This window comes from Pseudomonas sp. 3296 (genome assembly GCF_031456615.1).
GTDB lineage: Bacteria > Pseudomonadota > Gammaproteobacteria > Pseudomonadales > Pseudomonadaceae > Aquipseudomonas > Aquipseudomonas mucoides.
Genome location: NZ_JAVDUY010000007.1, coordinates 112,637 through 340,007 on the forward strand (window position 1 = coordinate 112,637; position 227,371 = coordinate 340,007).

214 protein-coding genes, 4 tRNA genes, 4 pseudogenes and 2 riboswitches (2 of these 224 cut by a window edge) are annotated in these 227,371 nt (G+C 59.3%); of the genes and pseudogenes, 116 read left to right on the top strand and 106 right to left on the bottom strand.

Going from position 1 to position 227,371, the window contains the following annotated elements; genetic code table 11:
* The 9 genes from J2X66_RS19810 to J2X66_RS19850 all read right to left on the bottom strand — a co-directional run.
* Positions 1-1,143 carry the 5' portion of an arylsulfatase gene (locus J2X66_RS19810; protein ID WP_310267396.1) on the bottom strand. 444 nt of this gene lie to the left of the window's left edge, so 1,143 of the gene's 1,587 nt are visible here — the first part of the coding sequence; the start codon lies at positions 1,141-1,143; its stop codon lies beyond the left edge, outside the window.
* 84 nt (positions 1,144-1,227) lie between these two features.
* Entirely contained in the window at positions 1,228-1,875 is a 648-nt protein-coding gene (locus J2X66_RS19815; protein WP_310267398.1) for an SDR family oxidoreductase, read from the bottom strand.
* Positions 1,872-2,516 (bottom strand): TetR/AcrR family transcriptional regulator, encoded by a 645-nt coding sequence (locus tag J2X66_RS19820; RefSeq protein ID WP_310267400.1) that lies wholly within the window; start codon positions 2,514-2,516, stop codon positions 1,872-1,874. The genes J2X66_RS19815 and J2X66_RS19820 overlap by 4 nt, the downstream gene beginning before the upstream one ends.
* A 65-nt stretch (positions 2,517-2,581) precedes the next feature.
* Positions 2,582-3,406 carry an SDR family oxidoreductase gene (locus J2X66_RS19825; RefSeq protein WP_310267402.1) on the bottom strand — a complete coding sequence of 275 codons (825 nt, stop codon included), beginning with the start codon at positions 3,404-3,406 and terminating at the stop codon, positions 2,582-2,584.
* A gap of 30 nt (positions 3,407-3,436) precedes the next feature.
* Positions 3,437-3,853 (bottom strand): MaoC family dehydratase, encoded by a 417-nt coding sequence (locus J2X66_RS19830; protein ID WP_310267404.1) that lies wholly within the window; start codon positions 3,851-3,853, stop codon positions 3,437-3,439.
* A gap of 14 nt (positions 3,854-3,867) precedes the next feature.
* Positions 3,868-4,308, bottom strand: coding sequence for a MaoC family dehydratase N-terminal domain-containing protein (locus J2X66_RS19835; RefSeq protein ID WP_310267406.1), 441 nt, complete (start codon positions 4,306-4,308; stop codon positions 3,868-3,870).
* A 29-nt stretch (positions 4,309-4,337) separates the two neighbouring features.
* Positions 4,338-5,522 carry a lipid-transfer protein gene (locus tag J2X66_RS19840; protein WP_310267408.1) on the bottom strand — a complete coding sequence of 395 codons (1,185 nt, stop codon included), beginning with the start codon at positions 5,520-5,522 and terminating at the stop codon, positions 4,338-4,340.
* Positions 5,523-5,549: 27 nt separating this feature from the next.
* A complete protein-coding gene (locus tag J2X66_RS19845) occupies positions 5,550-6,650 on the bottom strand; it encodes an acyl-CoA dehydrogenase family protein (protein ID WP_310268377.1) in 1,101 nt (366 codons plus the stop codon).
* Between the two features lie 364 nt (positions 6,651-7,014).
* Positions 7,015-9,834: a LuxR C-terminal-related transcriptional regulator gene (locus tag J2X66_RS19850; RefSeq protein ID WP_310267410.1), complete on the bottom strand. Its 2,820-nt coding sequence runs from the start codon at positions 9,832-9,834 to the stop codon at positions 7,015-7,017.
* A gap of 195 nt (positions 9,835-10,029) precedes the next feature.
* On the opposite strand from J2X66_RS19850, the gene J2X66_RS19855 reads away from it, so the two are divergent.
* The 19 genes from J2X66_RS19855 to J2X66_RS19945 all read left to right on the top strand — a co-directional run bounded on the left by J2X66_RS19855 (position 10,030) and on the right by J2X66_RS19945 (position 34,175).
* Positions 10,030-11,184 carry a CaiB/BaiF CoA-transferase family protein gene (locus J2X66_RS19855; RefSeq protein WP_310267412.1) on the top strand — a complete coding sequence of 385 codons (1,155 nt, stop codon included), beginning with the start codon at positions 10,030-10,032 and terminating at the stop codon, positions 11,182-11,184.
* A 57-nt stretch (positions 11,185-11,241) separates the two neighbouring features.
* The gene (locus J2X66_RS19860; RefSeq protein ID WP_310267414.1) at positions 11,242-12,045 is read left to right on the top strand and encodes an enoyl-CoA hydratase-related protein; all 804 of its coding nucleotides are present in this window, start codon (positions 11,242-11,244) and stop codon (positions 12,043-12,045) included.
* A complete protein-coding gene (locus J2X66_RS19865; RefSeq protein ID WP_310268380.1) occupies positions 11,975-13,651 on the top strand; it encodes a long-chain fatty acid--CoA ligase in 1,677 nt (558 codons plus the stop codon). The genes J2X66_RS19860 and J2X66_RS19865 overlap by 71 nt, the downstream gene beginning before the upstream one ends.
* A gap of 23 nt (positions 13,652-13,674) precedes the next feature.
* Positions 13,675-14,085, top strand: a complete 411-nt coding sequence (locus tag J2X66_RS19870) for a PaaI family thioesterase (protein WP_310267416.1) — start codon at positions 13,675-13,677, stop codon at positions 14,083-14,085.
* Positions 14,076-15,599 carry a long-chain fatty acid--CoA ligase gene (locus J2X66_RS19875; protein WP_310267417.1) on the top strand — a complete coding sequence of 508 codons (1,524 nt, stop codon included), beginning with the start codon at positions 14,076-14,078 and terminating at the stop codon, positions 15,597-15,599. Before J2X66_RS19870 ends, J2X66_RS19875 begins: the two co-directional genes overlap by 10 nt.
* 251 nt (positions 15,600-15,850) lie before the next feature.
* Positions 15,851-16,990 (top strand): acyl-CoA dehydrogenase family protein, encoded by a 1,140-nt coding sequence (locus J2X66_RS19880; protein WP_310267419.1) that lies wholly within the window; start codon positions 15,851-15,853, stop codon positions 16,988-16,990.
* A 31-nt stretch (positions 16,991-17,021) separates the two neighbouring features.
* Positions 17,022-18,230: a lipid-transfer protein gene (locus tag J2X66_RS19885; RefSeq protein ID WP_310267421.1), complete on the top strand. Its 1,209-nt coding sequence runs from the start codon at positions 17,022-17,024 to the stop codon at positions 18,228-18,230.
* Positions 18,227-19,384 carry an acyl-CoA dehydrogenase family protein gene (locus tag J2X66_RS19890; RefSeq protein WP_310267423.1) on the top strand — a complete coding sequence of 386 codons (1,158 nt, stop codon included), beginning with the start codon at positions 18,227-18,229 and terminating at the stop codon, positions 19,382-19,384. Before J2X66_RS19885 ends, J2X66_RS19890 begins: the two co-directional genes overlap by 4 nt.
* Before the next feature lie 25 nt (positions 19,385-19,409).
* Positions 19,410-20,426 (top strand): acyl-CoA dehydrogenase family protein, encoded by a 1,017-nt coding sequence (locus J2X66_RS19895; RefSeq protein WP_310267425.1) that lies wholly within the window; start codon positions 19,410-19,412, stop codon positions 20,424-20,426.
* Positions 20,423-21,211 carry a crotonase/enoyl-CoA hydratase family protein gene (locus tag J2X66_RS19900; protein WP_310267427.1) on the top strand — a complete coding sequence of 263 codons (789 nt, stop codon included), beginning with the start codon at positions 20,423-20,425 and terminating at the stop codon, positions 21,209-21,211. Before J2X66_RS19895 ends, J2X66_RS19900 begins: the two co-directional genes overlap by 4 nt.
* A gap of 166 nt (positions 21,212-21,377) precedes the next feature.
* Positions 21,378-23,210: a DUF1302 domain-containing protein gene (locus J2X66_RS19905; protein WP_310267429.1), complete on the top strand. Its 1,833-nt coding sequence runs from the start codon at positions 21,378-21,380 to the stop codon at positions 23,208-23,210.
* A 26-nt stretch (positions 23,211-23,236) separates the two neighbouring features.
* On the top strand, positions 23,237-24,604 hold the full coding sequence (locus tag J2X66_RS19910; protein ID WP_310267431.1) for a DUF1329 domain-containing protein: 1,368 nt from the start codon (positions 23,237-23,239) through the stop codon (positions 24,602-24,604).
* Positions 24,605-24,738: 134 nt separating this feature from the next.
* Positions 24,739-26,910 carry a LuxR C-terminal-related transcriptional regulator gene (locus J2X66_RS19915; RefSeq protein ID WP_310267433.1) on the top strand — a complete coding sequence of 724 codons (2,172 nt, stop codon included), beginning with the start codon at positions 24,739-24,741 and terminating at the stop codon, positions 26,908-26,910.
* Between the two features lie 120 nt (positions 26,911-27,030).
* The gene (locus J2X66_RS19920; protein WP_310267435.1) at positions 27,031-28,383 is read left to right on the top strand and encodes a coniferyl aldehyde dehydrogenase; all 1,353 of its coding nucleotides are present in this window, start codon (positions 27,031-27,033) and stop codon (positions 28,381-28,383) included.
* Positions 28,384-28,413: 30 nt separating this feature from the next.
* Positions 28,414-29,496 carry a Zn-dependent alcohol dehydrogenase gene (locus J2X66_RS19925; protein WP_310267436.1) on the top strand — a complete coding sequence of 361 codons (1,083 nt, stop codon included), beginning with the start codon at positions 28,414-28,416 and terminating at the stop codon, positions 29,494-29,496.
* A gap of 163 nt (positions 29,497-29,659) precedes the next feature.
* Positions 29,660-30,853 (top strand): acyl-CoA dehydrogenase family protein, encoded by a 1,194-nt coding sequence (locus tag J2X66_RS19930; RefSeq protein WP_310267437.1) that lies wholly within the window; start codon positions 29,660-29,662, stop codon positions 30,851-30,853.
* Positions 30,854-30,863: 10 nt separating this feature from the next.
* Complete coding sequence (locus J2X66_RS19935) at positions 30,864-32,018, top strand: acyl-CoA dehydrogenase (protein WP_310267439.1); 1,155 nt, start codon at positions 30,864-30,866, stop codon at positions 32,016-32,018.
* Between the two features lie 231 nt (positions 32,019-32,249).
* Positions 32,250-32,816 carry a YceI family protein gene (locus J2X66_RS19940; RefSeq protein WP_310267441.1) on the top strand — a complete coding sequence of 189 codons (567 nt, stop codon included), beginning with the start codon at positions 32,250-32,252 and terminating at the stop codon, positions 32,814-32,816.
* 231 nt (positions 32,817-33,047) lie between these two features.
* The gene (locus J2X66_RS19945) at positions 33,048-34,175 is read left to right on the top strand and encodes a diguanylate cyclase (RefSeq protein ID WP_310267443.1); all 1,128 of its coding nucleotides are present in this window, start codon (positions 33,048-33,050) and stop codon (positions 34,173-34,175) included.
* 23 nt (positions 34,176-34,198) lie between these two features.
* Here the strand turns inward: J2X66_RS19945 and J2X66_RS19950 are convergent, their stop codons facing one another.
* From J2X66_RS19950 to J2X66_RS19970, 5 genes and pseudogenes are all read right to left on the bottom strand, one after another.
* Positions 34,199-34,738, bottom strand: a complete 540-nt coding sequence (locus J2X66_RS19950) for a hypothetical protein (RefSeq protein ID WP_310267445.1) — start codon at positions 34,736-34,738, stop codon at positions 34,199-34,201.
* 15 nt (positions 34,739-34,753) lie between these two features.
* Positions 34,754-35,368, bottom strand: coding sequence for a hypothetical protein (locus tag J2X66_RS19955; RefSeq protein WP_310267447.1), 615 nt, complete (start codon positions 35,366-35,368; stop codon positions 34,754-34,756).
* A 76-nt stretch (positions 35,369-35,444) separates the two neighbouring features.
* Entirely contained in the window at positions 35,445-36,404 is a 960-nt protein-coding gene (locus J2X66_RS19960; protein ID WP_310267449.1) for a hypothetical protein, read from the bottom strand.
* A gap of 487 nt (positions 36,405-36,891) precedes the next feature.
* Positions 36,892-37,221: pseudogene (locus J2X66_RS19965) on the bottom strand (hypothetical protein); the annotation flags it as partial.
* Positions 37,222-37,292: 71 nt separating this feature from the next.
* Positions 37,293-37,733 (bottom strand): hotdog fold domain-containing protein, encoded by a 441-nt coding sequence (locus J2X66_RS19970; protein WP_310267451.1) that lies wholly within the window; start codon positions 37,731-37,733, stop codon positions 37,293-37,295.
* A 164-nt stretch (positions 37,734-37,897) separates the two neighbouring features.
* Here J2X66_RS19970 and J2X66_RS19975 point away from each other — a divergent pair, with 164 nt between their 5' ends.
* The 4 genes from J2X66_RS19975 to J2X66_RS19990 all read left to right on the top strand — a co-directional run bounded on the left by J2X66_RS19975 (position 37,898) and on the right by J2X66_RS19990 (position 42,829).
* Positions 37,898-38,533, top strand: coding sequence for a TetR/AcrR family transcriptional regulator (locus J2X66_RS19975; RefSeq protein WP_310267453.1), 636 nt, complete (start codon positions 37,898-37,900; stop codon positions 38,531-38,533).
* A gap of 25 nt (positions 38,534-38,558) precedes the next feature.
* Positions 38,559-39,269, top strand: a complete 711-nt coding sequence (locus J2X66_RS19980) for a GNAT family N-acetyltransferase (RefSeq protein WP_310267456.1) — start codon at positions 38,559-38,561, stop codon at positions 39,267-39,269.
* Between the two features lie 316 nt (positions 39,270-39,585).
* On the top strand, positions 39,586-41,232 hold the full coding sequence (mqo, locus tag J2X66_RS19985) for a malate dehydrogenase (quinone) (RefSeq protein ID WP_310267458.1): 1,647 nt from the start codon (positions 39,586-39,588) through the stop codon (positions 41,230-41,232).
* 223 nt (positions 41,233-41,455) lie between these two features.
* A complete protein-coding gene (locus tag J2X66_RS19990; RefSeq protein ID WP_310267460.1) occupies positions 41,456-42,829 on the top strand; it encodes an IS1182 family transposase in 1,374 nt (457 codons plus the stop codon).
* A 30-nt stretch (positions 42,830-42,859) separates the two neighbouring features.
* Here J2X66_RS19990 and J2X66_RS19995 read toward each other — a convergent pair whose 3' ends face one another.
* Positions 42,860-43,078: a hypothetical protein gene (locus J2X66_RS19995; protein WP_310267462.1), complete on the bottom strand. Its 219-nt coding sequence runs from the start codon at positions 43,076-43,078 to the stop codon at positions 42,860-42,862.
* 15 nt (positions 43,079-43,093) lie between these two features.
* Here J2X66_RS19995 and J2X66_RS20000 point away from each other — a divergent pair, with 15 nt between their 5' ends.
* Both J2X66_RS20000 and J2X66_RS20005 read left to right on the top strand, forming a co-directional pair.
* Positions 43,094-43,663, top strand: coding sequence for a DJ-1/PfpI family protein (locus J2X66_RS20000; RefSeq protein ID WP_310267463.1), 570 nt, complete (start codon positions 43,094-43,096; stop codon positions 43,661-43,663).
* A gap of 492 nt (positions 43,664-44,155) precedes the next feature.
* On the top strand, positions 44,156-44,515 hold the full coding sequence (locus tag J2X66_RS20005) for a DUF6124 family protein (protein ID WP_310267465.1): 360 nt from the start codon (positions 44,156-44,158) through the stop codon (positions 44,513-44,515).
* A 259-nt stretch (positions 44,516-44,774) separates the two neighbouring features.
* On the opposite strand, the gene J2X66_RS20010 is transcribed toward J2X66_RS20005, so the two are convergent.
* Together J2X66_RS20010 and J2X66_RS20015 are read right to left on the bottom strand one after the other, a co-directional pair.
* The gene (locus J2X66_RS20010; RefSeq protein ID WP_310267467.1) at positions 44,775-46,292 is read right to left on the bottom strand and encodes a DUF2235 domain-containing protein; all 1,518 of its coding nucleotides are present in this window, start codon (positions 46,290-46,292) and stop codon (positions 44,775-44,777) included.
* Positions 46,293-46,469: 177 nt separating this feature from the next.
* The gene (locus J2X66_RS20015; protein ID WP_310267469.1) at positions 46,470-47,396 is read right to left on the bottom strand and encodes a universal stress protein; all 927 of its coding nucleotides are present in this window, start codon (positions 47,394-47,396) and stop codon (positions 46,470-46,472) included.
* A 107-nt stretch (positions 47,397-47,503) separates the two neighbouring features.
* On the opposite strand from J2X66_RS20015, the gene J2X66_RS20020 reads away from it, so the two are divergent.
* Entirely contained in the window at positions 47,504-47,863 is a 360-nt protein-coding gene (locus J2X66_RS20020; RefSeq protein WP_310267471.1) for a hypothetical protein, read from the top strand.
* Between the two features lie 12 nt (positions 47,864-47,875).
* Here J2X66_RS20020 and J2X66_RS20025 read toward each other — a convergent pair whose 3' ends face one another.
* The gene (locus J2X66_RS20025; protein ID WP_310267473.1) at positions 47,876-48,781 is read right to left on the bottom strand and encodes a diguanylate cyclase domain-containing protein; all 906 of its coding nucleotides are present in this window, start codon (positions 48,779-48,781) and stop codon (positions 47,876-47,878) included.
* A gap of 157 nt (positions 48,782-48,938) precedes the next feature.
* Here J2X66_RS20025 and J2X66_RS20030 point away from each other — a divergent pair, with 157 nt between their 5' ends.
* Positions 48,939-49,862 carry a universal stress protein gene (locus J2X66_RS20030; protein WP_310267475.1) on the top strand — a complete coding sequence of 308 codons (924 nt, stop codon included), beginning with the start codon at positions 48,939-48,941 and terminating at the stop codon, positions 49,860-49,862.
* Between the two features lie 53 nt (positions 49,863-49,915).
* On the opposite strand, the gene J2X66_RS20035 is transcribed toward J2X66_RS20030, so the two are convergent.
* Complete coding sequence (locus J2X66_RS20035; protein ID WP_310267477.1) at positions 49,916-50,479, bottom strand: GNAT family N-acetyltransferase; 564 nt, start codon at positions 50,477-50,479, stop codon at positions 49,916-49,918.
* A 223-nt stretch (positions 50,480-50,702) separates the two neighbouring features.
* On the opposite strand from J2X66_RS20035, the gene J2X66_RS20040 reads away from it, so the two are divergent.
* Complete coding sequence (locus J2X66_RS20040; protein ID WP_310267479.1) at positions 50,703-51,614, top strand: universal stress protein; 912 nt, start codon at positions 50,703-50,705, stop codon at positions 51,612-51,614.
* Here the strand turns inward: J2X66_RS20040 and J2X66_RS20045 are convergent.
* Both J2X66_RS20045 and fnr read right to left on the bottom strand, forming a co-directional pair.
* Entirely contained in the window at positions 51,604-52,587 is a 984-nt protein-coding gene (locus tag J2X66_RS20045; protein ID WP_310267481.1) for a zinc-dependent alcohol dehydrogenase family protein, read from the bottom strand. The genes J2X66_RS20040 and J2X66_RS20045 overlap by 11 nt on opposite strands.
* 24 nt (positions 52,588-52,611) lie before the next feature.
* A complete protein-coding gene (gene fnr / locus J2X66_RS20050) occupies positions 52,612-53,355 on the bottom strand; it encodes a fumarate/nitrate reduction transcriptional regulator Fnr (protein WP_310267483.1) in 744 nt (247 codons plus the stop codon).
* 259 nt (positions 53,356-53,614) lie between these two features.
* Here fnr and J2X66_RS20055 point away from each other — a divergent pair, with 259 nt between their 5' ends.
* Both J2X66_RS20055 and J2X66_RS20060 read left to right on the top strand, forming a co-directional pair.
* Positions 53,615-55,990, top strand: a complete 2,376-nt coding sequence (locus J2X66_RS20055) for a phosphoketolase family protein (protein WP_310267485.1) — start codon at positions 53,615-53,617, stop codon at positions 55,988-55,990.
* 150 nt (positions 55,991-56,140) lie between these two features.
* Entirely contained in the window at positions 56,141-57,025 is an 885-nt protein-coding gene (locus J2X66_RS20060) for a universal stress protein (protein ID WP_310267487.1), read from the top strand.
* A 65-nt stretch (positions 57,026-57,090) separates the two neighbouring features.
* Here the strand turns inward: J2X66_RS20060 and J2X66_RS20065 are convergent, their stop codons facing one another.
* Complete coding sequence (locus tag J2X66_RS20065) at positions 57,091-57,516, bottom strand: potassium channel family protein (RefSeq protein ID WP_310267488.1); 426 nt, start codon at positions 57,514-57,516, stop codon at positions 57,091-57,093.
* Positions 57,517-57,582: 66 nt separating this feature from the next.
* On the bottom strand, positions 57,583-59,421 hold the full coding sequence (ftsH, locus tag J2X66_RS20070; RefSeq protein WP_310267491.1) for an ATP-dependent zinc metalloprotease FtsH: 1,839 nt from the start codon (positions 59,419-59,421) through the stop codon (positions 57,583-57,585).
* Between the two features lie 371 nt (positions 59,422-59,792).
* Between ftsH and J2X66_RS20075 the strand changes: the two genes are divergently transcribed.
* From J2X66_RS20075 to J2X66_RS20090, 4 genes are all read left to right on the top strand, one after another.
* The gene (locus tag J2X66_RS20075) at positions 59,793-60,026 is read left to right on the top strand and encodes an Lpp/OprI family alanine-zipper lipoprotein (protein WP_027923599.1); all 234 of its coding nucleotides are present in this window, start codon (positions 59,793-59,795) and stop codon (positions 60,024-60,026) included.
* Positions 60,027-60,106: 80 nt separating this feature from the next.
* Positions 60,107-61,027 (top strand): universal stress protein, encoded by a 921-nt coding sequence (locus tag J2X66_RS20080; protein WP_310267493.1) that lies wholly within the window; start codon positions 60,107-60,109, stop codon positions 61,025-61,027.
* A gap of 14 nt (positions 61,028-61,041) precedes the next feature.
* Positions 61,042-62,424 (top strand): MBL fold metallo-hydrolase, encoded by a 1,383-nt coding sequence (locus J2X66_RS20085; RefSeq protein ID WP_310267495.1) that lies wholly within the window; start codon positions 61,042-61,044, stop codon positions 62,422-62,424.
* A gap of 549 nt (positions 62,425-62,973) precedes the next feature.
* Complete coding sequence (locus J2X66_RS20090) at positions 62,974-64,377, top strand: MFS transporter (RefSeq protein ID WP_310267497.1); 1,404 nt, start codon at positions 62,974-62,976, stop codon at positions 64,375-64,377.
* A 276-nt stretch (positions 64,378-64,653) separates the two neighbouring features.
* Here the strand turns inward: J2X66_RS20090 and J2X66_RS20095 are convergent, their stop codons facing one another.
* Positions 64,654-65,673 (bottom strand): AbrB family transcriptional regulator, encoded by a 1,020-nt coding sequence (locus tag J2X66_RS20095; RefSeq protein WP_310267499.1) that lies wholly within the window; start codon positions 65,671-65,673, stop codon positions 64,654-64,656.
* A 202-nt stretch (positions 65,674-65,875) separates the two neighbouring features.
* Here J2X66_RS20095 and J2X66_RS20100 point away from each other — a divergent pair, with 202 nt between their 5' ends.
* Positions 65,876-66,874: a bile acid:sodium symporter family protein gene (locus J2X66_RS20100; protein ID WP_027923604.1), complete on the top strand. Its 999-nt coding sequence runs from the start codon at positions 65,876-65,878 to the stop codon at positions 66,872-66,874.
* A gap of 34 nt (positions 66,875-66,908) precedes the next feature.
* Positions 66,909-67,367, top strand: a complete 459-nt coding sequence (locus J2X66_RS20105; protein ID WP_310267501.1) for a metallophosphoesterase family protein — start codon at positions 66,909-66,911, stop codon at positions 67,365-67,367.
* A gap of 119 nt (positions 67,368-67,486) precedes the next feature.
* Here the strand turns inward: J2X66_RS20105 and J2X66_RS20110 are convergent, their stop codons facing one another.
* Positions 67,487-68,230, bottom strand: coding sequence for a response regulator (locus tag J2X66_RS20110; RefSeq protein ID WP_310267503.1), 744 nt, complete (start codon positions 68,228-68,230; stop codon positions 67,487-67,489).
* A gap of 191 nt (positions 68,231-68,421) precedes the next feature.
* Between J2X66_RS20110 and J2X66_RS20115 the strand changes: the two genes are divergently transcribed.
* Positions 68,422-69,450 (top strand): alpha/beta hydrolase, encoded by a 1,029-nt coding sequence (locus tag J2X66_RS20115; RefSeq protein WP_310267505.1) that lies wholly within the window; start codon positions 68,422-68,424, stop codon positions 69,448-69,450.
* A gap of 133 nt (positions 69,451-69,583) precedes the next feature.
* On the opposite strand, the gene ppnN is transcribed toward J2X66_RS20115, so the two are convergent.
* A complete protein-coding gene (gene ppnN, locus J2X66_RS20120; RefSeq protein ID WP_310267506.1) occupies positions 69,584-70,957 on the bottom strand; it encodes a nucleotide 5'-monophosphate nucleosidase PpnN in 1,374 nt (457 codons plus the stop codon).
* Between the two features lie 216 nt (positions 70,958-71,173).
* On the opposite strand from ppnN, the gene J2X66_RS20125 reads away from it, so the two are divergent.
* Positions 71,174-71,701 carry a DUF3087 domain-containing protein gene (locus tag J2X66_RS20125; RefSeq protein WP_310267508.1) on the top strand — a complete coding sequence of 176 codons (528 nt, stop codon included), beginning with the start codon at positions 71,174-71,176 and terminating at the stop codon, positions 71,699-71,701.
* 114 nt (positions 71,702-71,815) lie between these two features.
* Complete coding sequence (locus J2X66_RS20130; protein WP_310267511.1) at positions 71,816-73,393, top strand: sensor domain-containing diguanylate cyclase; 1,578 nt, start codon at positions 71,816-71,818, stop codon at positions 73,391-73,393.
* Positions 73,394-73,395: 2 nt separating this feature from the next.
* Here J2X66_RS20130 and J2X66_RS20135 read toward each other — a convergent pair whose 3' ends face one another.
* From J2X66_RS20135 to J2X66_RS20145, 3 genes are read right to left on the bottom strand one after another with little or no spacing between them, the layout of a single operon-like run.
* Positions 73,396-74,313 carry a LysR family transcriptional regulator gene (locus J2X66_RS20135; RefSeq protein WP_310267513.1) on the bottom strand — a complete coding sequence of 306 codons (918 nt, stop codon included), beginning with the start codon at positions 74,311-74,313 and terminating at the stop codon, positions 73,396-73,398.
* Between the two features lie 23 nt (positions 74,314-74,336).
* Complete coding sequence (locus J2X66_RS20140) at positions 74,337-74,711, bottom strand: DUF2784 domain-containing protein (RefSeq protein ID WP_310267515.1); 375 nt, start codon at positions 74,709-74,711, stop codon at positions 74,337-74,339.
* 57 nt (positions 74,712-74,768) lie between these two features.
* Complete coding sequence (locus tag J2X66_RS20145; RefSeq protein ID WP_310267517.1) at positions 74,769-75,701, bottom strand: sensor domain-containing diguanylate cyclase; 933 nt, start codon at positions 75,699-75,701, stop codon at positions 74,769-74,771.
* A gap of 187 nt (positions 75,702-75,888) precedes the next feature.
* On the opposite strand from J2X66_RS20145, the gene J2X66_RS20150 reads away from it, so the two are divergent.
* From J2X66_RS20150 to J2X66_RS20160, 3 genes are read left to right on the top strand one after another with little or no spacing between them, the layout of a single operon-like run.
* A complete protein-coding gene (locus tag J2X66_RS20150; RefSeq protein ID WP_310267520.1) occupies positions 75,889-76,590 on the top strand; it encodes an AzlC family ABC transporter permease in 702 nt (233 codons plus the stop codon).
* Positions 76,590-76,901: an AzlD domain-containing protein gene (locus tag J2X66_RS20155; protein ID WP_310268382.1), complete on the top strand. Its 312-nt coding sequence runs from the start codon at positions 76,590-76,592 to the stop codon at positions 76,899-76,901. Before J2X66_RS20150 ends, J2X66_RS20155 begins: the two co-directional genes overlap by 1 nt.
* Before the next feature lie 59 nt (positions 76,902-76,960).
* The gene (locus J2X66_RS20160; protein WP_310267522.1) at positions 76,961-77,113 is read left to right on the top strand and encodes a hypothetical protein; all 153 of its coding nucleotides are present in this window, start codon (positions 76,961-76,963) and stop codon (positions 77,111-77,113) included.
* A gap of 193 nt (positions 77,114-77,306) precedes the next feature.
* Here the strand turns inward: J2X66_RS20160 and J2X66_RS20165 are convergent, their stop codons facing one another.
* Positions 77,307-77,579 (bottom strand): hypothetical protein, encoded by a 273-nt coding sequence (locus tag J2X66_RS20165; protein WP_310267523.1) that lies wholly within the window; start codon positions 77,577-77,579, stop codon positions 77,307-77,309.
* Positions 77,580-77,849: 270 nt separating this feature from the next.
* Positions 77,850-78,536: an SOS response-associated peptidase family protein gene (locus tag J2X66_RS20170; RefSeq protein WP_310267525.1), complete on the bottom strand. Its 687-nt coding sequence runs from the start codon at positions 78,534-78,536 to the stop codon at positions 77,850-77,852.
* A 210-nt stretch (positions 78,537-78,746) separates the two neighbouring features.
* Between J2X66_RS20170 and J2X66_RS20175 the strand changes: the two genes are divergently transcribed.
* Both J2X66_RS20175 and J2X66_RS20180 read left to right on the top strand, forming a co-directional pair.
* Complete coding sequence (locus tag J2X66_RS20175) at positions 78,747-79,646, top strand: polysaccharide deacetylase family protein (protein ID WP_310267527.1); 900 nt, start codon at positions 78,747-78,749, stop codon at positions 79,644-79,646.
* 119 nt (positions 79,647-79,765) lie between these two features.
* Positions 79,766-80,008 (top strand): DUF1652 domain-containing protein, encoded by a 243-nt coding sequence (locus J2X66_RS20180; RefSeq protein ID WP_310267529.1) that lies wholly within the window; start codon positions 79,766-79,768, stop codon positions 80,006-80,008.
* 3 nt (positions 80,009-80,011) lie between these two features.
* Here J2X66_RS20180 and J2X66_RS20185 read toward each other — a convergent pair whose 3' ends face one another.
* Positions 80,012-80,896 carry a LysR family transcriptional regulator gene (locus J2X66_RS20185; RefSeq protein ID WP_310267531.1) on the bottom strand — a complete coding sequence of 295 codons (885 nt, stop codon included), beginning with the start codon at positions 80,894-80,896 and terminating at the stop codon, positions 80,012-80,014.
* 127 nt (positions 80,897-81,023) lie between these two features.
* On the opposite strand from J2X66_RS20185, the gene J2X66_RS20190 reads away from it, so the two are divergent.
* The 9 genes from J2X66_RS20190 to J2X66_RS20230 all read left to right on the top strand — a co-directional run bounded on the left by J2X66_RS20190 (position 81,024) and on the right by J2X66_RS20230 (position 89,297).
* Positions 81,024-82,172, top strand: coding sequence for a muconate cycloisomerase family protein (locus J2X66_RS20190; RefSeq protein ID WP_310267533.1), 1,149 nt, complete (start codon positions 81,024-81,026; stop codon positions 82,170-82,172).
* A gap of 9 nt (positions 82,173-82,181) precedes the next feature.
* On the top strand, positions 82,182-82,472 hold the full coding sequence (gene catC, locus J2X66_RS20195) for a muconolactone Delta-isomerase (protein ID WP_310267535.1): 291 nt from the start codon (positions 82,182-82,184) through the stop codon (positions 82,470-82,472).
* A 51-nt stretch (positions 82,473-82,523) separates the two neighbouring features.
* Positions 82,524-83,453 (top strand): catechol 1,2-dioxygenase, encoded by a 930-nt coding sequence (gene catA, locus J2X66_RS20200; RefSeq protein WP_310267537.1) that lies wholly within the window; start codon positions 82,524-82,526, stop codon positions 83,451-83,453.
* A 194-nt stretch (positions 83,454-83,647) separates the two neighbouring features.
* Entirely contained in the window at positions 83,648-84,601 is a 954-nt protein-coding gene (locus tag J2X66_RS20205) for an AraC family transcriptional regulator (protein WP_310267538.1), read from the top strand.
* 245 nt (positions 84,602-84,846) lie between these two features.
* Positions 84,847-86,211, top strand: a complete 1,365-nt coding sequence (benA, locus tag J2X66_RS20210) for a benzoate 1,2-dioxygenase large subunit (protein ID WP_194940209.1) — start codon at positions 84,847-84,849, stop codon at positions 86,209-86,211.
* Complete coding sequence (gene benB, locus J2X66_RS20215) at positions 86,208-86,696, top strand: benzoate 1,2-dioxygenase small subunit (protein WP_310267541.1); 489 nt, start codon at positions 86,208-86,210, stop codon at positions 86,694-86,696. The genes benA and benB overlap by 4 nt, the downstream gene beginning before the upstream one ends.
* A 10-nt stretch (positions 86,697-86,706) precedes the next feature.
* Positions 86,707-87,720: a benzoate 1,2-dioxygenase electron transfer component BenC gene (benC, locus tag J2X66_RS20220; RefSeq protein WP_310267543.1), complete on the top strand. Its 1,014-nt coding sequence runs from the start codon at positions 86,707-86,709 to the stop codon at positions 87,718-87,720.
* Positions 87,721-87,788: 68 nt separating this feature from the next.
* Positions 87,789-88,562: a 1,6-dihydroxycyclohexa-2,4-diene-1-carboxylate dehydrogenase gene (locus tag J2X66_RS20225; protein WP_310267545.1), complete on the top strand. Its 774-nt coding sequence runs from the start codon at positions 87,789-87,791 to the stop codon at positions 88,560-88,562.
* A 42-nt stretch (positions 88,563-88,604) separates the two neighbouring features.
* On the top strand, positions 88,605-89,297 hold the full coding sequence (locus J2X66_RS20230) for an alpha/beta hydrolase (RefSeq protein ID WP_310267547.1): 693 nt from the start codon (positions 88,605-88,607) through the stop codon (positions 89,295-89,297).
* A 6-nt stretch (positions 89,298-89,303) separates the two neighbouring features.
* Here the strand turns inward: J2X66_RS20230 and J2X66_RS20235 are convergent, their stop codons facing one another.
* Positions 89,304-89,666: an NUDIX hydrolase gene (locus tag J2X66_RS20235; protein WP_027923629.1), complete on the bottom strand. Its 363-nt coding sequence runs from the start codon at positions 89,664-89,666 to the stop codon at positions 89,304-89,306.
* 210 nt (positions 89,667-89,876) lie between these two features.
* On the opposite strand from J2X66_RS20235, the gene J2X66_RS20240 reads away from it, so the two are divergent.
* Positions 89,877-90,074 carry a DUF2188 domain-containing protein gene (locus J2X66_RS20240; protein WP_310267549.1) on the top strand — a complete coding sequence of 66 codons (198 nt, stop codon included), beginning with the start codon at positions 89,877-89,879 and terminating at the stop codon, positions 90,072-90,074.
* An 81-nt stretch (positions 90,075-90,155) separates the two neighbouring features.
* Here J2X66_RS20240 and osmE read toward each other — a convergent pair whose 3' ends face one another.
* Positions 90,156-90,506, bottom strand: a complete 351-nt coding sequence (gene osmE, locus J2X66_RS20245; protein WP_310267552.1) for an osmotically-inducible lipoprotein OsmE — start codon at positions 90,504-90,506, stop codon at positions 90,156-90,158.
* 13 nt (positions 90,507-90,519) lie between these two features.
* On the bottom strand, positions 90,520-90,759 hold the full coding sequence (locus J2X66_RS20250; protein WP_310267555.1) for a hypothetical protein: 240 nt from the start codon (positions 90,757-90,759) through the stop codon (positions 90,520-90,522).
* 179 nt (positions 90,760-90,938) lie between these two features.
* Here J2X66_RS20250 and J2X66_RS20255 point away from each other — a divergent pair, with 179 nt between their 5' ends.
* Both J2X66_RS20255 and J2X66_RS20260 read left to right on the top strand, forming a co-directional pair.
* Complete coding sequence (locus tag J2X66_RS20255; RefSeq protein ID WP_310267557.1) at positions 90,939-91,157, top strand: hypothetical protein; 219 nt, start codon at positions 90,939-90,941, stop codon at positions 91,155-91,157.
* A gap of 72 nt (positions 91,158-91,229) precedes the next feature.
* Positions 91,230-91,565, top strand: coding sequence for a hypothetical protein (locus J2X66_RS20260; RefSeq protein ID WP_310267560.1), 336 nt, complete (start codon positions 91,230-91,232; stop codon positions 91,563-91,565).
* An 18-nt stretch (positions 91,566-91,583) separates the two neighbouring features.
* Here J2X66_RS20260 and J2X66_RS20265 read toward each other — a convergent pair whose 3' ends face one another.
* From J2X66_RS20265 to J2X66_RS20275, 3 genes are all read right to left on the bottom strand, one after another.
* Entirely contained in the window at positions 91,584-91,817 is a 234-nt protein-coding gene (locus tag J2X66_RS20265) for a DUF6555 family protein (RefSeq protein WP_310267563.1), read from the bottom strand.
* A gap of 116 nt (positions 91,818-91,933) precedes the next feature.
* Complete coding sequence (locus tag J2X66_RS20270; protein WP_310267566.1) at positions 91,934-92,134, bottom strand: hypothetical protein; 201 nt, start codon at positions 92,132-92,134, stop codon at positions 91,934-91,936.
* A 123-nt stretch (positions 92,135-92,257) separates the two neighbouring features.
* Positions 92,258-92,545: a DUF4880 domain-containing protein gene (locus J2X66_RS20275; RefSeq protein WP_310267569.1), complete on the bottom strand. Its 288-nt coding sequence runs from the start codon at positions 92,543-92,545 to the stop codon at positions 92,258-92,260.
* A 103-nt stretch (positions 92,546-92,648) separates the two neighbouring features.
* Here J2X66_RS20275 and J2X66_RS20280 point away from each other — a divergent pair, with 103 nt between their 5' ends.
* Complete coding sequence (locus J2X66_RS20280; RefSeq protein ID WP_310267572.1) at positions 92,649-93,839, top strand: MFS transporter; 1,191 nt, start codon at positions 92,649-92,651, stop codon at positions 93,837-93,839.
* Between the two features lie 35 nt (positions 93,840-93,874).
* Here J2X66_RS20280 and J2X66_RS20285 read toward each other — a convergent pair whose 3' ends face one another.
* The 3 genes from J2X66_RS20285 to J2X66_RS20295 are packed head-to-tail and all read right to left on the bottom strand — an operon-like array spanning position 93,875 to position 95,234.
* Positions 93,875-94,330 (bottom strand): YeeE/YedE family protein, encoded by a 456-nt coding sequence (locus tag J2X66_RS20285; RefSeq protein ID WP_310267575.1) that lies wholly within the window; start codon positions 94,328-94,330, stop codon positions 93,875-93,877.
* A 2-nt stretch (positions 94,331-94,332) separates the two neighbouring features.
* The gene (locus J2X66_RS20290) at positions 94,333-94,767 is read right to left on the bottom strand and encodes a YeeE/YedE family protein (RefSeq protein ID WP_310267578.1); all 435 of its coding nucleotides are present in this window, start codon (positions 94,765-94,767) and stop codon (positions 94,333-94,335) included.
* Positions 94,768-94,808: 41 nt separating this feature from the next.
* Complete coding sequence (locus J2X66_RS20295) at positions 94,809-95,234, bottom strand: hypothetical protein (RefSeq protein WP_310267581.1); 426 nt, start codon at positions 95,232-95,234, stop codon at positions 94,809-94,811.
* Between the two features lie 451 nt (positions 95,235-95,685).
* Between J2X66_RS20295 and J2X66_RS20300 the strand changes: the two are divergent.
* The 3 genes and pseudogenes from J2X66_RS20300 to J2X66_RS20310 form a co-directional block, all read left to right on the top strand.
* Positions 95,686-95,871 (top strand): annotated as a pseudogene (locus J2X66_RS20300) (hypothetical protein); the annotation flags it as partial.
* A gap of 324 nt (positions 95,872-96,195) precedes the next feature.
* Positions 96,196-96,477: a hypothetical protein gene (locus J2X66_RS20305; RefSeq protein WP_310267584.1), complete on the top strand. Its 282-nt coding sequence runs from the start codon at positions 96,196-96,198 to the stop codon at positions 96,475-96,477.
* Between the two features lie 107 nt (positions 96,478-96,584).
* Positions 96,585-96,869, top strand: a complete 285-nt coding sequence (locus J2X66_RS20310; RefSeq protein WP_310267587.1) for a hypothetical protein — start codon at positions 96,585-96,587, stop codon at positions 96,867-96,869.
* 416 nt (positions 96,870-97,285) lie between these two features.
* Here the strand turns inward: J2X66_RS20310 and J2X66_RS20315 are convergent, their stop codons facing one another.
* From J2X66_RS20315 to J2X66_RS20330, 4 genes are all read right to left on the bottom strand, one after another.
* On the bottom strand, positions 97,286-99,322 hold the full coding sequence (locus tag J2X66_RS20315) for an LTA synthase family protein (RefSeq protein ID WP_310267590.1): 2,037 nt from the start codon (positions 99,320-99,322) through the stop codon (positions 97,286-97,288).
* Between the two features lie 32 nt (positions 99,323-99,354).
* Entirely contained in the window at positions 99,355-99,966 is a 612-nt protein-coding gene (locus J2X66_RS20320) for a hypothetical protein (RefSeq protein WP_310267594.1), read from the bottom strand.
* Positions 99,963-101,261 carry a sialidase family protein gene (locus J2X66_RS20325; protein WP_310267597.1) on the bottom strand — a complete coding sequence of 433 codons (1,299 nt, stop codon included), beginning with the start codon at positions 101,259-101,261 and terminating at the stop codon, positions 99,963-99,965. The genes J2X66_RS20320 and J2X66_RS20325 overlap by 4 nt, the downstream gene beginning before the upstream one ends.
* A gap of 846 nt (positions 101,262-102,107) precedes the next feature.
* Positions 102,108-102,195, bottom strand: a tRNA-Ser gene (locus J2X66_RS20330).
* Between the two features lie 123 nt (positions 102,196-102,318).
* Here J2X66_RS20330 and J2X66_RS20335 point away from each other — a divergent pair.
* Entirely contained in the window at positions 102,319-102,990 is a 672-nt protein-coding gene (locus tag J2X66_RS20335; protein WP_027923729.1) for a Bax inhibitor-1/YccA family protein, read from the top strand.
* A 60-nt stretch (positions 102,991-103,050) separates the two neighbouring features.
* Here the strand turns inward: J2X66_RS20335 and J2X66_RS20340 are convergent, their stop codons facing one another.
* Both J2X66_RS20340 and J2X66_RS20345 read right to left on the bottom strand, forming a co-directional pair.
* The gene (locus tag J2X66_RS20340; protein WP_310267600.1) at positions 103,051-103,380 is read right to left on the bottom strand and encodes a YceK/YidQ family lipoprotein; all 330 of its coding nucleotides are present in this window, start codon (positions 103,378-103,380) and stop codon (positions 103,051-103,053) included.
* Positions 103,381-103,437: 57 nt separating this feature from the next.
* The gene (locus J2X66_RS20345) at positions 103,438-103,875 is read right to left on the bottom strand and encodes an Lrp/AsnC family transcriptional regulator (RefSeq protein ID WP_059182827.1); all 438 of its coding nucleotides are present in this window, start codon (positions 103,873-103,875) and stop codon (positions 103,438-103,440) included.
* 135 nt (positions 103,876-104,010) lie between these two features.
* On the opposite strand from J2X66_RS20345, the gene J2X66_RS20350 reads away from it, so the two are divergent.
* Positions 104,011-104,904: a DMT family transporter gene (locus J2X66_RS20350; protein ID WP_310267605.1), complete on the top strand. Its 894-nt coding sequence runs from the start codon at positions 104,011-104,013 to the stop codon at positions 104,902-104,904.
* A gap of 3 nt (positions 104,905-104,907) precedes the next feature.
* On the opposite strand, the gene J2X66_RS20355 is transcribed toward J2X66_RS20350, so the two are convergent.
* Both J2X66_RS20355 and J2X66_RS20360 read right to left on the bottom strand, forming a co-directional pair.
* Positions 104,908-105,927: an FUSC family protein gene (locus tag J2X66_RS20355; protein WP_310267608.1), complete on the bottom strand. Its 1,020-nt coding sequence runs from the start codon at positions 105,925-105,927 to the stop codon at positions 104,908-104,910.
* 65 nt (positions 105,928-105,992) lie between these two features.
* Complete coding sequence (locus tag J2X66_RS20360; protein WP_310267611.1) at positions 105,993-107,618, bottom strand: NADP-dependent glyceraldehyde-3-phosphate dehydrogenase; 1,626 nt, start codon at positions 107,616-107,618, stop codon at positions 105,993-105,995.
* 266 nt (positions 107,619-107,884) lie between these two features.
* On the opposite strand from J2X66_RS20360, the gene J2X66_RS20365 reads away from it, so the two are divergent.
* The 3 genes from J2X66_RS20365 (at position 107,885) to J2X66_RS20375 (ending at position 110,965) form a co-directional block, all read left to right on the top strand.
* Positions 107,885-108,268, top strand: coding sequence for a c-type cytochrome (locus J2X66_RS20365; RefSeq protein WP_310267614.1), 384 nt, complete (start codon positions 107,885-107,887; stop codon positions 108,266-108,268).
* A gap of 19 nt (positions 108,269-108,287) precedes the next feature.
* Positions 108,288-109,682, top strand: a complete 1,395-nt coding sequence (locus tag J2X66_RS20370) for a D-arabinono-1,4-lactone oxidase (protein WP_405046793.1) — start codon at positions 108,288-108,290, stop codon at positions 109,680-109,682.
* A 74-nt stretch (positions 109,683-109,756) separates the two neighbouring features.
* Positions 109,757-110,965 (top strand): DSD1 family PLP-dependent enzyme, encoded by a 1,209-nt coding sequence (locus J2X66_RS20375; protein WP_310268386.1) that lies wholly within the window; start codon positions 109,757-109,759, stop codon positions 110,963-110,965.
* Positions 110,966-111,002: 37 nt separating this feature from the next.
* Here the strand turns inward: J2X66_RS20375 and J2X66_RS20380 are convergent, their stop codons facing one another.
* The gene (locus J2X66_RS20380) at positions 111,003-111,947 is read right to left on the bottom strand and encodes a transporter (RefSeq protein WP_310267617.1); all 945 of its coding nucleotides are present in this window, start codon (positions 111,945-111,947) and stop codon (positions 111,003-111,005) included.
* 208 nt (positions 111,948-112,155) lie between these two features.
* Between J2X66_RS20380 and J2X66_RS20385 the strand changes: the two genes are divergently transcribed.
* The 3 genes from J2X66_RS20385 (at position 112,156) to J2X66_RS20395 (ending at position 115,165) form a co-directional block, all read left to right on the top strand.
* Entirely contained in the window at positions 112,156-113,202 is a 1,047-nt protein-coding gene (locus tag J2X66_RS20385; protein WP_310267620.1) for an AraC family transcriptional regulator, read from the top strand.
* A 90-nt stretch (positions 113,203-113,292) separates the two neighbouring features.
* A complete protein-coding gene (locus tag J2X66_RS20390; RefSeq protein WP_310267623.1) occupies positions 113,293-114,180 on the top strand; it encodes a Dyp-type peroxidase in 888 nt (295 codons plus the stop codon).
* 16 nt (positions 114,181-114,196) lie between these two features.
* A complete protein-coding gene (locus J2X66_RS20395; protein WP_310267626.1) occupies positions 114,197-115,165 on the top strand; it encodes a Gfo/Idh/MocA family oxidoreductase in 969 nt (322 codons plus the stop codon).
* A gap of 61 nt (positions 115,166-115,226) precedes the next feature.
* Here the strand turns inward: J2X66_RS20395 and J2X66_RS20400 are convergent, their stop codons facing one another.
* On the bottom strand, positions 115,227-115,964 hold the full coding sequence (locus J2X66_RS20400; protein WP_310267629.1) for a TorF family putative porin: 738 nt from the start codon (positions 115,962-115,964) through the stop codon (positions 115,227-115,229).
* Between the two features lie 108 nt (positions 115,965-116,072).
* Positions 116,073-117,815, bottom strand: a complete 1,743-nt coding sequence (locus J2X66_RS20405) for an amidohydrolase (RefSeq protein WP_310267631.1) — start codon at positions 117,813-117,815, stop codon at positions 116,073-116,075.
* Between the two features lie 103 nt (positions 117,816-117,918).
* Here J2X66_RS20405 and J2X66_RS20410 point away from each other — a divergent pair, with 103 nt between their 5' ends.
* From J2X66_RS20410 to J2X66_RS20440, 7 genes are all read left to right on the top strand, one after another.
* The gene (locus tag J2X66_RS20410; protein ID WP_310267634.1) at positions 117,919-118,836 is read left to right on the top strand and encodes a LysR substrate-binding domain-containing protein; all 918 of its coding nucleotides are present in this window, start codon (positions 117,919-117,921) and stop codon (positions 118,834-118,836) included.
* A 50-nt stretch (positions 118,837-118,886) separates the two neighbouring features.
* Complete coding sequence (gene lexA / locus J2X66_RS20415) at positions 118,887-119,504, top strand: transcriptional repressor LexA (protein WP_310267637.1); 618 nt, start codon at positions 118,887-118,889, stop codon at positions 119,502-119,504.
* On the top strand, positions 119,504-120,121 hold the full coding sequence (gene imuA, locus J2X66_RS20420) for a translesion DNA synthesis-associated protein ImuA (protein ID WP_310267640.1): 618 nt from the start codon (positions 119,504-119,506) through the stop codon (positions 120,119-120,121). Before lexA ends, imuA begins: the two co-directional genes overlap by 1 nt.
* A 7-nt stretch (positions 120,122-120,128) precedes the next feature.
* Positions 120,129-121,544 (top strand): DNA polymerase Y family protein, encoded by a 1,416-nt coding sequence (locus J2X66_RS20425; RefSeq protein WP_310267643.1) that lies wholly within the window; start codon positions 120,129-120,131, stop codon positions 121,542-121,544.
* Positions 121,541-124,618, top strand: a complete 3,078-nt coding sequence (locus J2X66_RS20430) for an error-prone DNA polymerase (RefSeq protein WP_310267646.1) — start codon at positions 121,541-121,543, stop codon at positions 124,616-124,618. Before J2X66_RS20425 ends, J2X66_RS20430 begins: the two co-directional genes overlap by 4 nt.
* Before the next feature lie 173 nt (positions 124,619-124,791).
* Positions 124,792-126,903, top strand: coding sequence for an ATP-binding protein (locus J2X66_RS20435; protein WP_310267649.1), 2,112 nt, complete (start codon positions 124,792-124,794; stop codon positions 126,901-126,903).
* Between the two features lie 97 nt (positions 126,904-127,000).
* A complete protein-coding gene (locus tag J2X66_RS20440) occupies positions 127,001-129,637 on the top strand; it encodes an excinuclease ABC subunit UvrA (protein ID WP_310267653.1) in 2,637 nt (878 codons plus the stop codon).
* A 152-nt stretch (positions 129,638-129,789) separates the two neighbouring features.
* On the opposite strand, the gene J2X66_RS20445 is transcribed toward J2X66_RS20440, so the two are convergent.
* Positions 129,790-130,311, bottom strand: coding sequence for a DUF4142 domain-containing protein (locus J2X66_RS20445; RefSeq protein ID WP_310267656.1), 522 nt, complete (start codon positions 130,309-130,311; stop codon positions 129,790-129,792).
* 218 nt (positions 130,312-130,529) lie between these two features.
* Between J2X66_RS20445 and J2X66_RS20450 the strand changes: the two genes are divergently transcribed.
* Entirely contained in the window at positions 130,530-130,772 is a 243-nt protein-coding gene (locus tag J2X66_RS20450) for a DUF465 domain-containing protein (RefSeq protein WP_310267659.1), read from the top strand.
* Positions 130,773-130,880: 108 nt separating this feature from the next.
* Positions 130,881-131,045 (top strand): hypothetical protein, encoded by a 165-nt coding sequence (locus J2X66_RS20455; protein WP_310267662.1) that lies wholly within the window; start codon positions 130,881-130,883, stop codon positions 131,043-131,045.
* 54 nt (positions 131,046-131,099) lie between these two features.
* On the opposite strand, the gene J2X66_RS20460 is transcribed toward J2X66_RS20455, so the two are convergent.
* The 6 genes from J2X66_RS20460 to J2X66_RS20485 form a co-directional block, all read right to left on the bottom strand.
* The gene (locus tag J2X66_RS20460; RefSeq protein ID WP_310267664.1) at positions 131,100-132,191 is read right to left on the bottom strand and encodes an SMP-30/gluconolactonase/LRE family protein; all 1,092 of its coding nucleotides are present in this window, start codon (positions 132,189-132,191) and stop codon (positions 131,100-131,102) included.
* Positions 132,188-133,333, bottom strand: a complete 1,146-nt coding sequence (locus tag J2X66_RS20465; protein ID WP_310267667.1) for an SRPBCC family protein — start codon at positions 133,331-133,333, stop codon at positions 132,188-132,190. The genes J2X66_RS20460 and J2X66_RS20465 overlap by 4 nt, the downstream gene beginning before the upstream one ends.
* Positions 133,334-133,432: 99 nt before the next feature.
* The gene (locus J2X66_RS20470) at positions 133,433-134,296 is read right to left on the bottom strand and encodes a LysR family transcriptional regulator (protein ID WP_310267670.1); all 864 of its coding nucleotides are present in this window, start codon (positions 134,294-134,296) and stop codon (positions 133,433-133,435) included.
* Positions 134,297-134,426: 130 nt separating this feature from the next.
* Positions 134,427-136,274, bottom strand: coding sequence for an amidohydrolase (locus tag J2X66_RS20475; protein WP_310267673.1), 1,848 nt, complete (start codon positions 136,272-136,274; stop codon positions 134,427-134,429).
* Positions 136,275-136,568: 294 nt separating this feature from the next.
* Complete coding sequence (locus J2X66_RS20480) at positions 136,569-136,883, bottom strand: SCP2 sterol-binding domain-containing protein (RefSeq protein WP_310267675.1); 315 nt, start codon at positions 136,881-136,883, stop codon at positions 136,569-136,571.
* Between the two features lie 67 nt (positions 136,884-136,950).
* Positions 136,951-137,661 (bottom strand): histidine phosphatase family protein, encoded by a 711-nt coding sequence (locus J2X66_RS20485; protein WP_310267676.1) that lies wholly within the window; start codon positions 137,659-137,661, stop codon positions 136,951-136,953.
* Positions 137,662-137,865: 204 nt separating this feature from the next.
* Between J2X66_RS20485 and sohB the strand changes: the two genes are divergently transcribed.
* The gene (gene sohB, locus J2X66_RS20490) at positions 137,866-138,888 is read left to right on the top strand and encodes a protease SohB (protein ID WP_310267679.1); all 1,023 of its coding nucleotides are present in this window, start codon (positions 137,866-137,868) and stop codon (positions 138,886-138,888) included.
* Between the two features lie 177 nt (positions 138,889-139,065).
* Positions 139,066-142,821 carry a dermonecrotic toxin domain-containing protein gene (locus J2X66_RS20495; protein WP_310267683.1) on the top strand — a complete coding sequence of 1,252 codons (3,756 nt, stop codon included), beginning with the start codon at positions 139,066-139,068 and terminating at the stop codon, positions 142,819-142,821.
* 52 nt (positions 142,822-142,873) lie between these two features.
* Here J2X66_RS20495 and J2X66_RS20500 read toward each other — a convergent pair whose 3' ends face one another.
* Positions 142,874-143,368, bottom strand: a complete 495-nt coding sequence (locus J2X66_RS20500; protein ID WP_027923761.1) for a DUF934 domain-containing protein — start codon at positions 143,366-143,368, stop codon at positions 142,874-142,876.
* Entirely contained in the window at positions 143,352-145,010 is a 1,659-nt protein-coding gene (locus J2X66_RS20505; RefSeq protein WP_310267689.1) for a nitrite/sulfite reductase, read from the bottom strand. Before J2X66_RS20505 ends, J2X66_RS20500 begins: the two co-directional genes overlap by 17 nt.
* A 522-nt stretch (positions 145,011-145,532) precedes the next feature.
* Between J2X66_RS20505 and J2X66_RS20510 the strand changes: the two genes are divergently transcribed.
* Positions 145,533-146,606 carry an ABC transporter substrate-binding protein gene (locus J2X66_RS20510; RefSeq protein WP_310267692.1) on the top strand — a complete coding sequence of 358 codons (1,074 nt, stop codon included), beginning with the start codon at positions 145,533-145,535 and terminating at the stop codon, positions 146,604-146,606.
* Here J2X66_RS20510 and J2X66_RS20515 read toward each other — a convergent pair.
* Together J2X66_RS20515 and metH are read right to left on the bottom strand one after the other, a co-directional pair.
* Positions 146,603-146,821 (bottom strand): DUF2970 domain-containing protein, encoded by a 219-nt coding sequence (locus J2X66_RS20515; RefSeq protein WP_310267694.1) that lies wholly within the window; start codon positions 146,819-146,821, stop codon positions 146,603-146,605. The genes J2X66_RS20510 and J2X66_RS20515 overlap by 4 nt on opposite strands.
* 190 nt (positions 146,822-147,011) lie before the next feature.
* Complete coding sequence (metH, locus tag J2X66_RS20520; RefSeq protein ID WP_310267697.1) at positions 147,012-150,722, bottom strand: methionine synthase; 3,711 nt, start codon at positions 150,720-150,722, stop codon at positions 147,012-147,014.
* A gap of 155 nt (positions 150,723-150,877) precedes the next feature.
* Between metH and J2X66_RS20525 the strand changes: the two genes are divergently transcribed.
* Entirely contained in the window at positions 150,878-153,175 is a 2,298-nt protein-coding gene (locus J2X66_RS20525) for a fatty acid cis/trans isomerase (RefSeq protein WP_310267702.1), read from the top strand.
* Positions 153,176-153,290: 115 nt separating this feature from the next.
* Entirely contained in the window at positions 153,291-153,875 is a 585-nt protein-coding gene (gene nfuA / locus J2X66_RS20530) for a Fe-S biogenesis protein NfuA (protein WP_007946504.1), read from the top strand.
* A gap of 97 nt (positions 153,876-153,972) precedes the next feature.
* Here nfuA and cobM read toward each other — a convergent pair whose 3' ends face one another.
* The 4 genes from cobM to J2X66_RS20550 all read right to left on the bottom strand — a co-directional run bounded on the left by cobM (position 153,973) and on the right by J2X66_RS20550 (position 156,121).
* Entirely contained in the window at positions 153,973-154,719 is a 747-nt protein-coding gene (gene cobM, locus J2X66_RS20535) for a precorrin-4 C(11)-methyltransferase (protein WP_310267708.1), read from the bottom strand.
* Positions 154,720-154,800: 81 nt separating this feature from the next.
* Positions 154,801-155,214: a cobalamin biosynthesis protein gene (locus J2X66_RS20540; protein WP_310267710.1), complete on the bottom strand. Its 414-nt coding sequence runs from the start codon at positions 155,212-155,214 to the stop codon at positions 154,801-154,803.
* The gene (locus J2X66_RS20545; RefSeq protein WP_310267713.1) at positions 155,211-155,918 is read right to left on the bottom strand and encodes a CbtA family protein; all 708 of its coding nucleotides are present in this window, start codon (positions 155,916-155,918) and stop codon (positions 155,211-155,213) included. Before J2X66_RS20545 ends, J2X66_RS20540 begins: the two co-directional genes overlap by 4 nt.
* An 11-nt stretch (positions 155,919-155,929) precedes the next feature.
* Positions 155,930-156,121, bottom strand: coding sequence for a CbtB-domain containing protein (locus J2X66_RS20550; RefSeq protein WP_310267716.1), 192 nt, complete (start codon positions 156,119-156,121; stop codon positions 155,930-155,932).
* 119 nt (positions 156,122-156,240) lie between these two features.
* Positions 156,241-156,469: riboswitch (cobalamin riboswitch) on the bottom strand.
* 100 nt (positions 156,470-156,569) lie between these two features.
* Positions 156,570-156,782, top strand: a riboswitch (cobalamin riboswitch).
* Between the two features lie 99 nt (positions 156,783-156,881).
* On the opposite strand from J2X66_RS20550, the gene cobW reads away from it, so the two are divergent.
* The 4 genes from cobW to J2X66_RS20570 all read left to right on the top strand — a co-directional run bounded on the left by cobW (position 156,882) and on the right by J2X66_RS20570 (position 163,485).
* A complete protein-coding gene (gene cobW / locus J2X66_RS20555) occupies positions 156,882-157,943 on the top strand; it encodes a cobalamin biosynthesis protein CobW (protein WP_310267719.1) in 1,062 nt (353 codons plus the stop codon).
* 3 nt (positions 157,944-157,946) lie between these two features.
* A complete protein-coding gene (gene cobN, locus J2X66_RS20560; RefSeq protein ID WP_310267722.1) occupies positions 157,947-161,723 on the top strand; it encodes a cobaltochelatase subunit CobN in 3,777 nt (1,258 codons plus the stop codon).
* 86 nt (positions 161,724-161,809) lie between these two features.
* Positions 161,810-162,808, top strand: a complete 999-nt coding sequence (locus tag J2X66_RS20565) for an AAA family ATPase (RefSeq protein ID WP_310267725.1) — start codon at positions 161,810-161,812, stop codon at positions 162,806-162,808.
* The gene (locus J2X66_RS20570) at positions 162,790-163,485 is read left to right on the top strand and encodes a VWA domain-containing protein (protein WP_310267729.1); all 696 of its coding nucleotides are present in this window, start codon (positions 162,790-162,792) and stop codon (positions 163,483-163,485) included. The genes J2X66_RS20565 and J2X66_RS20570 overlap by 19 nt, the downstream gene beginning before the upstream one ends.
* Positions 163,486-163,529: 44 nt before the next feature.
* On the opposite strand, the gene J2X66_RS20575 is transcribed toward J2X66_RS20570, so the two are convergent.
* Both J2X66_RS20575 and J2X66_RS20580 read right to left on the bottom strand, forming a co-directional pair.
* Positions 163,530-164,597: an MBL fold metallo-hydrolase gene (locus J2X66_RS20575; protein ID WP_310267732.1), complete on the bottom strand. Its 1,068-nt coding sequence runs from the start codon at positions 164,595-164,597 to the stop codon at positions 163,530-163,532.
* Between the two features lie 126 nt (positions 164,598-164,723).
* Positions 164,724-165,947 (bottom strand): NADH:flavin oxidoreductase/NADH oxidase family protein, encoded by a 1,224-nt coding sequence (locus J2X66_RS20580; RefSeq protein WP_310267735.1) that lies wholly within the window; start codon positions 165,945-165,947, stop codon positions 164,724-164,726.
* A 77-nt stretch (positions 165,948-166,024) separates the two neighbouring features.
* Here J2X66_RS20580 and J2X66_RS20585 point away from each other — a divergent pair, with 77 nt between their 5' ends.
* Positions 166,025-166,435 carry a MerR family transcriptional regulator gene (locus J2X66_RS20585; protein ID WP_027923776.1) on the top strand — a complete coding sequence of 137 codons (411 nt, stop codon included), beginning with the start codon at positions 166,025-166,027 and terminating at the stop codon, positions 166,433-166,435.
* On the opposite strand, the gene J2X66_RS20590 is transcribed toward J2X66_RS20585, so the two are convergent.
* Entirely contained in the window at positions 166,426-166,683 is a 258-nt protein-coding gene (locus J2X66_RS20590) for a DUF2790 domain-containing protein (RefSeq protein ID WP_310267738.1), read from the bottom strand. The genes J2X66_RS20585 and J2X66_RS20590 overlap by 10 nt on opposite strands.
* A gap of 335 nt (positions 166,684-167,018) precedes the next feature.
* Between J2X66_RS20590 and J2X66_RS20595 the strand changes: the two genes are divergently transcribed.
* Positions 167,019-168,578, top strand: coding sequence for a TerC family protein (locus J2X66_RS20595; RefSeq protein ID WP_310267743.1), 1,560 nt, complete (start codon positions 167,019-167,021; stop codon positions 168,576-168,578).
* A gap of 131 nt (positions 168,579-168,709) precedes the next feature.
* On the opposite strand, the gene J2X66_RS20600 is transcribed toward J2X66_RS20595, so the two are convergent.
* Entirely contained in the window at positions 168,710-169,153 is a 444-nt protein-coding gene (locus J2X66_RS20600; RefSeq protein WP_310267746.1) for a thioredoxin family protein, read from the bottom strand.
* 344 nt (positions 169,154-169,497) lie between these two features.
* Between J2X66_RS20600 and J2X66_RS20605 the strand changes: the two genes are divergently transcribed.
* The 8 genes from J2X66_RS20605 to J2X66_RS20640 all read left to right on the top strand — a co-directional run bounded on the left by J2X66_RS20605 (position 169,498) and on the right by J2X66_RS20640 (position 176,110).
* A complete protein-coding gene (locus tag J2X66_RS20605; protein WP_027923780.1) occupies positions 169,498-170,346 on the top strand; it encodes a transporter substrate-binding domain-containing protein in 849 nt (282 codons plus the stop codon).
* 52 nt (positions 170,347-170,398) lie between these two features.
* Positions 170,399-171,061: an amino acid ABC transporter permease gene (locus tag J2X66_RS20610; protein ID WP_008015908.1), complete on the top strand. Its 663-nt coding sequence runs from the start codon at positions 170,399-170,401 to the stop codon at positions 171,059-171,061.
* 8 nt (positions 171,062-171,069) lie between these two features.
* The gene (locus tag J2X66_RS20615; protein ID WP_027923781.1) at positions 171,070-171,732 is read left to right on the top strand and encodes an amino acid ABC transporter permease; all 663 of its coding nucleotides are present in this window, start codon (positions 171,070-171,072) and stop codon (positions 171,730-171,732) included.
* Positions 171,729-172,520 carry an amino acid ABC transporter ATP-binding protein gene (locus tag J2X66_RS20620; RefSeq protein WP_027923782.1) on the top strand — a complete coding sequence of 264 codons (792 nt, stop codon included), beginning with the start codon at positions 171,729-171,731 and terminating at the stop codon, positions 172,518-172,520. The genes J2X66_RS20615 and J2X66_RS20620 overlap by 4 nt, the downstream gene beginning before the upstream one ends.
* Positions 172,521-172,550: 30 nt before the next feature.
* Positions 172,551-172,940 carry a RidA family protein gene (locus tag J2X66_RS20625; protein ID WP_027923783.1) on the top strand — a complete coding sequence of 130 codons (390 nt, stop codon included), beginning with the start codon at positions 172,551-172,553 and terminating at the stop codon, positions 172,938-172,940.
* A 146-nt stretch (positions 172,941-173,086) separates the two neighbouring features.
* Positions 173,087-173,851 carry an IclR family transcriptional regulator gene (locus tag J2X66_RS20630; RefSeq protein WP_027923784.1) on the top strand — a complete coding sequence of 255 codons (765 nt, stop codon included), beginning with the start codon at positions 173,087-173,089 and terminating at the stop codon, positions 173,849-173,851.
* A 39-nt stretch (positions 173,852-173,890) separates the two neighbouring features.
* Positions 173,891-175,108: an amino acid deaminase gene (locus J2X66_RS20635; protein ID WP_310267754.1), complete on the top strand. Its 1,218-nt coding sequence runs from the start codon at positions 173,891-173,893 to the stop codon at positions 175,106-175,108.
* 69 nt (positions 175,109-175,177) lie between these two features.
* Positions 175,178-176,110, top strand: coding sequence for a sugar kinase (locus tag J2X66_RS20640; protein ID WP_310267757.1), 933 nt, complete (start codon positions 175,178-175,180; stop codon positions 176,108-176,110).
* Between the two features lie 110 nt (positions 176,111-176,220).
* Here J2X66_RS20640 and J2X66_RS20645 read toward each other — a convergent pair whose 3' ends face one another.
* Entirely contained in the window at positions 176,221-176,496 is a 276-nt protein-coding gene (locus tag J2X66_RS20645; protein ID WP_007898282.1) for a peptidylprolyl isomerase, read from the bottom strand.
* Between the two features lie 51 nt (positions 176,497-176,547).
* Positions 176,548-179,085: a PAS domain-containing protein gene (locus tag J2X66_RS20650; RefSeq protein WP_310267759.1), complete on the bottom strand. Its 2,538-nt coding sequence runs from the start codon at positions 179,083-179,085 to the stop codon at positions 176,548-176,550.
* 121 nt (positions 179,086-179,206) lie between these two features.
* On the opposite strand from J2X66_RS20650, the gene J2X66_RS20655 reads away from it, so the two are divergent.
* Positions 179,207-180,307, top strand: a complete 1,101-nt coding sequence (locus J2X66_RS20655) for a PilT/PilU family type 4a pilus ATPase (RefSeq protein WP_310267762.1) — start codon at positions 179,207-179,209, stop codon at positions 180,305-180,307.
* A gap of 43 nt (positions 180,308-180,350) precedes the next feature.
* Here J2X66_RS20655 and J2X66_RS20660 read toward each other — a convergent pair whose 3' ends face one another.
* From J2X66_RS20660 to J2X66_RS20710, 11 genes are all read right to left on the bottom strand, one after another.
* Positions 180,351-182,306: an acetoacetate--CoA ligase gene (locus tag J2X66_RS20660; RefSeq protein WP_310267765.1), complete on the bottom strand. Its 1,956-nt coding sequence runs from the start codon at positions 182,304-182,306 to the stop codon at positions 180,351-180,353.
* Positions 182,307-182,426: 120 nt separating this feature from the next.
* On the bottom strand, positions 182,427-183,200 hold the full coding sequence (gene hbdH / locus J2X66_RS20665; RefSeq protein ID WP_310267768.1) for a 3-hydroxybutyrate dehydrogenase: 774 nt from the start codon (positions 183,198-183,200) through the stop codon (positions 182,427-182,429).
* Positions 183,201-183,207: 7 nt separating this feature from the next.
* Complete coding sequence (locus tag J2X66_RS20670) at positions 183,208-184,599, bottom strand: GntP family permease (RefSeq protein ID WP_310267771.1); 1,392 nt, start codon at positions 184,597-184,599, stop codon at positions 183,208-183,210.
* Between the two features lie 285 nt (positions 184,600-184,884).
* A complete protein-coding gene (locus J2X66_RS20675; protein WP_310267777.1) occupies positions 184,885-186,300 on the bottom strand; it encodes a sigma 54-interacting transcriptional regulator in 1,416 nt (471 codons plus the stop codon).
* A gap of 124 nt (positions 186,301-186,424) precedes the next feature.
* Positions 186,425-187,999 (bottom strand): ABC transporter ATP-binding protein, encoded by a 1,575-nt coding sequence (locus tag J2X66_RS20680; protein WP_310267780.1) that lies wholly within the window; start codon positions 187,997-187,999, stop codon positions 186,425-186,427.
* Positions 188,000-188,013: 14 nt separating this feature from the next.
* Positions 188,014-189,036 (bottom strand): ABC transporter permease, encoded by a 1,023-nt coding sequence (locus J2X66_RS20685; protein WP_310267783.1) that lies wholly within the window; start codon positions 189,034-189,036, stop codon positions 188,014-188,016.
* The gene (locus tag J2X66_RS20690) at positions 189,036-190,097 is read right to left on the bottom strand and encodes a microcin C ABC transporter permease YejB (protein WP_059182860.1); all 1,062 of its coding nucleotides are present in this window, start codon (positions 190,095-190,097) and stop codon (positions 189,036-189,038) included. The genes J2X66_RS20685 and J2X66_RS20690 overlap by 1 nt, the downstream gene beginning before the upstream one ends.
* Positions 190,097-191,965, bottom strand: coding sequence for an extracellular solute-binding protein (locus tag J2X66_RS20695; protein WP_310267787.1), 1,869 nt, complete (start codon positions 191,963-191,965; stop codon positions 190,097-190,099). The genes J2X66_RS20690 and J2X66_RS20695 overlap by 1 nt, the downstream gene beginning before the upstream one ends.
* A 136-nt stretch (positions 191,966-192,101) precedes the next feature.
* The gene (locus J2X66_RS20700) at positions 192,102-192,383 is read right to left on the bottom strand and encodes a peptidylprolyl isomerase (protein WP_027923796.1); all 282 of its coding nucleotides are present in this window, start codon (positions 192,381-192,383) and stop codon (positions 192,102-192,104) included.
* An 82-nt stretch (positions 192,384-192,465) separates the two neighbouring features.
* On the bottom strand, positions 192,466-193,347 hold the full coding sequence (locus tag J2X66_RS20705) for a triacylglycerol lipase (protein ID WP_310267792.1): 882 nt from the start codon (positions 193,345-193,347) through the stop codon (positions 192,466-192,468).
* A 306-nt stretch (positions 193,348-193,653) separates the two neighbouring features.
* Positions 193,654-194,733: a 3-deoxy-7-phosphoheptulonate synthase gene (locus tag J2X66_RS20710; RefSeq protein WP_310267794.1), complete on the bottom strand. Its 1,080-nt coding sequence runs from the start codon at positions 194,731-194,733 to the stop codon at positions 193,654-193,656.
* A 625-nt stretch (positions 194,734-195,358) separates the two neighbouring features.
* Here J2X66_RS20710 and J2X66_RS20715 point away from each other — a divergent pair.
* The 8 genes from J2X66_RS20715 to J2X66_RS20750 all read left to right on the top strand — a co-directional run bounded on the left by J2X66_RS20715 (position 195,359) and on the right by J2X66_RS20750 (position 200,289).
* Positions 195,359-196,117 (top strand): carbon-nitrogen hydrolase family protein, encoded by a 759-nt coding sequence (locus J2X66_RS20715; RefSeq protein ID WP_310267797.1) that lies wholly within the window; start codon positions 195,359-195,361, stop codon positions 196,115-196,117.
* The gene (locus J2X66_RS20720; RefSeq protein ID WP_310267799.1) at positions 196,118-196,561 is read left to right on the top strand and encodes a GNAT family N-acetyltransferase; all 444 of its coding nucleotides are present in this window, start codon (positions 196,118-196,120) and stop codon (positions 196,559-196,561) included.
* A gap of 127 nt (positions 196,562-196,688) precedes the next feature.
* Positions 196,689-197,330 carry a UvrY/SirA/GacA family response regulator transcription factor gene (gene uvrY, locus J2X66_RS20725; protein WP_008015884.1) on the top strand — a complete coding sequence of 214 codons (642 nt, stop codon included), beginning with the start codon at positions 196,689-196,691 and terminating at the stop codon, positions 197,328-197,330.
* 2 nt (positions 197,331-197,332) lie between these two features.
* Positions 197,333-199,156 carry an excinuclease ABC subunit UvrC gene (gene uvrC / locus J2X66_RS20730; protein WP_310267802.1) on the top strand — a complete coding sequence of 608 codons (1,824 nt, stop codon included), beginning with the start codon at positions 197,333-197,335 and terminating at the stop codon, positions 199,154-199,156.
* A gap of 32 nt (positions 199,157-199,188) precedes the next feature.
* Positions 199,189-199,749 carry a CDP-diacylglycerol--glycerol-3-phosphate 3-phosphatidyltransferase gene (pgsA, locus tag J2X66_RS20735; RefSeq protein ID WP_027923802.1) on the top strand — a complete coding sequence of 187 codons (561 nt, stop codon included), beginning with the start codon at positions 199,189-199,191 and terminating at the stop codon, positions 199,747-199,749.
* Between the two features lie 63 nt (positions 199,750-199,812).
* Positions 199,813-199,888 (top strand) — tRNA-Gly (locus J2X66_RS20740).
* A gap of 45 nt (positions 199,889-199,933) precedes the next feature.
* A tRNA-Cys gene (locus J2X66_RS20745) sits at positions 199,934-200,007 on the top strand.
* 195 nt (positions 200,008-200,202) lie between these two features.
* Positions 200,203-200,289: transfer RNA gene (locus J2X66_RS20750), tRNA-Leu, on the top strand.
* Positions 200,290-200,383: 94 nt separating this feature from the next.
* Here the strand turns inward: J2X66_RS20750 and J2X66_RS20755 are convergent.
* The 4 genes and pseudogenes from J2X66_RS20755 to J2X66_RS20770 form a co-directional block, all read right to left on the bottom strand.
* Positions 200,384-200,596: pseudogene (locus tag J2X66_RS20755) on the bottom strand (integrase); the annotation flags it as partial.
* Positions 200,597-200,775: 179 nt separating this feature from the next.
* Positions 200,776-202,992 (bottom strand): DUF3604 domain-containing protein, encoded by a 2,217-nt coding sequence (locus J2X66_RS20760; protein ID WP_310267806.1) that lies wholly within the window; start codon positions 202,990-202,992, stop codon positions 200,776-200,778.
* Between the two features lie 39 nt (positions 202,993-203,031).
* Positions 203,032-204,030: a HupE/UreJ family protein gene (locus tag J2X66_RS20765; RefSeq protein ID WP_310267809.1), complete on the bottom strand. Its 999-nt coding sequence runs from the start codon at positions 204,028-204,030 to the stop codon at positions 203,032-203,034.
* Positions 204,030-204,938 carry a peptidylprolyl isomerase gene (locus J2X66_RS20770; protein ID WP_310267812.1) on the bottom strand — a complete coding sequence of 303 codons (909 nt, stop codon included), beginning with the start codon at positions 204,936-204,938 and terminating at the stop codon, positions 204,030-204,032. The genes J2X66_RS20765 and J2X66_RS20770 overlap by 1 nt, the downstream gene beginning before the upstream one ends.
* A 183-nt stretch (positions 204,939-205,121) precedes the next feature.
* On the opposite strand from J2X66_RS20770, the gene J2X66_RS20775 reads away from it, so the two are divergent.
* Complete coding sequence (locus J2X66_RS20775) at positions 205,122-205,460, top strand: hypothetical protein (RefSeq protein WP_310267815.1); 339 nt, start codon at positions 205,122-205,124, stop codon at positions 205,458-205,460.
* A 101-nt stretch (positions 205,461-205,561) separates the two neighbouring features.
* Here J2X66_RS20775 and J2X66_RS20780 read toward each other — a convergent pair whose 3' ends face one another.
* Positions 205,562-205,741 carry a hypothetical protein gene (locus tag J2X66_RS20780; RefSeq protein ID WP_310267818.1) on the bottom strand — a complete coding sequence of 60 codons (180 nt, stop codon included), beginning with the start codon at positions 205,739-205,741 and terminating at the stop codon, positions 205,562-205,564.
* Between the two features lie 135 nt (positions 205,742-205,876).
* On the opposite strand from J2X66_RS20780, the pseudogene J2X66_RS20785 reads away from it, so the two are divergent.
* The 4 genes and pseudogenes from J2X66_RS20785 to J2X66_RS20800 form a co-directional block, all read left to right on the top strand.
* A pseudogene (locus J2X66_RS20785) lies at positions 205,877-206,113 on the top strand (cation transporter); the annotation flags it as partial.
* Between the two features lie 568 nt (positions 206,114-206,681).
* Positions 206,682-206,849 (top strand): DUF2252 family protein, encoded by a 168-nt coding sequence (locus J2X66_RS30310; protein ID WP_405046794.1) that lies wholly within the window; start codon positions 206,682-206,684, stop codon positions 206,847-206,849.
* Between the two features lie 348 nt (positions 206,850-207,197).
* Positions 207,198-207,917, top strand: a complete 720-nt coding sequence (locus J2X66_RS20795; protein ID WP_405046795.1) for an OmpP1/FadL family transporter — start codon at positions 207,198-207,200, stop codon at positions 207,915-207,917.
* 141 nt (positions 207,918-208,058) lie between these two features.
* Positions 208,059-209,858 (top strand): sulfatase-like hydrolase/transferase, encoded by a 1,800-nt coding sequence (locus J2X66_RS20800; RefSeq protein ID WP_310267830.1) that lies wholly within the window; start codon positions 208,059-208,061, stop codon positions 209,856-209,858.
* Between the two features lie 526 nt (positions 209,859-210,384).
* Here the strand turns inward: J2X66_RS20800 and J2X66_RS20805 are convergent.
* Entirely contained in the window at positions 210,385-211,221 is an 837-nt protein-coding gene (locus tag J2X66_RS20805; RefSeq protein WP_310267832.1) for an NAD(P)H-binding protein, read from the bottom strand.
* 158 nt (positions 211,222-211,379) lie between these two features.
* Here J2X66_RS20805 and J2X66_RS20810 point away from each other — a divergent pair, with 158 nt between their 5' ends.
* Positions 211,380-212,102, top strand: coding sequence for a TetR/AcrR family transcriptional regulator (locus J2X66_RS20810; RefSeq protein WP_310267835.1), 723 nt, complete (start codon positions 211,380-211,382; stop codon positions 212,100-212,102).
* Positions 212,103-212,107: 5 nt separating this feature from the next.
* Here J2X66_RS20810 and J2X66_RS20815 read toward each other — a convergent pair whose 3' ends face one another.
* The 8 genes from J2X66_RS20815 to J2X66_RS20850 form a co-directional block, all read right to left on the bottom strand.
* Positions 212,108-212,392, bottom strand: a complete 285-nt coding sequence (locus J2X66_RS20815; RefSeq protein WP_310267838.1) for a hypothetical protein — start codon at positions 212,390-212,392, stop codon at positions 212,108-212,110.
* 308 nt (positions 212,393-212,700) lie between these two features.
* Entirely contained in the window at positions 212,701-212,931 is a 231-nt protein-coding gene (locus J2X66_RS20820; protein WP_007946177.1) for a hypothetical protein, read from the bottom strand.
* Positions 212,932-213,064: 133 nt separating this feature from the next.
* Positions 213,065-213,286 carry a hypothetical protein gene (locus tag J2X66_RS20825; RefSeq protein ID WP_310267840.1) on the bottom strand — a complete coding sequence of 74 codons (222 nt, stop codon included), beginning with the start codon at positions 213,284-213,286 and terminating at the stop codon, positions 213,065-213,067.
* A 72-nt stretch (positions 213,287-213,358) separates the two neighbouring features.
* A complete protein-coding gene (locus J2X66_RS20830; RefSeq protein WP_310267842.1) occupies positions 213,359-214,399 on the bottom strand; it encodes a DNA topoisomerase IB in 1,041 nt (346 codons plus the stop codon).
* A gap of 77 nt (positions 214,400-214,476) precedes the next feature.
* On the bottom strand, positions 214,477-215,556 hold the full coding sequence (modC, locus tag J2X66_RS20835) for a molybdenum ABC transporter ATP-binding protein (RefSeq protein ID WP_310267843.1): 1,080 nt from the start codon (positions 215,554-215,556) through the stop codon (positions 214,477-214,479).
* Between the two features lie 3 nt (positions 215,557-215,559).
* Positions 215,560-216,240 carry a molybdate ABC transporter permease subunit gene (gene modB, locus J2X66_RS20840; protein ID WP_310267846.1) on the bottom strand — a complete coding sequence of 227 codons (681 nt, stop codon included), beginning with the start codon at positions 216,238-216,240 and terminating at the stop codon, positions 215,560-215,562.
* Positions 216,241-217,008: a molybdate ABC transporter substrate-binding protein gene (modA, locus tag J2X66_RS20845; protein ID WP_310267849.1), complete on the bottom strand. Its 768-nt coding sequence runs from the start codon at positions 217,006-217,008 to the stop codon at positions 216,241-216,243. It abuts the gene before it with no gap.
* Positions 217,009-217,229: 221 nt separating this feature from the next.
* Entirely contained in the window at positions 217,230-218,294 is a 1,065-nt protein-coding gene (locus J2X66_RS20850) for a nitronate monooxygenase (protein ID WP_310267852.1), read from the bottom strand.
* 182 nt (positions 218,295-218,476) lie between these two features.
* Between J2X66_RS20850 and J2X66_RS20855 the strand changes: the two genes are divergently transcribed.
* Entirely contained in the window at positions 218,477-219,460 is a 984-nt protein-coding gene (locus tag J2X66_RS20855) for an MDR family oxidoreductase (protein WP_310267855.1), read from the top strand.
* On the opposite strand, the gene ada is transcribed toward J2X66_RS20855, so the two are convergent.
* From ada to J2X66_RS20880, 5 genes are all read right to left on the bottom strand, one after another.
* Complete coding sequence (gene ada, locus J2X66_RS20860; RefSeq protein WP_310267858.1) at positions 219,461-220,525, bottom strand: bifunctional DNA-binding transcriptional regulator/O6-methylguanine-DNA methyltransferase Ada; 1,065 nt, start codon at positions 220,523-220,525, stop codon at positions 219,461-219,463.
* A gap of 88 nt (positions 220,526-220,613) precedes the next feature.
* Entirely contained in the window at positions 220,614-221,279 is a 666-nt protein-coding gene (gene alkB, locus J2X66_RS20865; RefSeq protein ID WP_310267861.1) for a DNA oxidative demethylase AlkB, read from the bottom strand.
* Between the two features lie 3 nt (positions 221,280-221,282).
* Positions 221,283-221,951, bottom strand: a complete 669-nt coding sequence (locus J2X66_RS20870) for a 2OG-Fe(II) oxygenase (RefSeq protein ID WP_310267863.1) — start codon at positions 221,949-221,951, stop codon at positions 221,283-221,285.
* 124 nt (positions 221,952-222,075) lie between these two features.
* Positions 222,076-222,252, bottom strand: a complete 177-nt coding sequence (locus J2X66_RS20875) for a hypothetical protein (protein ID WP_310267865.1) — start codon at positions 222,250-222,252, stop codon at positions 222,076-222,078.
* Between the two features lie 29 nt (positions 222,253-222,281).
* A complete protein-coding gene (locus J2X66_RS20880) occupies positions 222,282-222,584 on the bottom strand; it encodes a DUF1883 domain-containing protein (protein ID WP_016984992.1) in 303 nt (100 codons plus the stop codon).
* A 213-nt stretch (positions 222,585-222,797) separates the two neighbouring features.
* Here J2X66_RS20880 and J2X66_RS20885 point away from each other — a divergent pair, with 213 nt between their 5' ends.
* The gene (locus tag J2X66_RS20885; RefSeq protein WP_310267872.1) at positions 222,798-223,154 is read left to right on the top strand and encodes a hypothetical protein; all 357 of its coding nucleotides are present in this window, start codon (positions 222,798-222,800) and stop codon (positions 223,152-223,154) included.
* 72 nt (positions 223,155-223,226) lie between these two features.
* Positions 223,227-223,457 carry a hypothetical protein gene (locus tag J2X66_RS20890; RefSeq protein WP_027922990.1) on the top strand — a complete coding sequence of 77 codons (231 nt, stop codon included), beginning with the start codon at positions 223,227-223,229 and terminating at the stop codon, positions 223,455-223,457.
* 8 nt (positions 223,458-223,465) lie between these two features.
* Here J2X66_RS20890 and J2X66_RS20895 read toward each other — a convergent pair whose 3' ends face one another.
* Together J2X66_RS20895 and J2X66_RS20900 are read right to left on the bottom strand one after the other, a co-directional pair.
* Complete coding sequence (locus tag J2X66_RS20895; RefSeq protein WP_027922991.1) at positions 223,466-223,747, bottom strand: hypothetical protein; 282 nt, start codon at positions 223,745-223,747, stop codon at positions 223,466-223,468.
* Positions 223,748-223,886: 139 nt separating this feature from the next.
* Positions 223,887-224,081 carry a hypothetical protein gene (locus tag J2X66_RS20900; RefSeq protein WP_310267877.1) on the bottom strand — a complete coding sequence of 65 codons (195 nt, stop codon included), beginning with the start codon at positions 224,079-224,081 and terminating at the stop codon, positions 223,887-223,889.
* Between the two features lie 294 nt (positions 224,082-224,375).
* On the opposite strand from J2X66_RS20900, the gene galU reads away from it, so the two are divergent.
* On the top strand, positions 224,376-225,215 hold the full coding sequence (gene galU / locus J2X66_RS20905; RefSeq protein WP_010460715.1) for a UTP--glucose-1-phosphate uridylyltransferase GalU: 840 nt from the start codon (positions 224,376-224,378) through the stop codon (positions 225,213-225,215).
* Between the two features lie 130 nt (positions 225,216-225,345).
* Complete coding sequence (gene gorA / locus J2X66_RS20910; protein ID WP_310267885.1) at positions 225,346-226,704, top strand: glutathione-disulfide reductase; 1,359 nt, start codon at positions 225,346-225,348, stop codon at positions 226,702-226,704.
* On the opposite strand, the gene J2X66_RS20915 is transcribed toward gorA, so the two are convergent.
* Positions 226,701-227,371 carry the 3' portion of a DNA-binding protein gene (locus J2X66_RS20915; RefSeq protein ID WP_310267888.1) on the bottom strand. The gene runs 340 nt beyond the window's last position, so only the last 671 of its 1,011 coding nucleotides appear in the window; its start codon lies off the right edge, out of view; its stop codon occupies positions 226,701-226,703. The genes gorA and J2X66_RS20915 overlap by 4 nt on opposite strands.

The window sequence follows — 227,371 nt, forward strand, 5'->3', positions numbered from 1 at the left end:
TTTGAAGCTGGCGCCACCGGAAACCGGCGCCCAGCCCTTCAGCAGTTTGTCTTTCACGCTGTTATCGCCCGCAGCGGCGAGCAGGGTAGGGAACCAGTCCATGCCCGAGAACATTTCGTTGGAGACTTCGCCGGCTTTGATCTTGCCTGGCCAGCGCACAATTGCCGGTACTCGGTAAGCGCCTTCCCAGTTGGAGTTCTTCTCGTTACGGAACGGCGTGGTCGCCGCGTCCGGCCAGGAGAACTGGTTCGGGCCGTTGTCGGTGGTGTAGACGACGATGGTGTTGTCAGCGATTTTCAGGTCATCGAGGGTTTTCAGCAGTTTGCCAACGTCGCCGTCGTGTTCCAGCATGCCGTCCGCATACTCGTTGCCGGGCATGCCGCTCTGGCCCTTCATCGAGTCGCGCACGTGGGTGAACAAGTGCATGCGGGTGGTGTTCATCCAGACGAAGAACGGTTTGTCGGCCTTGGCCTGTTTCTCGATGAACGCCTGGGCGGCGGCGGTGGTTTCGTCGTCGATGGTTTCCATGCGCTTGGCCGTCAAGGCGCCGGTGTCCTCGATCTTGCCGTCGGCGTAGCTGTGGATCACGCCGCGTGGCGTCCGGGATTTGACGAAATCCGGGTCATCCTTGGGCCAGTAGGGGCGCTCGGGTTCTTCTTCGGCGTTGAGGTGGTACAGGTTACCGAAGAACTCGTCGAAACCGTGGTTGGTCGGCAGGAATTCATCCTTGTCGCCCAAGTGGTTCTTGCCGAACTGACCCGTCGCGTAGCCTTGGGATTTCAACGCTTGGGCGATGGTGATATCGCGTTTCTGAAGGCCGATCGGCGCACCGGGTACGCCGACTTTGGTCAAGCCGGTGCGCAACGGCGACTGGCCGGTGATGAAGGATGAACGCCCGGCGGTGCAGCTGTTTTCCGCGTAATAGTCGGTGAACAGCATGCCTTCATGGGCAATCCGGTCGATGTTCGGCGTCTTGTACCCGACCACACCCATTGAATAGGCGCTGATGTTGGTCTGGCCGATGTCATCGCCGAAGATCACCAGAATGTTGGGTTTTTCAGCGGCCCCGGCGTTTGCCGAAATCGCCATGACCGTTGTCGCCACCAGGGCGAGTCTCGGCAGCCACTTTTTTATGCGAGTCATCTGACTGGCTCCTTGTTGACGGGCGTCGCGAAGAGCGACCGACGGCCATGTTCAAGGCTCATCAACAGGAGCACGCCACCCGTATCAGGTGGCGCGATGTTCAGCACCGTCGACATGCAGCACCGCGCCGGTGACGCTGGCACCGGCACCGCTGGCCAGTAGCAGCAGCGGGCCGTTGAGCTCTTGCAGGGCGCTGTCATTGCCCCGGCCCGCGCCGGCGGCGATCACGTTGACGCGAATGCGATGCGGCGTCAGTGACTGGGCCATGGCGCGACTCATGCGGATCAGGCTGCTGTTGGGCCGCAGGCAAGGGTTGGGTTCGGTGATGGGGCGGGGCGGCGGGTCGATATTGACGATGCTGCCGCCGCGTTCGGCCCGGATCATGTGCAGGCTGGTGCAGTGGACGATGTGGTTGTTCAGCGCAATGTGCTCGCGCTCGGCGCTGTTATTGATCAGCACATCGACGCTGCCGAAGCGTTCCTGCACGGCCGTCAGTGCCGCTTCGATGCTCGGCCGCCGAGCGCTGTCGAGCGCCACGGTCAGCACTTCGCCGCCTTCCCAGCGCAGGTCGGCGACCAATTGTTCGAGTTGCGCCGGGTGCTGCGCGCCGAGGGCCACGCGGGCGCCGGCGAGGCTGATCAGCCGGGCAAAATGGGCGCCCAGGCGTGTGGTCGCATCGGCCACCAACACGGTTTTGCCGGCCATGGAAAACGGTTGCATGAGATCGCTCATGGGCGCACCTCCATCGGCACGGAACGGCGGTTGATCACGGTGCGCGGCACCGGTATCCGAGTGATCGGGATGGGCACGGCGCCGAGCATTTTCATCACCAGGTCCGAGTAATGCTTGATCACGTCATCAATGCCCCAGCGGCCGTCGGCCTGATACCAGACGCAGGCGTGGGTGAGCATGTTGAACAGGGTGCGCGCCATCAGTTTGGGCTCGGCGCAACTGAGCGAGCCTTCCTTCACGCCTTGTTCCAGCAACTCCTGAAGGGCTTTCAAATACAGACGTCGGGCCTGACGCACTTGCTCCAGGTCTTCTTCGCCCAGGCTTCTGAATTCCAGATTGCCCAGCATGGCCTCGTCCTGATGCTCCAGGTGATAGCGCACATGGCAGGCAATGAACGCGCGCAGCTTCAGATCGGCGGTGGCCTTCTTCGGGCGGCAACGTGTCCACTCCCGGGACAGTCCCTGGAGGTATTCCAGGATCAGTTCCAGCAGCAGTTCGTTTTTGCCTTTGTAGTAGAGGTACAGCGTCGAGGCGTTGATACCGGCTTCGGTGGCGAGCTGTCGAAGGCTCATCGACTCATAGCCGTTGCGCGAAATCAGTTTGATGGCTGCCAGGCGGATGTTGATTTCAGTCATGTTCATGGTGTTGATCCTGCGGTCATCAAGCTTAAGCGGTGGTGAGGGAGCCAGCTCCCTCACCACACTGCTTATTGCAGGTCGCCTGCGACAGCGATGGTTTGCGCGGTGATGTAGTTCGATTCCGGCGAGCAGAAAAGGTACACGGCGTCGGCTGCTTCTTTCACAGTGCCCGGGCGACCCAATGGGTTGCGCTGGGCGAACGACTTGGCCGCATCCGGGCTGATGCCGACACGGATGTCACGGCCTTCGATGCTTACGGTGGCGCCAGCATGCGCATCGGCGCTGGTCATGCGGGTTTCGATGAACCCGAAGGCCACGGCGTTAACGTTGACCTTGAAACGACCCCATTCACGCGCCAGCGCACGGGTCATGCCCAGCACACCGGCCTTGGCCGAGGAGTAGTTCATCTGCCCGGCGTTACCCTTCAGGGCCGAAACCGACGAGATGTTGACCACTTTGCGGAACACTTCACGTTCTGCAGCAGCGTCGGCCTGGGCCTGCGCCTTGATGATCGGGTAGGCCGCGCGCAGGATGCGGAACGGTGCGGTCATGTGGCAGTCGAGGATCGCGTACCACTGCTCGTCGGTCATCTTCTGAATCACGTCGTCCCAGGTGTACCCGGCGTTGTTGACGATGATGTCGATGCCGCCGAAGGAGTCCATCGCGGTCTTGATGTAGCGCTCACCGAAGTCCGGGGCGCTGACGTTGCCGTGGCAGACGGCCGCTTCGCCACCCATTTTGCGGATCAGTTCTGCGGTCTCGTGGGCCGGATCGGCGTCCAGGTCGTTGATCACGATGCGTGCGCCCTCACTCGCCAGTTTCAGGGCGATTTGCTGGCCGATACCACGACCGGAACCGGTGACCAGTGCGACTTTGCCTTCGAGTTTTGCCATGGGGTGCTGCTCCTCAATTATTGGGTTTGTTTACAGAGCGATGACGGCATCGCCGACAATCTTGATGTCGCCGTATTGGTTGCTGGTGCGGATTTCGACCTTGATGCGTTGCTCGCCATCCACCTCGAAACGGTCCACCACGCTGCCTGTGCAGGTGATCTGGTGGCCCAGGTGGGTGATGCCGAGAAAGCGCACGCCGAATTCGCGCAACTGGCGTTGATCGACCCACTGGGTCAGCAGGCGACCGAGGTAGGCCATCGACAACATCCCGTGGGCGAACACGTCGGGCATGCCCGCCTTGTGTGCATAGTCGGTGTCGATGTGAATAGCGTTGTGGTCACCCGACGCGCCGGCAAACAGTGCCAGCGTGGTGCGGTTGATCGGCGGCAGGGCCAACGGGGGCAGGGTGTCGCCGATGTTGATTTTTTCCAGGCTTATCGCGTTCATCTGTGTTCTCCGCTTCAGCTGTTGCGCTGCACAAGCACACTGCGCAGATCCGCGACGTGCTCACCGTGCTGATTGGTCACTCGGGTTTCGCGCACCACGAATTCCAGCGCGCCACCTTTCTTGTCGTAGATGTCGGCGATGCGCACATCGAAGCGCAGCGTGTCGCCCGCATAGGCCATGCGGTGATAACGGAACGATTCTTCGCCGTGCAGGATGCGCGCGGTGATGATGCCCAGTTCGTCACGCCAGGCGTTGGACGGGATCTGGAATTCCAGGGAAAACAGAAAGGTCGGCGGCAGCGGCTGGTTGGGATAGCCGGCGTCACGCGCCGCTTGCTCGTCGAAATAGATCGGGTTGGTTTCCCCGGTGGCCTTGGCGAAAAAGCGCAGTTGCCCGGCTTCGGCGGTGGCGAGGAACGTGGGCAGTTGTCTGCCGATGTGCTTCTTGTCGATCATCTGAATGGCTCCTTTGAATGCCGGGCGCGTCAGTTTTTCTGGTACACGGTCACCACGCAGGCGCCGCCCAGGCCGAGGTTGTGTTGCACGGCGATGCGGGCGTCCTGCACCTGACGTTGCTCGGCGGTGCCGCGCAATTGGTGGGTCAGCTCGTAGCATTGGGCCAGGCCGGTGGCGCCCAGCGGGTGGCCCTTGGAAAGCAGGCCGCCGGACGGGTTGGTCACCCATTGGCCGCCGTAGGTGTTGTCGCCATCGTTGACCAGTTTTTCGGCGCCACCTTCGGCACACAGGCCCAGGCCTTCGTAGGTCAGCAGTTCGTTCTGCGCGAAGCAGTCGTGCAACTCGATCACGTCGATGTCTTTCGGGCCGATGCCGGCCTGGTTGTAAGCGATGTCAGCGGCCATGCGCGTCATGTCGAAACCGACCACGCGGATCATGTCCTTGGCGTCATAGGTGCTCGGCAGGTCGGTGGTCAGCGCCTGACCGGCGATCAACACGTCGGTGCGCAGACCGTGTTTTTTCGCGAACGCTTCGGACACGACAATGGCGGCCGCTGCGCCGCAGGTCGGCGGGCAGGCCATCAGGCGGGTCATTACGCCTTCCCACAACATCGGCGCGGCCATGACTTCTTCGGTGCTGACCACGTTGCGGAACACCGCCAGCGGATTGTTGGCCGCGTGACGGCTGGCCTTGGCGCGGATCTTGGCGAAGGTTTCCAGCTGGGTACCGTACTTCTGCATGTGCGCGTAGCCAGCGCCGCCGAACTGGCGGATGGCGTTGGGCAGGTCCGGCATGCCGATCAGTTCATCGGCCAGTTGCAGGGCACGCTCGGTAGCCGGTGCACGGTCGCTCCAGGCAGATTTCAGTGCGCCGGGGTTCATCTGTTCAAAGCCAAACGCCAGGGCACACTCGACCGCGCCGCTTTGGACGGCCTGGCGAGCCAGGAACAGTGCGCTGGAACCGGTGGCGCAGTTGTTGTTGACGTTAATCAGCGGAATGCCGGTCATGCCCACGCGGTACAACGCTTTCTGGCCGCAGGTGGAGTCGCCGTAGACGTAACCGGCGTAGGCCTGCTGGATGTCATTGAAGTCCAGGCCCGAGTCGGCCAGGGCCTGGCGGATCGCCTGTTCGCCCATGACATCGTAGGACTCATTGGTCCCCGGTTTCTTGAACGGGATCATGCCGACGCCGCCAACGAATACCTTATTGCTCATCGTGATTTTCCTTGTTGTTTTAGAGGGTCAGAGCTTGCGCGCGATCAATTCGCGCATGACTTCACTGGTGCCGCCATAGATGCGGTTGACGCGCATGTCGACGAAGGCGCGGGCAATCGGGTACTCCATCATGTAGCCGTAGCCGCCATGCAGCTGGACCATGTCGTCGATGCATTTCCATAGGGTTTCGGTGGTGTAGAGTTTGGCGATGGCTGCTTCCTCCAGAGTCAGGCGCCGGCGCATGTGCTCGCCCAGGTAATGGTCGACCATCACCCGCATGGCGGTGGCCTGGGCCTTGATGTCGGCGAGCTTGAACTTGGTGTTCTGGAAGTCCCAGACCGTCTGGTTGAAGGCTCTGCGGTCCTTCACGTAGTCCACGGTTTGTTCCAGCAAACGCTCCAGTTTGGCGGCGGCGGACACGGCGATGGAAAAGCGCTCTTGCGGCAGTTCGCCCATCAGGTAGGTGAAGCCCAGGCCTTCTTCGCCGAGACGGTTGCCGACCGGCACGCGCACGTTGTCGAAGAACAACTCGGCGGTGTCTTGTGCGTGCTGGCCCACCTTGTCGAGTTTGCGGCCACGCTTGAAGCCTTCGCGGTTGGCCTCCACGGCAATCAGGCTGATGCCCTTGGCGCCGGCCGCCGGGTCGGTCTTGCACACGACGATGACCAGGTCGGCGGTCAGGCCGTTGCTGATGAACGTCTTGCTGCCGTTGATCACATACTCATCGCCGTCGCGCACGGCGGTGGTGCGCACAGCCTTGAGGTCACTGCCGGTGCCGGGCTCGGTCATGGCGATGGCCAGGATGATCTCGCCGGTACAGATGCCGGGCAGCCACTTTTGTTTCTGTTCGTCGTTGCCGCAGCGATTGATGTAAGGGGCAATCACGTCGGAATGCATGCCGAAGTAGGGGCCGCTCACGCCGGCTCGGGCGAATTCTTCGTTGAACACCGCGCAATGGCCGAAATCACCGCCGCCACCCCCGTATTCGGTAGGCAGGGTGATGCCGAGCAACCCTTCGCGACCGGCCTTGAGCCAGGTTTCGCGGTCGACCTGACCGGCGTCATCCCAGGCCGCCTGACGTGGCAGGCATTCGCGCTCGAAAAAACGGCGCACGGTGGTGCGGAACATTTCATGGTCGTCGCGGAAAACGGTTCGGGCGATATGCACGCAAGACTCCTCAGTGATCACGGGCCGGCCTGCTGGGGCCTGGCGCTGATGCAAGGCGCAAGTTGCGCCGTTGGACTGAGGGTTACGATAGGGCGGGGGACAGACCGGAACGCCACCCGAGGTGGGTGGCAAGGCAAAAATCAATAATCAGATATCACCGCGCCCACACTGGATCTTCGGCGAACAGAGCATTTATGAACGACAACAATCCCTTGTGGGAGCGAGCTTGCTCGCGATGACGGACTGACCTTCAACATCGACGTTGGCTGAACCACCGCCATCGCGAACAGGCTCACTCCCACAGGGATTTTGTTTAACTGGAAATTCAGTGGCGGGCGTTGGCACTGTCCTGGGATTCCAGATCCCTCACCCGTGCCACCGCTTCATCACGGCTGTTGACGCCGAGTTTGCTGTAGATGTGGCTCAGGTGCCATTTCACGGTTTCCGGGGAAAGCCCCAGTGCCCGGGCGATTTTCTTGTTGGGCAACGCTTGGGCCAGCAGGCGCACGACTTCAATTTCCCGTTCACTCAAGGGCTCCATGCCGGCGGCGAGGGCTTTGCCGGTGGCGGTCGGGGAGGGTTTGTCGGCGGGTACGGCCGGTGCGGTGACCCGGGCCGCTTGCAAACGCTCGACATAAAACGCCAGCAATGGGTCCAGGGTTTCTTTGCTGGCGATCTGCGAGATCAAGTCCAGTGCCTCCGGGTGGGCGTCGAGCAGGCTGCGCAACAACCCGAAGCGCTGCCCTCGCCGCAACGCTTCGATGACCTTGTCGCGCGCGGCGTCCGGGTTGCCGCGCTTCGATTCGATCACGGCACTCAAGACCAGCAACCGCACCGTGCCCAATTGGCGGCGGTGCGACTCGCAGGTTTTGATCAGTTGTTCAATGCGCACTAACGCACCGTCCAGGTCGCCTTGATGCAGCTGCCAACGTGCCCGCGCATTCTCGGCCAGGATATGGATTTCCTTGAGCGCCGTATGCCCGGCATCCGGGTGGCGCGCATCAATCGCTTCCAGGCGCGTCAGTTTGGCCTGGGCCTGCGCCGGCTCACCCAGTATCAACAGCCATCGAACCTGCCAGGTCAGGCAGTACGCTTGCAGGCGTTCCAGGCCGAGCTTGATCGCGTATTCATCGAGCCGCTCGACATAGGCCAGGGCTTCCTGATGATTACCCGCCAGCCATTGCACATTCCACAGCACTTGCATCACGCGCAGTACCGAGTCTGGAATCGAGATCCGCTCCAGAATATCGACCCAGCCTGACAGCAGCTTAAACGCCGCATCGACATCATTGGTTTCGTAAAGCACCTCGCCCAGCAACGCTGCGGACAGGTAAGTCGCGTCGGCCCCGGCCTTGCCGCATTGAGCGGCTTCGTGCATCACATCCCGGTAAACCCGCTCCGCCTGCTTCATCTGACCTTCGATGGCGTGGCTCAAGCCGATCATGCAGCGCCCCTGAAGGCTACCGGCCGAGGTCCCGAGAAACGGTTCGCCATTGATCAGCAATGCCGGCCGGTCCAGTTGCACCTGACGCGCCTTTTCATACTCGCCCCTGTGCATGTAGAGCCAGGACAGGATGTTGGCGCACGAGCCAATGGCAACGCTGTTGCTGCCGGGTGGCGGGCTGAGCAATTGTGGGAGGACCGTCATTGCCGCGTCGGTGTCGTCACGTTGCAAGGCCAGGGAGGCGCGCAACAGCGCGATCATGAAACGGTCATGGACATCGCTTTCAGGCACGTCGTTGAATAACTGATCGAGGCTTCTGGCGCACGCCGTGAAGTCCCGCGCATACAGTTGCATGCGGGCCTTGAGGATGCGCAGTTTCACCCGTGCCTGTACTTGCTCGACCGGCAGCAACCGCACCAGCTCGATCAACATGCGCAGGTCGCCGTGGGCGTACAGCGTCTCGGCGTGTTGTTGCACCAGGTCAGCAGCAGAGTCGGGGTCGCCAGCCATGACCGCGTGGTGCACCGCTTCATCCAGATGCTGCTGGTCACGGAACCAGGCCCACGCCCTGGCGTGCACCGCCTGTTGTTCGGTCGCGCTGCGCGAATCGAAATACTTGAGCAGGGTTTCGCGCAGCAGCGGGTGCAGGCGATACCAGGTTTCGCGCCCGGCACCGTCCACCGGAATCAGGAACAGGTTGTCCCGTTCCAGCCGCGCGAGCAGGGCATTGGCATTGCCGACTGCTTCCGGGTTGCCACTGAGGGCGGCGCACAACGAGGCGCAGAATCGGTTGCAGACCGCCATCAGCAGCATTAAATCCAGGTCCGTCGGCGACAGATGGGACAGCACTTCGACTTCAAAAAAACGGGCAAACGCCTGATCGTCCCGAACCTGTGTCTGATCGGGCGTGGCGGCGCTCGGGCGGTTTTTCTTGCGGCTGACGGCAAGCAGTTGCAGCCCGGCCACCCAGCCATCGGTCAGCTCATGCATCAGCTTGGCTTCGTGGGCGGTGATGTCACCCAACTGGGCCTTGAGAAATTGTTCGGATTCGACCGGAGTGAAACGCAAGTCCCGCAAGTTCAATTCCAGCACCAGCTCCTGGCTGCGCAAACGCGCGAGCGATAGCGGCACCGCACTGCGCGAGACCAGCGCCAGGTGCAGATTGGCCGGTGCGTAATCGATCAGCCATTGCAGGGCCTGATGGATTCCGACGTCGGTCAAGTGATGCAGGTCGTCGAGCACCAGCACGAGTTCACGGGAACGACTGGCGATGCTGCGTACCAACGTGATGATCGTGCGTTCCACCGCTTCACTGTCGATGCCTCGACCTTCCAGCTGCGTGGCTTCGCGCACCAGATTCGGATCGATCTGGGCCAGGCTGGCCAGCAAATAGTCGAGAAAGCGCGTCAGTTCATTGTCATCCGCCGACAAGGTCAGCCAGGCCACATCGAAGCCCAGTGGCAACAATGCCTGACGCCAGGCGATCAGGGTCGAGGTCTTGCCGCAACCCGCCGGCCCCTTGAGCACGATGCAACGCTGGCGGCGCGCCTTGAGCATCTGGTCCTGCAACCGTTCGCGAGAAACCAGGCGCCCGGCGCTGCGCGGCGGGATCAGCTTGGTGCTGACGATAGGCGACTGCGTCGGTTTCAAGACCTGACTGACGGGCGTGTCCGAGGCATTGGACTTGCGGGGTTTGTCCATGGGGCTGTCCGAATCTTTTTTGTTATGGGCGTGCGGTGGATCCACAGGAGTGTAACGCACCGCCCGCATGTCTTGGCCCTGTGTTTGATCATTGCCACCCGATCCGGGTGGTCGTTGGTGAGGCAGGGATTGATCTACTGGAAGGCATAAAAACAGGAGTGCCTCGCGCTCCGTCAGCACAGTGGAGTGGCAGCAATGGGTGTACTGAGCGGTATTCGGGTGGTGGAATTTGAAGCAATCGGCCCGGCGCCGTTTGGCACGATGCTGTTGGCCGACATGGGCGCCGACGTGGTGCGGATCGATCGTCCGGTCGCCGCAAGTGACCTGGGCCCCAAGTTTGAAGGCAAGCGCAAGGACATCACCGGTCGTAATCGCAGCTCGGTCACCCTTGACCTGAAGAACCCTGAGAGTATCGCCGCCGCCCTGGAACTGATTGAGCGCGCGGACGTGCTGATCGAAGGTTTCCGCCCCGGCACCATGGAGCGCCTCGGCCTTGGGCCCGAGGTCGCACTGGCGCGCAATCCGCGTCTGGTTTATGCGCGCATGACCGGTTGGGGGCAGACCGGGCCGATGGCGGATCGCGCCGGTCATGACCTGAACTACATCGCATTGTCTGGCGTGCTCTCCGCGATTGGCCCGGCGGGCGGTCGGCCGGTGCCGCCACTGAATCTGGTAGGCGACTACGGCGGTGGCGGCATGTTGCTGGCGATGGGCGTACTGGCTGCATTGGTCAATGTGCAGCGTGGCGGCGCCGGGCAAGTGGTCGATGCGGCCATGACCGAAGGCGCGGCGCAATTGGGCTCGGTGATCTGGGGCCTGTTGGCCGGTGGTCACTGGACCGAACAGCGCGGCAGCAACCTGCTCGATGGTGGCGCGCCCTGGTACGACACCTATGAAACCCGCGACGGCCAGTACATGTCGATCGGACCGATTGAATCGCGTTTCTACGGGCAAATGCTGGAAATCCTCGGGCTGACCAATGCCGATCTTCCGGGTCAACACGACCGGGCCGGCTGGCCGCGATTGCGTGAAGCGTTTACGACGGCATTCCTCAGTCGCACCCGGGCGCAATGGGCCGAAGCGTTCCAAAACAGTGACGCGTGTGTCGTGCCGGTGCTCGGTTTTGCCGAAGCCGTCGAGCATCCCCACAGCGTCGCACGCGGCAGTTTCATCGAGGTCGACGGCGTGGTTCAACCCGTGCCGGCTCCGCGTTTTCAGGGCACCCCTTCGGCTCAGCCGCGACCGGCGCCGCAACGTGGCGAACACGGCGACGCGGCATTGCGCGACTGGGGATTTGACTCCGTGGCCATCGAACGTCTGCGTGAGCTGGGCCTGGGCTTCAAGGCCTGACAGCCGCCTCATAACAACAAAAAACACAGAGAAATCCCGGAGCGCAGGAGTTAGCCCATGGCCATTCAGTTCAAGATCATCGAGCACGTGGCGGTCATCACGCTCGATGCGCAACCGTCGAACAATGCGCTGACCATCAGCGACCTCATGCACCTGCGTAAAACGCTGGTGGCTTGCCAGGATGACGAGCAGATCCGGGTCATCGTGCTGACCGGCGCAGGGGATCGAGTGTTTTGCTGTGGCGCCAGCCAGCGCGAACCCTCGCGAGTACTGCCCGGTTTTGTCGCCGGGGCCTTGAAAAGCCGCGAGACCGAAGCCGAGGAGGGCGGTTATGCGCGCCTGTTCGACCTCAGCGATCTGGAGATCTGGAAACCGGTGATCGCCGCCGTCAACGGTGCCTGCCTGGGGGGCGGGTTTGAGCTGGCACTGCAATGTGACCTGCGAATCGCTGCCGACACCGCCACGTTCGGCTTGCCCGAAGTGAGGGGTGCAACTATTCCTGCGGCAGGTGGCGTGCAGTACCTGCTGCGTGCAGTGCCCGCCGCCCACGCCATGAAAATGGCCCTGACCGGTGAGCCGATCAGCGTCCAGGAAGCCCTGCGCATTGGGCTGATCATCGACGTGGTGCCGCAAGACCGGTTGATGTCCGCCGCGCTCAACCTGGCCGAACGGATTGCCGCCAATGGTCCATTGGCGGTGCAGTCGATCAAGCAACTGGCGGTGCAGACCGCGCACCTGACGCCTCGGGATTTTGTGATTCAGGCCCACTTGCACTGGGGCTTGCTGCGCGATAGCCAGGACCACTCCGAAGGGCGCCTGGCCCAAGTCGAGCAACGCACACCTCGCTACATCGGCGCCTGACGCCTCGCGATACGTCCTCCCTGACAACAATAATTCACAGGAAACCACCATGTATCTGACCCAAGGGTTGCATCGCGTCCTGCAGCAACGACCTCACGCCCTCGCGACGGTCTTTCGCGACCGGCGCCACACGTACGCCGAACTGACCGGCCGCGTGGCCCGACTGGCCGGTGCCTTGCAGCGACTGGGCATGCACACCGGCGACCGCGTGGGCTTGCTCGGTCTGAACTCCGACCGTTTTCTCGAGTATTACCTGGCCACCTGGTGGGGCGGTGGTGTGGTCAACCCGGTGAACATCCGCTGGAGCGTGCCGGAAATCGTCTATTCGCTGGACGACTGCGACACGCGCATCCTGATGATCGACGACACCTTCCTGCCGATGGCCGAGTCGATCGCCGGCAGCGCCAAAGTACGGCCGCTGTTGATCCATGTCGGCGACGGTCCCGCGCCTGAGGGCATGCTGTCTTACGAACAACTGATCCGTGATGCCGAGCCGGTCGACGACGCCTTTCGCGGTGGTGAAGACCTGGCGAGCATCATGTACACCGGCGGCACGACCGGCCTGCCCAAAGGGGTGATGCTGTCGCACATGAACCTGTGGACGGCCGCCGTGGCCCGCGCCGCCGATGTGCCGGTACCCGCCGATGCGCTGACCTTGCACATTGCGCCCATGTTCCACATGGCGGCGATGTCGCGGGTGATTCTGATCTCGCTGCTCGGCTTGCCGAACCTCTTCGTTCCGGCGTTCGATGCGCCGGACGTGATGCGCACCATCGAGCGCGAGCGCATCACGGACATCCTGATTGTGCCGACCATGTTGCAGGCGTTGATCATGCACCCGGAGTTTGCCAGCCATGATCTGAGTTGCCTGCGCAGCCTGACCTACGGCGCCTCGCCGATTGCCGTGCCGCTGCTGGAACTGGCCCTTAAAGTCTTGCCGACCGTGGAATTTGTCCAGGGTTATGGCATGACCGAAGCCGCACCGCCGATCTCTGCCAACGGCCCGGAAAACCACAGCCTTGAAGGGATTGCCAATGGCCGCTTGCGTTCGGCCGGCCGCACGGGGCTGGGCGTGACGGTGCGTATCGTCGATGAACATGACAACGAAGTGCCACGGGGCACGGTCGGCGAAGTGCTGGTCCGTGGCCCGAACATCATGCTCGGCTACTGGAACAAACCCGAAGAAACCGCCCAAGCCCTGCGTGGCGGCTGGATGCACACCGGCGACGGTGCCTACATGGACGACGACGGTTACATCTACATCGTCGACCGCTTCAAGGACATGATTGTCAGCGGTGGCGAGAACGTTTATTCAGGTGAAGTCGAAAGTGCGATTTCCAGTCACCCGGCCGTTGCGGCTTGCGCGGTGATCGGTATTCCCTGCGCGCAGTGGGGCGAGGCGGTCCATGCGGTGATCGTGCTCAAACCGGATCGCGAGGCCGTTGGTGCAGAGATCATCGAACACTGCCGGCGGCGGATTGCCGGCTACAAGACGCCGAAATCGGTCGAGTTCCGTGCAGCACTGCCGCTGTCCGGTGCCGGCAAGGTGCTCAAGCGCGACCTGCGCGAACCCTTCTGGGCCGGCAAGGATCGGGGGGTGAGTTGATGGCGCTGGAGAAGAGCGAGGCAATGACTCCCGACGGGTTCAAAGCGCTGGAAAGACGCTCGGGTTTCCTGCGCAATTGCGGTGACTTCTACGTCCACGACGAGCGCCCGATCCTGGCGGTGCGCCTTGAACCCCAGCATCTCAATTACGTGGGCATCGCCCATGGAGGGTTTCTCGCCACGGTGGCGGACAGTGCCTTTGGCGTCATTTTGCGGCGTGAGTCGGTGTCGCAGTCGGTGGCGGTGACGGTCAATTTGAATGTCGATTACATCGGTCCGGTGCACGAAGGTGATTGGCTGGAAGCGCATGTGGACGTACTCAAGACCGGCGCCACGTTCATCAACGCCAGCTGCCTGTTAAAGGTAGGCGAGCGCCTGGTGTTGCGGGCCAACGGTGTGTTCACCACCTGGAAGGGCAAGACGCCATGTACATGACCCAATGCCTGCAACGAACGTTGCAGCAGAACCCGGATCATCTGGCGACGATTTTCGGTGAGCGGCGCCAGACGTATCGTCAGTTTGGCGAGCGCGTTGCACGCCTGGCCGGCGCCCTGCAAATGCTGGGCATGGCGGCGGGGGATCGGGTCGGGATGCTGGCGCTCAACTCTGATCATTACCTGGAATACATCATGGGTGTGTGGTGGGGCGGTGGCGTGCTCAACCCGGTGAACATTCGCTGGAGCGTGCCGGAGATCGTCTACTCGCTGGACGATTGCAGCACCGGAATTTTGATTGTGGATGAGCATTTTGCAGCGTTGGCCGAAGGCATCCGGGCCACGGCCCGCCAGGTGCCTCTGTTCATTTTTGCCGGGGAGGGTGATGCGCCGCCTGGCATGCTCTCCTTTGAGCAGATGATCGCGCAGGCTGCGCCAGTCGAGGACGCGGGTCGCGGCGGCGATGACCTCGCCTGCATCATGTACACCGGTGGCACGACCGGGTTCCCCAAGGGTGTCATGCAGTCGCATTTGAATCTGTGGTCGGCGTGCATGCCGCGCATGGTCGATATGCCGCCGGTGCGTGGCGGCCGGTTGTTGCACGTCGCGCCGCTGTTCCACGTGGCGGGTATGGCGCGAGCATTGATTCAGTTTCTGGCCGGCGAGACCCATGTGCTGGTGCCGGGCTTCGATGCTGAAGAGTTGCTGCACATTATCGAGCGCGAACAGATCACCGAGACGCTGTTGGTGCCGACCATGATCCTGTCGCTGTTGGCCCATCCCGATTTCGATCGTCATGACCTCAGCAGCCTGACCCGTCTGACCTACGGCGCGTCGCCCAGCGCTGGCGACATGGTTGAGCAATTACTGGCGCGGCTTCCGGACATTGAGCTGTCTCACTCTTACGGACTGACAGAGGCGTGTCCGGTGGTGTCGAGTAATCTGCCGTGGAACCACACCCCGCAAGCTCGCCAAAGCGGCTTGTCGCGTTCGGTCGGGCGTGGCGGACTGGGCGTGAACGTGAAGATTGTCGACCCCGAAGGCAATGAAGTCCCACGCGGCACGGTCGGCGAGATCATCGTGCGCGGCCCGAACATCATGCTCGGCTACTGGAACAAGCCCGAGGAAACCGCCAAGGCGTTGCGCGATGGTTGGTTGTACACCGGCGACGCGGCCTACATGAATGAGCAGGGTTTTCTGTTTATCGTCGACCGGCTGAAGGACATGATCGTCAGCGGCGGCGAAAACGTTTACTCGGCCGAAGTTGAAAACGTCCTCGCACGGCATCCCGCCGTGGCGTTGTGCGCGGTGATTGGCATCCCCCATGAGCAGTGGGGCGAAGCGGTGCACGCCGTAGTGGTGCGCAAGCCCGGTGCCGAGGTCGACGAAGCGGAACTGCGCCTGTTCTGCCGCGAATTCATCGCCGGCTACAAGTGCCCAAAAAGCATCGAGTTCCGCGACACCTTACCCCTCTCGGCCGCCGGCAAAGTCCTCAAGCGCGAACTGCGCAAGTAGCCACAACCAACCCCCCTGTGGGAGCGGGCTTGCTCGCGATGACGGTCTGACCTTCAACATCAATGTTGATTAAACCGCCGCTATCGCGAGCAGGCTCACTCCTCCTGAGTACTGCGCTGCGCCTCCCAACTTCATTCCTTTAGCCACCGGCATGTGCTACCCGATCCGGGTGGCCTCATGAACCACCCCCGTCAATACAGTGGACCTACGAACCAGGCGCACGCCTGCCTGGCCATCCACTGGAGATCCCGATGCACATCAACCGTACCGTCTACCGTGAAGACCACGAAATGCTGCGTGAAACCGCGCGGCGTTTCTTCGAGCGTGAATGCCTGCCCAAGCAGGCGCAGTGGGACGAGGCCGGGCAGGTCGACCGGGAAACCTGGCTCAAGGCCGGTCGCCACAACCTGCTGTGCCTCACTGTGCCGACCGAATACGGCGGTGGCGGCGGTGACTTCGGTCACTCTGCGGTGTTGATCGAAGAGTTGTACCGCGCCGGTGTGTCGGGCTGGAGCCTGGGGGTTCACTCCGACATTACCGCGCCTTACATCGTGCGTCTGGGCACCGAAGAGCAGAAGCACAAATGGCTGCCGAAAATCTGCACCGGTGAAACCGTTCTGGCCGTCGCCATGACCGAACCCGGCACCGGTTCCGACCTCAAGGCAATCCGCACCACCGCCGTGCGTGACGGCGACGAGTGGGTGATCAACGGCAGCAAAACCTTCATCAGCAACGGCCTGACCTGCGACATGGTCGTGGTGGTCTGCAAGACCGACCCGAGTGCCGGCGCCAAGGGTTGCAGCCTGATCATGGTCGAGTGCAACCGTGAAGGTTTCCGTCGCGGGCGCAAGCTGGAAAAGGTCGGCCAGCATGCCGCCGACACCGCCGAACTGTTCTTCGACAACGTGCGTGTGCCAGTGGGCAACCTGCTCGGTGAGGAAAACAAAGGCTTCATGCACCTGATGGAAGAGCTGCCGCAAGAGCGCCTGGTGATCGCGCTGTACAGCGCCGCCAAGCTCGAACGCCTGCTGGAGCAAACCGTCGAGTACGTGAAGGACCGCAAGGCCTTCAACCAGACCGTCTGGGACTTTCAGAACACCAAATTCAAGCTCGCCGACATCAAGGCCCAGGCCACCGCCGTGCGTCTGATGATCGATCACTACATCGGCGAGCACATGCGTCGTCGTCTGACGGTGCAGGAGTCGGCGCTGGCCAAGCTGTTCGCCACCGAAACCCTGTGTAAGTGCATCGACGACATGGTTCAGCTGCATGGCGGCTACGGCTACATGATGGAGTACCCGATTGCCCGCGCCTTCGTCGACATGCGCGTAACGCGCATCTTCGGTGGCACCAGTGAAGTGCTGCGCGAACTCATTGCGCGCCAGTTGTGATCCTTTCCCCCTCATTTTTTCAGGTGACACCATGAGCGAAAAAGTACTGGTTGCCGGCGTCGGCATGATCCCGTTCCGCAAACCCAGCGACAGCCCGACCTACGTGCAGATGGGCGCCGAAGCAGTGCGCCGAGCGTTGGCCGATGCGTCGATTGATTACAGCCTGATCCAGGAAGCCTACGCCGGCTACGTCTACGGCGACTCCACCTGCGGTCAGACCGTGCTGTACGAAGTCGGCATGACCGGCATCCCGGTGGTCAACGTCAACAACAACTGCTCGACCGGTTCCACCGCGCTGTACCTGGCGCGCAAGGCCATCGAATCCGGTTCAGTCGATTGCGTCCTGGCGGTGGGTTTCGAGCAGATGCAGGCTGGCGCACTGAAATCCCATTGGGACGACCGTCCGCCGACCCGCGAGCGTTTCCTGCCGATCCTGCGCGGCCTGACCGCCGATATGGAGGGCATGGCTCAGGCCATCCGAACCTTCGGTGGTGCCGGACGCGAATACATACAGAAATACGGTATGAAAATGGAAACCTTCGCCGCTGTGCGCGCCAAGGCCAGCCGTCATGCAGCCAACAATCCGCTCGCATTGTTTCGCAAGGTGCTCAGCGTCGAAGACGTGATGAACGACCCGGTGATTCTGCCAGGCGTCATGACCCGCCTGATGGCCTGCCCGCCAACCTGCGGCGGTGCCGCGGCGATCCTGGTTTCCGAACGTTTTGCCAAAAAGCATGGCCTGCGCCGTGACGTGGAAATCGTCGCTCAATCGATGACCACCGACACCCCTGAATCCTTCAACTTCGAAAAGCCGTCGATGCTCGACTGGGTCGGCACGCACATGACCCACGCTGCCGTAAGCCAGGTGTACGAGAAGGCCGGCGTCGGTCCGCAGGACATCGACGTCTGCGAACTGCACGACTGCTTCGCCCAGAACGAAGTGATCTGCTACGAGTCGCTGGGGTTCTGCCCGGAAGGCGGTGCAGAAAAATTCGTGATGGACGGCGACAACACCTACGGCGGGCAAATCGTCGTCAACCCGTCCGGCGGCCTGCTGTCCAAGGGCCATCCGCTGGGGGCCACAGGCCTGGCGCAGTGCTACGAGCTGACCCAGCAACTGCGCGGCAATGCCGAACAGCGTCAGGTTGAGGGCGCACGCCTGGCCATGGCGCACAACCTCGGTCTGGGCGGCGCATGTGTGGTGACGCTGTACGGCAAAGTCAACGGAGGTGGCCAGTGAGCAGCCTGCTCGACGCCTTCCGTTTGACTGCGTTGCCGGAACACGCGCAAGCCTTTCGCACAGAGGTCAAAACCTTTCTGGCAGCGCATCTGCCAGAGGCGTCGGCCGATGTGCGGGCCCGCAGCTGGACCGGCTTCGATGCCGACTTCAGTCGCAAGCTGGCCCAGCGTGGCTGGGTCGGTCTGACCTTGCCGCCAGCGTATGGCGGTGCCGGGCTGGATGCGTTCAGCCGTTTTGTACTGGTCGAGGAATTGCTCTCGGCCGGTGCCCCGGTGGCTGCGCACTGGATCGCTGATCGCCAGAGCGGGCCGTTGATCCTCAAGTTCGGCAGCGATGCCCAGAAGGACTTCTACCTGCCGCGCATCTGCGCCGGCCAGGCATTCTTCTGCATTGGCATGAGCGAGCCAAACTCCGGTTCCGACCTCGCCAGCGTGCGCAGCCGCGCCACCCGTTGCGAGGGTGGCTGGCGCTTGAGCGGGCGCAAGATCTGGACCACTAACGCCCATCATGCCGACTACATGATTGCGTTGGTGCGCACCAGCGGATCGCCTGAAGACCGCCACAACGGGCTCTCGCAATTCATCATCGATCTCAAGCAACCGGGTATCAGCGTGCGGCCGATTGTCGACCTCGCCGGCGATGCGCATTTCTCCGAAGTGGCGTTCGACGACGTGCTGCTGGGCGAAGACACGTTGGTGGGCGAGGAGGGCAGTGGCTGGAAACAGGTCAACGCCGAACTGGCCTTTGAACGCAGCGGACCGGAGCGCTTCTACTCCAGCGTTGTGTTGCTCGACCTGTGGGCCGACACCTTGCGCCGCACCGGTGCCAGCGCCGCCGAAACCGCGTTGCTAGGCAATTTCCTGACCCAACTGACCAGTCTGCGCAACCTTTCGCTGGCGCTGACAGCGTTGCTCGCCAGGGGCGAAAGCCCGGTGGTGGAGGCTGCGCTGGTCAAGGACATCGGCACCGAATTCGAGCAGGCAATCCCGGCGGCGATTGCCGCGGCGATCAGCGCTAACCCGGATGCCCCGGTCGACGAGGCGTTGTACCGCACCGTGGCTTACCTCAACCAGGTCGCTCCGACCTTCTCGTTGCGCGGCGGCACCCGGGAAATCCTGCGCGGCATGATCGCCCGTGGGCTCGGGCTGCGTTGATGCACATCGAATAGGAAGCAACGACATGTTCACTGAAGCAATTGAAAAAATCCTGAGCGACTTGTGCACGCCTGCGCAGGTCCGTTCGGTTGAAAGCGGTGATGGCGCGCAGGCGCTGTGGAGCGCATTGGAAGACGGCGGTTTTCTGGAGTTGCTGACGCCGGAAGCGGCCGACGGCGCAGGGTTGGCGCTCAGCGCATTGTTCCCGATCTTCCTGGCCTTCGGCCGTCATGCATTGCCGCTGCCGGCAGCCCAGAGCATCGCCGCCCGCGCGTTGCTGCGTGACTGCGCGCAGCGGGTACCGGCCGGCAGGCTGACCCTGGCCGGCTCAGCCCATTGGCAGGCTGACGGCGTGCTGTGTGTGCCGCGAGTGGCCTACGGCATGCTGGCCGACTTTGCGTTGGTGAACCTGGACGGTGAATTGCTGCTGCTCGATTGCAGTCAGGCGCGCCGTCAACCCATAGGGGTTCACGCCAGCCAGTGCGCGACGCTGCATTGGCCGCAGGATGCTGTCGGCGCAGCGCTGGGCAACAACGGTGAAGAGGTCCGCCGGTTCAGCGCCGCAATTCACGCGGCAACCATCGCCGGGGCCATGGAGCGGGCGCTCGACATGACGCTCGAGTATTGCAATGACCGGGTCCAGTTCGGCAAAGCCATCGGCAAGTTTCAGGCGGTTCAGCACCAACTCAGCGTCATGGCGGAGCAAGTGGCGGCCTCGCGCATCGCGGCCGAATTGGCCTTTGCCGGCGATCTCGCCGTGCCTGCGCTCATTCCGGCAGCCATCGCCAAGGCCCGCAGCAGCATGGCCGTCCCGTCTGTAACCGCCACCGCGCATGCCTTGTTCGGTGCTATCGGCGTGACCGAGGAACTTGACCTGCAACTGTTCACCCGACGCCTGCATGAATGGCGCCTCAGCGAAGGCTCGGAAACCTACTGGAATGGCATCGTCGGCCAAGCGGCGTTGGCGCGACCGAATGTCTGCGCCAGTGAGTTCGTTCGTCTGGTCACACCGCCTCAATTGACCCAAGGAGCCCACGCATGAGCCAGTTTTTGAAGTACGAGCAGCAAGGGCATGTCGTCACCCTGACGATGAATGACCCTGAGCGGCGCAACCCGTTGACCGGCAACAGTGCCGTGCCCGAGTTCCTTGAAGCGATCGAGCGGATTGAGCGCGACAGCAGTGTTCGCGCCGTGATCATCACCGGTGCTGGCAGTGCATTTTGCTCGGGCGGCAACGTTCGCGACATGGACCGTTACGCGCAGATGTCGGGTATGGAGTTGCGTCAGGAATACCGCACCGGCATCCAGCGTTTGCCGCTGGCGCTGTTCAATCTGGAAGTGCCGGTGATCGCGGCCGTCAACGGTGCCGCGATCGGCGCCGGTCTCGACCTGGCGTGCATGTGTGACATCCGCGTGGCGTCGGAGCAAGCGAAGTTCGCCGAGAGCTTCGTCAAGTTGGGGATCATTCCGGGTGACGGTGGCGCCTGGTTATTGCCCCGCATCATCGGTCTGTCCCGCGCGACCGAACTGACCCTGACCGGGCAAATGATCGACGCCCGTCAGGCGGAGCAATGGAACCTGGTGTCGCGCGTCGTGCCAGCGGACCAGTTGCTGGACAGCGCGCGGGAAATCGCCGCCGCCATCGCCGCCAACCCGCCGCATGCGGTGCGCCTGGCCAAACGCTTGTTGCGAGAAGCCTTGCACACCCGACTCGACACGCTACTGGAAATGTCCGCGACCTTTCAGGTGCTGTCCCACCAGACTGCCGATCACCGAGAAGCGGTGGCAGCGTTTATCGAGAAGCGGCCCGCGACGTTTACCGGGTAAGTGTCACCGAGGGTAACGGCCGCTGAGCACCCCGCAAACCGGGCCGTTACCCCACAAAAATGCAAGGCCAAACCCTTGATGCAAATCACCCGTTCGGGTGTCAGGACCTCACCGCAGCGCCGCTAGCATGGGCGCTCCAACACTTCATCCTTCACCGGAGAACCGCATGACAAAAACAACAACGCGCGGAGTCTTTCAGCCAAGTCTGCTGGCCGTAGCTGTAATGATTGGGACTTGCACGAGCCAACAGGCTCACGCGGTTGATTTCAATATTGGGGAGATTCAAGGGACATTCGATTCTTCGCTGTCGATCGGCGCCAGTTGGGCGGCGGCGGACCCAGACAAGCAGTTCATTTCCAACTTCAACTCCCAGGGCGTCACCGGTGGCAAGTCCGCCTCGCGTACCACCGACGACAACCGTCTGAACTTCAAGAAGGGCGAAACCTTCTCGAAGATCTTCAAAGGTGTGCACGACCTGGAGCTGAAATATGGCGACAGCGGCGCCTTCGTGCGCGGCAAATATTGGTATGACTTCGAACTGATGGACGAGAGCCGTCCGTTCTACGACATCAACGACAGCGGGCGTGATCGCGCGGCCAAGTCGTCCGGGGCAATGTTCCTCGACAGTTTTGTCTACCACAACTACAACATCGGTGATCAGGTCGGCAACGTGCGGCTCGGCAAGCAGGTGGTGAGTTGGGGCGAGAGCACGTTCATCGGCAACTCGATCAACAGCATCAACCCGATTGACGTTGCTGCCTTGCGTCGCCCGGGTGCGGAAGTGAAGGAAGGGTTGATACCAGTCAACTTGCTCTACGTGTCCCAAGGCCTTGCCGACAACATCACCGCCGAAGGTTTCTACCAGCTGGAGTGGGACAAATCGGTGGTCGACAACTGCGGCACATTCTTTGGCAACGACGGTGTTCCGCAAGGCTGTGACGATCGCCTGGTGATCGCCGGTCTCGACCTGCCACCGGGTGTGGCGAAGAACACCGGCAGCCTGGCGGCCATTGCGGCCGGGACTGACGACGCCTTCATTCCACGCCTCAAAGACAACGATGCGCGCGACGGTGGCCAGTACGGCCTGGCCCTGCGCTGGTTTGTGCCGGAAGCCAACGACACCGAGTTTGGCGCCTACGCGATGAACTACCACAGCCGCAACCCGTACCTGAGCATCACCCAGATGAGCAATCCGGCGGGCGGGGTGGCGTCGGCGCGCAGCGCCCGTTACTTCATCGACTACCCGGAAGACATTCATCTGTATGGCTTGAGCTTCCAGACCAACGTCGAGGGCGTGTCGCTGGGCGGTGAGGTCAGCTACCGGCCGAACATGCCGCTACAACTGAACACCGCTGACTTGCTGTCGGCAGCGACGTTCGGTGCCACTTCACCACTGATCACCACCGGGTTCGCCGGGCGCAACCTGGGCGCAGAGGTCAACGGCTACAAGCGCATGCCTGTGACTCAGGCCCAAGTGACCGCGACCCAATTCTTTGATCAGGTACTGGGGGCCAGCCGTCTGACTGTGGTCGGAGAGGTTGGTTACAACCATATCAATGGCCTGGGCAAGGCTGATGGCACGGACCTGCGCTTCGGTCGCAGCCCGGCCTTCGGTTCCGGTCAATTGCCGGGTGCGGCCGGCGCGGCGACCTGCCGAGGCACCGCAGCGGGCCTGCCGAACGCCAGCAACCCGGCGCAGGAGTGCAACAACGACGGCTTTTACACCAGCAGCAGCTGGGGCTATCGACTGCGCGGCAAGCTGGATTACCAGAACGTGATCGCCGGTATCAACCTGTCGCCGAACATCGCCTGGTCCCATGACGTTCAGGGCTACGGGCCGAACTTCGACGAGGGCTCCAAAGCGGTCAGCGTGGGCGTCGATGCCGATTACCTGAACACCTACAACGCCAGCCTGAGTTACACCAACTACTTCGGTGGCGACTTCAACACCAACGTCGACCGCGACTACGTTGCGCTCAGCTTCGGCGTGAATTTCTGATGCAACCCTGCCAGAGGACCTTCAACATGAACGCACGTATTTTTCTGCACGCCGGCGCACTGAGCCTGTCGCTGCTGGCCAGTGGTGTCATGGCCGCTGTCACCCCTCAGGAAGCCGCTCAACTGGGCACCACGCTGACCCCGTTGGGCGCTCAGAAAGAGGGCAATGCCAACGGCAGCATCCCGGCCTGGACCGGCGGTTTGAAACCCGGTGCTGCGCCGCTCGACAATGGTTTTCTCGGTGACCCGTTTGCCAGCGAGAAGCCTGAGTTCGTCATTACTGCCGCCAACGCCGACCAGTACAAAGACAAGTTGACCCCGGGCCAACTGGCGATGTTCAAGCGCTACCCGGACACTTACAAGATCCCGGTTTTTAAGACCCAGCGTACCGCCGCGGCACCGTCGAACATCTATGAAATTGCCAAGAAAAGTGCCGTCACCACCCAACTGACACCCGACGGCAACGGCCTGCTGAACTTCTCCCAGACCCGCTACTACCCGTTCCCGATTCCGAAAAGCGGCGTCGAGGTGTACTGGAACCACACCAACCGTTATCGCGGCGGCAACATGGAGCGTGAGGCGGCGCAGGCCGCGCCACAAACCAACGGTTCCTATTCCGTCGTCGAGTACGAGGACAAGCTGGCGTTTCCGCAGTTGATGGAAGGCGTAGAGGGTGGGCAGGGCGACAACGTTCTTTACTACTACAAGCAGGAAATCACCGCGCCGTCGCGCATGGCCGGCAGTGTGATCCTGATCCACGAGACCATCGACCAGGTCAAGGAACCGCGCCTGGCGTGGGTTTACAACGCCGGCCAGCGTCGCGTGCGACGCGCGCCACAAGTGGCCTATGACGGTCCGGGCAACGGTTCAGACGGCATGCGCACCGCCGACAACACCGACATGATGAACGGCGCCCCAGACCGGTATGACTGGAAACTGGTAGGCAAAAAGGAACTGTACATCCCGTACAACAATTACCGCTTGCAGTCGCCGAAAGTGAAGTACGACGACATCATCAAGCCGGGCCACATTAACCAGGACCTGACCCGTTATGAGCTCCACCGCGTCTGGCACGTCGAGGCCACGCTGAAGCCGGGGCAGCGTCATGTCTATGCCAAGCGCGACATGTACTTTGACGAAGATACCTGGCAACTGGCCGAAGTCGATCATTACGACGGCCGTGGTCAACTGTGGCGAGTGGCCGAGGGTTATGCGGTTAACGATTACGAGCGTGGCGCCCCTAACTTCGCGATGCTCGGGATTTATGACTTGATCGCCGGTCGCTACAACGTGCTGGCGATGACCAACCAGGCCAAGCATGCGACGACCTACGGCATGACCGCCAAGATGACCGACTTCACCCCGTCGGCACTGCGTAACGCCGGCATCCGCTGATCGTTCGCCCTTGCTGAAACAACGCCCTGTTCGCAGGGCGTTGTGCGTTCGGTCGGCACCCACCTGATGTGGGTGGCGCGTTCACCGTTGGCACGCTCAATGATGGCACTCTCAAACCATCCACGAGGTCCGCCATGTTTGTGCCACGGCCGCATTTGTGCAGCGTACTCAAGCGCGAGCAGCGCCGCTTGCAACTGCTTTGCGCGCCTGCCGGTTATGGGAAAACAGCCTTGTTGCGGGAGTATTTGCAGGGGGTGGCAGGGCGGGTGATCTGGTTGGGGTTGGAGGGGCAGTCGCAAACCCTGACGTCATTGAGTGCGCGGCTGGTCGTTGAATGTGGCGGGGCACCGGAAACGGCGCTCGATGCGTTGATCGAGTTGGCAGGAATATCGCCATCGCGAGCAAGCTCGCTCCCACAGGGGCGCGCGGTCAACTGTGGGAGCGAGCTTGCTCGCGATGAAGCCGTATCAGGCAATGAAGATTCCAGGCTTTTCCTAATCTTCGATGACCTCCCGGCAGAGATGCCGGCCGATCTGAACCACTGGTTCGACCAACTCCTGACCCTCCAGAATCCCAACCTGCAGATACTGGTCACCTGCCGCCAGCGCCCCGACTGGAACTTGCCTCACCTGATGCTGACCGGCCAATTGCTGGAGCTGGATGCCCGGCAACTGGCGCTGCGTCCTGATGAATTCGAATCGCTGGTCACGCTATTGGCACCTGACACTGACACACCCACACGGGAAACCCTGTGGTGCCAGACTGGCGGATGGTGCGCGGGTGTCCGTTTGCTGCCCTCGGGGTTGCTCGGCGCCTACCTCGAACGTGAATTTCTGGCGCGCCTGAGTGAAGAGCAACAGTCGGTGTTATTCGGCCTGGCGCATCTGTCCAAGGCCAGTGCCGACCTGTGCGATCAGCTCTGGGAAGGACAGCAGGGCGCGCAGGTGTTCAAAAGTCTGCTGGATGAGCAGGCCTTTCTGGTCCCGATCGACCATCAGCCAGGCTGGTATCGGTTGTTGCCTGCGGTTGCCCAGACCCTGCAAGACCGGTTGGGTGGCGCGCCGCTGAATCGGCTGCGCTTGCGCGCCTGCCAGTTGCTCAGCGTGCTGGGGCATGTCGATGATGCAGTCGAACAGGCGCTGTGTGCCGACCAGCCGGAGGTGGCCGCCACCTACATGGAGCGCTTGTGGCTGAGCTGGATTCTGAGTGAGCGGCACCTGAACCGGCTTATGGACTGGCGCGAACGCATTGAACCGCAACTGCTGCAAAGCAGTTCTCGCCTGATTTACTTGCAGGCCAAGGCGTTGTTGTTCAGCGGCCGGCTGGATGAAGCCGAAGAATGCCTGCAGCGTCTCGGGCATTTTTTGCCGTTGCCCGATCCGCGCCGTCATCGACGGTTGTTGGCGAACTGGCAAGCGTTGTACGGCTGCTTGCACGCGCTGCGCGGTCATGCCGAACAGGCGCGGGTGCATTGCCGTGCCGCCCTTGAACATCTGTCGGCTCAGGATTGGCTGTCGGTGTTGCTGTGCCAATGCATGTTGGCCCGCATCGCCATGAACGGCGCAGAACTGGCCGAGGCGCAGGCGCTGCTGGAACAATCGCTGGAGCTGGCGCGGCGCCAAGGCAGTTACGAGTCCGAAGTGTTGATCAACACCGACCGGGTGCGGCTGATGCTGCTGCAAGGGCAGCTGAATCAGGCGCAAGCCTTGTTGCGCAGCGAGCTGGCGCGGCTGACCGTCAGCCGCACGCAGACGTACCCGCTGCTGGGGCGAGTGATGTTCCTGCAAGGTGAGTTGTTGTTGCAGATGGGCCATTTCACTGAAGCGGAGCAGGTGCTGCAAGCCGGGCTGCTGCAGGTCCGCGACTGTTGCGCGCCGTTTGTGTTGAACGCGTATGTGCTGTTGTCGGAGATCGCCTCACGCGCCGATGACTTTGAAAAGGCGCACGGTTGGCTGCACGACGCGGAGCGCCGCATGCAGTGGGCCAACATCGACAGCGCTTGCTATCAGGGGGCGATTGCCCGGCAGAAAGCACGAATCTTCGCCCGCGAACACAATGATGACATCGACAAACCTTTGGTGGCGCGCGCGACTGGCGTGCCGGATTACCAGGATGACCTGACCCCGCGCGAAGTGTCTGTGCTCAAGCTGCTGGCCGAGGGCATGTCGGTGCGTGAGGTCGGCAGCCGGCTGTTCATCTCGGTGAACACAGTGAAAACCCACGCCAAAAACATCAACGTCAAACTCGGCGCCTGCCGTCGTACTCAGGCCATCAACAGCGCCAAGGCGATGGGAATCCTTGCGTGACAGCGCCACCCACCTGATCCGGGTGGCGGCGCCACGCCCATGATGATCAACCATGCAGCCAGGCCCGACGCTGTGCTGCGCAAACGCGGTGGCGTCCAGACAACAACAAGAGAGGTAGTGATGAGCGCCATCGAAAGTTGGACGAGCACCGACATCCGCACGATCCTTGAAAAACAGCGCGTGGCCCATCTGGCCAGCGAACCCTACAGCGTGGAGCAACGCCGCGAACTGATCGACCGGGCGATCCGGCTGCTGGTCGATCACGAGCAGGACATCATCGATGCCCTGACCGCCGACTTCGGTCATCGCAGCCCTGGCTTTTCCAAGGGCAGCGAAGTGCTGTCGCCACTGGCAACGCTCAAGCAAACCAAAGCCCGGCTGGCCGAATGGATGCAGCCCGAAGCGCGTCAGACCGAGCAGGGCGAAGCCTGGGTTCAGTACCAGCCGCTGGGTGTGATTGGCATCGTCACGGCGTGGAACGTGCCGGGCTTCATGGTGTTCAGCGGTCTCGCGGGCGCATTGGCGGCCGGCAACCGGGTGATGATCAAACCGTCGGAATTCACTCCGCACACCTCGGCGCTGATCGCGCGGCTGATCCGTTCGGTGTACGCCGAAGAGGAAGTGGCGGTGGTGTTGGGCGGCGCGGATGTCGGCCAGGCATTTTGCGGCCAGCCGTTCGATCACTTGCTGTTTACCGGCGCCACCAGCATCGGCAAACACGTGTTGCGTGCGGCGGCGGAAAACCTGGTGCCGGTGACACTGGAGCTGGGCGGAAAATCCCCGACCATTATTTCCCGCACCGCCGACTTCAAGTCCGCCGTGACCAAAGTGGTCGTGGGCAAGCTGCTCAACGCCGGTCAGCTGTGCGTGGCGCCAGATTATGTGTTCGTGCCGCAAGAGTCGGTGGACGCTTTCATCAGCGTGGCCAAAGCCGTGGTCGGCGGGTTTCTGCCGACGCTCAAGGACAATCCCGAGTACACCTCGATCATCAACTCGCGGCATCTCGAACGTTTGCAGGGCTACCTCAATGAAGCGCGCGAGGCGGGTGTCGAGCTGATCGAACTGAACCCGGCCGCCGAGGATTTCAGCGAGGCGACGCGCAACAAGATTGTGCCAACTCTGCTGCGCAACCCCGGTGACGATTTGCGGGTCATGCAGGATGAAATTTTCGGTCCGTTGCTGCCGATCAAACCCTACGAGACCCTGGCCGAAGTGATTGCGTTCATCAACGCGCGCCCGCGTCCATTGGCGCTGTACTACTTCGGCAACGACGCCACCGAAGAGGCACTGGTGCTCAATCGCACCTGTTCCGGTGGCGTGACCCTCAACGGCGTCATGAGTCATGCCAGCACCGAAAGCCTGCCGTTTGGCGGCGTCGGCCAGAGCGGCATGGGCGCTTATCACGGCATCGATGGCTTCCGTACCTTCAGCCACGCGAAAGCGGTGTTCCGTTCACCGGCCAAGCCGGCCTGAATTCCTCATTTCACTACCGAGAAAAATTTCATGAAAGCTGCCGTTTTCCATCAGGTTGGATCCCCGCTCGTCATCGAAGAAGTGGGCATCAGCAAACCGGGCCCACGCGAAGTGCTGATTCGCACCAAAGCGGTCGGTGTCTGCCATTCCGATTTGCACGTCATCGACGGTTCCTTTCCATATCCGGGGCCGATGGTGTTGGGCCACGAGGCGGCGGGTGTGGTCGAACAGGTCGGTTCCGAAGTCCGTTCGGTCAAGCCGGGTGATCATGTGGTCACCTGCCTGACCGTGTTTTGCGGTCACTGCGAACACTGCGTGACCGGCCACCTGGCTCGCTGTGTATCGCCGGAAACCAAACGCGACAAGGACGAAGAACCGCGCCTGACCTACGTGCAAAAACCGATGCCGCAATTCGTCAACCTGTCCGGGTTTGCCGAGCAGATGCTGGTGCATGAAAACGCCTGTGTGGCGATCCGTCGTGACATGCCGCTGGACCGCGCTGCGCTGCTCGGTTGTGCTGTCACCACCGGCACCGGTGCGGTGTTCAACACGGCCAAGGTGCGTCCGGGCGAGACCGTGGCAGTGATCGGTTGCGGCGGCATCGGCCTGGCGGCCATCAACGGTGCGGCATTGGCCGGGGCAGGGCGGATCATCGCCATCGACATGCTGGATTCCAAACTGGAACTGGCCCGCCAGTTCGGCGCCACCGATGTGATCAATGGCAAGGACGGCGATGCGGCCAAGCAGGTGCAGGAACTGACCCGGGGTGGTGTGCACCATGCGTTTGAATGCATCGGCCTCAAGCAAACTGCCGAGCAGGCTTTCGCCATGCTCGCGCGCGGCGGCACTGCCACGGTGATCGGCATGCTCAAGCCGGGGCTGAAAATTGAAATCGACCCGTTGCAGTTGCTCCACGAGCGCCGCATCCAGGGTTCGTTGATGGGGTCTAACCGCTTCCCGGTGGACATGCCGCGTCTGGTGGATTTCTACATGGCCGGCAAGCTCAAGCTCGACGAAATGATTTCCCAGCGCATCAGCCTGGAGCAGATCAATGACGCTTTTGATGAGCTGCGCCGTGGCGAACTGGCCCGCTCGGTCATCATCTTCGACTAAGCAGCCCTGCCACTACCCCTGTGGGAGTGAGCTTGTTCGCGATGAGGCCCGTTCATCCCACATTGACGGTGACTGACAAGCCGCTATCGCGAGCAAGCTCGCTCACACAGGGTTCTTCGCAGCGTCGAAATTGGGTAGACCAAGGCGAATTTGGAGTTGATTGATGGACATTGATTTCACAGCGGACGAATTGGCGTTTCGCCAGGACGTTCGAGCGTATCTGCGTGAGCATCTGCCGAAAGAGTTTGCCGAGCGCATTTCGCTGGGCAAGCGCCTGAGTAAAGAGCACCAGGTGCAATGGATGCAGACCCTCAACCGTCAAGGCTGGCTGGCCCCGGGCTGGCCGGTGGAGTTTGGCGGCACCGGTTGGAGCGATGTGCAAAAGCATATCTTCGACGAAGAATGCTTCGTGGCCGGCGCCCCGAAAGTGTCGTCCTTCGGTTTGAAAATGGTCGCACCCGTGATCATCAAGTTCGGCACGCCCGAGCAGAAAGCGCGGTTTCTGCCGCGCATACTCACGTGCGAAGACTGGTGGTGCCAGGGTTACTCCGAACCGGGAGCGGGCTCGGATCTGTCTTCGCTGAAAACCCGCGCCGTGCGCGAGGGCGAACATTACGTGGTCAACGGCCAAAAGACCTGGACCACCCTGGCGCACTTCGCCGACTGGATGTTTTGTCTGGTGCGCACCGATCCGCAGGCGCAACAGCAGCGCGGTATTTCCTTTTTGCTGATCGACATGAAGACGCCGGGTATCACTGTGCGTCCGATCATCACCCTCGACGGTGAGCATGAAGTCAACGAAGTGTTCTTCGACAACGTGCGTGTGCCGGTGCAGAACCTGGTCGGCGAAGAAAATCAGGGCTGGACCTGCGCCAAATATTTGCTGACCCATGAGCGCACCAGCATCGGCGGCATCGCGCAGAACAAGGCGTTGCTGAGCCGGCTCAAGCACATTGCCAGCCACGAGTTGCGCGATGGTCGTCCGCTGATCGAAGACGCGATGTTCCGCACGCAGATTGCCGAAGTCGAGATGCAATTGATGGCCGCTGAAATGAGCAGCCTGCGCACTTTGGCGGCGGTTCGCGACGGCGGCGTGCCTGGCGCGGAAAGCTCGTTCCTGAAGATCAAGGGCACCGAAATTCGCCAGGCGATCACCTACCTGATCAGCAAGGCGGTGGGCCCTTACGCGCTGCCATTCATAGACGAAGAGCTGGGTTACGGCACTGAACCGTTGCTGTACACCGACTACAGCAGCGCCGCCACCTATCAGTATCTGGATGCGCGCAAGGCTTCGATCTATGGCGGCGCCAACGAAATCCAGAAGAACATCATCGCCAAAATGATTCTCGAACTGTAAGGGGCGGACCATGGATTTCAAACTGAACGAAGAGCAACTCATGCTGCAGGACACCACGGCCCGACTGGTGCGCGATGCCTACGGTTTCGAGCAACGTGAACATTACCGCCAAAGTCAGTACGGCTTCAGCGGACCGTTCATGCAACAGCTGGGCGAGCTTGGGTTGTGCGCAGTGCCGTTCGCCGAGGCGTATGGCGGATTCGGCGGAAGTGGCGTGGAAAACATGCTGATCATGACCGAGCTGGGGCGTGGCCTGTGCCTGGAACCTTACTTGCACTCGGTCATTTTCGGCGGCGGCCTGATCAGCCAACTGGGCACTGAAGCTCAAAAGCAGTCGTTACTGGCCTCGGTGGGCAGCGCCGAGCTGCAATTGGCCGTGGCGCTCGACGAGCCGCAAAGCCATTACCAACTCCATGACGTGCAGACCACGGCCGAGCCGGTCAATGGCGGCTGGCTGCTCAATGGCCGAAAGTCGGTGGTGGTGGGCGGGCAAAGCGCCGGGTTGATCCTGGTTTCTGCGCGCACCAGCCATCAAGCACGTGACGAGAAAGGCATCAGCCTGTTTTTGCTCGACCCCAAAGCCAACGGTGTACGTCGTCGCTCGTTCGCCACCATGGACGGGCGCATGGCATGCGAACTGTATCTGGAGGGCGTACACGTCAGCAGCGACGCCGTGCTGGGTGACGTCGGTCAGGCGTTGCTGGCGCTGCGTTATCAGCAAGGCCGTTGCATCGCTGCGCAGTGCGCCGAGGCCGTTGGCAGCATGGAAGCGGCGTGTGCGCTGACCCTGGACTATCTGAAGACCCGCCAGCAATTCGGCCAACCGATCGGCAAGTTCCAGGCGTTGCAACATCGCATGGTGGACATGCGCATCGAGCTCGATCAAGCCACATCCATGACCCTGCTCGCCGCGTGTGTGGCCGATCAGACGGACAGCGATGAGCGAAGCCGTGTGCTGGCGGCGGCCAAGTTTATCGTCAGCCGTGCCAGTCGGTTCGTCGCCGATCAAGGCATTCAATTGCACGGTGGCATCGGCCTGACCTGGGAATACGTGCTCTCACACCATGCCAAGCATTTGCTGATGGTGGCGCGCCAGTTCGGTGACGATGACCACCATTTGCAGGCGTATGCGAAATTGATGCAGGTGAGTCCTGCTGGCGCCTAGTGGGTCTTGAGCCAGTCCTGAAACCGGGTCGCGCCTATGATCGGGTTGGCGCCCGGGGTCAGTGACTGGTCATTGATCGGCGCGTTCGCGCCCACGGTTGGGGAGTGGCCGGGTTTATTGCCCCGCGTCTGTGTAGAGTGGAAGAAGCGGCCGTTTTTTGCTTTAGTCCTCTTATTGCAGACCTATGCTTGGGTATCTCAGCCCATGAGGGAGCCCCGACCGGAGAATCCCATGACTGTTCGACTCCCGCGGCTCGCTATTCTGGCAGTCATACTCACGGTTGGCTTGCCCTGCGCGCAAGCGGTGCAATACAAACAAGTCAATCAAGCCGCAAGCAAGATCTCCTTCACGTACAACCAATTCACCTCGCAGGTGTACGGCACGTTTGGCGTGTTCGAAGCCAAGCTGGATTTCGACACGGCCAACCCTGCGGCAGCCCGGGCCTCGCTCACTATCCAGCTCGACAGCATCGATGCCGGCAGCAGTGACGCCAACACGGAACTGCAAAAACCCGCCTGGTTCAATTCGGCGGATTATCCTGTGGCGACCTTTGAATCGACCGATGTGAAGGCGCTTGGCGACAACAAATACACAATCATCGGCAAACTGACGCTCAGGGGGGTTACCCGTGATGTAGCGGTTCCGGTCCTGCTGAAAGCCGAGGACACCATCGGCATCTTCGACGGCGAGTTAACCCTCAAACGCAGCGACTTCAAGATCGGCGAAGGTGAATATGCCGATACCGTGGTTTCCGACGACATCAATATCCGGTTCAAGATGGTGGCGCCGCAGCAGTAACGCAGCGGTGCCTTTGTAGCAGCTGGCGCAGCCTGTATCCGGCTGCGAAGCAGTCGTAAATTCAGCACGCTCGGATTTCCTGAAACACCGCATCGTCTATTCTCACGAATGCTGCGCAGCCGGGCGCAGGCTGCTACAAAGTACGGTGGGGCTTAAGGATTCATTTGTTTGTCCAGGTGGCAGGGTGCCACAATCGCTTTTTTGTCTTTGCATCATGATCAGGCGGATCACATGGATGGCCCAGGATTTCGGCACCACCAGGAGACTTTCATCGCGGCGCAAGTGCGCGGTGACCGATTGCGACAGCTGTTCAACCAATCGGTGTCCGCGGTGTTCGGCAGTTACCTGGCCGCGCTTATGCTGTGCGGGCTGTGCTGGGAGCGCATGGATCACAACGTGATGATCGGCTGGATTGGCCTGCTGAGCGCCTCCTCGTTACTGCGCATCCTGATGTTTGTGGTCTATTTTCGCAGCCCGGACAGTGAGCGCACGCCGCAACGCTGGGAGCGGATCTATTGGGTGACGCTGGTGTTGTCTGCCGGTATCTGGGGCGCTGGGGCTTTAGCCGTCATACCGTCAGACGACCTGTTGGCCCAGGCACTGGTGATGCTGTTTGCCGTCGGCATGTCGGTCAGTGCCGTGTCGTGTTACTCGTCCTACCGGTACATGACGCTGGTGTCGATTGGCCTGGTGTTGTTGCCGTGTACCACCTGGCTGGTGTTTCAGCCGACAACATTGCAAGTCGGTATGGCCCTGGCCGTCGTGGTGTTTGCTTCATTTGTTGCCAGAGCCACCCGCAAACTGTCCGAAGCGCTGGAAACTGCTTTTCGCCTGACCCGTGAAATGGAACTGGCGCACCGCATCGCCACGCATGCTGCGCAAACCGATGAACTCACCGGGCTGAAAAACCGCCGGGCTTTTTTTGAGCATGCGCAGCAGTTGTTCAACAACTGCCAACACCATCGGTTGCCGCTGTGCGCGGTCATGCTCGATATGGATCACTTCAAGCACATCAATGACACTTACGGCCATCAGGTCGGCGATCAGGTATTGCGCCAGATGGGAGTGGTCATCAGCACCTGTTTTCGTGATACGGACGTCTACGGCCGGCTGGGGGGCGAGGAATTCGCCATCCTGCTGCCGGACACGTCCATTGAGGTCGCCCTCGAAATTGCCGAGCACCTGATCCAGTCCATCGGTGGGTTGATGGCCGGCCCGGTTTATCGCATTTCGGCCAGCCTTGGCGTCGCCGCAATGGAGATGCACGACCCTGATCTGCAAAGTCTGATGAACAATGCGGACAAGGCGCTCTATCGGGCCAAGGCGCGTGGGCGTAATCAAGTGGCAGTGTCTGAGTAAGGACAACGTGGCGGGCGAGGATTCTACTTCCCGGCTTCATTGTCTCTAGCGTCGGCGTCAGTGGTGTTGTCGCTGCCCTTTAGCGATTCTATGAGGTCGACAACGTAGTTTTGGTTAAAGCCCGCCACAAAGGACCAAAACAATAGTTTTGCGTACGACGCATAGCCTTCGGCATGCTGGCAAAAGATGACTTCAAAGCGCTCGGAGGTTTTCGGGTCCAGGCACGTGGGTGTTTGGTCCGCGATTATTTTCGGAAACAGGTCACCGCTAACAACGCCTGAAATAAAAAGAATGTACAGGACGCCTGCCAGGATGCCACCGATGAAGGAGGGCAGCGTCACGCCAAACCACGTGGAGGAAAGGTGGATGATTTCCTCATCGGTCAGGTTCGCCAGTCGACGGTGAAAACCCACGTAGCCGCCGATATTTCCTGTGATGAAGACAATGAGCGGGACCTGGTAACCGGTCGTTTGGCTGGCCAGCACTACCGACAATATCAGCAGCAACGTGAAAATAAAGAAGAGCCTCTTCCATATGGTGTTCAGTGCTTGCTGACGCAACATAGCGTTCACCGATTTTCAGGGGTTTAAAGACATTTCCAATAATTCGTCCATGCGTCGAGCGATGTCGGCGATGGTCTGTGCCTTGTCATGGCCATTAATGATGACGCGCGCACCCTCATAGTCTGGTGGTTGCCCGGCCTTGAAAAACTGGCTCAGTTTTTTGCCTGTGAACCATCCCTGCCTCATCCCCTCCACGGCGATTTCATAAGCGAGGCTCGGCTCTTTTGCCTTCGATGGGTTGCTCAATAAATCCTGATGAAAAAATGCCCCGGTCTTCTGGTAATTACTTCTTCCGGTCAGTTGAACATAGCCTCGGCCATGAAATTTCGCTCCGTCTCCAGGCTCCACATTCCCAAGCCGTTTGCCCGTAGGAGTGTCGGGGCCATACCGACGATTGAAATATTCTACTGAACCGTATTCGTCGATCGGTTGCAGCGTATGAGCGGTTTCCCATTTGAAAGTGGCCAGGCAATAAGCCAGTTGGTAGCGATCAATTGGGTTGACGGTAAATCGTTGATCTATTTCAATTTTTGCTAATAGCAATTTTATCGAGTCCGCCAACTCAGACTTCATGGGGCCGAATCGTTTTCTGTAACCGTCCAGAAAGGCGTCGTCGTCGAATGTAAACATGATGCCCTCAATGCAAGCTCAGATGCTCTAAGTGGTATGTGTAGCGGCTTTTAGTGTCGGGCCCGCGTCGGCGTGGTCAGCCGGGAAGAAAAGGCTTGAGTTCTTCGGTGTTTTCGATGTCGGCTAACAGTTGTTGTTCTTTTGTGGTGGGAGTTGTTTTGTTTTTAAGTTCTACATAGCGCTGCAGTTTTTGGTAGTTGGTATATTGCTGCAGCGTCGACTTCAGAAAATTCAGGGTATTTGTTGTGGAATTTGAGTTTCCTGAATTCAGCTGCGTCAGGAGTGTGGCGATTTTCTGATTGATGACAAAAGATGGGCTGGGGGTGACATCTGTGGACACATTAAAGATGGCGTACGAAACATTTGCGGGTTTATCCGCCAGGGTCAGCAGCCCATTGGATTGGAGTCGGAACCTGATCGGGTCGCGGGCCTGAGAAAAGACGACATAGGTTCCTTCTTGCAGAGGGGCCATTCCAGGGCGTGGTGCCCCAGGGTAAAGGGCAAATGGAAACCTGATGACGCGCTCATCTTTCTCCAGTGTAGTGGCCAGCCGTTCAACTATTTCGGCTCCCATGCTGGCGGCTATCGTATAGGGGAGCATCGCTGGAAAGACGGCGCCGGCCGTAGCAGCAAGGGATTGAAATGCCTTCGTCAGTACCTTTCTTTCTTCGGAGTCAGTGTCGATCTCGAGAACATTCAATTCGATTCTTAATTTGTCCCTTCCTGAGTAGTCGTCCGTGGCATAAATATTATCGGCATACAGGCTGCGAATAGGGGCTCCTGCCGGAATCCCTGTTTCGTAAAAATGAACACGGTCAACTAAGGGTTGTTCGCCAAAAGAGACCCTCGTTAGAACCATTACATCGTTATTTCCTCTCAGGAAACCATCCAGGTCTTCGCCGACTACGGTGGTGACCATGGTCACCTCGAATGCCTGGGCCGCTTCTATGCGTCTGGAGTTTTCATAAAGCGCATAAGGCGATACCAGCATTTCGGTATTAGGCGCTACGAACCATATAGAGTCACTCGTGTACATGGTGTCCTCTCCCTGAGTCGTCGGAAGGCCTATGGCAGTAATAGAAGTTTCTATTGATGGGTAAACGGTAGCAGTGAAATCCCGGGAGTGCCAATGCCGATTATTCTAAATAAAGTGGTGTAAAGTTGGAGTGACAGAATGTGGGTGGAGTTGTTGCGCTTTTGAAACAGAGTCTCTTCAGATTCTGTTATTGATCAAAATTCTTATTTTGTATGTGTGCAATTAATGATATTTCGGATGAGTCGATATGAGTAACTGTTATTAAATATTCAGGTAGTTACGAAGTTTATCATTGACATCGTTTGAGTCTGGGCCGGTACCGAAAACGCGCTGGCTGACTCAGGCCCAACTGGCGATAGCTCTCAAATTGCGCCTCGTCAAAGAACAAGTCTGCCGTTGTCTGGTTCGGGAAGTCCGGATTGGCGCTGGCTTAGTTAAGGACATCGGGGGAGCAGCGAAGCGATCAAACGAGGTTTGAGCACCAGGATACGGCCGATGAGCCGAACGGTTGCGCGCCGTCAGGCTGCATGTCGCTGTGGGACTGGCGACCGGCATGGAACAGTTGCAGGAAAATCTTGCCGCCCTTGGCGTGGACGGCTTCAGTGATGACTTTCCAGCCAGGAATCTGTGCGTCGTTATACAGGCCCGGCGAACCGAGGTAGCCGTTGCCGGTGGTCGAGACCACGGTGGCTTCGGAAATGATCAAGCCACCGTCGGTGGCCCGTTGCGAGTAGTACTCGGCCACGCACTCTCTGGACGAATCGGTCCGTAATCGACAGGCGCCCGGTCCGCAATGAGCAGACCGGGCGCCATCGATAACGCTTCAGTGCGTGGCTATCGGTGCGGTGACCGACTTGTCGAACGCTGAGGTGACCGTGATGGTCGGGCTCAGGCCAGTTTCACATTCATCGTGATCTGCGCCGTAAACACCTTCTTGCCTTCGGCGTCATGAATATCCACCGGGACGATCTTGTCGCCTTCGGTCTGCCAGTCCACCGCTTCACCGTCGGCCACTGCCGTCACGTCGCTCTTGGCCTTGGCCAGATACTCCACAGTCATGCCTTTTGGAATCCAGCGCGCACCGGCAGGGATGGACACGTCAGTCATTGTCCCCGCGGCCAGTTCGGCGGCGTTGCACATCGCAATCGCATGCACGCTGCCAAGGTGGTTGGTGATCTCCCGCTTGAACGGCACCTGGACCGCGGCATACCCCGGGCGCAATTCCGAGATCAGCGGGTTGATGGTGTTGAAGTAGGGCGCCACCTGGCAGGCCAGTTTGCTGAACGCTTCCGGGCCTGCGCTGTTAAACATGCTGAGAAACTGACTCATGTTGAAGCCTCACTGATGGTTGATTTTACAGAATTATTTTCCGTAACAGAATAATGTTCTGTGACGGAACAGTATTCTGTCGCAATGAAATCTGTCAACCTAGCGCGGCGTACTCATCGGCAGTTGCTCTGCCTTGTCATGGATTTTCTTGGCCAGTGTCCCGCATGGAAACTTCAGATTTACTCGAACGCAGCTACCCCGGCAGAAGAGCCGAACTCAAGCGCGATATCTTCAGAAAGGCCCTGGCCCTGTTCAACGAGCAAGGGGTCGAAGCCACGACCATCGAGATGATTCGCGCCGAGTGCGACACCAGCGTCGGCGCGATTTACCACCATTTCAGCAACAAGGAAGGCTTGGTGGCGGCACTGTTTTTCACCGCGCTGGACGATCAGGCCCAGCTTCGCGACCAGTATCTGGCCCAAGCGCAGACCACCGAGGAGGGCGTGCACGCGCTGGTGCACAGCTACGTCGACTGGGTCGACAGCCAGCCAGAATGGGCACGGTTCCAGTACCACGCACGGTTCGCCATCACCAAAGGTCCGTTCAAGGACGAACTCGCGACCCGCAACAAAACCCGTAACCAAATACTCAGTGAATGGCTGGCCGAGCCCGGCCGGCGCGATGAATTGCGAGCGGTGCCTGGCGAACTGTTGCTGTCATTAATCATCGGCCAAGCCGACAGTTACTGCCGCGCGTGGTTGTCGGGGAGGGTGAAGGGCAGCCCCAAGGCCTACCGCGAACTGCTGGCGCAAGCCGCGTGGCGCTCAATCTGTGACAATAGCCTGGCCGATGCCCAGTAAGTCTTTTCCCGGAGTCAGAATTTCAATGCCCCAACTCACCCACTTCGCAGCCCCGTGCCCGGAGCACATCAACAGCCAGATCCTGCAACTGGTCGTCGATAACCTGAGCGACATCAGCATGGTCGGCATCGGCCCGAGCAACCCGCTGTACAACGTCTACCAATACACGGTCGGCTTCGAAGTGCACCTGTACCTGGAGGCGCTCGACGGTTCCAAGGGGATTGCGGTCGAGTTGATCGTCGCCACCGACGACGAAGACCCGACGAAGGTCATCGGTTTTCTGCTGTACCTGCCGATCAAGGATGATTCGCAAGCGTGCGGCGTCGCGTACATGGCGGTCGACGCCGGCCATCGTCGCCAAGGTGTCGCCCGCGCCATGCTACAAGACATGATCAGCCGTTACCCGCACGCCGAATTGACCTGCGCCGTGGCCAAGGTGCCGTGGTTCGAATCGATGGGTTTTCAGGTGCTGGGCGTACGCGCCACGCAAGTGCTGATGAACACTCGCGACCATAGCAGCGAAGGCTTGATGGGGCTGCTGGATGTGGCGTCGATCTACAGTTCGCTGGAGGTTCGGCAGATTCATCACTACTTGCTGCAGAAGCACGGCAAGCGCGCAATGATCGACGCCGAGAAGCAGCGCGACCGGCATCTGGACCAGATGACCCGCAACGCCAAGGTGTTTGTGCTGAATCGTTTGGGCCGGAACGCCGCCAACGAGCCTCGTCTGGACTAGACTCACAAGTCCTTTCGGGAGCGCACGGTCGCCCGACCGTGATATTCTGCGTGCCAACTTGGTTTGACCTAATCAGTTTGCCCGTCTCGCAGACGCGCAAGCAGGATCAATGTCGCTCAAGTAGCTGAAGCCAATAATGATAAAAAGTCAGTTCAGTAGGGACATATAACTGAGGTCGATACAGACAATCGGCCTTGTGTGCCCACCCTCCAATCCTCATGCATGAACACCCACGACATCCTGCCTGAATGCCGTGAACCAGGGGTTTTTGACATGAAGATGGAAGGGCGGATGGCGTTTTATCATAGGTGTACAGATGTTTAAAAAAATGAACACGGCCCTGCTGGGGCTGGCTTTGTCGATGGGGATCACGTCCGCTCAAGCGGAAGAGGCAAAGAAGGTTGATGTGCTGCTGATTGGCGGCGGCATCATGAGCGCAACGTTGGGTGTGTGGCTCAATGAGCTGGAACCCGGCACCTCGATGGAAATGATCGAGCGTCTCGATGGCGTCGCCCTGGAAAGCTCCAACGGCTGGAACAACGCCGGTACCGGTCACTCCGCCCTGGCCGAGTTGAACTACACGCCGGAAGACGACAAAGGCAACGTGCAGATCCCGAAAGCCGTTGAAATCAACGAAGCCTTTCAGATCTCCCGTCAGTTCTGGTCCTGGCAAGTTCAGCAAGGCGTGTTGAAAAACCCGCGTTCGTTCATCAACTCCACGCCGCACATGAGCTTTGTGTGGGGCGATGACAACATCAAGTTCCTGAAGAAGCGTTACGACGCCCTGCAAGCGAGCCCGCTGTTCGCCGGCATGCAGTACTCCGAAGACCCGGCTGTGATCAAGAAATGGGTTCCGCTGATGATGGAAGGGCGCGACCCGAACCAGAAAGTCGCAGCCACCTGGTCCCCGATCGGCACCGACGTGAACTTCGGCGAGATCACCCGTCAGTTCGTCGCGCACCTGCAAACCACGCCAAAGTTCGACTTGAAGCTGTCCAGCGAAGTGCAAGACATCACCAAGAACGCAGACGGCACCTGGCGCGTCAGCTACAAAAACCTGAAAGACGGCACCAAGTCCGAAACCGACGCCAAGTTCGTGTTCATCGGCGCCGGTGGCGGTGCACTGCACCTGCTGCAGAAGTCCGGCATTCCTGAAGCCCAGGAATACGCAGGCTTCCCGGTCGGCGGCTCGTTCCTCGTGACCGAAAACCCGACCATCGCCGAACAACACCTGGCCAAGGCCTACGGCAAAGCTTCCGTTGGCGCACCGCCAATGTCGGTTCCGCACCTCGACACCCGTGTCCTGGACGGCAAGCGCGTCATCCTGTTTGGCCCATTCGCGACCTTCAGCACCAAGTTCCTGAAAGAAGGTTCGTACCTGGACCTGCTGACCACCACGACTACACATAACGTGTGGCCAATGACCAAGGTCGGCATCAAGGAATACCCACTGGTTGAGTACCTCGCAGGCCAACTGATGCTGTCTGACGAAGACCGCATGAACGCCCTGAAAGAATACTTCCCGAACGCCAAAGCCGAAGACTGGCGCCTGTGGCAAGCCGGCCAGCGCGTGCAGATCATCAAGCGTGATGAAGCGGCGGGTGGCGTGTTGAAACTGGGTACCGAGATTGTTTCTTCTGCTGACGGCTCGATTGCCGGCCTGCTGGGCGCATCGCCAGGTGCATCGACCGCTGCGCCGATCATGCTGACCGTGCTGCAGAAAGTGTTCAAGGACAAGGTGGCTTCGCCGGCCTGGCAGGAGAAGCTGCACCAGATCGTGCCGAGCTATGGCACTCAGTTGAACGGCAGTCCTGAGAAGGTTGCGCAGGAGTGGGCTTATACCGCCAAGGTGTTGGAACTGACTCCGCCGCCGGTGATTCCGCAGATGGCGGCTCCGGTTGCTGCTCCTGGTGAAGCGCCAAAAGCTCCGAAGGCTAATGCTGCTAGTGATATGGCTTTGTAAGTAGCCGCTGTATTGGAAAGCCCACTGAACCGGTGACGGTCAGTGGGCTTTTTTGTGGGAGGTGGTTTTGTGCGAGGGATGGGTTCAGATTATTGATGGGCCTGCTTTCGACCCCGTGTGGGAGCCCGCGAAGGGCGGCTGTCGGCCGATTCTGTTGAAAAAGTAGCTCCCCAGTCTGGCCTGCGGCAAAATCTCGGCATTGGCCAGCCGGGAAGCACGCAGCATGATGGGACAGTTATCGAGTGGGCAGGAACGACTGTTTTACTCATTCAACCTTGAAGATCACATCCCAGCCAATCACCTTCTGCGCAGCATTGATCGGTGCCTCGATCTGAGCGACCTGCGCCATTACCTCGCCGATTTCTATAGCCCGATCGGGCGTCCGTCGATTGATCCCGAACTGATGATCCGCATGCTGATCGTTGGCTATTGCTACGGCATTCGCTCAGAGCGGCGGTTGTGCGAAGAGGCCCATTTGAACCCGGCGTATCGCTGGTTCTGCCGGTTGAGCCTGGAAGACGAAATCCCCAACCACTCGACCTTTTCCAAAAATCGACACGGCCGTTTTCGGGACAGCGATCTGTTTCGCTGGCTGTTCAATGAAGTGCTGCGTCGTTGCATGGACGCCGGCCTGGTCAAGGGCGAAGGCTTTGCCGTGGACGCCAGCATCATCAAAGCGGATGCGAGTCGGCAGCGCGGTGTACCGGGTGATGAACCGGTCAACTGGAGCGATCCATCCCTGAGCACCCGCGCCGTGCGCGAGTACCTTGAAGCCCTCGATGAAGAGGCTCTGGCCGAAACGCTACCGAAGCGCCTGTCGCTGACGGATCCTCAAGCCCGCTGGACCGCTGCTCCAGGCGGCCCAGCTTTCTACGCTTACTCCACGAATTATCTGATCGATACCAAGCATGGCGTGATCATGGATGTGAAACCCACACCGGCTCATCGAACCGCAGAAGTCGAGAGCACCAAGACGATGATTGATCGGGTCGAAGCGCAGTTCGACATCAAGCCGGAGCGCCTCATTGGCGACACCGCTTACGGTACCGCGCCGATGCTGGCCTGGATGGTGGAGGAAAAAGACATCGAACCGCATGTGCCGGTGTGGGACAAAACCGAGCGCAAGAACGACAGTTTTTCGAGCAACGATTTCCACTGGAATGAAGAGGCTGAGGAATACTGCTGCCCGGCCGGCAACCCATTGCGCAGCGAATGGCGAGCCTTCAAGAATGAGCGTTCACACGTCACCAAAGCCAACACCATCATCTTCCGATCCCGGCAGACCGACTGCGCTACGTGTCCGATGAAAGCCAAGTGCTGCCCGAACACAGCATTCCGCAAGATCGCTCGCAGCGTCCATGAAGCCGCTCGCGATGTGGCTCGGCGCATTGCAGCAACGCCGGCATATCAGCGCTCTCGCCACGAACGTAAAAAGGTCGAAATGTTGTTTGCCCACCTCAAGCGCATCCTGAAATTGGATCGCCTGCGACTACGTGGCATGAGTGGCGCGACGGATGAATTCACGCTGGCCGCTGCGGTGCAGAACCTGCAACGGCTGGCCAAATTTTCATCTCAAGGGCCACCCGTCACGGGATAGGTGCGCCTGCACCAAGCAAAAAACCTCAAATTAACCCAATAACAGAGCAGCAAAGGTCACCGAAGGGCCGAAAAACCACTCAATGTGGTGAGTAGGTTCTCCAGTGGTGGTCGTGCCTGAGTTCAGGCGATCTGAAAATCCGACTTTTTCAACAGAATCGGCCGATCGCTGCCTGTTGCAAGGGGCTTCAATCGACCCAAAGCAACCCTTGATGTATGTTTGTTGTCGCCAAATGTTATTGGCATTCATGGAGGATTCTGACTGATGGCACGTGTGGGACTGATACTGACACCCGGTTTTGCGGACTGGGAATATGCTTTCATTGCTGGAACTGCGTCCCCGTTTTACGGGATCGACGTCAGGTTTTTCGCTTCTGCTACGGGTCAGTTCCGCTCGCAGGGTGGATTGGCTGTAACTGTCGATAGCAGTTTGCAACAATGTCTGGACTGGAAACCGGACGTTGTTGTCGTCATTGGAGGAATGGTCTGGGAAAGTGCAGAAGCTCCGGATATTCGAGGCTTTCTTCATGCCAGTCGTTCAAATGGAGCGACAATTGCCGGTATCTGTGGGGGAACGCTGGCACTTGCTAGGGCCGGGCTTCTCGACACGGTTCCTCATACCTCGAACAGCGCTGACTTCTTAGAACAGAATGCCGTAGGTTATGAAGGGCGCACGCATTATCGAAACAGTCCGGTAGCTGTGGTTGCAGACCGCATCATAACTGCTCCAGGCCCTGCACCCGTTAGCTTCACCTGCGCAGTGTTCGAAGGTGCCGGGCTATCTTCAGAGATCATTTCTCAGTTCAGGTCAATGTTGGCAGCGGAACATCGGTGACCGCTTCGACCTACAAAACAGCTGATCAAGGTGATGTATTCGAGTGGCCACTCTTGGCCGATTGCCGACTGATTAAAGAGACCTCATTGCTACCGCTTTCACCCTCCGTAGGACGCACGTGTCAGCCTATTCAACAGCACTTGAGGGCGCATATTTAAACATCCTCCAGGTTACGTCCTGAAAGCTACAAAACCTTGTGCCTTTGCCTACGGGTACGCCAGAATCCGCCGGCTTGTGCGCTTTTGGGTCGCTCGGTAACTTGATTCGTGTCACTGACCCTTCAGTGATCGGGTTTAGCAGCCCGTCATGACGAAGCGCATTTGCATCCATATAGTCAGGTCATTTCATGCCTGCACGTTATGGTAGCTGTGCGCAGGGCGCCCTCGGGCGCGCCGGATTTCGTCTCCGCCGGTCTGCTAACCTGCGCACAGCTGCCACCCTGCATTCGTTTAGCAGCGATTGGGTGACGGCTCCATATTTGGAGACTTAAATATGTTCAAGGTAACCCCCAATCCACCAGACACCGATCCAGTGTCCCCGTACGAACCCGAGTCAAAAAAGCTCAATGAGGCGGCCGAACGCGCTCTCAACTTCCACTTCCCGTCGAACGCCGACATCAAAGCCACCCCGCGAACACGCAGCACACTATTTTCCGTGGACCCGAAAGCCACAGCCGAAACCCTGGTGGTTTTTTTGGTCGAGACACTGGCCTCGCTTGATGTGATGGTTCACCACTTGGTGGATCATCTGGAGGGGGAGGCGCGCTACGCGTTGCTGGGTATTTCGAACAGCATCATGGTGGCGGAGATTACGGCGAACGGGGTGCTGGATAAGATTGAGCCAGCTGTGTGACCGCTGTTTTGTGACGACGGAGCTTGCCACAGGTTTTCAGCAGGGTGTGCAGTAAGAAGCCCCGTCCCCTCTGAGGGGGCGGGGCTTTATGCATTTCAGTGGTTTTGTGTAAAAGGTCAGTCAGCTATCCAGTCCACAGCAATCCCATTTTATTGCTGCTGAAAAGCAACCTTCACCCCCAGCGCGGGACATGCGTGCTGGCGCTGAAACTGCACGGGCCAGAGGGCTCCATCGCAATTAATCGGTCATCAGACATGTGCTACAGAATCGTCAGCGCCACATGCCCCTTGTTATTCCCATAGCAATTCCACGCGTCGTTGGCATAGGCATAGAAATACCCCGAGCGCTTCGGTGTGTACGTGCGGCCGTGGCCGATGAGGAACGTTTCCGGTTTCAGCAGGACACCTTTGGCGTCGACGCCATCGCTGTTGGCGATTGCGCCGATGAGACTGAACCACGGGTAATTCTCGTGGCGGCGGGTGAAGTAAAAGTTTGCGTCGCTGTTGTTGAACAGCTTGCTGTACCAGGTTTCCAGTTTGCCCAATGCAGCGCCGGCCACGTAGGCCAGTTCGCTGGGTTGAAAATGCTTGCTCACGGGCCCGTCCGGGTCGCAAACGATCGAGGCGTCCAGCCATTCACCGCTGGCGCTGAAGGTGTAGGTGGTGCCAGCGTTGAGCCACAGGCCGGTTTCGTTCCATGGCTGGCGGGCGGAGATGTCCAGTACCAGCGGGGTAGGCGGTGCCAGTAAGCGCGCTTTGCGGTAGGGCGATTGGGTAATGGGGGGGATTTTCTGCCGATCCAGTGCCGATTTGTGGAACAGCGCCTGTTGTGTGGTCATGTCGGCTACGCTGCGCGGTTGAGTTGGCAGCGCGGTGAACACGCCATCACAGGAGTCGTGCAGGGTGTCGTAGAGGTCTGGTTTGATCTGCTTGACAATATTCGGATCAAAACTCAGGCCGGCCGCGCTCGCCTCATCAATCATCCACTTCAGTGCGCCATTGGCCAGGCCGCAGTTCTGGTAGCCACCGCCGACGTCTGAATGCACGCCGGGGAACCAGATTTGCTGGAGGTCGGTGCCCGTCGGCGGCTGGCTCCACAGCGTCGGCTGGAACGAGGCGCGGCGTTCGTCCATCGCCAACGCGTGGCGGGCGTACTTGACCGAGGGGTGCAGCGTGGTGTCGTGGAAGGTGTAGCGTTCGCGATTGTCGAGCAAGTTGAGCAGTGCCATGTCGTCGGGGATGCCCAGCGCACCGACGGTGTCCCAGACCCCGATAAAATGAATCGGAATCGATGCGTTCGGCGTGTTGTGGAACTGCCAGCCTTGAGCGTCCCAGTCTTGGCGCTCCTCGGTTTTGCGCCGGTAGCCGTAGGTGAGCAGGGTCTGGATGCGCGTCCAGACCTCGGCGGGTGGTAACCCGACGATTTGCAACAGCCCGCAACGGCCAATGAACCCGGCAAGGCTGCGCACCGTGTAGGCGCCGCGGCTGAAGCCGAACAGGAAGATGTTGTCGCCGGGCTGGTAGCAGTAACAGAGCTTCTGGTAGGCGCTCATGATGTTTTCATCAAGGCCGGCACCAGTGCCGCCGCCGACGGCTTTATCCCACCAACTGCCATTGGTGCCGACACCGGGGTGATAGTAGGTGGTTTGGGCCGCGCCCTTGGCGTTGTCAGCGACCGCGTTGTACAGCCGCACCACGTTGGTGGGGGCGGGCACGCCCTGATCGAGTTGGTCGGGGGTGTTCCAGGTGCCGTCGCAGCAAATCACCAGATTAGTCATGGCACATCCTTTTTCCCGGCAAGCAGGTGCCGGTTGACGAAGCCCGACGGCGGGGTTGGCTGCAGACTGCTGGCAGTATCAGGCGTGTCGGGAGGAAAGGGCAGCAAACAAGATTCAAGATCAGCACCGCTTGGGCGTCAAGCGGCGCCAGCCTGAAACGCTGCAACAACCCCTGGCTCAGTCCTCCAGCGCCTCTGGCGAGACGACCCACACGCTACACGGCATTTTGTACAGCAGGTGTTCCACCGTACTGCCGACCAATCGCTCAATGCCACGGTGACCGACCCGGCCCATCACGATGACGTCGACGCTATACGCATCGGCATAGCTGGAAAGGACTTTGGCCGGGTCACCCATGATCATGTGCTGACGCTCCGGCGGGATGCCATTGCGCTCGGCCAGATCGCGGAAGGTCTCGCCTTGGGCATCGAACAGCGACTTGGCTTTGCCTGAAGAGAAAAACGCCGACGCATTATCAAAGCCGAATTCGTTAGCGCTGATGGAGGAAAGGTCGTGGGCGTAGATCACATCGAGCTCAGCGTTACAGATGCTCGCCAGTTTCGAGGCTTCGCGCAGAATCCTGTCGTTGAAACCCGCGTATTGACCGTCACGATGGAACGGGTCGACCGCGACGAGGACTCTTCGCGGCAGCGCGTGCTGCACATTGCTGACAAAGTGCAGCGGCACCGGGCATTCACGCAGCAGATGGATATCCAGTGGCGTGAACATCAGGCGTGACAGCAGCGATTCATGCTCCAGCGCCTTGATCAGGACCGCCATCGGCTGTTCTTTAAGGTGAATGAGGATTTCTTGCAGAGGTTTTTCTACCCAGACTACCTCCGTGGTGACGTGCACGCCGATTTTGCGCAAGGGCCGGGCCTGGTCTTCGAGCCATTGGCGATGACGCTCGACATAGCCCAGGCGCATCTGCTCCAGCGCTTGTTCGTTGACCAGACCGGCGGTCGCCAGTCCCTCCAGGTAGTCGAACGCCACGATATGCAGGGCGGCCCCCGCAGCCTTGGCCAGCGCTGCGGCCCTTTCGAAAGCGGGGCTGTTTTCCATCAGTGGTGAGACGACCAGCATGTAACGTGATTGCTCAGACATGACAAATCTCCCGTAGGTCATCGCAGAAACCCTTGCGCTCGATGTCAACCGTGCGTTTTGGCCGTGAGGCTTGGTCCTTATCCTGCCGCTCGCGGTGGGGGTTGGGCTTGATCTTTGTCAAAGAGACGGTTGACCGGTTTCAGCGCCTGCCGGGCGGTCAATCGCAGGCGGCCTTTCACAAAGTATTGACCATTATCAATTTCTGTCCTGCCACCTCGGCGCAGTCTTGGGTCAGTCGACGGGAGGTGTTTATGATCATTGCGATTACAGAAAAACGGACGACCCATCGTTGGGTCGTGCAGCTGGATAACCTGGAAGTGAACTTCAACGGCCAAGAGGAGGCGCAGGCATTCGTTGGCCAACTCAAGGCACGGATCAACGCGCCGCATACCTGGCCCATTACCGCTGGCCGACAGGTATTCGACCGACAGGCACGGGGTAGCCATTTGGCTGCGACTATTGATTAGTCCTGGCGCTGTTCACCCGTCCGAGGACGGGGCCACGCCACTAAAGCGACAGGCATTGCCGCCGGTTTTTTTGGCGTGGTACATCGCGTTGTCGGCTCGCTCAAGCAATGCCTCGGCGCTGACACCATCAGCGGGAAACAGGCTGATGCCGACGCTAATGCGCGTTTCTATATGATGGTTATCGATCATGAAGGGCTGATCAATCGCGGCAATCAAATTATTGGCCAAGGCCTCGATCTGGTCCCGTTGATCCACACCCGTGATCAGAATCGCAAACTCGTCGCCGCTCAAGCGGGAGACGACATCGGACCTGCGCACGGACCGGCCCAGGCGTTCGGCAACCGCTACCAGCAGCTTGTCGCCACAGCCGTGTCCCAGCGTGTCGTTGATGGACTTGAAGCGATCCAGATCGATAAACATCAGTGCCAGTGACTGTTGGAATGTCGTGGCGTGATCCATCGCCTGTTCAAGCAGATTCAGGAACAATCTGCGGTTAGGCAACCCGGTCAAGGTGTCGTAAAACGCCAGTTGCTGCATATTCGCGCGCTCCTCATCCCTCACTTTGAAGTTGTGCAAAATGGCGATGAAGTGCGTCACCACCCCCTTATCATCAATCACTGGGGTGATGACCTGATTGACAGTGCAATGACCTCCGTCCTTGCGTCGCTCGACCATCTCTCCCTGCCAGGTCAGCCCCGCCAGGATCGTCAGCCACAGGTCCCGATAAAAGGTTGTGCTTTGTCGTCCCGAAGAAAGCAGGTGCGGGGTTTTTCCGACCAGTTCGGGCTTTGAATAGCCACTCAAGAGGCAGAACGCCTTATTGATCCAGACGATGCAGCCTGTGCGCTCGGTGATCAATACCGGGTTTGTCGCAGCGTCCAATGCTCTTACCAACAACTGCTGGTCATATTCGATCATTGCCCCCTCCGATACCGCCATTGATGCTTTACGCCCTAATTCAGGTTAGGCCGAAGGGAGAGGGGGGCGGTTGATCAAGATCAAGTCGCCTGCGCCACGAACGCTCAATCTGGAGGCCTGTTATCTCTATCCTGATGGCCGTGTGCCGAGGTGCCCCATGTCGCAGACTCAGCGTTTACTGTTAATTGCCCCCCCAGCCATGACCCGTACACCGGCTTTCGACCGTGCCGCCGCGTTGGCACTGGCCATGCAATTGCCGTTGCACATCGTCGCGTTCGATTATTTGCAAGCCCTGGCGGTGGCCGGTCTGTTTGCCTCTGAGCAAATGAGTCTCGCCCGTGATGGTTATCTGCAAAGCCATCGGCAATGGCTCGCAGAGCAAGCCGCGTCGATGAGCCAACAGGGCGTGGAGGTCACCAGTGAGGTGGTGTGGGTGCAGCATCCATATGAGGAGGTTTTGCACTACGTCAACGAGATGCCACTGGCGCTGATTATCAAGGATGCCCAGGAAGAATCGGCATTGAAGCGCGTGTTTTTCACGCCACTGGATTGGCAGCTTCTGCGTGATTGTCCGGCACCGGTGCATCTGGTGACCAATGCCGTCCATCCACGCCCCCGCAATGTGTTGGCGATCATCGATGTCTTGCGCAGTGAAGACCAGGACCATGTATTCAATGACCAGATCATTGACGCAGCCGCCAAGCTTGCCGCCCTGTGTGATGCCCGGCTTGATCTGGTGCATGTGTATGACTGGACGGCGATCTATGCCCAGGACATCGGCTTTGGCGCACTGCCCATGGCCACGGGGATCTATGAAGCCCTGGGGGCGGCGCAGCACGAAGCGTTTGCAGCCATCGCCGAGCGACATGGCGTGCCACCGCAGGATCGGCATTTCATCGAGGGGGCACCGCTGACGAGTATTTGTGATTTTGCCGCCGAGCATCACACGGACATTATTGTCATGGGGACGGTGCAGCATTATGGGTTGAACAAATTACTGGGGACTACCGCCGAACAGCTCTTGCACCGGGCACCTTGCAGTGTGCTGGCGATAAAACCCGGCAGGGCGTTGCAATCCTGAGTGCCAAAGTGCCCCACGATGTGCCGTTGGCCTGCACATCGAGGGGCGCTTGTTTACAAGTAGAGGCGGTGAATGACCTGGCGGGTGTCATCGGGATCATTGTGGGTATCGAAGCCCAGTGTCCGGGCCAGGTCGCGCATCGATGTATTGCTGGCGGAGTCCACCGAATACATCTGGCGAAAGCCGTTTTTGCGAGCCGTCTTGATCAGATGCTCCATCAGCAACGTCCCCAGCCCCAGGTGCTTCCAGTCGTCGGCGACCGTCACGGCGCATTCACATTCATGCTCATCGGTGGCGGCGTAACGGCTGACACCGATCTCGATCAATTGGCCGTTTTCGTGAACCAGCGCGATGTAAGCGACGCGCTTTTTGTTATCGGTGTCCATCAACTGATCGAGCATCGCAGTGCCAGGCTCGTTGATCTGTGCGAGAAAACGCATGTGCCGGGATTCGGGCGACAGTCGCTTGATAAAGGCGTATTCACGGTCGCGGTCTTTTTCTGCCAGCGGCCGGATCAATACATGCCGGCCGTCCTTGAGCGCTTCGATCCAGTATTGCCCGAGGACCGCGGCGTAAGCCGCTGCAGCCCGTTCGTTGTGGTCTTTGACGGTAAGCATGGGGAGATCCTCCATCCGGTTTGTACAGTGTGCGCACGGTGACGAACCGCACGGCTCCTTCCTTTCTACGCCGTTGGCAGCGTTCAAACCTGATCTGGATCAGATGCCCGTAATGTGGGGCGCTGATTGACGTGTGTTTGATGTAAATCAACGGCAGGGAGGGGGGCGAGCGCAGTCTTGGAGCAACCGGCGCTTAACGACCGGAGTCGAGCGGAGGTGTGTGATGGGTCAATTTCATCGTTTGCTACTGATTGCCGACCAAACCTTGCATCAATCTCCCGCCTTGCTGCGCGCCGTCGCGCTGGCCAAGGTGAGCGGGGCGGCGCTGGATGTGCGGGCCTTTGTCGAGCCGGCGCCGATTGTGCATTTGTGGGAAGAGAAAACGGACGACGCCGGGTATCAGCGCTACTTGCGCCGCTATCGTCGCTGGGTGGCAGATGAGGTGGAGCAACTGGGTGGCCAAGGGCTGGATGTCACGGTGGAAGTGATTTTCACGACCCATCCATTGCTGGATATCTTGAAAACGGTTGAAGAACTCAAGCCCGACCTGTTGATCAAGGATGTCATCCTGGAACCGGTCCTCAAGCGAGTGTTCATTACTCCACTCGATTGTCACCTGCTTCGCGAATGCCCGGTTCCCGTGCACCTGGTCAATCAGGTTCGTTACAGCTTGCCGCACCGGGTCGTGGCCGCTGTGGACCCGTTTGATCCCTCGACTCAAATCAGCGGACTGAACGACACCATCATCCAGACGGCCAATGCCCTGGCCCTGCAATGCGATGCCCCGTTGCACCTGTTATATGCCTACGATTTGTCGCCCGCCTTCAATGGTGATGCACCACTGTCCGGGGGGGGCTGGGGTGTGGACTACATCGAGGAACTGCGTGAATCCTTGCACCTGGCGTTTGTCACCCTGGCGGATCGCTACGGCGTACCGCCTGAGCGGCGGCATTTCGTCATGGGCCTGCCGGTGCCGGTTATCAGTGAGTTTGTCGAGCAATACCTGGCGGATGTGGTGGTGATGGGCACTGTGCACCGGGTGGGGATTGACCGCTTGATCGGCAGTAATACCGAACGGGCGCTGTATTCGGTGCCGGGCAGCATTCTGGCGGTCCGGCAGGGCGTCAAGGTGTGAGCACGATGGCGCCATTGAACTGACCGGCCCGCAAGCATTCCAGGGCCTGGTTGGCATCGTCCAGGGCAAAGCGGGTGACGTCGCAATGCACGGACGTGTGTTGCAGCTCCTGAAAAAATGCCGTGCCGTCTTCGCGGGTCAGGTTGGCTACTGAGCGAATGCTGCGTTCGCCCCACAGCAGACGATAGGGGAACGCCGGGATGTCGCTCATGTGAATACCGGCGCATATCACGCATCCGCCCTTGATGGTCGTGGCCAGGGCCAGCGGCACCAGCGCACCGACAGGCGCAAAAATCAGGCTGGCATCGAGCAAGTGCGGCGGTGGTTGATCCGATGCCCCCGCCCACTCGGCCCCCAAGGATCGGGCATAAGCCTGGCCTTCGTGGTCATCCGGTCGAGTGAAGGCATACACCTTCTGCCCCCGGCCTCGCGCCACCTGGATTGCCAGATGCGCTGCCGCCCCGAAACCATAAAGGCCCAAGTGACGCGCTCCTTTGGCCATCTGTAACGCCCGAAAGCCGATCAGCCCGGCACACAGCAGCGGTGCCGCTTGAATGTCTGAGAGACTGTCGGGAATCGGGAAGCAGAAACGCCTGTCGGCGACGGTGTATTCGGCGTAACCACCGTCCAGATGACATCCGGTGAATTGCGCCTTATCGCAAAGATTTTCCTGGCCTGAGGTGCAGAACGCACACTGACCACACGTCCAGCCAAGCCACGGTACGCCCACTCGCTTGCCGATCCAGTCGGACGTGACGTCAGCGCCCACTGCAGTGACTTCACCGACGATTTCATGACCCGGCACCCGCGGCAGTATTGCTTGCGGTAATTCCCCGTCGACCAGATGCAGATCGGTGCGGCAGACACCGCAAGCCAGGACTTTGATTAACAGTTGGTGTGCGGCGGGTATCGGGATGGGGCGGTCTTCCCGTTGCAACGGCTCGCCGGCAACCTGTAGCACCATGGCACGCATGATGTTTCTCCAGACGTGCAAGTGTCAGCGTTGGGGACGGTGACAACCGGCGACGAGTTGCTTGAGCCCTTCCATGTCGAGGATCTTTACCTCTCGGCCCGTGATTTCCACCAGGCTCTGATCCCGAAGGTGAGCAATGCCCCGGCAGATGGTTTCCAGGCGCAACCCCAGGTAGGAGCCGATTTCTTCGCGGCGCATTTTCAGAACGAAGTCCCTGGATGAATAGCCACGGATACTGAAGCGTTGCGACAGGTTCAGTAAAAAGGCTGCCAGCCGCTCATCCGAGTTCATGTTGCCCATCAACATCAGCATGGAGTGATCACGCACGATTTCACGGCTCAGCAGCCTGTTGAGGTTGTGTTGCAGCGACGGCAGGTTTTGAGCGAGTTTCTCTAATTGCGCAAAGTGGATGGGGCACACTTCGCTGTCCTCGAGGGCAAACGCATTACAGGCGTGTTCGTCGCCACTGATGGCATCCAGACCAAGCATCTCGCCCGGAATGTGAAAGCCAGTGACCTGTTCACGCCCATCCACTGACAGCATGCTGGTCTTGAATGAACCGATTCGGACCGCGTAAAGCGAAAGCAGGGGATCTCCCGTGCGGTACAACGCTGTCCCCTTTTTTACCTTGAAACGTTGCACGATCAGCGTATCCAGGCGTTCGACTTCCGGGCCGCTCAAACCGATGGGCAGACACAGCTCCAGCACACTGCAGTTGGAACACGCTGCCTTGAGGTGATGAATTTGAAGTGGACGGGTTTCAGGCATGGGGAACGACGCCATCTGGGTGGGGTGCATTAAGCATAGGTGGTGCTGCCCCGCACACGCATTTCATTGCGGGATATGGAGGGGTATTCGACGAGTGGGGAATGCCTCGCGGGGATTGGGAGCCGAGATACAGGGGCCCTCCGGCACCTTGCATTGGCGCCGCCGCTTTGAAACTTGATGTAAATCAAGTCCTGAGTGTTTCAGGCACCCAGAATCGACCCATGACAATCGGCAGGTCCGACGATGGGCGGGGAACTTCATGAGTAATTTTCTGAATGATGAGCAACTGGAAGGGCTGGACGCCTACTGGCGGGCTTCCAATTACCTGGCTGTCGGGCAGATCTACCTCAAAGATAACCCCTTGCTCAAGGTGCCCCTGACTCTGGCACACATCAAACCCCGGTTGCTGGGCCATTGGGGGACAACACCGGGGCTTAACCTGATCTACACCCACCTTAACCGCCTGATCAACCAGTACGACCTGAGCATGCTTTTTGTTGCAGGTCCCGGACATGGTGGGCCTGCGGTTGTTGCGCAGACCTATCTGGAGGGGACCTACACCGAATTCCGTCCATCGGTGGAGCGCAATACCAACGGTCTGGTTCGTCTGTTTCGGCAGTTTTCCTGGCCGTACGGGATCTCCAGCCATGTGTCGGCGCAGATCCCGGGCTCGATCCATGAAGGTGGCGAACTGGGTTATTGCCTGGCCCACGCTTACGGCGCCGCCTTCGACAACCCTGAACTGATCGTTGCTTGCGTGATCGGAGACGGCGAAGCCGAAACCGGTACGCTGGCGGCCAGCTGGCACTCCAACAAGTTCCTCAACCCCGCACGTGACGGGGCGGTGTTGCCGATCCTGCACCTCAATGGCTACAAAATCGCCAACCCCACGGTGCTGTCCAGAATCAGTGAAGATGAACTGTCAGCGCTGATGTATGGCTATGGCTACGATCCTTATTTCGTTGAGGGCGATGATCCGGCGCAGGTGCATCAGGCCCTGGCCCGGACACTGGATACGATGGTGCTGAAAATCCGCGAGATCCAGCGCGAGGCGCGCCAGACTCGGCAGCCCGGAGCGCCAGAACGGCCGCTTTGGCCCATGTTGGTGTTGCGCACCCCCAAAGGCTGGACCGGCCCGACATTCGTCGATGGCCTTCACGTCGAAGGCACCTGGCGTGCGCATCAGGTACCTCTGGCCGATTTACAGCAGCCGACTCATCTGCGGCAACTGGAGGAATGGCTCAACAGCTACCGCCCGCATGAACTGTTTGATGCCAATGGCGCCTTGCTGCCCGAAATCGCTGCACTGGCGCCCACCGGCCACCGGCGCATGAGTGCCAATCCTCATGCCAACGGTGGCTTGCTGCTGCGGGCACTGGACCTGCCGCCATTCACCGACTACGCGGTGAAACTCGAGGTGCCTGGCAGCCGGCGCGCGGAGGCCACGCGGGTACTGGGCACGTTTTTGCGCGATGTGATGAAAAACAACCTGCTGACGAAAAACTTTCGTTTGTTCGGCCCGGATGAAACGGCCTCGAACCGACTGGATGCGGTCTACGAGGTCAGCGCCAAAGCCTGGATGGCGCCGCTGGAGCCAGACGATGTGAACCTGTCGGTCGATGGCCGGGTTATGGAAATCCTGAGCGAGCAGGTGTGCGAGGGCTGGCTGGAAGGCTATTTGCTGACAGGTCGCCATGGTTTACTGTCCTGTTACGAGGCGTTCATCCATATCGTCGATTCGATGGTCAATCAGCATGCCAAATGGCTGAAAACCGCTGCCGAAGTGCCGTGGCGCAAACCCATTGCTTCGCTCAATTATTTGCTGACGTCCCATGTCTGGCGTCAGGACCATAACGGCTTCTCCCACCAGGATCCGGGGTTCATCGATCTGGTGGCGAATAAAAAGTCAGACGTGGTGCGGATCTACCTGCCGCCCGATGCCAATTGCCTGTTGTCGGTGGCTGACCACTGCCTGAAAAGCCGCAATTACATCAACGTCATCGTCGCCGGCAAACAACCGGAGTGGCAGTGGCTGGATATTGATGCGGCCATCCGACATTGCCAGACGGGGATTGGCCGTTGGGACTGGGCATGCCGGGATGATCAGGACCCGGACGTGGTGATGGCCTGCGCCGGTGACGTGCCGACCCTGGAAACCCTGGCGGCAGTCACCTTGTTGCGCGAGTACGTTCCGGATTTGCGCGTCAGGGTGATCAATGTGGTCGACCTGATGGTGTTGCAGCCTTCCTTCCAGCATCCCCATGGTTTACCGGACACGGCGTTTGATGAGCTGTTCACGGTCGATAAACCGGTGATTTTCGCTTTCCACGGCTACCCGGCGCTGATCCACCGCCTGCTGTACAAACGCACTAATCATGACAATTTCCACGTCCGTGGCTTCAAGGAGGAGGGCGCGACCACGACGCCGTTCGACATGGCCGTGATCAATAACCTGGACCGTTATCAACTGGCGCTGGACGTCATCGAGCGAGTTCCCCGTCTGCATGATCAACTGCAAAACGCGCGGTCGCGATACTGGTCGACGATGGAAAGGCACAAGCTCTACCTCATCGAGCACGGGCAAGACATGCCCGAGGTGCTGAACTGGCAGTGGACGCCTGTGGCCGATGGCTGAGGTGGGGGGAGCTGATCTAAATCAAGGTCACGCAGGCGCCGCAGGAGGACTCTAAAGTCACGCTGGCGCCTGATCCAGCGAAACGCCACCGCGAGCCTGGGCAGCAGGCAGCAAGCGACGTTCAACCCCCCACCTGACTGGAGGCAGATCATGAGCCAGTATCAACGGTTGTTACTGATCATCAACCCGGCCCTGCGCCATTCCCAGGCAATCCATCATGCCGCAGCGCTGGCCAAGGCCAGTCATGCGAATTTGCATATTGCCGCCTTGATTCCTCTGTGGAAGATGTTGTCACTGCTCGAGGAAGGCGACCGGAAAATGGCTCGGGAGCGGTATCTGCAGGACCATCACGACTGGCTGGAGGAGCAGGCAAGAAACCTGCGTGACCGGGGGATTAATGTGACCACCGAGGTGGCATGGGCGGATGACTTGCCGCAAGACATTCTCGATCACGTCTCGGACATGCAGCCCGACCTGCTGATCAAGGAGGTTCTGCATGAATCGGTGCTCAAGCGTGCTTTTTTCACGCCTCTGGACTGGCATCTGCTGCGTCACTGCCCGGTACCGGTTTATCTGGTGGGCGGGAGCGGCTTTGTCTTGCCACGCAGGGTTGTGGCGGCGGTCGAGGTGTCGGACACCGAGTCTCCCGACGACGAGCTCAATGACCGGATCATCCAGCAAGCAAGCGGCCTCGCCATCCAGTGTGATGCCGAGTTGCATTTGCTGTACGCCTGCGATATTTCCGCCGCCTTCCTGGCAGACATGGAAGGGCTGACGCTGGCTGACCTGACCAAAGCGCTGCGCAGTGACCTGGAGAAATCATTCCTCAAATTGGCCGGTCGGTATGGTGTGGCCTCTGATCGTCGACATTTCATTTTAGGAAACCCCGTCAAAGCATTGAGCGAGTTTGCCTACGATCATCAAGTGGATGTGATTGTGATGGGCAAAGTCCAGTCCCATGGAATGGATAAGCTTCTGGGCAGCACAACCGAGCATATTTTGTATCAGGTGCCTTGCAGCGTCTTGGCGGTCTGAAGAGGGCGGGGCGGTCAGACCCGACTGACAGGTGGGCGTGACAGAGCGCCCGAGGTCGGCGTTTGCTATTTGCGCTTCCAGTATTTCTGCATTTCAAGAAACAGAAACGAGGCCGTCCAGGTGATGAGTACCAGGCCGGTCAAGGCTTGCAGGCCGGTCAGGTATTTGAGATTGCCCACGGGTGAAATATCGCCGAATCCGATCGTCGTATAGGTCGTGAAGGAAAAATAGACGCAGTCCAGCAGCGAACCATCAAAATTGCCTGTCAGGCTGCCCCATTCGCCGGAACGCACCATCAGGTAATAGACCAGCGCGAAGCACCAGACTTCCAGTGCATGGGCCAGCAGGGCGCCGAACACCCCGACGACAATCCTGAAACGGCTCCAAAGCTTGAGCCGGGGCAGCCAATCGTTCAGGCGTAGCAGGCATTCGTAATGAATCACCACGACAACAATGACCACCAGTGTATTGATCAAGGTAACGGCCAGCATGGCAAACCTCCGGTGGCAGCGTAGGTGTGAAGGACTGCGCCAAAGGGGGGCGACAAGGGACGTTCCTCAGGCAGGTGCCACGTTCGGTTGTGTCGGGGCCTGGGTGGGTTTGATCGGCATAAGTGGTGGATATTCCTGCGGCGTCAGGGTTTCTTTTTCCAGCAGCAGGTGTGCACCGGCATCCAGATCAGCCCGCCGACTCTGGAGTAAGGCTTTCGCCCGTCCATAAGCTTCATCGAGCAGGGCCCGAATACCCAGGTCAACTTCCCTGGCGGTCTGTTCTGAATAGTCTCGCTCGCCGCCGCCCATACGTTCGCCCAGATACGTCGCGCTTTGCCGCTCCAGCACCGACTGCCCAAGTTCGTCGCTCATGCCAAACCGGGTGATCAATTGCCGGGCGATATCAGTGGCACGGGCCAGGTCATCGGCCGCCCCGGTAGAAATCTGGCCATAAGCAAGGTATTCGGCGGCGCGCCCGGCCATCAGGACGACAATCCGGTCCTTGAGCATCTGGCAACTGATGAGGAAGTGATCTTCGGTCGGTCGTTGCAACGTATAGCCCAGGGAACCGATGGCGCGAGGCACAATTGATACTTTGTGAACGGGGTCCATGGCCGGCAGGCTACTGGCAGCCAGGGCATGCCCCATCTCGTGATACGCCACCACCTGGCGCTCCTCGGGGCGTAGCAGGCTGCTCTTGCGTTCAACCCCCGCGATGATACGTTCCACCGCGGCAGTGAAATCGTCCAGGCTGACCGTCTCGGCGCCACGGCGAGTGGCGACGATGGCCGCTTCGTTGACCAGGTTGGCCAGGTCCGCGCCCGTGAAGCCCGTGGTGATGTCGGCAATACGTTCGCCATCCAGGCCCGGCTCTGTGGTGATCTTTTGCAGGTGGACCTTGAGGATCGCTTGCCGGCCTTTTCGGTCCGGGCGATCAATCAGCACCTGACGGTCGATCCGGCCGGCTCGCAGCAGCGCCGGGTCGAGGATCTCTGGCCGATTGGTCGCGGCCAGCAATACAACGCCCTCACGAGGATCGAATCCGTCCAGTTCCGCCAGTAATTGGTTGAGGGTTTGCTCTTTTTCGTCGTTGCCGCCAAATGCACCAACGCCACGCATTTTGCCCAGCGCATCCAGTTCGTCGATGAAGATAATGCAGGGCGCCGCCTCCCGCGCTTGTTCAAACAGGTCGTGCACCCGTGCGGCTCCCACCCCGACGAACATTTCGACGAACTCCGACCCCGAGATCGAGAAAAACGGCACACCGGCTTCCCCGGCGATGGCTTTGGCGACCAGGGTCTTGCCGGTTCCCGGCGGACCGACCAACAGGGTGCCTTTGGGGATGTGCGCCCCCAAGCGTGCGTATTTGGCCTTGTCCTTGAGAAAAGAAACGATTTCCACCAGTTCGGTCTTGGCTTCATCGATACCCGCCACATCGGCGAAGGTCACTCCGGTATCGCGCTGGACGAACACCTTGGCCCGAGACTTTCCGATGCTCATCAACCCTCCCATTCCTTGTTTTTCCGCCATTGAGCGAAACAGGAAATGCCAGACCACCATGATGAGGGCGAACGGCAGCAGCCAGCCCAGCAGGCCGCTCAGAAAGGTATTTTCGTTGACTCCGGCAAAGCTGGCACCCGAACGGGCAAGCTCCGCCGCCAGCGCCGGATCGACCCGTTCCGTCGAGAACAGGGTGTGCCCTTCGATAGGCTCTTGCAGTTTGCCGCTGATCTGACCTGCTTCGACCTTTAAGTCGCTGACCTTTTGCTCCTTGAGCAATTGCAGGAACTGGCTGTAGGGAATGTTCTGCACAACGTGACGATCGACAAACAGTAACTGAGTGAGGGTGAACACGACAAACGCGATCAGGAAGTAGGAGAGGTTCCACTGGTGTGTTTTTTTCATGACGTTCACTCAGCAAGAAGACAGGGGCAGGGCCGCCAGCCTTGAGTCGCCCGGAGGGCAACTTCCCTATTGGCGGCGTTGATTTCAGGCTTGAACTCAAGTGCTTCCAGGAAGGTTTTACGCCAACTCAAGTTGCTCATGACAGCGCCCTCTGTTTCAGGTGCGGCCTTTAAGCCGCCTGGACCCGGTTCACTTTTTCTACGCCCCGGCGGCATAAAAACATTGAGTTAAATCAACAAGGCTTCAGTGAGCCTCTCACTTACGGTCAGCGAGCTATAAGTTGACAAAAATCAGAGTGCGCAAGCGCTGGCGTCCGATACTTTGGCAATCCAGGTGAAGTACACCGCTGCGATAAACCGAGGGGAAAAGTCATGAGCAAGCGCTTGTCCTTTGTACTACTGAGTATCTTGTTGGCAACGACCGCCGGTTGCAGTCATCGGCACGCTCAGGAAATTGACGCGCGATTGGAGGCCGCTGAAAACAACGCCGCGACCGCTCGCCTGCGGGCCGATGAGGCGTACAACAAAGCGGAGCAAGCACAACGGGCTGCCGATGAGGCCAACCAGCGCGCCAATCGAATAACCGATAAAGCGAAACTTAAATAATCAGCCATGGCAGGAAGCCTCAGGCTGGACGGCGGGCTGGCCGTCAGTCAGGTAAAAGCGCTCGCGGGACGAGGTCTATGATGCTCAAACTTAAACGTATCCTGTTGATTGCCCCATGCGAAATGGTCCGCACCCCAGCGTTTGACCGCGCGCATGCGCTGGCCTGTGCCACGGGGGCGCTGTTGCACATCGTCGCATTCGATTATGTGCAGGTGTTGGCGGTGGCCGGGTTGTTTGATCACGATGCAATGGCTCAGGCGCGGGAGGGCTACCTGCAGGTGCACCGACACTGGCTGGAGCAGCAAGCCCGGTTTCATCAATGCATCGGCATGCAGGTCACCACCGAAGTCGTCTGGTCCAGGTCCACCCCCGCGCACATAGTGGAATACGTCAATGACTTCCATGCGGACCTGGTCATCAAGGACGCCACGCATGTGCCGGTACTCGACCGCGCGTTCCACCGGCCTCTTGACTGGCTGTTGCTGCGCGACTGTCCGGCGACCTTGCATCTGGTCAGCGACGCAAAAAATTCCAAGCCGATGAGCATTCTTGCGGCAGTCGATTTGTCCCATCTCGAAGAGCTGAGCCACGGGCTTAATGACCGGATTCTCGATCTGGCCTCGACAGTGGCGGCCTCCTGTGGCGCCGACTTGCACGTACTCAACGTCAGCAACTGGTCGGTGGTGGGGGAGACCGAGAGAAGCGTGCCGACACTGAGCCTGGATAACAGTTTGAGCGATGCGATCAATGATGCTCAGCAAGAGGCCTTTGATGCGCTTGCCGAACGTTATTGCATCGACAAGAAACGCCGACATCTGCTGAAGGGCATCCCTCACAAGGTGATCGTGAAGTTTGCTCGACAACAGGCTTTTGACTTGGTGGTGCTGGGTACCGCCTATCATCACGGGATCGACCGGTTCATCGGCGGTACCGTCGAGAGTGTGCTGAACAAGGCGCCGTGCAGCTTGATGATCGTCAAGCCATCGCGCCCCCAAGGATGATCAAGGAGACGGCCATGCGAATGACATTTCTCGGTGCGGCAGGCACGGTCACAGGCAGCAAATACCTGTTGGAACACAGGGACCAGCATGTGCTGATCGATTGCGGCCTGTTTCAGGGCTACAAGCAACTGCGATTGCATAACTGGGACCCTTTTCAGCTGCCGGTCCGCGATCTCGACGCCATTGTGCTGACTCATGCTCATCTTGATCACAGCGGCTACTTGCCGGTGCTGGTGCGCAACGGTTATCGCGGGCCGGTTTATGCCACGGCGGCGACCTGTGAGCTGGTGAAAATCCTGCTGCGAGACAGTGGTCGCTTACAGGAAGAGGAAGCCGAATTTGCCAATCGGCATGGCTACTCCAAACACGCACCGGCGCTACCGCTTTACACCGAACAAGACGCTGAACGGGCGCTGAAACTGTTGCGACCCCTGGAGTTGCATCACCCGGTGAACATTGTGCCCGGCATGAGCATTCAGTTGCGCGGCGCCGGGCACATACTGGGCGCCGCCACTGTCGAAGTGGTGGCCGATGGCGTAACGCTGGTGTTTTCCGGGGATTTGGGGCGGCCGAACGACCCGCTGATGTTCGCGCCGGAAACCATCGAACAAGCTGATTTCTTGCTCATTGAGTCAACCTACGGTGACCGTCTGCACCCTGACGAGCCTCCGGAGAAAAAACTGGCCGAGGTCATCAATCGCACGGCCATGCGTTATGGCATCACGCTGGTGCCATCGTTTGCTGTGGGGCGTGCTCAATTGCTGATGTATTACTTGTATCGGCTGAAACAGACGCATGCCATTCCAGACCTGCCGATCTACCTCAACAGCCCTATGGCGACAGATGTCACGCGCTTGTACCAGCGCTTTCGCAGTGAGCATCGGCTGTCGCTGGAGGACTGCGAAGGCATGTGCCTGGGCACACATTTTGTGCGGTCGACGCGTGACTCTATTAATTTGGATCAGCAGCGCACCCCGGCGGTGATTATCGCCGCCAGCGGCATGGCGACAGGAGGGCGGGTGCTGCACCACCTCAAAGCGTTGGCGCCGAATCCGCTGAATACCCTGTTGGTCCCGGGCTTCCAGGCAGGAGGCACTCGCGGTGCGCAGATCGTCGCCGGTGCGCCGTCGGTGCGCATCCACGGAAAAGACGTGCCCATCCGGGCGGAGGTGGTGCCCATGGAAACCTTGTCCGCGCACGCCGACGCTGATGAAATCATCCAGTGGTTGCGCGGGTTCAAACGACCGCCGAAGCATACTTATGTGGTACATGGCGAGCCCAACGCCGCGGATGTATTGCGCCGACGCATCAGTCTGGAACTGGGGTGGTCAGTGTCCGTGCCCGAGTACCGCGACAGTGTCGAACTGACCCTTGACGATCAGCCCTCTCTGACTTAAAGCGCCTTGAATACGTGTGTCGTCGTACAACACGGGAAGTCTGTCCAGGTACCTGCGCGGAACAGATATCGCCCGACAATCCGTAAAGCCAATGAGCCTATAACGAGAGCGTTTAGCGATGATTTTGCTTTTAAACGGAGGAGGTTCTCTAGACCAACGGTGATTTTTTCAGATTGACAGTGCAGTGCTGATCTCGCTATAAAAGGCACAGTTGTACGACGACAGACGAGACATCGACTGTTGAAGCCTAAAAATAAAAAGAGTGTCGGCCCCATCATGAATCCATCTTGCGTACTCATTTCCCCCAGCGTCGCTCCCTCTGGCCCGATGTTGTCTGCTTGCGTGCCCGCGCGATCAGCTTCGTCGCAGTCCATAGTCCCGTCAAAGCGCTACTAGCACTCGTCCAACAGCAGTTTGTTGTTCGCAAGACACGGCTGAACCTGCCCAGCCTTGACGCGGATTCCTCGCGTTTTGGCGATGCTCTACGACACAATTGATCTCGCTTGAAACCGAGAGATCATCACCATAATCCAATAATAAAGTGATGCCATGAATCTGAACGAGCCCATCAATGCGCAACGCGTCGGCCAGGCGGTCGGAAAATACCGCTGGACGATCTGTGCACTGTTGTTTTTTGCCACGACCGTCAACTATCTGGACCGCCAGGTACTCAGTCTTTTAGCGCCGCAGCTGTCGACGCAATTTGGCTGGAGTAACACCGACTACGCCAACATCGCCTCGGTTTTCCAGTTTGTGTATGCGATTTCCATGTTGTTCGCCGGCCGCTTCGTCGACAAGATAGGCACCAAGAAAGCGTACATGTTTGCGATTGGCATCTGGTCCACCGGTGCGGTGATGCACGCCTTTGCGGTGCCGATGGGTGAAGGCATTGGCTTCCTGAGCAGTGCGCTCGGGCTGGCAGTTATTCCGGTGTCCATTGCCGGCTTCATGTTGTCGCGTGCCGTTCTGGCGATTGGTGAGGCGGGTAACTTCCCGATTGCGATCAAGGCCACTGCCGAATACTTCCCGAAGAAGGAACGCTCGTTCGCCACAGGCATCTTCAACTCCGGCGCCAACGTCGGCGCGATCCTGGCGCCGATCTGCGTGCCACTGATTGCCGGCATTTGGGGCTGGGAAGCAGCGTTCATCGTGATTGGTCTGTTGGGCTTCGTCTGGGTCGCTGTCTGGATCGCGCTCTACGAGAAGCCGGAGCAGCAAAAACGTCTGTCGGCCGAGGAGCTGGCCTACATTCGTGCCGATGAACCGGTGCAAGTGGTCACCCCGCAAGTGTCGGGTGTCGCTGCCAAAAAAGTATCGTGGTTCAAACTGCTGACCTATCGCCAGACCTGGGCGTTTGCCTTCGGCAAGTTCATGACGGACGGCGTGTGGTGGTTCTTCCTGTTCTGGCTGCCAACCTATCTGTCGGCGCAATACGAGATGAAGGGCGCGGCCATCGTTGCACCACTCGCCGTGTTGTACAGCATGACGATGATCGGCAGTATCGGCGGCGGCTGGTTCCCGAGCTACTTCATGGCGCGCGGCGACAAGCCGTATGACGGTCGTATGAAAGCCATGCTGGTGATCGCGTTGTTCCCGTTGGTGGTGTTGTTGGCGCAGCCATTGGGCTACATCAGTTTCTGGGTGCCGGTGTTGTTGATTGGTGTAGGCGCGTCGGCGCACCAGGCGTGGTCGTGCAATATCTTCACGACCGTGTCTGACATGTTCCCGCAAAAAACCATTGCGTCGGTGGTTGGTATTGGTGGCATGGCGGGTGGTCTGGGCGGTGTGGTGATGACGAAGATCGGTGGTTACGTGTTCGACTACTACAAATCGATCAACGACATTCACACCGGCTACATGATCATGTTCGCGATCTGCTCGCTGGCCTATCTGGTGGCCTGGAGCGTGATGAAGGCGCTGGTGCCACGCCACAAGGAAATCACTGACCTGTAAAACGGCGGTCCATGCAGTAGAAAGCCCCGTCCCACATCAGTGGGGCGGGGCTTTTTCGTTTCGGGTATCTGATCCGTATTTTCCTGGTCCATCTGCCTCTGTAATGCACTCAGTTGCAGGCTCACAATGACGGCCTACCGCGAATTCACAATGTTGGAGGCTCCAATGGGCAAGATGGCAATTTTCCTCGGTGGTTTTCTGGTGTTGACCATTCTGATTGGCGCACTGGCCACCATCTCTCCGACTTAATCCTTTGCTCTGAAACGCGACTGTCGGTCAAACATCCTCCCGCCAGCGCCGCACCTGCACCATCAGTGCCGGCGCAAAGTGCAGCACCACCATGCGCACCAGGTGATGGGTGAGGATGAACACGACATTCAGCCCGCCGCTGAAGGCGACGAGGGCGATGGTCTCGATGGCGCCCGGCATGTAGGCCAGCCATAGCGACAAGGGATTGCTGGCCAAAAACTGCCCGGCCACACCGGCAAATGCGGCGGCGATCAGCAGCATCAGGCCGACCGACATCACCGCGGCGCGGCCGTGATGCAGGAGTTCGCCGAACGAAATGTCCTTGAATTTCGAGCCAATCAGCGCGCCGAGCAGCACGGTCGCAAAGTCGACACTCCATGACGGCATGTGAAAGCCCTGCAAGTAGCCGAACTTGAGGTAGACGCCCGTGAGCACGATGGCCGTGAGCATGAACGGCGCCGGCACGCCGACGTTCAGCAGCAAGCGACCGAGCAACAGGCACAAGGCGATCAGCGACAGCAGGGGCAGTGCCATGCCCATGTCCAGCAGGCCGGTTTCGGTCACAGCTACGTTGGTCTGCCCGGGAATACAGAAGCTGACGAGGAGGGTGATGGCGAGCAGACGCACCAGATGCACGACGATCACTTTGCTGGACGCGCGTTCGGATTCGAGCAAGTCGAATATCGCAGCAAGTGCGCCGGGGTAGACCGCCAGCAGCGAATCCTTGCGGTTCCATCCGGCGATTTTCAGCAGCGCCAGGCCGGCCACCGAGCTTTGCACCATCAGGCAAAACAGCATCAAACCGAGGCTGGGGAGCATGGCAGCGACCGTGTGGCTGTCCCACGCGGTAAACATCAGGCCGGTCGCGATCCCCAGTACGATTTGCACGTAGCCGAGGCCGAAACGCAGGGTAGGGGAGAAGTGCAGACGACTGGCGATCAATGCCGTTGCCAGAATCGACCCCAGCAACAGGCCATGGGGAATGCCCGCGTATTGCAAGGCGCCGCCGACGCCGGTGGCGATCAGTAAACAGAACAGGGTTTTCATGAGTCTTCCTTGATCGTGAATGACCGACACTTCCATCCGGGCCCGGCATGTTTTCCCATTGAATGGACCAGGCGTCAAGAACGCAGGTTGACTCGTCAGTCATGTCCGTTAGGCGACATCTCCTGGCTTACTAGCGTTAGTCGGTAATCCGCAGAAGCGTTAGAGTCGAGGCTACGTTCCTGGCAAACCCGGATGCCCCTCGATGACCCGCCCTCGCTTCCTGCCCGACAACTTCACGCTGACCCTGATCGGCGTCGTGCTGCTCGCCAGCTTTTTGCCTGCCAGTGGTCAGGTCGCGGTGGGCTTTGGCTGGCTGACCAACATCGCCATCGCGCTGCTGTTTTTCCTGCATGGCGCCAAACTGTCACGCGAGTCGATCATCGCTGGCGCCGGCCACTGGCGCCTGCATTTGCTGGTGTTCAGTCTGACCTTTGTCTTGTTTCCGCTGCTTGGCCTGGCGCTCAAACCGGTGCTGTCGCCGCTGATCGGTGACGATCTGTACATGGGCATGCTCTACCTCTGCGCGCTGCCAGCCACGGTGCAGTCGGCCATTGCGTTTACCTCCCTGGCGCGGGGGAATATTCCGGCGGCGATTTGCAGTGCGGCGGCGTCCAGTCTGTTCGGTATCTTTATCACGCCGTTGTTGGTGACGCTGCTGCTGAATGTGCATGGCGACGGCGGCTCGACGCTCGATGCGATTGTGAAGATCAGCGTGCAACTGCTGCTGCCGTTCATTGCCGGGCAGATTGCGCGGCGCTGGATCGGTGCCTGGGTCGGGCGCAACAAGGGTTGGCTGAAGTTCGTCGATCAGGGATCGATTCTGTTGGTGGTCTTCGGCGCGTTCAGTGAAGCGGTGAACGAGGGCATCTGGCAGCAGATCCCGCTGTGGGAACTGGCCGGGCTGGTGGTGGCGTGCTGCGTGTTGCTGGGGCTGGTGTTGGTGGCCTCGACGGTGCTGGGCAAAGCCTTTGGTTTCAATGTGGAAGACCGCATCACCATCCTCTTCTGCGGTTCGAAGAAAAGCCTGGCCACCGGTGTGCCGATGGCCCAGGTGCTGTTCGCTGGCAGCACCATCGGCGTGTTAATTCTGCCGTTGATGCTGTTCCATCAGATTCAGTTGATGGTCTGTGCGGTACTGGCCCAGCGCTACGCCAAACGCCAGGAATCGGTTGCCGAACTGATGGCGCAAGTAGATCCTTGATCGCCTGATTCCCAAGCGTCGTCTGGAGTGGTGCATGAAGGTTGGCGTGATCTCCGATACCCATGGCTTGCTCCGCGCCGAAGCGGTGGTGGCGCTGGAGGGCTGTGAGCGGATCATCCACGCGGGTGACATCGGCAGCCGCGACATTCTCGAGCAACTGGCATCTATTGCTCCGCTGCAGGTGGTGCGCGGGAACAATGACCTGACCGAGCCTTGGGCGGCAGATCTCGAGGATCTGCTGCGCTTTGAGCTGAACGGATGGGGCGCATTGCTGGTGCATGACATCGCCGATGTTCCGGCGTTGCTCGATGCTGACATCAAACTGGTGATCACTGGCCATTCGCACAAACCGCGCATCGAATGGCGCGGCGATAAGCTATTCCTCAACCCCGGCAGCGCGGGGCGGCGGCGCTTCAAGCTGCCGGTGACGTTGGCGTTGATTGAGGTGCTGGAGACTTCGATGGAGCCGCGCCTGATCTCGTTACTGGAATGATCGTTTCTTATTGCGTACGGCAATCAAAACTGTGGGAGCGAGCCTGCTCGCTTGTATGTTTAGACTTGAAGGGGTGGGTGGGGGAGTGCCAGGGGTCTTATACAGACGGATACAAAACCCTATACAGATTCGGCACCGAGCAACTCCACCGGGTAGGAGAACACGTAGCCTTCGCTGCGCACGGTCTTTATGTAGGTCGGCTCGCGCGAGTCATCGAGCAAGCGTTGGCGCAAGCGGCTCACCAGCAAATCGATGGAGCGATCAAACAGGTCGGCATCGCGGCCTTGGGTCAGGTTGAGCAACTGATCGCGGCTGAGTACCCGTTGCGGGTGATCGAGGAAGACGCGCAGCAAGCGGTATTCCGCGCCACTGAGGGCGACCAGGGTGTCGTCTTCATTCAGTAAGTGGCGAGCGGTGGTGTCGAGACGCCAGCGGCCGAAACCGAGCAGGCGACCGGTTTCGGTGATCAGCAGGTTCGGTGGCAGCATCCGTGTACGGCGCAATACCGCGTTGATCCGCGCGAGCAATTCGCGGGCGGCGAAGGGTTTGGTCAGGTAATCGTCTGCGCCCATTTCCAGGCCGAGGATGCGATCGGTTTCGTCATTACGAGCGGTGAGCATCAGGATCGGTGTGGCTTTGTGCTTGCCGGCGCGCAATTCACGGCACAGCACCAGGCCGTCATCGCCGGGCATCATCAGGTCCAGCACGATCAGGTCGACCTGATTGGTTTCCAGGAAATGGCGCATCTGGCGGCCATCCGCAACCACCGTGGTCCGCAGGCCATTCTTCTTCAGGTAATTGCCCACCAGCTCGCGGATCTCGCGATCGTCATCGACAATCAGGATGTGGTTCACGTGCTCCATCGCTCAGCCCTCTTGTTATTCGCTGTGAGAATTGTATCGCACTGTATCGCAGGCGCTGTTTGACACCTTACGCCTTAATAACGCGGTGTTGACGACACATGGCAGATACCTCCGGGCGATTAAATGGCTTCCATCGAGACAAGACAACTTGCTTCACCGCCACCGCCTTTCGTCACCCTGAGGAACTGATCATGAACTGGAACACACTCATTGCCGCCAGCTTCTTAGCCGTCCTGAACGGTGCTGCATTCTCGGCCCATGCCGATGATCAAACCACGACCCCGACTGCGGAGCCGGTGGTGGCAAAAGCGCAGTCGCACGATTCGTTCGGTCCGCTGAAGCACGTCAAGGCTGGCTTGTTGAATGTGGCTTACGCCGAGGTGGGGCCCGCCGACGGTCCGGTGGTGATTCTCTTGCACGGTTGGCCCTACGACATTCACAGCTACAGCGAAGTGGCGCCGTTGCTGGCGGCCAAGGGTTACCGGGTGCTGATTCCGTATGCACGGGGCTATGGCGACACGCAGTTCCTGTCGGACAAGACCCTGCGCAACGGCCAGCCTGCTGCGCTGGCCAGTGACGTGATCGACTTCATGAATGCGCTCAAGATCAAACAGGCTGTGCTTGGCGGTTATGACTGGGGCGCGCGTTCGGCGGACATCGTCTCGGCGCTGTGGCCTGAGCGGGTCAAGGCGTTGGTGTCGGTGAGCGGTTACCTGATCGGCAACCAGGCCGCGGGCAAGAACCCGTTGCCGCCCAAGGCTGAATTGCAGTGGTGGTATCAGTTCTATTTCGCGACCGATCGCGGCCAGGCCGGCTACGAAAAAAACCGTCACGACTTTGCCAAGTTGATCTGGCAGACGGCGTCGCCGAAATGGTCTTTCGACGATGCGACCTATGATCGCAGCGCTGCCGCGCTGAACAACCCGGACCATGTGGCGATCACCGTTTTCAACTACCGCTGGCGGTTGGGCATCGTGCAGGGCGAACCGCAATACGAAGCGCTGGAGCAGAAACTGGCCACGGCGCCTTCGATTACGGTGCCGACCATCACGATGGAGGGGGATGCCAACGGCGCACCGCATCCGGCAGCCGAGGATTATGCCAAGCGTTTCACCGGCAAATATGAGTACCGGTTGATCAATGGCGGCATCGGCCACAACCTGCCGCAAGAAGATCCGCAGGCGTTTGCCAAAGCCGTGATCGACGCTGACCACCTGTAACCCCACTAACCCCCTGTAGGAGTGAGCCTGCTCGCGATGGCGCCATGTCAGTCGACATAAATGTTGAATGACACACCGCTATCGCGAGCAGGCTCGCTCCTACAGGGGTAAATAGTGTTACTCGGGTCGTGGGTTACGCCACGACCTGATAACACGGCACATACGCCGCGCCACCCGGCAGTTTCATCCGGTGCTGGGCGACGAACGCTTTGAGCAATTGATCCAGCGGATGCATGATCTCGGCATCGCCACGGATCTGATACGGCCCGTGCTGCTCAATCAGGCGAATGCCCTTGTCCTTGACGTTGCCGGCGACAATGCCGGAGAACGCACGACGCAGGTTGGCCGCCAGTTCGTGGGCTGGCAGTGTCCGGCTCAGCTTCAGGTTGGCCATGTTTTCGTGGGTCGGATCGAACGGGCGCTGAAAGCCTTCGTCGATCTTCAGCAACCAGTTGAAGTGGAACGCGTCATTGCGCTCGCGGCGGAACTGTTTCACCGCTTTGAGGCCCTGGGTCATCTGCCGTGCGACTTCCGCCGGATCATCGATGATGATCTCGTAATGCTTCTTCGCGGCGTCGCCCAGTGTGGCGCCGACGAACGCGTCCAGTTGTTCCAGATACGGTGCGGCATGCTTGGGCCCGGTGAGGACGACAGGGAAGGGCAGGCCGTCGTTGTCCGGGTGCATCAGGATGCCGAGCAGGTACAGGAACTCTTCAGCCGTGCCCGCACCACCCGGGAAAATGATGATGCCGTGGCCGACGCGCACGAACGCTTCCAGGCGTTTCTCGATGTCTGGCAGGATCACCAGCTCATTGACGATCGGGTTCGGCGCTTCGGCGGCGATGATCCCGGGTTCAGTCAACCCGAGGTAGCGACCGCCGTGGATACGCTGTTTGGCGTGGGCGATGGTCGCGCCTTTCATCGGGCCTTTCATCACGCCGGGGCCGCAACCGGTGCAGATGTCGAGGCTGCGCAGGCCCAGTTCGTGGCCGACTTTCTTGGTGTATTTGTATTCTTCGGTGTTGATCGAGTGACCGCCCCAGCAGACCACGATCTTCGGTTCGACGCCGGGACGCAGGGTGCGGGCGTTGCGCAGCAGGTGGAATACGTAGTCGCTGATGCCCTGGGAGGTGCTCAGGTCGATGCGCTGGCTATCGAGTTCGTTTTCGGTGTAGACGATGTCACGCAGGGCGCTGAACAGCATTTCACGGGTGCTGGCGATCATTTCGCCGTCGACGAAGGCGTCGGCCGGGGCGTTCAGCAGTTCCAGGCGTACGCCGCGGTCTTGCTGGTGGATGCGGATTTCAAAATCTTTGTAGGCTTCGAGGATCGTCTTGGCGTTATCGACATGGGCGCCGGTGTTGAGGATGGCCAGGGCGCACTGGCGGAAGATGTTGTAGGTGCTGCCGGAACCGGCTTCGCTCAGTTGTTGGACTTCGCGTTGGGAAAGGGTTTCCAGGCTGCCTTTAGGGCTGACCGAGGCGTTGATTACTTGTCGTTGGGTCATTCAGTGATCCTTAAAACGATGTCACTCGCCGAACCGCGCGAAGGGCATCCGAATAGTGTGTATCCATGGATGAAGATGGCACGAACTGCGCTATACCGCCATGTCCCCCGTTTGACGATGAAAAGATGAAAAGGAGCTCCAGCATAGCTAAATCCCTCGCAGAGGCGATAATGCCTGGCTTTCTTTTTGTCTCCGCTCCCAAGGAAACCTGTCGCGATGTTCGAAATCCAGCCGCAGAACGCTCAAGCCTATCGACAACAGACGCGCCGCAGTACGGTGATTATTGCCCTGATGTTCCTCGCGCTGGCGATGGTGCTGTCCACGGCTGCGGTGGCGGTGTTCGGTGAACCCGGCGGCGACAACCTGCGGTATAACGTCGGCGGTGTGTTTATTGCGGTGTTGCTGATGGTGGCGCTGATGCGCGGCAAGTTCTGGCACCAGCCATGGATGGCTGCGGCGGTCTACGGCTGGCAGCTCAAACGCAGCCTGATGAGCATCACCAACATCATGCATCAGGTCACCGCAGCGGTGGCGACCGGTGATCCAGTGGCCATGAAACTGCTGCGCTTCTATCACCTGGGCCTGCACCAGATGCACGAGCTGGACGCCAACTCCAGCGACCACAGTCAGCTGGTTCGCGAAATGGATCAGCACAAGGCGCGAATGGAGGAGCTGGGCATCGATACCGACCAGACCCGTCTGGATCCCGCCTGGCTTGAGGCGGTGAAACAGGCGTCGAAATAAGGTTTCCCGACACAAACTCGTCACGGCATCGGCAAATCACCTATCGTGTTTCTGATGCGAGATCTGAAGGGCGAACAGGAAAAATCGCCCTGTCATAACAAATCAGGGACCGTCATGGGGAATCCGTCCATCAAAGATCCGATTGAAAAACCGTGTCCCGCCACGCCTTGGGTGCCCGGCCAGATCGAGTCAAGGCTCAAGGTCCGCTATGCGGTGGTGCTGCTCGTCGCGGTGTGCCTGTCGATGACGGCGATTGTGTTTTGGGAAGCCTGGAACTCGCGCCAGTACCATCTGCAGGACAAAGAAGTGGCGATGTCCAACCTGGCGCAAACCCTGGCCTCCCAGGCGCAGGCGTCGATCAAACAGGCCGATACGCTGCTGTTTGCCTTGGTGGACCGCCTCGAAAACGAGGGTGTCGGACCGCAGCAACTGCCCCGGTTGCAACGATTGCTCCGCGCTGAACGTGATGAGCTGAAGCAACTGCATGGCTTGTTTGTCTACGACGAACAAGGGCGCTGGATCGCTAACTCCAATGGCGCAGAGGTGCCCAACGCCAACAATTCCGACCGTGAGTATTTCATCTTCCATCGTGACCATACCGACCGTGGCCCACATATCGGTCGTTCGATAAAAAGTCGCTCGAGCGGTGAATGGATCATGACCGTGTCGCGCCGGATCAATTATCCGGATGGCCGATTTGCCGGGGTGGCGCTGGCCACGATCTACCTCAGTCATTTCCTTGAGCTGTACGACAGCATCGACATGGGCCAGAACGGGGTAATCAACCTGATTGCCGATGACGCCAGCATTGTTGTGCGTCGGCCGTTCAAAGCGGCTGACATTGGCAGCAGCGTGGCCAAGGGGCCGCTGTTTACCCAACTGTTGCCTAAAGGCGATTCCGGCACGGCCACTGTCAGGTCCTTTGTGGACGGTGTGGAACGGGTGGTCGGGTTTTGGCGGGTCAGCGGTTATCCGCTGATCATCTTTACCGCGCTGGACAAGGAGGAGGTGCTGGCCAGTTGGCGCAGGGAGACGGCGCTGAGCGCGGGGATCGTGTTGTCGCTGCTGCTGTTTCTGGGCGCGCTCGGTTACCGCCTCATTCACTTCATGAAGCAGCAACATCACTTTCAGCGCGTGTTGCTCGATGGCCAGGAAAAACTCATCGAGGTCAATCGCAGCCTTGAGCTGCTGGCCCTGGAGGACGCGTTGACCGGGCTGTCCAACCGGCGTCAGTTTGACCTGTTTATCCTCGCGGAAATGGGCCGCGCCCGGCGCACCCACACCCACCTCGCGATGCTGATGATCGATGTCGATCACTTCAAGAGCTTCAACGATCGCTACGGTCATGTCGCTGGTGATGAGTGTTTGCGCCGGATCAGCTCGATCATCAAGGACAACATCAAGCGCCCCGGTGATCTTGCCGCCCGTTATGGCGGCGAAGAGTTCACGGTGGTGCTGCCCGGCACGGACTATGTCGGCGCGTTCCTGGTGGCCGAAAAAATCCGTCACGCGGTTCTGCTGGAGGACATTGAGCACCTCGACAGCGCAGAGGGCAAGGTGACCGTCAGTATCGGCGTCTGCGCCTACAACACGGCCTCGCAGGACCAGCCCGACGATGTGGTCAGCGCAGCGGACAAGGCCTTGTATGTGGCCAAGTCCAGCGGGCGCAACATGAGTGTGATTGCCAACTGAGTTCAGACAAACCGGTCGCTGCCCTGAACCAGTTTGGTGGACAGGTACGACTGCTTGAGTTTTTCCAGCCACCAGCCCAATGCCCGACCGTCATGATCGCCGCGCCAGCCGGCGTACAGGATGTTCGGTTCGCGTGGGTCGGCCATCTGTTTTTCCACCAGCGTGCCGTTTTTCAGTAGCGAGCCCACCCGGTGCCGGGGCAACCAACCCACGCCCAGGCCATCGCATTGCGCGAGGACTTTGGCACGCATGGTCGGCACCGCGAGCACCGGTTGGCCGCCCGACACGCCATAAGTACTGCCCTCGGTGACCCGCGACGAATCGGCCACGACTATCGCCCGGTGCTGCGCGACCATGGCCCGGGAAATCGGTTCTTTGGCCTTGGCCAGCGGGTGTTTCGGTGAAACCGCGAACACCCATTCCATTTCCCCCAACTGCATCCAGCGCAGGGTCGGGATCGCCGGTGGTTCGTTGGTGGCGCCGATGATCAAGTCCGCCCGACCTTCACGCAGGGCTTCCCAGACGCCTTTGAGCACCTCTTGAGTGATGCGCAGCGGCACGCCGGATTGCAGCGCATCGAACTCATGGATCACCGGAATCAAGGCCTCGAATTCGAGCAGTTCGTCGGTGACAATCCATAGCCGGCTTTCCCAGCCGTTGGCCACTTGCTGGACCCGCTGGGTCAGCCGGGACACGTCCTCCATCAGCCGCGCCGCCTCGTTCACCAGCAACTCGCCGGCCGGGGTGAGCTGCAAGCGGTAGCGGCGGCGGTCGAAGAGCAGGGCGTCGAAGCGCTCTTCCAGTTGCCGCGCGGCATAGGACACGGTCGACGGCGCTTTGCCCAGGTGCGCAGCAGCCCGAGACAGACTGCCGGTCTCGCGGATGGCCTGGAGCAATGACAGGTCTTCAATCGACAACATGGATTCAATCCTCGGCGTCTGTTTCAGGCAGCCCGGCGCACTTTCCAACGCCTGAACAACCGAAGATAGATCAGCACGTTAATCGCAAGCACCACGCTGCCCAGCGCCAATTGAATCGCGGGCGTCAGGCCAGCCGGATAAATCACCGGCCACACGTAATGTTCGATAAACCCGCCGCCGTAGCCGGTTTGCCCGGCGGCTTGGCGCATGAGGTTTTCCCACTGCGTCAGCGGGCAGGTCAGGTGCACGACTTCGACCATCACGCCCCACGCAGCGGCAGGCAGGTGCGCCCAGATCAACGACCGCCATTTGAGCACCAGCAGCCCGCCGAACAGCACGAACAGAATGAACAGCAGATGAAACAGCACCAGCCCGTCGGCGGCGATCCGGTAAAGCATGTCGACTCCCTGACCTGTAAGCGAATCGCTTCATGGTACTCGGACGTTTCCCGGTGTTCAGCGTAAATCTGCGAACTCGGCGCGCATCCGCCCGTTGTGCTTGGCGCGATAGAGCAACTTGTCGACCTGCTCGATGAAGTCGACAGCCGTCGCTTGCAGCGGCGCGACCGTGGTGCCGACGCCCAGGCTCACGCTCAACAGCGGCGATACCGGGGAAAATTCATGGGCAATCTGCTGCTGGCGAATCAAGTGCAGGCATTTACGCGCCACCAGCCGTGCGGACTCAGCATCGGTTTCCGGGAGCAGCCAGACGAACTCTTCGCCGCCGATCCGGGCGATGAAATCACGGGGTCGATTGGCCGCCAGCGACAACGTCTGGGCCACCTGGCGCAGGCATTCGTCACCTTTGATGTGTCCGTAGTGGTCGTTAAATTGCTTGAAGTAATCGATGTCGAGGATCAGCAACGACAGCGGCAGGCCGGTGCGCTGGGCGTGGGCCCATTCGCGTTCCATGACCGTGTCGAACATCCGTCGGTTGGCGATACCGGTGAGGCCGTCCTGGAACGAATATTCTTCGAGTTGCTTCTGCAGCCGGCTCAGGTGTTCTTCGGTTTTCTTGCGTTCGCTGATGTCGAACATGAATCCGACCAGCGCTTCGACTTCGCCGTCCTTGCGCACCACGTGCACCACGTCGCGAATCCACACGTAGTCGCCCTGTTGGGTCAGTGCCCGATAATCTGCCTCATGATCGACCCCGGCGCGCGATTGCGAGACGCAGAACTCCACCACGTAATCCCGATCGTCCGGGTGCATGCGCTCGACCCAGTCGTTGACCGTCACCCAACTGTCCTGTTTCCAGCCCAGCAACGCCTCGATCTGCGGGCCGATGTAGCTGAAGGTCATGGTTTTCCAGTCGATCCGCCAGGGAATCGCATTGGTTGATTCCAGCAGGGTTTTATAGACATCGCTATCGGGTTCGACTGAGCTCATGCAGGGCCTGGCCTCAAGGAAAATGTGCAGCGCCATCATGTTGCTACTATCGAGGCGAATCAAGCGCCCGGCCGATGAACGGAGTTCCTTCGCTGCACACGATCACGACGCAAGTGCGCAAGATTGTTCAAGCCATCCGCCGCGACGGCTGGCACAGTCTCGGGTCTTCCACCGGTTGTAGGGCGTTATGACGAATTCAATCATGCCGCGCAGTGCCTTTCTGCGTGGCGCCGCGGCGATCATGCCGCTGTCCCTGGCCACCGCGCCTTGGGGCTTGCTGGCCGGGTCCATGGCCATCGAGGCCAACCTCACGCCGCTGCAAGGGCAGGGTTTGTCGAGCATCGTGTTTGCCGGGGCCGCACAGTTGGTCGCCATCGGCATGCTCAAGGGCGGTGCCGGGGTCTTTTCGATTCTGCTGACCACCTTGCTGCTGACCTCGCAGCATCTGCTGTATGGCATGAGCATGCGTTCGGTGATTTCACCGTTGCCGGGGCGTTGGCGCGTGGGACTGGGCTTTTTGCTCACCGACGAGCTGTTTGCCCTGACCAGTCAGCACGACAAACAGCAATTCAATCGCTGGTACGCGCTGGGCGTCGGGCTGACGTTCTACATCGCCTGGAACCTGTTCACGCTGGCGGGCATTGTGCTGGGCAGCAGCATTCCGGGGCTGGAGCATCTGGGCCTGGACTTCTCAATCGCCGCCACCTTTATCGCCTTGATTACGCCGGTGGTGCGCAACGTGCCCACAGTAGTGTGCGTCGCGGTGTCGCTGTTCTGTTCGGTGTTGTTCAGCTACTGGCAATGGGGCTCGGCGCTTGTACTGTCAGGGTTGGCGGGCATGACCGCCGGTTTTATCTGCAACAAACTCTACCTGGGGCGAACAGCATGATGGTGTGGGCGGTGATTGTCGGAATGGGCGTGCTGGTGTTTCTCAACCGCTACGTGTTTCTCGAACCCCGGCTGCCGGTACGCTTGAGCAGCAATGCCCGGCAGTTTCTCGGCTTCGCCGTGCCGGGCATGTTGACCGCGATTTGCGGGCCGATCGTGTTCATGCCCGACAAGCAGTTGAACTTGCAGTGGGACAATCCGTACCTGATCAGTTCGCTGGTGGCGGTGGGGCTGGTGCTTTACACCCGCAACACCTTGCTCAGCATGCTCTTGAGCATGGGGTTTTTCTTTTTGCTGCGTGGGTGGCTCTGAGTCGAACGCTCGAATGTGTTCTACGCTTAATGGGTCCCTTCACAGGAAGAGAGGTGCACATGGCTAACGATCAAAAACATCCGGATTTTGAAGATGAGGATGAACCCACGGAGGAAGAGATCAAGCGGCAGGAACGTTCTCGGCAGGACTGGAAACATGACGACAGTCGGGAGCTGTCAGACCGCGACGAAGAGCGTCCGCTGAAGCCCTGACCGATTCACGGATACAAAAGAGCCCCGCGATCAAGCGGGGCTTTTCGTTGGGCGCAGGGGGGATCAGGTTGCCTCGTACCAGCGAACTCGTGTGTTGCCCAGTGGCAAGAAGAAGGCCAGCAGGCCTCTCTGCTGAGAATGCAACGGGGTGTGGTTCGATCAGTTCGTGTGCTGAACGGCCCAGGACATCATTTCAAAGGTCTTCCAATGACGGAAAATCTGGATGGGAAGCCCGATAGCCCAATTTATTGTCGATCCATGCATTCAACTCGTTGACCATCACGGGCGGGGTGCCGGCGTAGCTGGAGAGGGTCGAACGCAGGATGTCGTGGATATTGGGGATAGAACGCAGGTTTCGGGTCTTTATGTATTGCCCGATAAAGCAGTCAAGTTGATAGCGTTCTGTCATGGACAGGTACACACACTCCAGGCTGCTGACTTGATTAATTACAAGATCGTCGCGCAACTTAGTTCTCTGCAAGGCTTGTTGATTTATAAGAATTTCCTTGTTTGTTGACTCTTTAGTCAACTGGGCGATGCCACGGGAAATGCGGCGCGCATCCTAACTTTAGTGTTATGGAATGTATGTACGATAAATACATTGTCGGACAAGCGGTTGAGGGCCGATTTCAAATACACGCAGCATGTGTTTCTGATATGAAACAGTCTGTGTAACGTTCATGCGTGGAAGTTATTAAACGATAACAGTCCTGTCTATACATGACTGTTCAACTGGTCAGTCCTGAACAAGCTTGTCAATCAACGTGCACGCCTGGTTTCTGATGTTGCCGATCGCCTTGTCGACCCTGTACCACTCGAACATTTCACTGGGTTCCCCCTGCAGCAGCACCATCTGTTCGGCACGTTCTTTCGGCGTGGCCGGGTCTAGCCATTCGCGCGCCAGTTCCGGCGACAACACCACCGGCCGCCGGTCATGAATGTCGAGCATGCCACCGACGCTGTCTGCGGTGATGATGACAAAACCGTCGTCGCTGCGTGGTTCATTGCCAGCGCCCGGGAACTGGCCAATGGCGGCGCAGTAACTCGGTGCGCCGTCCTGTCGGCGAATCAGCCACGGCAGTCGCGTCGAATCACCCGCATCGACCCATTCGAACCAATTGTCGATCGGTACAATCGCGCGGTGTGGCCAGATCGCCCGAAAGAACGGACCGTGCGCGACTTTTTCAACCCGCGCGTTGATCGGTGCTGCGCGATCCTTGGCCCAGTGCGGGCGCCAACCCCAGCGCACCGGATCGGCGTGCAGCCCGTCCGGCTCAAGATGCAGCAGGGCGAGTTGAGTGGTCGGCGCCGCGTTATAGCGGGCCAAGGGCTCATCCCCGAGGTGATTGATCATCGCGTCGGGAATGCTCAACACGGCAACGAAATCGTGAATGCCACGGTACTGCGACAGACGTCCACACATCGGCTGAACCTGCGGTTGGAAAGCGCTGACGGGAATGTTCAGCTTAGCTTTCGGATCACCCGTGCGTGGGGTGGGCGGGTCGCGGAACCAAACACTGTGTACCCTGATCCAACCTCGGCCCGCGTAACTGACGGGGCGGCGATGGAAGAGCGGGCGAAGGATTTTTGCCATTCATAGTGTTGACCGTCATGGTCTGGCCCAAGGCAAAACATGAAACAGCTGTTCAAGGTTCTCTTTACACTCGCCATTGCCATCGGGCTGGCAGGTTGCATTTCGGCCCCCATCGAACTGACCCCGCAGACGGAACAACGTCTACAGGCCCAGGCACCGATTCGTTTTCTGCTGACTTTCGACGATGGCCCCAGCGCGTCGAGTTTCTGGAACCCTACCGCGACGGTGCTCGACAGCCTGAAGGACAACCCGCTGCAACCCGACATCAAAGCGGTGTTTTTCGTGCAGACCGGTGCGCCACGGGCCGGTGACAGTGACATCGGGCGCGAGCTGATGCATCGCGAGCATAAAGAAGGGCAGGTGCTGGGTTTTCACACCGCCACCCATTGGCACACCAATCACCGCTCGCTGAGTCCGGAAGAACTGGAGCAGTCGCTGAGCAAGGGCAGTGCCGACATCGCGGCGATTACCGGTGCGCCGCCGACCCTGGTTCGTCCGCCATTCTGGAACTACGACAAACGCGTCTTCACGGCGTATCAGCAGCACGGCATGCATGTGCTGCTGACTGATTTGAGCGCCAATGACGGCAAGATCTGGGGCTTCAACGCCAGCCCCCGGCGTCGCTCTCATATGCTGCGTTCAATGTCTGAAGTGCGTGAGCGCATCGCGCAGGGCGAGTTGCCGACCGTGGATGGGGTGATTCCGGTGGTGGTGACCTTCCACGACCTCAACCGCTACACGGCCCGGCATGCACGCGAATACCTGCAAATACTGATCGACAGCGCCAAGGCCACCGGCGTGCCATTGGCGCAAAAACCGTTTTACGACGATCACGACGCCGTGCTGCGTGCGGCCATGGCGCGTACCGTCAAGGACAGTTCCCAGCCAGTGGAGCTGCCAGGGTTCTGGAACTGGTTCTGGGACCGGAATTCCCATTAAAACCTCGCCAAGATGAGAGGCAGGTATCACTTTTGTTGAGCATTGGCTGAGGCAGAAGGCAAAAAGGCCATCTATTCTGAGCAGGTTAATTTCGACCAACCGCCACGGAGGCGATAGCGATGCTTCCCATTTCAGTCCTTTGCAGCATTGTGGAGTCTGGCTTCGAGCCACTTTCTTGCGATTGCACGGTGAGTGCCGACGGGTTACTTCGCATCAAAGTATTCGACCGCGCCACTGGGCGAATTGAATTGTTGATCAACGGCGTATCGCCCGCCGAGCTGACCACGGTCCGTGCGATCAGCGAACTGGTAGGCGAATTGCGCGTCGAGATGAGCGCCGGCCGCCGGGCGTTTGCCGGCTGACGGTCAGGCCCGGGGTTGCAGCTCTTCGATCATTTTCAAACAATGATTCAACCCCGGTGACACATCACCCACCCTCCGACTGAGAATAATCGGCGAGGTGGCGTTGTCTTCCAGCAGCGGGGTAAAGCCAATGTCGTCGCGGTGCAGCAATTGCACCGAGGCCGGCACCAGCGTGACGCCGATCCCGGCACCCACCAGACCAATGGCCGTTTGCAGTTCGTTGGTCCATTGCGCCACGTGAATGCTCACGCCATAGGACTCGAACAGTGCAATCACATGGTCGGCATAGCTCGGGCGCGGATTGCCGGGGTACAGCACAAACGGTTCCTTCGCCAATTCGCGCAGGCTGATCGGCCCGGCCAGCAGGGGATGCCCGGCGGGCAGGGCGGCGACCAGCCGATCTTCGGTCAGCACCGTTTGAATGATCGCCGGGTCGTCGATGCGTATTCGCCCGAAGCCGATATCGATCCGCCCGGCCTTGAGGGCCTGCACTTGTTGCAGCGTGGTCATTTCCGACAGCCCCAGTTCAAGCTCCAGAGGCTCGCCGCTGCGCAGACGGCGGATCAGTTCCGGCAGTACGCCGTACAGGGTCGAAGGCGCGAAGCCGATGCCCAGCCAGGTCTTTTCCCCCAGGCCGATCCGCCGCGTGCTGTCGCAAACCTTGTTCAGTTGTTCGAGCAGGGCGGTGCAATGTTCATGGAAAAACCGTCCTGCCTCGGTCAGTTTCAGCGGCCGGCCACGCTCCAGCAGCAACACGCCCAGTTCGTCTTCCAATTGCTGAATCTGCCGACTCAAGGGCGGTTGGGCGATGTGCAGCAGCTCGGCGGCGCGGGTGAAGTTGAGGGTTTGAGCCAACACCTGAAAATACCGCAGGTGACGCAGTTCCATGGGGCCTCCGAACGTCGGTCGTTTGCATACCTTAAAGGTATCAAGTCAGACCAATTCTATATTGGCATCGCAAAAAAAGCCGTACGAGAATCGGTTCCAGAACTTTAAGAACCTGATGGGTATCGACATGCGTGCAACAGCCATTGAATCGATCGAGACGATCATCGTCGATCTGCCGACCATCCGCCCGCACAAGCTGGCGATGCACACCATGCAGAATCAGACCCTGGTGATCATCCGTGTGCGCTGCGCCGATGGCATCGAAGGGATCGGTGAATCCACCACCATCGGTGGCCTGGCCTACGGCAATGAAAGCCCGGACAGCATCAAGACCAACATCGACAAACACTTTGCGCCGCTGCTGATCGGCCAGGACAGCGGCAATGTGAACGCCGCCATGCTGCGTCTGGAACGCAGCATCCGCGGTAATACCTTTGCCAAATCCGGAATCGAAACCGCGTTGCTCGACGCCCAGGGCAAGCGCCTCGGCCTGCCTGTCAGCGAGTTGCTCGGCGGGCGTGTTCGCGACGCCTTGCCGGTGGCCTGGACCCTGGCCAGCGGCGACACCGACAAAGACATCGCCGAAGCGGAAAAAATGCTCGACCAGCGTCGTCATCGGATCTTCAAACTGAAAATCGGCGCCGGTGAAGTCAATCGCGATCTGGCCCATGTCATCGCGATCAAAAAAGCCCTGGGTGACCGCGCCAGTGTGCGGGTCGACGTCAATCAGGCCTGGGACGAAGCGGTCGCGTTGCGCGCTTGTCGGATCCTCGGCACCAACGGCATCGACCTGATCGAACAGCCGATCTCGCGCAACAACCGCGCCGGCATGGCGCGCCTGAATGCGATGAGCCCGGCGCCGATCATGGCTGACGAATCCATCGAATGCGTGGAAGACGCCTTCAATCTGGCACGAGAAGGCGCTGCGTCAGTGTTTGCCTTGAAGATCGCCAAGAACGGTGGCCCGCGCGCCGTGTTGCGCACTGCCGCGATTGCCGAAGCCGCTGGCATCGCCCTGTACGGCGGCACCATGCTCGAAGGCGGGCTCGGCACGATCGCTTCGGCCCATGCCTTTATCACCCTGAACAAACTGGCCTGGGACACTGAACTGTTTGGCCCTTTGCTGCTGACCGAAGACATTCTCAGCGAGCCGCTGGCGTATCGCGATTTTGAACTGCATGTTCCGCAAACACCGGGCCTGGGCCTGAGCCTCGATGAAGAACGCCTGGCGTTTTTCCGTCGTGACAAAACATCCACTTCCGTTCATCAAGCCTGAGGAGAGATCATGCTATTCCACGTCAAAATGACCGTGAATCTACCGGTCGACATGAACCCCGAAGCCGCCGCCAAGCTGAAGGCCGACGAGAAAGCCCTGGCCCAGCGCCTGCAAGAGCAGGGCACGTGGCGCCACCTGTGGCGCATCGCCGGGCACTATGCCAACTACAGCGTTTTCGATGTCGACAGCGTCCAGCAATTGCACGACCTGCTGATGCAACTTCCGCTGTTTCCCTACATGGCGATCGAGATCGACGCGATGTGCCGGCATCCGTCTTCCATCCGCGAGGATGACCGCTGAACCCAGCCTGTTCAGTTCGCTACGCTAATAATTACAAGATGAGGATCCACCATGAACGTCAAGATTTCCCACACTGCCAGCGCACAGAAGTTTCTTGAGGACGCCAGCGGCCTGCTCAATGACGCCGGCAACCCACGCGTCAAAGCCCTGATCTATCGGATTCTGCGCGACTCGGTAAACATTATCGAAGACCTGGCGGTGACCCCGGAAGAGTTCTGGAAAGCCGTCAACTACCTCAACGTGCTGGGCGCGCGTCAGGAAGCCGGGTTGCTGGTGGCCGGGTTGGGTCTGGAACATTACCTCGACCTGCTGATGGACGCTGAAGACGAGCAGGCCGGAAAATCCGGCGGCACGCCACGGACCATCGAAGGCCCGCTCTACGTAGCCGGCGCGCCGCTGTCCGAAGGCGAAGCGCGACTCGATGATGGCCTCGATCCGGGTGTGACGCTGTTCATGCAAGGGCGCGTGCTCAACACCGCTGGCGAACCTCTGGCTGGCGCCGTGGTGGACGTTTGGCACGCCAACACCGGTGGCACTTATTCGTACTTCGATACCACGCAATCGGAGTTCAACCTGCGCCGCCGCATCGTCACCGATGCCGAAGGTCGCTACCGCTTCCGCAGCATCGTGCCGTCGGGTTACGGCTGCCCGCCGGACGGTCCGACCCAGCAACTGCTCGATGAACTGGGCCGTCACGGCCAGCGTCCGGCGCACGTGCATTTCTTCATCTCGGCACCGGATCATCGTCACCTGACCACCCAGATCAACCTCGATGGTGATCAGTACCTGCATGACGATTTCGCCTACGCCACCCGTGACGAGTTGATCGCTCACATCAGCTTCAGCGACGATCAACAACGCGCGGCGGCGCATGGTGTGAGCGGGCGGTTTGCTGAAATTGAATTTGATTTCACGCTACAGTCGACCGCCCAGCCCGAAGAGCAACAACGCCACGAACGGGTTCGCGCGCTGGAAGATTGATAGCGCCGTACTCCAACCCTGTGGGAGCCGAGCTTGCTCGCGATAGCGGTTTAACATTCAGCATCTATGTTGATTGGCACTCCGTCATCGCGAGCAAGCTCGGCTCCCACAGGGGTTTGCGTATTTGGCAATCGTTATACGCACTGTTCTAGAATGAAACTGACACCGCCAATAACAACAACGAGAGTGACCCGATGATGCACGCGCAACTGTTGAGTCAGCGCAGCAGAATATTCGACCATGCCGACCCTTATGCGGTGTCGGGTTACGTCAATCAGCATGTCGGCAACCATTGCATCCTCATGCCCAATGTCGGACGACCATTGGCCAGCCTCGATCACCGCAAATTCGCCAGTCTGGACCTGTGTCGCATCAGCTACGGCGCCAGCGTGCGGGTGACCTCCGGCGCACTCGACAGCATCTATCACCTGCAAGTGCTGCTGCGGGGCAACTGTCTGTCGCGCGCACGGGGCCAGGAACATTACTTTGCCCCCGGTGAGTTGCTGCTGATCAACCCCGATGAACCGGTTGACCTGACCTATTCCGACGATTGCGAAAAATTCATCCTCAAGGTTCCGACTCGGTTGTTTGAATCGGTGTGCGATGAACAGCGCTGGCGGTATCCGGGGCAGGGCGTGCGGTTTCTGGAGAGCCGTTATCAACTCGATGAACTGGAGGGTTTCGTCAGCTTGCTCGCGATGATTTGCCAGGAAGCCGAGGCCACCGAGCAGATCCCGCGTGTGCAGGAGCACTATGCGCAGATCATCGTCAGCAAAATGCTCAGCCTGATGAAAACCAACGTCATTCGCACAAGCCTGGGTTCGCCCGCTTTCGAGGTGATTGCCGACTACATCGCACGCAACCTCAAGCACGACATCGACAGTGAGGAACTGGCACGCCAGGCGCGAATGAGCCTGCGTTCGCTGTACGGGTTGTTCGAGCGCAATGCGGGAACGTCGCCACAAAACTACATCCGGCAGAAAAAACTGGAGCGCATCAACCTGTGCCTCAGCGACCCGACGTGCAACGTGCGCAACGTCACGGAAGTGGCCATGGATTATGGCTTCCTGCACCTGGGACGGTTCTCCGACAGCTACCGCAAACAGTTCGGCGAACTGCCCTCCGACACCCTCAAACGCCGCCATTGACCTCGCAAACGCCGCCTCACTGTTGATCGTTCCCACGCTCCCGCGTGGGAACGCCTCAACGGACGCTCCGCGTCCGCTTTTGGGAGGCAGAGCGTCCCGGGCTGCATGCCCACGTAGAGCGTGGGAACGATCATAGTATTTCTTCTGCAGTAAACGGATAAACGTCTGCACCCAGCGGATAGTCCGCCTCATCCCCCCCGTCCTAGCATGGCCCTGCCTGAATAAAAACAATGGAGGCGGCGGCCATGTCCCTGCGACCCGAATACCTTCACTCCCTGCTTGAAGATGACAAAGAAACCGGCATCTATCGCTGCAAGCGCGAGATGTTCACCGATCCACGGTTGTTCGATCTGGAGATGCAACACATCTTCGAAGGCAACTGGCTGTACCTGGCCCACGAAAGCCAGATCCCCAACGTCAACGATTTCTACACCACCACCATGGGGCGCCAGTCGATCTTCATCGCGCGCAACAAGGACGGTGTGCTCAACGCCTTTATCAACGCCTGCAGTCATCGCGGCGCGACGCTGTGCCGGCACAAGACCGGCAACAAAAGCTCCTACACTTGCCCGTTCCACGGCTGGACCTTCAACAACTCCGGCAAGCTGCTCAAGGTCAAGGATCCGGCCGCGGCCGGTTACCCGGCGAGCTTCAACTGCGAAGGCTCCCATGACCTGACCAAAGTCGCTCGCTTCGAGTCCTATCGCGGCTTCCTGTTCGGCAGCCTCAAGGCCGATGTGGTGCCTTTGGTTGAGCACCTTGGCGAGTCGGCCAAAATCATCGACATGATCGTCGACCAGTCCGCCGATGGCCTGGAAGTGCTGCGCGGGTCTTCGAGCTACATCTACGAAGGCAACTGGAAACTCACCGCCGAAAACGGCGCCGACGGTTACCACGTCAGCTCGGTGCACTGGAACTACGCCGCCACCCAGAACCAGCGCAAACAACGCGATGCCGGCGACAGCAACCCGACCATGAGCGCCGGCACCTGGGCCAAGCAGGGTGGTGGTTTTTATTCTTTCGACAAAGGCCACATGTTGCTCTGGACGCGTTGGTCCAACCCCGAAGATCGCCCGCTGTACGAGCGGCGCGACGAATTGGCCCGGGATTTCGGCAAGGCTCGCGCCGACTGGATGATCGAGAACTCGCGCAACTTGTGCCTGTACCCGAACGTGTACCTGATGGACCAGTTCAGCTCGCAAATCCGCATCGCCCGGCCGATCTCGGTTAACCGCACGGAAATCACCATTTACTGCATCGCCCCCAAAGGTGAAAGCGACCACGCCCGTTCCAGCCGGATTCGCCAGTACGAGGATTTCTTCAACGTCAGCGGCATGGCCACCCCGGACGATCTGGAAGAGTTTCGTTCGTGCCAGACCAGCTATCAGGGCAGCGTCACCACCTGGAACGACATGTCCCGGGGCGCCGAGCACTGGATCGAAGGCGCTGACGAGGCGGCCAAGGAAATCGACTTGCACCCGCTGCTCAGCGGCGTGCGCACCGAGGACGAAGGCCTGTTCGTGCTGCAACACAAATACTGGCAGCAGACGATGCTCAAGGCGCTGGCCGCCGAGCAGTCCGAATTGATTGCCGTGGAGGCCGTGCAATGACCATCACCTATGACGCCGTGCGTGATTTTCTTTACCGCGAAGCACGCTACCTCGACGACAAGCAGTGGGACGACTGGCTGGAGCTGTACGCCGCCGATGCGTCCTTCTGGATGCCGTCCTGGGATGACAATGACGAATTGACCGAAGACCCGCAGCGGGAAATCTCGCTGATCTGGTACGGCAACCGTACGGGGCTGGAAGACCGCATCTTCCGTATCAAGACCGAGCGTTCCAGCGCGAGCATTCCGGACACCCGCACCTCACACAACCTCAGCAACATCGAGCTGCTCGAACAGGCGGACGATCTGTGCAAGGTGCGCTTTAACTGGCACACCCTGAGCTTTCGCTACAAAACCGTCGACAGCTATTTCGGCAGCAGTTTCTACACCCTTGATGTGCGCGGTGAAAACCCGCTGATCAAGGCCAAGAAAGTGATCCTGAAGAACGATTACGTTCGCCAGGTCATCGATGTCTACCACTTGTGAGGCGGCTGTCATGACGCATTCCATTGCATTCAATTTTGAAGACGGCGTCACCCGGTTCATCGACGCCAATGCCGGTGAAACTGTGGCCGATGCGGCTTATCGCCAGGGTATCAACATCCCGCTGGACTGCCGTGACGGCGCGTGCGGCACCTGCAAATGCTTCGCCGAGGCCGGTCGTTATGACCTGGGCGAGGAGTACATCGAAGACGCTCTCAGCGCGGAAGAAGCCGAGCAGGGGTTTGTCCTGACTTGCCAGATGCGCGCCCAGAGCGATTGCGTGGTGCGGGTGCCGGCGTCCTCGCAGGTTTGCCGCACGCGGCAGGTGAGTTACGACGCGACGATCAGCGCGGTGCGGCAGTTGTCCGACAGCACCATCGCGCTGTCGATCAAGGGTGAAGCGTTGAGCACGCTGGCGTTTCTGCCGGGGCAATATGTGAACCTCGGGGTTCCGGGCAGCGAGCAGACCCGCGCCTATTCGTTCAGTTCGTTGCAGCGCGACGGCGAAGTCAGTTTCCTGATCCGCAACGTGCCCGGCGGCTTGATGAGCAGCTTTTTGACGGGCATGGCGAAGGCGGGCGACAGCATGAACCTGGCCGGGCCGCTGGGCAGCTTCTATCTGCGTGATATTCGTCGTCCGTTGTTGCTGCTGGCCGGAGGCACGGGGCTGGCGCCGTTCACCGCGATGCTGGAAAAAATCGCCGAGCAGGGCAGCGAACATCCGCTGCATTTGATCTACGGCGTGACCAACGACTTCGACCTGGTGGAACTCGATCGCCTCGAAACCTTCGCCGCACGCATCCCGAACTTCAGCTTCAGCGCCTGTGTGGCCAACCCCGACAGCCAGCATCCACTCAAGGGCTACGTGACCCAGCACATCGAGCCTCGGCATTTGAACGAGGGTGACGTTGACGTCTACCTGTGCGGCCCGCCGCCGATGGTCGAGGCGGTCAGCCAGTTCATTCGCGAGCAAGGCGTCCAGCCTGCGAATTTCTACTACGAAAAATTCGCCGCCAGCGCGGCTTGAGCACACGCGATCCCTGCAGGAGCGACCCTGCTCGCTCCTGCAGGTCGGTGTTTTTTCACGAGGTGGGTATGAACAGATTTCACGAAAAAGTGGCGCTGATTACCGGGGCTGCGCAAGGCATCGGGCGGCGGGTGGCTGAGCGCATGGCCGCTGAGGGGGCGCGGTTGATTCTGGTCGACCGTTGCGAGCATGTGTTTGAGGTGCAGCAGCAGTTGGGCCAACGTAATCAGGTGCTGGCCCTGACCGCCGACCTTGAGCAATACAGCGAATGCAGTCGCGTGATGCGAACTGCCATTGAGCGTTTCGGACGGCTTGACGTGTTGGTCAACAACGTCGGCGGCACAATCTGGACCAAGCCGTTCGAGCATTATGCCGAGGAGCAGATCGAAGCCGAAGTCCGCCGCTCGTTGTTCCCGACGTTGTGGTGCTGTCATGCGGCGCTACCGTTCATGCTGGAGCAGGGCAGTGGCGCCATCGTCAACGTCTCGTCTATCGCCACGCGCAGTATCAATCGCGTGCCGTATGGCGCGGCGAAGGGTGGTGTGAACGCACTGACCGCTTGTCTGGCCTTTGAAACCGCCGGTCGCGGGGTGCGGGTCAATGCAACCGCGCCCGGTGGCACCGAAGCGCCGCCCCGGGTCATTGCGCGCAACACCGCTGAGCAAAGTCCTGAGGAAAAGGTCTGGTATCAGCAGATCGTCGACCAGACGCTCGACAGCAGCTTGATGAAGCGCTACGGCACGCTGGATGAGCAGGCAGGCGCTATCCTGTTTCTGGCCAGCGACGAAGCGTCCTACATCACCGGCATGATCATGCCGGTCGGCGGCGGCGACCAGGGCTGACGCTCTCTGAAAACAACCCACACCTACACAGGAGTCATCGTGATGAGCGACACACCCACCATTGTGCTGGTCCACGGTTTTTGGGGCGGCGCGGCCCACTGGAACAGAGTCATCGCCGAACTGCTGAACAAGGGTTACACGAAAATCCGCGCCGTCGAAATGCCGCTGACTTCCCTCGCTGACGATGCCGAGCGCACCCGAAAAATGATCGCTCAGGTACCGGGGCCGGTGTTGCTGGTTGGTCATTCCTACGGCGGCGCCGTGATCACTGAGGCGGGCGATCAGCCGAATGTGGTGGGGCTGGTGTACATCGCCGCCTTCGCCCCGGACGCCGGAGAAAGTCCCGGCGGCATCACCCAACAGCATCCACCGGCAGCGGCGGCGAACCTGGCCCCCGACAGCGATGGATACTTGTGGGTCAAACCCGAACTGTATCACGAGAGTTTTTGCCAGGATTTACCGGCTGCCGAGGGCCTGGTGATGGGGATCATCCAGAAAGCACCGCGGGCTAGCACGTTCGGCGACACCATCGGCACGGTGGCCTGGAAGACCAAACCAGCGTGGTATCAGGTCTCCAGCGAGGACCGGATGATCGCGCCGCAGAATCAGCAATGGATGGCCGGACGGCTGAGTGCCAGGGAAATCCTGACGTTGAAGGCCAGTCATGCGTCGCTGGCGTCGATGCCGGTTGAGGTGGCCGCCTTCATCGCCAAGGCCGCGACAGCTCTGGCCTGAACACGCTTACAAGCGGCGCCGAAACGCCTTGACGATCTGGCGCGTGGCGTCGCTGGTGCTCAGGTTGTCGACCGTTTCCAGCGGGTGCCAGATGCAGTCGATGATTTCGTTTTGCGGCCGGGCCTGCTCAAGGTTCGGCACCGACGCTTCGTAGACATGGTGGCGCGTGCCACCCGATTCCAGCTCCATGAGGTACAGCAGGTTGTCGGCGCCCAGGCCGGTTTCTTCTTGAAGCTCACGCAACGCGGCGCCCGCCGTGGTTTCACCGGGTTCGACTTTTCCGCCGGGCAAGCTCCAGCGACACCTGGTTTTGCGCACCAGGAGAACATGTCGGTCCAGTTCGCAAATGACCGTTGCACGTACTTTCATCGGTTACCTAACAATCGCGTGTCATAAAAACGAAATAAAAATGCAACATTCGGGCCGTGATCTCTATTTCAGGTGTTAGAGCGATGTTCCCAGCGAAAAGTGCAATTGAACGCTGGATTACTGACGCGACGTCTGGTCGGCACTTGGGCAAAGGTCGGGTGTAAGGTATTGCAGGCAATCGTCGGTTCCACTACCGAACAGGAGGTGACCATGAGTGTTCCGATGCTGAATAAAATGCACATGAACGGTTACGACGTACTCAGCGTAAACAATGGCCCCTGGCGGGTTTGCACCCAAGGTGACCGGTTGGGGTCATTCAGCAGCAGAGAGGAAGCGCTGGCCTTTGCTGCATCGCTTCCCGCCTATAGAGCGAGGACGGTTCGCCCGTTAGCTCAGAAGTCCGAATGACGACAGCCTTGAAGCCCCGGAATGCCGGGGCTTTTTTGGATTGGCCTGTTTCTGGTTGACGGCTTCAGCAAGCCACGTCGTTCAATAGCCACTACCACCGCTTATACGTGAGGGTTCCCTGGCTTTGTGTTGAACATGACTCCATTCGGCGCAAGTCATAAAGCTTTTGTGGTCGACCTTGCCGTTGCCATCGAAGCTGACGTTGTACGACTGATGCTGGTCCGCGTGCGTCAATGTGTAGTCAAAACAACTGCCAGGCTGCACCGTGCGGTCGGTGATCGAGACCGGTTGACCGCCGATCTGCTGCACTTGATCCTTGCTCATCCCGGTCTGGACTTTCGCGACCAAGGGCTGGGTACCGTAAATACGTTCCTCGGTGCTGCAGCCACCCATCGCCAGCAGGACTGCCAGCGTGAACAGCGACTTGTTCATGACAGTGCTCCCGTTAGTGAGCCTTCTTCCGACTGATCAACTTGGCTTTCACTTCCTCGGCATAGCCCGCCAGGCGTGCTTCATCGCCCTGAAACAAAGCGCATAACTTGAGAACGGCTTGCGCATCCACCTCATTACCCGCCTGGCGTAGCTGTTGCTCAATGCGCAGCAACTCGACCGCCGACCACCTCAAATCTGACGCAACGCTTTGCAGGTCACGGCGAAGTGCGTTTTCATGTTCATTAAGCCACATGACGACCTCCAGCAATCTCTCGGGTGTAAAGAGTAGTTCCATTTAGAACCGCGTAACGTTTATTCGTCAGATTCCCGAGGGATAGAAAGTGCTTCCATTCGTCGGGAAGTTGAGGGCGACTGACCTTCGCGGTTGTCGTACGAAGGTCAATGAACTTCGTCAGGGCGAGGCCACACTCTATGAGCAATACCGATGACTTCAGATTTCATGCCCAGGAGTTGATTGTTGACCTGGATGCCGCCACCACAGAGATGATGAGGCTGATTTCAGCGCATCAACTGAGCGGCCCGGAGTGGGAGCGGGTCACGCAATGGCAACATGAAGCCTATGAGCGGTGGATGGCTTATCTCAACGAAAGAACCTATCCAGAGCCTTCAGGAAACAATGCTCCACATTGAGTTGTATTCAATAGATGGATGTCCGGCCGGCGAAGCGTTACATTTCGCGTTTTTACGGGATAAGGATGCGTCATGCGGATGTGGATTGGGGGAGTAACGTTGTCTATGCTGGCGGGTTGTTCGTTGCCAGCGTCTGTGGTGCCGGGTGAACCCAACGTCAGCAAATACAGCAACAAGCCGCCCAAAGAACTGGCGGCGTGCATTTTGCCGGCATGGCAGAAAGAAATTCCGAAAACGACTCAGGTCGGCATTTCCAATGGCTATCGGCTGACTGCGCCGAGCATTATCACTGCGGATGAAATTCTCGATATCGTCAAGTACAAGGACGGCAGTAGGGTTTCGTTGTATCAGGGGCCACCTTGGGCCAAGTCCGACGCCATGCGCAAAGCCGTGAAGGATTGTCTGTAAAGAGGCGCACCGGCCTTTTCAACTGGGTAATTCTTCCCAGCTGACATCGGTCAGGCCGCCTGCTTGCGCGTGACCCCGAAGTGCCTCGTCGTTTTGTTGATCGTGATTTTGCCCATATGAAAGTCCCAGCCCTGAATGCAGGCAAGCGTAATACCATGCGTCTGCGTGACTCATGTGCGTGTCTGGCTGTACGAAAACGTGCCGGTCATCGTTGAAACGGTAGGTGATTTGAAAATAGCGAGTGCGAGTCATCCGATTCTCCAGGTGCTACCGCTACGACATTAATGGCGTAGTGCCAGTTCCTTTGGATTTCGGACTTCTGTCTGCATGAGCGAAAGGCAGAATGTGTACCGGTCATCGGACGCGGGTTACTGATGGTTGTCCCGACCCGCGTTGCGCCGCTCACCGCCTGAAGGATTGCCGAGGTTGATCAATCTTCTTTCTACGAGGATGTTTTCGAGCGCCTGGCGCGCGACGGGGTCCAGTTGGTGTTCTCGCTCCTTGAGCTCCAGCAGGATCGGGCTCGACCAGGCTCGATAGGTTTTTTCGACAGTGCGAATGGACGGCATTTATCTCTCCTTGATCAGGGGCCTCCACCTATGAGCGGGGCGTTTGATTGCGTAGTGACCCTAGTTGAGGAAAGCGGTTTTCGCCAACAGATTGCACTGCAATGGTGCGGCCGTTTCAGCGCATCACATTTTGTGCGCGCCGTTCTGCAGCGTCGATACCTCAGTCAGCAGCTTTTTCGAGGTGTTTTGATGGTTTGGTAACTGGCGAGGATCCATCTGAATCCACTCCTTGAAGGCCCGCTTTTCCTCCTGCGTGCAGGTGTTTTCTTGTAAACGCATGCACCAATGAGCGGCTTGGCTGAGGATTGCTTCGCCCATGTCGCAAGAGCTGGGTGGTTTCATTGACTGCTGTGACGATTTCACGAATCGACAGGCTGTGCTCCATTCGGCAATCGCCAGCAAGATCGCCATGCGCTGGTCCAGCCGGCGCTTAATCGATGCATATGCGCTATTAATTAGAGGATCTTTGATTTTCGCAGTCTCTCTTAAGTGCAGATCAGCGAAGGACGAAACTATGAGCAGCGAAAGTCCAGGTACTCAAGCTGAGCCTATTCGTATACCGCGCACGATCTGGGCGCTGGGCTTTGTCAGCCTGTTCATGGATCTATCCTCTGAACTGGTACACAGCTTGCTCCCTGTATTTTTAGTGACGACATTGGGTGCGAGTGCATTGACCGTCGGCGTGATCGAGGGGATTGCAGAGTCGACCGCGATGCTGGTCAAGATATTCTCTGGCGCTATCAGTGACTTTATGGGGCGGCGCAAGGGGTTGCTGCTGCTTGGATATGGTTTAGCGGCGCTGAGCAAACCACTTTTTCCTCTTGCGCATTCGGCTGACGTTGTCTTTATTGCACGTTTTCTGGATCGAATCGGCAAAGGCATTCGTGGTGCACCGCGAGATGCCTTGGTTGCAGATGTGTCGCCAGCAGAAATCCGGGGTGCCTGTTTTGGGCTGCGGCAGTCGATGGATACCGTGGGTGCTGTTCTTGGCCCCGCTCTGGCCATCCTGCTTATGCTATGGCTTGCAGATATCCAGCGTGTGCTGTGGTTTGCAGTGATCCCCGCAACAATAGCGGTAGCGCTCATTGTCACTGGTGTAAAAGAATCGACCCACGTCTCCAGCACACCTAAATTCCGTTCTCCAATTCATTGGAGCGTCCTTCACGACTTCTCCTCCGGGTATTGGTGGGTCGTCATTATTGGTGGGGTGTTTACGCTTGCCCGTTTCAGCGAGGCGTTTCTGGTATTGCGGGCGCAGCAGGCCGGGCTGTCGGTCACCTGGGTACCGTTGGTGATGGTGATCATGTCACTTTTTTATGCGTTGTCCGCTTACCCGGCCGGCTGGCTGTCCGATCGTGTCAGTCGCACGAAGCTGCTCTGTGTGGGCATGGGGTTGCTCATCCTGGCGGATCTTGTACTTGCTCAGTCCAGTTCAGTGATCACGATGATGTTGGGTGTCGCGTTGTGGGGACTCCATATGGGATTTAGCCAAGGCATTCTGGCCTCACTGGTAGCTGATAAATCGCCCAGAGAACTCAAGGGAACCGCCTTCGGCATTTTCAATCTGGTCAGCGGTGTATGTATGTTGATGGCCAGTGTTCTAGCGGGCGGGTTATGGCAAAGCATTGGATCGGACAGCACATTCCTCATGGGGGCAGTGATTGCGTCCACAGCGCTACTGCTGCTGTTACTCAAGAAGCAATGACGCCTCAGGCGAACAGGGTCGACTCCCAGCTAAAATCAGCGGGTTTTATTCTCGGGAATTGGAACCGGTGACTCTGGACGTCTTTGTCGCTCAAGCCTTTCGAACAGCCCCATGCCAGCCAGCATGGCCATGACAAACACCACGCCCTTGAGAATGCCTGAGCCCATCAGTACCAACGCAGGGCCAGGGCAAATCCCTGCCAAACCCCAACCGATGCCAAACAGCATGCTCCCGATGACCAGACGCCGATCGATGTGTCGAGCTGTGGGCAGATTGATCGGCAGGCCCAGCAGTGATCGCGTCCGCGTTCTTGACACCTGGAAGCTCACCGCTGCGACGGCAATGGCGCCCACCATGACGAAGGCTAGAGAGGGATCCCAAGCCCCGGCCACATCCAGGAAACCGAGCACTTTGGCGGGGTTGGTCATGCCCGAAACCAGCAAGCCAAGACCGAATATGAGTCCCGCCATCCAGGCGGAAAAAAGAGCCATGGTCAGTTCACTCCCAGGAGGTGGCGAATAACAAAAACGGTGATAAACCCAACACCCATGAACACCACTGTCGCCACCGTTGAGCGAGGTGACAAACGCGACAGACCGCAGACGCCATGTCCGCTGGTGCAGCCAGAGCCATAGCGTGTCCCGACGCCAACTAATATCCCGGCGCCAATCAACAGCGGATAACCCGCATCGATCTGCAGTTCGGGCAGTGGTGCGATCAGCCGGTAAAGCAGCGGAGCCATGACCAGCCCCAGCACAAACGCCACTCGCCAGGTGACATCGCCAGCCATCGGGCGCAACAGTCCGCCGACGATGCCGCTGATACCAGCGATGCGCCCGTTGAACAGTATCAACAGCGCTGCGCCAGTGCCGATCAAAAGACCGCCCAGCAAGGCGCTCAGTGGTGTGAAGTGACTCATATCGAACATGACGATCTCCTCGTTGCCTTTGGTACGGTATCTGGCAATCGTCACTCCTTCATTGGCATGTCCATCATTGACGATTGCTGATCCATCATTTTCATCATCATGCCCATCATTCCATTACCCATGCCATCCTTGGAGCCAGACATCCCCATTTGGGAGCCCATGTTCATACACCCCGCAGCATCATGCTGCTGACTCATCATGGCCATGCTTTCCTTCATCGTCTTCATGCTCTGCTGCATAGCTGCGTGTCGCTCGTCCGGGGTTTTCGCAGCGGCGGCTTTATCGTGGGCCGCCTGCATTTTTTGCATTTGCTCGCTCATCGCTTTGTACATTGAGGACTCGGACGGTGTGCTGGCGGCCATTGCGCCGGTAGGCGCATCGGCAGGGTGATGCTCGTCTTCTGCGTTTGCCATGAAGATGCTGCTGGCCAAAATAGCGACGAGAACCCATTTCGATTGTGTTTGCATGATGGACTCCTGGAACTCAGAAATAAGCAGGAAGTACTAAACCGCGCCAAATCAACGCAATCAAACAGAACGGCCACGGTGTGACCGCCCTGAAGGGTGCTTCAGTGGGAGGGGAGGTGATCGTCTGGGCGGGGTCAGGCAGCAACCCGAGAATGAGTTGCCGTAGATCGCGGTAGTGATGACGGAGTCCGTACATGACTTGCTCCACGGGCGTGTAAGCCCCCAGTCGTTCAAGGGTAAACACCTGGTCAAGCGCAGAGTTGACTTTAATCAAGCAAGTGGGCTTTAGGGCGTCTGTGCAGGCTGAGGCCCACTCCCTGAGCGGTAGCCGCAGCATTGTGGCCAGGGCGCGGGCGTCTCAGAGATAGCTTTATGGCAGATGCACCTGCCACGAACAGCAGATTATCGGGGTAACGGCTGCGCCGGTGGTGTACTTGATCTGTTCCATGGCGGCGCCTCGATGTCATCCAATTACAACTGCCGCACCCTGTTGCCGGAAGTATTGATCGAGCAAGGACACGTCAAATTGATTAGTCGTTCACAGCCATTGGCGGATTTGTTGGCCTTGGAGTTGGGGCTTCAAAGACCATGTGGTGGGCGAAACTACCACGTGATGAAATGGCCTTGCAGTTGCTGAGTTGTCATTGAGGACAAACGGACTCGAAGCTGCCTTTTGCGGACGCGATGGGGTTTTAATTCTTGGACCTGTTGACTTAGTTGTATGAGGGGTTGCCATGTGATTTCTTACGTCGTTAAGAGGCTTCTGGCGATTAGAACTCGGTAATAACCTAGTTGGCGTGTCGGACTTGTTTTTGGTTTTCCAGTATTCAAACAATCAAGCTTTGTATTTTATGAAATCTGAAACCGCGAAAAAGCTGGCAGATATCGCACATTGACAGGTCATCGAGCTCAAATTACCATCCGGCGCCATTGTTGTTTAATACACTGACGGCGAGGCAAGATGAAAAAGTTACTCTTTCTGCTGGCCCTGCTTTCCCCTGATATGGTAATTGCTGGCGAGCCTGATCATCTTGCTATTTGCAATAAGCTCAAGTCAGATATCACGCATAGTTACGGTGTGAACAACTTGGTGTTGGTGAATAATGGTAGTTCATATGTGTCGGATGAAGGCGCCGTACTCTGTGTCTATGACGGTGTTGTCCAGAAGTTTTTCGGTGATAACGCTGTAAGAGTTATGGCGACACTGAATGTCGCCAGCAATAAATACAATGTGCGGTTTTAATAACAGGGATCCGGCCTGCCTCTCAGTTCCACATTGAAAACTCAGTCTTTTGTCTGCATGCCCCAGGATCAACCAGCCGTAGCGGTAGTAATTTAAAGGAGAAGGAGATGGCGAAGTACCTCATCGCTCATGTGCGTCAGGGTGGGCAAAACATGATAATTTTCCCGTTGGACGCTTCATTCGGTAGTCAGTCAAATAATACGCAAGAAGCGCTTATGAGGACGTTTCATTTAGCGGCTGCCGGCGCAGGTCTGGCAGGGCATGTCGTCGTTATCTGGCGGTCGGAGAATCGCACTTACTTCAGGGCACCCTATGCGTGGCACTCTTTTTTCAGATCGCCAGACGCTTATTCATTTGTAATGGGCAACCTCAATAAAGAGCTAACGATCTAGCCAGGTCCCAAGTTCGATCGCGCTACATCAACGCTCTGCGAGCGGGCGCTATATTCATTCTTGAATCGTTGAGTCAGCCCGTAGCTCCTGCATCGTGAGTAATCCCAGTTTTCTGGGGTTACCGCACATCCAGCAAGAACACACCTTCCCATGGTTGGCAAAAATCCCGGCGTTTTTTTCGCTGTTTGTCCAGCATTCACAGGCCCGCTGTTTTGCAAAAAAGCGAGACTTGAGGCGGCGTGTATCGTGTCGGCGTTGTGCTCTGGACATCATCTTCTCCGTAGCCAAAGCCGACAAAGCCCCGGCAGATTCCTCTGGCGGGGCTTCAAAAACTCGATCAGGTTCGCCATTGGCGAAACTCTGAATGTGCTGAAACGGTACCTTCAGTCGACCAGTGGGTCAACAAGCGAAAGGCGTTATTTCCGCACGTTCTGGTACAGCATCAATCGTGACGTTTCATGCATGGCGCGGGTCAACTCTGACAGCCGCTTGAACTCTTCGGGGTGTTGGTCGGCGACGTTGTCCAGCGGTGTTGGCGAGGCGAGGTCATGGAGAGTTGGCGAGCTTCCGTCGTGTTCCATCTGTACCAAGTAGTGCTGGGTCACGCCGGCAATCAACGGGAACGTGCCTTCACGCAACACCAATGGCACCACGCGTTCGCCTTCGGGCGCAGGTTGCTGAATATCACGGCCCATGCCGCTGTTGCGAAACTCCAGGCCGGCCATGCCCACCACGGTTGGCAGCAAGTCCACCAGGCCGACGGCTTCATCGACCTTGCGCGTGCCGATCAGGGCTGGCGCGTGGATAATCATCGGCACCGCGTTGCTTTCCAGACCCAGTTGCTCGTAGGCCGGTGGCAGGAAAGGGATCTGGGCGATGCGGGTGTTGTGGTCGCCAAACAGCACAAAAATAGTGTTTTCGTACCAGCCACCGGCCTTGGCAATTTCCATCAAGCGTCCGATGTTGAAGTCCAGCAAACGCACGGCGTTGTATTGGTCGACACTGCGCGAACCCGCGGCCTGGACTTCCTCCAGGGTAGGGTGCTTGACCTCGAAACCGTCGTTGATCTTTGGAATCGTGAAGGGGCGATGGTTGCCGGCCGTTTGTATATAGGCGAAGAACGGTTTGTCCTTGGGCAGCGTTTGCAGGATCTGGTCGGTCTCCTTGAACAGGTCCAGATCCGAGATGCCCCAGACATCCACTACCGGGGATTTCCAGTCTCGCTCGTCGTACAGGCGAACGCCGTCGATGCTTTGTTTGATCAAGGCATTCATGTTGGCCCAACCGGCGTTGCCACCAATGGTGTAGATCTTCTCGTAGCCAGTGAAGGCATTGACCAGCGTGTTTTGATTGGTGATCAGTGGATGACGCGTCGCAGTATCCTGGCGAGTAACGTCAGGTACTCCGCTGATGCTGGCCCAGACGGTTTTTGCGGTCCCCGTCACTGGCACATAGAAGTGTTTGAAGAACCAGCTCTGCGTGGCCAGGCGATCGATATTGGGCGTCGGATTAATCGGGTTGCCATAGGCCCCGACGGCGCTGGTGCCCAGCGACTCAAGCATCACGAACACCACGTTCGGTGGCCGCGAGCCCGCTACTTTGTAGGGTTGTGGTGCCTGGTGGCGGACAAAGTTAAGGGTCTGCGGATCGGGTTTATCAACGCCCAGATAGTTGGCCATGACCGCATAAAGTTCGCGTACTGTCGCTTCGTCATAGCGCGACTGGCCGACTTTGACGGTGTCGTAGAAAAAAATCACCGGGTTCAGGCCCAATGCGGCGACCTGGTTATTGCCCGAGAAGAACGCATCGCTCCAGCGTAGCGGCACAGGGTTTTCAAGGTTCAAGTGTTCGACACGACCCAAAATACCCAGCAGCACCAGCACAACCATCAACGCACTGCCCCACGTCGCGGAGAACCGGGAAATGACGGTGCCGGGGCGATCCAGCGTGACGCGCTCCAGACGCACCAGCGCCAATGTCACGAACGCGACGGTTGCCAGCCAACCCAATGAAATCCAGATGACCGGATAGGTTTGCCAGACCATATCACGGGATATTTGCGCATCCTCGATGAAGCGCAATACCGTGGCGTTGATCCTCACGCCGAGGTACGCGTAATGGCCAAAATCGGTGATGTAGATCAGCAGAATGGCGCTGAGAACGGCGACCAGATACCCCCGGGCGATGCAGCGAACGAGGTGGCTACTGATCAGGTTCCAGCGAGGGATCCAGGCCAATATCGCCAATGGCAGCATGACCAGAATGGCCAGGCGCAAGTCGAAGCGAAAGCCGATGCCCAGGGTTTCCAGCACGGCGTTGTCGTCGCTCAGGGCTTTGGCGTCGAAACCGGAAAAGCCGAAAAAGAACACCACCCGCAGCAGTGCAAACAGCACAAACGCGATCGCTGTTGCGCCCAGCCAGTAATGCAAACGTCTCGATTTCAGCCAGCCCATCGATGTTTCCCTATTAGTAATTTCGTTAAATTTCAAACGGATTCGTTTGGTATTGGCCCGCGCAGCGTGATGAACCGGCGATACGTCCAGCGCGTCCCCACCACCAGCAGCGTCAGGCCGCAATACAGGCCCAGCAGCGGATCAATCAGGTAATCCCAATAGTTGTGGGAGGGTTTGATCCCGGCGAGGAAGGCCAGGGTCGCGCTCGTCAACAATACGATGGCCAGGTAATTTCGCAGGTAAAACAGGCCTAACGTCAGCAGTGCCACGACAAACAACAGGGGGCGTGGGCTGAAACCCCGTCGGTAAGGGTCCAGATCACTCAAGCCCAGCGTTGCCGGGTATAACACCAGGGCCATGACGGCGAAGAGGATCAGTACGCCGGTTTGATCACGCTGCGCGGGCGGCAACACACCCAGTCGACACAGACAGCCCCAGCCCATGAACACCAATGAGGTGATCGCGAGGTCATCCATGTGGCTGCGCAAGTAAGCGGCCAGCGAAATTCCGTCCAGTGGTATGAAGCTGCTGGCCAGCAATGTAAGCAACAGCGCGATGCGCCAGACCCTGCTCAGGCCAAAAGACGGGATGACCAGGAAAATGATCATTGCGAAGCTGAGATGGGCTTGCCACAGGCTGATCATTTGAGACGCTCGGACAGCCAGGCATCGTTGAAGGACACGTGTTTGATGAAGGTGTTGTTCCAGGTATAAACCAAGTGATACATCCCGTCGGAGCTGCGGATGAAGTACGGGTATTCGTATTCAAACTCACACCCTTCGCTTTTGCAGACGCGTTTGTCGAGGTTGTCGAGGAATTGCGCCTCCAGCGGTTGGCGGAGCTTGCCACTGGAATCGCGGAACTCTTTCCCGATGAGTTCTTTGTAGGCGAGGGGCGAATACGGATCGCCCTCGGGGTCCGGTGATTTGTCCAGATCGCGCACCAGGCGCCAATCGTCCATCTTCGCATCGGTGAGATAGAGGCTCAGTTTGAAGCGTCCCTCTTGCAGGTCATTGAGCGCTACCAGCAATCCGTGTCCGGGCGTCGCAACGGCCGCCAACGAGGAGTTGGGGTTCGATGGATCGAGCGGATAAGGTTCGCTCCAGGTCTGTCCGGCATCCTCGGTGCGGCTCGCCAGGACTCGGTGATGCGTGTCGCCGGCATAGCGCAACATGGCGATACCACGCTGACCGTCCAGCGGAACGACCGCGGGTTGCAATGAGTTATTGCCGTGGCTGATGCGGTATTTATCGATCACTTCACCGTCTGCGCTCAGGTAAAGGTACTCGGCAAACTTGCCCAGAAACTCGTGGTAGACCGGCAAGCCGATGGAGCCGTCGGCATGGAACACCGGTGCCGACCGGACCAGGGTGCTGATGTTCAGAAAGGGTGAAGTGATTAATTGGCGCGGTGCCGACCAATTCATACCCAAGTCGTCCGAAACCATCACATTGACCGCGCTACCGGCCCAGCCGCCCATGGACACGGAGACGAAGAACAGCCACAGGCGATTGTCCGGCGCCAGAGCAATGACCGGGTTGCCCAGTTTCCGGATGTATTTTCGAGTGCTTTGCTGGGTCGACTCCCGAGTGGCCATGACCTGTTCTTCACCCCACTCGCCGGTACTCACGTTGAAACGAGCGGAGCGCACCTGCACATCGGCGGCGCCTTCGCGAGTGCCGGCGAACCAGACCGCCATCAAGCTACCGTCAGGCAGGGCTGTTACCGCTGAAGAGTGCACGAAGTCCACCAGTCCGGAGGAGGCGAAACGGCTGGTATAAATGGGCTTGGCCGCCTGATCCGTCACAGTCAAAACCGGACTTGTCGGGGCAAAGGAAGCATGCTTGGGGGCAGGGTGGGTGAGCCATGCGCCCGTAAAGAGAAAAGCAAGGGCAAGGTAAACACTTAGGGCAGGAATGCTGGGGAGCTTTCTGTGCATGATTAAGGCTCTGGTATCTCATGGCCCGATAAAGCGCACAAGCTAACACTCGGTAGTACAAGATCGGACTTTATGAGTTTCTATTCTGTAAGTAGTTGTTTTAAGCGTGCGGCCCTGTCGGCGAACAAGCTTCAACTGATCCGAAGCGGTCTTTCAGTGTTCCATGGATATAGGGTCGCTACGCAGCGGGAGGTGGCTGCACACCGGAGAAGGCAAAAAAATCCCCGCACCTCCTGGGGGAGGTTCGGGGAAAAAAGAGGAGTTTCATCTCAGACAATCAGCGTTTGCACGAAGCAGGCAACGAACCTGCTGCGCCTTGTAGGGGCCGCCATGAAGTAGCCCTTGCAAACCTTCTTGTCGAAGGGGATTAGAGGCTGCATCGACAAAATTGGAAAGTTAATAAGCATCAAAAATATGTATTGCTGGTTGGTCGAGCGGCGGAGAGGATGCCCGAGCCTGTCAGCTTGCGACCTGCAAGTGGGATGGTGAAGCGGTCAGCCGGACGTCGGGGTGGGCCGAAAAGGTTCGGGGACTTTTTCGGGGATTCGCTAATTTCGGTTTGGCTCTATAAGGCTCCGCCAGTAGAAGGCTCAGAAAATGCCCGGGTTTGTGCCCATTGTCCTGAGAATGCGTGCGGGGGAGAAGGAAAGCGGAAAGTTTTGTAACGGTCCTGCTGTTCCTCGGCCATGGCCTGCCTCTTCAATTCCGTGGGCCGCTAGATCGAGCCATGTCTGTCGTCGTCGGCGAGGAGGAGATAGTTATGGAACACATCCCGAGCGGCGAAGAATTCGCCAAACCCCAGAAACGACAAAGCCCTGAATAATCAGGGCTTTGTCGGTACAAATATGGCGGAGGCGATGGGATTCGAACTCATGGACCTGTTACAGTCGACGGTTTTCAAGACCGTTGCCTTAAACCACTCGGCCACACCTCCGTTTGCGTTGCGGGCGCCATAATACCTGAATGAAACACACTGTCAAACTCTCTGCATAGCTTGTTACAGAGCGTCTGTTATGATCTTTGCGACTGAACGTTTCATACCAACAGGAGTGTCGCCATGCGCGAACAGGATTACGCAGTTAATAACAGCGTGCAGGCTGAGCAGCTAGAGGTTAGCCGCGTCCTGCGCAACACTTACGGCTTACTCGCTCTGACCCTCGCATTCAGCGGCGTGATGGCATTTGTCGCTCAGCAGATGCGTGTCGGATACCCGAACGTGTTCGTGGTGCTGATCGGCTTCTATGGCCTTTTCTTCCTCACCAACAAACTCCGTGATTCGGCCTGGGGCCTGGTGTCTGCTTTTGCCCTGACCGGTTTCATGGGGTTCCTGCTCGGCCCGATCCTCAACCGTTACCTGGGGATGCAGGGCGGCGCTGAAGTGGTCAGTTCGGCGTTCGCGATGACGGCACTGGTGTTTGGTGGTCTATCGGCCTACGTGCTGATTACCCGCAAGGACATGAGCTTCCTGGGTGGCTTCATCACCGCAGGCTTCTTCGTGCTGCTGGGTGCGACGCTGGCGAGCTTCTTCTTCCAGATCAGCGGCCTCCAACTGGCGATCAGCGCAGGTTTCGTGCTGTTTTCCTCGGTCTGCATTCTGTTCCAGACCAGCGCCATCATTCACGGCGGCGAGCGCAACTACATCATGGCGACCATCAGCCTGTATGTATCGATCTACAACCTCTTCATCAGCTTGTTGCAGCTGTTTGGCATCATGAGCCGCGATGATTGATCGAAGGCCTTGAGTAAAAAACCCGCTTAGGCGGGTTTTTTATTGCTTTAAATTAAGGGCTCATTCAGTGATGACAAAGCTGCCGTCGGCTTGTTGGCGGTAAATGGTGTAAGGCAGCAACAAGGTATCGAGTGCGCCGGAGATGACGACATCGATCAGCACAATGGCGGGCGCATTGTCATGTACTTGCGCATCCTTTCCATTTTGGAGCGGCGCATTCAGGCTGCAAAAATCATAGGTCACACCGCTGTAGATTCGTGGAACGGCGCCGCAGTAGCTTTTTTGTTCCTTGAGGCTCTTCGCAGCCACTTCATCGCCGCGTATCACCGTTTGGATTGTGCCGCAGCCCACCAACAGCAGCGCAGCCACTACCAATACTTGGGTTTTCATACCGTCAATCCTTCGCCGGAAAAACCTCAATCTACGTCAGTCCGGAGCAAACATCACTTACGCCATCGGTGGCAACCGGCGTTTGACCGGAGTCTTCTTCACGATTGCCGTGTTGGTTTCGGCGTGGGTATTGAGGCGGTCGAGCAGCGTGTCCAGCTGTTCCATGGAGCGTACATGCAGGCGCGCGATGAAGCAGTCGTCGCCCGTGACTTTGTCGCACTCGGTGAATTCAGGGATAGCCTGAATCTGCCGCTCCACTTCCTGCAATTGACCCGGTAACGGGCGAATCCGCACGATGGCCTGGAGTTGATAGCCGAAGCATTTCGGATCGATTTCCACCGTGTAGCCCTTGAGCACACCGCGTTCTTCGAGGCGACGCAGACGCTCGGCGACACTGGGCGAGGACAAGCCGCTGAGGTGCGCCAACGCCTTGAGCGAGCGTCGCGAGTCTTCCATCAATGCGCTGATCAGGACTTGGTCGATGTCGTCGGTCATGGCGAACCCCCTGTAAGGCAATAAATTGAAACTGCCTTGATAAAAAAGGCAAAAACCGAGTTTAGCCTGCTTTTTGCGCTGGAGAAGCCTCTGGCGGGATTGGCATACTTTGCGCTCAAACACAGGAGTCTGAAGATGGACAAATCAATACGTCGCGGCTCATTCGAAATGAGCGCCGCCATGCTGATCTCCGGGACCATTGGCTGGTTTGTGCTGGTATCCGGGCAACCGGTGCTGGACGTGGTGTTCTGGCGTTGCCTGTTCGGGGCGGGCACCTTGCTGATGATTTGCGCTGCGTTCGGCTTCCTCCGTCCCGGCATTCTGAGCCGTGCCACTTTCCTGTTGGCGGTGCTCAGCGGCGTGGCGATTGTCGGCAACTGGGTGCTGTTGTTCGCGTCCTATTCGCGCGCCTCGATTGCCATTGGCACGGCGGTCTACAACGTGCAGCCGTTCATGCTGGTGGGCCTGGCCGCGTTGTTCCTCAACGAAAAAATCACCCTGCAGAAACTGTTCTGGCTGGGCATTTCCTTTCTCGGAATGCTCGCAATTGTCAGCGCCCATGGCGGGCAGGGCGAGAGCGGTAATGATTACCTGATGGGGATTGCACTGGCGCTGGGTGCTGCATTCCTTTACGCAATTGCCGCGCTGATCATCAAGCGCCTGACCGGTACGCCACCCCATCTGATCGCCTTGATCCAGGTCTGCACCGGGGTGCTGTTGCTCGCGCCGTTCGCGCACTTTTCAGCGCTGCCGCAAGCGCCGAGTGCCTGGGCCAGCCTGGTGACGCTTGGCATCGTCCACACGGGCGTGATGTACGTGTTGTTGTACGGCGCGATTCAAAAACTGCCGACGGCACTGACCGGGGCGTTGTCGTTCATCTACCCGATTGCGGCGATTTTTGTCGACTGGTTTGCCTTTGGTCATCGCCTGGAACCACTGCAATGGCTCGGAGTCGCAGCGATTTTGCTGGCCGCCGCCGGTATGCAACAGGGTTGGGGTTTCAAATCGCGCAAACTGGCGGCGCAGTAAGTGTCAGATGTTCCAGCGCGGCGCGGTCTTGGCCAGTCGCTGGCGCATCTCACCTATATTGGCGGCGAACTGTCGGGTCAGCAGCCGATAACCGTCCAGAGGGCTGTAGACCGGCGCTTCGAGACTTGAAGCGGGCGGCAAGTCGACAGGCCGGCTCAGCCGTTGCGACGCACCGGTTTTCAACGCCCGCGCCATCCCGATCAATTGCACGCGGATCTGCCGATGCTCGGCAGTCATTGCCGATTGCAATTGCGCCATGGCGTTCAAGTCACAGGGATCCGGACGAGTGTTGGCGAGGATCTCCAGGGTGCTGACACACATGCGTAAATTGCGTTGAATGGCATCCAGTTCGTTCATGGAGATTTTCACTTCCTTGGACACAGACGGCATCAGCGAGCGCAATTGCACCATCACCGAATTCAGGCGCCCCATGAGTTTGAGGTGATCGTCATCACTGACTGGCTGGCCATTGATGATGCGCCCGTAGATCGTCGCGCAATCACGCAGCGCATCGGCCAGGTTGTAGCGCCAGGAAAACACCGCGTACAGCGGCAGCGCGAAGGAAAACGCCAGCGCCAAGGCAATGCCGATCAAAATATCCACCCCGCGCCACAGGCCGTCCGTGACCGGGTTGTCTCCGTGCCCCGCGACGATAAACACGGTAATCGCCGCGAGCAACGCGGTGTAACCACCCTTGCCAATGGCGTGATACGAGAAAAACCCGCACACCACCGACATGGCGAAATAGGTCAGCCACGGCATCCCGAGCCAGGCCTGTTGCGCGACCAGCAGCAGACCGACGCCGGCCCCGATCAACGTGCCAATGGCCCGTTCGGCGGCTTTTTTGCCGATGTTGCCGTGGTGCTGCAAGCCACCAATCACGACCAGCATCGTCACCGACGCCCATTCACCGTGGGGTAAATGGATGCCGGTGGTCAGCAGGATCGTCGCCAGCAACCCAAGCGAGACCCGCACCGCGTGGATCAGTCTGGCGTGGCGATAGCGCCGGTACGGGTCCAGCAATGGACGTAGCAGTCGGCGCAGCAGCGGTGGCAGTCGATGGCTGAAGGTACTCAGGCTCGGCGTCCTCAGAAAATGTAATCGGTGGTCAGGAAGCTCGAACTGCGTCCACTGATGATCTCGCTGATGAGGTCCTTGTTGGTTTCCTGGAACTTGGTCGCGACCAATGTGCGGATTGAAAACACCCGCAAGGCATCATGCACCGACAACGTGCCTTCGGCCGAATTCTTGCGCCCGTTGAACGGGAAGGTGTCCGGGCCACGCTGGCATTGGGCGTTGAGGTTGATGCGCCCGACCTGGTTGGCGAAGGTGTCCACCAGTCGGCCGACCGCCACCGGGTTGGTGCCGAAAATACTCAACTGCTGGCCAAAGTCCGATTCCAGGACGTAATCGATCACCGTGTCCAGATGGCGGTACGGCACGATCGGGATGACCGGGCCGAACTGTTCTTCCTGGTAGACACGCATCTGCGGGGTCACCGGGAACAGCACCGCCGGGTAGAAGAACGAGGCGCGGGCCATGCCGCCGTTGGGGTTGACCACCTTGGCGCCCTTGCTTTCGGCATCAGCCACCAGCGAATGCAGGTAATCGACCTTGCCCGACTCCGGCAGCGGGGTCAGTGCCACGCCGCTGTCCCATGGCATGCCGGGTTTGAGGCTGGCGAGTTTGGCGTTGAATTTCTCGATGAACGCTTCGACCACGTCTTCATGCACGAACAGGATTTTCAATGCGGTGCAGCGCTGGCCGTTGAATGATAACGAGCCGGTCACCGCTTCGCTGACGGCGTTGTCCAGATCAACCTCGGGCAGGACGATGCCGGGGTTCTTCGCATCAAGGCCCAACGCCGCACGCAATCGGTGAGGTTTTGGGTGGAGTTTTTTCAGATCGCTGGCGGCTTTGTTGGTGCCGATAAACGCGAAGATGTCGATCTTGCCACTGGCCATCAAGGCGCTGACCGTCTCGCGGCCGCTGCCGTAGATCACGTTGATCACCCCGGCCGGGAAGCTGTCGCGGAACGCTTCCAGCAACGGGCGAATCAACAGCACGCCGAGTTTGGCCGGTTTGAACACCACGGTGTTGCCCATGATCAGCGCCGGAATCAGCGTGGTGAAGGTTTCGTTCAGCGGGTAGTTGTAGGGGCCCATGCACAGGGCCACGCCCATCGGGACGCGACGGATCTGGCCGAGAGTGTCCTGTTCCAGCTCGAAGCGGCTGGAGCGGCGGTCGAGTTCCTTCAAGGCATTGATGGTGTCGACGATGTAATCGCAGGTGCGATCAAACTCTTTTTCCGAGTCCTTGAGGTTCTTGCCGATCTCCCACATCAGCAGCTTGACCACCGCCTCACGCTGTTGACGCATGCGCCCCAGGAAGGCTTCGACGTGCTGGATGCGTTCGGCCACGCGCATGGTCGGCCACAAGCCCTGCCCGCGGTCATAAGCACGGACGGCGGCGTCCAGCGCGATCAGCGCAGTGTCGGCGTCCAGCAGCGGCGTGCTGCCGAGGATCACTTGCTCGTCGCCATTCGCGCCGCTCAGGTACACCGGGCTGCGGACTTGGGCGAGCGGCCCGTCCCAGGTTTTCAGTTCGCCATCGACCAGGTATTCGCGCTGCTCGGTCTGCCCGTCGAGGCGGTACTTTTCCGGGATGTCGGCGAGGCTCGGAAACAGGTTGTCGAGAATGTTGGCTGTGGTCATGTCGCTACCCCCTCTGGATTGGGTCATGCACTGATGAATCGTTTTAGCAGACCTCGGCCTCGCTTGTCATGACTCATCTCAGGGTTTTGTGCCGGTGGTAATGGCGCGCGGATTTCACGGCGCATCGGTCATGGCCTCAGAAGCCCCCCTTGTTGGCCCCCAATGCCCTCAACCCGCCCACGCCGGGTGCCTTAGTGTTGAGTTCTCCTTGATCACAACAATAAACGGTGCACCCGGCTGACCGGGCACCCCCTGAGAGGAACGCCATGCGGGCACGCCGATTCAGTGAAAAGCCTAGTCTCTGTTTTGCCCTGGTGGGGGGCGTGGTGTTGCTCGCAGGGTGTGGCAAAGAGCCGGAAAGCCCGGCGACGCACATTGACGCGGCCACCGCGAGGCCCGCCGATGCCGAACTGGCGCAGGTCTACGACAACAGTTGCAAGCTCTGTCACGCCAACCCGGCCGCCGGCGCACCGCTGACCGGCGACAGCAAAGCCTGGGAGCCTCGGATGAGGCAGGGCGCCGACACGCTGCTCGATCACGCGATCAACGGCTACAACGGCATGCCGCCGATGGGGTTGTGCATGCAGTGTTCGCAAGAACAGTTCCTGGCGCTGATCAGCTTCATGTCCGGCCAGCACATCCCACAATAAAAACGACAGGGTGCGATTCATGATGATGGACTTAACACGGCGTCAGTTGTTGCAACGGGCGAGTGTCATTGGCGCCTTTACCGCGCTCGGCTCCACACCGGCGCTGGCCGAACTGCTGCGCGCGCCACGGCTGATCCCTTGGCGTAACTGGTCGGGCGGCCAGAGCTGCCTGCCGGCGGCGCGGTTGGCGCCGAAGAATCTCGATGAGCTGACCCACGTTGTACGCCAGGCCCCCGGCCAGATTCGCCCGGTGGGTTCGGCGCATTCCTTCAGCGCGCTGGTGCCCACCGACGGCACATTGCTGTCCCTGAGCTATTTCACCGGGCTGCTCGATCACGACGCGAGAACCCTGCAAGCCGAGTTCGCCGCCGGCACGCCGATGTCGCGCATGGGCACACCGCTCAAAGACGTCGGCCAGGCCCTGCAAAACATGGCCGACATCGATTACCAGACCCTCGCCGGCGCAATCTCCACCTCGACCCACGGCACCGGCAAGAACTTCCAGTCCTATTCGGCCCACGTCTGCGGCCTGCAATTGGTGACGGCCACGGGCGAGGTGTTGGACTGCGACAGCACACGTCATCCAGAAGTGTTCAGCGCGGCGCGGGTGTCCCTCGGCGCGCTTGGGGTAACGACGAAAATTCGTCTGCAAAACCGCTCCGCGTATCGCTTGAGGGAACGGCAGTGGATCGCCAAGACCGAAGAGTTGCTGGAAGACCTCGACAAGAACACCCGGGAAAACCAGCACTGGGAAATGCTCGTGGTGACCCATTCCGACTACGCCTTGTCGATCGCCCTCAACGAAACCACTGACCCTGCGACACCGCCGATTCCGGCGGATGAGGAGGGCGGTAACGAATTCGTGACCTTGATCGAGAAGATCGACAAATACGGCAGCGACTTTCCGGACCTGCGCCGGACCCTGCTCAACAGCCTGCGCCACCTCGCCAGTTTCGACGACCGGGTGGGCGACTCGTTCGACATCTACGCCAACGTGCGCACGGTGCGTTTCAACGAAATGGAATATTCAGTGCCGGCCGAGCACGGCCCGGCGTGCCTGCGCGAGATCCTCAAACTGATTCACGACAAGGACCTGCGCACCTGGTTTCCGATTGAATACCGCTACGTCAAAGCCGACGACATTCCCCTGAGCATGTTCGAAGGCCGAGACAGTTGCTCGATCTCGGTCCACCAGCATTATCAGATGGACCATCACAACTTCTTCGCCGCCGTCGAACCGATTTTCTGGAAGTACAACGGCCGGCCGCACTGGGGCAAGTTGCATACGCTCAACGCGAAAAACCTGCAGCCGTTGTACCCGCGTTGGCAGGAATTCATTGAGGCGCGGCAAGCGCTGGACCCCAGCGGCAAGTTCCTCAATGCACACTTGGCATCGATTCTGGGGGTGAGCTGATGGCGGTGAATCGACGCAATTTCCTGATGGGGGCCGCCGGCGTCGGCGTGTTGATGGCGGGTGTCGGGGCGTGGCTGCGGCCGGGTGACCGAGGTGCGCCATACAACGATTATTTCAATACGCTGAACCGCGAACTCAAAGAACACGGGCCGATGCGGCCGGTGATGCTGATCGATCTTGACCGGCTGGATCACAACATCGATGCGGTGATGCTGTCGGTAAAACGCGGCGGCAAGCACCTGCGCCTGGTAGAGAAATCACTGCCAGCGCCGGGGCTGCTGGCCTACATCGCCAAGCGCGCGGGCACGCAGCGCTTGATGTCGTTTCATCAGCCGTTTCTCAATCATGATGCGGTGCAGTTTCCCGAGTCCGACATCCTGTTGGGCAAGCCGCTGCCCGTGCGTTCGGCCGAGTTGTTTTATCAGTCGCACAAAGGGACTTTTGATCCGTCGAAGCAATTGCAATGGCTGCTTGATACGCCTGAACGACTTCAACAGTACCTGGCGCTGGCGCAGGGTTTGGGCACGCGATTGCGGGTGAATATCGAACTGGATGTCGGGCTGCATCGTGGGGGTGTCAACGATACGGCGGTGCTCGGACCGATGCTCGCGCTGATCAGCAAAAATCCTCAGCACCTGGAGTTCGCCGGGTTCATGGGCTACGACCCGTTCGTGGGCATGGGTGTGCCGGGGATTCTGGGCTCACCCGAAGAACTGTTCGCCAAGGTCATGGTGATTTACAACCGCTGCGTCGACTTCACCCGTGAGCAATATCCCGGCCTGTGGCATCAAGGGCTGACCCTCAACACCGCCGGCAGCCCGAGTTATCGCATGCATGAACATGAACAGCTCAGCAGTGAGGTCTCGGTGGGGACGGCGATGCTCAAGCCGACGCACTATGATTTGCCGTCGCTGGTGGAGCATGTGCCGGCGGCGTACATCGCTACGCCGGTGTTGAAGAGCACCGGGGCGGTGAACATTCCGGCGCTGGATGACAAGTCCCGGCTGTTTTCCTGGTGGGACACCAATCAGCGCGAGACGTTTTTTATCTATGGCGGTAACTGGATGGCGGAGTTTGAATCGCCATCGGGGTTGCAGAGCAACGGGGTGTATGGCCGCAGCTCGAATCAGGAAATGGTCAATGGTTCGGCGGCGGTGGGGCTGGGGGTTGAGGACCAGGTATTTTTGCGGCCGACCCAGACGGAATCGGTGTTGTTGCAGTTTGGGGAGTTGCTGGCGGTTCGGGGTGGGCGGATTGTTGATAGTTGGCCGGTGTATTCCTGATGATCGTTCCCACGCAGAGCGTGGGAACGATCAATCGTCAGAACGCATAAGGAATACTGACCTTGGCCCACAACATTTCCCCTTCAGGCCGGTTCTCCACATCAAACTCCTTGGCCCAGCGAATCTCTGCCGTGGCGTACTGCAAAAAGGTCAGGTGCAACGCCGGACCAATCGCGAATACCTGTCCGCGAACCCCATCGTTCACGTCTTCGCCATTGAACTGTACGGTGTGGCCGAACTGTTTGTCGTCGGTGGTTTGCTTGAGGTAGTAGCCGTTCAACCCGAGCATCAAGTTGTCGGTGATTTTGTAACTGGCCGAATAATCGAAGTGGAAAATCTGCCCCGACTTGTAATCGGTGTCTTTGTTTTTCTCGTTGAAGCTGTACGTCGTCTTCATCGACACCTCGGTCTTATCCGTCGGCAGCCAGGTGAAGGAGAACAGCGGTTTGTAGGTATAGAAATTGTTGCTGGTGTTGGCCAGGCGATCGACGCTGTATTCGCCGGTCGGCACGGTGATTTCCAGCGCGGCCGCCAGGGTCAGGTTCGGGCCCATGTCCCACAGAATGATCGGCGCGACAGTGGTGTCACCCATGCCTTCGCGGGTGTCGTGCAAGCCGAATACCGCCACTTCCTGCTTGAGCCACGGCTGCGCAATGTAGCCCGCCAACCGGCCACCGAACACCCGCAGCGGGCTGAGGTAATCCAGGCGTGGAATCACCGCTGTGGATTCGATATCGACATCCGGCACTTTGCCGCCGAGCGAACTGATATTGAGCTTCGTGGAGGTGTAGTGGTTGTAGTAGAGGTTGAACGCAACCATGTTGTCCGGAAGGCTGTCGGGCGACAGCGGCAACATGAAAAAACCGTCGGTGCCTGGGCCGATGTTGTCCACGCCAGCCTCGGTGGCCAGTGCCGGATGAGTGGCGCAAATGCCGGCCAGGCTGATGACCAGTAGGGGAAATCTCGTGCGGGTCGGGATCATGGGGGTACTCATTATTATTGTTAGCGGGCTGTCCTGCGTCCATACGAGGGCCGCCACATAGAAATAAGCTGTCTGTGCGGTGCAAGGCAGGGTATTGGCGGCCATTTAGGGGGACTTCTGCGGACAGCCTTTGAACCCTGTGCTAACTTCTTTCGACATAACCGGTAACAAAAATAAGAATGCAGTTCGCCCCGGAATGTATGGCCCCATGCAAATGAAAGTGATTGATCCCACCTTTGAACTGGCGCTGGTGTCGCCGTTTCTCCTGCAAACCCTCGCCGAAGTCGCGAAGCAAAAAGGCATCAACCCCGACAGCCTGTGCCGAGGGCTGGGTTTTACCTTTGAAGATCTTCAGGACCCGGCCCAGCGCATTTCCTATCGGCAGGCCGTGGCGATGATTCAGCGCGCGCTCAAAGCCTTGCCCAATCAGGGCCTGGGCTTGTGGGTCGGCGCGCAGAATGTGCTCGGTACGCTGGGGTTGCTGGGGCATGTGTTGTCGCTGTGCAAGACCTTGCGCGATGCCTTTGAGCTGGGCATTCGGCATCAGCACACCTCCGGCGGGATCGTGGTGTCGAGCGTGGAGGAGGAGCGGGACCGGGTGTTTGTCGACGTCGAATGCCGCTTGCCGTTCGCCGATGTGCAACTGTTTGCGGTCGAGGAGTTTTTCGCCAGTCTGCTGGTGTACGGCCGGGCGTTGGTCGGGGCGGATTTCAAGCCGATGGCGGTGGAATTCATGCATGCTGCGCCGGATTATCTCGACGAATATTCGCGCGTGCTGGGGCCGGACGTGCGCTTCGGCTGCTTACAAAATCGCATGGTGATCGCGGCGCATTGGCTGGATGTTCACTTGCCCAACCACCATTCCCTGGCCTTGCGTCAGGCGGTGAAATTGCTGGAGCTGGAAGCCGCGCAAGTGCACCAGAAAATGGACTTGATCCAGGCTGTGGAACGGGCAATTGCCCGCGACCTGACCGAGGGCAGTCACATCGAGAAAATCGCCGGCGACCTGAACATGAGCAGCCGCACCTTGCGCCGCCGCCTCACCGAACATGCGCTGACCTTCGAAACACTCCTGGAACAAGTGCGACAGGCCCGCACCATGAGCCTGCTGGCCAACCCGGACATGTCCATCGAACGCATCACCGAAGAAGTCGGCTACAGCGACGTACGCAGCTTCCGCCGCGCTTTCAAACGCTGGACTGGCATGAGCCCGAGCGCATTCCGCAACGAAACCCCAGCCCTGGATCCCCTGTAGCAGCCTCGCGCTGCTCGTCAGCTGCTACGGGTCGTGCACACAAACGCTCATCCTCCGGTTAAACTCCACGCTCTTTTTCAAGGAGTTCATATGAGTTATTACCAGCCGGGCATTCTCGCCACCCCCGTTCCGCCTCAAGCTCGCCATATGTTCTTCGCCCTCGAATCCGCCGAAGCCTTGCCGGTCGCGCTCGATAACTTGATGCAACTGGTGGACGGGAAATCGGCTGTAGTCGGTTTTGGCGAGTCGCTGGTCAAGGCGTTGCACGCTCAGGTCGATGGCCTGCGAGCCTTTCCGGCATTGACCGGTGTGGGCGTCGACAACCCGTCGACGCAACACGCACTCTGGTGCTGGCTGCACGGCGTCGACCGCGGTGAATTGCTCAATCGCAGCCAGGCCATCGAAGCCGCGCTGGCACCGGCCCTGCGCCTGGTGCAGATGAACGAAACCTTCCGCCACATGACCGGCCACGACCTGACCGGCTACGAAGACGGTACCGAAAACCCTCACGACGAAGCCGCTATCGCTGCCGCCCTGTTGAGCGAAGGCGCTGACGGTCTGGTCGGTGGCAGTTTTGCCGCGATCCAGCAGTGGCAGCATGACCTCAAGGGCTTCCACGCGCTGCCGTCCCATGAAAAGGACAACATCATGGGCCGTCGCTTGAGCGACAACGAAGAACTCGACGACGCGCCAGTTTCAGCCCACGTCAAGCGCACCGCCCAGGAAAGCTTCGCACCCGAGGCGTTCGTGGTCCGTCGCTCGATGCCGTGGATCGAAGGGGATCGCGCCGGCCTGATGTTCCTCGCGTTCGGTTTTTCCCTCGACGCGTTCGAAGCGCAACTGCGGCGCATGAGCGGTCTGGAAGACGGCATCACCGACGGTTTGTACCGCATCAGCCGCCCGATCACCGGCGGCTACTACTGGTGCCCGCCGCTCAAGGACGGTCGTCTGGACCTGCGCGCCTTGCGCATCGGCTAACCCACAGGAGTTGAACATGGACGTGGTGCGGTGGGGCATGATCGGTTGTGGCAGCGTTGCCGAGCGCAAGAGCGGGCCAGCCTTTTACAAGGCGCCCGGTTCGGCACTGGTGGCGGTGATGGGGCGGCGTCTGGAGGCCGTGACGGATTACGCCACGCGCCATGGCATCGCCCGGGTGTACACCGACGCGCAAGCACTGATCAATGACCCCGAGGTGGATGCGGTGTACATCGCCACACCGCCCGACAGTCACCACGCCTACAGCCTGATGGTGGCCGCCGCCGGCAAACATTGCTGCGTCGAAAAACCGATGTCGCTGAATGCCGGGCAAAGCCGCGAGATGCGACAGGTCTTTGCCGACGCCGGATTGCAGCTGTTCGTTTCCTACTACCGACGTTCGCTGCCGCGCTTCCAGCCAGTGCGGCAGTGGCTGGAAGCCGGGCGGATCGGCGAGGTCCGGCACCTGACCTGGACCCTCACCAAAGCCCCGTCGCCAGTCGACCTGGGCGGCTCACACAACTGGCGCACGGACCCGGACATTGCCGGCGGCGGCTACTTCGCCCACCTCGCCAGCCACGGGTTGGACCTGTTCCAGTACCTGCTCGGCGACATCACCGAAGTCGCCGGTTTCACCGCGCGACAGGCCGGGCTGTATGCCGCCGAAGATGCAGTCAGTGCTACGTGGCGGTTTGCTTCGGGGGCGACTGGCATGGGCTGCTGGAACTTCGTCGCTGACCGGCGCGAGGATCGGGTCGAGGTGATCGGCAGCCAAGGGCGGATCAGCTTTTCGGTGTTCGATGAACACCCGGTGCAGCTTCACGCAGATGAGCAACTCAGCCTGCACATCGACCATCACGAGCACATCCAGTGGCATCACGTGCTGGGCATGAACGCACACCTTCGCGGTCAAGCGCAGCATCCGGCGGTGGCCGGGGAAGCGTTGAAAACCGACTGGGTGATGGACCAGATCCTCAAACGCCGCTGAACCATCAGATTCAACGCGATCCTGTGGGAGCGAGCTGGCTCCCACAGGGAATTGGCGTGGGTCAGAAGGACTTGCTGACGCTCGCCACCACGGTGGCGCTGCACAGGTCGTCGTAGCCCCAGTTGCTGGTGCATTGGCTTTTCGACAGGTCGGTGTCGATGTAGCTCAGGCCCAGCATCACACCGGCCAGTTCGTGGGTCAGTTTGACTTCCCATTCGCGGTACGAGTCTTCGGCATGGCCCGAGCTCGAGTACAGGTGCGGGTCCTTGAAGTCCATGTTGCCGTAGCGCAGTTTCAGGCCGGTGTCATACGGCAATTGGGTTTCGTAACCGACATAGCTGTACAGCGAGTTCTGCTTGCTGTCGATGCCCGGTGCATCGTCGGAGTAATAGGCGCCAAGCTTCACCCCGTAGACGCTGAGAATGCCGTAGACCTCGCTCTGGTTGAACTGGCTTTCTTTCGGGTAAGTGTATTTGAGGTAACCGATGTCGAGGTTGACGTCCTCGGTCGCTTCCCAGAGCCAGCCGCCGTAGTAGTCGACTTCCTGACGGGTTTTCAGGCCGCCGCCGAAGTCGACGTTCGAACTCCAGGCACCCATGTACAACCCCGTGCTGTGAGCCAGGGTCACACCGGCCTGCACGGCGGGGTCATTGAGTGTTTGCGAAATACCACGGGTGCGGTAGTCGCTCGCCAGGGTCAGGTCCACCAATACGGAGAAGTCGTCATTCAAGACGATGGCCTGGCTGCTCAACGGCAGCAGACTCAAGGAACCAAGGGCGAGCAGGGTGAAAACTTTCATGAATGCAGTCCCGATATTGTGATTGTTATGGGCAGTTTTTTGTGGCAAAGCGGCGCCGAATCCCGGTCTTGAACACGGGATCGGGCAGCGGGTTACAGCGGGTTTTTATTAGAGGGTCGGTGCGTAGACTTCGCGCCCGGCAAACCAGGTTTGCAGCACTTTTGTGTCGCTCAGGGCCTTGTTGTCGACGGTAAAAACATCACGGTCGAGCACGATGAAGTCCGCTTGCTTGCCAGCAACCAGCGAACCGATCTGCTTCTCCAGACCGATGGTTCGCGCGGCATTCGCGGTGTAGGCGTAGAACATCGTTTCCCGATCCACGGCTTCTTTGATGTTCAGCACGCCCATCGGGCCGACACGGGTGATGGCCTGGGCCATGGCATTCCACGGATTGGGCGACGACACCGGCCAGTCACTGGCCCCCGCGATGGTCGCGCCTTGCTTGAGCAGCGAATGCGCCGGGTATTGATAGCGGAAGGCGAGGGCGCTGACGTAAGGCTTGATCATGTCCGTGGTGTAGTCGTCGGCCGAGGCCCACAGCAGTTGCATCGAGGCGATGACGTTCAGCGGTTTGAACCGCGCAAACTCCTTCGGGTTGACGATTTGCAGGTGGGTGATCGAGTGCGTCACGCCGCTCTGGCGATCCTTGCGCGCCTGTTCGATACCATTCAGCGACTCCCGCACCGCGCGGTCGCCGATGGCATGGATGTGCACCAGCCAGCCGCGCTGGTCGATGGCGCTGACCAGTTCGCCGAAATGCTTCGGATCGATCAGCAGCTCGCCCTGTTTGTGCGAGTTGTTGTAAGGGTCGATCATCGCCGCGCTCTGGGCCGGGAATTCGATCACGCCGTCGGCGAAGATCTTGACGCCGGGCAGGGTCAGGTTGGGGATGTCCTGAAATTGCTGGCGAACCTTGTCCAGCGTCTCGAGATCGGCCGGTACGCTTTTTGAGTTGGCCACCAACAGGGCGGCTACGTGGACCGTCATGCCACCGGCTTCGGCCAGGGCTTTGTAGGCCGGCAGCACGCCGACGGTTTTCTCCGTGGGCTTGAGCGCGAACAGCGGTTCGCCGGGCGCGGCATTGGCGGCGGGGTCCATCCAGGCGGTGATGCCGAAGCTGTTGTTGTAGCGCACAGCCGATTGGGCGGCCTTGAGCATGTCGGCGGAGCTCGGCACGGGTATTTTCGAGGACACCCGGTCCCAACCGGCGTCCACCAGGAAACCGTTGGGGGTGCCATCGGCACGTTTGCCGATGGTGTCCACTTCGGCGGCGGGCAAAGACTTGAGCAGCGCGGCATCAATCCCGGCGCGCTTGAGCATGAAATCGTTGGCCCAGGCCGTGTGGTGGTCGCTGCCGGTGAACACCACAGGCACGTTGGCCCATTCACCGTTATTGAATATTTTGCCCAGTGCTTCGGCCTTGGCCCAATACACCGAACTCATGCCGGCGATGGTCAACACATCGCCGTGTTTGGCCTTGCCGTCGTCACGCCAGCCGCGCAGGCGTTTTTCCAGTTCATCGAGCTCGACCACCTCGTCTTCCATGTTGGCCGAGACCATTTCCAGACCGCCGAAGATCGCGTGGGAATGGGTGTCGATCAGGCCAGGCATCAGGGTTTTACCACCCAGATCCACCACTTTTGTTTGTGGCGTGATCAAGGCTTTGATCTGTGCATCGCTGCCGACTTGCAGCACCTTGCCGTCCTGTACCGCCAACGCCTGTGCCTTCGGTTGGGCACGGTCGGCGGTGAAAATCTTGCCGTTGATCAGCACCAGATCGGTGGCTGCCATGGCTTCCATCGAGGCAAAACTAACAGCGGCCATCAAGAGATTCGGGATGAATCTTTTCATTGAATGTTTCCTTGTTATTGCGTCTGATGGCCAGATTAGTGGCAGCTTGTGCGCAGCAGAACGCCTTCCTCACGAAAAACGTTTTTGCCGGAATGGAAAAAGTATGGACAAGTTGGGTGCATTGAAAATGTTCGTGGTCACGGCGCAACTGGGCAGTTTCAGCCGTGCCGCCGAGCAACTGGGCAAGACCCCGTCAGCCCTGACCAAAGCGGTCAACCATCTGGAAGCCGAACTTGGCGCGCGCTTGTTCGAGCGCAGTACCCGGCGGATTCTGCTGACCGAATCCGGGCGTCTCTATCTGGAAACCGCGCGCCAGGTGTTGCAGCGGCTGGAGGAGGCTGGCGAAGAAATCGAACAGCTGCAACATGGCCTGCGCGGCAACCTGAAAATCACCGCGCCGCTCGCCTATGGGCAGGCGTTTCTCGATCAAGTGTGTGGCGGTTTTCTCGAGCAATACCCGCAGATCAATCTGCAGGTGGACCTGTGCGATGAGTTCGTCAATCTGCTGGAAAGCGGCTATGACCTGGCGTTGCGCGAAGGCCATGATGATTTGCCGGGGTTGATCGCCCGCGTGGTCGGCAGTAATCGCCTGGCGCTGTGCGGCAGCCCGGCCTATCTGGCGCGCAAGACTTTGCCGGTCACCCCGCAGACCCTCGATGACCACGAATGGCTGCTATACCGCCATCCGCTGCTCAGCCGCGAATTCTGGTGGGTCGAGCGTGACGGGCAACGCCTGAGCCTGCCGCAGCCGCCCCATCCGCGGTTGCGCAGCGACAATTACGATCTGCTGCTGGCCAACGCACTGGCCGGGCGCGGCTTGTTGCACACACCGTTGTGGAGTGCCGCGCCGTACATCGCCGATGGCCGGTTGGTGCAACTGATGGCCGACTACGACATCGACCCGGACAGCTTTGGCCCGCACATTCTGGCGGTGTACCCGAGCCATCGACGGGCGACCGCGAAGGTGCTGGCGTTTATCGATTACATCGCAGGGTTTCTGGCGTCCCGAGGGTTGAGCTGATTGATCCCGCTGCTACAAGTCCTTGCCAGGAAAATGGCAAAAGAGTACAAATGTACTCCATGACGACTTTAACTCCCCGCCGTACCGCCATCCTGACCTTTATCCGCGACCGAATCGCGGAGCACGGTCAGTCCCCGAGCCTCGCTGAAATCAGCGAGGCCTTTGGTTTTGCCTCCCGCAGCGTGGCGCGCAAGCATGTGCTGGCGCTGACCGACGCCGGTTTCATCGAGGTCAACCCGCATCAGGCCCGTGGCATTCGTCTGCTTGGGCAACCGGCGCGCCCCGAGTTGCTGGACATTCCGGTGCTCGGCCGGGTCGCGGCAGGGGCGCCGATCGGGGCCGATGCCGAGGTGCACAGCCGATTGCTGCTGGACCCGTCGATCTTCTCGCGGGTGCCGGATTACATGCTGCGGGTTCAGGGTGATTCGATGATCGGGGACGGCATTCTCGACGGCGATCTGGTGGGCGTGCGACGCAACCCGGAAGCGATCAATGGCCAGATCGTGGTGGCGCGACTGGACGGCGAAGTCACCATCAAGCGCTTCGAGCGGGCCGGTGACACGGTCCGCCTGTTGCCGCGCAACCCGGCGTATCAGCCGATCATCGTGCAGCCGGGTCAGGACCTCGCCATCGAAGGGGTGTTCTGCGGTCTGGTGAGGCAAGGGTGATGGGCGCCGTCGTTGCGCTGGATACGCTGTTCAATGGCGGCCAGGTCTGGAAGGGCCGGCCTGCGCCACCGGCCGTCAGCCCGCAACCCAGCGGGCATGCCGCGCTGGATGCGGCGTTGCCCACCGGGGGCTGGCCGGAAGCGGCGCTGACCGAAATTCTCCTGGCCGGGCAGGGCGTCGGCGAGTTGCAACTGGTGTGGCCGGCACTGGCACGGTTGTCGGCGGCGGGCGAGCGCATCGTGCTGGTGGCGCCGCCTTACGTGCCGTATCCCCAGGCCTGGCAGAACGCAGGGGTCGATCTGCGCCAATTGTCGGTCATCCAGGCCAGCGAGCGCGATGCCTTGTGGGCCGCGGAACAATGCCTGCGTTCGGGCAGTTGTGGCGCCGTGCTGTGCTGGCCGCACAAGGCCGATGACCGGGCGTTGCGCCGTTTGCAGGTGGCGGCGGAAACCGGTTCGACCCTGGCGTTCGCCTACCGCTCGATCCATGAAGCCGTCAATCCTTCGCCCGCCGCCCTGCGCATTGCCATCGACGCCAGACCCGCGCAATTGCGCGTGCTCAAGTGCCGGGGCGGCCTTGCGTGTTCGACGCCGATTGCCTTCCCCATGGGGCATTGAGGTTGCCATGCGCTGGGTTTGTATTCTTTTCCCGCAATTGGCGCTGGACGCGGTGCTGCGTCAGCGCCCCGATCCCGATGAGCCGCTGGCGCTGCTGACCGGCCCGGCGCAGCGCCGGGTGTTGCAGGCGGTCAATGCGTCGGCGCGGGCGCTGGGCTTGCGTCCGGGGCAGTCGATGACCGCCGCCCAGGCCTTGAGCAAAGGCTTTGCCACGGCTGAATACGATGCCGCCGATATCGAACACTGGCAACAGTTCCTGGCCGCGTGGGCCTATCGCTTCAGCTCTCAGGTCAGCGTGCATTACCCGCGCGCCGTGGTGTTTGAAATCGAGTCCAGCCTGGGCTTGTTCGGGCCTTGGCCAACCTTCGAGGCGCGGTTGCGTGCCGAGCTCGGCGAGCTGGGCTTTCGTCATCGGATCGTCGCGGCGCCCAACCCGGTGGCCGCGCGGGTGTTGGCCAATGTCTATGACGGGCTGGTGGTGCCGGACAGCGACGCCTTGCAGCACCATCTGGGGCAATTGCCTGTCGACCGGATCGCGTTGGAGCCCGGCGTTGCCACGGCGTTGTCGCGCATGGGCTTGCGCACCTTGAGTCAGGTCCAGGCGCTGCCACGACAGAGCCTCGCCCGACGTTTCGAAGCCCAGGTGCTCAAGCACCTGGACGCGTTGACGGGGGCGCGCCGACTGGCCCTGGCGTTCTACCTGCCGCCGGACCGTTTCGACGTGCGCATCGAGCTCAATTTCGACGTGCAGTCCCATCAGGCGCTGCTGTTTCCGCTTCGCCGGCTGACCGGCGATCTGTCGGCCTTTCTCTGCGGTCGGGACAGCGGCGTGCAGCGTTTCGACCTGCACCTGGAACACGCCGGCCTGCCGGACTCGGTGATCAAGGTCGGCCTGCTCAGCGCCGAGCGCGATCCGGCGATGCTCTTCGAACTGGCGCGAGGGCGACTGGAGCAGGTACAGGTCGAAGCCCCTGTGCGCGGTTTTCGGTTGCGTGCCGAAGACTTGCCGGCCTTCGTCCCGCAGTATCAGGAGCTGTTCGACGACCGCCCGCAGCAATCCTTGCCCTGGGAACAACTGCGCGAACGCTTGCGCGCGCGGCTCGGCGATGAGGCGGTGCACGGCTTGCGCTTCCAGGCCGATCACCGCCCAGAGTGCGCGTGGCAGGCGCGGGTCGACAGTCAACTGTGCGCGGGGTTGCCGGGTGTGCAGCGTCCGGGCTGGTTGCTGACGCAACCGCAGGCGATCCACGAAAGCTCGACACGCATCCTCATGGGCCCGGAGCGCATCGAATCCGGCTGGTGGGACGGCGCCGACGTGCGTCGGGATTACTACCTGATCGAAACCCGTTCTGGCCAGCAAGGCTGGGCGTATCGGGCGGTGGGTGAGGGCGGTCCGCTGTGGCTGCAAGGCTGGTTCGCATGAGCATCGACTATGCCGAGTTGCACTGCTTGTCGAACTTCAGCTTCCAGCGTGGCGCCTCCAGCGCCCTCGAACTCTTTCAACGGGCGAAAAAGCACGGCTATCAGGCGCTGGCGATCACCGATGAATGCACCCTGGCCGGCATCGTCCGCGCCTGGCAAGCGGCCAAATCGGTGGAGCTACCACTGATCATCGGCAGCGAAATCCGCATCGAGAACGGCCCGAAGCTGGTGCTGCTGGTGGAGAACCTTGAGGGCTACCAGACCCTGTGCCGGCTGATCACCCGGGCGCGACGTCGCACGCAAAAAGGTCAGTATCAGGTGTTGCGCGAAGACTTCAGCGAGCCGATGCCGGGGCTGTTGGCGTTGTGGGTGCCGGACACGGTCGATGACGTCGAACAGGGCCACTGGCTGCAACAGACCTTCGCCGAACGCCTGTGGCTGAGCGTCCAGTTGCATTGTGGCCAGGACGATACCCGGCGCCTGGAGGCGCTGCTGACCCTGGCCCGGGAACTGCGTATTCCTGCAGTGGCCAGCGGCGATGTGCACATGCACACCCGTGGCCGGCGCGCCTTGCAGGACACCATGACCGCGATCCGTCATCACCTGCCGGTGGCCGAAGCCGGGCTGCGCCTTCATCCCAATGGCGAGCGGCATGTGCGCAGCCTGGCGGTTTTGCAATCGATCTACCCGCCAGCCTTGCTCGATGAAACGTTGGCCATTGCCCGGCGCTGCACCTTCGACCTCGGGCAGTTGCGTTATCAGTACCCACGGGAATTGGTGCCGCAAGGTCAGACAGCCACGTCCTGGCTACGTCATTTGACGGATGAGGGCATTACATGGCGCTGGCCCAAAGGCCCGAAAACGGCGGTCCTGACGCAGATCGACAAAGAGCTGGAGCTGATCGCCGAACTGGGCTACGAGAGCTACTTCCTGACGGTGCACGACATTGTGCGGTTCGCCCGCGACCAGCACATTCTGTGTCAGGGGCGGGGATCGGCGGCCAACTCGGCGGTGTGTTTTGCCTTGGGCATCACGGAAATCGATCCGGATCGCACCACGTTGCTGTTCGAACGGTTTCTCTCCAAGGAGCGCAACGAGCCGCCGGACATCGACGTCGATTTCGAACACGAGCGTCGCGAAGAGGTCCTGCAGTACGTGTTTCAGCGTTATGGCCGGACCCGCGCGGCATTGACGGCGGTGGTCAGCACTTATCACGCGGCCGGCGCGGTGCGTGACGTGGCCAAGGCGCTGGGTTTGCCGCCGGACCAGATCAATGCGCTGGCCGATTGCTGCGGCCACTGGAGTGATACCGCACCGCCCGTGGTACGCCTGCTGGAAGGCGGTTTCGACCCCGAAAGCCCGGTGCTGCGCCGGGTCTTGAGCCTGACCCAACAGTTGATCGGCTTCCCTCGACACTTGTCGCAGCACCCCGGTGGCTTCGTGATTTCCGAGCAGCCGCTGGACAGCCTGGTGCCGGTGGAAAACGCCGCCATGGCCGAGCGCACGATCATTCAGTGGGACAAGGATGACCTCGACGCGGTCGGTCTGCTCAAAGTCGATATTCTGGCCTTGGGCATGCTTAGCGCCATCCGCCGCTGTTTTGATCTGCTGCGTCGCCACCGTAACCTTGACCTGAGTCTGGCGACGATCCCGTCCGAAGATTCGGCCACCTACGACATGATTGGCCATGCCGACACCATTGGCGTGTTCCAGATCGAGTCCCGGGCACAGATGTCGATGCTGCCCAGGCTCAAGCCGCGCAAGTTCTATGACCTGGTGATCGAGGTGGCTATCGTCCGTCCGGGCCCGATTCAGGGGGGAATGGTCCATCCGTACCTGCGCCGTCGCAACAAGGAAGAGCCGGAAACCTATCCCTCCCCGGAACTTGAAGCGGTGCTCAAGCGCACCCTGGGTGTGCCGCTGTTCCAGGAGCAGGTCATGCAGATCGCCATCGTCGCCGCCGACTACAGCCCCGGCGAGGCCGATCAGTTGCGGCGTTCCATGGCGGCCTGGAAGCGCCACGGCGGGCTGGAACCGCACAAGGATCGGCTGGCCGCCGGGATGAAGAAAAACGGCTACACGGCCGAGTTCGCCGCGCAGATCTTCGAGCAGATCAAAGGCTTCGGCAGCTACGGTTTCCCCGAGTCCCACGCCGCCAGTTTCGCCTTGCTGACCTACGCCAGTTGCTGGCTGAAATGCCACGAGCCGGCGGCTTTTGCCTGTGCGCTGATCAACAGCTGGCCGATGGGGTTCTACAGCCCGGACCAGATTCTCCAGGACGCGCGCCGGCATCATTTGCAAATTCGCCCGGTGGACGTGCGCGCCAGTGACTGGGATTGCAGCCTCGAACCGATAACCGTCGGGCAACCGGCGATTCGCATGGGGTTACGGATGATCAAGGGCTTTCGCGAAGACGATGCCCGGCGCATCGAAGCTGCGCGCGCGCGCGGGGTGTTTGTCGACATCGCCGACCTCGGCGAGCGTGCACGACTGGATGCCCGCGCCCAGGAGCAACTGGCTGATGCCGGTGCGTTACGCGGGTTGGCCGGCGACCGGCATCGGGCACGCTGGGAGGTGGCTGGGGTGCAAAAGCAACTCGGTTTGTTCGTCGGCCTGCCAAGTCAGGAAGAGGACGTCGTGGCGTTGCCCAAACCCACCGTCGGCGAAGACCTGCAAGCCGATTACGCGAGTGTCGGCACCACCCTCGGCCCGCATCCGCTGGCGTTGTTGCGCGGTGAACTGAAAGCCCGGCGTTGCCGCAGTTCGCACGAACTGATGACGGTCGAACACGGGCGGCCGGTCAGTGTCGCCGGGCTGGTGACGGGGCGACAGCGGCCGGGCACCGCCAGTGGCGTGACCTTCGTGACCCTGGAAGACGAGTTTGGCAACGTCAACGTGGTGGTCTGGCGCGACCTGGCTGAGCGGCAACGCCAGGTCCTGGTCGGCTCGCAATTGCTCAAGGTCGATGGCCGCTGGGAAAAGGAAGGCGAGGTTCGCCACCTGATTGCCGGACGCTTGAGCGACCTGAGCTCATTGCTCGACGGCATCAGCGTGCGCAGCCGGGATTTCCGCTGAATGCGAAAAAGTGGCTCCCACAGTGAAAAGGGGGAGCGCAGAAGACCCGAAGTATCAGCTAACCTCTATGAAACCATTTGACGTCGGCGATGCTCGAAACAAACGGGCCGCGCCGTCTCCACACTGCGGCGATCCCTTGAGCCAGTTCACCTACAGGGACTAAGAGCCAGTCAATGCAGTTTCTAGACGAAAGCCACGGGTGTGCCGGCTGGAACGGCGAAATGGCCGGGCGCATTCGTGCGTTCGACTGGGGCCAGACCGAACTGGGCAGCCTCGACACCTGGCCCGCGAGCCTGTGCAGCACAGTGCAATTGATGCTGGCCTCGCCACTGCCGCTGGTGATGCTCTGGGGCCGCGCCGGGTACATGATCTACAACGATGCCTACTCCGAATTTGCCGGTGGCCGCCACCCATACCTGTTGGGCTCCCCGGTGGAACTGGGTTGGCCGGAAGTGGCCGAATTCAATCGGAACGTGGTCGATACCTGCCTGGCGGGCGGCACCTTGTCCTACCGCAATAAAGAACTGGTGCTGCTGCGCGATGGCATTCCCGAAGACGTCTGGCTCGATCTTTATTACAGCCCCGTGGCCAATGACGAAGGCAAGCCTGCCGGGGTCATGGCGATAGTGGTCGAGACGACCGAGCATGTGATTTCCGAGCGCCGCCGCCAGGCCGCCGAAGACGCCTACCGCGCCGACAATGAGCGGGTTCGCCTGGCACTCAATGCCGGTGCCTTGCTCGGCTCGTTCGTCTGGGACATCAAGGCCAACCGGCTCTCTGGCGACGAGCGTTTCGCCCGGACCTTCTCCTATCCCGCCGATCAGGACCTGACCAACCTGCCGACGGAGGTCGCCGAAGCGAAGATTCACCCCGACGACCTCAGTTGGGTACAGGAACAAGTCAATCAATCTGTCGAAACCGGCGAGCCTTTTAATGCCGAGTATCGCGTCCTGCGCCCGGACGGCACTTACTTGTGGGTGCAGGCGAGCGGTTGTTGCGAGTTCAATGAACAGGGCGAGCCATTCCGCTTTCCTGGCGTATTGATCGACATCCATGAACGCAAGTCCGCCGAAGAATCCTTGCTCAGGTTCACCCGCAACCTGGAACAGCGCGTCGCTGACGAAGTGGACGCGAGGCTGGCCGCCGAAGAACAACTGCGCCAATCGCAGAAACTTGAAGCCATCGGAGGCCTCACTGGTGGCGTGGCCCACGACTTTAATAACCTGTTGCAGGTGATCGCCGGCAACCTGCATTTGCTGGCTCGGCACGAACCGGACAACGCCAATGTGCAGCGTCGGGTCAGTGCATCCATTGCCGCGGTCGAACGTGGGGCGAAACTGTCGTCGCAATTGCTTGCGTTCGCCCGCCGCCAGCCACTGTCGCCAGCGGTGTGCATTCCACGGCAGGTCTTCGATGATCTGGCGGAACTGCTGCAAAGGGCGCTGGGGGAAACCCTGCAGGTCAAGGTGAGTGCCCCGGATGATCCCTGGCATATTTTCGTGGATCGCAATCAACTGGAAAACGCCATTCTCAACCTGGCGATCAATGCCCGTGATGCCATGAAAGGAGAGGGGACCATCGGTCTGAACGCCGAGCACATCACCCTCGACCAGCAGTTTTGTGCGGGCAAGGGCATCGTGGCCGGCGACTATGTGTGTGTCGCGGTGACAGACACCGGTGTCGGCATGCCGCCGCAGGTGCTTGCGCAGGCCTTCGAACCGTTTTTCACCACCAAGGCCGACGGCCAGGGCACCGGGTTGGGGTTGAGCATGGTGTTCGGTTTCGTCAAACAGAGTGGCGGACACATCGAAATTTCCAGCACCGAGGGACAAGGCACTCGGGTGCAGTTGTACTTTCCGCGAAGCCTGCGAGCGGCGCCCAGTGAAATCACGCAGCATAGTGCGCAGCAGCGCGGCGGGCACGAAAGCATTCTGGTGGTCGAAGATAACGAAGCGGTCCGCGCCTCGGCGGTGGAATTGTTGCGCGAAGAAGGCTATCAGGTGCTGACAGCGGCCAACGGCGACCAGGCGATGCAGATGTTGCTGGAGGGCACGGCGGTGGATCTGATTTTCACTGACGTGGTCATGCCCGGTCTGATCAAAAGCGCGGACTTGGCCGCCTGGGCCAAAGTGCAGAATCCTCCGGTGGCGGTGTTGTTCACCTCCGGGCATACCCGTGACATTATCTCGCGCAACCACCAACTCAGCCCCGACACGCATTTGCTGAGCAAACCCTACGGGCCTGAATCACTGACCCGAATGGTGCGTACGGTCCTCAATGGCTGATACACCGCCAGTGGGAAATCAACTGAGATCAACTATGGGAGCGAGCTTGCTCCCACAGGGGATTTGTGTTTTTTCAATATCTGATTAAGGCCACTCGATGACATCCAAGCGCACCTCCAACCCTCCCTCCGGCATGGTCAGGGTGCGTGGCGCCCGGGAACACAACCTCAAGAACATCGATGTCGACATTCCGCGCGATGCGCTGGTGGTGTTCACTGGTGTCTCCGGTTCGGGCAAGTCATCGCTGGCGTTCTCGACCCTCTACGCCGAAGCGCAGCGCCGCTATTTCGAATCCGTGGCGCCTTATGCGCGGCGGTTGATCGATCAGGTTGGCGTACCGGATGTCGATTCCATCGAAGGTTTGCCGCCGGCCGTTGCCTTGCAACAACAGCGGGGTACGCCCAGTACCCGGTCTTCGGTGGGCAGCGTGACGACCCTGTCGAGCCTGATCCGCATGCTCTACTCGCGGGCCGGCAGCTATCCGCCGGGGCAAGCGATGCTGTACGCCGAAGACTTCTCGCCCAACACCCCGCAAGGCGCGTGCCCGGAGTGTCACGGGTTGGGGCGGGTTTACGACGTCACCGAAGCGCTGATGGTCCCCGACCCGAGCCTGACCATCCGCCAACGCGCGGTGGCTTCCTGGCCAACGGCCTGGCAGGGGCAGAACTTGCGCGACATCCTCGTGACCATGGGCTACGACGTCGATATCCCATGGCGCGAACTGCCGAAAAAGCAGCGTGACTGGATCCTCTTCACCGAAGAGACACCGACGGTGCCGGTGTATGCCGGGCTCACGCCGGAAGAAACCCGGGTCGCGCTCAAACGCAAAATGGAACCGAGTTATCAGGGCACGTTCACCGGCGCCCGACGCTACATCCTGCACACCTTCACCCATTCGCAAAGTGCGCTGATGAAAAAGCGCGTTTCGCAATTCATGCTCGGCAGCCCATGCCCGTTGTGTGACGGTAAACGGCTCAAGCGCGAGGCGCTGTCGGTGACATTCGCGGGGTACGACATCGGTGAGCTATCGCAGATGCCGCTGCTACAAGTGGCCGCCGTACTGAAACCAGTGGCGGCGCACAGTTACCTGGAACAGGCCGATGAGGCGGGCGAGGTGTTGACCCACCGGCAAACCCGCGAGGCTCGGGAAGCGCGGGTTGCCCACGGTGCCAGTGGGCATGCCAACGCGCCGGATGTGCGCCACACACCGAATCTTTCGGTGGAAAAGCGCCTGGCCGCGCAACGCATCGCTCAGGATTTGCTGGAACGGGTCAGCACCCTGACGGACCTGGGCCTCGGTTACCTGGCACTGGAGCGCAGCACGCCGACGCTGTCCTCCGGCGAGTTGCAGCGTCTGCGGCTGGCGACGCAACTGGGCTCGCAACTGTTCGGTGTGATCTATGTGCTGGATGAGCCCTCGGCCGGTCTGCATCCGGCGGATGGCGAGGCGTTGTTTGAAGCCCTGCAACGTCTGAAAGCAGCCGGTAATACGCTGTTTGTGGTTGAGCACGATCTGGAAACCATGCGCCGGGCCGACTGGTTGATCGATGTCGGCCCGGCGGCGGGCGAGAATGGCGGCCAGATTCTTTATAGCGGTCCACCACCCGGGTTAGCCGCAGTGGCGAACTCCCAGACACGCGCCTACCTGTTTGCTGAACAGGTCGCCAAACCCCGTGCCAGCCGCAAGGCCAAGGATTGGCTAAGGCTGGAGGGCATCACCCGAAATAACCTGAACAACCTCAGCGTCGAGTTTCCGTTGGGCTGTTTTACCGCCGTGACGGGTGTGTCCGGATCCGGTAAATCGAGCCTGGTCAGTCAGGCCTTGCTGGAACTGGTCGGCGCGCATTTGGGCCGGGCCACCAGCGACAACGAAGTCGAGGCGTTGAGCCTTGAGGACGATGCGCCGCAAGTCAGTGGCGGTCAGGTCACGGCGGGGCTGGCATCGATCAAGCGCCTGGTGCAAGTCGACCAGAAACCCATCGGCCGCACGCCGCGCTCCAATCTGGCGACCTACACCGGGCTGTTCGACAACGTGCGCAAGCTGTACGCCGCCACGCCCGAGGCACAGGCCGAAGGCTACGACGCCGGGCAGTTCTCCTTCAACGTCGCCAAGGGCCGTTGCGCGACCTGCGAAGGTGAAGGCTTTGTCAGCGTCGAATTGTTATTCATGCCCAGCGTTTACGCGCCATGCCCGACGTGTCACGGCGCCCGCTATAACCCCGAGACACTGGCGATCACCTGGCAAGGGTTGAACATCGCGCAGGTGTTGCAGTTGACGGTGGATGAAGCGGTGGAGGTGTTCGCCGAGCAACCCGGCATTCGCCGTTCGCTGGACGTGTTGCGGGATATCGGTTTGGGGTATTTGCGACTGGGGCAGCCGGCGACTGAATTGTCAGGCGGTGAAGCGCAGCGGATCAAACTGGCGACTGAACTGCAGCGTAATCAGCGTGGGGCAACGTTGTATGTGCTCGATGAACCCACGACCGGTTTGCATCCACGGGACGTTGACCGGTTGCTGGAGCAGTTGAATACGCTGGTGGTCGCGGGGCACACGGTGATTGTGGTCGAGCATGAAATGCGCGTGGTCGCGCAGAGTGACTGGGTGATCGACATCGGGCCGGGGGCGGGGGATCAGGGCGGGAAAATCGTCGTGGCCGGCACGCCCCAGACAGTGGCTAAGAGCAAGAAGAGCCGGACTGCGCCATTTTTGGCTCGAGTGCTCGGTAGGGCTTGATGGGTTGATTATGCTGGCCCCATCGCGAGCAAGCTCTCTCCCACATTGGAAGGTGGTTGGCTGTGGAAAGGAGCAGACTTGTAGCAGCTGGCGAAGCCTGCGTCAGGCTTCGCCAGCTGCTACAGGGGGGACGTTGTGGCCTCCAGGTCGAGTTATTTGTCGGGGTGGGCAGCCTGGAGTTTTTTCGCCATTTCCAGGTGTTTTTCCAGGGCAGGCAGCATTTTTTGTGCGAAGCCTTTCAGCTCGGTGGCGCCCTTGACCTTGTCGTCCGTCACGGTGTTGGCTTCTTTCTTGAACAATTCGATGGTGTCTTCGTGGGCCTTCACCTGGTTGTTTGCGTACGCCGCGTCGAAGGATTCATCGCGCATGTCGAGAATTTTCTCCTTGGCCTGTTTGACCAGCGTCGTCGAGTCCGGCACCTCGATGTCATGCTTTTTCGCCAGGGCCGCCAGTTCATCGTTGGCCTTGGAATGATCGGTGATCATCATGTTGGCGAACGCCTTGACGTCGGCCGAAGTGCTTTTTTCCAGCGCCAGGCGACTGGTTTCGATCTCGGCAATGCCGCCAGCGGCTGCTTTGTCGACGAAATCATTGGAGGTGGCGGCAAATGCCGTGCCCATGCTGCTGCTCAAGGCGACGGCCAGGGCGAGGTGGCGCAGGGTGAATCCGTCCATTGGTCATTCTCCACACAGGTTTGGGTAGTCGATCCTGTGGATCGTTACTCTGTGGAGGCTGGCGTCCGGGTAAAGGTTTTATCGCATTTGCGACAGGACGACGAACGGACACCGCCGGTCTGACAGGTGGTCGACAGAACGCGTAAACCAAGGCCATTCTGATAGTTGGTGAACGCAATCGATCGCGTTTGCTACCGATCATCAAACGGAGGTGTTCCATGCCGGTGAACCACGATCTGTATCAGGACTTGAAGGTTTCAAAGGAAGAGATCCAGCAAAGACGCACCAAGGATCCGTTACTGGATTCGCTGATCAACAAATATTCCCAGGCGGACGCTGAAGTGGTGAAGGCCGAGACCGCGAAATCCGATGCGCCCAGTGATGACCAGTTGAAGAAGCTCAAGGAACATCGCTTGTTGGTCAAGGACAAGATCGTCCAGCAATTGCAGGCATGGTCCTGACACGTCGTACCGAGCCACCGACGACCGGTGACTGAGAAGTGGAACGGCGTCAAAACCGGCACCTCGAATGTCATGAGTCATCGTTAACGACTCACTGAGAGGTGCCTTATGTCCAATCCCGGATTTCCGAGTGAAGAGCAGGGCGGGTACGACCCGATCCCGACTCATCCCGAGCCGTTGAGCCCGAACCACATCACCACCCATCCCGATAGCGAGGATGACGACCCGTTGCGTGAGCACGACGATACGGCTGACGATGAAGATCCCGATTAACCCACGCATTTCCCCTGTAGGAGCGAGCCTGCTCGCTCCTACAGGGGATCTGGGTTATTTCTGGAGGGCGGTGCTTAGCGGCAGGCGGGCCATGTTCATGGCTTTCAACGACCCGAAATACAGCCAGTCCCCATATTCGCGCACCGTCGTGATCGGCGAATAATTACCGCTGGTGCCATCCTGCAGATTGGCAATCACCTTGCCGTCCACATCCAGCCCGAGGGCAAAAGCCCGGTTCTCCACCGGTTTAGGCAGCACCGTCAGTGCTCGGACAATCATTTTGCGCACGAACGGGTGCGGCGCCGTGCGGTCCAGCAGCGCGTTGCGCGGTGAGTAGAGCGCAACCCAGAACCGGTCGCGGCCGTTGAACGAGAGGTTGTCCGGCAGCCCGGGCAAGTTGTCGATAAACAGGTCGTGCGTGCCGGCTTTAGGCCCGGTCAGCCAGAAGCGGCTGATGCGGTAGGCGCCGGTTTCGTTGACCAGCACAAAGGCGTCGTCCGGCCCCAGCGTCACACCGTTGGCAAATTCGAGCTTGTCCAGCAACACATCGGTCTTGCCGGTCTGGAAGTCATACCGCAATAAACGGCCATCGCCCCCATGCTCGATGATCGCCTCGCCATCCTTGCCGTAGCCCCAACGGCTGGAGGCGTCGCTGAAATAGGCGAAATGCCCGGGTTTGTCGATCGCCACGTCATCGGTAAAGCCAAAGGGCACGCCGCCCGCCGTGGTGCTCAAAGGGATTAACCGGCCTTGGGCATCCAGAGAAAGCAGCCCTTTGACGCCGTCTGCGACGACCAGCAAACCATTCGGGTGACGCGCCAGGCCCAATGGTCTGCCACCGGTATCGGCGAGCACTTTGGTTTGTTTGCCGTCGAGGCTGGTGCGAATCAATCGGCCGTCATGCAGGCCGGTGATCAGTGTGTCGCTCTCCAGCAGCAGGGCTTCCGGTCCCTCAATGTCAGCCGGGCCGACACGCTCAACGCCTTTGAGGCGTTCATTGTCGGCGTAGTCGCCGCTGGTGAGGGAGGGCGCCGGGGGCGGATTCCAGGCCACCGGGCGAACTTTGGTCGGGAACAGCAACAGGAAGGCACACAGGGCAATCAAGAGCAGTAACACCAGATGCCGGAACTTGATGAGTCTTCTCACACATGGGCTCCGGCGGGTGTCAGTTGTTTTTGCGCCATCTCGCGCAAGGCCAGCATCGACTCGGCGGATTCACGCTCGATGCGCCGCTTGAGCAACAGTTGATTGGCAATGCGCATCGCCACGCCCGCGAACTGGTACTCCAGCGTACGGATAAACTGCGTGCCGTCACCTTCGACGGTGCATTCGTACGTCACCACCAGCGACAATCCGTGATCGCCCCGCGCCCAGGCACTCCAACGGCGCCCCGGCAGGTATTCATTGACCTCCCAGCTCAGGTGCCCGTCGCGCCCGCCGGCCCGGATATCCTCCTCGAACCGTGAGCCGGCGTGCAGCGCCCCAGCCTGACCGTCGACCTTGAGGGACGACGGATGCCACTCCGGCCAACGGGTGACGGTACTGGCGTAGGCGAGCACGTCAATCGGGTTTCCGGCGATAACGATCTGGTGCTGCATGCGGGTCATGGGCGTTCTCGTCAAGGGGAGGGGGTCATGATCCGGTTCCCAGTAAAGGGTGCCGAACAGGTAATCCATCAGTGGAAACACGATGTTGAAGTTGCGCTCCTGCATCAGTTCGCGACGGTGATGCAGTTCATGCAGACGGCGCATCTGGCGAATCCACGGCAGACGCGTGACCGGGTTGCCGGGCGGCAGGTGTTCGCAGGCATGAAACACTTCATAGGTCAGGTAACCGAGCACCAGGCAGCCGCCAAACAAGCCGGCGACGTTGGTATCGAAGCGACCCAGCAGCCACCACAGGGGCAGGGTAATGACGACGGTATGGACCACGATCAGCCAGGCTGGAAACAGAATCACCCGCCAGTCCCGGGCGCTGTCGTAAGTCATGTGGCCGGGGGCGAAAAAGCTGTGATGGTCGCCGGCGTGGCGGGCGTAGAACATCCGCGCGAAGCTCTTTTTGTGATGCCCCAGGTCTCGATGAACCTTGTATACACCGAAGTTGAAGAACAACAGTGTGACCGGCACCGCCAGCCATTCCAGCGGGGTGACCTGACGCACGGTGCTCCAGAATCCGCCGATGGCCAACACCCCGAAAATGAGCACAAACGCGCCGTGCAGCCATGGGTTATAGAGGGGATGGATGTCGGCGCGATAGCGGTTGCGGAATGCCTGGGTGGTCTGCCTCACTGCGGTCACCTCTGCTTGTAGTTATCACCAGCAGATTAGCTGATCTCCCCGCAAAGGCTGGCGCTACTTAGAGGACACAAACGCCATGATCCGGTGTGCTCAGGTCAGTGGATTCCAGCGCTGCGACCAGTCTTCATCGGACTGGATCACTTCACGCAGCAAATCGAAGGCCCGTTGCAGGGTCGCCGAGTCGCGATCGCGCGAATACACCAGGTAAGTCGGGTAACTGAATTCCGGGGCCTTGGGCACGGCTTCCAGGACGCCGCTTTCCAGGTAGCTGCGGACCACACGCGTACGGAAGTAGCCGCTGCCGCCGTTTTCGAGGATGTACTGCAACCCGAGCGGGCCGAGGTTGAAGCTCAACGGGGCTTTGGCTTTTTCCGGCAGGGCTGCATCGTGCTGGCGGCGGAAGTCCGGGCCCCAGTCGATGTACACGTATGGATCGGGTTTGCCGGGCAACCGCACCAACACCAGTTTTTCTTCCAGTACCTGCTCGACTTGCAGGCGTGGCCAATACTCCGGCTGATAGACCAGCGCGGCATCGAGTACGCCCAGCTCCAGCTGCCGCAGGAGGTTTTCGCCGTCGCGGATTTCCATGCGCAGAGCGTGGCTGGGAATCTTCTCGCGCAGTTCGCCGGCCCAACTTAGCATCAACGGGTTGCACAGGCTGACCTCGCCACCGATGTGCAGCACATCGCGATAACCTTCTGGCAGCGGCAAATCCCGACGCGCCGCTTCCCAAGTCTCGACCAGTTGGTTGGCGTACACCACAAAGGCCTCGCCATTGGGGGTGAGGCGGGCGCCAGCACGGTTGCGCACGAACAACGTGCTGCCGAGCTGGCTTTCCAGTTTCTGCACGCGCGCGGTGATCGCGGTCTGGGTGACATGGAGTTTCTCGGCCGCCGCAGCGAGGCTGCCGTGACGGACGATTTCCAGAAAGGTGCGGGCGAGGTCGATGTCCATGGGGCGGCCGGTGCGGGAGGTGCTGGCATTGTAAACAGATCCTGCCAGAACCGGCTCATGTAGCAGCTGGCGAAGCCTGCGTTCGGCTGCTACAGGTATCGCATCGACGCAGTCGGATTAGCGGTTCTTTTCAAAACGCAAAACACGAACAGCCAAACGCGCCCCAGAATCCCTGAAAGTCACTGACCGGCGCTGACGACATCCGCGCCCGCTCATGGCTGTGCGCATGCACCGCGCAAGCACCTGCGCATTGATGAACCTGCGCGGTCATCGGCGTCAGATGTTTCCAGTGCCCTGGCACCTTGGTAACGGGCGACCATTCCGGCACCACAGGAATTGACGGCGGCCCGAGTTTTTCGAACTCGTTGGTGGCATGCACAATCTTGCCATCGACAATGGTCAGCACCGACTCGATCCATTTGATCGCTTCATCTTCGATGTGGAAATAGTCCGCCGACAGTGCAATCAGGTCCGCGAGTTGCCCGACTTTGATTTGACCCTTTTTGCCTTGTTCCGAGGAAAACCAGGCACTGCCGTGGGTGAACAGCTCCAGCGCCGTGTCGCGGCTCAGGCCTTGCGGGTACAGTTCCAGGCCGCCGACGGTGCGGCCGCTGACCAGCCAATACATCGACGTCCAGGGGTTGTAGCTGGAAACACGCGTGGCATCGGTGCCGGCGCCGACCGGAAGGCCTTCGGCGAGCATGCGTGCGATGGGCGGGGTGTGCTCGGCCGCCTTGGCACCGTAACGGTCGACGAAATACTCGCCTTGAAACGCCATCCGGTCCTGAATCGCAATGCCACCGCCCAAGGCTTTGACCCGTTCGATGTTCTGCGGCGTGATCGTTTCGGCGTGGTCAAAAAACCACGGCAGACCGTTGAATGGAATGTCGCGGTTAACCTTCTCGAACACGTCGAGCATGCGGCTGATGGATTCGTTGTAGGTGGCGTGTAAACGGAACGGCCAGCGTTGTTCCACCAGGTGGCGCACCACGGGTTCCAGTTCTTGCTCCATGGTTTGCGGCAGGTCCGGGCGCGGCTCAAGGAAGTCTTCGAAATCCGCCGCCGAGAACACCAGCATTTCCCCAGCACCGTTGTGCCGCAGGAAATCATCGCCCTGGCCGTAGTGTGAAGTGCTGGTCCAGTTCTTGAAGTCGGTCAGTTCTTCCTTGGGTTTCTGGGTGAACAGGTTGTAGGCGATGCGCACCGTCAGTTGCTGGTCTTTGGCCAACTGCTGGATCACTTGATAGTCATCGGGATAGTTCTGATAGCCGCCGCCGGCATCGATGGCGCTGGTGATGCCGAGGCGATTGAGTTCGCGCATGAACTGACGGGTCGAGTTGACCTGGTATTCCAGCGGCAGTTTCGGCCCCTTGGCCAGGGTCGAGTACAGGATCATTGCATTGGGGCGGGCGATCAGCATGCCGGTCGGGTCGCCGTTGGCGTCGCGCTGGATTTCACCGCCCGGCGGGTTCGGCGTGTCGCGGGTGTAACCGACCACTTTCAGGGCCGCGCGATTGAGCAGGGCACGGTCGTAGAGGTGCAGGACAAACACTGGGGTGTCCGGCGCGGCTTTGTTCAGTTCATCAATCGTAGGCAGGCGCTTTTCGGCAAACTGGAACTCGTTCCACCCGCCAACCACCCGCACCCATTGCGGCGTAGGCGTGCGATCGGCCTGATCCTTGAGCATGCGCAAGGCGTCGGCCAATGACGGCACGCCTTCCCAGCGCAGTTCGAGGTTGTAATTGAGGCCGCCACGGATCAGATGCAGGTGCGAGTCGTTGAGGCCGGGAATCACCGTGCGACCGTGCAGGTCGATGATTTGGGTCCCGGGGCCTTGCAGGGCCATGGCCTGGGCATCGCTGCCGACCACCACAAAACGTCCGTCCTTGATCGCTACGGCGCTGGCCTGGGGTTTCTTGCGATCGACGGTATGCAGGCGTCCGTTGTACAGAATGAGGTCGGCGGGGGTGTCGGGCATGGTTTTACTCCCTGCGAAAAGCGGGCTGATCCAGGCACCGACAGCACCTGCCGAAAGGCCTTGCAGTACACGTCGGCGGTTAAATCCGTCGGGGTCGTCAGGTGGGGTCATGGCCGTGCTCCACGAAATGGGGTCGGAGGCAAACAGCCGATGTCTGACGCAGCCGGCCAGAAGGAATATAGACGGTGAATCCGCAAGGGGGCGTTTTCCGGGGGCGGAAAACGACGAATCCCACCACAAGGGGCGGGATTCGTTGATCGCCAGACAGGCTCCCGACGGTCGGGAGCCGCCGTCTTAGCTCGGGAACAGTTCGGACAGTTTCATGGCCAGCATCATGTCGCCTTCAGCGCGCAGTTTGCCGCCCATGAACGCTTGCATGCCGTCGGTCGAACCGTCAACGATGCCTTCCAGGGTTTCGCCGTCCATCACCAGGGTGACCTGGGCGTCCGGGTTCTCGCCTTCTTTCAGCTCGCAAGTCTGGTCCTTGACGACGAGCGAGAAGTTCTTGGTGTCGTCGATGCGGAAACCGAATACCAGGTCCAGACCGGCAGCAGCGGCTGGGTTGAACTTGGCTTTCATTGCTTGTACGGCATCAGCTACGGAGGTCATGGTTCGATCCTTTCTTGGGTAATTATTAGAGCTGGGTGATTACAGCCAGGGTCACAATAGTCCGGACTCAGCGAAACGTGATGAGTTCCGGGGCCTTCAGCAGTTGCAGGTGTGCATGACTGTTGAAGGAAGCCAGTGCCACCTCGCGACCACGGAACTTCAAGTGGTTGAGCGAAGTGTTGACGATTTGCCAGTTCAGCTCGAATGCCTGCCGGGCAGGCATTTGAGTAATAAGGTGGAGCAGGGCAGTGATGGTGCCGCCGGAGGTAAACACGGCGATTTTCTGGGTGCTGTCGGCACTTTCCAGAATTCGCTGCAGGCCGGCTTGTACGCGTTCGACAAAGCCCAGCCAGCTTTCCAGGCCCGGCGTGTCATAAGTGCCGGCGAGCCAGCGCTCGATGATCAGGGCAAAGATGCGCTGGAACTCGGCGCGGTTTTGCGCGGCGTTGCGCAGGATGTCCAGGGCCTCGGGTTCGTCTTCCAGCATGGCCGGCAGCAGCGCGCGGATGACCGCGTCGGCGTCGAACTCATTGAAGGCAGGATCGATTTCCAGGGTCGGCACCGGCAGGCCCACGGCGGCGTACTGCTCCAGCGCGCTGTTGGCAGTATGTTGCTGACGGCGCAGGTCGCCCGAGAGACAGCGATCGAAGCTGATACCCAGCTCGGCCAGGTGTTGGCCAAGGATTTCTGCCTGGCGAATACCGGTCGGCGACAGGACGTCATAGTCGTCCGCACCAAAGGAGGCCTGGCCATGTCGAATCAAATAGATACTGCCCACGTCCGCGTCATCCCGGTACGTTGAAGGTTTGGCGAGGTTATGAGGATGGCGCTGAGCTGTCAATGAAAAAACATACGCTTGTTTGAAATGGCCGTTACAGGCCTGTTGCCAGAGGTTTCACGGCTGGCCGTCGAGCTGGCGCATGGGTATGCTGGACACATCCCGCGCGTGTTTTAAGTCGCGCATCGTCATGAAGGAGTCACTGTGGAGTTTTTCACCGAGTACGCCAGCTTTCTGGCCAAGACCGTGACACTGGTGATCGCCATTCTGGTGGTCCTGGCCAGTTTTGCGGCCTTGCGCAGCAAAGGTCGACGCAAGGCGGCCGGCCAGTTGCAAGTCAGCAAGCTCAATGATTTCTACAAAGGGCTGCGTGAACGCCTGGAGCAAACCTTGCTCGACAAGGAACAGCTCAAGGCCCTGCGCAAGTCCCAGGCCAAATCCGAGAAAAAGCAAAAGAAAACCCCCGAGGCCAGGCAACGGGTGTTCGTGCTGGATTTCGACGGCGACATCAAGGCGTCTGCCACCGAGAACCTGCGCCACGAGATCACCGCGCTGCTGACGCTCGCCACGCCCAAGGATGAAGTGGTGTTGCGCCTGGAAAGCGGCGGCGGCATGGTTCACAGCTACGGCCTGGCGTCCTCGCAACTGGCGCGGATTCGCAATGCCGGCGTGCCATTGACCATCTGCATCGACAAGGTCGCGGCCAGCGGCGGCTACATGATGGCGTGTATCGGCGAGAAGATCATCAGCGCGCCGTTCGCCATCCTCGGCTCGATCGGTGTCGTGGCGCAGTTGCCCAACGTCAATCGCTTGCTGAAAAAGCACGACATCGATTTTGAAGTGCTCACCGCCGGCGAATACAAACGCACCCTGACCGTGTTTGGCGAAAACACCGAGAAGGGGCGCGAGAAATTCCAGGAAGACCTGGACATTACCCATCAGTTGTTCAAGAACTTCGTCGCACGCTACCGCCCGCAACTGGCCATCGATGAAGTGGCTACAGGTGAGATCTGGCTCGGCGTCGCCGCCCTCGACAAACAACTGGTCGACGAACTCAAGACCAGCGATGAATACCTCGCCGAACGGGCAAAAAATGCCGAGCTCTTTCACCTGCACTATGCCGAGCGAAAAAGCCTGCAAGAGCGTATTGGCATGGCGGCCAGCGGTTCGGTCGATCGCGTATTGCTGACCTGGTGGAGCCGGTTGACCCAGCAACGCTTTTGGTAATCGTCAGCGCAGCTTCGCTTTAAAAAAAGCCGGGACTCAGCTCCCGGTTTTTTTTGCCTGCAGAACGGTCGCAATCCTTCCTGAAATGGCGAAATCTCCTAACCCGCCTGTCGACCCGCTCCTGCATCCGATGGAATGGCGGCTGGCTAGGGTGGTGTTCCAAATGTTCGCAATGGAATGCACATGCCCAATCTCAATCTCAATCAAGACAACGTTGCCGACCCGCCAGGAATACGTGACGAGCTCGCGGCCGCCGTGAGCATTGCGTTGCCACAAACCCCAAGTCAATTTGGCGCACGCTTGATCAAGGAAAAGTGGGGGGCGGACATTGATCCGCAAACCTGCTTGCTGGCCACCCTCGATTACAACTACAAGGGACATCCAGCGCAGGATGGCATCCAACAGGGTCAAGTGGCGAGTTCACAATCGCTACTGCAAGCGCTGCTTTCCAACCATCAAACCGTGGGCGATGGACGTTTTGCCGAAAGCGCTTTCGGCTTTTACACGCCGCCGGACATCGGGCCGTCGGTTCGGATCGTGCAAAACGTCGACGAGTTCGCTGACCGCGGCAGTGGCAATCACCAGAGCTATGAAGGCATTTATCGCCAAACCGTCCCGCAAGCCTATGGGCCGTCGACGCAGGTCCCCATCCAACCGGCTGACTTCAAGAGGTGGGTCTGGGAGCTGGATTTGCAGGGCTTGTACAAGACGTATCTCGGTCACGCCTGGCCGTCCGATGAGGCGCTCGTTGCGCCGCAACCCTATGCGCTGAGAACTTCGGTCAAAGCGGCATTTGTCATGACCGCCGCGCTGCAACGGCATGAACAAAGCCTGAGTGAAAAGGGCCTGGCGCTGGCCATGCAGGCAGCAGGTCTACCGGTGGATCAGGCATGGGAATCACTGACTATCGAACCGCTGCAAGCACCGACCCTGATCCCCTCCACGGTCAGGGCGGGGCGTCTGAAGCTGTACCGCTATACAGCGACTGATATCTGGACTTTTCGTGTCACCGCCAGCCCTCGGGTATTGATGTACATCCCGGGTAACTCTTCACCCCTGCATGACTTCGCTGATGTGTCGCAATTGCGCCGATGGGTGGTTGCACAGAGCAAGGCCAGCGCGACCAGGCAAGCGCTGGCCGCTCACTTTGCCGACGACGATCGACAGGACGGCACCTTCCATGCCGGTGTTTTGACGGCGCTGGATGGAATAGCCATCTACCCGCATGAGCACTGGCTGACAAAAAATGCCGGTTTCTTCAACAATGATGGTTATTGGGACCCTGCCGAATACATCGGCATCGAGGATCAGCCCCCCGCGACCGATCCGTTTGCACAGTTGGTGTCGACCATGAAACAGGCTGCCTGGGAAAGCGTCAAAACCATCCGGGATGACGCTCAAGTCAACCGAGACAATCTGAGTGCTGTTGTCGAGCCGGTCGTGCAATGGATCAACCGGTTTGGGCCCCTGGCCCTGTTTCTGCCGGGGGGAGAGGGGGTGCTGGCGCTGGCTGGACTCATCGATGCCGGTTACGGACTGGAACAGGCTGTGAACGGCGAAACGTCGAACATGCGCAAAGAGGGCGTGACGCGCACGGTATTTGGCTTGCTCAACGCGCTGCCGCTGGCCGGTGCGGCAGCAGATGTCAGTGTTGGAAGGGCTGAGGCCGAGGCCGTCAAGACAAGTGAACACGCCGCCATCGTCATGCCGGCGACAAAGAGTGTGACAGCAGCGCCTTCCGGTCTGTCTCGACTGGAACTGATTCGCGGGATCGGCCCCTCAGTGGCGTCATTCAGTGATGAAGTCCTGGCGCAGATCGGCAAGGTCAGCGCGGTAGACGACGACATGCTGCGCTTGATGAACGCCGGGCGGCCACCGACGCCTTTACTGGCCGACACGATCAGCCGTTTCAAGCTCGATCTGGAGCTGCGCTCGGCGGGGCAAACCGAGCTGTTCGACAGTCGATATGCAGCGCTGCAACAATCGGAGCATGAATGGGTCCAGTTGTTTCAGCACCAATACCCGGGGCTTCCCAAAAGTGCCATCGAGCAAATGCTCGACCGATATGGTGTGGATATCCGCGCCACGCCTGACGTTGTGGAGATCAGGCGAGTGTTCAAACGCCTGGACAGCAAAGCACGTCAGTACCAGCAGCATGTGCGCCTGAACCGGGCCTACGAAGGCCTTTATCTTGGGGCAGTCGTCAATGCCGAGACGGACACTCTGGCATTGCATTCACTGTCGAATCTACCGGGATGGCCCAAAGATCTTCGAATAGACATTTTTGACCGTTCGCCTGCTGGCCGGGTGCTGGACCGCAATGGTCCGCTCGATGCCGCTCACAGTCGAAGCATCATCAGGGTGAGGAATCGGTATCAGCGACAAGGCATGCAGTCGGACTTTTACGAAGCTGTCCTCGGGATCCTGTCAGATGACGAACGTTCGGCGTTACACCTGACATCTGATGATCCTGTCAGTGAGTTGCGCCTCAAGATTGGCACGGTGGCACTGCCTCGCTCGCAAACCCTGCTCGGATTACAACGGATGGACAGCGGGCTGACGTTCGAGCCTCAGGGCTTGCGCGGCGGAGGTTATCCGTCGACGCCTCAAGGCGAAGCCATGACCCACGAGATGATGAGGTTGCAACTCAAGGAGATTTATCCCGACTTCACCTCGGCGCAGGCCGATGAAGTACTGCAACGTGTGGGCAACAATACGCAGGCTTATATCGATGGGTTGAAGCAACAACTACAACAACTCAACACCGATTTAAGCGGTTGGATCGACCAGGTTGCCGATGACGTCAATGACCTGGATCTTCCGTTTCTGGCGATTGGCGATGCCGGGGCAGCGAATATGACCCCTGCGCAAATTGCGGCCCATAACGTTGACCTTTTCATGGAAGAGTTGGAGGACGAACGATCGCTCAGGAAAGAGCTCGCCGAGGAATTGGTCGCCCTTTGGCAAAAGCGCGCAGACGCGCCACATGCCACGCTGGATATGAACTTTGAGAACTATCACCGATTACCCACGATGAACGTCAGGTTCGACGATGTGACCCAGTTACTGATGCGAGGTTTTCATCTGACAGAGCAGGACAGTTTGAACGGGTTTCTGGAGTGTTTTGCGAACCTTGAAGTGTTGGACCTTGAAAACGTGGACTTGCGGAACTACTTCGTGGCCGGCGATGCTGGTCGCGCTTTGCCGCCCGCCATCGAACAAATGAAACATCTTCGCTCGCTGAACTTGCGTGGCACACAGCTGGTACTCACTGACAGTGCCGCTTCACAACTGCGCGACCTGACCCATCTGCAAACGCTGGACTTGAGCGACAACCCCTTGGGTGTGCCGCCGTTGGTGATGGGCATGAACGATCTGCGTCAGCTCAACCTGAGAAATACTCAAATCACCCGATGCCCGATCGGTATCAGGGAGGAGCCCTACCTGACGTTGCTGGATTTGCGTGACAACCAGATCACACGGGTACCGCAAGCGGTCATTAAGCAGGCAGTCGAAGATGATCGTGTGTTGCTATTGGGAAACCCGCTGACAGACGAAGACACGCTGCGCCGACTGGTCAGCCATCGAGAGGAAACCGGCATCAATTTATGGCTCAACGCGCCCGGCGCTGGCTATGGTTCGCCGAGGGTATGGCTGCGAGACTCCGACGTAGCGTTGCAACAGTCCCGACAGGCCCTTTGGCAACGACTGGCGGGCAAACCTTCCGGCACCCGGTTTTTAGCTGTCATCGACAGGCTGAGTTTGACGGCTGACTTTCAGGTCGGTTACTTGCCACTGCAGACGAGAGTCTGGCGATTGTTGAACGAGGCTGATGCGTCTGAGGAAATGTGGAATCGATTAAGTCGCAGCAGCGGGCGCTTTGAACATCCGATGGCGGCTTTCAGGGCACTGGAGGAGCGTGCCAATCTTTGACGTAAAGCGGGAGGGGAGCCTTGAACCCCCAGAGGGGTTCAAGGTTTGACCATCAGCGGCGACGGAACAGCGGCAGCGGTTCGTCGGTGGCGGCCTGGTACGTCACTGAGAAGTCCTTGAGACCTTCCAGGGCTTCGTACGGGTCTTTATCGGGGCGCACGGCAAACGCGTCGAAACCGCAGCGGCGCATGTAAAACAACTGGTCGCGCAGCACATCGCCAATCGCTCGCAGTTCACCTTTGAAGCCGTAACGGTCACGCAGCAGGCGAGCATTGGAGTAGTTGCGGCCATCGGTGAACGCCGGGAAATTCAAGGCAATCACCTTGAACTGATCCACGTCGTCGCCGATTTCCTCAGCTTCTTCATCGGCATCCAGCCACACACCCAAGCCGCCGTCTCGGGCCTTGAGCATACGGCTGTGTTCGCGCCACAGCTGCAACGGGACGATCAGGTCATCGCAGTTGCTGATCTCGTCGATGTTGAAGTCCTTGGGCAGCAAGTGCCAGGTTTCGTCGACGACTTCGTTGTTCTTAATGATTCGCTGCATAGACGCGCTCCTTGAAGAGGTCGATGCCAATGCGCTGGTAGGTGTCGATGAAACGCTCGTCTTCGGTACGTTGTTCAATGTACACGTCGATCAGCTTTTCGATCACGTCAGGCATGGCTTCCTGGGCGAAAGAGGGGCCAAGGATTTTACCCAGGCTGGCGTCGCGGCTGGCGCTGCCACCGAGGGACACCTGGTAGAACTCTTCACCTTTCTTGTCCACCCCGAGGATGCCGATGTGGCCGACGTGGTGGTGACCACAGGCGTTCATGCAACCGGAGATGTTCAGGTCCAGTTCACCGATGTCGAACAGGTAATCCAGGTCGTCGAAGCGACGCTGGATCGATTCGGCAATCGGGATCGACTTGGCGTTGGCCAGCGAGCAGAAATCACCGCCAGGGCAGCAGATGATGTCCGTCAGCAAGCCAATGTTCGGTGTGGCGAAACCTTGCTCGCGCAACTCGCCCCACATCGCGAACAGTCGGGACTGTTCCACGTCGGCCAGGATGATGTTCTGTTCGTGGGAGGTGCGCAGTTGACCGAAGCTGTAACGATCGGCCAGGTCGGCCACGGCGTCGAGCTGCTTGTCGGTGATGTCACCCGGTGCCACACCGGTTGGCTTCAGCGACAGGGTCACGGCCACATAGCCCGGCTTCTTGTGCGCCAGGGTATTGCGCGTGCGCCAGCGGGCAAAGCCCGGGTGCTGCTGGTCGAGCTCGGCCAGTTCGGCGCTCTGGTTGTCCAGGGCCTTGTAGTCGGGGTCGACGAAGTGCTTGGCTACGCGATGCAGTTCAGCCTCAGTCAGCGTGGTCTGGCCACCGCGAAGGTGTTCCATTTCCGCGTCGACTTTTTGCGCGAAGACTTCAGGCGTCAGTGCCTTGACCAGAATCTTGATCCGCGCCTTGTACTTGTTGTCGCGACGGCCATAGCGGTTGTAGACCCGCAGGATGGCGTCGAGGTAGCTCAACAGGTCTTGCCACGGCAGGAACTCATTGATGAACGCGCCCACCACCGGCGTACGGCCCAGACCCCCACCGACCAGTACACGGAAGCCCAGCTCGCCGGCAGCGTTGTGCACGGGCTCAAGGCCAATGTCATGCACTTCGATGGCGGCGCGGTCAGATGTCGAACCGTTGACCGCGATCTTGAACTTGCGCGGCAGGTAGGCGAATTCCGGATGGAACGTGGTCCACTGACGGACGATCTCGCACCATGGGCGCGGATCGATCAGTTCATCGGCGGCGACGCCGGCGAACTGGTCGGTGGTGACGTTGCGCAGGCAGTTGCCGCTGGTCTGGATCGCGTGCATCTGCACGGTCGCCAGTTCAGCCAGAATGTCCGGAATGTCTTCCACGGCCGGCCAGTTGAACTGTACGTTCTGCCGGGTGCTGATGTGGGCATAGCCTTTGTCATAGTCGCGGGCAATCTTGGCCATCATGCGTACCTGACGCGAAGTCAGTTGGCCGTAAGGCACCGCCACGCGCAACATCGGCGCGAAACGCTGGATATAAAGCCCGTTTTGCAGGCGCAGGGGGCGGAACTCTTCTTCGCTCAGCTCGCCTGCCAGATAGCGTCGGGTCTGATCACGGAACTGCTTGACGCGGTCCTCGATGATCCGCTGATCGTATTCGTCGTATACGTACATATAAGTCCTGTTCTCAGGCTTGGGTCGCTCGGATACAGCTGCGTTTTTGTGCTTGGCGGAGTCCGAAAGAACCTCTGCAATTCTGCGCGCACGGCCGCGCACTCCCTACGGAGCCGGGGCAAGATACCAGTTTGCAGTTATGCGCAAAAGTGATGTTTGAGTATATGTAAAGAACCAAAACGACTAATAACAACTGTGATGACTAAACCCTTATTTGTGGTGCGGGCAATCGTCGTCTTTACTGTGGTCGAGTCTTTATGCAATCACCGATAAAACCGACAAGAGGCGATGCAATGAGCAACCCTACCAAAGCGTCAAAACCTGATAGCACAGTCGATGCTTGGGCGATTCTGTTCCTGATCATTCTGGTCGTGGGTACGGCAGTGTTCTGGGTCAGCCATCAATAGCGGACCCCGTCCGGGCCCTGTTCCGACGATTGTCGGACAAAAGTCGGAATAAACGCCGTATTACGGAACTTCACTGGCTATAATGCGCGGCGATTTTCCGGGGGCTCGGACGTTAATGTTGAAGTTTTTCTACGCCTTTGTGCTCATGCTTGGCACGGTCTACGGACCGGTTGCGCGTGCGGAATCGGTGTTGTTCCTGAGCCCTGGTACCACCCAGGAAGCGTTCTGGGTCAGCTACGCGCAATTTATGCAGGCCGCCGCCAGAGATTTGGGGGTTGACCTGCGAATCCTTTATGCCCAGCGCATGCCCGAACTGACGGTGGCGCAAGCCCGTCAGGCGCTGCAAGGTCCCGAGCGCCCGGACTATCTGATGTTCGTCAATGAACAATATGTCGCCCCGCAGATCCTGCGCCTGGCCCAGGGAAGCGGTGTAAGGCTGTTCATGGTGAACGCGTCGCTGACGGCCAACCAGCAGAGCCTGTTGGGTGAGCGCCCCGATCAAGTGGGCAGCCTGGTGCCCAACGACGAGGAGGGCGGTTACCTGATGCTAAAGGAGCTGATCCGTCAGCATCCACCGGCAACGCCCGGCAAGCCTATCGAGCTATTGGCATTTTCCGGCCTGAAAATCACTCCGTCTGCGCAATTGCGCGAGCAAGGGATGATGCGCGCATTGGCCGAGCATCCTGAAGTGCGTTTGCGCCAATTGGTCTACAGCGGGTGGACCCGGGATCGCGCCTATGAGCAGGCCAAGTTGTTGTTCCGGCGTTATCCGCAGGTTTCGCTGGTGTGGTCAGCCAATGATGAAATGGCGTTTGGTGCGATGCAGGCGTTTGAGGAAAGCGGTGGAAAACCCGGAAAAGACGTGTTGTTTAGTGCCGTCAACACCTCTCCCGCCGCCTTGCAGGCGATGATCGATGGACGCCTTAGCGTGCTGCTGGGCGGTCACTTCACCTTAGGTGGTTGGGCGCTGGTGGAGTTGCATGATTATGACCAGGGCGTCGATCTCGATTTGTACGGCGGCCGCCACCGGCTGATCCCGCTGTTGCAACTGATCGACAAGACGCAAGCCAAACGCCTGCTGGCATTGGGGGGCACGCCTGACTATGGCGTGAACTTCCATCGACTCTCGGCCAAAGGGCGGCCGACAACCTATCGCTACCCGTTCAGCCTGCAAACGCTGATGCGTTAAACCCCGGCCAGATGCAGCACCAGTTGCACAATGCCGTACAGGGACAAGGCAAACACGGCCGTGAACAAAATCCCCAGAATCACGAAATGACTCGGTTTGCCGTGGGTGAAATCCCGGGCCCGGTTCTTCCCGCTCTGCACCCCGAACGCCGCCGCCATGACGCTCTGCAGCATCTGCCAGAAGGTCGGTGGCTTGTTGTCTGCTGGATCGTCCATAAATCCCTCGTCACGTGTGTGTGAGCCGTAAGCATAGACCTACGGGCAGCACAAACAACCGTGGGAGCGAGCCTGCCCGCGAAGAGGTCGTGTCAGTCGACATTAATATCGCCTGGTACACCGCCTTCGCGAGCAGACTCGCTCCCACAGGGGATCACGGTTGGCCACAGTAGTGTGGCCAGTCGGTTGGTTAGTTGTCGTACCCGAGGTTCGGGGCCAGCCAACGTTCGGTCACGCTCAACTCCTGACCTTTGCGCGAGGTGTAGCTCTGCACCTGATCCTTGTCGATCTTGCCCACCGCAAAGTACTGCGCCTGCGGGTGAGCGAAGTACCAGCCGCTGACCGCCGCCGCCGGGAACATCGCGTAGTGCTCGGTGAGGAACACGCCGCTGCGACCGGCCTTGAGCTCTTCGGCTTCGGGGTCCAGCAGTTTGAACAGCGTTGACTTCTCGGTGTGATCCGGGCACGCCGGGTAGCCCGGAGCAGGGCGGATGCCGGTGTATTGTTCTTTGATCAGCGCCTCGTTGTCGAGCGTTTCGTCCTTGGCGTAACCCCAGTAGTTTTTACGGACTTGTTGGTGCAGCCATTCTGCGCAGGCTTCGGCCAAGCGGTCGGCCAGGGCTTTGACCATGATCGAGTTGTAATCGTCGCCAGCGTCCTGATAAGCCTTGGCCACTTCTTCGGCGCCGATGCCGGCGGTGGTGATGAATCCGCCCACGTAGTCGGTGACTTCGCTGTCCTTGGGCGCGACGAAGTCGGCCAGGGAGAAGTTCGGCTTGCCGTCGGTCTTGATGATCTGCTGGCGCAGGTGATGCAGCTTGGCAATCGCCTTGCCGTCGTCGCCGTAGACTTCGATGTCATCGTCGCGCACCTGGTTGGCCGGCCAGAAGCCAAACACCGCGCGGGCACTGATGAGTTTTTCATCGATCAGCTTGGCTAGCATTTCCTGGGCATCGGCGTACAGCGAGGTCGCGGCTTCGCCGACCACTTCGTCTTCGAGGATGCGCGGGAATTTGCCGGCCAGGTCCCAGGAGATAAAGAACGGCGTCCAGTCGATGTACTCGGCCAGAACCTTGAGGTCGATGTTGTCCAGCACCTTGGAACCGGTGAACGTCGGTTTGACCGGTACGTAAGTGCTCCAGTCAAACTGCGGCTTCTTGGCGATCGCAGCCGGGTAGCTCAGGCGCTCGGTGCGGGCGCTGCGGTTGGCGGTGCGCTCGCGAACGTCGATGTACTCCAGGCGGGTCTTCTCGACAAACGCCGGTTTCAGCTCCTTGGACAGCAACTGCGTCGCCACGCCCACGGCGCGGGAGGCGTCCGTCACGTAGATCACCGCGTCGTTGCTGTACTTGGGCTCGATCTTCACCGCCGTGTGCGCTTTGGAGGTGGTTGCGCCACCGATCATCAGTGGCAGATGGAAGTCCTGACGCTGCATTTCACGGGCGACGTGGACCATTTCATCCAGCGAAGGCGTAATCAGGCCCGACAGGCCGATGATGTCGCACTTCTGCTCCTTGGCCACTTGCAGGATTTTCTCCGCCGGGACCATCACGCCGAGGTCGACGATGTCGTAGCCGTTACAGCCCAACACCACGCCGACGATGTTCTTGCCGATGTCGTGCACGTCGCCTTTCACCGTTGCCATCAGGATCTTGCCCTTGGCTTCCGGTTTGTCGCCTTTTTCCAGTTCGATGAACGGGATCAAGTGGGCCACGGCCTGTTTCATTACGCGGGCGGATTTCACCACTTGCGGCAGGAACATTTTGCCGGCGCCGAACAGGTCGCCAACGATGTTCATGCCGGACATCAGCGGGCCTTCGATCACTTCGATCGGTCGGGCGAACGACTGGCGCGACTCTTCGGTGTCTTCAACGATGTGCGTGGTGATGCCCTTGACCAGCGCATGTTCCAGGCGCTTGTTGACCGGCCAGCCGCGCCATTCTTCGGTCTCGGCTTCCTTGACACTGCCATCGCCCTTGTACTTGTCGGCGATGGCGAGGAGGGCGTCGGTGCCTTCCGGGGTGCGGTTGAGGATGACGTCTTCGACGGCCTCGCGCAGCTCTTGCGGGATCTGGTCGTAAATCTCCAGCTGACCGGCGTTGACGATCCCCATGGTCAGGCCATTGCGGATCGCGTACAGCAAGAACACCGAGTGGATCGCTTCACGCACCGGGTTGTTGCCTCGGAACGAGAACGACACGTTGGACACGCCCCCCGAGGTCAGCGCATACGGCAGTTCGTCGCGGATGTAAGCGCAAGCGTTGATGAAGTCCACAGCGTAGTTGTTGTGTTCTTCAATGCCGGTGGCCACGGCGAAGATGTTCGGGTCGAAGATGATGTCTTCCGGCGGGAAACCGACCTCGTTGACCAGAATGTCGTAGGAGCGTTTGCAGATTTCTTTCTTGCGCGCTTCGGTGTCGGCCTGGCCGGCTTCGTCGAAGGCCATTACCACTACGGCGGCGCCGTAGCGTTTGCACAGCTTGGCGTGATGGATGAACTGCTCGACGCCTTCTTTCATGCTGATCGAGTTGACGATGCCCTTGCCCTGGATGCATTTCAGGCCAGCTTCGATCACTTCCCACTTGGAGGAGTCGATCATGATCGGGACGCGGGAGATGTCCGGCTCGCCGGCAATCAGATTGAGGAAGGTCACCATGGCCTTCTTCGAATCGAGCATCCCTTCGTCCATGTTGATGTCGATTATCTGGGCGCCTGCTTCGACCTGCTGCAGGGCGACTTCCAGGGCCTCGGTGTAGTTGTCTTCGCGGATCAGGCGGGCGAACTTGGCCGAGCCGGTGATGTTGGTCCGCTCGCCGACGTTGACGAACAACGAGCTGCGGTCGATGGTGAACGGTTCCAGGCCCGACAGGCGGCAGGCCTTGGGGATTTCCGGAATTTGACGCGGTGCGTAACCGGCCACGGCTTTGGCGATGGCTTCGATGTGGCCGGGGGTGGTGCCGCAGCAGCCGCCGACAATGTTCAGGAAACCGCTTTGAGCGAATTCCTCGATAACCTTGGCGGTGTCCACCGGCAACTCGTCGTACTCGCCGAATTCATTCGGCAGGCCAGCATTCGGGTGTGCGGAAACATGGGTGCCGGCCTTGTTCGACAGCTCTTCCAGGTACGGACGCAATTCGCTGGCACCGAGGGCGCAGTTCAAACCAACCGAGATCGGCTTGGCGTGAGCCACGGAGTTCCAGAACGCTTCGGTGGTCTGGCCGGAGAGGGTACGGCCGGAGGCGTCGGTGATCGTGCCGGAAATCATGATCGGCAACTCGATACCCAATTCTTCGAACACCCCTTGTACGGCGAAGATCGCTGCTTTGGCGTTCAGGGTGTCAAAGATGGTTTCGATCAGGATCAGGTCGGCGCCGCCTTCGATCAGGCCCTTGGTGGATTCGGTGTAGTTCTCCACCAGCTCATCAAAGGTTACGTTGCGGTAGCCGGGGTTGTTTACGTCCGGCGACAGGGAGCAGGTGCGGCTGGTCGGGCCCAGGACGCCGGCGACGAAGCGTGGCTTGTCCGGAGTTTCCAGGGTCTTGGCGTCGGCGACCTTGCGGGCCAGGCGTGCGCCTTCTACGTTTAACTCATACGCCAGGCCCTGCATGCCGTAGTCGGCCAGGGAAATCTGGGTGGCGTTGAACGTGTTGGTTTCCAGAATATCGGCGCCGGCATCCAGGTAGGCTTTCTCGATACCACCAATCACATCCGGGCGAGTCAGCACCAACAGGTCGTTGTTGCCTTTGACATCGCTTGGCCAGTCAGCAAAGCGTTTGCCACGGTAATCCTGCTCTTCGAGCTTGTAGCTCTGGATCATCGTGCCCATGCCGCCATCGAGAATCAGGATGCGCTCTTTGAGGGCGTGCTTGAGAGCTTGAAGGCGAACACTGCGATCGGACATTTGGACTACTCGGAAAGACCATGACGAAGGGACGGGATCATAGCAAACCTGTGCGCTTTTAGAGCATTACCCGGTTTTGCATGAATATCGTTCATGTTGGTGGGGAGGGTTGACCGGTAGAATCGCCGCGATTTTTCATGATTGGGACCAGGGATATGTCGTATCGCGTCATCACCAGCATTTTCATGCTGCTTTTAAGCTGGGGCGCCGCGGCGCAAGGTCCGGCCATGGCCTCTGCGATTTCCTACAGCCGTGACATCCAACCGATCTTTACCGAAAAGTGCGTCGCTTGCCATGCGTGCAACGATGCACCCTGCCAGCTCAATCTGGGCAGTGGCGAAGGGGCTGCGCGTGGCGCCACGAAAGTCACGGTCTACGACGGCGACCGCAGCACCGCTGCGGCACCGACCCGGCTGTTTTACGACGCGTTCGGCAAGCACGCCTGGCAGCAGAAGGGCTTCTATCCGATGCTTGACGCCCAGGGCAGTCAGGCCGCGTTGATGGCACGGATGCTGGAACTGGGCCACAAAACCCCATTGCAACCCAACATCAAATTACCGCAAGACATCGTTCTCGGTCTGAACCGGGAAAACATGTGCGCCATGCCGGCAGAGTTCGACAGTTACGCCAGTTCCCATCCCAAGGAGGGCATGCCGCTGGCGGTCACCGGCTTGACCGATCAGCAATATCAGACGCTGCAGCGCTGGCTGGCGTCAGGTGCGCCGATCGATGAGGTGGGGCTGGTGCCAAGCGCAAAAGAAGCACAGGAGGTGGTGCAATGGGAAAATCTGCTCAACGCGCCCGGTTCCCGGCAAAGCCTGGTGGCGCGCTGGTTGTTCGAACACTGGTTTCTTGCGCATATCTACTTCAAGGACGGCGAACCCGGGCACTTCTTCCAGTGGGTGCGTTCGCGCACGCCCACCGGCCAGCCGATTGACCTGATCAACACCCGGCGCCCGAATGACGACCCGGGCACTCAGGTGTATTACCGCCTGTGGCCGGTGCAGGGCGTGATTGTGCAAAAGACTCACATCACCTATCCGTTGAGTGCGGCGAAGATGGCGCGGGTCAAAAGTCTGTTCTATAGCGGCGATTGGCAGGTCAACGCCTCGCCAGGTTACGGACCTGAACGGCGGGCCAATCCGTTCGCTACCTTCGAGGCGATCCCGGCGCAGGCGCGCTACCAGTTCATGCTGGATAACGCCGAATACTTCGTACGCACCTTTATTCGTGGCCCGGTCTGCCGTGGCCAGATTGCCACGGACGTGATCCGCGATAACTTCTGGGCGCTGTTCCAGGCCCCTGAACACGACCTCTATATCATCGATCCCAACTACCGCGGCCAGGCGACGCCGTTGCTCGCCATGCCGGGCCAAAACGATGATGTCGGCAGTGTCTTGAGCCTGTGGCATGACTACCGCGACAAGCGAAACGAGTACGAAGCACTGCGCCGGGACAGCTACGCCGAAGCACCGGCACCGAGCTGGTCGGCCTTGTGGGCAGGGAATGACAACGCGCTGCTGAGCATCTTCCGGCACTTTGACAGTGCATCGGTGAATAAAGGCCTGATCGGCGATGTGCCGCAAACGATCTGGCTGTTCGACTTCCCGTTGCTGGAGCGCACCTATTATCAACTGGCGGTGAACTTCGACGTGTTCGGCAACGTTTCTCACCAGGCCCAGACCCGTTTGTACTTCGACCTTATCCGTAACGGCGCCGAGCAGAACTTCCTGCGTCTGATGCCAGCGGACTCCCGGGACGCCTACCTTGACGATTGGTACCAGAACAGCGGCAAGTTCAAGATGTGGCTGGACTATGAGTCCATCGATGACGACAAACCGACTGCGTTGAAACTCGACGAGAAGGACCCCAAGCGCGACTTCGCCCAACAGTTGCTGGCCCGTTACGGCGAACTCAATACCACCCCCGACCCGATCAACCGCTGCGACGGCGCCTATTGCTCGCGACCGAACATCGACCCGGCCTTGCAGGGCGCCGAACAGGCCTTGAGTCGCCTGACATCGAGGCCGGCGGCGGGCTTGAAAGTCATCGACCAGTTGCCGGAAGCGACGATGTTGCGCATCGAAACGACGAGCGGCAAGCGCGAGGTCTACAGCCTGCTGCGCAACCGTGCGCACAGCAACGTGGCGTTCCTGTTGGGTGAGTCATTGCGCTACCAGCCGGGGCTGGACACATTGACGATTTTCCCGGGCGTACTCAGCAGCTACCCGAATTTCATATTCAATATCCCGGCCGACCAGGTGCCGGCTTTCGTCGATGCAATGGAAAACGCCAAGGATGATGACGGCTTCGAGAAAATCGTCGAACGTTGGGGAATTCGGCGCAGTCATCCGCAATTCTGGTTCTATTTCCACGACCTTAACCGCTACGTTCACGAGACCGACCCGGTGGAAGAGGGTGTGCTGGATATGAACCGCTACCAAAACCTCTGAATTCCACCGCGTCCCCCTGTAGGAGTGAATGGAGTTTCTTTCCCGACAAAAATACTAGGACTTTGTGCGGCGCGTTGATTGGCGTAAACTGCGCCCAAGCCTGCGAGGAGTTTCCATGACCGCTATAACCATTACCGACGCCGCCCATGATTACCTGGCTGACCTGCTCTCCAAGCAGAACACCCCGGGTATCGGTATCCGCGTCTTTATCACCCAGCCTGGCACCCAGTACGCCGAAACCTGCATTGCCTACTGCAAGCCGGGCGAAGAAAAACCTGAAGACACGGCGCTGGGGCTCAAAAGCTTCACCGCTTACATTGACTCGTTCAGCGAAGCCTTCCTGGACGATGCGGTGGTCGACTACGCCACTGACCGCATGGGCGGCCAGCTGACCATCAAGGCGCCAAACGCCAAAGTACCGATGGTCAACGCCGACAGCCCGGTCAACGAGCGCATCAATTACTACCTGCAAACCGAGATCAACCCGGGGCTGGCGAGCCACGGCGGTCAGGTCAGCCTGATCGATGTCGTTGAAGACGGCATTGCCGTGCTCAAATTCGGTGGCGGTTGCCAGGGCTGCGGCCAGGCGGACGTGACCCTGAAGGAAGGCATCGAGCGCACGTTGCTTGAGCGTATTCCTGAGCTCAAGGGTGTGCGTGACGTGACTGACCACACGCAGAAAGAAAACGCCTACTACTAAGGTGTTCGCTGCGACATGAAAAACGGCGCCCCGTGAGCGCCGTTTTTTTACGGGTGAAATTCAGTGGCCCCATCGCGAGCTTGCTCGCGATGGGGCCCTATGGGCGATAGAGATGCGCATGCCCCGCACGATACAGCGACGACTCGCTGAACTGATCACTCCCCAACACCCGTCCCACCAGAATCAAAGCCGTGCGCCGAAACCCTTTGGCCTCGACCTTTGCGGCAATATCCTGGAGCGTACCCACCACCCAATCCTGATCCGGCCACGTCGCCCGGTGGATCACCGCAATCGGGCAGTCCGCGCCGTAATGCGGCAGCAGCTCAGCGAGGATTTTCTCCAGATGATTCACGCCCAAATGAATGGCCATGGTCGCCCCATGCTGCGCCAGGCTGCCCAGTTCCTCGCCCGGCGGCATGGCGGTCTTGTCGGCGTAGCGGGTCAGAATCACGCTTTGCGAGATGTCCGGCAAGGTCAGTTCAGCCCCTAAAAGCGCTGCACACGCCGCAGTCGCCGTCACGCCAGGAATGATTTCAAACGGAATGTCGAGTTCACGCAGGTAGCGAATCTGCTCGCCAATCGCGCCATACAGACCCGGATCGCCGGAATGCACCCGCGCCACGTCCTGACCGTTGGCGTGGGCGGTTTTGATCAGATCAATGATCTGTTCCAGGTGCAATTCGGCGCTGTTGACCACCTGTTCGGCGCGATGGCCTTCCAGCACGGCTGCCGGCACGAGTGAGCCTGCATAGATGATCACCGGGCAGCTGCGAATCAGCCGTTGGCCTTTGACCGTGATCAGTTCCGGGTCGCCGGGTCCCGCGCCAATAAAGTAGACGGTCATCGTCGTTTCCTGTGAAAAAAGAGGCCGGGCAACGCTTCAGATGAAGATTGCTCATGATCGAATGCGCGATTATCGGGGATTTTATGCAGCGCCAGCCAATGCCAGGGTTGCTTGCGCGTATTTTTGTCGGCAGATCAGCAGTTTTACCGGAGCCTGAACCAGCTGTTCGGCCAGTGCCAGGGCGGCACTTTCCGCTACGCCGTAGCAGCCGGTGCGTTCGAACGCGATGTCGGAACGATGGCTGAGGCTGGTGTGGTATCCAGCCAATTGTTCACTGCTGAAGAACATCAACGGCAGTGCGAGTTGTTCCGCAAGTTCGATCAGGCCAGGCTCATCGCGCTTCAGGTCAATGCTGGCGAGTGCCTTTATCTCATGAAGCCCGATTTGATGAGCCTGTAGCGCCTGATCCAGCAATGCCCGCAGCGTGCTGGCGGGGCAGCCGCGCTGGCAGCCCAGGCCGACCACTAGCGTCGGCGCTGTGCTGGCCTCAGTCATGCGTGGTATTGGCCATCGCTTTTGCGGCGGAACAACCAGGCGCTGATCAGGCCCAGGGCCAGCCAGAACGCTACGTTGGTCAACTGCGAAGCGATGTTGAATTGAGCTTCCAGGGCTTGCGGCGCGAGCATCGAATGCACTTCCGGTTGTGGCGCGCCAATCACGTGCGGAACGGCCAAAATCGCCACGCCCAGCACTTTCATCAGCCAGTGACGGCCGAAAACGATCAACGCAATGCCGACAGCGGTTGAAGCGGCAGTGCCGATCCACCAGATTTGCCGTTGCGCCAGATCTGCAGCAACGGTGCCCGGCAGTTCAGGCGGCAGGCCCAGGGTCGGTGCGAGGACGAACGTTGCATAACCGGCCAGACCCCAGAGCAGGCCTTGAGACGTTTTGGTCGGTGCGCGCAGAGTGTAGAGGCCGGCGAGCATCAGGGCGAAACCCACGGCCACCACCAGATTGCCGCCAGTGGTCGACAGCACGCGCTGCCAGCCGTCTTGCGGCTCCCAGGATTCGGCGTCGTGGGTGTGCGCGGCCATGGCGCCATCGGCGTGTTTATGGGGTTGAACCACTGCCGGCTCGGCTTTCTCGTAGGTTTCCGCTTGAAGAATCAGCGGTGCGACCCAGAAGCTTTGCAGCAAGGTCAGCAGCAGGGCGGCCAGCAGCCCCGTGAACCCTGCGGTTTGCGCAATACGCTTGATCATCTCGTCAGCTCTCAATGGCACGGAAACGCAGCGCTGTGACGGGTATCGTGCGCGGCATTGTGCACCGCTTCGATGTGCGAGAAACCGGCGAAATACACAAGGCAAGCGCCCAGGATCGACGCACAGATGGCGGCGGTCAGGCGTTGAGTCAGGGTGGAAGTGGTGCTGGTCGTTGTGTGGCCGGTGCTGCTGATGATCGACATGGCGCATCCCTCTGGTCTGTCAGCGGGTGAATAGAGCGCATGGAAAACCCCTGCGAGCCGGGCGCGCAGACGTTCAAACAGCGCCCGCCCACCGCGGGTTTGTTGTTCAGTGACCGTAACGGTCACTTTGTGTTGCGGGCCGGTCTCCGGGCTCACGAGGGGCGCTGGCTTTCGCCTTGACCTGCAAGCATCACCTTCCCATGCCGAACTGCTGGCACAGTGGATTTGATGCTTCGCTCGCTTACCGTTGCGGGGGCAGCACCGGACTGACATGGCTTTGAGTAAAGCACATGATTCACCGGTTTCCCGTTTCACCCTATGAAGGGCACCCGTAACAAGATGCGTAGGAGAGCATGGGCGGGGGATTCGCGTCAATTGGCAAGGGTTCTCAACTCGCGATAGCGTCCTATTGGCCGCTACAAGACATTGACCCGCCCCAGCCCGATGCGTAGCCTTGCGCTTTCGAGGTTCTTCGGCGTTTGCCGAAGCTAAGAAGGGAACGCGGTCAATGCCGCGGCTGCCCCCGCAACTGTGAACGGTTCAGTTTCTGCCATGCCACTGCATGCGCCAGCCATGGCGCGAGCGGGAAGGCGCAGCAACCGCCAGTCAAACGACTGGCCAGCCGTCAGCCAGGAGACCTGCCTCGACACAGATTCTGACTTTCAACCGGGCGGGGTGATCCGGTGGCGAAATCTTCCGCGCAGCGTGTGCTGCTGCGGTCGTCGTCCCGTATGCCCGCCACCTTGCCAAAGGGCATCCGATGAAAACACTGGCCAAACTCCCCGTCACCATCGTTACCGGCTTCCTCGGCTCGGGCAAAACCACCTTGCTGCGGCACATGCTCGACAACGCCCAAGGCCGTCGCATTGCGGTGATCGTCAACGAGTTCGGCGAGCTGGGCATTGACGGCGAAATCCTCAAGCAGTGCTCCATCGGCTGTACCGAAGAAGAAGCCAACGGTCGTGTCTATGAGCTGGCCAACGGTTGCCTGTGCTGCACCGTTCAGGAAGAATTCTTCCCGGTGATGCGTGAACTGGTGGCCCGTCGCGGCGATCTCGATCACATCCTTATCGAAACCTCGGGCCTGGCCCTGCCAAAGCCGCTGGTCCAGGCCTTCCAATGGCCGGAAATCCGCAACGCCTGCACCGTTGACGCAGTGATCACCGTGGTCGACAGCCCGGCCGTGGCCGCAGGCACCTTCGCCGCGTTCCCGGATCAAGTGGACGCCCAGCGCAAACTCGACCCGAACCTGGACCACGAATCGCCGCTGCACGAATTGTTCGCCGACCAACTGGCCAGCGCCGACCTGGTGATCCTCAACAAGGCCGACCTGATCAGCCCTGAAGACCTGGACCGCGTACGCCTCGAAGTCGCCGAAGAACTGCCGCCTGCGGTAAAAGTCATCGAGGCCAGCAGCGGTCGTGTCCCACTGGAAGTATTGATTGGCCTCGGCGCCGGCTCCGAAGAACACATCGATAGCCGTCACAGTCACCACGATCATCACCACGAAGGTGAAGATGATCACGACCACGACGCATTTGACTCGATCTCCATTGAGCTGCCGCAAGCCGACGAAAGCCTGCTGATGGACGCCCTGACTCAACTGGTGGTCAAGCACGGGATCCTGCGCGTCAAAGGTTTCGCGGCAATCCCGAACAAACCAATGCGCTTGCTGATTCAGGGGGTGGGCACGCGTTTCGACAAGCACTTCGACCGCCAGTGGGGAGCCGAGGAAGGGCGCACCACGCGCCTGGTTTTGATCGGCCAGGAACTGGACGCCGCCGAACTCGAAGCGCAATTGCGCGCCGCGCTCAGCGTTTAAGTCATGCACCTGCTCAGGACCCAGCCCGGCGGTTTCGTGTCGGATGACAACATCGCCGACCTTGGACAAACCCCCGCCGAACTGGTGATCCTGTGCAGCGGCGATTCCAGCCTGGCGCTGCTGGCCGAAGCCGCGCAGCAACTGCCCGACGACTACCCGAGCGTACGTTTGGCCAACCCGATGCAGGTGCAGAATCACGCCTCGGTCGATTTGTATGTCGATGAAGTGCTGCGCCACGCCAAGGTGATCCTGATCTCGCTGCACGGCGGCATTGCCTATTGGCGTTATGGCGTCGAGCGGCTGGTGCAATTGTCCGAGCGGGGCGTGCAGCTGATTCTGGTGCCGGGCGATGATCGGCCGGACCCGGAACTCAGTGACTTGAGCACCGTCGCTGCCGAAGACCGTGACCGGCTCTGGCAATTTTTGCGTCAGGGCGGCATGGGCAATGCCCTGGATTTTTTCCGCTGCCTCGCGAATCGCTGGCTGGACCGCGAGTACACCTGGGCCGAGCCGCAAGTCCTGCCGCGCACAGCGATTTACCACCCACAAAAAAGTCCCGCTGAACTGAGCGATTGGCAGGCCGACTGGCAGCCCGATCAACCGGTGGCGGCGGTGCTGTTTTACCGCTCGCATTTGCAAGCGGCCAATACCGCTTTCATCGATGTTTTCTGCCAGCGTTTGCAAGCGGCCGGGCTAAACCCTTTGCCGATTGCCGTGGCCAGTTTGAAGGAGCCCGGCTGCCTGACGGTGGTCGAGGATTGGCTGGATGAAGTCGAGGCGGGGGTGATTCTGAACACCACCGGTTTCGCCCAATCCAGCCCCGAAGCGCCGCACTTGCGACCGTTTCGCCGCAACATTGCGGTGATCCAGGCGATTTGCGCCCAGGACAACGAGCCCGGTTGGCGCGCCAGCGAGCAGGGCCTCGGCCCGCGCGACCTGGCGATGCACATTGCGCTGCCGGAACTGGACGGTCGGATCATCAGCCGCCCGATCAGCTTCAAGGACCTGGCGTGGCGCAGCGAGCGCAGTCAGTCGGACGTGGTGTGTTATCGACCGCAACCGGAACGCATGGATTTCGTCGCCGAACTGGCGCGACGCTGGATCGATCTGGCGCGGGTGCCGAGCCGCGAAAAACGCATTGCCCTGATTCTCGCCAACTACCCGACCCGCGATGGGCGGATCGGCAATGGAGTCGGCCTCGACACGCCAGCCGCTGCGTTGAACATCCTGCGTGCGCTGCATCAGGAAGGTTATCCGTTGCCGGCCGAGTTACCGGACAGCGGCACTGCGTTGATCCAGCAATTGCTTGGCGGCGTCAGCAACGACCTCGATACCCTCGACCAGCGTCCGTGTCATCAAAGCCTCGCGCTGGACGAATACCAGCGCATGTTCGACGCCTTGCCCGAGGCCAATCGCCAGGCCGTGCTGGAACGCTGGGGCACGCCCGAAAACGACCCGATGTACCGTGGCGAGCGGATGATGATTGCCGGCCTGCGTTTTGGCCTGACCTTCGTCGGTATTCAACCGGCACGCGGTTATCAGGTGGACCCGAGCGCGGTGTATCACGACCCGGACCTGGTGCCGCCCCACGGTTATCTGGCGTTCTACTTCTGGCTGCGCAACACCTATGGCGCCCACGGCGTGATTCATGTCGGCAAACACGGCAACCTCGAATGGCTGCCGGGCAAAGGCGTCGGGCTCTCGGAAAGCTGCTGGCCGGATGCACTGCTCGGGCCGCTGCCGAACATCTACCCGTTTATCGTCAACGATCCGGGCGAGGGCGCGCAGGCCAAGCGCCGCACCCAAGCGGTGATCATCGACCACCTGATGCCGCCGCTGACCCGCGCTGAAACCTACGGCCCACTGCGCAACCTTGAGCTGCTGGCCGACGAGTATTACGAGGCGCAACTGCTCGATCCGCGCCGCGCCCGTGAATTGCAGCGCGACATCTTGCAACTGGTGCGCGACACGCATATTGATCGCGAGCTGCAACTGGACGAAAAACTCGACAGCGATGCTGATGCGGCGATCTGGTTGCCGCGGCTGGACACGTATTTGTGCGATTTGAAGGAGTCGCAGATTCGCGATGGCTTGCACATCTTTGGCGAATCACCGACAGGGCGGTTGCGCATCGACACCTTGCTGGCTTTGCTGCGGATTCCGCGTGGCGATGGGCGTGGCGCGCAATCGAGTTTGCTGCGGGCATTGGCCAAGGCGTTCGAGTTGGGTTTCGATCCACTGGATTGTGCGTTGGCCGAGCCTTGGAGCGGGCCGCGTCCCATTGAACTGCAAACCTTCACCGATGAAGCCTGGCGCACGACGGGGGATACCCGTGAACGCCTGGAATTGTTCGCCGCTCAACTCATTACCCAAACGTTGTCGACCGAACCCGGACCTTGTAGGAGTGAGCCTGGTTGGGCGGAAGTGCACGCCATCCTCGACAATTTGTGCGAAGTCGTCGCCCCACGCCTCGACGCCTGCGGCCCAGCCGAAATGCGCGGTCTGCTCGACGCCTTGAACGGCCGCTTCGTCCCCGCCGGCCCGAGCGGTGCACCCAGTCGCGGTCGCCTGGACGTGCTGCCAACCGGGCGCAATTTCTATTCGGTCGACGTGCGCAACCTGCCCACCACCACTGCGTGGCGCATCGGTTTCCAGTCCGCCAACCTGATCCTCGAACGACACCTGCAAGACCATGGCGATCATCTGCGCCAGCTCGGCCTGTCAGTGTGGGGCACCGCGACCATGCGCACCGGCGGCGACGACATTGCCCAAGCCATGGCGCTGATGGGCGTGCGCCCGGTCTGGGCCACGGGCAGTCAGCGCGTCGATGATTTCGAAATCCTGCCGCTGAGCTTGCTCGACCGTCCACGTGTGGACGTGACCTTGCGCGTTTCCGGGTTCTTCCGCGATGCGTTTGCCAACCTGATCCGTCTGTTCGATGCGGCGGTGCGAGCGGTCGCAGCGCTGGATGAACCCGACGACCTCAATCCCTTGGCTGCCAAAGTGCGCGCCGAGCGTGAAGCGCTGATGCAATCGGGCCTGGATGAAGACGCCGCGAACCGTCAGGCCGGTTGGCGAATTTTTGGTGCCAAGCCCGGTGCCTACGGCGCCGGTGTGCAGGGCGCCATCGACGGGCGACTGTGGCAAAGCCGTGACGACCTGGCCGAGGTTTACCTGAATTGGGGCGGCTATGCTTACGGCGGCTCCGACGAAGGCACCGCCGCCCGTGAACAATTCGCCCAGCGCTTGAGTCAGGTGCAAGCGGTGCTGCAAAACCAGGACAACCGTGAGCACGACTTGCTCGATTCCAACGACTATTACCAGTTCCAGGGCGGCATGCTTGCTGCCGTGGAAAGCCTCAGCGGTGAAACAGCGGCCAGTTACCACGGCGATCACAGTCAGCCGGATCTGCCGAAGATCCGCACGTTGAAAGAAGAACTGAACCGGGTGATCCGCTCCCGGGCGGCCAACCCAAAGTGGATCGACGGGGTCAAGCGTCACGGCTACAAAGGCGCGTTTGAACTGGCGGCGACGGTCGATAACCTGTTTGCCTTCGACGCAACGACGCAGCTAATTGATGATCACCAGTACGCGTTGCTGGCCGACGCTTATTTGCTCGACCCGGCGACTCGGGAGTTTGTTCGCGAACACAATCCGCACGCCTTGCGCGACATGACCGAACGGATGCTGGAAGCGCAGCAGCGGGGGATGTGGAAGGCGCCGGGCGAGTACCGCGAGGCCCTGGAAAACCTGTTGCTGGATATAGAAGAAGACAGTTGATGCACCGCAAATCCCTGTGGGAGCGAGCAAGCTCGCTCCCACAGGTTCAAGGTTCACCTGCCACCGACCATGACCGAGTATTGAAGATGACCGACACCCCGCATTTCCCCTTATCCGCCGTGGTCGGCGCCGACGACTTGAAGCTCGCCCTGTACCTGACCGCCATCGACCCGAAAATCGGCGGTGTGCTGATCGAAGGCCCGCGCGGCATGGCCAAATCCACTCTGGCCCGGGGCCTCGCGGACCTGCTGGCCAGCGGTCAGTTCGTCACCTTGCCGCTGGGCGCCACGGAAGAACGTCTGGTCGGCACCCTCGACCTCGATGCCGCGCTGAGCGACGGGCGTGCGCAATTCTCTCCCGGCGTACTGGCGAAGGCCGATGGTGGCGTGCTCTACGTCGATGAGGTCAACCTGCTGCCCGACCACCTCGTGGACCTGTTGCTCGATGTCGCCGCCAGCGGCACCAACCTGATCGAGCGTGATGGTATTTCCCATCGGCATTCCGCGAAGTTTGTGCTGATCGGCACGATGAACCCGGAAGAAGGCGAGCTGCGCCCGCAATTGCTCGATCGCTTTGGCCTGAACGTCGCGCTCAGCGGCCACACCGCACCGATCGAGCGGGGGCAAATCATCCGTCGGCGTCTCGATTTTGACAGCGATCCGCAGCACTTTTGCGCGCAGTGGGAACACCAACAGCAGTCGCTGCGCGAACGGTGCGAGAAGGCCCGCAGCCTTTTGCCGAGCATCCCCCTCGACGATCAAGCGTTGGCGCTGATCACTGAGCGCTGCTTTGCTGCCGGCGTCGATGGCTTGCGCGCAGACCTGGTGTGGCTGCGTGCCGCTCGCGCCCACGCCGCATGGCGCGGTGCGAATGCGATCACCGAAACCGATATCGACGCTGTCGCCGAGTTCGCCTTGCGCCATCGCCGCCGTGAGCAATCACCGCCGACACAGCAACACACTCAGTCGCCATCCCCGCAACAGTCCGCCCCGAGCGAAGGCCAGGGTCAATGGGGTGAAATGCCCGCCCAGGCGCTCCCGGTTGGCGCCCGCCGTGAAGTGCCGAGTTGGCCAAAAAAGCCCTAGGCATTCGCCCTCGATCTGACGCGGGGGCGAATGCCAAACCCCGCGCAGGACGGCTGGACAACGGCAAACAGGGCAAACGCCATGCCGCACGCAGCGGCTCGATCAACTGGCCCGGCACCTTGCTCAAGGGGCGGCCACGTCAGCGCAGCGATGTGCTGTTTCACCTGCGAACTCGAAGCGCTCATGAACTGTGGCTGGTGATTGTCGATGCCTCGGCCTCGACGAGGCGTCATCAGGCGTTGTGCGATGCCAAGGGTTTACTGGCGCAGCTATTTGACGATGCCTACCGTCAGCGTGCGCGGTTGGCGTTGTTGACGGCCAGCGGCAATGTGCCGAAATGGCAGGTGCAAGGCTTGAAAGCGTCCAGCGGTTTGCGGAACTGGCTTGATGGGTTGGGCGCAAGCGGTGGCACGCCGCTGTTGGCGGCGCTTGGTGAGGCGGGGCGTTGGTTGGCGATTCGGAAAAAGCGCTTCCCGGCGGAGCAGCAGCGTGTGCTGCTGGTCACGGATGGTCGATTGAAGGAGTGGTCTAATCTGCCAGCACTGAATTGCCCCATGTTGCTGGTGGATATTGAAAGAGGCCCGATTCGGTTATGCCGGTCCAAGCAGTTGGCAAGTGATTTATGCGCCACTTACCTGCATATCGATGCCTTTGCTCCACCTGGAACAATGAGTTGATCGACACCACTGATACGTTATCAGTGGTGCGACAGTCCGCAGAACTAAATAAAGTTAATTAGTCCTTTCAGAACAACACCGCTGGTTTGGCTCTTGATCACTGCACTTTTCTTTATGACTTCGTTGGTGTAGTAGCATTCGACTCTGTGTCGATCGAGCAAGTCAATCACTTCATTGTGCGGATGGGGGTCATTGGATGTGCCAAACTTCCGATTGTTGTGACTGATAATTGCATGTTTAGGCTTGATCGCGAGCATCGTGCTGTTGGAAAGATTTTCTCGACTTCCGTGATGCGGCACTTTCAGGAAAGTGGCAGATATGTCCGTACGCTCCTCAATCAGTCGCTCGAAGACAGAATTATCGGCGTCGCCTGTAAATAACCAATTACCGCTTGAATGCCGGTGTTTGAATACAACGCTGGCTCGATTCGAATTTAGCTTGATGTGCCGAGAAACATAGTAGTCTATGTTCGATTTTGAAGCGCCGGCTAGTGAGTCAAGGAGCGTGATGAAGAACAAATGCACGAATCTTCGCGCCAAAAAACCATACTCCAACTCGCTTTCGACATCGTCCTGCAAAACCAGCGGTGAGACATAATTGATTATTTCGTCTTCAGGAAGGTCTATTCCATAATCTTCCGAGAGAATAGTAAGCGCTTGTTCTATTGACGTGTCGGCGGTACGGAGGTCGCGGAAAATTTCTTCGGGGTGACGAGGTGGGTTCAATATTGTTGCGTGGGTGCACAAAGTATCTCCTTGTGCGACCAGTTGCGGGCGTAACTTGCTGATTAACTTCCAGTTTGGTTGTTTCAGCTTTTCACTTGTGTGTCTTTTTAGATAGCCATATATTTTTGTTATTTCCGGAAGATAATAAGGGATGTAAGTTTGGAGTATGTTGATTTTCTTTGATTTTAATAGTCGTGGTACCCCGCCGATATGGTCTTCGTGCGAGTGGGTGATCAGTAACCGATAAACACCGGGACTCAGAATGCTTTCGATATTGGCCTTGGCGGGACCTGTGTCTATCAGAAGCTGCGGATCGCCTAAATCACAACCTTGTCCCGGATTCAGAATAAAGGCGTCGCCTTGACCTACGTTAATAACGGTTAGCATTGTAAACACTCGACTTCCATGGCTGATGATGCGCCTCGTCTTCCGGATTTGAATCGGGAATGCAGAGTATCGTCCCGGACGGGCGCCGAAACGATACTAATATGCCATCATCGTGTCTAGCTTAGGTTATTTACCCATCGCCTGCCGGTACTGCCGCGTACGCCGGCCAATGTACAACCGATCAAGAATCAACGCCCACACCGCTGACACCTGCGGGCGAGGCTTGCGCCCGCGACTCAATCGATGCAGCTGAAACTTCACCACTGCCATGTTCGCCAGTGCGGCCAACGGTTTGCGCTTCCACAGGATCGGCGGCAATTGCGGATGGCTGTCGCGGCCTTCGCGCCAGTGTTTGACCAACTGCGGTTCAACCGCCAGTGCCGTACCGATACCCGCCATGGCGATGCCGCTGTCTAGCACCTGCTCGACGATGGCCAGGCGCCGAATGCCGCCCGTCACCATCACCGGCATCTGCGCGACGCAGGCCAGTTCACCGGCCATTTCCAGAAAGTAGGCTTCGCGCGCCAACGTGCGGCCATCGCGGGCCTCGCCTTGCATGGCCGGGGCTTCGTAACTGCCGCCGGAAAGTTCGAGCAGATCGATGCTTTGTTCGTTGAGCCACACAATCACTTGGCGAGCATCGTCGGCGTCAAATCCGCCCCTCTGGAAGTCCGCAGAGTTGAGTTTCACCGACACGCAAAACTGCGGTGAGACGACGCGGCGAACGGCGCGGACCACGTCCAGCAACAAGCGCGCGCGGTTCTCCAGTGAGCCGCCCCAATGGTCGGTGCGGCGATTGGTCAACGGCGAGAGGAACTGGCTGATCAGGTAACCGTGTGCCGCATGAACCTGCACGCCCGTGAACCCGGCGTTTTCCGCGAGGGCCGCGCTGGTAGCGAAGCGTGCGATCACTTCGGCGATATCGTCTTCGGACATCGGTTTGGGCTCGGCGAACATCTTGGAAAACGCACCCAGGTCCAACGCAACGGCGGACGGTGCCCAGGCTTGTTGACCGAGGTTGGCCATGGTCTGGCGGCCGGGATGATTGAGCTGCATCCAGAACTGCGCGCCACCGGAACGCCCGATCGCCGCCCACTGACGAAAGCGCTGCAGATCGCGTTCATCTTCCAGCACGACGCCACCGGGGCCGGTCATGGCGCGGCGGTCGATCATCACATTGCCAGTCAGCAACAGTCCGGCTTCGCCCTCAGCCCAGGCCTGATACAGCTGAAGCAATGCGCCTGACGGTGCTTGCCTGGTGTCGGCGAGATTTTCTTCCATGGCGGCTTTGGCAATACGATTGCCGACGGTCTGGCCGTTGGGCAGATTCAACGCTTGGAAGGGCGACATGCTTGACTCCTCATCAGTGAAGAGTAGAGGCTAAGCTTAAAGTTAACTTTAATGTCAAGCAGGCAAATGAGGCCGGGATGAAGATTGGTGAATTGGCGCAGTTGAGCGGATTGAATGCATCGCGCATTCGCTTTTACGAGTCTCAGGGATTGATTCGTCAGGTAGAGCGTTCGGCCAACGGCTACCGGCGCTATCCCGCACAAGTCCTGCAAACACTGATGATCATCCAGTGCGCGCAGCAGGCCGGGTTCAGCCTTGAAGAGCTGAAGCAATTGTTGCCGGATACGGTGACGGGCGAGTTCAAGCACGAAGAATTATTGGCGGGGCTGCTGCGCAAGGTCGAGCAGATCGAACAGATGCAACTTCACCTGGCGCAGAGCAAGGCGAAGTTGCTGGGGGTGATTGAAGGCATCCAGGCAAGGCCCGAAGGGATAGCCTGCGAGGCGAATGCCGAGCGGGTGATGGCGTCGCTCAAACATCAATTCTGATCGATGCACGAATCACCGAATGCCTGGTAGCGCAGGATGTGGGTAGCGCCCATCGTGTCGACGTAGGTCATCTCCCGTGGGCCAATGCCGCAATAGTCGCCGCGGGTGATATTGACGACCTTGGCGATATTCAACGGTGTCGAATAGCTGTAGTCCTCGACATTCGAGGTGCTGGCGGTGGCGGCAGACGCAGCGGCGGCAGTGCCGCTGAGGGCAATCAGAAACAGCGCGGACAGGAGGCTTTTCATGGCGGTGCTCTCGTGGTGGCTACTGAACGATTTCAGTGGCAGTACGACGAGCCCGGTCAGGGTTTATTCCAGGCTGACTACAAATTTTGAAATGATTTTCGATTGTAGGAATTATCGGTTTCGGCTGTACGATCCAAGTCCTTTTGTCTTTCAGGACTTGCATGAACACCCTCTTGGAGCCTCCCGGTTATCCTTCCTCATCGCGCCATTGCGCGCTCTTGAAACACCCGGTCTTTCGACATTCAAAACACTTCGTCATTGCAATCCCACGGCCTCTGCGCCGCGCCTTGCCGTGCCTGGCATTCTGAATTCACTGAAGAGATCGAGACGTTTTTATGGAATGGTTAGCTGACCCCACCGCTTGGCTGGGCTTATTGACGTTGATTGTGCTGGAGCTGGTGCTCGGCATCGACAACCTGGTGTTTATCGCGATCCTTGCGGACAAATTGCCGCCCGAGCAGCGCGACCGTGCGCGAATCATTGGTTTATCGTTGGCGCTGATCATGCGCCTGGGCTTGCTGGCGAGTATCTCGTGGCTGGTCACCTTGACGCAGCCGCTGATCGAGGTGTTCGACAAGAGCTTCTCCGGTCGTGACCTGATCATGCTGTTCGGTGGAGTGTTCCTGCTGTTCAAGGCCACCATGGAATTGCACGAACGGCTCGAAGGCCATGTCGGCCAGCGCTCGACCAACGCCGCGTATGCGATGTTCTGGCCGATCGTGGCGCAGATTGTGGTGCTCGATGCGGTGTTCTCCCTCGACGCTGTGATTACCGCTGTGGGCATGGTCGATGAACTGGCGGTGATGATGATCGCGGTGATCATCTCCATCGGCTTGATGATCGTCGCCAGCAAACCGCTGACCCGTTTCGTCAACGCGCACCCGACAGTGATCATGCTTTGTCTGGGCTTCTTGATGATGATCGGTTTCGCGTTGACGGCCGAAGGGTTGGGTTTCCACATTCCCAAAGGCTATCTGTATGCGGCCATCGGTTTTTCGATCCTGATCGAAGTGTTCAATCAGATCGCCCGCGCTCGCCGCAAGAAATCCCTCCAGGGGCTGCGGCCAATGCGCGAGCGAACGGCCCATGCGGTGTTGCGTTTGCTCGGCGCTCGCAGCATGGCAGTGGAGGAAGTCGGTGAGGAGGTAGCCGACTTGCTGGACAACGGTGAGTCACCGGGAGAGGCACTGTTCGGCCGCCGCGAGCGGGTGATGATCAGCGGCGTACTGCAACTGGCCGAGCGGCCGATTCGCACGCTGATGACCGTGCGTGCCGACGTTGATTACATCGACCTGGCCGATGATGCGCCTACCATTCGTACGCGGCTGATGCATTCGTCCTACTCGCGCTTGCCGTTGATCCGTGACGGCGCTGTGGACGAGCCGCTGGGCTTCGTGCACAAGAAGGAGTTGCTGAAAGAGTATTTGGCCGGCAATGAGCCGGATCTGGAGCAGTTGGCGCGCAAGACCGTTAACTTGCTGGACAGCTACTCGATCCTCAATGCGCTGGAGCAGATGCGCCAGGCCTCGACGCACATTGCGTCCGTGGTCAATGAATTCGGTGACTTTGTGGGGGTGTTGACCATGACCGACATTCTGGAATCGATTGCCGGCGAACTGCCCGACGCCAGCGAAATCGAAGGCCCGGACGTGGTGGAGGAGCAAGGCGGGTATTTGGTCAACGGCGCGTTGAACCTGACACGGGTTCGGCAGCGGACCGGGTTTGGGGCTGAACCTACCGAGGACTATCAGACCCTGGCCGGGTTGGTCGTGAGCTTGCTGGATCGATTGCCGGTGATCGGCGACAGCCTGGAATGGCAGGGCTGGCGAATGACAGTGGTGGCCGTTGAAGAGCGGCGGGTGACGCGGGTGCTGCTGGTGTGTGTCGACCGCTAGTTTTTTTCCGGGATTCATAGCCTGTTCGCGAGCAGGCTCACTCCCACACGGGTCGTGTGAGCACTGAAGATCCAATGTGGGTGCGAGCTTGCTCGCGATAGCGTCCTGCCAAACGCCATCGCTCCCAAGCCCTAACACCCGCTTCGACAATTCACCCGCTCAAAAGCCCTCGGCACCGTACATAACCCGCGCAACGTCTGGCGCAACCACGCCAGATCGTGACTCGGTTGATGCGGCACGTATCGCGGCCTGAGCCTGCCAACGTGGCTGGCGAAATCCTCCTCCAGCGTCTCTCGGGTGCCAATGCCCTTGAGCTTCTTCCGCAATCGCCCGTCCTTGAAAAACAACACCGTCGGTGTGCCAGTAACGTTCGGGTGCCGGGGCGATTCACGGGTGTTCAGTACATAAATATTCGCGTGATGACGATAGCGCTGGGCAACCTCGCGAAAGACCGGTTCTGCCCACTCACAGGCTGGGCAGTGTTCATCGCCGAAATACAGGATCACCGGGCGCCAGGTTTTTAGCGCCTTGCGATAGACCGGGGCGAGCGATGCCAAGTGGTGTGTCGAGCCCATTGAAAATCTCCTTTTCACAACGACCATCGAGGTTTGTCGACGTTAAAGGAGGGAACAGGGGCGGGTCTACTGTCAGAAATTACAGGTGACATGCTGCGTCAATTTCGGTCATTCATCTCCAATTGTGGTGCAAGTACCCGCACGCTGTAGCCAACGGTAGCGCTTCCCCTCGCGTGCGTTTGGTAACAGATCCCTCAGTGTTTTTCCCATCCCGTTGATTCAAATCGATTTTCAATCGCCCCAACATTCTCTCCGCAACCTGTGGCACACTTTCTGCTGTCTATTCCGTTGTTACATACCAATGTCCGGTATAGCGGAATAAACATCATCCTGGAGTGCTTGCCATGCATCGCCGACCTTCCTTGTTAAAAGCGTGTGTTTTTGTTCTCGCGGCTACCGCCGCTGCCATGGGCGTGGCCCAGGCGGCGGACAGTAAGCTCGATAGCGTGCTGGCCCGTGGAAAATTGATTGTGGGCACGGGCAGTACCAATGCGCCGTGGCACTTCCAGGGAGCGGATGGCAAGTTGCAGGGGTTCGATATCGATATCGGGCGGATGATTGCCAAGGGGTTGTTCAACGATCCGACCAAAGTCGAGTTTGTGGTGCAGTCGTCCGATGCGCGGATTCCCAACTTGCTGACCGACAAGGTCGACATCAGTTGCCAGTTCATCACCGTGACCGCCAGTCGTGCGCAGCAAGTGGCGTTCACCCTGCCGTACTACCGCGAAGGCGTGGGCCTGCTGCTGCCGGCGAACAGCAAGTACAAGGAAATCGAAGACCTCAAGGCTGCCAACGACAGCGTGACCGTTGCGGTCTTGCAGAACGTATACGCCGAAGAGCTGGTGCACCAGGCGTTGCCCAAGGCCAAGGTCGATCAATACGACAGCGTGGACCTGATGTACCAGGCCGTTAACTCGGGCCGTGCCGATGCCGCTGCCACCGATCAGTCGTCGGTGAAATACCTGATGGTGCAGAACCCAGGCCGCTACCGCAGCCCGACTTACGCCTGGAGCCCGCAAACCTATGCGTGTGCAGTTAAACGCGGTGATCAGGACTGGCTGAACTTCGTCAACACCACCCTGCATGAAGCCATGACCGGCGTTGAGTTCCCGACCTACGCGGCGTCCTTCAAGCAATGGTTTGGTGTCGATCTGCCGACTCCAGCCATCGGTTTCCCTGTCGAATTCAAATGATCCCGTGAGAGCGGGGCGCCCATAACGCGCCCCGCTCAAGGTACTGCTGACCATGAACTATCAGTTGAACTTTGCCGCTGTGTGGCGCGATTTCGACACCTTGCTGGCGGGGCTCGGTCTGGGCCTTGAGCTGGCGCTGGTGTCGATTGCCATCGGTTGCGTGATCGGCCTGATGATGGCGTTTGCTTTGCTCTCGAAGCACCGCGCATTGCGGGTGCTGGCGTCGGTGTATGTGACGGTGATCCGTAATACGCCGATTCTGGTGTTGATTCTGTTGATCTACTTTGCCTTGCCGAGCCTCGGAATCCGTCTGGACAAGATCCCGTCGTTCATCATCACCCTGTCGCTGTACGCCGGGGCGTATCTGACCGAAGTGTTCCGTGGCGGTTTGTTGAGTATTCCCAAGGGCCAGCGTGAAGCAGGGCTCGCCATCGGACTGGGGGAGTGGCAGGTCAAGGCCTACGTCACCGTGCCAGTGATGCTGCGCAATGTGCTGCCGGCCTTGTCGAACAACTTCATTTCGCTGTTCAAGGACACGTCGCTGGCCGCTGCGATCGCGGTGCCGGAGCTGACCTATTACGCGCGCAAGATCAATGTCGAGAGCTACCGGGTGATTGAAACCTGGCTGGTGACCACGGCGCTCTATGTGGCGGCCTGTTACCTCATCGCCATGATGCTGCGTTACCTCGAACAGCGTCTGGCGATTCGCCGATAGGAGCTCGCATGTACGAATCCCCTGGTTGGTTGCACGAGTTATGGGTTGCCCGCGAAGTGTTGTGGCAAGGCTTTTTAACCAGTGTGCAGGTGTCGGCGCTGGCCATTTTGCTGGGCACGATGGTCGGCATTGTCGCCGGTCTGGTGCTGACCTACGGCAAGTTCTGGATGCGCGCGCCGTTTCGCGTCTACGTCGACCTGATTCGCGGTACGCCGGTGTTTGTGTTGGTGCTGGCCTGCTTCTATATGGCGCCGGCACTGGGTTGGCAGATCAGTGCGTTTCAGGCCGGTGCCTTGGGGCTGACGCTGTTTTGCGGCTCCCACGTCGCCGAGATCGTGCGCGGCGCGTTGCAAGCATTGCCCAGCGGTCAGATGGAAGCGAGCAAGGCGATTGGCCTGACGTTTTTCCAATCCCTCGGTTACGTGCTGTTGCCTCAAGCGTTGCGGCAGATCCTGCCGACCTGGGTCAACTCCTCGACCGAGATCGTCAAGGCCTCGACGCTGTTGTCGGTGATCGGCGTGGCGGAGTTACTGCTCAGCACACAGCAAATCATCGCCCGGACCTTCATGACCCTGGAGTTTTACCTGTTCGCCGGATTTCTGTTTTTCGTCATCAACTACGCCATCGAATTACTCGGCCGGCACATTGAAAAGCGGGTGGCCTTGCCATGACTCAACTCTCCAACACGCAAAACGGTCAGGCCCTGCTGGACATACGCGGCCTGCACAAACAATACGGCAAGCTCGAAGTGCTCAAGGGCGTCGACCTGAGCATGCAGCGCGGCAACGTCGTCACACTGATCGGCTCCAGCGGCTCGGGCAAGACCACCTTGCTGCGCTGCGTAAACATGCTCGAAGAATTCCAGGGCGGGCAGATCATGCTCGACGGCGAGTCCATCGGCTATGACGAGGTCGACGGCAAACGCATACGTCACCCGGAAAAAGTCATCGCCCGGCATCGTGCGATGACGGGCATGGCGTTCCAGCAATTCAACCTGTTCCCGCACCTCACCGCCTTGCAGAACGTCACCCTGGGTTTGCTCAAGGTGAAAAAACTGCACAAGGACGAGGCCGTTGCTCTGGCCGAAAAATGGCTGGAGCGCGTCGGCTTGCTCGAACGCCGTGATCACTATCCCGGTCAGTTGTCCGGCGGTCAGCAACAGCGCGTGGCGATTGCCCGGGCGATTGCGATGAACCCGAGCCTGATGCTGTTCGACGAAGTCACCTCGGCCCTCGACCCGGAACTGGTCGGCGAAGTGCTGAACGTGATCAAGGGCCTGGCCGACGAAGGCATGACCATGTTGCTGGTCACCCACGAAATGCGTTTTGCATTCGAAGTCTCGGACAAGATCGTTTTCATGAATCAGGGGCGCATCGAAGAGCAGGGGCCACCCAAGGAGCTGTTCGAGCGCCCGCAATCACCGCGTCTGGCTGAGTTTCTCAAAAACACGCGCTTTTAACTTTCCAGAATTCAATCAGGAGAAACACTCATGAGCATTACTCGTTACGGCACCGGCAGTAGCGCCGCTGGCGGTACGCCTCGTCCTTTCGCCCGCGCCGTTGAAGCCGATGGCTGGCTACACGTTTCCGGGCAGGTGCCGGCGCTGGATGGCGAGATCATCACGGGGGGCATCGTCGAACAGACCCACCAGACCATGAAGAATCTGATTGCGATTCTGCAAGAGGCCGGTTATGGCCTGGAAGATGTGGTGCGTGCTGGCGTGTGGCTGGAGGATCCACGGGACTTCACGAGTTTCAACAAGGTCTTCTCCGAGTACTTCAAACCCGAACACGCTCCGGCGCGAGCCTGCGTGCAGGCGAACATGATGGTCGACTGCAAGGTTGAGATCGACTGCATCGCGTACAAGAAAAAGGCCTGAACCGAGTCGCGCCCCTCGCGGGCAAGCCACGCTCACACAGGGGAATGCATTTCAAATGTAGGCGCGTGGCTTGCCCGCGAGGGCGACCTAACAGTCGGCATCGCACTCTAGGTAAACTCCCGGCACTTTGTATGGGAACCAATGAAATGACCGAAGACACCATCAAGCGCCGGGCTCGCGGTCTGGACCGGGCGTTCGATATCCTCGACTTCCTCAAGGAAATCGGCAAACCCCTGCGCCCGAATGAAATTGCCAGCGGCATCGGCAGCCCGAAATCCACGGTCTACGAATTGGTGGCCTCACTGCTGGAACGGCGCATTCTGGAAACCGTGGGCAAGGACGGTCATGTCTACCTCGGCCGTCAGTTGTACTTCCTCGGCCAGGCGCATTTGCGCCATTTTGACTTGACCCGCGAGGCCGATCTCGCCTTGCAGGAAATCGTCAGCCAGACCCACGAAACCGCGCAGATGTGCCTGCTTAACGGGCGCAAATACACCGTGGCGCTGATGAAGGAGGGCGAGCGGCATTTCCGCATTTCCTCGGACATCGGCGAGAACGCGCCGATCCCCTGGACCGCTTCCGGACGCCTGCTGTTGGCGCATTTGAGTGACGAGGAAATTGTTGACCTGATCGACCATGACGACTTCATCCTGCCCAACGGCGAACGCCTGCCGCTGGAACAGTTTCTGGCGGAAATCCGTCAGGCCGGTATCGATGGCTTTTTCTCCTTCGATAGCGTCGCCGACACCTTTACCCATTGCTTCGCCGCCCCGGTCAAAGACCCCAACGGCGTGGCCATTGCGACCCTGTGCATCGTGGCCCCACGGGCTGATGCCAAGACCCATTACAACGACTATCGCCGAGTGCTGATCGACAACGCCAATCACCTGGCCCGGCGTATCAACGAATAAATGCGGCTGCCTGCGGCCGCGAATGTGAGGAGTTCGACCATGTCTACTGCCAACAATACTGCCGCCGTGGAAAAAGGTTTTGCCCAGACCGGCGCCAACCTGGTCCGCGATGTCAGCCTGCCGGCGCTGGTGCTGCACCGCGAAGCACTGGAGCACAACATTCGGTGGATGCAGGACTTTGTCAGCAACAGCGGCGCTGAACTCGCGCCCCACGGCAAAACCAGCATGACCCCGGCCTTGTTTCGCCGCCAACTGGACGCCGGCGCCTGGGGCATCACCCTGGCCAGCGCCACGCAAACCCGCGCGGCCTATGCCCATGGCGTGCGTCGTGTGCTGATGGCCAACCAATTGGTCGGTACGCCGAACATGGCGTTGATCGCCGATCTGCTGGCGGACCCGACGTTCGATTTCCATTGCATGGTCGATCACCCGGACAACGTCGCTGACCTCGGCGCCTACTTTGCCTCGCGCGGCGTGCGCCTGAACGTGATGATCGAATACGGTGTGGTCGGCGGCCGTTGCGGTTGCCGCACTGAAGACGAAGTCATCGCGCTGGCCAAAGCCATCAACGCGCAACCGGCGCTGGCCCTGACCGGTATCGAAGGCTACGAAGGCGTAATCCATGGCGATCATGCGGTGAGCGGCATCCGCGCATTCGCCCAGTCATTGGTGCGTTTGGCCGTGCAGTTGCAGGACAGCGGCGCGTTTGCGATTGCCAAGCCGATCATCACTGCGTCGGGTTCCGCCTGGTATGACTTGATTGCCGAGGAGTTCGAAGCACAGAACGCTGGCGGGCGTTTTCTCAGTCTGTTGCGTCCGGGCAGCTACGTGGCCCACGACCATGGCATCTACAAGGAAGCGCAATGCTGTGTGCTCGACCGTCGTAGTGACCTGAACGAAGGCCTGCGTCCGGCGCTGGAAGTCTGGGCGCACGTGCAGTCGATGCCGGAACCGGGTTTTGCGGTGATTGCCCTGGGCAAGCGCGATGTAGCGTACGACGCCGGTCTGCCGGTGCCGTTGCTGCGTTACAAGGCCGGTGTGGTGCCGGCGAAGGGCGATGACGTCAGTGCCTGCAAGGTGACGGCAGTGATGGACCAGCACGCGTTCATGACCGTGGCGCCGGGGGTGGAGTTGCGGGTCGGCGATATCATTTCGTTCGGCACGTCTCACCCGTGCCTGACGTTCGACAAGTGGCGCACGGGGTGTCTGGTGGATGATCAGATGAATGTCATCGAAACCATGGAAACCTGTTTCTAAGGCTTGAGACAGAGGCGCTGCTATCGCGTGCCCGCCCAGACAACAAAGAAACACCAGAGACCCTACACAATGCACACCATTAACACCCTCGGCCCCAACATCCCGCGCATCGCCCTGATCGGCGAATGCATGATCGAACTGCAACAACGCGCCGACGGCAGCCTGCAACAAAGCTTCGGCGGCGACACCCTGAACACCGCCGTCTACCTGTCCCGTGAACTGGGCGAGCGCGGCATCGTCGATTACGTCACCGCCCTGGGCGACGACAGCTTCAGCGACGCGATGTGCCAGAACTGGGCCAGCGAAAACATCGGCCTGGGCATGGTCCAGCGTTTACCCGGACGTTTGCCCGGCTTGTATTGCATCCAGACCGACGCCGCCGGCGAGCGTCGTTTCCTTTACTGGCGCAACGAAGCGGCCGTGCGCGATTGCTTCACCACACCCGCCGCCGCGCCGATTCTGGCGGCGCTGCCAGATTACGACGTGCTGTATTTCAGCGGTATCACCCTGGCGGTGCTCGGTGTGCAAGGTCGTGAAAAGCTGCTGGAAACCCTGATCGAAGCCCGCCAGCGAGATGCGCGGATCGTCTTCGACAACAACTACCGGCCACGCTTGTGGGCCACGGTTGAAGAAGCGCGGGCGGCGTATCGCAGTGTGTTGCCGTATGTGGACCTGGCGTTGCTGACGGTTGAGGACGAGCAGGCGCTGTTCCATTTCTCAAGTTGCCAGGCGGTGTTCGATGCTTACGAGCAGATCGGCACGCCGGAAGTGGTGCTCAAGCGCGGTTCGCAAGCATGCCTGATTCGCTGTAACGGCGAGTCGTTTGAGGTGCCGGCGCAGAAGGTCGAACGCGTCGTGGATACGACGGCGGCGGGGGATTCGTTCAGTGCGGCGTACCTGGCCAGTCGGCTCAAGGGCGCGAGCGCGGTGGAAGCGGCTGAGGCGGGGCATCGGTTGGCGAGTCGGGTGATTCAGGTGCCGGGGGCGCTGATCCCTGGATAAGGGGGAATGGCCGTCTGCTTCGCAGTCGGTTCGCGAGCAGGCTCGCTCCTACAGGGGAACGCATTCCAATGTGGGGAGCTTGCTCGCGATGAGGCCCTAAAGCCAATCCGTCAATCCCGGTAAAACACCTGCACCAGGTGATACCCGAACTTGCTCTTGATCGGTCCGTGCACCACCCGCAGCGGTTTCTTGAAAATCACCGCATCAATCACCCCGACCATCTGCCCCGGCCGCACTTCACCGAGGTCGCCGCCGCGCTTGCCGGACGGGCAAGTGGAGTACTTTTTGGCCAGCACATCGAAGGCTTCACCCTTGGCGATGCGTTGTTTGAGCTGCTCGGCTTCTTCCGAGGTTTTCACCAGAATGTGGCGGGCTTGAGCTTTCATGGGGCGTACCTTGCAACGTGCTGACAGCGGGGCGGGCGATTATGCCTCAACTCACTCGGGTTGGCCGATCATCGTGCGAATCTTGTTGGCCAGCAAGTCGATGGAAAAGGGCTTGGCCACCATGTCCATGCCTTCCTCCAGAAAGCCCTGGCGTTCCGCGGCGGTTTCCGCGTAACCGGTCATGAACAGCACTTTGAGGTCCGGGCGATGCTGGCGGGCGATCTCCGCCAGTTGCCGACCGTTCATGCCCGGCAGTCCGACATCGGTCACCAGCAGATCAACCCGCAAATCCGATTCCAGCAAGGGCAGGGCAGCCTTGGCGTCCTCAGCTTCGTGAGCGTGGTAACCCAACTCATTGAGCAAGTCGAGCACCAGCATGCGCACCGCCGGGTCGTCTTCCACCAGTACCACGGTTTCACCGGCAATCGCCGCTGGCGCCTCGCCCGTGACCGGCACCAGCACGTTTTCCGGTTCCATGGCATGCAAGCGCGGCAGGTACAGACGCACGCTGGTGCCTTTGCCCGGCAGGCTGAACAGGCTGACATGCCCGCCTGATTGCTGGGCGAAGCCGTAGATCATCGACAGCCCCAGCCCTGTGCCCTGGCCAATGGGTTTGGTGGTGAAGAACGGGTCAAACGCCTTGGCCAGTACCGAGGGTGTCATGCCGGTGCTGTTGTCACTGACCGCGATCATCACGTAATCCCCGGCCTTGACCGGTTCCAGTGTGGTGATGTCCGTGCCGTCGAGGTAGACATTGCTCGTTTCGATCAGCAGTTTGCCGCCATCGGGCATCGCATCGCGGGCGTTGATCACCAGGTTGAGCAGGGCGTTTTCCAGTTGGCTGACGTCGGTGCTGATCGGCCAGACTTCATCGGCCAGTTGCAGATTGAGCTCGATATGGTCGCCCGTGGTCCGGCTGAGCAAGTCTTCCAGCGAGCGCACCAGTTCATTGGCATTCAGCGGTTTGCGATCCAGTGACTGGCGACGGGAAAACGCCAGCAGGCGATGGGTCAACGCGGCGGCGCGGTTGGCCGAGGACACCGCGGCTTCGGTAAAACGGCTGATCTCGTGAGTGCGCCCATCGGCGATGTAGCGCTGCATCAAGTCAAGGCTGCCAATAATCCCGGTAAGCATGTTGTTGAAGTCATGGGCGATACCGCCGGTAAGCTGGCCGACCGCTTCCATTTTTTGAGCATGGCGTAAGGCGTCCTCGGCACGCTCGCGCTCGACCATCTCGTTTTGCAGGCGCTGGTTGGCTTCGGCCAGCTGCCGGGTACGGGCGGCGACACGCTCTTCCAGGGTTTCATTGAGATTGCGCAAGGCTTCTTCGGTCTGTTTGCGCTCGGTTTCGTCGATCACAAAAATGTAGAAGCCATTCACCGCGCCATCCGCACCGTGGCGCGGCAGGTAGTTCATCAGCGCATGCCGCAGGCTGCCATCACGGTGTGGCGTGCTGATGCTGAAACAACAAGGTTTGCCCGTGAGTGCTTCAGCAATGTGTTCAGCACGTAAGGCATAGGCCTCGTCACCCAGTACTTCGCGAATGGTTCTGCCGTAGAGCTCTTGCGGCGTCAGGCCGTACCAGTCCAGGTACGCGGAATTGTTCAGGCGGAAACGCTCTTCGCTGTCGACGTAGCTGATCAGGATCGGCATCGCGTTGATGATCAATTGCAGCTCGGTCTGGCTCTGGCGCAGGGCCTGTTCGGTGCGTTTGCGCTCGGTCAGGTCCAGCGCGGCGCCGAGAAAGCGCATCGGCCGGCCGTGGTGATCCTTGTAGCAGCGCCCCCGGGCAAATACCCAGCTCAACTGCCCATCGGATTGCAGCAGGCGATATTCCTCGGCGTACTCGGTGCCATGGGTGATGCAGTGCTTGATGCTGCGCGCAATCATCGCCCGGTCTTCCGGGTGAACGCCTTGGAGGTAGGCACTGATCGGCAACTCCCCGGCCAACGCCGGATCGATGCCGTGCAGTTGGGCAAAATGAGCGTCGGCGAGGAAACGGTCTTCGCCGATGTCCCAATCCCAGGTGCCCACCGAGTCGGTCGCGGCCAAGGCCAGTTGCAGGCGCTGTTCGGTTTCGCGCTGGGCCTTGAGGCTGGCGGCCGAGCGTTGTTCCAGTTCAAGGGCGATGCGGCGACGTTCGTTGGTTTCGATGGCAGTGACCAGAATGCCCGCCACCTCGGCGCTTTCATCGCGGATCGGGCTGTAGGTCAAATCCAGCCAGAAGTCGGAATCTCCACCGTCACGTTGCAGGGTAAAGCGCTGTTCGCTGTAGGTGCGCACCTGGCCTTGTAGGACGGCGCTGTAAATCGGGTCGGTAAAGGCCTGGAGTTCTGGCCATATCTGGTGCGTCGGCTGTCCGAAAGCGTGTGGATGTTTGCTGCCAGCGAGCAGGGCGAAGCCGTCGTTATAGATCTGTGTCAGCTGCGGTCCCCATAGCAACAGCATCGGCATCGGTGAGTGAATCACGATGTCGACGGCGGTGCGCAGGCTCTGCGGCCAGGTGCCAGCAGGGCCCAAGGGGGTCTGTGTCCAGTCCAGTCGGGCAATCAAGGCCTGGGCATCGCTGCCGGTGGGTGATGCGTTCATCAAGTGGTCCTGCGTTTAAGTCGGTGTGGCGGCGTCTACTATCCTCGTAGGGCGGTAGAGGCTGGATGACCCCTGTCGGGTCATTATTTTTTCATTGAATGCTTCGCGGGTGTTTTTTGCCATGGAAATCGATGCACTGTTGAAACTTCTGGCCAGCGGTAATGGCTCCGATCTTTATCTCTCCACGGCGGCACCGCCCAGCGCGCGGATTGACGGCGTCCTTAAACCGTTGTGCGATCAGCCGTTCAAACCCGGTGAAGTCGCGGCAATGGCCGCATCCATCATGGACGCCGAACAGCGTCTGGAGTTCGAGCGCGACCTGGAAATGAACCTGGCCATTTCGTTGTCGGGGATCGGGCGCTTTCGGGTCAATCTGTTCAAGCAACGCAACGACGTGTCCATTGTGATACGTAACATCAAACTCGACATCCCGCGCTTCGAAGATCTCAAGTTACCCCCCGTGCTGCTGGACACCGTGATGCTCAAGCAAGGCCTGATACTGTTCGTCGGCGCCACAGACTCGGGCAAGTCGACATCGCTGGCGGCGCTGATCGACTACCGCAATCGCCACAGCAGCGGTCATATCGTCACCATTGAAGACCCGATCGAATATATCCATCGGCACAAGCAGTCGATCATCAACCAGCGTGAAGTGGGCGTCGATACCCGAAGTTTTCATGCGGCATTAAAAAACACCCTGCGCCAGGCACCGGACGTGGTGCTGATCGGCGAAATTCGTGACCGCGAAACCATGGAGCACGCGCTGGCGTTTGCCGATACCGGACACTTGGTGATTTCCACTTTGCATGCACACAACGCTCATCAGGCGTTGGACCGTATCATCAATTTCTTCCCCGAAGAACGTCGCACGCAACTGCTGCATGACCTGGGCAACAATCTCAAGGCGTTTGTGTCCCAACGCCTGGTGCCCGGCCGCGACGGTCAGCGCCGGGCGGTGGTGGAGGTGATGCTGGGTTCGCCGACCATTGGCGACTTGATTCGGCGTAATGAGCTGTCTGAGCTGAAAGGCATCATGGAGAAATCGTCGGAGTCGGGCATGCAGACCTTTGACGGTGCGCTGTATGCGTTGGTCGTGGAAGGGGCGGTCAGTGAGGAGGAGGCGTTGAAGCATGCGGATTCGGTGAACAACCTGCGGTTGCGGTTGAAACTGCATACGGAGGCGTCAGCGCCGACTTCAGGCGAATGGGGCCTTATGGACTGACACACCGCTTTCGCGAGCAGGCTCGCTCCTACAGGGGGGGGCTTCAGGTCTGGAGTTCAGGGCGGTTGCGGAATTGCTCCAGCGCCTCGGGATTGGCCAGGGCGTCGGTGTTCTTTACCTTCTGGCCATGCACCACATTCCTCACCGCCAATTCGACGACCTTCCCGCTGATGGTTCGTGGAATATCGATCACCGCGACAATCTTCGCCGGCACATGTCGCGGCGTGGTGTTAGCGCGAATCACCTGGCGGATTTGTTGCTGCAAGGCTTCATCCAGTTCGACACCGTCGCGCAATCGCACAAACAACACGACCCGTACGTCATCCTGCCATTGCTGACCGATGGCTACGCTGTCCAGTACTTGCGGGACTTTTTCCACCTGCCGGTAGATTTCCGCCGTGCCGATGCGCACGCCGCCCGGGTTGAGCACCGCGTCCGAACGCCCGTGGATCATCATCGCGCCGTGAGGCAGTTGCTCGGCGTAATCGCCCTGGGCCCAAACACCGGGAAACTGGCTGAAATAGGAAGCGTGCAACTTTTCATTCTCAGGGTCATTCCAAAAGCCGATGGGCATGGCCGGGAAATGCCGGGTACATACCAGTTCACCTTTCTCTGCGATCACCGGTTGGCCGTCGTCATTCCAGACTTCAACCGCCATGCCCAGGCTCTTGCCCTGTATTTCGCCACGACGTACCGGTTGAAACGGGTTGCCGTTCACAAAACACGAAACGACGTCCGTACCGCCGGACATCGACGCCAGGCACACGTCAGTCTTGAGGTCGCGGTAAACATAGTCGTAACTCTGGGGCGACAGCGCGGAGCCGGTGCAGAGCAGGGTTTTCAGACTGCTCAAGTCATGGCTTTCGCGCGGCTTCACGCCATTGCTTTGCAGGGTCGCCAAGTACTTGGGGCTGGTGCCGAATACGCTGACCTGTTCATCGTCTATCAGGTCGATCAACCGTTCCGGGTTTGGATGGAACGGCGAGCCGTCGTATAGCACCACGGCGCTGCCGACGGCGAGGGCCGAGACCAGCCAGTTCCACATCATCCAGCCGCAGGTGGTGTAGTAGAACAAACGGTCACCCGCGCCGAGATCGCAATGCAACCCATGTTCTTTGACGTGCTGCAGCAACACGCCGCCGGTGCTGTGGATGATGCATTTCGGCACGCCGGTGGTGCCGCTGGAGTAGAGGATGTACAGCGGATGCGCGAAGGGCACGGGGACAAAATCCGGCTCGCCGCCCACGTCGTAAAAGTCCTCCCACAACGTCACATTGGCAGGGGTGTGGAAGTCGACGATGTGCGCCTGCGGCCGCGCATAAGGCACCACAATTAACTGCTGCAAGGACGGCAGGCGCGAGAGGATTTCGTTGATTTTGCCGGTCTGGTCGATGTCCTTGCCGGCGTAGCGGTAACCGGCGCAGGTGATCAGCACCTTCGGTTCGATCTGGCCGAAGCGGTCGATCACGCCTTGGGTGCCGAAGTCCGGCGAGGAACAGGACCAGATCGCTCCCAGGCTGGTGGTGCCAAGCATGGCCACCAGGGTTTGCCAGGTGTTGGGCATGCACGCGGCGACACGGTCGCCGAGGCCGACGCCGGCCGCAATCAAACTGTACTGGAACCCGGCGACATGCTCGGCCAGTTCCGCCCAGGTCAGGTGTTCGCGCTGGCCGTTCTCGCCAATGGCAATCACCGCGATGGCATCGTCGCGACGGCGCAACAGGTGTTCGGCAAAGTTCAGGGTGGCGCCGGGAAACCACTGGGCGCTGGGCATTTGCGCGCCCTCGACCAGCACGGCGTCGGGTTGGTCGTGGAAGCGGATGTCGAAGAAATCGACGATGGCCTGCCAGAAGTCTTCGCGCTGATCGATGGACCATTGGTGCAGGGCCGGGTAGTCATCAATGTGGACGTGGTGGCGCTGGCTGATGGAACGCCGAAAGGCCTCCATGCGCGTCTTGGCGATGCGCTCCGCACTGGGTTGCCAGAGGATGTCGGACATGATTTGCCTCTTTTTCTATCTGGAGATCCAATCGCGGGCAAGCCACGCTCCCACAGGTAAACGCGATCCAAGGTGGGAGCGTGGCTTGCCCGCGATGAACGATAACGCGGTTTGAGGGGATTACTGCGCCAACCACCCACCATCAATATTCCACGCCGCGCCACGCACCTGGCTACCGGCCTCGCTGCACAAAAACAACACCAACTCGCCCAGTTGCGGCGGGGTAACGAACTCCAGTGACGGCTGTTTCTCAGCCAGCAAATCATGCTGCGCCTGCTGCGGATCGATCCCGGTCGCGGCACGGTCATCAATCTGCTTCTGCACCAGCGGCGTCAATACCCAGCCCGGGCAAATCGCGTTGCACGTCACGTGCGTCGTCGCGGTTTCCAGGCCCACCACTTTGGTCAAGCCGATCACCCCATGCTTGGCCGCCACGTAAGCCGCTTTGCCAACCGACCCAACTTGGCCGTGCACTGAGGCAATGTTGATTATCCGCCCCCAGTTCTTCGCCCGCATACGCGGCAGGCAAAGGCGGGTGCTGTGAAACACCGAGGACAGGTTGATCGCGATAATCGAGTCCCAACGCTCCACCGGAAAATCTTCCACCGACGCCACGTGCTGGATGCCGGCGTTGTTGACCAGAATGTCGATGCCACCGAACTCACGCTCGGCATACGCAACCATCTCGGCGATCTGCGCCGGATCGCTGACATCGGCCGGGTGATGACCCACTTTGCCGCCGAACTGCTGGACCTCGGCAATCACCTTGGAAGCATCGCCGAAACCATTGAGCACCACATTGGCGCCGGCCTTGGCCAGGCTGAGCGCAATGCCCAGGCCGATGCCGCTGGTGGAACCGGTGACCAGTGCGGTCTTGCCTGTAAGAGTCGTCATGAATACCTCACACAATGCCAGTGGCGTAGAAAGTGCCGATGACCACGAAGACCGCCAGGGTCTTGATCAGCGTGATACAGAAAATGTCTTTATAGGCTTCACGATGCGTCAGCCCGGTGACTGCCAGCAAGGTAATCACCGCGCCGTTGTGCGGCAGGGTGTCCATGCCACCGCTCGCCATCGCAGCCACGCGGTGCAGCACTTCCAGCGGAATGTTGGCCGCGTGGGCCGCCGCGATGAAGTCATTGGCCATGGCCGCCAGCGCGATGCTCATGCCGCCGGATGCAGAACCGGTGATGCCCGCGAGCAAGGTCACGGTAATCGCTTCGTTGACCAGCGGGTTCGGAATGCTCTTGAGCCAGTCAGCCAGTACCAGGAAGCCTGGCAGCGAAGCAATCACCGCACCGAAGCCGTATTCCGACGCGGTGTTCATCGCCGCGAGCAACGCGCCACTGACCGCACTTTTGCTGCCTTCAGCGAGTTTGCTGCGAATCGCCTGGAAGCCAAACACCAGCACCATGATGATGCCCACCAAAAGCGCCGCCTGAACCGCCCAGATCGCCGTCAGTTTGGCGATTTCGGTGGTGACTGGCGCGGCCATGCCCGGCAGCGCGAGGCTGTGGGTCTTGCCGTACCACTGCGGAATCCATTGGGTGAACAGCAGGTTCATGATCCCCACGGCCAGCAGCGGCGAAAGGGCGATCCATGGGTTGGGCAGCTTAATGTCGGCGGAGGTTTCCGGTTCGTTGCGCAACTCGGTGCCATAGCCTTCGCCGGCCCGTTGGGCCTTGTTGCGCTGACGCTGGAGAAACAGCATGCCGGTGCAGAACACGAAAATGGTGCCGATCACGCCCAGCCACGGTGCCGCCCAGGCGGTGGTGTTGAAGAAGGTGCTGGGAATGATGTTCTGGATTTGCGGGGTGCCGGGCAGGGCGTCCATGGTGAACGAGAACGCGCCGAGGGCAATGGTCGCCGGGATCAAGCGCTTGGGGATGTCGCTCTGGCGGAACATTTCGGCGGCAAACGGGTAGACCGCGAAGACCACTACAAACAGCGATACGCCGCCGTAAGTGAGCAGGGCGCAGACCAGCACGATCACCAGCATCGCCTGGCGTGTGCCGAGCAGGCGAATGGCGGCGGCGACGATGGAGCGCGAGAAGCCGGACAACTCAATCAGCTTGCCGAACACCGCACCGAGCAGGAACACCGGGAAATACAGTTTGATGAAGCCGACCATTTTTTCCATGAACACCCCGGTGAAGGCAGGGGCGACGGCGGAAGGGTCGGTGAGCAGGACGGCGCCGAGGGCGGCAATCGGGGCGAAAAGGATAACGCTGTAGCCACGGTAAGCAGCGAGCATCAACAGCGCTAGGGCTGCCAAGGCAATGATCACACTCATGGTGTGTCTCCTGAATTGTTATTTTTGTAGGGTAGGTCTTTTGTGGGAGAGGGCTTTAGCGAGATTCGTGCCACAGGGTTAAGTAGTTGAAATATAAGAGTATTTATAGATAGTTGAGGCGGCAGTTAATTATTTGTCTCTTTTTTGAGATGTTTTTTGAGGGTGATGGCTCATCGCGAGCAAGCTCGCTCTCACAAGTTAACTGAGTTGGCCTTGAGAACTCGGCCCCCTGTGGGAATGAGCTTGCTCTCGATGGTCTGTCTAATAATGGAGATTCAAGTCTCTCTATAGAGACTCTGCAATCCCCAACGCCACCATCTTCTTGTACAACGTCGACCGTCCCAAGCCCAGTCGCGCCGCCGCCTCAATGACCTTGCCCCCGCATTGCGCGAGGGTAGATTCAATCAACTGCCGGTCAAACCGCTCCCGAGCCTGGCTGAACGTCTCGTGTTCAACCGCCTCATTCACTTGCGGTGTCGAGCGTTCGACCGGCGTGAAGGTGCCAATCGCCGCACGAATCTCTGCGGCATCCAGCAGCAGATCATCACTGAGTAACGCTGCCCGCTCCAGGACGTTGCGCAATTCACGAATGTTCCCCGGCCACGCGTGTTGACTCAGCAACGCCAGCGCCTCGCGGTTCAGTTCATGCTGGCTGCGCAGTTCCTCAAGAATCGCTTCACTGAGCGCCGGCAGGTCGTCGAGACGATCCCGCAGTGGCGGCACGTGGATGGGCAACACGTTCAGGCGGTAATACAAGTCCGCCCGAAACTCGCCACGTTTGATGGCAGCTTCGAGATCGGTTGAAGTGGCTGCGATCACCCGCACATCGCTGTGGATCACATCATTGGAACCGACCGGCTCGAATTCCTTCTCCTGCAAAACCCGCAGCAGTTTGCTTTGCAGCGGCAGCGGCATGTCGCCGATTTCATCCAGAAATAAGGTGCCGCCCTGGGCGATCTGCAACTTGCCGGCGCGGCCCTTGCGGTCGGCGCCCGTAAACGCGCCTGGGGCGGTGCCGAAGAATTCCGCTTCCAGCAACGATTCGGGAATTGCCGCGCTGTTGATGCTGACAAACGCTTTGTGCGCGCGCGGTGAGGCGCTGTGGATCGCCTGGGCCAGCAGCTCCTTGCCGGTGCCGGTTTCACCGAGCAACAACACGGGCGACTCGGCGCTGGCACTGCGCCGGGCACGGCGTTTGACTTCCAGGCTGGCGGCGCTGGTGCCGATGAAGTGGGCGAAGTTGTACTTGGTCTGGCGTGCCCGCAACAGCGAGCGGGTCGATGCCAGTTCTTCCTGCATGCTCATGTAGCGCTTGAGCATGGGCGACAGGCTGCGCAACTCGTCGAACAGTGCAAAACCAATCGCGCCGATCACCACGCCCGCATCGTCATGAATGGGCAGGCGCATTACTACCAGCGGTTCTTTGGGGGTGTCTTGCATGTCGAGCAAAATCGGGCGTCCGGTGCGCACCACTTCGCGCAGCAGGCTGCCGGGGATCACACTCTCGCAGGCCTTGCCGATTGCCACTTCCGCCGACTCCAGGCCGAAACGCCGGGCATAGCGCTCGTTCATCCAGACGATGTTGGCATCGCGGTCGACAATCACCGTGCCTTCGCTGGACTGCTCGATGATCTCGAACAGCGAGCGGATCGCCAGCAGGCGCACACGCTGGTAGTCCTTGAGGCTTTCGGTGGTGTTCATGGGCTCTTATCCAAAATGTTTAGTGCCAGTGCGGGCCTCATCGCGAGCAGGCTCACTTCTACATTGGAGCGCGGTTTTCTGTAGGCGTGAGCCTGCTCGCGATGGCCGCGACTCGGTCTTGCGACTACCGCGGATGCGCCGCCGCCAACAGCTCTTTGGTGTACGGATGCTGAGGCGATTCAAACACTTTATGGCTGGCACCGCTTTCCACCACTTTGCCGTCCTTGATCACGATCATGTCGTGGGCCAGGGCGCGCACCACTGCCAGGTCATGGCTGATAAACAAATACGTCAGACCGTGTTTTTCCTGAAGTTGGCGGAGCAGGGCGACCACTTGCTTTTGTACGGTACGGTCCAGTGCCGACGTCGGCTCGTCCAGCAGGATCAGCGCCGGTTTCAGCACCAGTGCCCGGGCAATGGCGATGCGTTGACGTTGGCCGCCGGAAAATTCGTGCGGATAGCGATGACGGCTTTGCGGGTCGAGGCCGACTTCTTCCAGCGCTCGAATCACTTCGGCCTTGCACTGTTCGTCCGTCAACTGGCTGTGTACCTCCAGGCCTTCACTGATGATCTGCGCGACCGACATCCGCGGGCTGAGGCTGCCATAAGGGTCCTGAAACACCACCTGCATTTTCTTGCGCCACGGCCGCAGCTGTTTTTGCGTCAGGCCATCCAGCGCCGAGCCCTGAAAGCGGATGCTGCCTTGGGAGTCGAGCAAGCGCAGGATCGCTTGGCCGAGCGTTGACTTGCCCGAACCGGATTCACCGACAATGCCCAGTGTCTTGCCGCGCTGAATGTTGAGGCTGATGCCGTCCACCGCATTGAGGTAGGTCTTGCGCTGAAACAGGCCGCCAGTGAGGGCGAACTGCACGCGCAGGTTGTCCACCTCCAACACGTTCTCGCGCTCGTCGCGGGGCAGGGCTTCGCCCTCCGGCTCGGCGTTCAACAGCAAGCGACTATAAGGGTGCTCCGGCTCGGTGAAGATGGTTTCGCAGGTGGCTTGCTCGACGATTTCCCCGGCTTTCATCACGCACACGCGCTGGGCAATGCTGCGCACCAGATTGAGGTCATGGCTGATCAGGAGCAGCGACATGCCAAGCCGTTGCTGCAGGGATTTGAGCAGGATCAGAATTTTGCGCTGCACTGTGACGTCCAGCGCTGTGGTCGGTTCATCGGCGATCAGCAACTCGGGCTCGCAGGCCAGGGCCATCGCGATCATCACCCGCTGACGCTGTCCACCCGAGAGTTGATGGGGATAAGCCTTGAGCCGTTCCTTGGGCTTCTGGATGCCGACCAGGTGCAACAACTCAAGAATCCGCGCTTGCGCCGCTTTGCCAGTCAGGCCTTTATGCAGCAGCAGGGTTTCGCCGATCTGCTTTTCGATGCTGTGCAGCGGATTGAGCGAGGTCATCGGCTCCTGAAAAATCATCGCGATCCGGTTGCCGCGCAATTCACGCAACACATTGGCCGGGGCGCCGAGCAGTTCCTTGCCACGATAACGGATACTGCCGGTGGATTCGGTGCCGGTTTCGGGCAGTAATTGCAGGATCGAATGCGCCGTCACCGATTTACCGGAACCCGACTCGCCGACCAGCGCCAGGCATTCGCCGGGGCGGATGTCCAGGCACAGGTTGCGCACCACGGTTTCACCGCTGAAGGCGACGCTGAGGTCACGGATTTCGATCAGGGGGGTACTCATATCAACCGTCCGCGTCAGGATCTCGGATCGAAGGCATCACGTAATGCCTCGCCGATAAACACCAGTAAAGAAAGAATCAGCGCCAAAGTGAAAAACGCCGTCAGCCCCAGCCATGGCGCTTGCAGGTTCTGCTTGCCCTGACCGATCAGTTCTCCGAGGGATGCGCTGCCGGCCGGCATGCCGAAACCCAGGAAGTCCAGTGCCGTCAGGGTGGTAATCGCCCCGGTCAGAATGAACGGCAGGTAACTCAGGGTCGCGTTCATCGCGTTTGGCAGAATGTGCCGCACGATCACTTTGCGATCCGACAGGCCCAGCGCCCGGGCGGCTTTGACGTATTCCAGGTTGCGCCCGCGCAGGAATTCGGCGCGCACCACGTCGACCAGCGCCAGCCAGGTAAACAGCGCCATCATCCCGAGCAACCACCAGAAATTCGGCTCGACGAACCCCGAGAGAATGATCAGCAGGTACAGCACCGGCAACCCGGACCAGACTTCCAGCAAGCGCTGGCCGATCAGGTCGACCCAGCCGCCGTAATAGCCTTGAAGGGCGCCGGCGGCAATGCCGATCAGGGCGCTGACAAAGGTCAGCATCAACGCAAACAGGATCGACACGCGGGCGCCAAAGATCACCCGGGCCAATACGTCCCGGGACTGATCGTCGGTGCCCAGCCAGTTCACACTGGAGGGTGGGCTCGGTGCCGGTTTGTTGAGGTCATAGTTGGGCGTGTCATCACTGAACGGGATGGGCGGGAACAGCATCCAGCCGCCGTCCTTTTTAATCAGCTTCTGCACATACTCGCTGCGGTAATCCGCCTGGAACGGCAGTTGCCCGCCGAATGCCTGCTCGGTGTAGCGTTTAAACACCGGGAAATACAACTGGTCCTGATAGCTGACCACCAGCGGCTTGTCGTTGGCGATCAACTCGCCACCCAAGGTCAGCACAAACAGACCAATGAACAACCACAGCGACCACCAGCCCCGGCGATTTTTCTTGAAACGTTCAAAGCGGCGACGGCCCAATGGCGAGAGCTTGAACATCAGGCATTCCTCGCGGCGAAGTCGATGCGCGGGTCGACCAGGGTGTAGCAGAGGTCGCCGACGAGTTTTATCAGCAGGCCGAACAACGTGAAGATAAACAGCGAGCCGAACACCACCGGATAGTCGCGCGATACGGCGGCTTCATAGCTCATGCGGCCGAGGCCATCGAGGGAGAAAATCACTTCGATCAGCAAGGAGCCGGCGAAAAATACGCTGATGAACGCCTGCGGAATCCCCGATACCACCAACAGCATCGCATTGCGGAACACGTGCCCATACAGCACCCGGCGTTCGCTCATGCCTTTGGCACGGGCGGTGATCACGTATTGGCGGGTGATTTCATTGAGGAACGAGTTTTTGGTGAGGATGGTCAGGGTGGCGAAACCGCCAATCACCAGCGACGTGACCGGCAGCACCAGGTGCCAGAAGTAGTCGGCGATTTTGCCCACGGTGGACAGCGAGTCAAAGTTGTCCGAGACCAGCCCGCGCACCGGAAACCAGTTCAACGAGGTGCCGCCCGCAAAGACTACGATCAGGAACATCGCGAACAGGAACGCCGGCATGGCGTAGCCGATGATGATCGCGGTGCTGCTCCAGATATCGAAATGGCTGCCGTGATGTACGGCTTTGCGGATACCCAGGGGGATCGACACCAGGTAGGTGATCAACGTCGCCCACAGCCCGAGGGAAATGGTCACCGGCATTTTTTCGAGGATCAGGTCGGTGACCGTGGCACCACGGAAGAAGCTTTTACCGAAGTCGAGCCGGGCGTAACTGGTAAGCATCAGCCACAGGCGTTCATGGGCGGGTTTGTCGAAACCGTATTGTTTTTCGATGTCCTTGATCAGTTGCGGGTCCAGGCCTCGGCTGGCGCGGGAGGTGCCGTGCATGGTTTCACCGGAACCGCCGCCGACCGTTGCACCGCCGATGCCTTGCAGGTGCGCAATCGCCTGTTCCACCGGGCCACCCGGTGCCGCCTGGACGATGACGAAGTTGACCAACAGAATGATCACCAGCGTCGGGATGATCAGCAGCAAGCGCCGCAGTATGTAAGCCCACATCAGTGTGGTCCTCCGGGTCTGCCACGGCTGATTTGCTCGGCGGTCATTTGCTGGTTGGTCAGCGGCGTGGTGCTTACTTCCCACCAACTCTCGATGGCTTCGTCATTGCTGGCCTGCTCGTTTGGCCGACCGAAGCGGTTCCACCAGACCGTGGAGGTGCCCGGTGGGTAATAGTTGGGAATCCAGTAGTAGTTCCATTGCAGCACCCGGTCGAGCGCGTGGGCGTAACGCAGCATCTCGGGCTGTGTGGTGGCGCGGACCACGCCGGTGATCAGGGTGTCGACCGCCGCATTCTTCAGCACCATGTAGTTATTGGCGCCGGGGTCGTTGGCCGAGATCGAGCCGAAGTAATTGAACAGTTCGCCACCAGGGGAGGTGGTGACCGGGTAGCCGGTAACGATCATGTCGTAGTCGCGGCTCATCAGGCGATTCACGTACTGGGACGAATCGATGCGGCGGATGTTCAGGTCGATGCCGATCTGTTTCAAGGTGCGCTTATAAGGCAGCAGCAGTCGGTCCATACCGTTCTGGCTGACCAGGAAAGTGAAGCGCAGCGGCTCGCCCTCGGCGTTGACCAGTTGATCGCCATCGGGTTTCCAGCCGGCCTGTTCGAGCAGATCCAGTGCTTGCAACTGCTTGTCGCGGATCACACCGCTACCATCGGTTTTCGGTGCCTCGAAGACCTGGGTGAACACCTCGTCGGGAATCTGGCCACGCAACGGTTCAAGGATCGCCAGTTCCGCTGCATCAGGCAGGTGCCGCGCAGCCAGGTCGGTGTTGGAAAAGTAACTCTGCTGGCGGATGTACATGTCACGCATCATCTGCCGGTTGCTCCATTCGAAATCCCAGAGCATGGCCAGAGCCTGACGCACCCGGCGATCCTGGAAAATCGGGTTCTGCAAGTTGAAGACAAATCCTTGCGCCGGTTGCGGTGCGTCTTGGGCCAGATGCGCCTTTTGCAGGCGGCCGTCGCTCAGGGCCGGGCTCTCGTAGCCGATGGAATAGCCGGTGGCGGAGAACTCGCGGTTGTAGTCATAAGCGCCACCACGTAGCACCTGACGGGCAACGTCGGTGTCGCCGAAGTACTCGATGCTGAAATGATCGAAGTTGTAGAGTCCGCGGCTGACCGGTAAATCCTTGCCCCACCAGTTGGCGTCGCGCTCGAAGGTGATGCTGCGACCGGAGTCGACTTTGCCCACCTTATAAGGACCGCTGCCCAAAGGCGCCTCGTACCCGCCGCCGTTGGCGAAGTCGCGGGTCTTCCACCAATGCTCGGGGAATACCGGCAGCGTTGCGATGTCGAGGGGCAGGGTGCGGTTTTCGTTGCTCTTGAAGTCGAACCGAACGGTCAGAGGTGATTCAACTTCCACGCCTTTGACGTCCGCGAACTGGGTGCGATAACGCAGGCTGCCCTGGGTCATTAACAGGTTGTATGAGTAGCGCACGTCTTCGGCCGTGATTGGCGTGCCGTCGGCAAAACGTGCCTTGGGGTTGAGATAGAACCTCAGGAACAGACCGTCGTCCGGGCGCTCCATCTTTTCTGCGACGAGGCCGTACACGGTGTAAGGCTCATCCAGCGAGCGCTGAGCCAGCGGCGCGTAGAGCAAACCGTCAATTTGCGTGACGCCAATGCCCTTGTCGATGTACGGCAGGATATGGTCGAAGTGGCCAATTTCTATCGCCGAGCGCCGCATCGTGCCACCCTTGGGGGCCTGCGGGTTGGTGTAGGCAAAATGACTGAAACCGGCGGGATATTTCGCGGGTTCGCCGTACACGGTCAACGCATGTTGCGGTGCGGCATTCACACCGGCGGCACCCAATAGCAGCGCCACGGCAGTGAACAATAAAGAGGGGAAAGCCAGTCGCATTGTCAGCCTTAGAGCCGGAGGATCGAAAAGCACAATTTGTACGCTAGCGGCGCGTCCCTCGCCAGTCTAAAAACGTATCCGAAACACAACGGCCCACCAAAAGGCGGGCCGTTATGGGTAAAGCCTGGCGGATCGATCAGTCCTGACGACTGGTCACTTCCAGCAAGTGATAACCGAACTGGGTTTTCACTGGGCCTTGTACAACGTTGATTGGTGCGCTGAACACCACGGTGTCGAACTCCTTGACCATCTGGCCAGGACCGAACGAACCCAGGTCGCCGCCTTGACGGCTGGACGGGCAGGTGGAGTTGGCTTTGGCGATTTCGGCGAAATCAGCGCCGCCTTCGATCTGGGCCTTGAGTTCGTTGCACTTGGCTTCCGAGGCAACCAGGATGTGACGGGCAGTGGCTTTAGCCATGGGAAATTCTCCTTTCAATATTCAGTAAAGTGCGGAGCCTACCGGATTCAGTGGCCTATTTCTCGTCAAAGTTCCGGACAGATTATAGGCCCGCGTTTCTCAGGCGCTCGGCATGCTGCACATACAACGCCACGGGATCGATGGCTTTGCGATTCAAGCCGCCGGTATGACCGAGGCTGCTCAGGTGATCCAGCGGATAGTCGGAGCGGATGACTTTTCCCAGGTGGGAGCTGTAGCGGCCGACTAATCCGTCATTCTGCTCCGCTTCCGTGGTGAAGTAGTGGGAGAAGGCACGGAGGAATCCGTGCAGTGGATCGAGCGCTTTCAAGCCCTCGTCGAGAAGGGTTCCCTGTAACGTGCCGCTCCAGGAGTAATAACGTACGCCGTTAACCACATCTCGTCCCTTGCCGCCCCAGGTCTTCGGTAACCCTTGGGGGTATTTGTCGTTGAAAGCCCCTACGCCTTCGGTGGTCAGCGCATTGAGAGCCGCGACTGCGTTTTGTGGCAAGTGCAGGTTGCCGCTGAGTAACGACACAAAATCAGCGAACAGCGTCGCCACCGTCGCCGCGACATGTTCTGGAAGACGGCCTGGCGTCAGCGCCTTGCGCAGGAAGTCGGCCAGTTCCGAGCCGTGGTTCGGGCCACTGACCGATGTCACCGAAGCTACCGCATGGGGTGCTATCGCCGCTGCATAGCGTGCCGCCAATGCTCCCTGGCTATGACCGATCAGGTTGACCTTGCTGGCGCCGGTTCCTTCCAGCACCCGTTCGATCTGTGCCAATAGCTGGTCGCCACGTACTTCGTTGCTGTGGGTAGCCGACAGGTGTGGGATGAACACCCTGGCCCCCGCACTTCGCAAGGACTGCTTGACGTCCTGGAAGAATTCGGTCGTGCCGATCCGGTCGAAGCCGAAGAGCCCGTGGATCAGCAGGATAGGGTACTGGGTGGTTGCGTTCCGTAGCATGTTGATTCCTTTTTCGCGATCGTTCAGAGGAGTGCAGATGGGCTCACTCTAAAGCACCCCAGCGCTTGGGCGGTGTATGAGGAATCCGCTGTAAGCTGATGAAAAAGGTATAGAAAGTGTAGGAAAGTTCGAAAGTGGTTGAGGTCTTGTTCCGATTGTTTCGACATCTTTTGATCTGTAACAGCGCGTTTGCCTGCGATGGCCTACTCAGGAAACGGCTTTGCCTGTCAGTGATGTCGTGTTTCAACCACAACGCAACCTGTAGCAGCAGGCTGAGCCAACTGCTACAGAAATTGCGTTAGCCGTTTATTGATGCCCGCGCTGCGCTCGAAGCCGGGAAGCAGCGTTGCGCAACAATTCCTCCGTCCCGTTCCAGCCAAGACAGCCATCGGTCACCGAGACGCCGTAGCGCAACGTTGGACTCAAGGGCTGGCAACCTTCGAACAGATGGCTCTCGATCATCATGCCGATCAGCGAACGGTCACCTTGCAGGCGCTGTTCCAGTACGTCATTGAACACCGCTGGCTGCCGCGCCGGGTCTTTGCCGCTGTTGGCGTGGCTGCAGTCGACCATGATCCGCGCAGGGATCTTGAGTCGGGTCAAATCGCGGTTCACCTGGGCGACGCTGTCGCGGTCGTAGTTCGGCCCCTGATGCCCGCCGCGCAACACCAGGTGCGTGTCGGGATTGCCCGGTGTCTGGATGATTGCCGGATGTCCCTGGCTGTCGACGCCGAAATGTCGGTGCGCATGGGCGGCCGAACGCATGGCGTCGGTAGCCACGGTCACGCCGCCATCGGTGCCGTTCTTGAACCCGACCGGGATGCCCAGGCCGCTGGCCATTTCCCGGTGAATCTGTGATTCGGTGGTGCGGGCACCAATCGCCACCCAACTCAGCAGGTCGTCAAAGTAGCCGGCAGCCATCGGTTGCAGCAGTTCGGTGGCAATCGGCAAGCCGAGGCGGAGCATTTCGCGCATCAATTCGCGCGACAGCGTCAAGCCGCCAGCCATGTCATCACTGCCGTCCAGGTGCGGATCGTAGGCCAGGCCTTTCCAGCCGACCGTGGTGCGCGGTTTTTCGACGTAGGCGCGCATTACCAGCAACATTTCATCGCTGACGTCGGTGGCGAGCCGGGAAAGGTGGGTCGCGTATTCAAGGGCGGACTGCGGGTCGTGAATCGAGCAAGGGCCGACGATCACCAGCAAACGGGAGTCTTCACCGTTGAGGATTGCGCGGACCGCGTCGCGGTGAGCGGCGACTTGACGGGTCAGGGCGTTGCTGAGGGGCAGTTGCTGCTTGAGTTGCAATGAGCTGGGTAGACGCAGGGTCAGCGCTTCATTGGCAGAATTCAAGGTGGACAGCGGCAGAGCAGAGACGGACGAGTTCATGGCATGGCTTCCTGGGCGGCGGCGGGTTCGTTCCCGCGCGCTCGGCCCTACTGGGGTGTTCGACAATTGGCCGGATTGGCTGCGTGTGTGTGCTTGCCACCTGTGGGTGACCGATCGGAGGCGGCAGGCTGTCCCGAGCGGAGGCTGGTAAATCGCCAGGCGGTAAAACTGTCGTAACGGTAATAAGTGGCGTAGTTCATGTTGTGAATCCTCAAAGTGTCTGGTGTGTCGCAAAAATGTTCGGGGCTGAAAAAACAAAACCCCCGGTCGGGAGGCCGACCGGGGGTTTGGAAAACTTTGGTGGCGACCCGTTTAAAGTGGGCGCCGTGTGGGTATCAGGCGCGCCAGTGGCTAAACCAATACCCAAAATAAAAGCTGACCGAAGCGCAGACGTCATTCACTCGCGCAGCCGCCACCGAACGCTGAGCGCTGGCAGTTGGAAGCTGTGAGAGGGCGTTGAACATGGTCTGTCTCCGATGGATGCGCCGAGCTTACTAGAGGCCGGTGCGCGGTTTCAATCAGAAAATGCTATCAATCGCCGACGGCATTTTCTATCGCTTGAGTGAGCGCTGCTTTATGACACACTTTGTGTTTTAGCCATCCTCCAACGTCACAAGGACGAAACATGACGCCATTGACCATTGCCGCCGCTCAATCGATCTCGGTCGCCGGTGATTGTGCCGCCAACATTGCCCTGCATCAGCGCTTCATGCAGGTTGCTGCGGAGCAGGGCGTTCAGTTGCTGGTCTTTCCTGAATTGTCGCTGACCGGCTATGAGCGAGGCTTGGCAGCCGAATTGGCCATCGCACCGGATGCCGAGGTGCTGCGACCCTTGCGGGATTTCGCTCGGGAAGTCGGTGTCACCAGTGTGGTTGGCATGCCGATTCGGCTGTCGGACGACTCGCCGGTATTGATTGGGGCGTTGGTGTTAGGCGCCGATGGTTCACTCGGGGTCTACAGCAAACAGCATCTGCACCCCGGCGAGGAAGTGGCGTTTGCGCCAGGTACAGGTGGCTCGATGTTGACCATTGGTGGCACTACCGTCGCGCTGGCGGTGTGTGCTGATTTTTCTCATGCCAGTCATGCTGCCGCGGCCGCGGGGCAGGGCGCCGACCTCTATGCCGCCGGTGTGCTGATCACGGAAAACGGCTATGCCCCGGACACGGCGCTCCTGCAAGGGTACGCCGGCACGCATTCAATGACGGTGCTGATGGCTAACCACGGCGGTGCGACCGGAGGCTGGGAGTCTGCAGGGCGCAGTGCCCTATGGGCGTCGGACGGTTCGCTGATTGCTGCGGCACCGGGTACGGGGAACGTAATGGTGGTGGCGCGTCGCGAGGCGGGTGGCTGGAACGGCTCGGTTATTGACGTTACGGAGGCTTGAATGCGTTTCGAATGGCGTCTGGCGTCACCCGCCGATCTTGAATTCGCCCGGACACTGACCTGCGACAACATGCTGCGCTATTACATCCAGCACGATCTGCTTTGGCTGGATGAGGCGTTTGATGTCGCCTGGGCGGGGCGCGAGAACCGCATGATTGTGCGCGATGAATCGTTGTTGGGTTTTGTCAGCCTGAGTCGCGATGCAAACGCCTTGTACATCCGCGAACTGCATGTGCTCGAAGCGTTTCAGGGGCAGGGCGCGGGTGGTTGGGTGATCGATGAGGTCTTTTCGCTCGCGTGCAAGGAACGACGTCCGGCATTGCGCCTGACCGTTTTTGAAAATAATCCGGCAAGAAAACTTTACGAACGAAAAGGGCTGAAGGTGGTCGATCAGGACGAGTGTTTCCTGAGAATGCAGCGTGATATCGACAGGCTTCATCGCTGAAACGCGCTGGCGACAAGCCTTTCAAGATGTATTGATACTTTTTATATGACGCTTGCCGCTAGGTCTGCCAGTTGCTTTTTGCTAAGGTGTCCGGCAACCCAATAAGACCAATTCGCGAGGTGTCTGCTTGATTAGGGTGCTAGTAGTCGATGACCATGATCTCGTTCGTACAGGCATTACACGAATGCTGGCTGACATCGATGGCCTGCAAGTAGTCGGCCAGGCTGAATCAGGGGAAGAATCCCTGCTCAAAGCGCGCGAGTTGAAACCCGATGTAGTGTTAATGGACGTCAAGATGCCGGGTATCGGCGGTCTTGAAGCCACGCGCAAACTGCTGCGCAGTCACCCGGATATCAAAGTTGTCGCGGTCACCGTCTGTGAGGAAGATCCGTTTCCGACGCGGTTGCTGCAGGCGGGTGCCGCCGGTTACCTGACCAAGGGCGCGGGGCTGCCGGAAATGGTCCAGGCGATTCGCCTGGTATTTGCCGGTCAACGCTATATCAGCCCGCAGATTGCCCAGCAACTGGCGATCAAATCCTTTCAGCCAACCAATGATTCGCCCTTCGATGCCTTGTCCGAGCGCGAGATCCAGATCGCATTGATGATTGTCGGCTGTCAGAAGGTCCAGATCATTTCCGACAAGCTTTGCCTGTCACCCAAAACGGTCAACACTTACCGTTACCGTATTTTCGAGAAGCTTTCGATCAGCAGTGATGTCGAGCTGACGCTGTTGGCGGTTCGTCACGGCATGGTCGATGCCAGCCTCTGACAATGACTGACGCCTTCGATCCAAGCGCTTTTCTGTCGACGGTCAGTGGGCGCCCCGGTGTGTACCGCATGTTCGACAGCGATGCGCGCCTGTTGTATGTCGGCAAAGCCAAGAACCTTAAGAATCGCCTGTCGAGTTACTTCCGCAAATCCGGTCTGGCACCCAAGACCGCTGCGCTGGTGGCGCGTATCGCTCAGGTCGAGACCACCATCACCGCCAACGAAACCGAAGCCCTGTTGCTTGAGCAGACGCTGATCAAGGAATGGCGTCCTCCGTACAACATCCTGCTGCGCGATGACAAATCCTACCCTTACGTTTTTCTCTCGGATGGCCAGTTCCCGCGGTTGAGCATCCATCGCGGCGCGAAGAAGGCCAAGGGCAAGTATTTTGGTCCGTACCCGAGCGCCGGAGCGATTCGCGAAAGCCTGAGCCTTTTGCAAAAGACCTTTTTTGTCCGTCAGTGCGAAGACAGCTACTACAAGAACCGCACACGCCCGTGCCTGCAATACCAGATCAAACGTTGCAAGGCGCCGTGTGTGGGCTTGGTCGAGCCTGAGGTTTATGCCGAAGACGTTCGTCACTCGGTGATGTTCCTTGAAGGTCGCAGCAATGCGCTGACGGACGAGTTGTCAGCAGGCATGGAAGAGGCGGCGATCAACCTCGAGTTTGAGCGCGCCGCCGAGTTGCGCGACCAGATTTCCTTGTTGCGTCGGGTCCAGGACCAGCAAAGCATGGAAGGCGGCACCGGCGATATCGACGTGATCGCCGCCTTCGTCAATCCGGGCGGTGCTTGCGTTCACTTGATCAGCGTGCGTGGCGGTCGGGTATTGGGCAGCAAGAACTTTTTCCCGCAAACCGGTATCGACGAAGACGTTTCTGAAGTCATGGCCGCGTTTCTCGGCCAATACTTCATCACCAGCCCTGAGCGCGACTTGCCGAGTGAGCTGATCGTCAACGTGGTGCATGAAGACTTCCCGACGCTGATCGAGGCCATCGATGCCCTGCGCGGGCGTGAACTGACCATCAGTCATCGGGTGCGTGGCACGCGAGCGCGCTGGCAGCAACTGGCGGTCACCAACGCCGAGCAGGCCTTGAGCGCGCGCCTGGCAAATCGTCAGCACGTCGCGGCACGTTTCGATGCGCTGGCGGAAGTCTTGAACCTGGACGAGCCACCGCAGCGCCTTGAGTGCTACGACATCAGCCATTCCAGCGGCGAAGCCACCGTGGCGTCTTGCGTGGTGTTTGGCCCGGAAGGTCCGATCAAATCCGATTATCGCCGCTACAATATCGAAGGCGTGACGGCGGGAGATGACTACGCCGCAATGCACCAGGCGTTGACCCGTCGCTTCAGCAAACTGAAGGACGGCGAGGGCAAGCTGCCGGATATTCTGTTGGTGGACGGCGGCAAAGGTCAGTTGTCCATGGCTCGTGACGTGCTCAATGAGCTGGCGGTGCCAGACCTGATCCTGTTGGGCGTGGCCAAAGGGGCGACGCGCAAGGCCGGTTTCGAAACCTTGTACCTCAACGACGCGGCCCATGAATTCACCTTGCGCGGCGATTCCCCCGCGCTGCATTTGATTCAGCAAATACGCGACGAAGCCCACCGTTTCGCCATTACCGGTCACCGCGCTCGCCGTGGCAAAACCCGCCGCACGTCCACGCTTGAGGGCGTTGCCGGCGTCGGGCCGACACGGCGTCGCGATTTATTGAAACATTTTGGTGGATTGCAGGAGCTGTCTCGTGCCAGCATCGAAGAGATCGCCAAAGCACCCGGGATCAGTAAAAAGCTCGCAGAGTTGATTTATGCAAATCTGCACAGCGAGTAGAATGCCAACTCACCTCGTAGCCAGTTGTGCCGATGAATATCCCTAATCTGATTACCGTTCTACGCGTCCTGCTCATCCCGATCTTCATTTTGTTGTTCTACCTGCCTTACCAATGGAGCTACGTGGCCTCCGCCTCGGTCTTCGCCTTTGCTGCCGCCACAGACTGGCTGGATGGTTATCTCGCCCGACGCCTGGAGCAAAGCACTCCGTTCGGGGCGTTCCTCGATCCCGTGGCTGACAAACTGATGGTCGCTGTCGCACTGGTCTTGCTGGTGCAAGAACACGGCAACCTTTGGCTCACGCTGCCGGCCGCCGTCATCATCGGTCGCGAAATTGTCGTTTCGGCATTACGCGAGTGGATGGCCGAGCTCGGCGCCCGTGCTCACGTCGCCGTATCGAACCTGGGCAAATGGAAAACCGCCGCGCAAATGCTCGCGCTGGTGATCCTGCTGGCCAATCCGTCAGACTTTAGCTTCTGGGTCTTGATCGGTTATGCCTTGTTGCTGGTGTCGGCGGGCCTGACATTGTGGTCCATGGTCCAGTACTTGCGGGCTGCCTGGCCACATCTGAAGACCGACGTTGAAAAGAAATAAAACTTTTTTGAATCAAGGGGTTGACGGGGCTTCTGGAATCTATAGAATGCGCCACACCAAGACGCGGGAATAGCTCAGTTGGTAGAGCACGACCTTGCCAAGGTCGGGGTCGCGAGTTCGAGTCTCGTTTCCCGCTCCAAGTTTGAACACATTTGTTGTTGTGCTACTGACAGCAAATGTTTGAGGCCGAGTAGCAAAATGGTTATGCAGTGGATTGCAAATCCACCTACGCCGGTTCGATTCCGACCTCGGCCTCCACTATAAACAAGCTCCGTAGATCTATGATTTACGGAGCTTTTTTATTTCTGCAGCCTTGCAAGATTTTGTCTTGAAAAGGTCAACTGCGAACTTGCTTCACCGGGGCGGGGTGTATATATTTCCCCCTCTGTTGCACAAGCGTCAGAACTGCCAGGTCGTCATTTGTCAGCCTTCAGACTGCTTCACCGCGCTACCGCCCGAATGGCGAAACTGGTAGACGCATGGGACTTAAAATCCCCCGCTCGTAAGGGCGTGCCGGTTCGATTCCGGCTTCGGGCACCATATATATCAAGGGCTTGCGTGAGATACCTCACGCAGGCCCTTTTTCTTTTGCTCCGCAAAAACCAATCTCTGCTCCGCAATTCGTCACCACCGGTCATTTGGTGGGCGTTACCTTCATCCCTTTGCGCATCCGAATGTACTGCTCGGTCATAACAACGGTGGTATGCCCAAGTTGATCCTTGGCCTGCATGAAGTCGCCACTGGATTCTGCCTTGTCCGTACCGGCCTTTGCGCGTAAATCGCGCATTTCAAACTCCGGTTTAAAAACTCCAGCGGCCTCCCGGGCCATATCAAACCTCCTGCGTAACTGCTCATGCTGGCGCCACCGTTTCAGGGTGTCAGACAAAAGTGCCTGGGCCCGTGCCCCAGACCGACAATTGCTCGGAACTCGATGACAGCGCGGATCGATCTGCCTTCATGCATCAGATCGAACCGCCGCGTATTTCGAAAAGGACACAGTGCATAAACGAGTGACCTCCTTCGGTGCTACTTGACCTCCTCGACCTCATAATTCACATAACCAAACTCGTTGCTGCGAGCCGCCACGTACTTGCCGTTTTGCTCGAATACCGTGGCCTCGAAGGGTGTGCCGCCGAGTGTGGTCAGCAGGTGCCCGTCCTTGATTTCGTACTTGGCCGGTACGCCGAACTGACCGCCATGCAGCATGTTCAGGTATTCCCCCTCTGCGGGCGGCTTGCCATCGACGCTGGCGACCAAGCGTTGGCCGTCGGTGCCATAGACGATTTCGAATGTCTGGCCGGTGACGGTGTTGCGCACCTTGATGGTTTTACCCACCACGAACGTTTGCAGCTGCTCGTTGGTGAGCGCTTTGGCGCCTTCGGTTTTCAGTTGATCGATGGTTTTGCCGACAGCGACAGACTTGCTGTCCTCGGCTGTCGGCGTGTACCAGATCGGTGAAGTCCACGCGCGCTCCTGAACGGTGGGCGAGACGTCGGCCGGTGGCGGTACTTGCAGTTTGGCCGCGTCATAGGTGCTCCAGCGCGGGGTCGGGATCTGTAGCACGCGGGCGTAGTAGAACGCGTGCTGGGCCGGATCGAAATCCGGATCGGCCCAGACTTTTTTCAGTTCGGTGGCACCGATGGTATTGGTGTAGGTCGCCTTGGAGACATCGACCGTCGAGCCCACCGGTGGGACTTTTCCGGTGACCGGATCCGGCTGGCGATCACCAGCCCAGGCGACGTCGTAGATCTTCTCGAAGGTCTGGCCGTTTTTGGTCCAGCCCTTGATGATCTGGATTCGGTCGAGGTTGCCATCGTCGGCATCCTTGACCGCCCACACCACGAAGGACGGTGCCTGTTTGCCCGATTTTGCCGGCAAGTCGCCACCCATGGGAACGCCCTTGGCGTAGGCGGCATGCACCCAGTCCTTTTCGGTCCACAGACTGCTGTCGAAGCCCCAGCCACCAAACATGCGCACGGGGATGCGCACGCCGCTGGTGCCGTAGACTTCTTTTCGCTTCATCGCATCGAAGATCGATTCACGGGTGTTTTCTTCGGCCCAGACGCCGGCCAGCCCCGAGGTGCTGGTTTGCAAGGCGACCATCCCCGAGTTGTCTTTGCCTGAGAGGCGCGCGGCCGGGGTGCTGTCGGTAAAACCGTGGGAGCCGAAGTTGTTGCTCTGCAAATAGGGAATCACTCCGTTGTGCGAGTCGCTGGCACCGACTACGCCCATTTTATAGGGGTTGTACCCACGGGTTTCCTGCAAGGCCATGCCATTTTGCCAGGCTTGCCTGATGTAGCTGCCATTGATTTTCGACGTACTGTTGTCGATGCCAAGCAGGAAACTCATGATTTCATAATTGGCAAATTCGTCGGTCGGCGACAGCTCGGGGTGGGTTTCGGAAGTGCCCTTGACCTGGTGGATTTCGGTGAGGGATTCATTGCGCATCCGCGCTTCTGCCCAGGCAGCATCGATGGGTCGGCCACGGTCATCGACGTCCACCGGAAACATCAGGCCGTTGCTGAGGTTGGCGTTGTGGGAGATCGCCAGTATTTCGTTGCCCTTTTTGCGTTGATCGTCCATCCAGCTCCACAAGTCCTCGGGTTTGTTCGAATCGAGGGCCGTGAAGGGCAGGTCCGGGACCTTCTTCGAGTCGCGGAAAAACACGTTGCGGTGCATATTCTGATTGTTCGGTGCCGAGGTCCATTCATAGGCGACGAAGGTGGTGAACTTGCCGGGCTTGTAGTACTTGTCGGCAATGGCGATGTTCTGCTGCCAGATGTTGCCCGCCACTTTCGGATCAATCAGCTCTTTGATGGGATTGTTCAAGCTGCCGGCGATCCATTTGAATACCCGGTTGAAATCTTCCGGGGTCTTGACCATCAGTTTTTGCGCGATAGGCAGTTTGCTGAACTCTGATTTGGGATCGTTCGCCAGGGCAATCACACCGACGTATTCCGAATGATCGGTCACGCCATGAAAATCCAGCGGTCGACCTTTGAGCTGTACTTCAAACCCCATTGGATGCTTGACCGGCATGCCAAGCGAGTATTGGTAGGCCTGCTCGGGATCGACCTGATGGTTGCCGATCAGGTAGGCATCGATCGACCAGGAACTGTGCGAGTGCGTCTGGCCAAAGTAAACCTCGCGGTCCGGATTGCCCTCTGCCAATGCCAACGAGCTGACAGTGAGCACGGCGCAACCGAGCAGTGACGGCGTGCTGAAGTGTGTTGGGGTTTTCATATTCCACGTCTCCGGAATACGGCAGTGACAGAGTGCAACTCAGGTCCAGAAACTCGAGACCCGTTCAAAAAACCAGAAGGCCGCCAGCGTTCCCAGGCCGTAGGAAGCAATCGGTCGGGCATACAGCAGTGCGGGCTGTGGCAGTCGACAACGTAACAACAGTGCTCGCAGGCTGAGCACGGCGGCGACGAACATCAACTGGCCGATCTCGACCCCGACATTGAAAGTGAACAACGCCAGTGGCAGGTCGCGTTGCGGCAAACCGATTTGCGCTAGCGCGCCAGCAAAACCGAAGCCATGCAACAAGCCAAAACAGAACGCCACCACCCAAGGCCACTGGATGGTGAAGCTGGTTTCACCACGGTTCTTGCGGGCGATTTCCACCGCCAGCAACAGAATGCTCAGCGCAATCGTCGCTTCCACAGGCGGGCCTGGAAGCTGCACCGCACCCAATGCCGCGAGCGCCAGGGTGATGGAATGCGCGAGGGTGAACGCGGTGATGGTCTTCACCAGCATCCAGCCATTACCCACCAGCAGCAGGAGGCCGAAGACGAAAAGCAAGTGATCGAAACCTCCCAGGATGTGCTGGATGCCATGTACCAGAAACGCCCCGGCCACCGAGAACATTCCCGGCGTGGCAGCGATTTCCATCCAGGGTTGCGCGGGGTGGACGAGGGTGGTGGTCAGGCTGCCGTCCAGGCGCGAGACACGCACCAGGACATCGGTGATGCTCGCTTGCAGGCCGACAAACTCGATGCGCTGCCCGACCAGGCCGGCGGAACCGGCTTCAATGACCCGGCGTTCGATCAGTGAATCGTTCAGTTGGCTTTCCACCGGGTCAACGACAGTGCGCACACCTTCGGCAAACCGGAGCGCAATCGGTAATCGCATGCCAGAAAGCACCGGCGTGCGCCACAGCACGTCGTATCGCCCGGCGGCCGTTTCGTTGAGTCCCAGGTACGCGGGGCGCGACTCATGGGCCATGGCGGTCGGCCCCATGAACCAGAACAGCAACAACAGCCAGACCGTGCGCCTCATCACGGCCGCTCCGTTTGTATGGCGGCAATGCCAGCGGCGGAAGCAGGCATCATCACCACGACTTCATAGCGTGCTTTGAGTGCCTCGAAACTCACGCGTTTCGACTCGCTGCGCTGCTCGGACAACCAATCGGACTTGACCTGCTGGGCCACGGTTTCGAAAGCCGGTGCCGGTGGTTTGGCCAGCGTATCGATCCACACCAGATGCCAGCCAAAACCTGATTCCACAGGCCCCACCCAACTCCCCGGCGTTTGCTGGAACAACGAAAGGGCGAACTTTGAACCGAAGACCCGCGCCACTTGATCCTGTGATTGCTCCGTGTAGGCGCTGTTAAACATGAACGCATCGCCTTCACCGCTGTTCCTGTCAGTCAGCCCCCTTAGCGCGGCCTGAGCCTGGGCCTGCGCATCCGCGCCGCGTTTGTCCAGGGCGAAGAACACATGATGGAAGGTCGCCAGGGGTTGCGGGGCGTATTGGTCCTGATGCTGGTTGTACCAGGCCTCAAGTACACCGGGTGCCGGTTCGCGAAGTGACGCTACATCCTCGGCGAGGAAATCCATTTTTTGCGCCAGGCGGCGGCGAATGATGGTGTCGTCTTTATCCAGGCCAAGTTTCAGCGCTTCGCGATAGAGGATTTCCTCCTTCACATATTCATCAATCAGGCCCTGCAACTGTTGTTCTGAGGCGGGGCGTTGCCATCGCGCCAGCCAGGAAATCGCGATCCGCTGAACAACTTCAGGGGTAATTTCGATGCGTTGCGGATCTTGATTGAGCGTTGAACGGTGCAAACCTCCGTACAGTACGAAGAGTGAAAAACCGGCGATTAAAAAGTGCAGTAACGGCTGACGAAGGTATCGCTTGATCAACGAAAGCCGAGACGCTTTTTCCTCCCCGACACTTAAGTTCATGACTTATTGCCCCACGCTATACTCGAATAGTTTTCGAAACAGAGTGGAGTATTGCTGCTGGGCCGGAACTTTCCACTGAGGTTAATCACGATAAGCACTAAGCATTAGTCGCAATCGGATTAACCGATCTTCCGTACCCGTGCAGTCTTGCGTCAATACAGCCCGGGACGGAGCGTGCATGTCATGAGAGGACTGCTGGTTTTCGCCGCTATCATCGAGGCCGTCACTGGCGTGGCGCTGATACTTGTCCCATCGCTGGTCGGGCAACTTTTGCTTGGTATCGAACTGACGGGCGTCATCGTCCGCGTGGCCGGGATCGCTCTCATTGCCCTGGCGGTCGCCTGCTGGCCCGGACCAGCAATGCTCGGCATGTTGATCTATAACGCAGCCGTTGCACTTTATCTCGCCTACGTTGGCTTCTTGGGCGAATCGAGTGGGGTTCTCCTGTGGCCAGTGGTGATCTTGCACGCCGTCATGACGGTACTGCTGATTTGGGCAATGACCAGGAAAACTACCCATTGAGTCCCATCATTATCAGCGCCATCGCTTTCGCCTGCCTGTTCCGGCCGCGCTGATACACAGCGGCAATCCAATGCCCGCCTAAGGCGAAATGAACCGCTTGTTCATGTCCGCAGCCTGCGCTCGGTAGGATTTGGGCGCGCAGCCCTGGGCGTTGTGGAAAAACGGCTGAACGCGCTCAGGCTGGAAAAACCCAGCACCTCGGCGATCTGTGAAAGCTTCAAGTCGGTCTGGCTCAGGTATTTGCGGGCCAGGTCCAGCTTGGTCTGCAGCTTGATGGCCACGGAGGACAGGATGAATTTTGGCTCCCATTACCTGAGCGTATCCATTGCTGTGCTGCTGGTCGTCTATGCCCTGTTCCTTATCTATTCCCTAGTGACCCACAAGAAGGAATTCAGTAGTGAAGCGGTTCGAGCGTACAGGTGGCGCTGTTCGTCGCCCCAACGCTCGTATTGACCAGTCTGTTCATCGGTTCGACTGCCATGGACCTGGCCTTCCGGCCCGGCCTCGTGCTGGCGGTGCTGCTGGCGGTGTTGATCACCAATGAGGTTGCCGACGATGGTCGCTCCGATTGGTTCAAGGGCGTGCAGTTACTGGCAGTCTATATTTCCCTCGGGCTGGCGTTTCTTTTCCTCAGCGGCGCCCCGGCAGGATGAACCAGAACAGGTCCAGTCAACGCGAGACGCATTAGCAAGAGGCACCATGGTCTCCGAGCCGAAAGCATGAAAATCATGGGGCTCTGATGTAGATCAACAATCACACTCGAAACTGTTCTAATTTTTAAAGCAGGTGAGGTTGGTGAAATGACAAGCCAGCAAATTCCACGCCTCGAATAAAGCGCAGGAGTGACTATAGAATCATGGCCTCCGACAAGAAAACCTCCCACAAAAAAGTCCGTAAGGCGAAACTGACTCGCGAATTTTGCTCCCGTGTGGAGCGCATCAAAGCCGGTCGACTGTTGCGCGAAAAAGTGCCACGCGAAAACCACGCGATCTGGAAATCGCCCGGCAAGTGCCGTGACGTCATCGCCATACTGCAGGAGTCCAACAAGGAACAGCTTCAGGAGCTTGTTCCAATCCGCTACGGGCGCATGCTGCGCAGTTTTACCGCGGGTCGTCATGGGACAACGGCTGATGCAGTCCTCCAGCGATATCTTCCTGGGCTGGGGTGGGCTGGGCGCGTGGACGCGCTGGACGCGATTTTTTCGTAAAGCAACTGCGCGACATGAAGTTCTCGGTACCCGTAGAAGGCGTAACCCTGTCGCAAATCAAACGCTATGCAGGATTGTGCGGCCAGACCCTGGCCAGGGCACATGCCAAATCAGGGGATGCAGCAACCATTTCCGGGTATCTGGGCAAGGGCGAGGTTTTCGATAAGGCGCTGGGCGACTAAGCCGTAGCCTATGCCAAGCAGACGGTGAAGGATCGTAGGACTTTGGCCCGGGCGGCCAGGGCCGGGCATTTGGAGGCACTGATCGAAGAAGAATAACCATCAAGCGCAACCAGGCCCAAAAGCAGGGTTGGGTCTGGGGATAAGCAAAGCATCTCCCGAAGGTTGTCATCCATCAGGTAACACCAAGGATATACAACATGAAAATAAATCTGCGTGTGACCATGTTGGCCGTTCTAACCGCAGCCCCACTTCCTGTGCTGGCCGGTGGGTTGATGCTCTACGAGGTTGGTACGGGCCTTTGGTATAGGCGTCAGAGCCTATTATGCGAAACTCGTCAATGAGTTGGCGGTGAACAATGGGCCGCTAGAGGGCGATGGCAGCGCAAAATATAAAGCCGATGACTGGAGTTATGGGACCAGCCTTGGAGTGGTGTACTCACCACAACCAGGCACGCGTCTGGGCTTAAGTTATACAAGCGAAATCAATCTCGACTTCAAGGACAAGCTCAAACTCGAGGGAATCGGTCCGGTTGCCCAGCATTCACTGCAGGAACGGGGAGTGCTCGATGCTGCCACCAAGATCAATATGAACGTGCCGCAGACTCTGACTTTTAGCATTTATCATGAGTTGGATGATCAGTGGGCACTGTTGGCCAGTGCTAATTGGCAAGACTGGTCGCGCTTTGGAGAGGTTGGTATAGATCTCGATAGCAATAAGCCGAAGTCGATAAGCCTCGACGCAAAGTTCAAAGATACCTGGCACCTGTCGCTGGGTACACAGTATCGCTTTGATCGTCGCTGGATGTGGATGGCTGGCATTGGCTATGACAGCTCAGCTGTTGACGATAAAAATCGCACGGTCACTGTCCCAATGGCTGAAAGCTGGCGTTTCGGAACGGGCTTGACCTATACGCTGGATCCTCAGACCGAAGTCAATGTGAGTTATGAGTTCGTCTCCATGGGTGATATGCCGGTCACCCAGGAAAAACCGGACGGGACACGGATCTCGGGTAGTTTTAACAATGCTTGGATTCAGGCGTTGAGTACCAGTGCAACCTGGCGGTTTTGAGATTTTTTATTGCTTTGGCTGTGTAGCCGGAACGATTGGGGCGGACCTGAGGCCAGCGGTATACAGCTCTGGCCAATGTGGTCTGACTTGAATGAAACAGTCGTCGAGCACCCAGACCACTCAATCCGGGAGACAGACTACATGGAAGAGGACGATGAATCCGTCTTGGACATAAAGCGCCGTGAACTTCTCAAGGCCATTGGTGCGGGTACGCTTACAGCGGCATTTGGCGGTAACCCGCTTGGTAATGCGGCGACAGCGGCAACGCAATCGTCTGCCCCAGAACATCGCAAGGGGGAGGGGGGGGCCTATAACATTCTGCTTATCCTGACCGACCAGGAGCGCTATTTCCGCCCATTTGAACTACCCGGGGACTACCATCTGCCGGCCCACGAGAGACTGGCGAAGAAAGGCGTCGTGTTCGAAAACCACCGCATCAACTCTTGCGTATGTACATCCTCGCGCTCCGTGCTGTATACCGGTCGTCACATCCAGCAGACCCGGATGTTCGACAATGTGAACTTCCCCTGGATCAGTAGCATGTCGACTGAGATCAAGACGCTCGGTCACCTCTTGCGCGAGGCTGGCTATTACACCGCCTACAAGGGCAAGTGGCACCTCAGCCGGGAGTTCGAGACAACGAACACGCTAGCCGCACCTGAGAAGATTTTTACCAAAGAGATGGAGGCCTACGGCTTTTCCGATTACTTCGGGGTAGGCGACATCATTGCGCATACCCAGGGCGGCTACCTGCACGATGGAATGATCGCCGCAGCGGCGGCGAGCTGGCTGCGCGGGCAGGCGGCGGTGCTTACAGAACAGGGCAAGCCTTGGTTCCTGGCGGTGAATGTGGTCAACCCACATGATGTGATGTTCTATGACACGGACGAACCGGGACATCCCGTCCAAGGGAAAAACGTCCTGGCTCACATCGCTCCCGAACCGGCGCACGCACTGTACGCGCAGCAGTGGACCTTCGACCTTCCCGCCAGCTTCCAGCAACGACCCGACGCCCCCGGAAGACCTCTTGCCCACACTGATTTCGACAGATCAAACAGTGTGATGGTCGGCCCAGTTGGGGATGAGACGTCGCGCTGGCGCAAGCGGCATAATTACTATCTCAACTGCCTGCGCGATGTGGATCGTCACATCGAGACAGTGCTCGATGAACTGGAGGCAACCGGGCTCGCCTCAAGCACCATCGTAATCCTGACCTCGGACCACGGTGACATCGATGGCGCACACCGGCTGTCGGGCAAGGGTGCAACCTCCTACCGCGAACAGAACAACGTGCCGCTGATCGTGGCACATCCGGCCTATCCCGGCGGCAAGCGCTGCAAGGCCGTTACGTCGCATCTAGACATCGCGCCGACACTAATCTCCTTCACGAACGCGAGTTCGGAAAAGAAGGCGGCGATCGCCAAGGAGCTTCCGGGCAAGGACTTCTCTTCGATTCTTGCTGAACCCGAGAAGGCTGGTCCTGAGGCGGTGCGCGATGGACAGCTGTTCTGCTTCAACATGTTCGCCACACTGGACGGCGAGTTTCTGGAAAAGGCCCGCGATTTGCTGAAGCAGGGAAACGCGGCGAAGATCAAGGAGTCCGGTCTGCGTCCAGATATGATGAAGCGAGGTGCGATCCGCAGCGTGTTCGACGGCCGCTATCAGTTCACACGCTACTTCTCTCCTAAACAGCACAACCGCCCGGTCACGATCGAGGAATTGTTTAAGCTGAACGATGTCGAGCTTTTCGACCTCCAGAATGACCCATACGAGCTCAAAAATCTCGCGCTGGATCTGACAAATAACGCCGGCCTCCTTATAACCATGAACGCCAAGCTAAACAAGCTGATTGACTCGGAGGTTGGAGAAGATGTTGGGCAAATGCTCCCCGGAGGCTTGGAAGCCGGCTGGGTAGCTACTCCTGTCGTCAACGACTTATGACATTAAGACGAATGAATGCCCTAGCTGTCCCAGGTCAGTGGCCGATTGCTGCCCCTTGCGTACTCACTCTGGCGTAACGACCTCAACCCCCCAGCGTTCACAAAATAATATATTGGTAAGTACAGGTGATTCGCAGGTTGTCGGTTGTCTCCAATGAATACGGTGATTTCAAGAATAAATTATATTCCGGCTTCGGGGACCATCTAAAATCAAGGGTTTGCGGGCGAAAGCTGATGCAAACCCTTGTTTGTTTCAGGCTCTTGATTTCAGAGATTGCCCCGCAATCACATTTGAAAACTACTGCCCCTCCAATGCCCGATCAGCAATCTTGGCGTTATGGACAAGCCGGCCCAGGGCTGCGGCGATGATGACCGACAGCAGTGGCCAGTAGATGAAAATTACTTTCAAAAACACGGCATCACCTCGCACATTACTGAGCCAAGCCGAATCGGCGTCCCATCATAGTGCCCACAACATGACAGGATGAGTATTGATCTCATTCGGGATGTTTGCCGTATTTTTTAGATCAACCTTCATTCGCCCAAACACCCGTATCCGCTGTGCGTCGAACGTAATCGCTAAAGTCCCGCGCGGGACGGCCCAGTGCGCGCTGGACGCCATCGGCAAGGGGCGTGTTGCGCCCGTCGAGCACCGTTGTGAAAAGATACATCACCAGGTTGATCAACTCGGCTGGAAGTTGCGCCTGCTCCAGCGCTTCTCTATAGGCATCCTGCGGCACGGCGGCGAAGCTGATATCGCGGCCGGTCCCTCGAGCGATCTCATCGACCGCCTCGGCAAACGTCAGCGCTCGTGGCCCGGTCAGTTCATAAAGCTGACCGGCGTGTCCTGGTTGGGTCAGCGCCTGGGCAGCAATTTCGGCGATGTCCTCCACGTCGACAAAGGGCTCGGCGACATTGCCGACCGGAAGGGCCATTTCCCCCTGAAGAATCGGTTCGAGAAAATGCGCCTCACTGAAGTTCTGGAAAAACCAGCTGCAGCGAAGGATGGTCCAGTCCACGCCGCTGTTCTGTATGACGCGTTCGGCTTCTTCTGCTTCAGCCTCTCCGCGTCCGGACAGCAGCACCAGCTTGCCAACGCCACGTTTGACCGCCAGGTCGGTAAACGCTTGGACCGTTTCGACGGCCCCCGGAACGGCGAGATCCGGTTGATAGGAAATGTAAACGGAGGCGATGCCATCAAGCGCTGCCTCCCAAGTGTCTCGGTCCTCCCAGTCGAAAGGTGGACTGGCGCTACGAGAACCCAAGCGCACCGGCAATCCCGCAGCTTTCAGGCGTTGAGTAATCCTGCTCCCTGTTTTACCGGTCGCACCGAGAATGAGGATGCGGTCTTGAGATGTTTTCATCGCGTTCATCTCCATCGGATTAATGTGAGTGATGCTCACGTTAAAAGATGATAAACGCTCACGTTATGCCGTCAACCAGCGAAAGCCAGTGAGCCGACGTACGGCCATCCCTATTGGGTGCGGTAGTGGGCAGTGCTAAGGTGAGTGCATGTCATGTCATGTCATGTTATGGATCGGGATTTCCACCAGTGCCGAAGAAAACCACTACCGGGCTCGAACACACGGTTTCAGAGCCGACCCGACGCAATCCCACGCAGCAGCGCAGTCGCGAGCGGCAGGAGCGAATTCTGGCCGTGGCAACGAAACTGATCGCAACCAAGGGCAGCGACTCATTAAAGATGAGTGAAATCGCCGAACGCTCGGAGATTTCGATTGGCTCGCTTTATCAGTATTTTCCGGACAAGAGCTCGGTGATCCGCACGCTGGCCGAGCGCTTTAACGCCGAGAGTCGTCGGTGCATAGAAACGGCATTGGTAGCGGTCCAGGATGCGCAAGGGCTGCGCGAAGCCTATTCAGACTTGCTTGAGCAGTATTACGACATCGCTCAGGCGGAGCCGGTAATGCGTGATATCTGGTCGGGGATGCAAGCCGACAAGCAACTGCTGGCGCTGGAGCTGGAAGAGAGTCGAGTGGCGGGCAGCATGCTGGCGGATGCGATGCTTCGTGTGTTTCCAGGCAGCGATACCCAGCAAGTGGCTGACACGGCTTTTCTGATCTGGCAAATGGGTGAGGCGACCATGCGCTTGGCCATTACCTGCGGGCCCGAAGAGGGGCGGCGACTGTTCGAAGCATTCAAGCGTATGTCGCTCGCGGAACTGATGACGCCCGCCAGCGCGTTGATCAGCAGTGGGTCGAGCGAAGTCGACCCCACTGTCAAATGAGCCTGCTACACAAATGGCTGGCCGCTAAAACCACGAGGCAGTCTTTGCAACCCGGCCATGGCGGTTAACCGTTCGGTCCAGGCGGCGCGCCAGTCGTTGGCGGTGTGAGTAGCTTTGGCTTTGCGTGCGGCACGGCGTGTCGCATTGCGCTGGGCCTTGCGCGCTTCCTTGTACGCATCGGTATTTCGGCAGCTCCTGCATTTCACGCGGTTCAGTTCCTGAGTGGACGTGAGGTTGCTGCCTTTGTGACCGCAGGCCAGATGCCCGCTGACTTTGTAATGGGTGATCATGGAACGTCTCCTTCGTGACGTGTGATCCTTTGACCCTGCGCAAACGCCAGCGTTCGATGGCTGCCGGGCAGACAAAAAAAAGGCCTGCATGCGGGCAGACCAAGGTGATTCTTCAAAGGAGTGACTCACTGTAAGGCTCGTGTTGTAAATGCGGCGTGAAAGAAATGTCGCAAAAAAAAGCCCAGCGCCAGGCTGGGTGTTCGGGTGTAGCGGCAAATACTCAGACAGGCACAATCGCGGTGACGATAAGGTCGCCGTTCATGCGTCCTGAAACAGGCGCTGTTCTCGCGTCGCGTGCCCGGCTCGAATCATCTGAACCGTGGGAGGGGCGGGTCGACAGGTTTTAACGATGACAGCGTGTTTCGAATCAGGGGAGTGTCTTTTTCGATGTCGTTCAGCCGATCGCGAATTCTTAGGGCTGTCGGGTGCCCCCCTTGATGATCGACCCAATCGGCAATTTCCTTGCACGCGGCGGCAAGTCGAGCCTGCCGGGAGTCAAGCAAGGTGAGGAGGGTGGTGATGGACTCTTTTTCGGACATGGAAAACACCTCCGTTGAAGAAACCTGGCAAATGGCAGCAAAAAGCCCGCCAGGTGCGAGCTTTCAGCCGTTGGGGTCACTGTTCCTTCAGCTGTTTTTCAGTATAGACCCGCAATAGACAGGTGAATGTTCATCAGCCTTGTCGGGCCATCACTTGCGATGTTGCATTCAGCCGTTGGCATTCCCGCCTGGCGTCTGCTTCAGCATCAAAGCCGTCACCGATGAAACCCTGCGTACGGGTATCGGCGATGCGGTACCAGACGGCGGCGTCGGGCGGTGGGTGACCGGTTTCTCCGGCCCGGCGGCCATGAATGATGATCTTGTTGCAACGCTTCACAACGAAAATGTCTTCCATGGCGTCACCGCAGCTGATTCTTGTCCAGATCAACTATAGAAGTTCTTTTTGATCGTGCAAAAAATAGACAGGTCAGTTCGTCGCTTCAGCGCTGGCGATCATGCGCTCAAGGAACATGGCCAGCCCGACTTCCTCTGGCCTGAGCCCTTTACGCAACCTTGGCCGAGGCAACTCTGCCAGAGCGCCGAGCATAAAAGCGTCGAGCACCGCTGGGTGGATGTAGCATTTGCGGCACACCGCGGGCGTGTTGCCCAATTGTCTGGCGACGTTTTTGACCATTTCAACTACTTGGCGTTTTGCATCCGACTCGGGCTCCCATTGCAATTCGCGCAACACCGACAAAGCCAGGACACTGCCTGCCCATGTGCGGTAATCCTTGGCCGTGAAATCGGCGCCGGTGAGGGTTTGCAGGTACGCGTTGACGTCGGCGGAACTGACGGTGTGTCGCTCGCCGTTTTCGTCCAGATATTGAAACAGATTTTGTCCGGGGATTTCCTGGCAACGCTTGATGATCCGGGCCAGGCGTCGGTCTCTCACGGTGATCTGGTGCTCGACGCCACTCTTGCCGCGGAACTGAAAGCGGATCGCACTGCCGTTGACTTCAACGTGGCGGCTGCGCAACGTCGTCAGGCCGTAGGAACGATTGTCCCGAGCGTACTGCGTGTTGCCGACCCGGATCAGCGTTGCATCGAGCAAGGTGATGACGGTGGCCATGACCTTGTCTCGGCTGAAGCCTGGCGAGGCCAGTAGCGTTTCAAGATGTTTGCGCAGCTTCGGCAGTGCCAGGCCAAAGTCGCGCAGACGCGAGTATTTGTCGGCATCGCGCACTTCGCGCCAGCGTGCGTGGTAGCGGTATTGCTTGCGACCACGAGCGTCGCGGCCGGTGGCTTGCAGATGGCCGCGCGGGTCGGCGCAAATCCACACATCCGTATAGGCCGGCGGTACGGCGAGCGCGTTGAGGCGTTTGATTTCGTCCGGATCGGTAATGCGCTGGCCTGCCGGATCGAAGTAACAAAACTTTCCTCGCAGCAGCTTTCGGCTGATTCCGGGCTGCGTGTCATCGACATAGTGCAGGTCGGGTGGCAGAACATCTGGCAGCGCGGTATCGGACATGGCGAGTCAACCTCGACAACAAATCAGGGGTCAGTACAGCCATTGACCGCACTCATTTGTCGTTGGTGCCAAAAGTCTTAGGCCAGCACTGCCACCGCTTTGATTTGGGCCCAGAGTTGCTGACCAGGATGCACGCCCAACTGATCCCGGGAGTAGCGGGTGATACGAGACAATAATGGCGTGCCGGCGGCATTCAGGCGGATCAGCACATGGGCAGCGTTGTCGGCGCTGATTTCACCGATCACGGTCACCGGAAGGCGATTGAGGATGCTGCTTTGCTCGACGCTTCGCAGGCTCAGGCTGACATCGCGCGCCTGAACCTTGCAACGCAGTGTCTGACCCAAGGGCATGGGGGCATGGGCGACTCGAATGCCCAGATCGGTCTCGGGCAACTGCAAGGTCAGCAACTGATAGTGGGCGTCATACGCACTGACATGACCCTCGATCACCACGCCCGCGTCGTCGCCCAGCGCCAGTGGCAGGTCGAGACGGGCGAGGGTTTCGCCAATGGGGCCGCTGGCCAGCGCCTTGCCTTCGCTCAGCAAGACAATGTGATCGGCCAATCGCGCGACCTCATCCTGCGAGTGACTGACATACAGCACCGGGATGTCCAGCTCATCGTGCAGGCGTTGCAGGTAAGGCAGGATTTCGTTTTTGCGCTGGCTGTCCAGCGCCGCCAGCGGCTCGTCCATCAGCAGCAGTTTCGGGCTGGTGAGCAGCGCGCGGGCGATGCCGACCCGCTGCCGCTCGCCGCCGGACAGGTGCTGCGGGTGACGTTCCAGCAGATGCCCGATCCCCAGCAATTCCGTGGCATGGCCCATGTCGACCCGGCGCTGCTGTTTCGGGATGCGCTTGAGGCCGAATTGCAGGTTCGCCAGCACTGACAGGTGCGGGAACAGACTGGCTTCCTGGAACACATACCCCAGCGCACGTTTATGCGGCGGTACGAAAATCTTCTTTTCGCTGTCCTGCCAGACTTCATCGTTGACCTGGATAAAACCCTGTGGGGCTTGTTCCAGTCCGGCGATGCAGCGCAGGCAGGTGGTCTTTCCCGAGCCTGAGTGACCATAAAGCGCGGTCACGCCACGACCGGGCAATTGAAGGTCCACGTCCAGGGCGAACCCCGAATAGCTCAGTTGCAGACGCATATCGATCATCGATCAGCTCCAGATCGCTTTGGTTTTGCGGCTGGAGTAGAGCGCCAGCAACACCGCAAAGGAGAACACCAGCATCGCCCCGGCCAGCCAATGGGCCTGGGCGTATTCCATGGCTTCGACGTGATCGTAGATCTGCACCGACACCACACGCGTCTTGTCCGGGATGTTGCCGCCGATCATCAAGACCACACCGAACTCACCGACGGTGTGGGCGAAGCCGAGAATCGCCGCCGTGATAAAACCCGGCCGTGCGAGCGGCAGGATCACGCTGAAGAAGGTGTCCCACGGATTGGCGCGCAAGGTCGCGGCCACTTCCAAGGGGCGAGTGCCAATGGCGGAAAAGGCGTTTTGTAGCGGTTGAACCACGAATGGCATCGAGTACAGTACCGAGCCGACGACCAACCCCGCAAAGCTGAAGGTCAGGGTGCCAAACCCCAGCGATTGGGTGAACTGACCGACAATGCCGTGAGGCCCCAGCGCCAGCAACAGATAAAAGCCAATCACCGTGGGCGGCAGAACCAGGGGCAGGGCGACGATCGCCCCGACCGGGCCGCGCAACCAGGAATGGGTGCGCGACAGCCATAACGCAATCGGAGTGCCGATGACCAACAGGATCGCAGTCGTCAGGGACGCCAGTTTGAGGGTCAGCCAGATGGCAGCGAAGTCGGCACTCGTCAGCGTCATTTAGAGTTGGTAACCGTAGGATTTGATAACAGCAGCAGCTTTGGGCCCCTTGAGGTACTCAACCAGTGCCTTGGCGGCCGGGTTGTCCTTGCCTTTGTTGAGGATCACTGCGTCTTGTTTGATCGGGTCGTGCATGTCAGCTGGAACGATCCACGCCGAACCGCCGGTGACTTTGCCGTCTTTGTAGATCTGCGACAAGGCCACGAAGCCCAGTTCGGCATTGCCGGTAGAGACGAATTGGTAGGCTTGGGTGATGTTTTGGCCTTCAACAAGTTTGTCCTTGACCTTTTCGGTCAGGCCCAGCTTGGCCAGCACCTGAGTCGCTGCCAGGCCGTAAGGTGCGGTTTTGGGGTTGGCGATGGACAAATGTTGATACTGGTTGTCGCTCAGCACGTTGCCCTTGGCATCGACATAGCCGTCTTTGGCCGACCACAAGGCCAGAGTGCCGATGGCGTAGGTGAAGCGCGAACCCTTGACCGTGTCGCCTTCGGTTTCAAGTTTTTGCGGGGTGGCGTCGTCGGCCGAGAGGAACACTTCGAACGGCGCGCCATTCTTGATCTGGGTGTAGAACTGGCCGGTGGCACCATACGCCGCGATCAGTTTGTGCCCGGTGTCTTTCTCGAAATCGGCAGCGATGGCCCGGATAGGGGCTGTGAAGTTGGCGGCGACAGCGACCTGGACTTCGTCCGCGTGCGCGGAGCCGAAAGCGAAGAGGGCGATCAGGCTGGCGAGGCAAGAAGGGGCAAAACGTGAGGCACCCATGGTCATGAAACGGCTCCGTTATAGGCAAATGCAGCAAGGAGGTGAAACGCTATATAGCCGAATATATAGCGAAATGCCTTCAAACGGAATGTGTTGGTTTATGAGTGTGGAATCGGTATTAGCCGCGCTCAATTCCTGTAGCAGCTGGCGAAGCTTGCGTCCGGCTGCGCCGCCGGACGCCGCCGGACGCTGCCTCGCGGGCTCGGCAGCTGCTACCGGGGATCGCTTTATCGAGGGAGCAGTTTGGCCAAAGCTTCATCCGCCAGGTGACGGGTCAATTCGGCTGTGGTCATTTCAGCGCTCAACCGGAACGCTTGCCCGGCCCAGAGGTTGCTGAAATCCGCTTCATCCTTGGCTCGCAACGGCATCAGTGCACCGCCGGCGAGTGGGAATGTCGGCGCTTTATCGCTGATCGGCCCGATTTCACGCATCACCCGATTGAGAATGCCGCGTGCCGGGCGGCCGGTGAACAGGTTGGTGACGGCGGTCTCGCTTTCTTTGGCCGTGCGTAACGCTTTGTAGTGAGATGCGCTGACCTTGGCTTCCGGCGTGAACAAGTAGGCCGTGCCTACCTGTACTGCCGAAGCGCCCAACATAAAGGCTGCCGCAACGCCGCGCGCATCACTGATCCCGCCGGCGGCAATCACCGGCACTTTTACCGCATCGACAATCTGTGGCACCAAGGCAAACGTTCCCACCTGGCTACTCAGGTCATCACTGAGAAACATCCCCCGATGACCACCGGCCTCATAACCCATGGCGATGATGGCGTCACAGCCGTGCTGTTCGAGCCAGACAGCTTCTTCAACCGTGGTCGCGGAAGAGAGAATTTTTGCACCGGTGGCTTTCACCCGGTCCAACAGGGACTTTTCCGGCAGGCCGAAGTGAAAACTGACCACTTCAGGGCGAAACGCTTCGACGACCTCGCAGGCGGCCACATCGAACGGCGCGCGGTTTGAAACCGGTGTCGGCGCATCGAAATCGGCGCCGAGTTCCCGGTAGTAAGGTTCGAGCAGGTTCTTCCAGTCCCGGGCGCGTTGCTCGTCAGGGGCCGGAGGTTGATGGCAGAAATAGTTGATGTTGAACGGACGCTGGCTGTGTTGGCGAATCGTCTTCAGCTCTTCGCGCAATTGCTCGATGGTCAGCAATGCAGCCGGCATCGAGCCCAGGCCGCCAGCGTTACTCGCGGCGATGACCATAGCCGAGCCATTGGCGCCTGCCATGGGGGCCTGGATGATCGGCAACTCAATCCCGAGCAGGTCAAGAATGCGGGTGTCTGGCCATTGGCTCATTTCAATCTCCGACGTCAAAACAGGGCTGGACGGTTGAACCGGTTTTTTACCAGCTATCGAGGGTGAAGGGCCAGTCAACTTTTGGCTGGCCAGCGGTTTGGCTTAAAGTCTTGTACGGCGAAATGTTTCTTTATGGTATTTCAAGGGTTCCACATCCTGATTGACTCCATTGAGAGGTAACGATGTTCAAGGGCATTTTGATCGACAAAGACGACAGCGGTTACCGGGCCACACTGCAAGAGATCAATGACGATCAACTGCCCGAAGGCAACGTAACGGTCCGCGTGGCGTACAGCACGCTGAACTTCAAGGATGGCTTGGCAATCACCGGCAGCAGCCCGGTGGTGCGAAAATTCCCGATGGTGCCGGGGATCGATCTGGCAGGCACTGTCGAAACCAGCGATCACCCGGACTACAAGGCCGGAGATCAAGTGGTCCTCAATGGCTGGGGCGTGGGCGAAGGGCATTGGGGTGGATTGGCGCAGAAGGCACGTCTGAACGGTGACTGGTTGATCCCGCTGCCAAAGGAATTTACAGCGGCCCAAGCCATGGCCATCGGTACTGCCGGTTACACGGCCATGCTGAGCATCCTGGCGCTGGAACATAACGGTGTGACGCCCGATCAAGGTGAAGTGCTGGTCACCGGTGCCAATGGCGGTGTCGGCAGTTTCGCGATCGCGCTGCTGAGCAAGCTGGGTTACCGCGTCGTCGCTTCCACTGGTCGAACTTCCGAACACGATTACCTGAAGCAGCTGGGCGCCAGTGAAATCATCGACCGTGCCACATTGTCCGCACCCGGCAAACCGTTGGCCAAGGAGCGTTGGGCGGGGGTGATTGACTCGGTCGGCAGCCACACGTTGGCCAACGCATGCGCCAGCACCAAGGCCAACGGCACGGTAGCGGCGTGTGGTCTGGCGCAAGGCATGGACTTCCCGGCCTCGGTCGCCCCGTTCATTCTGCGTGGCGTGACCTTGGCCGGGATCAACAGCGTGACCCAGCCCAAGGCCAGGCGCGTACTGGCCTGGAATCGACTGGCCAAGGATCTGGACTTCGCGCTGCTACCGCTGATCAGCCATGAAATCGCTTTGAGCGAAGCCATCGATGCCGCGCCGCGCCTGCTCGCCGGGCAATTGCGCGGGCGGGTGGTGGTCGATGTGAATCACTGATCAGCGCGTCTCGCGTTCCAGCAACAGACGCTTGCGCTCAACGCCCCAGCGATAGCCTGACAGGTTGCCGTCGCTGCGCACCACGCGGTGGCAAGGGATCGCCACCGCCAGACTGTTCGCGCCGCACGCCTGGGCCACGGCGCGCACAGCCTTGGGCGACCCGATGCGCTGGGCGATGTCGGCATAACTGGCGGTGCGGCCAGCGGGAATCTCGCGCAAGGCTTGCCAGACACGCTCCTGGAACGCCGTGCCGCGCACGTCCAGCGGCAAATCCAGGCCAAGGGCCGGCGCTTCGATAAACCCTACGACCTGGGCGATCAGTTGCTCGAACTCATGATCGGCACCGATCAGGTTGGCACGCCGAAACTGGTCCTGCAGATCGCAGACCAGTTGATGCGGATCATCCCCTAGTAGAATCGCGCAAACCCCGCGTTCACTTTGCGCCACCAGAATGGCCCCCAGGGAACATTGGCCAACGGCAAAGCGGATGTCGATATTTTGCCCGGCAGCGCGGTAGTCGCCCGGCTTCATACCGAGCAGGTTATCCGCCGCTTCATAGAAACGACTATTGGAATTGAAACCAGCGTCATATAAAGCATTGGTGACCGAGCCACCCTCCGCCAGACGATCACGTACCTTGCGCGAGCGATGGGCCGTTGCGTAACCCTTGGGTGTCAGCCCGGTGACGGCTTTGAACACTCGGTGGAAGTGGAAGCTGCTGAGGCCCGCTGCGTCCGCCAGTTCATTGAGCGGCGGCAGATGTTCGGCGGATTCGATGTGCCGACAGGCAGCTGCCACGGTGGCCGCGTGTTGGGCGGCAACATCGCTTTGGTCTTTTGCTGCGCGTTTGCTGGGGCGATAACCCGCCGCCAGGGCTTGCTCCGGCGTGTCGAAAAACTCGACGTTCTGCGGATTCGGCAGGCGCGCCAGGCTGCTCGGGCGGCAATAGATGCCGGTGGTTTTGACCGCGTAGACAAACTGCCCGTCTGCGGCTGGATCGCGCGCTATAACGGCGGCCCAGCGAGGATCGATTTCGGTAGCTGTTTTAGTCGAATGAGTTGTCATGTCTGTAGTTCCATTGACCCGTTTCATTCAGATTAATCAGGCAGGAGGGGGCGTGGCACTCCGGGTCTTGCGGTCAAATTCGAGTCTTTCAACCGGCCTTACGAAACGTGAAGTTGATCCGTTGTTCGCCCAGCCTCGGATGATGCCCGTCCCTGATCGGCAATACGCCGTGATAACGCAAACGATCGACGCCTCCCCAGACCACGACATCGCTATGCAAAAGCGGCACGCGCTGGCTTTTATCGCTGCGCTCAAAACCGCCGAAGAGGAACGTCGCGGGCAGCCCTAGCGATACCGAAACGATCGGCGCTGCGTAGGAACCTTCGTCTTTATCCTGGTGCAAAGACATCTTCGCGCCGGGGACATAGCGGTTGATCAGGCAGGAATCGGGAACAAAATCCGTAAATCCCGCTTCACGTGCCGCCGCTTGTGCCAGTTCAAAAAACACCTCAGGCATTTTCGGCCAGGGTTGCCCGGTCTGCGGGTCATTGCGCGTGTAGGTGTAACCGCTTCGGTCTGTGGTCCAGCCCAGGGCGCCGCAACTGCTCAAGGCTACGGACATGGTGAAGCCGCCGGGGGTGACCATCTGCCGAAACGGCGCGACCGTCAAAACCCCCTCAAGCGCTGTCAGTAACGATTCCAGCCAGGGCAGGGCAAAGCCGCGCAAGACGCAGGCTTGTTCACCGATCTGCTCGCGCCGGGGCGGTTGCACGGGTTCGGTGTCGGCAAACAAATCCAGGGTGAAAGGGCTCATGGTTCATAACGCATCGTGAAAGATGATTCCAAGGGTATGCCGTTTTCCGCTGTGCAGGCGACTCACGCCGTGGCGCATGTTCACTCGGTAGTAGCCGCGAATACCTTTTACCGGGCGCTGGCTGACGGCGAAAATCAAGGCATCGCCTTTCTTCAGGTCCATGACCAGCGGGCGTGACTGCATGCGCGGGCGCTGTTCAGTCAGCACGAATTCGCCGCCGGTAAAATCTTCGTCGGGTTCTGACAGAAGAATCGCCACTTGCAGCGGAAAGACGTGTTCGCCGTACAGGTCCTGGTGCAGGCAGTTGTAGTCCTGCGGGCCATATTGCAGCAATAAGGGGGTCGGGCGTTCCTGACCGGCGGCATGGCAGCGCTGCAAAAAGTCTGCGTGCGTAGCGGGAAAACGCGTCGGCAGGCCCATGCATTCGTGCCAGCGATTGGCAATCGGCACCAGGCTCGGGTAAAGGTCGTTGCGCAGGCGCGCGACGGGATCCGGCAGAGGGTATTTGAAGTATTTATACTCGCCACGGCCAAAGCCGTGACGAGCCATGATCACCTGTGAACGAAAAAGCCCGGGATGCGCGTAAAACGCGCTGATCTCGTCGCAGGATTCGGCACTCAGGAGTGATCTGATAATGGCGCAGCCATCCTGATCGAGTTGTTGCTCCAGCATGTTCTGACTCCTTAACCCAAGGTTGAGGTGGCCAGTCTAGGCAGCAGGGGCGGGGCGAACACTCCGGCGCTTGCGGTCAAACTTCAGACGCGGAAGCAGACATCCCTGTGGTCGCTCCGGGCTGTTACAGTGCTTTGCTGACGCTGATCTCGCTGATGACATCGTCGCTCTGGCGATGAATGGCGTCGAGCGCGGCCTTGGCTTCTTCAGTGGTGCCGTTTTCAAGTTGGGCAAACTCGAAGCGGCGCTCACCGTTGAGTTTGTATTTGATGACGTACTTGGTCGTTTGAGCCACGGTCATACCTGCCTTGTTTCGTGTGCGGACGTTGCTCAGCTCAGTTTCGTGCTGGAGCGACGGATGATCTTGATCGAATGGGTCAGGGTCGGCTTGCGGGTCACGCTGATCGGCCGGCGGTTGACCGTGTCGATGGTGATGTTCCAGAAACCGGTGCTCGGCGCGGTAATCCGGGCCGGGAAAGTATCGAATGCGCCGCCGTGGTAAGTGTGACGACCACCATTCTTGAAGCTGCGGAAGTTGGCGTCGTTCATCAAGCGGATGTTGCACATTTGGGAGCACTGGATGACGACGATGTCGTCTTCATTGAGGTGCTCGCGCTGGTGGATAAATTTCATGAGGCGCCTCCAGAAGGGCTTTTTCTACAAAATCAAAACGATAGCATGGGCGATGGGCGCAGTTTATCAGCCCGCACAGGTTATTATCGGGTCGTCATGGTTCGCTTTGACAATTAAAAACAGTTAATCGGCATTCTGTGAGCGGTTAATGCGGTGCAACTCGGAGAAAATTGGCATTTGTGCTGTCCGAGGGTCTTTATCGGAGGTTTTTGTATGAAGTGGGGTGTGTTAGTCCTGCCGTTGGCGTTGGTCGTAAGTGGCTGCGCCAGCGTGACTGAGATCAACGAGACGCTGCCGACCATGAACGTGATCTCAGGCAAGAAGCCCCATGAGTACGCGCAATGCCTGGTTGAACAACTGGCCGATAGCCGTGGTGCCTTGCAAGTTGAGTCACACAAAGACGGGGTGCGCGTGATCGTTCCGGCGAAGTTTTCGTCGGACCCGGCTGCCGTCTTTGATATAGAAGAGCGCTCCGGTGGCAGCAGCATCAAGCTGCATGAGCGCATGTCCAATGTGCCGGTACGCCCCAAGGACGTACAGAAAGCCGCCAATGCCTGCATTTCCGGCTGATACACTAGCGACAATCTACATCGATGCCGTCAAGGCTGTGCTTTGACGGCATTGTCATTTCTGGAGTCAGGCATGAAGCGAGAGCAGGTTCGGGAGCGGCATGCAGAGGGTCACATCTCTGCCACCCATGTGATTCAGAATCCGGCGAATCCGGGGGAGTGGATCGTGTTTTTCAAGAAAAGCGCCGGGCGCAGTTATTTTCTGGTGGACGATAACGATGAAGTCGAATCGTTCAGCCGTCTCGATGACTTGATCGAGACCGTGCGCGGTCTCGGGATCAAGTTTGCTGAAATTCACATGTAGCGTCGGGTTTACTTGCAGACCACCAAAACGCTGCGGTTCTTGAAATTGCCTACATCGACGCCCAGGGTCTTGTCGCTTTCCTTGGTTGACGGCGTGCCGTCGGTCCCGACGATTCGATAACCGGTGCCAGCGCAGGATGCGTCGGCTTTTTCGTAGCAGGTGGCCCAGGAGTTGGCCTCGCCGGAACAGTCGATGGCCAGCCCCTGTTCACCGTTTTTCAGGTAAGCGGTTTCCGAGGTGGCGCAGCCGCTCAGGGCCAATACTGCAATCAGAGGCAAAAATTTAGTCATGTCGTTGTCGTCGTCAGGATGATGGGGCTAAGCCTGTGACAGCGCTGGTATCAAAAGGTTATAGCTAAGGGCCACTTCTTTGCAGGTGTCCACAAAAAAGCCCTGCGCAAAGCAGGGCTTGGTCAGAAACCGGTGCAGATCAAGTCTTGTCTTTACCGCGACGTTTGGCGGGTGCCGGGTGTTCAAGCTGCAATACGGATGCCACCTCAATCGCCGAGGCTTCGGTAGCGAACGGACCGGTGATGGTCTCGGTGTCGCCGAAGTTCTTTATCCACCATTGGCCGTCTTCCGCCTTTTTGATCAGGAATCCGTTGACGCTTTTTGCTTCCGACATCTATCTGCCTCGTTGGCTGGTTCAATTGCGTCATGATAACGCCAAATGCACCCAGGGAGTGCTGATGGGCGTATGGTGGTGCGATTGCATGTCTGGTGGGATCGCCAGTGCAGGTTCCGGGTTATCTGCTATCTATTAGAAGCTGTCGAAGGATCTGTGCAGCGATATGCGGAACTATCCGCGAGAATATTTCTCTATGTTGGCATCGGTTAGCCAGTGCGGGGCATTGTAAGGTGCACGCCGCCTGATTAGACTGCGCCGAAACTCGTACACACAGCCCTTTCAAGGACTTATATGATCAAGAAATGCTTGTTCCCAGCAGCCGGTTACGGTACTCGCTTCCTGCCAGCGACTAAAGCCATGCCCAAAGAAATGCTGCCGGTGGTAAACAAGCCACTGATCCAGTACGGCGTCGAAGAAGCTCTGGATGCCGGTTTGACCGAAATCTCCATCGTTACCGGTCGCGGCAAGCGCGCCCTGGAAGACCACTTCGACATCAGCTACGAGCTGGAAAACCAGATCAAGGGCACCGACAAAGAGAAATACCTGGTCGGTATCCGCAAGCTGCTCGACAACTGTTCGTTCTCCTACACCCGTCAGACCGAAATGAAAGGCCTGGGGCACGCGATCCTGACCGGTCGCCCGCTGATCGGTGATGAACCGTTCGCCGTCGTGCTGGCGGATGACTTGTGTGTAAACCTTGAAGGTGACGGCGTTCTGACCCAGATGGTCAAGCTGTACAAGCAGTTCCGCTGCTCGATCGTTGCCATTCAGGAAGTCGACCCACAAGAAACTCACAAGTACGGCGTGATCGCCGGTGAGATGATTCGCGATGATATCTACCGCGTTCACAGCATGGTCGAGAAGCCAAAGCCGGAAGATGCACCGTCGAACCTGGCGATCATCGGTCGCTACATCCTGACCCCGGATATCTTCGACCTGATCGAACAAACCGAGCCAGGCAAGGGTGGTGAAATCCAGATCACCGACGCCCTGATGAAGCAAGCCCAGAACGGCTGCGTAATGGCCTACAAGTTCAAAGGCAAGCGTTTCGACTGCGGTGGCGCTGAAGGCTACATCGACGCGACCAACTTCTGCTTCGAGAACTTCTACAAGACTGGCAAGGCTTACTGATAACTGTTGATCCGCTTGTGTTGAAAAGCCACCTTCGGGTGGCTTTTTCATTTTCTGGCCCCATATCGTTTGCAACACTTGCCCGGCGAACGTCTGCGGGTATGCTTGTGGACTGCCGAGGAGATTGAAAATGGCCTTTGATTTTGATTTGTACGTGATTGGTGCCGGTTCCGGTGGTGTTCGAGCTGCACGGTTTTCCGCTGGGTTTGGCGCAAAAGTGGCCGTGGCCGAGAGCCGCTATCTGGGCGGTACTTGCGTGAACGTCGGTTGTGTGCCGAAGAAATTGCTCGTCTACGGTGCGCACTTCGCCGAAGACTTCGAGCAGTCTTCCGGTTTTGGCTGGACGCTCTCAGAGGCGCAGTTTGATTGGGCCACGCTGATCGCCAACAAGGACCGCGAGATCAATCGCCTGAATGGCATTTATCGCAACTTGCTGGTCAGCAGCGGCGTGACCTTGCATGAAGGCCACGCCAAAATCGTCGATCCGCACACGGTCGAGATCAATGGCGAACGCCATACCGCTAAAAACATCCTGATTGCGACAGGTGGCTGGCCGCAGATCCCGGAAATTCCGGGGCACGAGCATGCAATCAGCTCCAACCAGGCGTTTTTCCTCAAGGAACTGCCGAAGCGCGTTCTGGTGGTGGGCGGTGGTTACATTGCCGTTGAGTTCGCCGGTATCTTCCACGGGTTGGGTGCCAAGACCACGTTGCTGTACCGCGGTGAGTTGTTCTTGCGCGGTTTCGATGGCGCGGTGCGCAAGCATTTGCAGGAAGAATTGACTAAGCGTGGCATGGACCTGCAGTTCAACTCCGACATTGAACGTATCGACAAGCAGCCTGATGGCAGTCTGAGGGTGGCACTCAAGGATGGTCGCGAGCTTGAAGCGGATTGCGTGTTCTACGCGACTGGCCGGCGCCCGATGCTCGACAACCTCGGGCTTGAAAACACCGGCGTCAAACTCGATAAGAAAGGCTTTGTCGAGGTCGATGAGCAGTATCAGACGGCTGAGTCGTCGATCCTGGCGCTCGGCGATGTGATCGGTCGTGTTCAGCTGACGCCGGTCGCCCTGGCCGAAGGCATGGCTGTGGCTCGACGCTTGTTCAAGCCGGAGCAATACCGCCCGGTGGATTACAAGATGATTCCGACCGCCGTGTTCAGCCTGCCGAACATTGGCACCGTTGGCTTGAGCGAGGAAGACGCTCGCGAAGCCGGCCACGAGGTGGCGATCTACGAAAGCCGTTTCCGCCCGATGAAGCTGACCCTGACTGAGTGCCAGGAGCGCACGCTGATGAAGCTGGTGGTGGATGCCAAGACTGACAAGGTGTTGGGCTGCCACATGGTCGGGCCGGATGCCGGCGAGATCGTCCAGGGCTTGGCGATTGCCTTGAAGGCAGGGGCGACCAAGCGCGATTTCGACGAAACCATCGGCGTGCACCCGACGGCCGCCGAAGAGTTCGTCACCATGCGTACGCCTGTCGCCGGTTAATCGTCCTTGGCTGCGTCTGGCGCTGTTGCAACAGCAGCCGCCAGGCGCATGCTTTCATCGAGGCTCGCCTGAGTCTTGAGTAATTCAATTTCCAGCGCTTTATTAGCCTGCGACTGCTCGTCGACGCTCTGTTTCAGCGACTGACTTTCCAGCAGGGCGACGCGCAAGCGTTCCTGGAGGAGGGTGCGTTCGCTGTCGATGCGGTTGACCTGTTCCAGCAGTTGATCCTGCCGGCTATTGGTGTGCTTGAGTTGATCCTGCAACAGGCTCAGCTCCCTCTGGGAGCCACGGTTTTCAGTGAACAAACGCTCATTGTCGCGGTGCAGCTGAGTGATCTCGTCCTGACGCACCATCGCGCTTTGCTGTGCCTGACGCAGCTCCATTTGAATCTGCTGCACCTGGCTTTCGTGGCGGCCTTGTTCCTGCTCGCGCTGTTCCTTGACGGCGTTGCGGTAGTGCTCCAGGGCCTCGCGGGCGTGCAGGTGCTTTTCTTCCAGTGAGCGAATCTGCTCGTCCTTGTCCTGCAAGCGCAATTCGAAACCGGCCAGTGCCTGATTCAACCCGGCATTGCGGGTTTGCTCGGTTTGCAGCATGGAGCGGGTTTCTTGTAGCGATTCGGATTCCTGGGTCAGTGCCAGGCTTTGCATCTCGTACTGCTGATGCAATT

Bases quoted from the DNA above. Each gene is read 5' to 3' on its own strand.
- modC (WP_310267843.1), bottom strand. From the start codon at position 215,556: ATGATCGATATGCGTCTGCAACTGAGCTATTCGGGGTTCGCCCTGGAC.
- J2X66_RS20100 (WP_027923604.1), top strand. From the start codon at position 65,876: ATGACCCGCCCTCGCTTCCTGCCCGACAACTTCACGCTGACCCTGATC.
- J2X66_RS19860 (WP_310267414.1), top strand. From the start codon at position 11,242: ATGGCCATTCAGTTCAAGATCATCGAGCACGTGGCGGTCATCACGCTC.
- J2X66_RS20230 (WP_310267547.1), top strand. From the start codon at position 88,605: ATGAGCGACACACCCACCATTGTGCTGGTCCACGGTTTTTGGGGCGGC.
- J2X66_RS20550 (WP_310267716.1), bottom strand. From the start codon at position 156,121: ATGTCGATCATCAGCAGCACCGGCCACACAACGACCAGCACCACTTCC.
- J2X66_RS19920 (WP_310267435.1), top strand. From the start codon at position 27,031: ATGAGCGCCATCGAAAGTTGGACGAGCACCGACATCCGCACGATCCTT.
- J2X66_RS20360 (WP_310267611.1), bottom strand. From the start codon at position 107,618: ATGACCACAGCCAACATTCTCGACAACCTGTTTCCGAGCCTCGCCGAC.
- J2X66_RS20185 (WP_310267531.1), bottom strand. From the start codon at position 80,896: ATGGAACTGCGTCACCTGCGGTATTTTCAGGTGTTGGCTCAAACCCTC.
- J2X66_RS19955 (WP_310267447.1), bottom strand. From the start codon at position 35,368: ATGTTTACATTCGACGACGACGCCTTTCTGGACGGTTACAGAAAACGA.
- J2X66_RS20540 (WP_310267710.1), bottom strand. From the start codon at position 155,214: ATGACTGAGGCCAGCACAGCGCCGACGCTAGTGGTCGGCCTGGGCTGC.
- J2X66_RS20265 (WP_310267563.1), bottom strand. From the start codon at position 91,817: ATGACTCGCACTCGCTATTTTCAAATCACCTACCGTTTCAACGATGAC.
- J2X66_RS19825 (WP_310267402.1), bottom strand. From the start codon at position 3,406: ATGGCAAAACTCGAAGGCAAAGTCGCACTGGTCACCGGTTCCGGTCGT.
- J2X66_RS20205 (WP_310267538.1), top strand. From the start codon at position 83,648: ATGATGCACGCGCAACTGTTGAGTCAGCGCAGCAGAATATTCGACCAT.
- fnr (WP_310267483.1), bottom strand. From the start codon at position 53,355: ATGCCTGAAACCCGTCCACTTCAAATTCATCACCTCAAGGCAGCGTGT.
- J2X66_RS19905 (WP_310267429.1), top strand. From the start codon at position 21,378: ATGACAAAAACAACAACGCGCGGAGTCTTTCAGCCAAGTCTGCTGGCC.
- J2X66_RS20115 (WP_310267505.1), top strand. From the start codon at position 68,422: ATGAACTGGAACACACTCATTGCCGCCAGCTTCTTAGCCGTCCTGAAC.
- J2X66_RS20885 (WP_310267872.1), top strand. From the start codon at position 222,798: ATGAAGTGGGGTGTGTTAGTCCTGCCGTTGGCGTTGGTCGTAAGTGGC.
- J2X66_RS20480 (WP_310267675.1), bottom strand. From the start codon at position 136,883: ATGACCTCCGTAGCTGATGCCGTACAAGCAATGAAAGCCAAGTTCAAC.
- J2X66_RS20515 (WP_310267694.1), bottom strand. From the start codon at position 146,821: ATGGACGATCCAGCAGACAACAAGCCACCGACCTTCTGGCAGATGCTG.
- J2X66_RS19820 (WP_310267400.1), bottom strand. From the start codon at position 2,516: ATGAACATGACTGAAATCAACATCCGCCTGGCAGCCATCAAACTGATT.
- J2X66_RS20270 (WP_310267566.1), bottom strand. From the start codon at position 92,134: ATGCCGTCCATTCGCACTGTCGAAAAAACCTATCGAGCCTGGTCGAGC.
- J2X66_RS20625 (WP_027923783.1), top strand. From the start codon at position 172,551: ATGAGCATTACTCGTTACGGCACCGGCAGTAGCGCCGCTGGCGGTACG.
- J2X66_RS20340 (WP_310267600.1), bottom strand. From the start codon at position 103,380: ATGAAAACCCAAGTATTGGTAGTGGCTGCGCTGCTGTTGGTGGGCTGC.
- J2X66_RS20615 (WP_027923781.1), top strand. From the start codon at position 171,070: ATGTACGAATCCCCTGGTTGGTTGCACGAGTTATGGGTTGCCCGCGAA.
- J2X66_RS20800 (WP_310267830.1), top strand. From the start codon at position 208,059: ATGGAAGAGGACGATGAATCCGTCTTGGACATAAAGCGCCGTGAACTT.
- J2X66_RS20045 (WP_310267481.1), bottom strand. From the start codon at position 52,587: ATGCGTGCCATGGTGCTACAGGTTGCCGGCGAGCCGTTGCAACGGGAA.
- J2X66_RS20035 (WP_310267477.1), bottom strand. From the start codon at position 50,479: ATGCTTACCGTCAAAGACCACAACGAACGGGCTGCAGCGGCTTACGCC.
- J2X66_RS20595 (WP_310267743.1), top strand. From the start codon at position 167,019: ATGGAATGGTTAGCTGACCCCACCGCTTGGCTGGGCTTATTGACGTTG.
- J2X66_RS20575 (WP_310267732.1), bottom strand. From the start codon at position 164,597: ATGCTAACCGTTATTAACGTAGGTCAAGGCGACGCCTTTATTCTGAAT.
- J2X66_RS20445 (WP_310267656.1), bottom strand. From the start codon at position 130,311: ATGGACGGATTCACCCTGCGCCACCTCGCCCTGGCCGTCGCCTTGAGC.
- J2X66_RS20365 (WP_310267614.1), top strand. From the start codon at position 107,885: ATGCGGGCACGCCGATTCAGTGAAAAGCCTAGTCTCTGTTTTGCCCTG.
- J2X66_RS20820 (WP_007946177.1), bottom strand. From the start codon at position 212,931: ATGTCCGAAAAAGAGTCCATCACCACCCTCCTCACCTTGCTTGACTCC.
- J2X66_RS20715 (WP_310267797.1), top strand. From the start codon at position 195,359: ATGACGCCATTGACCATTGCCGCCGCTCAATCGATCTCGGTCGCCGGT.
- J2X66_RS19915 (WP_310267433.1), top strand. From the start codon at position 24,739: ATGTTTGTGCCACGGCCGCATTTGTGCAGCGTACTCAAGCGCGAGCAG.
- J2X66_RS20435 (WP_310267649.1), top strand. From the start codon at position 124,792: ATGCAGTTTCTAGACGAAAGCCACGGGTGTGCCGGCTGGAACGGCGAA.
- J2X66_RS20290 (WP_310267578.1), bottom strand. From the start codon at position 94,767: ATGTTCGATATGAGTCACTTCACACCACTGAGCGCCTTGCTGGGCGGT.
- J2X66_RS20060 (WP_310267487.1), top strand. From the start codon at position 56,141: ATGAGCCAGTATCAACGGTTGTTACTGATCATCAACCCGGCCCTGCGC.
- J2X66_RS20055 (WP_310267485.1), top strand. From the start codon at position 53,615: ATGAGTAATTTTCTGAATGATGAGCAACTGGAAGGGCTGGACGCCTAC.
- J2X66_RS20500 (WP_027923761.1), bottom strand. From the start codon at position 143,368: ATGCAGCGAATCATTAAGAACAACGAAGTCGTCGACGAAACCTGGCAC.
- J2X66_RS20350 (WP_310267605.1), top strand. From the start codon at position 104,011: ATGGACAAATCAATACGTCGCGGCTCATTCGAAATGAGCGCCGCCATG.
- J2X66_RS20580 (WP_310267735.1), bottom strand. From the start codon at position 165,947: ATGTCGCCCTTCCAAGCGTTGAATCTGCCCAACGGCCAGACCGTCGGC.
- benB (WP_310267541.1), top strand. From the start codon at position 86,208: ATGACCATCACCTATGACGCCGTGCGTGATTTTCTTTACCGCGAAGCA.
- J2X66_RS20470 (WP_310267670.1), bottom strand. From the start codon at position 134,296: ATGGACATCGACCTCGCCCGCACCTTTCTGGAAATCGTCCGTCACGGC.
- J2X66_RS20085 (WP_310267495.1), top strand. From the start codon at position 61,042: ATGCGAATGACATTTCTCGGTGCGGCAGGCACGGTCACAGGCAGCAAA.
- J2X66_RS20000 (WP_310267463.1), top strand. From the start codon at position 43,094: ATGGCACGTGTGGGACTGATACTGACACCCGGTTTTGCGGACTGGGAA.
- J2X66_RS20685 (WP_310267783.1), bottom strand. From the start codon at position 189,036: ATGTTCAAGCTCTCGCCATTGGGCCGTCGCCGCTTTGAACGTTTCAAG.
- J2X66_RS19895 (WP_310267425.1), top strand. From the start codon at position 19,410: ATGTTCACTGAAGCAATTGAAAAAATCCTGAGCGACTTGTGCACGCCT.
- J2X66_RS19980 (WP_310267456.1), top strand. From the start codon at position 38,559: ATGCCCCAACTCACCCACTTCGCAGCCCCGTGCCCGGAGCACATCAAC.
- osmE (WP_310267552.1), bottom strand. From the start codon at position 90,506: ATGAACAAGTCGCTGTTCACGCTGGCAGTCCTGCTGGCGATGGGTGGC.
- J2X66_RS19850 (WP_310267410.1), bottom strand. From the start codon at position 9,834: ATGGACAAACCCCGCAAGTCCAATGCCTCGGACACGCCCGTCAGTCAG.
- J2X66_RS20235 (WP_027923629.1), bottom strand. From the start codon at position 89,666: ATGAAAGTACGTGCAACGGTCATTTGCGAACTGGACCGACATGTTCTC.
- cobW (WP_310267719.1), top strand. From the start codon at position 156,882: ATGAAAACACTGGCCAAACTCCCCGTCACCATCGTTACCGGCTTCCTC.
- J2X66_RS19835 (WP_310267406.1), bottom strand. From the start codon at position 4,308: ATGATCGACAAGAAGCACATCGGCAGACAACTGCCCACGTTCCTCGCC.
- J2X66_RS20130 (WP_310267511.1), top strand. From the start codon at position 71,816: ATGGGGAATCCGTCCATCAAAGATCCGATTGAAAAACCGTGTCCCGCC.
- J2X66_RS20190 (WP_310267533.1), top strand. From the start codon at position 81,024: ATGCGTGCAACAGCCATTGAATCGATCGAGACGATCATCGTCGATCTG.
- J2X66_RS20320 (WP_310267594.1), bottom strand. From the start codon at position 99,966: ATGATCAGCCTGTGGCAAGCCCATCTCAGCTTCGCAATGATCATTTTC.
- J2X66_RS20700 (WP_027923796.1), bottom strand. From the start codon at position 192,383: ATGGCTAAAGCCACTGCCCGTCACATCCTGGTTGCCTCGGAAGCCAAG.
- J2X66_RS20080 (WP_310267493.1), top strand. From the start codon at position 60,107: ATGCTCAAACTTAAACGTATCCTGTTGATTGCCCCATGCGAAATGGTC.
- J2X66_RS20895 (WP_027922991.1), bottom strand. From the start codon at position 223,747: ATGACTAAATTTTTGCCTCTGATTGCAGTATTGGCCCTGAGCGGCTGC.
- modA (WP_310267849.1), bottom strand. From the start codon at position 217,008: ATGACCATGGGTGCCTCACGTTTTGCCCCTTCTTGCCTCGCCAGCCTG.
- J2X66_RS20770 (WP_310267812.1), bottom strand. From the start codon at position 204,938: ATGAACTTAAGTGTCGGGGAGGAAAAAGCGTCTCGGCTTTCGTTGATC.
- J2X66_RS19815 (WP_310267398.1), bottom strand. From the start codon at position 1,875: ATGAGCGATCTCATGCAACCGTTTTCCATGGCCGGCAAAACCGTGTTG.
- J2X66_RS20110 (WP_310267503.1), bottom strand. From the start codon at position 68,230: ATGGAGCACGTGAACCACATCCTGATTGTCGATGACGATCGCGAGATC.
- J2X66_RS19990 (WP_310267460.1), top strand. From the start codon at position 41,456: ATGATGGGACAGTTATCGAGTGGGCAGGAACGACTGTTTTACTCATTC.
- J2X66_RS19885 (WP_310267421.1), top strand. From the start codon at position 17,022: ATGAGCGAAAAAGTACTGGTTGCCGGCGTCGGCATGATCCCGTTCCGC.
- J2X66_RS20545 (WP_310267713.1), bottom strand. From the start codon at position 155,918: ATGATCAAGCGTATTGCGCAAACCGCAGGGTTCACGGGGCTGCTGGCC.
- J2X66_RS20065 (WP_310267488.1), bottom strand. From the start codon at position 57,516: ATGCTGGCCGTTACCTTGATCAATACACTGGTGGTCATTGTTGTCGTG.
- J2X66_RS19845 (WP_310268377.1), bottom strand. From the start codon at position 6,650: ATGTTCCGCACCACCGTGCGCCGTTTTTTCGAGCGCGAATGCCTGCCA.
- J2X66_RS20015 (WP_310267469.1), bottom strand. From the start codon at position 47,396: ATGTCTGAGCAATCACGTTACATGCTGGTCGTCTCACCACTGATGGAA.
- J2X66_RS19840 (WP_310267408.1), bottom strand. From the start codon at position 5,522: ATGAGCAATAAGGTATTCGTTGGCGGCGTCGGCATGATCCCGTTCAAG.
- J2X66_RS30310 (WP_405046794.1), top strand. From the start codon at position 206,682: ATGAAGTTCTCGGTACCCGTAGAAGGCGTAACCCTGTCGCAAATCAAA.
- J2X66_RS20395 (WP_310267626.1), top strand. From the start codon at position 114,197: ATGGACGTGGTGCGGTGGGGCATGATCGGTTGTGGCAGCGTTGCCGAG.
- J2X66_RS20030 (WP_310267475.1), top strand. From the start codon at position 48,939: ATGTCGCAGACTCAGCGTTTACTGTTAATTGCCCCCCCAGCCATGACC.
- J2X66_RS20760 (WP_310267806.1), bottom strand. From the start codon at position 202,992: ATGAAAACCCCAACACACTTCAGCACGCCGTCACTGCTCGGTTGCGCC.
- J2X66_RS20180 (WP_310267529.1), top strand. From the start codon at position 79,766: ATGCTTCCCATTTCAGTCCTTTGCAGCATTGTGGAGTCTGGCTTCGAG.
- cobM (WP_310267708.1), bottom strand. From the start codon at position 154,719: ATGACCGTCTACTTTATTGGCGCGGGACCCGGCGACCCGGAACTGATC.
- J2X66_RS19970 (WP_310267451.1), bottom strand. From the start codon at position 37,733: ATGAGTCAGTTTCTCAGCATGTTTAACAGCGCAGGCCCGGAAGCGTTC.
- J2X66_RS19945 (WP_310267443.1), top strand. From the start codon at position 33,048: ATGGATGGCCCAGGATTTCGGCACCACCAGGAGACTTTCATCGCGGCG.
- J2X66_RS19910 (WP_310267431.1), top strand. From the start codon at position 23,237: ATGAACGCACGTATTTTTCTGCACGCCGGCGCACTGAGCCTGTCGCTG.
- J2X66_RS20475 (WP_310267673.1), bottom strand. From the start codon at position 136,274: ATGCCCGACACCCCCGCCGACCTCATTCTGTACAACGGACGCCTGCAT.
- J2X66_RS20440 (WP_310267653.1), top strand. From the start codon at position 127,001: ATGACATCCAAGCGCACCTCCAACCCTCCCTCCGGCATGGTCAGGGTG.
- J2X66_RS19935 (WP_310267439.1), top strand. From the start codon at position 30,864: ATGGATTTCAAACTGAACGAAGAGCAACTCATGCTGCAGGACACCACG.
- J2X66_RS20670 (WP_310267771.1), bottom strand. From the start codon at position 184,599: ATGAGTGTGATCATTGCCTTGGCAGCCCTAGCGCTGTTGATGCTCGCT.
- J2X66_RS19995 (WP_310267462.1), bottom strand. From the start codon at position 43,078: ATGAATGCCAATAACATTTGGCGACAACAAACATACATCAAGGGTTGC.
- cobN (WP_310267722.1), top strand. From the start codon at position 157,947: ATGCACCTGCTCAGGACCCAGCCCGGCGGTTTCGTGTCGGATGACAAC.
- J2X66_RS20505 (WP_310267689.1), bottom strand. From the start codon at position 145,010: ATGTACGTATACGACGAATACGATCAGCGGATCATCGAGGACCGCGTC.
- J2X66_RS20335 (WP_027923729.1), top strand. From the start codon at position 102,319: ATGCGCGAACAGGATTACGCAGTTAATAACAGCGTGCAGGCTGAGCAG.
- J2X66_RS20870 (WP_310267863.1), bottom strand. From the start codon at position 221,951: ATGCTGGAGCAACAACTCGATCAGGATGGCTGCGCCATTATCAGATCA.
- J2X66_RS20495 (WP_310267683.1), top strand. From the start codon at position 139,066: ATGCACATGCCCAATCTCAATCTCAATCAAGACAACGTTGCCGACCCG.
- J2X66_RS19880 (WP_310267419.1), top strand. From the start codon at position 15,851: ATGCACATCAACCGTACCGTCTACCGTGAAGACCACGAAATGCTGCGT.
- J2X66_RS20880 (WP_016984992.1), bottom strand. From the start codon at position 222,584: ATGAAATTTATCCACCAGCGCGAGCACCTCAATGAAGACGACATCGTC.
- J2X66_RS20450 (WP_310267659.1), top strand. From the start codon at position 130,530: ATGCCGGTGAACCACGATCTGTATCAGGACTTGAAGGTTTCAAAGGAA.
- J2X66_RS20705 (WP_310267792.1), bottom strand. From the start codon at position 193,347: ATGCTACGGAACGCAACCACCCAGTACCCTATCCTGCTGATCCACGGG.
- J2X66_RS20155 (WP_310268382.1), top strand. From the start codon at position 76,590: ATGGTGTGGGCGGTGATTGTCGGAATGGGCGTGCTGGTGTTTCTCAAC.
- J2X66_RS20040 (WP_310267479.1), top strand. From the start codon at position 50,703: ATGGGTCAATTTCATCGTTTGCTACTGATTGCCGACCAAACCTTGCAT.
- J2X66_RS20405 (WP_310267631.1), bottom strand. From the start codon at position 117,815: ATGAAAAGATTCATCCCGAATCTCTTGATGGCCGCTGTTAGTTTTGCC.
- J2X66_RS20645 (WP_007898282.1), bottom strand. From the start codon at position 176,496: ATGAAAGCTCAAGCCCGCCACATTCTGGTGAAAACCTCGGAAGAAGCC.
- J2X66_RS20640 (WP_310267757.1), top strand. From the start codon at position 175,178: ATGCACACCATTAACACCCTCGGCCCCAACATCCCGCGCATCGCCCTG.
- J2X66_RS19960 (WP_310267449.1), bottom strand. From the start codon at position 36,404: ATGTACACGAGTGACTCTATATGGTTCGTAGCGCCTAATACCGAAATG.
- J2X66_RS20400 (WP_310267629.1), bottom strand. From the start codon at position 115,964: ATGAAAGTTTTCACCCTGCTCGCCCTTGGTTCCTTGAGTCTGCTGCCG.
- J2X66_RS19900 (WP_310267427.1), top strand. From the start codon at position 20,423: ATGAGCCAGTTTTTGAAGTACGAGCAGCAAGGGCATGTCGTCACCCTG.
- J2X66_RS20345 (WP_059182827.1), bottom strand. From the start codon at position 103,875: ATGACCGACGACATCGACCAAGTCCTGATCAGCGCATTGATGGAAGAC.
- benC (WP_310267543.1), top strand. From the start codon at position 86,707: ATGACGCATTCCATTGCATTCAATTTTGAAGACGGCGTCACCCGGTTC.
- J2X66_RS19930 (WP_310267437.1), top strand. From the start codon at position 29,660: ATGGACATTGATTTCACAGCGGACGAATTGGCGTTTCGCCAGGACGTT.
- J2X66_RS20875 (WP_310267865.1), bottom strand. From the start codon at position 222,252: ATGACCGTGGCTCAAACGACCAAGTACGTCATCAAATACAAACTCAAC.
- J2X66_RS20605 (WP_027923780.1), top strand. From the start codon at position 169,498: ATGCATCGCCGACCTTCCTTGTTAAAAGCGTGTGTTTTTGTTCTCGCG.
- J2X66_RS20660 (WP_310267765.1), bottom strand. From the start codon at position 182,306: ATGTCCGACATCCTCTGGCAACCCAGTGCGGAGCGCATCGCCAAGACG.
- J2X66_RS20095 (WP_310267499.1), bottom strand. From the start codon at position 65,673: ATGAAAACCCTGTTCTGTTTACTGATCGCCACCGGCGTCGGCGGCGCC.
- J2X66_RS20855 (WP_310267855.1), top strand. From the start codon at position 218,477: ATGTTCAAGGGCATTTTGATCGACAAAGACGACAGCGGTTACCGGGCC.
- J2X66_RS20005 (WP_310267465.1), top strand. From the start codon at position 44,156: ATGTTCAAGGTAACCCCCAATCCACCAGACACCGATCCAGTGTCCCCG.
- J2X66_RS20565 (WP_310267725.1), top strand. From the start codon at position 161,810: ATGACCGACACCCCGCATTTCCCCTTATCCGCCGTGGTCGGCGCCGAC.
- J2X66_RS20370 (WP_405046793.1), top strand. From the start codon at position 108,288: ATGATGATGGACTTAACACGGCGTCAGTTGTTGCAACGGGCGAGTGTC.
- J2X66_RS20680 (WP_310267780.1), bottom strand. From the start codon at position 187,999: ATGAGTACCCCCCTGATCGAAATCCGTGACCTCAGCGTCGCCTTCAGC.
- J2X66_RS20655 (WP_310267762.1), top strand. From the start codon at position 179,207: ATGGAAATCGATGCACTGTTGAAACTTCTGGCCAGCGGTAATGGCTCC.
- J2X66_RS20250 (WP_310267555.1), bottom strand. From the start codon at position 90,759: ATGTGGCTTAATGAACATGAAAACGCACTTCGCCGTGACCTGCAAAGC.
- J2X66_RS20410 (WP_310267634.1), top strand. From the start codon at position 117,919: ATGGACAAGTTGGGTGCATTGAAAATGTTCGTGGTCACGGCGCAACTG.
- J2X66_RS19870 (WP_310267416.1), top strand. From the start codon at position 13,675: ATGACTCCCGACGGGTTCAAAGCGCTGGAAAGACGCTCGGGTTTCCTG.
- J2X66_RS20145 (WP_310267517.1), bottom strand. From the start codon at position 75,701: ATGAGCTCAGTCGAACCCGATAGCGATGTCTATAAAACCCTGCTGGAA.
- J2X66_RS19940 (WP_310267441.1), top strand. From the start codon at position 32,250: ATGACTGTTCGACTCCCGCGGCTCGCTATTCTGGCAGTCATACTCACG.
- J2X66_RS20170 (WP_310267525.1), bottom strand. From the start codon at position 78,536: ATGTGTGGACGTCTGTCGCAGTACCGTGGCATTCACGATTTCGTTGCC.
- J2X66_RS20690 (WP_059182860.1), bottom strand. From the start codon at position 190,097: ATGTGGGCTTACATACTGCGGCGCTTGCTGCTGATCATCCCGACGCTG.
- J2X66_RS20830 (WP_310267842.1), bottom strand. From the start codon at position 214,399: ATGTCCGATACCGCGCTGCCAGATGTTCTGCCACCCGACCTGCACTAT.
- modB (WP_310267846.1), bottom strand. From the start codon at position 216,240: ATGACGCTGACGAGTGCCGACTTCGCTGCCATCTGGCTGACCCTCAAA.
- pgsA (WP_027923802.1), top strand. From the start codon at position 199,189: ATGAATATCCCTAATCTGATTACCGTTCTACGCGTCCTGCTCATCCCG.
- J2X66_RS20810 (WP_310267835.1), top strand. From the start codon at position 211,380: ATGTCATGTTATGGATCGGGATTTCCACCAGTGCCGAAGAAAACCACT.
- ada (WP_310267858.1), bottom strand. From the start codon at position 220,525: ATGACAACTCATTCGACTAAAACAGCTACCGAAATCGATCCTCGCTGG.
- J2X66_RS20765 (WP_310267809.1), bottom strand. From the start codon at position 204,030: ATGAGGCGCACGGTCTGGCTGTTGTTGCTGTTCTGGTTCATGGGGCCG.
- uvrC (WP_310267802.1), top strand. From the start codon at position 197,333: ATGACTGACGCCTTCGATCCAAGCGCTTTTCTGTCGACGGTCAGTGGG.
- J2X66_RS20285 (WP_310267575.1), bottom strand. From the start codon at position 94,330: ATGGCTCTTTTTTCCGCCTGGATGGCGGGACTCATATTCGGTCTTGGC.
- J2X66_RS20125 (WP_310267508.1), top strand. From the start codon at position 71,174: ATGTTCGAAATCCAGCCGCAGAACGCTCAAGCCTATCGACAACAGACG.
- J2X66_RS20630 (WP_027923784.1), top strand. From the start codon at position 173,087: ATGACCGAAGACACCATCAAGCGCCGGGCTCGCGGTCTGGACCGGGCG.
- J2X66_RS19925 (WP_310267436.1), top strand. From the start codon at position 28,414: ATGAAAGCTGCCGTTTTCCATCAGGTTGGATCCCCGCTCGTCATCGAA.
- catC (WP_310267535.1), top strand. From the start codon at position 82,182: ATGCTATTCCACGTCAAAATGACCGTGAATCTACCGGTCGACATGAAC.
- J2X66_RS20455 (WP_310267662.1), top strand. From the start codon at position 130,881: ATGTCCAATCCCGGATTTCCGAGTGAAGAGCAGGGCGGGTACGACCCG.
- J2X66_RS20590 (WP_310267738.1), bottom strand. From the start codon at position 166,683: ATGAAAAGCCTCCTGTCCGCGCTGTTTCTGATTGCCCTCAGCGGCACT.
- J2X66_RS20890 (WP_027922990.1), top strand. From the start codon at position 223,227: ATGAAGCGAGAGCAGGTTCGGGAGCGGCATGCAGAGGGTCACATCTCT.
- J2X66_RS20620 (WP_027923782.1), top strand. From the start codon at position 171,729: ATGACTCAACTCTCCAACACGCAAAACGGTCAGGCCCTGCTGGACATA.
- J2X66_RS20305 (WP_310267584.1), top strand. From the start codon at position 96,196: ATGAAAAAGTTACTCTTTCTGCTGGCCCTGCTTTCCCCTGATATGGTA.
- J2X66_RS20815 (WP_310267838.1), bottom strand. From the start codon at position 212,392: ATGATCACCCATTACAAAGTCAGCGGGCATCTGGCCTGCGGTCACAAA.
- nfuA (WP_007946504.1), top strand. From the start codon at position 153,291: ATGACCGCTATAACCATTACCGACGCCGCCCATGATTACCTGGCTGAC.
- J2X66_RS20425 (WP_310267643.1), top strand. From the start codon at position 120,129: ATGCGCTGGGTTTGTATTCTTTTCCCGCAATTGGCGCTGGACGCGGTG.
- J2X66_RS20385 (WP_310267620.1), top strand. From the start codon at position 112,156: ATGCAAATGAAAGTGATTGATCCCACCTTTGAACTGGCGCTGGTGTCG.
- J2X66_RS20775 (WP_310267815.1), top strand. From the start codon at position 205,122: ATGAGAGGACTGCTGGTTTTCGCCGCTATCATCGAGGCCGTCACTGGC.
- J2X66_RS19950 (WP_310267445.1), bottom strand. From the start codon at position 34,738: ATGTTGCGTCAGCAAGCACTGAACACCATATGGAAGAGGCTCTTCTTT.
- hbdH (WP_310267768.1), bottom strand. From the start codon at position 183,200: ATGACGACTCTTACAGGCAAGACCGCACTGGTCACCGGTTCCACCAGC.
- J2X66_RS20275 (WP_310267569.1), bottom strand. From the start codon at position 92,545: ATGGCGATCTTGCTGGCGATTGCCGAATGGAGCACAGCCTGTCGATTC.
- J2X66_RS20430 (WP_310267646.1), top strand. From the start codon at position 121,541: ATGAGCATCGACTATGCCGAGTTGCACTGCTTGTCGAACTTCAGCTTC.
- J2X66_RS20675 (WP_310267777.1), bottom strand. From the start codon at position 186,300: ATGAACACCACCGAAAGCCTCAAGGACTACCAGCGTGTGCGCCTGCTG.
- J2X66_RS20135 (WP_310267513.1), bottom strand. From the start codon at position 74,313: ATGTTGTCGATTGAAGACCTGTCATTGCTCCAGGCCATCCGCGAGACC.
- J2X66_RS20010 (WP_310267467.1), bottom strand. From the start codon at position 46,292: ATGACTAATCTGGTGATTTGCTGCGACGGCACCTGGAACACCCCCGAC.
- J2X66_RS20585 (WP_027923776.1), top strand. From the start codon at position 166,025: ATGAAGATTGGTGAATTGGCGCAGTTGAGCGGATTGAATGCATCGCGC.
- J2X66_RS20280 (WP_310267572.1), top strand. From the start codon at position 92,649: ATGAGCAGCGAAAGTCCAGGTACTCAAGCTGAGCCTATTCGTATACCG.
- J2X66_RS20650 (WP_310267759.1), bottom strand. From the start codon at position 179,085: ATGAACGCATCACCCACCGGCAGCGATGCCCAGGCCTTGATTGCCCGA.
- J2X66_RS20295 (WP_310267581.1), bottom strand. From the start codon at position 95,234: ATGCAAACACAATCGAAATGGGTTCTCGTCGCTATTTTGGCCAGCAGC.
- J2X66_RS20610 (WP_008015908.1), top strand. From the start codon at position 170,399: ATGAACTATCAGTTGAACTTTGCCGCTGTGTGGCGCGATTTCGACACC.
- J2X66_RS20315 (WP_310267590.1), bottom strand. From the start codon at position 99,322: ATGGGCTGGCTGAAATCGAGACGTTTGCATTACTGGCTGGGCGCAACA.
- J2X66_RS20325 (WP_310267597.1), bottom strand. From the start codon at position 101,261: ATGCACAGAAAGCTCCCCAGCATTCCTGCCCTAAGTGTTTACCTTGCC.
- J2X66_RS20600 (WP_310267746.1), bottom strand. From the start codon at position 169,153: ATGGGCTCGACACACCACTTGGCATCGCTCGCCCCGGTCTATCGCAAG.
- J2X66_RS20900 (WP_310267877.1), bottom strand. From the start codon at position 224,081: ATGTCGGAAGCAAAAAGCGTCAACGGATTCCTGATCAAAAAGGCGGAA.
- J2X66_RS20160 (WP_310267522.1), top strand. From the start codon at position 76,961: ATGGCTAACGATCAAAAACATCCGGATTTTGAAGATGAGGATGAACCC.
- J2X66_RS19855 (WP_310267412.1), top strand. From the start codon at position 10,030: ATGGGTGTACTGAGCGGTATTCGGGTGGTGGAATTTGAAGCAATCGGC.
- J2X66_RS20390 (WP_310267623.1), top strand. From the start codon at position 113,293: ATGAGTTATTACCAGCCGGGCATTCTCGCCACCCCCGTTCCGCCTCAA.
- J2X66_RS20025 (WP_310267473.1), bottom strand. From the start codon at position 48,781: ATGATCGAATATGACCAGCAGTTGTTGGTAAGAGCATTGGACGCTGCG.
- mqo (WP_310267458.1), top strand. From the start codon at position 39,586: ATGTTTAAAAAAATGAACACGGCCCTGCTGGGGCTGGCTTTGTCGATG.
- J2X66_RS20695 (WP_310267787.1), bottom strand. From the start codon at position 191,965: ATGCGACTGGCTTTCCCCTCTTTATTGTTCACTGCCGTGGCGCTGCTA.
- gorA (WP_310267885.1), top strand. From the start codon at position 225,346: ATGGCCTTTGATTTTGATTTGTACGTGATTGGTGCCGGTTCCGGTGGT.
- J2X66_RS19830 (WP_310267404.1), bottom strand. From the start codon at position 3,853: ATGAACGCGATAAGCCTGGAAAAAATCAACATCGGCGACACCCTGCCC.
- J2X66_RS20310 (WP_310267587.1), top strand. From the start codon at position 96,585: ATGGCGAAGTACCTCATCGCTCATGTGCGTCAGGGTGGGCAAAACATG.
- galU (WP_010460715.1), top strand. From the start codon at position 224,376: ATGATCAAGAAATGCTTGTTCCCAGCAGCCGGTTACGGTACTCGCTTC.
- benA (WP_194940209.1), top strand. From the start codon at position 84,847: ATGTCCCTGCGACCCGAATACCTTCACTCCCTGCTTGAAGATGACAAA.
- J2X66_RS20260 (WP_310267560.1), top strand. From the start codon at position 91,230: ATGCGGATGTGGATTGGGGGAGTAACGTTGTCTATGCTGGCGGGTTGT.
- J2X66_RS20075 (WP_027923599.1), top strand. From the start codon at position 59,793: ATGAGCAAGCGCTTGTCCTTTGTACTACTGAGTATCTTGTTGGCAACG.
- J2X66_RS19875 (WP_310267417.1), top strand. From the start codon at position 14,076: ATGTACATGACCCAATGCCTGCAACGAACGTTGCAGCAGAACCCGGAT.
- J2X66_RS20510 (WP_310267692.1), top strand. From the start codon at position 145,533: ATGTTGAAGTTTTTCTACGCCTTTGTGCTCATGCTTGGCACGGTCTAC.
- J2X66_RS20825 (WP_310267840.1), bottom strand. From the start codon at position 213,286: ATGGAAGACATTTTCGTTGTGAAGCGTTGCAACAAGATCATCATTCAT.
- J2X66_RS20850 (WP_310267852.1), bottom strand. From the start codon at position 218,294: ATGAGCCAATGGCCAGACACCCGCATTCTTGACCTGCTCGGGATTGAG.
- J2X66_RS20805 (WP_310267832.1), bottom strand. From the start codon at position 211,221: ATGAAAACATCTCAAGACCGCATCCTCATTCTCGGTGCGACCGGTAAA.
- lexA (WP_310267637.1), top strand. From the start codon at position 118,887: ATGTACTCCATGACGACTTTAACTCCCCGCCGTACCGCCATCCTGACC.
- ppnN (WP_310267506.1), bottom strand. From the start codon at position 70,957: ATGACCCAACGACAAGTAATCAACGCCTCGGTCAGCCCTAAAGGCAGC.
- J2X66_RS20720 (WP_310267799.1), top strand. From the start codon at position 196,118: ATGCGTTTCGAATGGCGTCTGGCGTCACCCGCCGATCTTGAATTCGCC.
- J2X66_RS20525 (WP_310267702.1), top strand. From the start codon at position 150,878: ATGTCGTATCGCGTCATCACCAGCATTTTCATGCTGCTTTTAAGCTGG.
- ftsH (WP_310267491.1), bottom strand. From the start codon at position 59,421: ATGAAAAAAACACACCAGTGGAACCTCTCCTACTTCCTGATCGCGTTT.
- J2X66_RS20635 (WP_310267754.1), top strand. From the start codon at position 173,891: ATGTCTACTGCCAACAATACTGCCGCCGTGGAAAAAGGTTTTGCCCAG.
- catA (WP_310267537.1), top strand. From the start codon at position 82,524: ATGAACGTCAAGATTTCCCACACTGCCAGCGCACAGAAGTTTCTTGAG.
- J2X66_RS20240 (WP_310267549.1), top strand. From the start codon at position 89,877: ATGAGTGTTCCGATGCTGAATAAAATGCACATGAACGGTTACGACGTA.
- J2X66_RS20255 (WP_310267557.1), top strand. From the start codon at position 90,939: ATGAGCAATACCGATGACTTCAGATTTCATGCCCAGGAGTTGATTGTT.
- J2X66_RS20175 (WP_310267527.1), top strand. From the start codon at position 78,747: ATGAAACAGCTGTTCAAGGTTCTCTTTACACTCGCCATTGCCATCGGG.
- J2X66_RS20140 (WP_310267515.1), bottom strand. From the start codon at position 74,711: ATGCTTTACCGGATCGCCGCCGACGGGCTGGTGCTGTTTCATCTGCTG.
- alkB (WP_310267861.1), bottom strand. From the start codon at position 221,279: ATGAGCCCTTTCACCCTGGATTTGTTTGCCGACACCGAACCCGTGCAA.
- J2X66_RS20105 (WP_310267501.1), top strand. From the start codon at position 66,909: ATGAAGGTTGGCGTGATCTCCGATACCCATGGCTTGCTCCGCGCCGAA.
- J2X66_RS20090 (WP_310267497.1), top strand. From the start codon at position 62,974: ATGAATCTGAACGAGCCCATCAATGCGCAACGCGTCGGCCAGGCGGTC.
- J2X66_RS19975 (WP_310267453.1), top strand. From the start codon at position 37,898: ATGGAAACTTCAGATTTACTCGAACGCAGCTACCCCGGCAGAAGAGCC.
- J2X66_RS20710 (WP_310267794.1), bottom strand. From the start codon at position 194,733: ATGAACTCGTCCGTCTCTGCTCTGCCGCTGTCCACCTTGAATTCTGCC.
- metH (WP_310267697.1), bottom strand. From the start codon at position 150,722: ATGTCCGATCGCAGTGTTCGCCTTCAAGCTCTCAAGCACGCCCTCAAA.
- J2X66_RS20150 (WP_310267520.1), top strand. From the start codon at position 75,889: ATGACGAATTCAATCATGCCGCGCAGTGCCTTTCTGCGTGGCGCCGCG.
- J2X66_RS20380 (WP_310267617.1), bottom strand. From the start codon at position 111,947: ATGATCCCGACCCGCACGAGATTTCCCCTACTGGTCATCAGCCTGGCC.
- J2X66_RS20225 (WP_310267545.1), top strand. From the start codon at position 87,789: ATGAACAGATTTCACGAAAAAGTGGCGCTGATTACCGGGGCTGCGCAA.
- imuA (WP_310267640.1), top strand. From the start codon at position 119,504: ATGGGCGCCGTCGTTGCGCTGGATACGCTGTTCAATGGCGGCCAGGTC.